At 70.5% G+C, this 226628-nt stretch carries 215 protein-coding genes, 4 pseudogenes and 2 riboswitches (1 of these 221 running past the window's edge); of the genes and pseudogenes, 132 read left to right on the top strand and 87 right to left on the bottom strand.

Annotated elements, in window-relative coordinates; genetic code table 11:
- The 4 genes in view from hsaA to hsaB are tightly spaced (at most 7 nt apart) and all read left to right on the top strand, a layout consistent with a single transcriptional unit that may run on beyond the window.
- Positions 1 to 782, top strand: partial view of a 3-hydroxy-9,10-secoandrosta-1,3,5(10)-triene-9,17-dione monooxygenase oxygenase subunit gene (gene hsaA / locus B118_RS0103240; protein WP_018219340.1) — the 3' portion only. 391 nt of this gene lie to the left of the window's left edge; the window shows 782 of its 1173 coding nt (coding positions 392-1173); its start codon lies beyond the left edge, outside the window; it ends in the stop codon at positions 780 to 782.
- 7 nt (positions 783 to 789) lie between these two features.
- Positions 790 to 1641 (top strand): 4,5:9,10-diseco-3-hydroxy-5,9,17-trioxoandrosta-1(10),2-diene-4-oate hydrolase, encoded by an 852-nt coding sequence (hsaD, locus tag B118_RS0103235; RefSeq protein ID WP_028192366.1) that lies wholly within the window; start codon positions 790 to 792, stop codon positions 1639 to 1641.
- Positions 1638 to 2537 (top strand): iron-dependent extradiol dioxygenase HsaC, encoded by a 900-nt coding sequence (gene hsaC / locus B118_RS0103230; RefSeq protein ID WP_027645403.1) that lies wholly within the window; start codon positions 1638 to 1640, stop codon positions 2535 to 2537. The genes hsaD and hsaC overlap by 4 nt, the downstream gene beginning before the upstream one ends.
- The gene (gene hsaB, locus B118_RS0103225) at positions 2534 to 3091 is read left to right on the top strand and encodes a 3-hydroxy-9,10-secoandrosta-1,3,5(10)-triene-9,17-dione monooxygenase reductase subunit (RefSeq protein WP_028192365.1); all 558 of its coding nucleotides are present in this window, start codon (positions 2534 to 2536) and stop codon (positions 3089 to 3091) included. The genes hsaC and hsaB overlap by 4 nt, the downstream gene beginning before the upstream one ends.
- A 16-nt stretch (positions 3092 to 3107) precedes the next feature.
- On the opposite strand, the gene B118_RS0103220 is transcribed toward hsaB, so the two are convergent.
- A complete protein-coding gene (locus B118_RS0103220) occupies positions 3108 to 4622 on the bottom strand; it encodes a FadD3 family acyl-CoA ligase (RefSeq protein WP_028192364.1) in 1515 nt (504 codons plus the stop codon).
- 172 nt (positions 4623 to 4794) lie between these two features.
- Between B118_RS0103220 and pgfA the strand changes: the two genes are divergently transcribed.
- Positions 4795 to 5826 (top strand): cell envelope lipid trafficking protein PgfA, encoded by a 1032-nt coding sequence (gene pgfA / locus B118_RS0103215; protein ID WP_080678015.1) that lies wholly within the window; start codon positions 4795 to 4797, stop codon positions 5824 to 5826.
- Positions 5827 to 5870: 44 nt separating this feature from the next.
- On the opposite strand, the gene B118_RS0103210 is transcribed toward pgfA, so the two are convergent.
- Complete coding sequence (locus B118_RS0103210; RefSeq protein ID WP_028192362.1) at positions 5871 to 7322, bottom strand: MFS transporter; 1452 nt, start codon at positions 7320 to 7322, stop codon at positions 5871 to 5873.
- Between the two features lie 253 nt (positions 7323 to 7575).
- Entirely contained in the window at positions 7576 to 7836 is a 261-nt protein-coding gene (locus tag B118_RS0103205) for a hypothetical protein (protein ID WP_027645048.1), read from the bottom strand.
- A 466-nt stretch (positions 7837 to 8302) separates the two neighbouring features.
- Here B118_RS0103205 and B118_RS0103200 point away from each other — a divergent pair, with 466 nt between their 5' ends.
- The 8 genes from B118_RS0103200 to B118_RS0103165 all read left to right on the top strand — a co-directional run bounded on the left by B118_RS0103200 (position 8303) and on the right by B118_RS0103165 (position 17513).
- Positions 8303 to 8977 carry a nucleotidyltransferase domain-containing protein gene (locus B118_RS0103200; RefSeq protein WP_028192361.1) on the top strand — a complete coding sequence of 225 codons (675 nt, stop codon included), beginning with the start codon at positions 8303 to 8305 and terminating at the stop codon, positions 8975 to 8977.
- On the top strand, positions 8974 to 9744 hold the full coding sequence (locus B118_RS0103195) for a nucleotidyltransferase domain-containing protein (protein ID WP_028192360.1): 771 nt from the start codon (positions 8974 to 8976) through the stop codon (positions 9742 to 9744). Before B118_RS0103200 ends, B118_RS0103195 begins: the two co-directional genes overlap by 4 nt.
- Before the next feature lie 348 nt (positions 9745 to 10092).
- On the top strand, positions 10093 to 10476 hold the full coding sequence (locus tag B118_RS0103190; RefSeq protein ID WP_018810490.1) for a hypothetical protein: 384 nt from the start codon (positions 10093 to 10095) through the stop codon (positions 10474 to 10476).
- A complete protein-coding gene (locus tag B118_RS0103185; protein WP_018810491.1) occupies positions 10476 to 14090 on the top strand; it encodes an AAA domain-containing protein in 3615 nt (1204 codons plus the stop codon). The genes B118_RS0103190 and B118_RS0103185 overlap by 1 nt, the downstream gene beginning before the upstream one ends.
- 152 nt (positions 14091 to 14242) lie before the next feature.
- Positions 14243 to 15604, top strand: coding sequence for an NsdA family TPR-like regulatory protein (locus tag B118_RS0103180; RefSeq protein ID WP_018810492.1), 1362 nt, complete (start codon positions 14243 to 14245; stop codon positions 15602 to 15604).
- A gap of 7 nt (positions 15605 to 15611) precedes the next feature.
- The gene (locus B118_RS0103175) at positions 15612 to 16496 is read left to right on the top strand and encodes a phosphotransferase (protein WP_018219354.1); all 885 of its coding nucleotides are present in this window, start codon (positions 15612 to 15614) and stop codon (positions 16494 to 16496) included.
- A 193-nt stretch (positions 16497 to 16689) separates the two neighbouring features.
- On the top strand, positions 16690 to 17103 hold the full coding sequence (gene amcA, locus B118_RS33575; protein WP_337588112.1) for a multiple cyclophane-containing RiPP AmcA: 414 nt from the start codon (positions 16690 to 16692) through the stop codon (positions 17101 to 17103).
- Positions 17104 to 17234: 131 nt separating this feature from the next.
- Entirely contained in the window at positions 17235 to 17513 is a 279-nt protein-coding gene (locus tag B118_RS0103165) for a hypothetical protein (RefSeq protein WP_028192359.1), read from the top strand.
- Positions 17514 to 17775: 262 nt separating this feature from the next.
- Here the strand turns inward: B118_RS0103165 and B118_RS29805 are convergent, their stop codons facing one another.
- Positions 17776 to 18429, bottom strand: coding sequence for an ABC transporter ATP-binding protein (locus tag B118_RS29805; RefSeq protein WP_080678014.1), 654 nt, complete (start codon positions 18427 to 18429; stop codon positions 17776 to 17778).
- Positions 18430 to 18440: 11 nt separating this feature from the next.
- A complete protein-coding gene (locus B118_RS0103160) occupies positions 18441 to 20528 on the bottom strand; it encodes a hypothetical protein (protein ID WP_080678010.1) in 2088 nt (695 codons plus the stop codon).
- A 137-nt stretch (positions 20529 to 20665) separates the two neighbouring features.
- On the opposite strand from B118_RS0103160, the gene B118_RS0103150 reads away from it, so the two are divergent.
- The gene (locus tag B118_RS0103150) at positions 20666 to 21526 is read left to right on the top strand and encodes a sensor histidine kinase (protein ID WP_028192357.1); all 861 of its coding nucleotides are present in this window, start codon (positions 20666 to 20668) and stop codon (positions 21524 to 21526) included.
- Positions 21523 to 22245 carry a response regulator gene (locus tag B118_RS0103145; protein ID WP_080678009.1) on the top strand — a complete coding sequence of 241 codons (723 nt, stop codon included), beginning with the start codon at positions 21523 to 21525 and terminating at the stop codon, positions 22243 to 22245. Before B118_RS0103150 ends, B118_RS0103145 begins: the two co-directional genes overlap by 4 nt.
- Positions 22246 to 22583: 338 nt before the next feature.
- On the opposite strand, the gene B118_RS27850 is transcribed toward B118_RS0103145, so the two are convergent.
- Positions 22584 to 23285 carry an NsdA family TPR-like regulatory protein gene (locus B118_RS27850; RefSeq protein ID WP_050592774.1) on the bottom strand — a complete coding sequence of 234 codons (702 nt, stop codon included), beginning with the start codon at positions 23283 to 23285 and terminating at the stop codon, positions 22584 to 22586.
- 532 nt (positions 23286 to 23817) lie between these two features.
- On the opposite strand from B118_RS27850, the gene amcA (B118_RS33565) reads away from it, so the two are divergent.
- Both amcA (B118_RS33565) and B118_RS0103135 read left to right on the top strand, forming a co-directional pair.
- Entirely contained in the window at positions 23818 to 23976 is a 159-nt protein-coding gene (amcA, locus tag B118_RS33565; RefSeq protein WP_337588111.1) for a multiple cyclophane-containing RiPP AmcA, read from the top strand.
- Positions 23977 to 24014: 38 nt separating this feature from the next.
- The gene (locus tag B118_RS0103135) at positions 24015 to 24266 is read left to right on the top strand and encodes a hypothetical protein (RefSeq protein WP_050573240.1); all 252 of its coding nucleotides are present in this window, start codon (positions 24015 to 24017) and stop codon (positions 24264 to 24266) included.
- 69 nt (positions 24267 to 24335) lie between these two features.
- On the opposite strand, the gene B118_RS32310 is transcribed toward B118_RS0103135, so the two are convergent.
- From B118_RS32310 to B118_RS0103115, 4 genes are read right to left on the bottom strand one after another with little or no spacing between them, the layout of a single operon-like run.
- On the bottom strand, positions 24336 to 24512 hold the full coding sequence (locus B118_RS32310; protein WP_018810498.1) for a hypothetical protein: 177 nt from the start codon (positions 24510 to 24512) through the stop codon (positions 24336 to 24338).
- Between the two features lie 36 nt (positions 24513 to 24548).
- Positions 24549 to 25706, bottom strand: a complete 1158-nt coding sequence (locus B118_RS0103125) for a thiolase domain-containing protein (protein WP_026185123.1) — start codon at positions 25704 to 25706, stop codon at positions 24549 to 24551.
- Positions 25703 to 26761, bottom strand: a complete 1059-nt coding sequence (locus tag B118_RS0103120) for a thiolase domain-containing protein (RefSeq protein ID WP_028192355.1) — start codon at positions 26759 to 26761, stop codon at positions 25703 to 25705. Before B118_RS0103120 ends, B118_RS0103125 begins: the two co-directional genes overlap by 4 nt.
- Entirely contained in the window at positions 26758 to 27765 is a 1008-nt protein-coding gene (locus B118_RS0103115) for a Zn-ribbon domain-containing OB-fold protein (protein ID WP_028192354.1), read from the bottom strand. The genes B118_RS0103120 and B118_RS0103115 overlap by 4 nt, the downstream gene beginning before the upstream one ends.
- Before the next feature lie 90 nt (positions 27766 to 27855).
- Between B118_RS0103115 and B118_RS0103110 the strand changes: the two genes are divergently transcribed.
- Positions 27856 to 29406, top strand: coding sequence for an acyl-CoA synthetase (locus tag B118_RS0103110; RefSeq protein WP_018219366.1), 1551 nt, complete (start codon positions 27856 to 27858; stop codon positions 29404 to 29406).
- A gap of 5 nt (positions 29407 to 29411) precedes the next feature.
- On the opposite strand, the gene B118_RS0103105 is transcribed toward B118_RS0103110, so the two are convergent.
- A complete protein-coding gene (locus B118_RS0103105; RefSeq protein WP_018219367.1) occupies positions 29412 to 30206 on the bottom strand; it encodes a crotonase/enoyl-CoA hydratase family protein in 795 nt (264 codons plus the stop codon).
- Positions 30207 to 30269: 63 nt separating this feature from the next.
- Between B118_RS0103105 and B118_RS0103100 the strand changes: the two genes are divergently transcribed.
- From B118_RS0103100 to B118_RS0103080, 5 genes are all read left to right on the top strand, one after another.
- Positions 30270 to 31889, top strand: a complete 1620-nt coding sequence (locus tag B118_RS0103100) for an acyl-CoA synthetase (protein ID WP_018810501.1) — start codon at positions 30270 to 30272, stop codon at positions 31887 to 31889.
- Complete coding sequence (locus B118_RS0103095) at positions 31879 to 32973, top strand: NAD(P)H-dependent flavin oxidoreductase (RefSeq protein ID WP_018810502.1); 1095 nt, start codon at positions 31879 to 31881, stop codon at positions 32971 to 32973. The genes B118_RS0103100 and B118_RS0103095 overlap by 11 nt, the downstream gene beginning before the upstream one ends.
- Before the next feature lie 135 nt (positions 32974 to 33108).
- Positions 33109 to 34266, top strand: a complete 1158-nt coding sequence (locus tag B118_RS0103090; RefSeq protein WP_018219370.1) for a hypothetical protein — start codon at positions 33109 to 33111, stop codon at positions 34264 to 34266.
- 3 nt (positions 34267 to 34269) lie between these two features.
- Positions 34270 to 35046, top strand: a complete 777-nt coding sequence (locus B118_RS0103085; protein ID WP_018219371.1) for an SDR family oxidoreductase — start codon at positions 34270 to 34272, stop codon at positions 35044 to 35046.
- A gap of 15 nt (positions 35047 to 35061) precedes the next feature.
- Complete coding sequence (locus B118_RS0103080; protein ID WP_018810504.1) at positions 35062 to 36186, top strand: sulfotransferase family protein; 1125 nt, start codon at positions 35062 to 35064, stop codon at positions 36184 to 36186.
- Here the strand turns inward: B118_RS0103080 and B118_RS0103075 are convergent.
- On the bottom strand, positions 36183 to 37055 hold the full coding sequence (locus tag B118_RS0103075) for a TIGR03619 family F420-dependent LLM class oxidoreductase (protein ID WP_018810505.1): 873 nt from the start codon (positions 37053 to 37055) through the stop codon (positions 36183 to 36185). The genes B118_RS0103080 and B118_RS0103075 overlap by 4 nt on opposite strands.
- A gap of 107 nt (positions 37056 to 37162) precedes the next feature.
- Here B118_RS0103075 and B118_RS0103070 point away from each other — a divergent pair, with 107 nt between their 5' ends.
- Positions 37163 to 37921, top strand: coding sequence for an SDR family oxidoreductase (locus B118_RS0103070; RefSeq protein WP_028192353.1), 759 nt, complete (start codon positions 37163 to 37165; stop codon positions 37919 to 37921).
- Between the two features lie 245 nt (positions 37922 to 38166).
- Here the strand turns inward: B118_RS0103070 and B118_RS0103065 are convergent, their stop codons facing one another.
- The 4 genes from B118_RS0103065 to kstD all read right to left on the bottom strand — a co-directional run bounded on the left by B118_RS0103065 (position 38167) and on the right by kstD (position 42443).
- Complete coding sequence (locus B118_RS0103065) at positions 38167 to 38649, bottom strand: pyridoxamine 5'-phosphate oxidase family protein (protein WP_028192352.1); 483 nt, start codon at positions 38647 to 38649, stop codon at positions 38167 to 38169.
- 66 nt (positions 38650 to 38715) lie between these two features.
- A complete protein-coding gene (locus B118_RS0103060) occupies positions 38716 to 39477 on the bottom strand; it encodes a glucose 1-dehydrogenase (RefSeq protein ID WP_018810508.1) in 762 nt (253 codons plus the stop codon).
- Between the two features lie 134 nt (positions 39478 to 39611).
- Entirely contained in the window at positions 39612 to 40631 is a 1020-nt protein-coding gene (locus B118_RS0103055; RefSeq protein ID WP_026185124.1) for a synaptic vesicle VAT-1 family membrane protein, read from the bottom strand.
- Between the two features lie 162 nt (positions 40632 to 40793).
- Positions 40794 to 42443 carry a 3-oxosteroid 1-dehydrogenase gene (gene kstD / locus B118_RS0103050; RefSeq protein ID WP_027645384.1) on the bottom strand — a complete coding sequence of 550 codons (1650 nt, stop codon included), beginning with the start codon at positions 42441 to 42443 and terminating at the stop codon, positions 40794 to 40796.
- A gap of 278 nt (positions 42444 to 42721) precedes the next feature.
- On the opposite strand from kstD, the gene B118_RS0103045 reads away from it, so the two are divergent.
- A complete protein-coding gene (locus B118_RS0103045; protein WP_018810510.1) occupies positions 42722 to 43405 on the top strand; it encodes a PaaI family thioesterase in 684 nt (227 codons plus the stop codon).
- A gap of 71 nt (positions 43406 to 43476) precedes the next feature.
- On the opposite strand, the gene B118_RS0103040 is transcribed toward B118_RS0103045, so the two are convergent.
- Together B118_RS0103040 and kstR are read right to left on the bottom strand one after the other, a co-directional pair.
- Complete coding sequence (locus B118_RS0103040; RefSeq protein ID WP_018219380.1) at positions 43477 to 44217, bottom strand: hypothetical protein; 741 nt, start codon at positions 44215 to 44217, stop codon at positions 43477 to 43479.
- 424 nt (positions 44218 to 44641) lie between these two features.
- Entirely contained in the window at positions 44642 to 45262 is a 621-nt protein-coding gene (kstR, locus tag B118_RS0103035; RefSeq protein WP_018813424.1) for a cholesterol catabolism transcriptional regulator KstR, read from the bottom strand.
- Between the two features lie 144 nt (positions 45263 to 45406).
- Here kstR and B118_RS0103030 point away from each other — a divergent pair, with 144 nt between their 5' ends.
- The 5 genes from B118_RS0103030 to pip all read left to right on the top strand — a co-directional run bounded on the left by B118_RS0103030 (position 45407) and on the right by pip (position 51290).
- Positions 45407 to 47656 carry an acyl-CoA dehydrogenase family protein gene (locus tag B118_RS0103030; RefSeq protein WP_027657849.1) on the top strand — a complete coding sequence of 750 codons (2250 nt, stop codon included), beginning with the start codon at positions 45407 to 45409 and terminating at the stop codon, positions 47654 to 47656.
- Positions 47657 to 47696: 40 nt separating this feature from the next.
- A complete protein-coding gene (locus B118_RS0103025; RefSeq protein WP_028192351.1) occupies positions 47697 to 48686 on the top strand; it encodes a bifunctional MaoC family dehydratase N-terminal/OB-fold nucleic acid binding domain-containing protein in 990 nt (329 codons plus the stop codon).
- Positions 48683 to 49072 carry a hotdog family protein gene (locus tag B118_RS0103020; RefSeq protein ID WP_018822095.1) on the top strand — a complete coding sequence of 130 codons (390 nt, stop codon included), beginning with the start codon at positions 48683 to 48685 and terminating at the stop codon, positions 49070 to 49072. The genes B118_RS0103025 and B118_RS0103020 overlap by 4 nt, the downstream gene beginning before the upstream one ends.
- A complete protein-coding gene (locus B118_RS0103015; RefSeq protein WP_028192350.1) occupies positions 49069 to 50256 on the top strand; it encodes a lipid-transfer protein in 1188 nt (395 codons plus the stop codon). Before B118_RS0103020 ends, B118_RS0103015 begins: the two co-directional genes overlap by 4 nt.
- A 68-nt stretch (positions 50257 to 50324) precedes the next feature.
- Positions 50325 to 51290 carry a prolyl aminopeptidase gene (gene pip / locus B118_RS0103010; RefSeq protein ID WP_018810516.1) on the top strand — a complete coding sequence of 322 codons (966 nt, stop codon included), beginning with the start codon at positions 50325 to 50327 and terminating at the stop codon, positions 51288 to 51290.
- On the opposite strand, the gene B118_RS0103005 is transcribed toward pip, so the two are convergent.
- From B118_RS0103005 to B118_RS0102990, 4 genes are read right to left on the bottom strand one after another with little or no spacing between them, the layout of a single operon-like run.
- Positions 51281 to 52372, bottom strand: coding sequence for an acyl-CoA dehydrogenase family protein (locus B118_RS0103005; RefSeq protein ID WP_028192349.1), 1092 nt, complete (start codon positions 52370 to 52372; stop codon positions 51281 to 51283). The two genes, pip and B118_RS0103005, sit on opposite strands and share 10 nt — an antisense overlap.
- Positions 52369 to 53376, bottom strand: a complete 1008-nt coding sequence (locus B118_RS0103000) for an acyl-CoA dehydrogenase family protein (protein ID WP_028192348.1) — start codon at positions 53374 to 53376, stop codon at positions 52369 to 52371. Before B118_RS0103000 ends, B118_RS0103005 begins: the two co-directional genes overlap by 4 nt.
- On the bottom strand, positions 53373 to 54644 hold the full coding sequence (locus B118_RS0102995; RefSeq protein WP_028192347.1) for an acyl-CoA dehydrogenase family protein: 1272 nt from the start codon (positions 54642 to 54644) through the stop codon (positions 53373 to 53375). Before B118_RS0102995 ends, B118_RS0103000 begins: the two co-directional genes overlap by 4 nt.
- Positions 54641 to 55486, bottom strand: a complete 846-nt coding sequence (locus B118_RS0102990) for an enoyl-CoA hydratase (RefSeq protein ID WP_018219390.1) — start codon at positions 55484 to 55486, stop codon at positions 54641 to 54643. Before B118_RS0102990 ends, B118_RS0102995 begins: the two co-directional genes overlap by 4 nt.
- A gap of 153 nt (positions 55487 to 55639) precedes the next feature.
- Between B118_RS0102990 and B118_RS0102985 the strand changes: the two genes are divergently transcribed.
- Positions 55640 to 56800: an acyl-CoA dehydrogenase family protein gene (locus B118_RS0102985; protein WP_026270518.1), complete on the top strand. Its 1161-nt coding sequence runs from the start codon at positions 55640 to 55642 to the stop codon at positions 56798 to 56800.
- Positions 56797 to 57591 carry an SDR family oxidoreductase gene (locus B118_RS0102980; RefSeq protein ID WP_027645379.1) on the top strand — a complete coding sequence of 265 codons (795 nt, stop codon included), beginning with the start codon at positions 56797 to 56799 and terminating at the stop codon, positions 57589 to 57591. The genes B118_RS0102985 and B118_RS0102980 overlap by 4 nt, the downstream gene beginning before the upstream one ends.
- Positions 57592 to 57630: 39 nt before the next feature.
- On the opposite strand, the gene B118_RS0102975 is transcribed toward B118_RS0102980, so the two are convergent.
- Positions 57631 to 58794: a steroid 3-ketoacyl-CoA thiolase gene (locus B118_RS0102975; protein WP_018219394.1), complete on the bottom strand. Its 1164-nt coding sequence runs from the start codon at positions 58792 to 58794 to the stop codon at positions 57631 to 57633.
- Between the two features lie 110 nt (positions 58795 to 58904).
- Here B118_RS0102975 and B118_RS0102970 point away from each other — a divergent pair, with 110 nt between their 5' ends.
- A complete protein-coding gene (locus tag B118_RS0102970) occupies positions 58905 to 60131 on the top strand; it encodes a cytochrome P450 (RefSeq protein WP_026270519.1) in 1227 nt (408 codons plus the stop codon).
- Between the two features lie 35 nt (positions 60132 to 60166).
- Here B118_RS0102970 and B118_RS0102965 read toward each other — a convergent pair whose 3' ends face one another.
- The 3 genes from B118_RS0102965 to B118_RS0102950 form a co-directional block, all read right to left on the bottom strand.
- On the bottom strand, positions 60167 to 61798 hold the full coding sequence (locus B118_RS0102965; protein WP_028187905.1) for a GMC oxidoreductase: 1632 nt from the start codon (positions 61796 to 61798) through the stop codon (positions 60167 to 60169).
- A gap of 388 nt (positions 61799 to 62186) precedes the next feature.
- Positions 62187 to 63326, bottom strand: coding sequence for an acyl-CoA dehydrogenase family protein (locus B118_RS0102955; protein ID WP_018219398.1), 1140 nt, complete (start codon positions 63324 to 63326; stop codon positions 62187 to 62189).
- Entirely contained in the window at positions 63323 to 64528 is a 1206-nt protein-coding gene (locus tag B118_RS0102950) for an acyl-CoA dehydrogenase family protein (protein WP_018810523.1), read from the bottom strand. Before B118_RS0102950 ends, B118_RS0102955 begins: the two co-directional genes overlap by 4 nt.
- 58 nt (positions 64529 to 64586) lie before the next feature.
- Between B118_RS0102950 and B118_RS0102945 the strand changes: the two genes are divergently transcribed.
- Positions 64587 to 65720 carry an acetyl-CoA C-acetyltransferase gene (locus tag B118_RS0102945; protein WP_018219400.1) on the top strand — a complete coding sequence of 378 codons (1134 nt, stop codon included), beginning with the start codon at positions 64587 to 64589 and terminating at the stop codon, positions 65718 to 65720.
- Here B118_RS0102945 and B118_RS0102940 read toward each other — a convergent pair.
- From B118_RS0102940 to B118_RS0102925, 4 genes are read right to left on the bottom strand one after another with little or no spacing between them, the layout of a single operon-like run.
- Entirely contained in the window at positions 65704 to 66765 is a 1062-nt protein-coding gene (locus B118_RS0102940; protein WP_028192346.1) for an NAD(P)H-dependent flavin oxidoreductase, read from the bottom strand. The two genes, B118_RS0102945 and B118_RS0102940, sit on opposite strands and share 17 nt — an antisense overlap.
- A 52-nt stretch (positions 66766 to 66817) precedes the next feature.
- Positions 66818 to 67549: a CoA-transferase subunit beta gene (locus B118_RS0102935; protein ID WP_028192345.1), complete on the bottom strand. Its 732-nt coding sequence runs from the start codon at positions 67547 to 67549 to the stop codon at positions 66818 to 66820.
- Positions 67546 to 68388, bottom strand: a complete 843-nt coding sequence (locus B118_RS0102930) for a CoA transferase subunit A (protein WP_018810527.1) — start codon at positions 68386 to 68388, stop codon at positions 67546 to 67548. Before B118_RS0102930 ends, B118_RS0102935 begins: the two co-directional genes overlap by 4 nt.
- A gap of 29 nt (positions 68389 to 68417) precedes the next feature.
- Positions 68418 to 69164: an enoyl-CoA hydratase family protein gene (locus B118_RS0102925; RefSeq protein ID WP_018219404.1), complete on the bottom strand. Its 747-nt coding sequence runs from the start codon at positions 69162 to 69164 to the stop codon at positions 68418 to 68420.
- A gap of 252 nt (positions 69165 to 69416) precedes the next feature.
- On the opposite strand from B118_RS0102925, the gene B118_RS0102920 reads away from it, so the two are divergent.
- Positions 69417 to 70925, top strand: a complete 1509-nt coding sequence (locus B118_RS0102920) for an aldehyde dehydrogenase family protein (protein ID WP_028185164.1) — start codon at positions 69417 to 69419, stop codon at positions 70923 to 70925.
- A gap of 162 nt (positions 70926 to 71087) precedes the next feature.
- On the opposite strand, the gene B118_RS0102915 is transcribed toward B118_RS0102920, so the two are convergent.
- Positions 71088 to 72014: an SDR family NAD(P)-dependent oxidoreductase gene (locus B118_RS0102915; protein ID WP_018827162.1), complete on the bottom strand. Its 927-nt coding sequence runs from the start codon at positions 72012 to 72014 to the stop codon at positions 71088 to 71090.
- A 75-nt stretch (positions 72015 to 72089) separates the two neighbouring features.
- Positions 72090 to 72764 (bottom strand): TetR/AcrR family transcriptional regulator, encoded by a 675-nt coding sequence (locus B118_RS0102910; protein WP_018219407.1) that lies wholly within the window; start codon positions 72762 to 72764, stop codon positions 72090 to 72092.
- A 100-nt stretch (positions 72765 to 72864) separates the two neighbouring features.
- Here B118_RS0102910 and B118_RS0102905 point away from each other — a divergent pair, with 100 nt between their 5' ends.
- The gene (locus B118_RS0102905; RefSeq protein WP_018219408.1) at positions 72865 to 73956 is read left to right on the top strand and encodes a Zn-dependent alcohol dehydrogenase; all 1092 of its coding nucleotides are present in this window, start codon (positions 72865 to 72867) and stop codon (positions 73954 to 73956) included.
- A 105-nt stretch (positions 73957 to 74061) separates the two neighbouring features.
- Here B118_RS0102905 and B118_RS0102900 read toward each other — a convergent pair whose 3' ends face one another.
- On the bottom strand, positions 74062 to 75087 hold the full coding sequence (locus B118_RS0102900) for an LLM class F420-dependent oxidoreductase (protein ID WP_018219409.1): 1026 nt from the start codon (positions 75085 to 75087) through the stop codon (positions 74062 to 74064).
- A 238-nt stretch (positions 75088 to 75325) separates the two neighbouring features.
- Here B118_RS0102900 and B118_RS0102895 point away from each other — a divergent pair, with 238 nt between their 5' ends.
- From B118_RS0102895 to B118_RS0102865, 7 genes are all read left to right on the top strand, one after another.
- A complete protein-coding gene (locus B118_RS0102895; RefSeq protein WP_018219410.1) occupies positions 75326 to 75889 on the top strand; it encodes a PadR family transcriptional regulator in 564 nt (187 codons plus the stop codon).
- Positions 75890 to 76019: 130 nt separating this feature from the next.
- On the top strand, positions 76020 to 77612 hold the full coding sequence (locus tag B118_RS0102890; RefSeq protein WP_018219411.1) for a radical SAM protein: 1593 nt from the start codon (positions 76020 to 76022) through the stop codon (positions 77610 to 77612).
- On the top strand, positions 77609 to 78421 hold the full coding sequence (locus B118_RS0102885; RefSeq protein ID WP_028192344.1) for a class I SAM-dependent methyltransferase: 813 nt from the start codon (positions 77609 to 77611) through the stop codon (positions 78419 to 78421). Before B118_RS0102890 ends, B118_RS0102885 begins: the two co-directional genes overlap by 4 nt.
- Positions 78422 to 78525: 104 nt before the next feature.
- Positions 78526 to 78697, top strand: a riboswitch (cobalamin riboswitch).
- 29 nt (positions 78698 to 78726) lie between these two features.
- A complete protein-coding gene (locus B118_RS0102880; protein WP_018219413.1) occupies positions 78727 to 79407 on the top strand; it encodes an energy-coupling factor ABC transporter permease in 681 nt (226 codons plus the stop codon).
- Positions 79404 to 79721, top strand: coding sequence for an energy-coupling factor ABC transporter substrate-binding protein (locus B118_RS0102875; RefSeq protein ID WP_018219414.1), 318 nt, complete (start codon positions 79404 to 79406; stop codon positions 79719 to 79721). The genes B118_RS0102880 and B118_RS0102875 overlap by 4 nt, the downstream gene beginning before the upstream one ends.
- A gap of 1 nt (position 79722) precedes the next feature.
- The gene (gene cbiQ / locus B118_RS0102870) at positions 79723 to 80463 is read left to right on the top strand and encodes a cobalt ECF transporter T component CbiQ (RefSeq protein WP_018219415.1); all 741 of its coding nucleotides are present in this window, start codon (positions 79723 to 79725) and stop codon (positions 80461 to 80463) included.
- The gene (locus B118_RS0102865) at positions 80460 to 81302 is read left to right on the top strand and encodes an energy-coupling factor ABC transporter ATP-binding protein (protein WP_018219416.1); all 843 of its coding nucleotides are present in this window, start codon (positions 80460 to 80462) and stop codon (positions 81300 to 81302) included. Before cbiQ ends, B118_RS0102865 begins: the two co-directional genes overlap by 4 nt.
- Before the next feature lie 143 nt (positions 81303 to 81445).
- On the opposite strand, the gene B118_RS0102860 is transcribed toward B118_RS0102865, so the two are convergent.
- The 6 genes from B118_RS0102860 to B118_RS27845 form a co-directional block, all read right to left on the bottom strand.
- The gene (locus B118_RS0102860) at positions 81446 to 82048 is read right to left on the bottom strand and encodes a copper resistance CopC family protein (RefSeq protein WP_018219417.1); all 603 of its coding nucleotides are present in this window, start codon (positions 82046 to 82048) and stop codon (positions 81446 to 81448) included.
- A 16-nt stretch (positions 82049 to 82064) separates the two neighbouring features.
- Positions 82065 to 83294 (bottom strand): Dyp-type peroxidase, encoded by a 1230-nt coding sequence (locus B118_RS0102855; protein ID WP_026270520.1) that lies wholly within the window; start codon positions 83292 to 83294, stop codon positions 82065 to 82067.
- A complete protein-coding gene (locus B118_RS0102850) occupies positions 83291 to 83878 on the bottom strand; it encodes a copper chaperone PCu(A)C (RefSeq protein ID WP_028192343.1) in 588 nt (195 codons plus the stop codon). The genes B118_RS0102855 and B118_RS0102850 overlap by 4 nt, the downstream gene beginning before the upstream one ends.
- Before the next feature lie 98 nt (positions 83879 to 83976).
- Positions 83977 to 84753 carry a zf-HC2 domain-containing protein gene (locus B118_RS0102845; protein WP_028192342.1) on the bottom strand — a complete coding sequence of 259 codons (777 nt, stop codon included), beginning with the start codon at positions 84751 to 84753 and terminating at the stop codon, positions 83977 to 83979.
- Between the two features lie 54 nt (positions 84754 to 84807).
- Positions 84808 to 85368 carry a sigma-70 family RNA polymerase sigma factor gene (locus B118_RS0102840; RefSeq protein ID WP_018219421.1) on the bottom strand — a complete coding sequence of 187 codons (561 nt, stop codon included), beginning with the start codon at positions 85366 to 85368 and terminating at the stop codon, positions 84808 to 84810.
- A 145-nt stretch (positions 85369 to 85513) separates the two neighbouring features.
- Positions 85514 to 86761, bottom strand: coding sequence for a MalY/PatB family protein (locus tag B118_RS27845; protein WP_043540978.1), 1248 nt, complete (start codon positions 86759 to 86761; stop codon positions 85514 to 85516).
- A gap of 119 nt (positions 86762 to 86880) precedes the next feature.
- On the opposite strand from B118_RS27845, the gene B118_RS0102830 reads away from it, so the two are divergent.
- The 6 genes from B118_RS0102830 to B118_RS0102805 all read left to right on the top strand — a co-directional run bounded on the left by B118_RS0102830 (position 86881) and on the right by B118_RS0102805 (position 92389).
- Positions 86881 to 87168: a hypothetical protein gene (locus B118_RS0102830; protein WP_028187900.1), complete on the top strand. Its 288-nt coding sequence runs from the start codon at positions 86881 to 86883 to the stop codon at positions 87166 to 87168.
- A gap of 114 nt (positions 87169 to 87282) precedes the next feature.
- The gene (locus B118_RS0102825) at positions 87283 to 88191 is read left to right on the top strand and encodes an ABC transporter ATP-binding protein (RefSeq protein WP_018810538.1); all 909 of its coding nucleotides are present in this window, start codon (positions 87283 to 87285) and stop codon (positions 88189 to 88191) included.
- Positions 88191 to 89849 carry an ABC transporter permease gene (locus B118_RS0102820; RefSeq protein ID WP_018219425.1) on the top strand — a complete coding sequence of 553 codons (1659 nt, stop codon included), beginning with the start codon at positions 88191 to 88193 and terminating at the stop codon, positions 89847 to 89849. The genes B118_RS0102825 and B118_RS0102820 overlap by 1 nt, the downstream gene beginning before the upstream one ends.
- Before the next feature lie 73 nt (positions 89850 to 89922).
- Positions 89923 to 90804: a hypothetical protein gene (locus B118_RS0102815; RefSeq protein WP_026270521.1), complete on the top strand. Its 882-nt coding sequence runs from the start codon at positions 89923 to 89925 to the stop codon at positions 90802 to 90804.
- Positions 90805 to 90879: 75 nt separating this feature from the next.
- Positions 90880 to 91770 carry a bile acid:sodium symporter family protein gene (locus B118_RS0102810; protein ID WP_018219427.1) on the top strand — a complete coding sequence of 297 codons (891 nt, stop codon included), beginning with the start codon at positions 90880 to 90882 and terminating at the stop codon, positions 91768 to 91770.
- 25 nt (positions 91771 to 91795) lie between these two features.
- Positions 91796 to 92389: a TetR/AcrR family transcriptional regulator gene (locus B118_RS0102805; RefSeq protein ID WP_018810541.1), complete on the top strand. Its 594-nt coding sequence runs from the start codon at positions 91796 to 91798 to the stop codon at positions 92387 to 92389.
- Between the two features lie 25 nt (positions 92390 to 92414).
- Here the strand turns inward: B118_RS0102805 and B118_RS0102800 are convergent, their stop codons facing one another.
- The gene (locus B118_RS0102800) at positions 92415 to 92990 is read right to left on the bottom strand and encodes a flavoprotein (RefSeq protein WP_018810542.1); all 576 of its coding nucleotides are present in this window, start codon (positions 92988 to 92990) and stop codon (positions 92415 to 92417) included.
- A complete protein-coding gene (locus tag B118_RS0102795; protein ID WP_018810543.1) occupies positions 92987 to 94324 on the bottom strand; it encodes a helix-turn-helix domain-containing protein in 1338 nt (445 codons plus the stop codon). Before B118_RS0102795 ends, B118_RS0102800 begins: the two co-directional genes overlap by 4 nt.
- A 374-nt stretch (positions 94325 to 94698) precedes the next feature.
- Between B118_RS0102795 and amcA (B118_RS33560) the strand changes: the two genes are divergently transcribed.
- Positions 94699 to 94908 carry a multiple cyclophane-containing RiPP AmcA gene (gene amcA, locus B118_RS33560; protein WP_337588110.1) on the top strand — a complete coding sequence of 70 codons (210 nt, stop codon included), beginning with the start codon at positions 94699 to 94701 and terminating at the stop codon, positions 94906 to 94908.
- Complete coding sequence (locus B118_RS0102790) at positions 94905 to 95210, top strand: hypothetical protein (protein WP_028192341.1); 306 nt, start codon at positions 94905 to 94907, stop codon at positions 95208 to 95210. Before amcA (B118_RS33560) ends, B118_RS0102790 begins: the two co-directional genes overlap by 4 nt.
- A gap of 37 nt (positions 95211 to 95247) precedes the next feature.
- On the opposite strand, the gene B118_RS0102785 is transcribed toward B118_RS0102790, so the two are convergent.
- Positions 95248 to 96810 carry an FAD-binding oxidoreductase gene (locus B118_RS0102785; protein WP_018810545.1) on the bottom strand — a complete coding sequence of 521 codons (1563 nt, stop codon included), beginning with the start codon at positions 96808 to 96810 and terminating at the stop codon, positions 95248 to 95250.
- A gap of 49 nt (positions 96811 to 96859) precedes the next feature.
- Between B118_RS0102785 and B118_RS0102780 the strand changes: the two genes are divergently transcribed.
- Positions 96860 to 98386 carry a glycerol-3-phosphate dehydrogenase/oxidase gene (locus B118_RS0102780; protein WP_018219433.1) on the top strand — a complete coding sequence of 509 codons (1527 nt, stop codon included), beginning with the start codon at positions 96860 to 96862 and terminating at the stop codon, positions 98384 to 98386.
- A gap of 39 nt (positions 98387 to 98425) precedes the next feature.
- On the opposite strand, the gene B118_RS0102775 is transcribed toward B118_RS0102780, so the two are convergent.
- The 5 genes from B118_RS0102775 to B118_RS0102750 all read right to left on the bottom strand — a co-directional run bounded on the left by B118_RS0102775 (position 98426) and on the right by B118_RS0102750 (position 100851).
- The gene (locus B118_RS0102775; RefSeq protein ID WP_018219434.1) at positions 98426 to 98809 is read right to left on the bottom strand and encodes a hypothetical protein; all 384 of its coding nucleotides are present in this window, start codon (positions 98807 to 98809) and stop codon (positions 98426 to 98428) included.
- A 74-nt stretch (positions 98810 to 98883) separates the two neighbouring features.
- A complete protein-coding gene (locus B118_RS0102770; protein ID WP_018219435.1) occupies positions 98884 to 99324 on the bottom strand; it encodes a hypothetical protein in 441 nt (146 codons plus the stop codon).
- A 280-nt stretch (positions 99325 to 99604) separates the two neighbouring features.
- Positions 99605 to 99904: a BON domain-containing protein gene (locus B118_RS0102760; RefSeq protein ID WP_018810548.1), complete on the bottom strand. Its 300-nt coding sequence runs from the start codon at positions 99902 to 99904 to the stop codon at positions 99605 to 99607.
- A gap of 72 nt (positions 99905 to 99976) precedes the next feature.
- The gene (locus B118_RS0102755) at positions 99977 to 100510 is read right to left on the bottom strand and encodes an STAS domain-containing protein (RefSeq protein WP_028192340.1); all 534 of its coding nucleotides are present in this window, start codon (positions 100508 to 100510) and stop codon (positions 99977 to 99979) included.
- Positions 100507 to 100851 carry a hypothetical protein gene (locus B118_RS0102750; protein WP_018810550.1) on the bottom strand — a complete coding sequence of 115 codons (345 nt, stop codon included), beginning with the start codon at positions 100849 to 100851 and terminating at the stop codon, positions 100507 to 100509. The genes B118_RS0102755 and B118_RS0102750 overlap by 4 nt, the downstream gene beginning before the upstream one ends.
- A 177-nt stretch (positions 100852 to 101028) precedes the next feature.
- Between B118_RS0102750 and B118_RS0102745 the strand changes: the two genes are divergently transcribed.
- Genes B118_RS0102745 through B118_RS0102735 form a run of 3 tightly spaced genes read left to right on the top strand, consistent with a single transcriptional unit; the run spans position 101029 to position 103606 of the window.
- On the top strand, positions 101029 to 101703 hold the full coding sequence (locus tag B118_RS0102745; protein ID WP_018219439.1) for a response regulator transcription factor: 675 nt from the start codon (positions 101029 to 101031) through the stop codon (positions 101701 to 101703).
- Positions 101700 to 103052 carry a sensor histidine kinase gene (locus B118_RS0102740; RefSeq protein ID WP_026185132.1) on the top strand — a complete coding sequence of 451 codons (1353 nt, stop codon included), beginning with the start codon at positions 101700 to 101702 and terminating at the stop codon, positions 103050 to 103052. The genes B118_RS0102745 and B118_RS0102740 overlap by 4 nt, the downstream gene beginning before the upstream one ends.
- The gene (locus B118_RS0102735) at positions 103049 to 103606 is read left to right on the top strand and encodes a GerMN domain-containing protein (RefSeq protein ID WP_018219441.1); all 558 of its coding nucleotides are present in this window, start codon (positions 103049 to 103051) and stop codon (positions 103604 to 103606) included. Before B118_RS0102740 ends, B118_RS0102735 begins: the two co-directional genes overlap by 4 nt.
- 44 nt (positions 103607 to 103650) lie before the next feature.
- Here the strand turns inward: B118_RS0102735 and B118_RS0102730 are convergent, their stop codons facing one another.
- Positions 103651 to 105123, bottom strand: coding sequence for a coiled-coil domain-containing protein (locus B118_RS0102730; RefSeq protein WP_028192339.1), 1473 nt, complete (start codon positions 105121 to 105123; stop codon positions 103651 to 103653).
- Positions 105124 to 105380: 257 nt separating this feature from the next.
- On the opposite strand from B118_RS0102730, the gene B118_RS0102725 reads away from it, so the two are divergent.
- A complete protein-coding gene (locus B118_RS0102725) occupies positions 105381 to 106280 on the top strand; it encodes a siderophore-interacting protein (protein WP_018219443.1) in 900 nt (299 codons plus the stop codon).
- A 129-nt stretch (positions 106281 to 106409) separates the two neighbouring features.
- On the opposite strand, the gene B118_RS0102720 is transcribed toward B118_RS0102725, so the two are convergent.
- Entirely contained in the window at positions 106410 to 107054 is a 645-nt protein-coding gene (locus tag B118_RS0102720) for a TetR/AcrR family transcriptional regulator (protein ID WP_026185133.1), read from the bottom strand.
- 101 nt (positions 107055 to 107155) lie between these two features.
- Here B118_RS0102720 and B118_RS0102715 point away from each other — a divergent pair, with 101 nt between their 5' ends.
- Complete coding sequence (locus B118_RS0102715) at positions 107156 to 108355, top strand: acyltransferase family protein (RefSeq protein WP_018810554.1); 1200 nt, start codon at positions 107156 to 107158, stop codon at positions 108353 to 108355.
- A 126-nt stretch (positions 108356 to 108481) separates the two neighbouring features.
- On the opposite strand, the gene B118_RS0102710 is transcribed toward B118_RS0102715, so the two are convergent.
- A complete protein-coding gene (locus B118_RS0102710; RefSeq protein WP_028192338.1) occupies positions 108482 to 110845 on the bottom strand; it encodes a CDP-alcohol phosphatidyltransferase family protein in 2364 nt (787 codons plus the stop codon).
- Between the two features lie 86 nt (positions 110846 to 110931).
- Here B118_RS0102710 and B118_RS0102705 point away from each other — a divergent pair, with 86 nt between their 5' ends.
- From B118_RS0102705 to B118_RS0102670, 8 genes are all read left to right on the top strand, one after another.
- Entirely contained in the window at positions 110932 to 111912 is a 981-nt protein-coding gene (locus B118_RS0102705) for a zinc-dependent alcohol dehydrogenase (RefSeq protein WP_026270524.1), read from the top strand.
- A 4-nt stretch (positions 111913 to 111916) separates the two neighbouring features.
- Complete coding sequence (locus B118_RS0102700) at positions 111917 to 112315, top strand: 6-pyruvoyl trahydropterin synthase family protein (RefSeq protein ID WP_018810557.1); 399 nt, start codon at positions 111917 to 111919, stop codon at positions 112313 to 112315.
- Positions 112312 to 113346 (top strand): glycosyltransferase family 4 protein, encoded by a 1035-nt coding sequence (locus B118_RS0102695; protein WP_018810558.1) that lies wholly within the window; start codon positions 112312 to 112314, stop codon positions 113344 to 113346. Before B118_RS0102700 ends, B118_RS0102695 begins: the two co-directional genes overlap by 4 nt.
- Entirely contained in the window at positions 113343 to 114191 is an 849-nt protein-coding gene (locus B118_RS0102690; protein WP_028192337.1) for a methyltransferase domain-containing protein, read from the top strand. The genes B118_RS0102695 and B118_RS0102690 overlap by 4 nt, the downstream gene beginning before the upstream one ends.
- 65 nt (positions 114192 to 114256) lie before the next feature.
- Positions 114257 to 115189, top strand: coding sequence for a lysylphosphatidylglycerol synthase transmembrane domain-containing protein (locus B118_RS0102685; RefSeq protein ID WP_028192336.1), 933 nt, complete (start codon positions 114257 to 114259; stop codon positions 115187 to 115189).
- 11 nt (positions 115190 to 115200) lie between these two features.
- Positions 115201 to 115845, top strand: coding sequence for a GTP cyclohydrolase II (locus tag B118_RS0102680; RefSeq protein WP_018827191.1), 645 nt, complete (start codon positions 115201 to 115203; stop codon positions 115843 to 115845).
- Entirely contained in the window at positions 115838 to 116527 is a 690-nt protein-coding gene (locus B118_RS0102675; RefSeq protein ID WP_018219453.1) for a RibD family protein, read from the top strand. Before B118_RS0102680 ends, B118_RS0102675 begins: the two co-directional genes overlap by 8 nt.
- A gap of 151 nt (positions 116528 to 116678) precedes the next feature.
- Positions 116679 to 117431, top strand: a complete 753-nt coding sequence (locus tag B118_RS0102670; RefSeq protein WP_018219454.1) for an SDR family NAD(P)-dependent oxidoreductase — start codon at positions 116679 to 116681, stop codon at positions 117429 to 117431.
- A 339-nt stretch (positions 117432 to 117770) separates the two neighbouring features.
- Here the strand turns inward: B118_RS0102670 and B118_RS0102665 are convergent, their stop codons facing one another.
- The 5 genes from B118_RS0102665 to B118_RS0102645 are packed head-to-tail and all read right to left on the bottom strand — an operon-like array spanning position 117771 to position 123375.
- Positions 117771 to 118325 (bottom strand): GNAT family N-acetyltransferase, encoded by a 555-nt coding sequence (locus tag B118_RS0102665; protein WP_018219455.1) that lies wholly within the window; start codon positions 118323 to 118325, stop codon positions 117771 to 117773.
- Positions 118318 to 120426 carry a penicillin acylase family protein gene (locus B118_RS0102660; RefSeq protein WP_028192335.1) on the bottom strand — a complete coding sequence of 703 codons (2109 nt, stop codon included), beginning with the start codon at positions 120424 to 120426 and terminating at the stop codon, positions 118318 to 118320. The genes B118_RS0102665 and B118_RS0102660 overlap by 8 nt, the downstream gene beginning before the upstream one ends.
- Entirely contained in the window at positions 120423 to 121232 is an 810-nt protein-coding gene (locus tag B118_RS0102655; RefSeq protein ID WP_027645663.1) for an ABC transporter ATP-binding protein, read from the bottom strand. The genes B118_RS0102660 and B118_RS0102655 overlap by 4 nt, the downstream gene beginning before the upstream one ends.
- A gap of 26 nt (positions 121233 to 121258) precedes the next feature.
- The gene (locus B118_RS0102650; protein WP_028192334.1) at positions 121259 to 122287 is read right to left on the bottom strand and encodes a FecCD family ABC transporter permease; all 1029 of its coding nucleotides are present in this window, start codon (positions 122285 to 122287) and stop codon (positions 121259 to 121261) included.
- Positions 122284 to 123375 carry a FecCD family ABC transporter permease gene (locus tag B118_RS0102645; RefSeq protein ID WP_028184801.1) on the bottom strand — a complete coding sequence of 364 codons (1092 nt, stop codon included), beginning with the start codon at positions 123373 to 123375 and terminating at the stop codon, positions 122284 to 122286. Before B118_RS0102645 ends, B118_RS0102650 begins: the two co-directional genes overlap by 4 nt.
- 76 nt (positions 123376 to 123451) lie before the next feature.
- Here B118_RS0102645 and B118_RS0102640 point away from each other — a divergent pair, with 76 nt between their 5' ends.
- The 3 genes and pseudogenes from B118_RS0102640 (at position 123452) to B118_RS0102630 (ending at position 125852) form a co-directional block, all read left to right on the top strand.
- Entirely contained in the window at positions 123452 to 124483 is a 1032-nt protein-coding gene (locus B118_RS0102640) for an ABC transporter substrate-binding protein (protein ID WP_028192333.1), read from the top strand.
- A 109-nt stretch (positions 124484 to 124592) separates the two neighbouring features.
- Positions 124593 to 125289: pseudogene (locus B118_RS33390) on the top strand (hypothetical protein); the annotation flags it as partial.
- A gap of 8 nt (positions 125290 to 125297) precedes the next feature.
- Positions 125298 to 125852: a GNAT family N-acetyltransferase gene (locus tag B118_RS0102630; protein WP_018219462.1), complete on the top strand. Its 555-nt coding sequence runs from the start codon at positions 125298 to 125300 to the stop codon at positions 125850 to 125852.
- A gap of 51 nt (positions 125853 to 125903) precedes the next feature.
- On the opposite strand, the gene B118_RS0102625 is transcribed toward B118_RS0102630, so the two are convergent.
- From B118_RS0102625 to B118_RS0102605, 5 genes are all read right to left on the bottom strand, one after another.
- A complete protein-coding gene (locus B118_RS0102625; protein ID WP_028192331.1) occupies positions 125904 to 126491 on the bottom strand; it encodes an ester cyclase in 588 nt (195 codons plus the stop codon).
- 109 nt (positions 126492 to 126600) lie between these two features.
- Positions 126601 to 127665: an ABC transporter ATP-binding protein gene (locus B118_RS0102620; protein ID WP_028192330.1), complete on the bottom strand. Its 1065-nt coding sequence runs from the start codon at positions 127663 to 127665 to the stop codon at positions 126601 to 126603.
- Positions 127662 to 128510, bottom strand: coding sequence for an ABC transporter permease (locus tag B118_RS0102615; protein WP_028192329.1), 849 nt, complete (start codon positions 128508 to 128510; stop codon positions 127662 to 127664). Before B118_RS0102615 ends, B118_RS0102620 begins: the two co-directional genes overlap by 4 nt.
- A complete protein-coding gene (gene modA, locus B118_RS0102610) occupies positions 128507 to 129274 on the bottom strand; it encodes a molybdate ABC transporter substrate-binding protein (protein WP_027657884.1) in 768 nt (255 codons plus the stop codon). Before modA ends, B118_RS0102615 begins: the two co-directional genes overlap by 4 nt.
- Positions 129271 to 129696 carry a TOBE domain-containing protein gene (locus tag B118_RS0102605; RefSeq protein WP_018219467.1) on the bottom strand — a complete coding sequence of 142 codons (426 nt, stop codon included), beginning with the start codon at positions 129694 to 129696 and terminating at the stop codon, positions 129271 to 129273. The genes modA and B118_RS0102605 overlap by 4 nt, the downstream gene beginning before the upstream one ends.
- A 266-nt stretch (positions 129697 to 129962) precedes the next feature.
- Between B118_RS0102605 and B118_RS0102600 the strand changes: the two genes are divergently transcribed.
- Entirely contained in the window at positions 129963 to 130385 is a 423-nt protein-coding gene (locus B118_RS0102600; protein WP_018219468.1) for a Fur family transcriptional regulator, read from the top strand.
- A 115-nt stretch (positions 130386 to 130500) separates the two neighbouring features.
- A complete protein-coding gene (locus B118_RS0102595; protein WP_028192328.1) occupies positions 130501 to 131637 on the top strand; it encodes a carboxylate-amine ligase in 1137 nt (378 codons plus the stop codon).
- A gap of 75 nt (positions 131638 to 131712) precedes the next feature.
- Here the strand turns inward: B118_RS0102595 and B118_RS0102590 are convergent, their stop codons facing one another.
- On the bottom strand, positions 131713 to 133494 hold the full coding sequence (locus B118_RS0102590; RefSeq protein ID WP_080678008.1) for an N-acetylglutaminylglutamine amidotransferase: 1782 nt from the start codon (positions 133492 to 133494) through the stop codon (positions 131713 to 131715).
- A gap of 402 nt (positions 133495 to 133896) precedes the next feature.
- Between B118_RS0102590 and B118_RS0102585 the strand changes: the two genes are divergently transcribed.
- Entirely contained in the window at positions 133897 to 134823 is a 927-nt protein-coding gene (locus tag B118_RS0102585; protein WP_018219471.1) for an ABC transporter ATP-binding protein, read from the top strand.
- Positions 134820 to 136442 (top strand): ABC transporter permease, encoded by a 1623-nt coding sequence (locus B118_RS0102580; RefSeq protein ID WP_028187882.1) that lies wholly within the window; start codon positions 134820 to 134822, stop codon positions 136440 to 136442. Before B118_RS0102585 ends, B118_RS0102580 begins: the two co-directional genes overlap by 4 nt.
- An 18-nt stretch (positions 136443 to 136460) precedes the next feature.
- On the opposite strand, the gene B118_RS0102575 is transcribed toward B118_RS0102580, so the two are convergent.
- Positions 136461 to 137420 (bottom strand): hypothetical protein, encoded by a 960-nt coding sequence (locus tag B118_RS0102575; RefSeq protein WP_018810574.1) that lies wholly within the window; start codon positions 137418 to 137420, stop codon positions 136461 to 136463.
- 275 nt (positions 137421 to 137695) lie between these two features.
- Between B118_RS0102575 and B118_RS0102570 the strand changes: the two genes are divergently transcribed.
- On the top strand, positions 137696 to 138910 hold the full coding sequence (locus B118_RS0102570) for an MFS transporter (RefSeq protein ID WP_018810575.1): 1215 nt from the start codon (positions 137696 to 137698) through the stop codon (positions 138908 to 138910).
- 206 nt (positions 138911 to 139116) lie between these two features.
- Here B118_RS0102570 and B118_RS0102565 read toward each other — a convergent pair whose 3' ends face one another.
- On the bottom strand, positions 139117 to 139764 hold the full coding sequence (locus tag B118_RS0102565) for a CatB-related O-acetyltransferase (RefSeq protein ID WP_018219475.1): 648 nt from the start codon (positions 139762 to 139764) through the stop codon (positions 139117 to 139119).
- A gap of 61 nt (positions 139765 to 139825) precedes the next feature.
- A complete protein-coding gene (locus B118_RS0102560; protein ID WP_018827204.1) occupies positions 139826 to 140812 on the bottom strand; it encodes a LacI family DNA-binding transcriptional regulator in 987 nt (328 codons plus the stop codon).
- 160 nt (positions 140813 to 140972) lie between these two features.
- Here B118_RS0102560 and B118_RS0102555 point away from each other — a divergent pair, with 160 nt between their 5' ends.
- The gene (locus B118_RS0102555; RefSeq protein ID WP_028192326.1) at positions 140973 to 142187 is read left to right on the top strand and encodes an MFS transporter; all 1215 of its coding nucleotides are present in this window, start codon (positions 140973 to 140975) and stop codon (positions 142185 to 142187) included.
- A 124-nt stretch (positions 142188 to 142311) separates the two neighbouring features.
- On the opposite strand, the gene B118_RS0102550 is transcribed toward B118_RS0102555, so the two are convergent.
- Positions 142312 to 143967 (bottom strand): FAD-binding dehydrogenase, encoded by a 1656-nt coding sequence (locus tag B118_RS0102550; protein ID WP_028192325.1) that lies wholly within the window; start codon positions 143965 to 143967, stop codon positions 142312 to 142314.
- Positions 143968 to 144161: 194 nt separating this feature from the next.
- On the opposite strand from B118_RS0102550, the gene B118_RS0102545 reads away from it, so the two are divergent.
- The 14 genes from B118_RS0102545 to cobA all read left to right on the top strand — a co-directional run bounded on the left by B118_RS0102545 (position 144162) and on the right by cobA (position 162486).
- Entirely contained in the window at positions 144162 to 145382 is a 1221-nt protein-coding gene (locus tag B118_RS0102545) for a PucR family transcriptional regulator (protein ID WP_050592773.1), read from the top strand.
- 143 nt (positions 145383 to 145525) lie between these two features.
- Complete coding sequence (locus B118_RS0102540; RefSeq protein WP_028192323.1) at positions 145526 to 145870, top strand: hypothetical protein; 345 nt, start codon at positions 145526 to 145528, stop codon at positions 145868 to 145870.
- Between the two features lie 110 nt (positions 145871 to 145980).
- A riboswitch (cobalamin riboswitch) is annotated at positions 145981 to 146110 on the top strand.
- Positions 146111 to 146435: 325 nt separating this feature from the next.
- Positions 146436 to 150104 carry a cobaltochelatase subunit CobN gene (gene cobN, locus B118_RS0102535; protein WP_028192322.1) on the top strand — a complete coding sequence of 1223 codons (3669 nt, stop codon included), beginning with the start codon at positions 146436 to 146438 and terminating at the stop codon, positions 150102 to 150104.
- Positions 150101 to 152323 carry a VWA domain-containing protein gene (locus B118_RS0102530; RefSeq protein WP_028192321.1) on the top strand — a complete coding sequence of 741 codons (2223 nt, stop codon included), beginning with the start codon at positions 150101 to 150103 and terminating at the stop codon, positions 152321 to 152323. Before cobN ends, B118_RS0102530 begins: the two co-directional genes overlap by 4 nt.
- Positions 152323 to 152934 (top strand): cob(I)yrinic acid a,c-diamide adenosyltransferase, encoded by a 612-nt coding sequence (gene cobO / locus B118_RS0102525; protein ID WP_018810583.1) that lies wholly within the window; start codon positions 152323 to 152325, stop codon positions 152932 to 152934. Before B118_RS0102530 ends, cobO begins: the two co-directional genes overlap by 1 nt.
- The gene (locus B118_RS0102520) at positions 152928 to 154286 is read left to right on the top strand and encodes a cobyrinic acid a,c-diamide synthase CobB (RefSeq protein WP_018810584.1); all 1359 of its coding nucleotides are present in this window, start codon (positions 152928 to 152930) and stop codon (positions 154284 to 154286) included. The genes cobO and B118_RS0102520 overlap by 7 nt, the downstream gene beginning before the upstream one ends.
- The gene (gene cobI / locus B118_RS0102515) at positions 154283 to 155026 is read left to right on the top strand and encodes a precorrin-2 C(20)-methyltransferase (protein WP_018219485.1); all 744 of its coding nucleotides are present in this window, start codon (positions 154283 to 154285) and stop codon (positions 155024 to 155026) included. Before B118_RS0102520 ends, cobI begins: the two co-directional genes overlap by 4 nt.
- On the top strand, positions 155023 to 155844 hold the full coding sequence (cobM, locus tag B118_RS0102510; protein WP_018810585.1) for a precorrin-4 C(11)-methyltransferase: 822 nt from the start codon (positions 155023 to 155025) through the stop codon (positions 155842 to 155844). The genes cobI and cobM overlap by 4 nt, the downstream gene beginning before the upstream one ends.
- Positions 155844 to 156986: a cobalt-precorrin-5B (C(1))-methyltransferase gene (locus B118_RS0102505; protein WP_018219487.1), complete on the top strand. Its 1143-nt coding sequence runs from the start codon at positions 155844 to 155846 to the stop codon at positions 156984 to 156986. Before cobM ends, B118_RS0102505 begins: the two co-directional genes overlap by 1 nt.
- Positions 156953 to 158272 carry a bifunctional cobalt-precorrin-7 (C(5))-methyltransferase/cobalt-precorrin-6B (C(15))-methyltransferase gene (locus B118_RS0102500; RefSeq protein ID WP_028187877.1) on the top strand — a complete coding sequence of 440 codons (1320 nt, stop codon included), beginning with the start codon at positions 156953 to 156955 and terminating at the stop codon, positions 158270 to 158272. The genes B118_RS0102505 and B118_RS0102500 overlap by 34 nt, the downstream gene beginning before the upstream one ends.
- Positions 158269 to 160002, top strand: coding sequence for a precorrin-3B C(17)-methyltransferase (gene cobJ, locus B118_RS0102495; RefSeq protein WP_018810588.1), 1734 nt, complete (start codon positions 158269 to 158271; stop codon positions 160000 to 160002). Before B118_RS0102500 ends, cobJ begins: the two co-directional genes overlap by 4 nt.
- The gene (locus B118_RS0102490; RefSeq protein ID WP_018810589.1) at positions 159990 to 160247 is read left to right on the top strand and encodes a DUF362 domain-containing protein; all 258 of its coding nucleotides are present in this window, start codon (positions 159990 to 159992) and stop codon (positions 160245 to 160247) included. The genes cobJ and B118_RS0102490 overlap by 13 nt, the downstream gene beginning before the upstream one ends.
- On the top strand, positions 160244 to 160834 hold the full coding sequence (locus tag B118_RS0102485) for a precorrin-8X methylmutase (protein ID WP_018810590.1): 591 nt from the start codon (positions 160244 to 160246) through the stop codon (positions 160832 to 160834). Before B118_RS0102490 ends, B118_RS0102485 begins: the two co-directional genes overlap by 4 nt.
- Entirely contained in the window at positions 160831 to 162486 is a 1656-nt protein-coding gene (gene cobA / locus B118_RS0102480; RefSeq protein ID WP_028192320.1) for a uroporphyrinogen-III C-methyltransferase, read from the top strand. The genes B118_RS0102485 and cobA overlap by 4 nt, the downstream gene beginning before the upstream one ends.
- A 75-nt stretch (positions 162487 to 162561) precedes the next feature.
- Here cobA and crcB read toward each other — a convergent pair whose 3' ends face one another.
- Together crcB and B118_RS0102470 are read right to left on the bottom strand one after the other, a co-directional pair.
- Entirely contained in the window at positions 162562 to 162921 is a 360-nt protein-coding gene (gene crcB / locus B118_RS0102475; protein WP_018219493.1) for a fluoride efflux transporter CrcB, read from the bottom strand.
- Positions 162918 to 163433, bottom strand: a complete 516-nt coding sequence (locus B118_RS0102470; RefSeq protein ID WP_028192319.1) for a fluoride efflux transporter FluC — start codon at positions 163431 to 163433, stop codon at positions 162918 to 162920. Before B118_RS0102470 ends, crcB begins: the two co-directional genes overlap by 4 nt.
- A gap of 155 nt (positions 163434 to 163588) precedes the next feature.
- Between B118_RS0102470 and paaI the strand changes: the two genes are divergently transcribed.
- Positions 163589 to 164092, top strand: coding sequence for a hydroxyphenylacetyl-CoA thioesterase PaaI (gene paaI / locus B118_RS0102465; RefSeq protein ID WP_028192318.1), 504 nt, complete (start codon positions 163589 to 163591; stop codon positions 164090 to 164092).
- A gap of 85 nt (positions 164093 to 164177) precedes the next feature.
- Here paaI and B118_RS0102460 read toward each other — a convergent pair whose 3' ends face one another.
- On the bottom strand, positions 164178 to 165527 hold the full coding sequence (locus B118_RS0102460; RefSeq protein WP_028192317.1) for a hypothetical protein: 1350 nt from the start codon (positions 165525 to 165527) through the stop codon (positions 164178 to 164180).
- Positions 165528 to 165930: 403 nt separating this feature from the next.
- Between B118_RS0102460 and B118_RS0102455 the strand changes: the two genes are divergently transcribed.
- Positions 165931 to 167370, top strand: a complete 1440-nt coding sequence (locus B118_RS0102455) for a right-handed parallel beta-helix repeat-containing protein (RefSeq protein ID WP_028184815.1) — start codon at positions 165931 to 165933, stop codon at positions 167368 to 167370.
- 101 nt (positions 167371 to 167471) lie between these two features.
- Here B118_RS0102455 and B118_RS0102450 read toward each other — a convergent pair whose 3' ends face one another.
- From B118_RS0102450 to B118_RS0102435, 4 genes are all read right to left on the bottom strand, one after another.
- The gene (locus B118_RS0102450) at positions 167472 to 168266 is read right to left on the bottom strand and encodes a helix-hairpin-helix domain-containing protein (protein ID WP_028192316.1); all 795 of its coding nucleotides are present in this window, start codon (positions 168264 to 168266) and stop codon (positions 167472 to 167474) included.
- Positions 168267 to 168475: 209 nt separating this feature from the next.
- A complete protein-coding gene (locus B118_RS0102445) occupies positions 168476 to 169828 on the bottom strand; it encodes an FAD-dependent oxidoreductase (RefSeq protein WP_018219499.1) in 1353 nt (450 codons plus the stop codon).
- 7 nt (positions 169829 to 169835) lie between these two features.
- Entirely contained in the window at positions 169836 to 170183 is a 348-nt protein-coding gene (locus B118_RS0102440; protein WP_018219500.1) for a TcmI family type II polyketide cyclase, read from the bottom strand.
- Positions 170184 to 170261: 78 nt separating this feature from the next.
- Positions 170262 to 171086, bottom strand: coding sequence for an AfsR/SARP family transcriptional regulator (locus B118_RS0102435; RefSeq protein WP_018219501.1), 825 nt, complete (start codon positions 171084 to 171086; stop codon positions 170262 to 170264).
- Positions 171087 to 171479: 393 nt separating this feature from the next.
- On the opposite strand from B118_RS0102435, the gene B118_RS0102425 reads away from it, so the two are divergent.
- From B118_RS0102425 to B118_RS0102380, 10 genes are all read left to right on the top strand, one after another.
- On the top strand, positions 171480 to 171812 hold the full coding sequence (locus B118_RS0102425; protein ID WP_018219502.1) for a TcmI family type II polyketide cyclase: 333 nt from the start codon (positions 171480 to 171482) through the stop codon (positions 171810 to 171812).
- Positions 171809 to 173503: an acetyl-CoA carboxylase carboxyltransferase subunit alpha gene (locus tag B118_RS0102420; RefSeq protein WP_027645683.1), complete on the top strand. Its 1695-nt coding sequence runs from the start codon at positions 171809 to 171811 to the stop codon at positions 173501 to 173503. The genes B118_RS0102425 and B118_RS0102420 overlap by 4 nt, the downstream gene beginning before the upstream one ends.
- A complete protein-coding gene (gene accB / locus B118_RS0102415) occupies positions 173500 to 174105 on the top strand; it encodes an acetyl-CoA carboxylase biotin carboxyl carrier protein (protein ID WP_018219504.1) in 606 nt (201 codons plus the stop codon). Before B118_RS0102420 ends, accB begins: the two co-directional genes overlap by 4 nt.
- A gap of 13 nt (positions 174106 to 174118) precedes the next feature.
- A complete protein-coding gene (locus B118_RS0102410) occupies positions 174119 to 175495 on the top strand; it encodes an acetyl-CoA carboxylase biotin carboxylase subunit (RefSeq protein WP_018219505.1) in 1377 nt (458 codons plus the stop codon).
- A complete protein-coding gene (locus B118_RS0102405; protein ID WP_018810600.1) occupies positions 175492 to 176211 on the top strand; it encodes an SRPBCC family protein in 720 nt (239 codons plus the stop codon). The genes B118_RS0102410 and B118_RS0102405 overlap by 4 nt, the downstream gene beginning before the upstream one ends.
- Positions 176204 to 176608, top strand: coding sequence for a cupin domain-containing protein (locus tag B118_RS0102400; protein WP_018219507.1), 405 nt, complete (start codon positions 176204 to 176206; stop codon positions 176606 to 176608). The genes B118_RS0102405 and B118_RS0102400 overlap by 8 nt, the downstream gene beginning before the upstream one ends.
- A 22-nt stretch (positions 176609 to 176630) precedes the next feature.
- Complete coding sequence (locus tag B118_RS0102395) at positions 176631 to 177902, top strand: beta-ketoacyl-[acyl-carrier-protein] synthase family protein (RefSeq protein ID WP_018219508.1); 1272 nt, start codon at positions 176631 to 176633, stop codon at positions 177900 to 177902.
- Positions 177899 to 179146 (top strand): beta-ketoacyl synthase N-terminal-like domain-containing protein, encoded by a 1248-nt coding sequence (locus B118_RS0102390; protein WP_018219509.1) that lies wholly within the window; start codon positions 177899 to 177901, stop codon positions 179144 to 179146. Before B118_RS0102395 ends, B118_RS0102390 begins: the two co-directional genes overlap by 4 nt.
- Positions 179143 to 179502, top strand: coding sequence for an antibiotic biosynthesis monooxygenase family protein (locus B118_RS0102385; protein WP_018810602.1), 360 nt, complete (start codon positions 179143 to 179145; stop codon positions 179500 to 179502). The genes B118_RS0102390 and B118_RS0102385 overlap by 4 nt, the downstream gene beginning before the upstream one ends.
- 766 nt (positions 179503 to 180268) lie before the next feature.
- On the top strand, positions 180269 to 181669 hold the full coding sequence (locus B118_RS0102380) for a class I adenylate-forming enzyme family protein (RefSeq protein WP_026270532.1): 1401 nt from the start codon (positions 180269 to 180271) through the stop codon (positions 181667 to 181669).
- On the opposite strand, the gene B118_RS29790 is transcribed toward B118_RS0102380, so the two are convergent.
- Positions 181564 to 182295, bottom strand: a complete 732-nt coding sequence (locus B118_RS29790) for a 4'-phosphopantetheinyl transferase family protein (RefSeq protein ID WP_080644993.1) — start codon at positions 182293 to 182295, stop codon at positions 181564 to 181566. The two genes, B118_RS0102380 and B118_RS29790, sit on opposite strands and share 106 nt — an antisense overlap.
- A 15-nt stretch (positions 182296 to 182310) precedes the next feature.
- On the opposite strand from B118_RS29790, the gene B118_RS0102370 reads away from it, so the two are divergent.
- The 12 genes and pseudogenes from B118_RS0102370 (at position 182311) to B118_RS0102315 (ending at position 193471) form a co-directional block, all read left to right on the top strand.
- Positions 182311 to 182577: an acyl carrier protein gene (locus B118_RS0102370; protein ID WP_018219513.1), complete on the top strand. Its 267-nt coding sequence runs from the start codon at positions 182311 to 182313 to the stop codon at positions 182575 to 182577.
- A complete protein-coding gene (locus tag B118_RS0102365; protein WP_018810605.1) occupies positions 182577 to 182816 on the top strand; it encodes a hypothetical protein in 240 nt (79 codons plus the stop codon). Before B118_RS0102370 ends, B118_RS0102365 begins: the two co-directional genes overlap by 1 nt.
- A complete protein-coding gene (locus B118_RS0102360; protein ID WP_018810606.1) occupies positions 182809 to 183888 on the top strand; it encodes a beta-ketoacyl-[acyl-carrier-protein] synthase family protein in 1080 nt (359 codons plus the stop codon). The genes B118_RS0102365 and B118_RS0102360 overlap by 8 nt, the downstream gene beginning before the upstream one ends.
- A pseudogene (locus B118_RS32125) lies at positions 183885 to 184286 on the top strand (long-chain fatty acid--CoA ligase); the annotation flags it as partial. The gene B118_RS0102360 and the pseudogene B118_RS32125, both read left to right, overlap by 4 nt.
- Before the next feature lie 111 nt (positions 184287 to 184397).
- Positions 184398 to 186014, top strand: a complete 1617-nt coding sequence (locus B118_RS0102350; protein ID WP_026270537.1) for a class I adenylate-forming enzyme family protein — start codon at positions 184398 to 184400, stop codon at positions 186012 to 186014.
- The gene (locus B118_RS0102345) at positions 186011 to 187249 is read left to right on the top strand and encodes a beta-ketoacyl-[acyl-carrier-protein] synthase family protein (protein WP_018219517.1); all 1239 of its coding nucleotides are present in this window, start codon (positions 186011 to 186013) and stop codon (positions 187247 to 187249) included. Before B118_RS0102350 ends, B118_RS0102345 begins: the two co-directional genes overlap by 4 nt.
- Before the next feature lie 67 nt (positions 187250 to 187316).
- Positions 187317 to 188417, top strand: coding sequence for a 4-hydroxyphenylpyruvate dioxygenase (hppD, locus tag B118_RS0102340; protein WP_018810608.1), 1101 nt, complete (start codon positions 187317 to 187319; stop codon positions 188415 to 188417).
- The gene (locus B118_RS0102335) at positions 188414 to 189343 is read left to right on the top strand and encodes a phytanoyl-CoA dioxygenase family protein (RefSeq protein WP_018219519.1); all 930 of its coding nucleotides are present in this window, start codon (positions 188414 to 188416) and stop codon (positions 189341 to 189343) included. The genes hppD and B118_RS0102335 overlap by 4 nt, the downstream gene beginning before the upstream one ends.
- 3 nt (positions 189344 to 189346) lie before the next feature.
- Positions 189347 to 190159, top strand: a complete 813-nt coding sequence (locus tag B118_RS0102330) for a DUF3050 domain-containing protein (protein WP_018219520.1) — start codon at positions 189347 to 189349, stop codon at positions 190157 to 190159.
- Positions 190156 to 191127, top strand: a complete 972-nt coding sequence (locus tag B118_RS0102325; protein ID WP_018810609.1) for a thiamine pyrophosphate-dependent dehydrogenase E1 component subunit alpha — start codon at positions 190156 to 190158, stop codon at positions 191125 to 191127. The genes B118_RS0102330 and B118_RS0102325 overlap by 4 nt, the downstream gene beginning before the upstream one ends.
- Positions 191128 to 192093 carry an alpha-ketoacid dehydrogenase subunit beta gene (locus B118_RS0102320; protein ID WP_018810610.1) on the top strand — a complete coding sequence of 322 codons (966 nt, stop codon included), beginning with the start codon at positions 191128 to 191130 and terminating at the stop codon, positions 192091 to 192093.
- 4 nt (positions 192094 to 192097) lie between these two features.
- Positions 192098 to 193471 carry an ATP-grasp domain-containing protein gene (locus B118_RS0102315; protein ID WP_018219523.1) on the top strand — a complete coding sequence of 458 codons (1374 nt, stop codon included), beginning with the start codon at positions 192098 to 192100 and terminating at the stop codon, positions 193469 to 193471.
- A gap of 79 nt (positions 193472 to 193550) precedes the next feature.
- On the opposite strand, the gene B118_RS0102310 is transcribed toward B118_RS0102315, so the two are convergent.
- The 3 genes from B118_RS0102310 to B118_RS0102300 are packed head-to-tail and all read right to left on the bottom strand — an operon-like array spanning position 193551 to position 197088.
- Positions 193551 to 194255: an SGNH/GDSL hydrolase family protein gene (locus B118_RS0102310; RefSeq protein WP_026270533.1), complete on the bottom strand. Its 705-nt coding sequence runs from the start codon at positions 194253 to 194255 to the stop codon at positions 193551 to 193553.
- Positions 194256 to 194287: 32 nt separating this feature from the next.
- A complete protein-coding gene (locus tag B118_RS0102305; protein ID WP_018810612.1) occupies positions 194288 to 195526 on the bottom strand; it encodes an MFS transporter in 1239 nt (412 codons plus the stop codon).
- Complete coding sequence (locus B118_RS0102300) at positions 195523 to 197088, bottom strand: class I adenylate-forming enzyme family protein (RefSeq protein WP_018810613.1); 1566 nt, start codon at positions 197086 to 197088, stop codon at positions 195523 to 195525. The genes B118_RS0102305 and B118_RS0102300 overlap by 4 nt, the downstream gene beginning before the upstream one ends.
- 304 nt (positions 197089 to 197392) lie before the next feature.
- Here B118_RS0102300 and B118_RS0102295 point away from each other — a divergent pair, with 304 nt between their 5' ends.
- From B118_RS0102295 to htpG, 7 genes are all read left to right on the top strand, one after another.
- Positions 197393 to 198664, top strand: a complete 1272-nt coding sequence (locus tag B118_RS0102295) for an SGNH/GDSL hydrolase family protein (protein WP_018219527.1) — start codon at positions 197393 to 197395, stop codon at positions 198662 to 198664.
- Positions 198665 to 198940: 276 nt separating this feature from the next.
- Positions 198941 to 199882 (top strand): alpha/beta hydrolase, encoded by a 942-nt coding sequence (locus B118_RS0102290; protein WP_050592775.1) that lies wholly within the window; start codon positions 198941 to 198943, stop codon positions 199880 to 199882.
- Positions 199875 to 200984, top strand: a complete 1110-nt coding sequence (locus tag B118_RS0102285; protein WP_028192314.1) for an alpha-hydroxy acid oxidase — start codon at positions 199875 to 199877, stop codon at positions 200982 to 200984. The genes B118_RS0102290 and B118_RS0102285 overlap by 8 nt, the downstream gene beginning before the upstream one ends.
- Complete coding sequence (locus tag B118_RS0102280; protein WP_028192313.1) at positions 200933 to 202330, top strand: aminotransferase-like domain-containing protein; 1398 nt, start codon at positions 200933 to 200935, stop codon at positions 202328 to 202330. Before B118_RS0102285 ends, B118_RS0102280 begins: the two co-directional genes overlap by 52 nt.
- 37 nt (positions 202331 to 202367) lie before the next feature.
- Positions 202368 to 202628 carry a hypothetical protein gene (locus B118_RS0102275; protein ID WP_018215655.1) on the top strand — a complete coding sequence of 87 codons (261 nt, stop codon included), beginning with the start codon at positions 202368 to 202370 and terminating at the stop codon, positions 202626 to 202628.
- A gap of 84 nt (positions 202629 to 202712) precedes the next feature.
- Entirely contained in the window at positions 202713 to 203972 is a 1260-nt protein-coding gene (locus B118_RS0102270) for a D-alanyl-D-alanine carboxypeptidase family protein (protein WP_028192312.1), read from the top strand.
- Positions 203973 to 204102: 130 nt separating this feature from the next.
- Positions 204103 to 206013 (top strand): molecular chaperone HtpG, encoded by a 1911-nt coding sequence (gene htpG / locus B118_RS0102265; protein WP_018810617.1) that lies wholly within the window; start codon positions 204103 to 204105, stop codon positions 206011 to 206013.
- An 80-nt stretch (positions 206014 to 206093) separates the two neighbouring features.
- Here htpG and B118_RS0102260 read toward each other — a convergent pair whose 3' ends face one another.
- A complete protein-coding gene (locus tag B118_RS0102260) occupies positions 206094 to 206429 on the bottom strand; it encodes a hypothetical protein (RefSeq protein WP_018219533.1) in 336 nt (111 codons plus the stop codon).
- Positions 206430 to 206549: 120 nt separating this feature from the next.
- On the opposite strand from B118_RS0102260, the gene pdxY reads away from it, so the two are divergent.
- Both pdxY and B118_RS0102250 read left to right on the top strand, forming a co-directional pair.
- Positions 206550 to 207401 carry a pyridoxal kinase PdxY gene (gene pdxY, locus B118_RS0102255; protein ID WP_018810618.1) on the top strand — a complete coding sequence of 284 codons (852 nt, stop codon included), beginning with the start codon at positions 206550 to 206552 and terminating at the stop codon, positions 207399 to 207401.
- Between the two features lie 129 nt (positions 207402 to 207530).
- Complete coding sequence (locus B118_RS0102250; protein WP_018810619.1) at positions 207531 to 208883, top strand: nicotinate phosphoribosyltransferase; 1353 nt, start codon at positions 207531 to 207533, stop codon at positions 208881 to 208883.
- Between the two features lie 63 nt (positions 208884 to 208946).
- Here the strand turns inward: B118_RS0102250 and B118_RS0102245 are convergent, their stop codons facing one another.
- The gene (locus tag B118_RS0102245; RefSeq protein ID WP_018810620.1) at positions 208947 to 209717 is read right to left on the bottom strand and encodes an FkbM family methyltransferase; all 771 of its coding nucleotides are present in this window, start codon (positions 209715 to 209717) and stop codon (positions 208947 to 208949) included.
- A gap of 72 nt (positions 209718 to 209789) precedes the next feature.
- On the opposite strand from B118_RS0102245, the gene B118_RS0102240 reads away from it, so the two are divergent.
- The 3 genes from B118_RS0102240 (at position 209790) to B118_RS0102230 (ending at position 212016) form a co-directional block, all read left to right on the top strand.
- Positions 209790 to 210410: an L-threonylcarbamoyladenylate synthase gene (locus B118_RS0102240; protein WP_018810621.1), complete on the top strand. Its 621-nt coding sequence runs from the start codon at positions 209790 to 209792 to the stop codon at positions 210408 to 210410.
- Between the two features lie 127 nt (positions 210411 to 210537).
- On the top strand, positions 210538 to 211137 hold the full coding sequence (locus B118_RS32650) for a hypothetical protein (RefSeq protein WP_238323850.1): 600 nt from the start codon (positions 210538 to 210540) through the stop codon (positions 211135 to 211137).
- A gap of 156 nt (positions 211138 to 211293) precedes the next feature.
- Positions 211294 to 212016 carry a GAP family protein gene (locus B118_RS0102230; protein ID WP_018810623.1) on the top strand — a complete coding sequence of 241 codons (723 nt, stop codon included), beginning with the start codon at positions 211294 to 211296 and terminating at the stop codon, positions 212014 to 212016.
- A gap of 3 nt (positions 212017 to 212019) precedes the next feature.
- Here the strand turns inward: B118_RS0102230 and B118_RS0102225 are convergent, their stop codons facing one another.
- Positions 212020 to 213237, bottom strand: a complete 1218-nt coding sequence (locus B118_RS0102225) for a D-alanyl-D-alanine carboxypeptidase family protein (RefSeq protein ID WP_026270536.1) — start codon at positions 213235 to 213237, stop codon at positions 212020 to 212022.
- Between the two features lie 268 nt (positions 213238 to 213505).
- Here B118_RS0102225 and glpK point away from each other — a divergent pair, with 268 nt between their 5' ends.
- Complete coding sequence (gene glpK / locus B118_RS0102215) at positions 213506 to 215023, top strand: glycerol kinase GlpK (RefSeq protein ID WP_018810625.1); 1518 nt, start codon at positions 213506 to 213508, stop codon at positions 215021 to 215023.
- Here the strand turns inward: glpK and B118_RS0102210 are convergent, their stop codons facing one another.
- The 3 genes from B118_RS0102210 to B118_RS0102195 all read right to left on the bottom strand — a co-directional run bounded on the left by B118_RS0102210 (position 215024) and on the right by B118_RS0102195 (position 218675).
- Positions 215024 to 216004, bottom strand: a complete 981-nt coding sequence (locus B118_RS0102210; RefSeq protein WP_018219542.1) for a DUF817 domain-containing protein — start codon at positions 216002 to 216004, stop codon at positions 215024 to 215026.
- A 144-nt stretch (positions 216005 to 216148) separates the two neighbouring features.
- A complete protein-coding gene (locus B118_RS0102205; protein WP_028192311.1) occupies positions 216149 to 217876 on the bottom strand; it encodes a peptide ABC transporter substrate-binding protein in 1728 nt (575 codons plus the stop codon).
- Between the two features lie 439 nt (positions 217877 to 218315).
- Positions 218316 to 218675: a hypothetical protein gene (locus B118_RS0102195; RefSeq protein WP_018219546.1), complete on the bottom strand. Its 360-nt coding sequence runs from the start codon at positions 218673 to 218675 to the stop codon at positions 218316 to 218318.
- Between the two features lie 123 nt (positions 218676 to 218798).
- Here B118_RS0102195 and B118_RS27835 point away from each other — a divergent pair, with 123 nt between their 5' ends.
- The 3 genes from B118_RS27835 (at position 218799) to B118_RS0102180 (ending at position 220630) form a co-directional block, all read left to right on the top strand.
- Complete coding sequence (locus B118_RS27835) at positions 218799 to 219104, top strand: HAD family hydrolase (protein ID WP_050573301.1); 306 nt, start codon at positions 218799 to 218801, stop codon at positions 219102 to 219104.
- Positions 219105 to 219337: 233 nt separating this feature from the next.
- Positions 219338 to 219526: a DUF397 domain-containing protein gene (locus B118_RS0102185; RefSeq protein WP_026271070.1), complete on the top strand. Its 189-nt coding sequence runs from the start codon at positions 219338 to 219340 to the stop codon at positions 219524 to 219526.
- Between the two features lie 249 nt (positions 219527 to 219775).
- Entirely contained in the window at positions 219776 to 220630 is an 855-nt protein-coding gene (locus B118_RS0102180; protein ID WP_018813179.1) for a class I SAM-dependent methyltransferase, read from the top strand.
- Between the two features lie 65 nt (positions 220631 to 220695).
- On the opposite strand, the pseudogene B118_RS29780 reads toward B118_RS0102180, so the two are convergent.
- Both B118_RS29780 and B118_RS0102170 read right to left on the bottom strand, forming a co-directional pair.
- Positions 220696 to 220845, bottom strand: a pseudogene (locus B118_RS29780) (MBL fold metallo-hydrolase); the annotation flags it as partial.
- The gene (locus B118_RS0102170) at positions 220841 to 221458 is read right to left on the bottom strand and encodes a helix-turn-helix domain-containing protein (protein WP_028192310.1); all 618 of its coding nucleotides are present in this window, start codon (positions 221456 to 221458) and stop codon (positions 220841 to 220843) included. The pseudogene B118_RS29780 and the gene B118_RS0102170, both read right to left, overlap by 5 nt.
- Before the next feature lie 90 nt (positions 221459 to 221548).
- Here B118_RS0102170 and B118_RS0102165 point away from each other — a divergent pair, with 90 nt between their 5' ends.
- Positions 221549 to 222175 carry a class I SAM-dependent methyltransferase gene (locus B118_RS0102165; RefSeq protein ID WP_018813176.1) on the top strand — a complete coding sequence of 209 codons (627 nt, stop codon included), beginning with the start codon at positions 221549 to 221551 and terminating at the stop codon, positions 222173 to 222175.
- Between the two features lie 203 nt (positions 222176 to 222378).
- Here the strand turns inward: B118_RS0102165 and B118_RS0102160 are convergent, their stop codons facing one another.
- Positions 222379 to 222777 (bottom strand): NUDIX hydrolase, encoded by a 399-nt coding sequence (locus B118_RS0102160; protein ID WP_018813175.1) that lies wholly within the window; start codon positions 222775 to 222777, stop codon positions 222379 to 222381.
- A gap of 84 nt (positions 222778 to 222861) precedes the next feature.
- On the opposite strand from B118_RS0102160, the gene B118_RS0102155 reads away from it, so the two are divergent.
- On the top strand, positions 222862 to 223338 hold the full coding sequence (locus B118_RS0102155) for an NUDIX hydrolase (RefSeq protein ID WP_018219555.1): 477 nt from the start codon (positions 222862 to 222864) through the stop codon (positions 223336 to 223338).
- A 243-nt stretch (positions 223339 to 223581) separates the two neighbouring features.
- Here the strand turns inward: B118_RS0102155 and B118_RS0102150 are convergent, their stop codons facing one another.
- Together B118_RS0102150 and B118_RS0102145 are read right to left on the bottom strand one after the other, a co-directional pair.
- A complete protein-coding gene (locus tag B118_RS0102150; RefSeq protein WP_018813173.1) occupies positions 223582 to 223776 on the bottom strand; it encodes a hypothetical protein in 195 nt (64 codons plus the stop codon).
- Entirely contained in the window at positions 223776 to 223985 is a 210-nt protein-coding gene (locus B118_RS0102145) for a hypothetical protein (RefSeq protein WP_018219557.1), read from the bottom strand. The genes B118_RS0102150 and B118_RS0102145 overlap by 1 nt, the downstream gene beginning before the upstream one ends.
- A gap of 320 nt (positions 223986 to 224305) precedes the next feature.
- On the opposite strand from B118_RS0102145, the pseudogene B118_RS29770 reads away from it, so the two are divergent.
- Together B118_RS29770 and B118_RS0102135 are read left to right on the top strand one after the other, a co-directional pair.
- A pseudogene (locus B118_RS29770) lies at positions 224306 to 225178 on the top strand (helix-turn-helix domain-containing protein); the annotation flags it as partial.
- Between the two features lie 51 nt (positions 225179 to 225229).
- Positions 225230 to 226621, top strand: coding sequence for an IS30 family transposase (locus tag B118_RS0102135; RefSeq protein WP_028192378.1), 1392 nt, complete (start codon positions 225230 to 225232; stop codon positions 226619 to 226621).
- The last annotated feature ends 7 nt before the right edge of the window (positions 226622 to 226628 follow it).

Raw genomic sequence — 226628 nt, 5'->3', positions numbered from 1 at the left:
GTGGACGGTGGAGCTTCTCGTCCGGATGCGACCACGCCACCTGGGTCCTGCTCGGTGGCATCGTGCCCGGCCAGGACGACAGCCCCGCCGACTTCCGCACGTTCCTGCTCCCCGCGGCCGACTACACGATCGAGGATGTCTGGCACACGATCGGGCTGCGGGGCACCGGTAGTAACGACATCGTCGTCTCCGACGCGTTCGTCCCGGCGTATCGATCGCTCAGCTTCGGCGACACGGCTCGGTGCGTCTGCCCCGGTCAGGAGCGCAACCCCGGGCCGCTCTACCGGATCCCGTACGGCTCGATCTTCCCGTACACGATCACCGCCCCGATCATCGGGATGGCGACCGGGATGTACGAGGCGCACGTGCGCCACATGCGGGAGCGGGTCCGCGCCGCCTACGCCGGGGTTCGGGCCGCCGAGGACCCGTACTCGCAGGTGCGGGTCGCCCGGGCGGCTGCCGACGTGGACGCGGCCTGGCTCACCCTCACCGCCGACATGGGCGAGCTGATGGGACTGGTCACGGCGGGGGAGAAGCTGCCGATGCGGCTGCGCCTGCGGGCGCGTCGCAACCAGGTCCGGGGTACGGAACTGGCGATCCAGGCCGCGGACCGGCTCTTCGAGAACTCCGGTGGTCGGGCGATCTACACGAGCCACCCGATCCAGCGCTTCTGGCGCGACGCACACGCCGGCCGGGTACACGCCATCAACGATCCCGAACGTGCCCTGTCCATGTACGGCAGCGGCGAGTTCGGCCTGTCCATCGCGGATGCGATGGTGTGAGGACGCCATGACGACCAGCACAATCATCGACGCCACCGCCGCCGGGCTGCACTATCACCGGGCCGGGCCGGTGGGCGTACACCCGGTCGTGCTGCTGCATGGCGGCGGGCCCGGCGCCTCGGCATGGAGTAACTTCGGGCGGACGATCCCGGTCTTCGCCGAGCGATTCGACACCCTCGCCGTTGACCAACCGGGATACGGCGGGTCCGAGAGCTGCCCGAGTGGCCGGCAGTACTTCACGCACTCAGCCGACCGGCTCGCGGCCCTGCTCGACGAGGTGGGCCTGGACCGGGTCGACTTCATCGGCAACTCGCTCGGCGGCGGCACCGCGGTCCGGTTCGCCCTGCGCTATCCGGAGCGGGCCGGCCGGCTGCTGCTGATGGGCCCCGGCGGGCTCAGCCTCAACGTCTTCGCCTCCGACCCGACCGAGGGGGTCAAGCGGCTCACCTCGTTCGGCGCCCCACCCGGACCCAGCCGGGAGAAGCTGGCCGAGTTCCTGCGCACGCTCGTCTTCGACCAGTCTTTCGTCACCGACGAGCTGATCGATGAACGGATGCGGGCCGCGACCGACCGAGGCGCCCTGCACGGCATGCGTGCGCTGGGCGCCTCGTTCGCCGATCCGGATCTCTACGAGGAGGGTCTGCTCTGGCGCGACGCCCACCGGCTGCGCAACGAGGTCCTGCTGGTCTGGGGGCGGGAGGACCGGGTCAACCCGCTCGATGGAGCGTTGGTCGCGCTCAAGCTGATCCGCCGCTGCCGACTGCACGTCTTCGGTGGCTGCGGACACTGGGCACACCTGGAGAAGTTCGACGAGTTCAATCGCCTCGCCATTGATTTCCTGGAAGGAAACCGCCCGTGAGTCTCATTCGATCCCTCGGCTACCTCCGGGTGGAAGCCACCGATGTTTCCGCCTGGCGGGAGTTTGGCGTCAAGGTGCTCGGCATGACCGAGGGCCGTGGCCCCGACCCGGAGGCCGCCTATCTCCGCATGGACGACCTGCCCGCGCGGATCGTGGTGGTACCCGGCGAGCGGGACCGGTTGGCCGCCAGCGGTTGGGAGCTGGCTGATCCCGCCGCGCTCGATCAGTTGACCGGCGTCCTCGAGGGGGCCGGCACCGTGATCAAGACGGCCGAGGCTGACGAACTGGCCAACCGTCGGGTGGCGCAGATGATCAGCGTCGACGACCCCTCCGGTAACCGCCTGGAGTTCTACTGCGGGGCCGAGCTCGACAGCCGCCCGGCGCACAGCCCGTACGGCACCCGCTTCGTCACCGGTGCGCAGGGCATGGGGCACGTGGTGCTGCCGACCTTCGACGACGCCGCCGGGCTCCGCTTCTGGACCGAGGTGCTCGGTTTTCGGCTGCGCGACTCGATGCGACTGCGTCCCGAGACCATCGGCCTGCCGCCCAGCGACACACCACTCTGGATGCGCTTTCTCGGCTGCAACCCGCGACACCACAGCGTCGCCCTGGCTCCGATACCAGCCCCCAGTGGCCTGGTCCACCTGATGATCGAGACCGAGACCATCGATGACGTCGGCCGCGCCCTGGATCGTGGCACCCGAAACAAGACCCCGATGGTCGCGACCCTGGGCCGGCACGCCAATGACGGCATGATCTCGTTCTACCTGCGCACCCCGAGTGGGTTCGACATCGAGTACGGCACCGACGGTGACACCGTGGACGACCGCACCTGGATCGCTCGGCAGACGACCGCGCACAGCGTGTGGGGCCACCAGTTCCAGCGAGTCGGGTGACCGCCGCAGCCGTGGTGGACACCCAGCAGTTTCGGCGGGTGTTCGGCCACTTCTGCACTGGCGTGACCGTCATCACGACGCTCGACGACGAAGGCCCGGCGGGGTTCGCCTGCCAGGCCTTCGCCCCACTGTCGCTGGACCCACCGCTCCTGCTGTTCTGCCCGCAGGCGGGCTCCACCACCTGGCAACGGATCCGCGACGTCGGGGTGTTCGGTGTCAATGTGTTGGCGGAGGCACACGGGCCGCTGTCCCGGGTCTTCGGCGCGACGGGCGCGGACAAGTTCGCCGATGTCGCCTGGGCTCCCTCCCCGGCCGGTATGCCGATCCTTACCGGAGCGTTGACCTGGGCCGACTGCCGGGTTGAGGCCGTGCATCCGGGCGGCGACCACGCGATTGTGGTGGGCCGGGTGGCCGCGCTCGGCGAGTGCCGCGACGACCGTCCGCTGCTGTTCTTCAAGGGCCGATACCGCGCCCTCGCGCCGATGCCAACTGGTGAGCCGCCCGAGGTGGTCGACACGCTGCTGGCGTGGCCCCGGCACACCGACTGGATCTAGCGCGCCTCGGCAGCTGTCAACTCTCCGCGCGGAGCAGATACTTGAGGATCTTGCCCGAGGCGTTGTGCGGTAGCTCGGACCGGACCTCCACCGACCGCGGCACCTTGTAGTTGGCGAGTCGGCTCCGGCAGAACTCGATCACCTCAGCCGCGCTGAGCGAGTGACCCGGGCGGCAGATCAGGTAGACCTTCCCGACCTCGCCGAGCCGTGGGTCGGGCACACCGATCACCGCGGACTCGGCCACTCCCGGAAGCTGCGCGAGCGCCCGCTCGACCTCAGCCGGATACACATTGAAACCGCCGCAGACGTACATGTCCTTGAGCCGGTCGGTGATGGTCAGGTAGCCGCGCTCGTCAAGATGCCCGATGTCGCCGGTGTGCAGCCATCCCTCGGCATCGATGGCGGCCGCGGTGGCGGCCGGGTCGTCGAGGTAGCCGAGCATCGTATTCGGTCCCCGCAGCAGGACCTCGCCGCCCGGGTCGGCGATGCGGATCTCAAATCCGGCCGCTGCGCGTCCGGAGGTCTGCGCCACGGTCTGCGCGTTGTCGCCCGGCCGGCACATCGTCGCAACCACCGCCTCGGTCAGCCCGTACGCGGTGAGCACGTCCGCGCCGAGCTCCGTGCGGATCTGATCGACGAGGGCCGGTGGCACGGTGGCCGCTCCGGTCACGGCCAGGCGCAGGCTCGACAGGTCGAATCGCCGAGCGTCGGGATGACCGATCAGGCTGGTGTAGAGGGTGGGTGGACCAGGTAGGACGGTGATCCGCTGGTCCGCGATCAGGGCCATCGCCCGGGGTACGTCGAAGACCGCCTGCGGCACGATGGCGGCCCCGCTGACCAGGCAGGCGAGGATGCCGGCCTTCAGGCCGAAGCTGTGGAAGAAAGGGTTGATCACGAGGTAGCGGTCGTCGGGGGTCAGCCGGGCGATATCGGCCCAGGCGGCAGCGACGGCCACCGACTGCCGGTGCGCGCTCATCACCCCCTTGCTGCGCCCGGTGGTGCCCGAGGTGAACAGGATGTCGCTCAGGTCGTCGGGGTTGACCGCGGCGGCGCGGGCGTCGGCCTCCAGCTCGGGAACCGACCCGCCCCGGGATACGAACTCCTCCCAACCGGAGGGCACTTGCACGACCAGGCGAGGGAGTTGTTTGCCCTCCGCCGTCGCGGCGGCTCGCAGCGTGGCGAGTCGGTCGGTGCCGAGGAACGGGTCCACCACGACGAGTCCGCTGGAACCGCTTCGATGGATCACGTCGAGCGCCTCGATCCCGGTGAACCGGGTATTGACCGGCACCAGGGTGAGGCCCGCGTAGCTCGCGCCGAGGGCGGCCAGCACCCACTGCGTCGAGTTCGGTGCCCAGAGTGCGAGCCGATCGCCCGGGCGTAGCCCGGCGGCGATCAGAGCCCGTGCCACGTGCCGCGCCTCGGCGCGGAGCTCCGCGTAGCTCAGCTGCGCAACGCCGGGCTCCACCAGGGCCGGCGCCGAGCTGAACTCACGCGCCGCCCGGTGCAGGGCCGCTGGGATCGACGGCATCATCGGGACCTCCCGGGCACGATGTTGGCCAAGCAAGTGCTTGGTCAGACTACGCGGGAGCGGGTATTGGCGCCAGTGGATGACGGTGCGGCGAATGGCGTGTTGCTGAGGGGTTTCCCTGCTGGGTAAGTGGCAGTAGATTAGAACAAGTTTCACCTAAAGGGAGGGTGTGCTGATGCGACAGAAAATCGGCGCGGCTCTTTTCGGTCTGGGGCTACTCTGTGTTGTCGCAGCCGTGGGCCTGGTATGGCTGATCGTGCCGGCGCTCAAGCAGGTGCCCTACGATGTGACACCGCCAGACATCGTGGTGGTCGCGCCATCAGCCACCTTCGTCAGCGCCCGGACGCTGCCCAACGGTGACCCCGCGGTGACCGTCGAAACCGGTACTCTGCGTTCGGCCACCGGCATCAAGCCAGACAACGACACCGCCGCAGAGCTCACCGGAAGCCTCGCGGGTGAAACTCTCATCTGGAACGTGTATCAAGCGACCGACTGGGTCGATCGGGACCTGCCGGTCGAGCGGTCCGAGAGCCGCATCGCCCTCGACCGGGTGTCCGGCGCCGCCGCCGAGTGGGAGGGCCAGTGCTACAACGACGTAGTGGCCGAGGAGCTGGGTGCCACCGGGTGCAAGGCGGGGAACATCGCGTACAGCGGGCAGCTGTACCTGTTCCCCTTCGATACGAAAAAGCAGACCTACCAGTATTTTGACAGCACCCTGCGGCAGTCGCTGCCGATGCGGTACCAGGGCGTGGAGGAGATTGCCGGCCTGGAGACGTACCGCTTCGAACAGACCATCCCGCAGCGGGGCCTCGACATGGACGAGGAGGCGCTGGCCCAGTTGCTTGGCTTCCTGGCACCGGAGGCGACAGGCGCAACGATGAGCTACCGCGCCTCCCGCACGCTCTGGGTGGAGCCGATGACCGGTGGCATTCTTGGCTACCGCGACCAGCAGCATCACGAGCTGGTGCCAGACGTCGGGCCGCCGGTGGTCATCTTGAACGCCACCTTCCAGTACGACGATGCCACCGCCGACGCGGTGATCGAACAGGCCAAAGATGGTCGGGCGCAGTTGCAGCTGTTCGGTCGCTACCTGCCGATCGGCGTCCTGGTGGTGGGGTTCCTCGCCGCCGGGGCCGGGTTCGTGCTCGCGCGTCGGGGGCGGTCCCGGGGGCCCGGACCAGCAACCGCCACTCGGGTCGACTCCTGAGTTCCGCGAGGGCAGCGGCTGAACGAGGTCCACCACGCTCTGCGCTACCGGCTCGTCCGCGCTGCGCGCTTCCGTTCGTCGCGGCGCTCGCCGAGGATGTCGACGAGGCAGATGAGGAGGGCGGCGACGATGATGCCGATCTCCACGGCGAGTGCGTAGCGAAGTGCGATCGACCAGCGTCCGTCGTTGGCGGCCACCGCCGCGAGCAGGGTGGCGGTGATCATTGCCAGCCCCACCGCGGCTCCCATCTGTCGCATGGTGCGATACATGCCGGCGGCGCTGCCGGCGTCGGGCTTGGGCACCTGGGCTAGCGCCAGGGTGTTGTTCGGTGTGATGACGAGGCCGCTGCCGATTCCGGCGAGGAAGAGCGGGAACACGGTCGCGGCCGAGAAGGCGCCCCCTTGCAAGCCGGTGAGAGCGGTCATGATGGCGAGGCTCACCAGGACGATGATGAGTCCGATGACCAGCAGGGCACGGCCAAGCCGGCCAACGTAGCGTCCGCCGAGCACGGCGCCGAGGGTGGAGCCCACCGCGAGCGGTGCGAGCGTCAGGCCGGTGTTCAGTGGACTGGTGCCGAGCCCGTACTGCAGGTGGAAGCTGAAGATCAGCGGTAGGGAGACGAAGCCGGCGTAGAAGAGGAACCCGAGCAGCAGCCCCAGGCGGTACGGCCGGTGGGTGAACAGGCGAAAGTCAAAGACCGGCGGGTGGCGCCGGATGGTGGAGGTTTCCCAGGATCGGAAGGCGACGAGGACGCCGAGCCCGGCTGGCACCAACAGCCACGGTAGCCACCCCATCCACTGTTGCCATTGCAGCGCGGGCAGGATCACCAACATGATCCCGAGGGCGAGCAGCAGCGTCCCGACCACGTCGTGGCGACGGTCGGCCTGGGGACGAAGCGGCCTTTTCGGAAAGAAACGCCAGATGAGTATCGCCGCCATGATCCCGATCGGGACGTTGATCAGAAAGACGAGCCGCCAGCCATGGTCCGCTCCGCCCCCGGCGATGACCAGGCCGCCGATCAGTGGGCCGACGGCGGTGGCCGCGTTGGAGGTGGCACCGACCGCGCCGAAGGGGCGTCCGCGCTCCGCGGGGGGGAATAGTCGCTCCACGAGGGCGGTGATCTGGGGTGCGAGGACGCCCGCCGCCGCGCCCTGGAGGAGCCGGGCGATCACCAGCACCGTGCCGGAGTTGGCCAGTCCTGCCAACGTGCTGGCTCCGACGAACATGGTCAGGCCGATGAGCATGGCCTGACGCCGGCCTTTGGCGTCGCCGAGTCTCCCAGCGGGGACGAGGGCGAGCGCGAACATCAGTGAGTAGCCGGAGACGACCCATTGGAGAACGTTGTCGTCGGTGCCGAGCGCCTCGTCGATGGAGGGCAACATCACGGTGATGGCACCGATGTCGATCCAGCTGATGAACGAGACGACCAGCGCGATGTTGAGGACTCGCCAGGGTCGGGTGTGCGCGATCCCTACCGGCGCTTCCCACCGTGACATCCTTACCGCCTGGTTTTGGGGCAGCGGCCTGCTGGGTACGAGCCTGCCGACGTGGTCCAGTCACCTGGTACGAGATCGACTGCTCCGACCGTGGGATTCCGATGGCGGTGTCCCGCTGCCCGGCGGACAACTAGGCGGTGTTCGCCAGCCGATGGGGTCGGGGCAAGGCTGGCGGTCGTGGTTCTCGGCGGTGGTGGGGGCGGCGGCACACGCGGATTCGCTACTGAGGCCCTGCCGCCCCCTTCCGCCCCACTCAGGCCGGCTGGGCAGTCAACGTGCCGCGCAGGTCGGCGGCCAGGGACCCTTCCTCGGTTCGGGCGCAGTGGGTGCCGCAGTAGAAGCGGCCGGAGACCTCGATGCCATGGCCCACGATCCTGACCTGGCAGTGCTCGCAGTTCATGGCGAGCTTGTGGTTGGCGCACTCGAGGCTGTCGAAGGTGTGCACGTCGCCGTTGGCCATGTGCACCTGAAATGGCATCTTGTAGTCGTTCCCGCAGACATCACACCTAGCCATGTCAAACCCCTCAAATTGGATACGTGATGAAAGTGTCGAACACCGTTTGCGGGCCGGCAACCGGAATCGGCAAACCGCCGGGGCCACGCCCGACGCGTCACCTGTTCGGGCGGTGGTGGCGACGGCGGCGGCGACGGCGGCGTGCTGCTGACTGTCGAGCTGCCCCACCGGGGAGACCGACGCCGGGGTTCGCCTTCGCGACGGTTTCCCAGGCCCCGTGGTGGGATTGGCGCGGGGGAGGTGGCGGCAGCACGCAGCACGCACCGTGCTGCGGTTGGCATTGGCCTGCAGTCTCCGGGGCAGGGCGGGGTGGGGGTGGGATCCGGGGTGGTGCGCCATGATTTCCGGTTGCTCCCTTCCCGTGGCACCGCTCCGCCCGGCGAGGTGTTTACCCTTCCAGCGACGCCCGGTCCCGCCGGGAATAGATCATGCATTGCCGGGTGATGCTGCGGTAGCGTCGCTGGGCGTGATCGAGCTTGTCGAGCGGCGTACCGTCCTCTCCGTCGTGGTCGGATCACGGGCGTACGGACTGCACGGACCGGATTCTGACTACGACCGGCGTGGTGTGTTCGCGGCGCCGACCCGCGCGTTCTGGCACCTGGACAAGCCGCCCACCCACGTTGACGGGCCGGCGGCGGAGCAGTTCTCCTGGGAGTTCGAACGCTTCTGCCTGCTTGCTCTGCAGGGCAACCCGACGGTTCTGGAGGTGCTCTGGTCCCCGCTCGTCGAGGCAATCACCGCAGATGGGGAACGGTTGCTGGCGGCGCGGCAGGCGTTCCTGTCGCGGCGGGTGGCCGAGACGTATGGCGGCTACGCCCGGGATCAGCTGAACCGGGTGGCCTCCCGCCGCGATCGCACCGGCGAGACGAACCACAAGCAGGCCATGCACATGATCCGGCTGTTGGTGGCCGGTACACATGTGCTGCGTACCGGGGATGTCCTCGTTGACGTGCGGCATCTGCGCGACAAGCTGCTCACGGTGCGGCGCGGCGAGCTGCCCTGGAAAGCGGTCGCCGCCTGGGCGGCGGACCTGCTCGCCGAGCTCGCCGACGCGGCGGCCGCCACCGCGCTACCGGAACTGCCCGACCGCGATGCCGTGGATCGGCTGCTCATCGCCGTACGGGAAGGGAATCTGTCGTGACCACCGAAGTGCCGCCGTGGGCCGCTGAGGCCGCGCGCATGCTGCCCCGGCCGCTGCTGTTCGCCACCGTCAGCGGTGCGCACCTGTACGGGTTCGCGTCCGTCGACTCTGACCTTGATCTGCGCGGTGCGCACCTACTGCCGCCAGCAGAGGTGGTCGGGTTGCGCACCGGGCCGCAGACGTTGCAGTACACCGGCGTACGCGACGGTGTCGAGTTAGACGTGGTCAGCCACGACCTGCTGAAGTTCGCCAAACTGTTGAACAGCCGCAACGGGTACGTCCTGGAGCAGGTGCTGTCGCCGCTGGTGGTCGTCACGAGCCCGGTGCATGCCGAGCTCACGTCGCTGGCCCCACAACTGATCACCCGTCACCATGCACACCACTACCTCGGCTTCGCGGCCACCCAGCAGAACCTGTACGCCAGGACCGGGAAGCTCAAACCCGCGCTGTACACGCTGCGCGTTCTGCTCACCGGGATCCACCTGATGCGGACCGGTCGCCTCGAGACGGACCTCGGCGTGCTCGGGACTGGGTTGCCGTACGTGCCCGACCTCATCGCCGCCAAGCGGGAGGCCGAGCAGGGACCGCTACCCGTGGGCGCTGCGCCGCGACTCGCCGCCGACGTGCCGCGGCTTCGCGCCGAGTTGGAGGCGGCCCGAGACATGTCGGTGCTGCCCGACTCCGCAGCCCCGGCAGCCGTGGGCGCCCTGCACGACCTGGTGGTGCGCACCCGCCTGGCGACCTCGTGCGCTTCTGCGAACGTTTGAGCATGTTCCCGCCAGACGGCGTTGCCCGGCGGGCAGTCAAGCCCGCCGGGGCCGGCGAGGCCAGCTGCACCTGGTCATTGAGGGATGTTTCGAAGGTGTGCCCGAAAGGCGTTGCCCGTGCCGGCGCGTAGGCGACGGTGTGGTCGGGTCCGCGGATCGTTTGGGTCATCTGTGCCCGCGGCACGGCGACCGTGCCTATCTTTGGGAATCCCGATTGGAGTGATTTTCAACTCTACACAGGAGGACGATGGGCGGTGCGTAGGCGGTATTTGATCGGCAAGCCGACAGTCTCGGCCCCAACGCGAACCTATTCCGTAGATTGGTCGCACCGCTCGTGCAGGAGGTTGGATGGCTCGCGTCCTGGTTCAGATCGATTTCACGCCGCTTACGGACGACGACGAGTTCGTCCTCGGTGAGCTGACCGACGAGCTGGCGGATAGTCTCCGCGAGATCGGCGGCGCGGTGGAGCGCGTTGGTAACCCCGCTGTCGACCCGGACGCCAAAGGCGCGGCAGAGCTGATGCTCGGCGTGGTAACCGTACTGACGGGCACCGACCCCGGCTACGTCCAGGCGCTGGTTGACGTGGTCCTGAGCTTCCTCCAGCGTCACACCGGCCGCCGGGTACACCTGCGAGTCGGGGACATCGAAATGACTATCGACCGGCCCACCCACGCCCAGACCGATGAATTGGTCAGAACAGCGCGGGCCGCAATCGAACGGGCCCGTCTCTGATGGGACGGCACGCCCTGCTGCTCGGCACCGCCACCTGCCAGATGGACAGTGAGCTCGCACCCCTTCCCTCGGTACGCCAGGATGTGGCGCAGCTCAAGACGCTGCTGGACGGTGCCGGGGAGTTCGACACCGTACGCGCTGAACTGGACCTGCCAGCGGCACACCTGCGTCAGGTCGTCGAGGAGTTCTACGGCGCGCGACGCACGGGTGACCTGGCTTTGCTCTACTACTCCGGCCACGGGGTGCTGCACGGTGATGGTCAGTCGCTGTTCCTGGCCGCGACCGACACGGTCACCGGGCAGTTGCACACCACCGCGTTCGACACCGACGGAATGCTGCGTCATCTACTCAACGACACGAAGGCCAGTCAGAAGGTGGTCCTGCTTGACTGTTGCTTCTCTGGCGCGTTCACGGCGCGGCACCGGTTCCGGGGCGGGGTGCGGGAAGAGCCGCGTCGCCTCAAGCGTCAGCGTGGCACCTTCATCCTGACGTCGAGCACGCACCTGAAGGCGTCCAAGGCGCAGGGGCCGGACCACCCGTCCGTCTTCACTGAGGTGCTGCTCAATGGTCTACGGGGTGCGGCCGAGGGGCCCTCGGACGATGGTTGGATCACCACCAACGACCTCTCCCGGTACGCCCCGACGGAGATGGCCCGGCGCCGCCAGCACACGCCGGTTGAGTCGAGTGAGGGCGTCACCGAGCCGATCCGACTGGTGACGGCGCCGGGCTCCGCCGCCGCGGGGCGGCAGGTCACCGCCGTTACTTCGAGCCCGACGGACGAGGCGCCGTTCGACGCGGATCAGTGGCGTCGCCTGGTGACCTACTACATCAACTGCATGCAGCGTTCAACCGTGTTGCAATCGTTCATCGACCCGCGGGCGACCGGGACGTACGTCGCGGCACCACCAGGGTCCGAAGCGGTTTTCTCCTCGGCTACGCCCGTGCAGCTGGCCGGGTCGGCAGCCAAACTCGCCGCTCGGGCCCGCGCCGAGGGCCGGGAACTGCAATACGGCTATCCGGTCGTCGCCGTTCGGCCGGCCCGGCAGAAGCCACTCCGGCTCGCTCCGCTCCTGGTCTGCGATGTCACCGTTGGCGCGGACAACGTCCTGCACGCCTCCTTTCCACCCCGCCCCAGCGCCGCACTCGTCGACCTGTTCCAGCTCTCTGAGGTGGAGGGCGACGAACTGCGGCAACGTGTCGAGCAGGCATTCGCGCCCGGCGATCCGACCGCCATCGCTGCCACCGTAGATGTGCTCGTGAAGACGTTCGGGTTGAGACCGGTCACGGAGTTGGACCCGGCGGTGCTCGGCGGCACCATCAGGTCGGGACCGGTGAACGGGGTGCAGAACGCCGCGATTCTGTACACCGTCGATGCTGCCGAGTCGCCGCAGCGGCAGCTCGTTGACGATCTACGGGGCATGGTGAAGAATCCGCGGCTCATCCAGGGGACGGCACTGGGCGCGCTGGCTCTCCGCCCGGACGAAGCCGCGGCTACGCCAGTCGTGACGGTGGCGATGAGCGCGGCGAACGAGGCGCAGGAAGAGATCATCCAGGCGGCGATGTCCCAGCCGTTGACGGTGGCCCAGGGGCCGCCGGGCACCGGCAAGAGTCAACTCGTCACCGCCCTGCTGGCGACCGCCACCGCCGCCGGACAGAGCGTGCTGATCGGCTCTACCAGCAACCAGGCCGTCGACTCGGTGCTCGACCGGGTGACCGACCTGATCGGCCCGGGTCTGCTGATGCGCACCGGCAACAAGGAACACCGGACGCAGGAGCCGAAGCACATCGCCGACATTCTCGCGGCGTACCCGCCGGGCGAGCGGCCCACGACGTCGGACGACCATACGCTCCGACACGAACTGCGGCTCCTGGGCGAAGAAGCTGCCAGACTCCGCGCGATGCTCGACCAACAGCGGTTGCTCGAACGCGACCTCGCCGATCTGGCTGTTGAGCGTGGGGCCGATGCGGGCGACGGTGTGGCACCGCTGCCCGCCGACGACAGGGCCCTGGCACACCTCGTCCGGCTGACCGACCGCGGGCTCGCCAGTAGGTGGTTCGGTTGGTGGTACCGGTGGCAGCTGCGGTCGTACCAGGTCGCGGATCGCCACGCTGTCGAGGCGCTCGCGGAGCGGGCGGTGCTCGAGCTGCGCTGGCGGGAAAGCCGGCGGCTCCTCACTGAGCTGCCCGACATCGAGACTTCCTGGCAGCGACTGGCCGACCTGATCGGCGCCGAGCGACCCACCCTCAGCGTGAACCTGCTGCGCGCCCAGATCGCCCGCAGGGTGGCTGCGGGAGTACGCCTGCTGCAGGACCGAGCCGACGAGATGGCCAAGCCGCAGTCGGACAGTTGGGCCTACTTTCCAGAACTACTCCGGGTGCTGCCGGGCTGGGCCGTCACCGCCCTGTCCGCCCGGCGGTTGAAGCGGAGTCCCGCGTTGTACGACCTCGTGGTGATCGACGAGGCGGCGCAGTGCACGATTCCTGCGATTCTGCCCATGCTCTACCGCGCCAAGCGGGCACTGCTCATCGGTGATCCGCGTCAGCTCGCACCCGTCGTGGACTTGTCCGAGGCCGACGACGTCACGGAACGGGCCCGCGCGGACCTGAGTACCGGTTGGCTCACCGCCCGGCGGCTTACCTACACCACCCATTCCGCGTACGACGCCTTCGTCACCGCCGCGGGCGCGACGTACCTCCTTGACGAGCACTACCGGTGCCACCCAGACATCGTGCAGGTGCCAAACCGGGAGGTCTATCAGGGTCGGCTAACCGTGCTGACAGATCCTGCCCGACTGGCCGCTGCGGCCGATCCCGCAGTTCGTTGGCGCCACGTGCCCGGCCAGTTCAGCCGCGGCACAACCGGGTCCGGGTTCAACCAGGTCGAGATCGACGCGGTCGTAGCCGAGGTGACGGAACTACGGACGGCGTACCCCGATGTCTCGATCGGGGTGGTCACGCCGCTCGCTGCGCACCAGCGTCGCCTGGCCGCGGCCCTTCGCGACGCCGGCCGCACAGACAACGTGCTCTGCGCGACGATTCACAAGTTTCAGGGCAGCGAGCAGGACATCATGGTCGTCTCACCGATCGGGGCGCATGGCATTCCGGACCGCACCCGAGGCTGGTTGGTACACCAGACCAACTTGTGGAACGTCGCCATCACCAGGGCGCGATCCCAGCTCGTCGTGGTCGGTGACCGGTCGTGGTGGTCGGGGCAACGCGGCCTGCTGACCGCCTTGGCGTTGGTCCCTGATGCTACCGCCGATGCTCAATCAGGGACCGCGAATGTGCCAGTAGACCGATTGCACCTGGCACTTCGGAGCGTCGGTCTTACCGTGCGGCGCGACGTCCCCGTGGCTGGCCGGGCTGTTGACCTCGTGGTGGGGCGCGGAGCTGCCGAGCTAGCCGTCGTCGTTGACGATCCGGCGGGCGACCCCGTGGGCCGGGGACTACGTCGGGTACTCGCTCGAATCGATGTCATCAGTGGTGCCACACCGGTCCGTCGGGTGCCGGCATGGCGTTGCCTGGCCGAGCCGGAGCAGGTGGCGTCAGAGTTAGTCGACACTCTGACGCGGTCCGGGCAGGAACAGATCGATGGTTTGGATGTGCGTCGGTAGCCCTTCCTGAAGCACCGTGAGGGCCCACGGTGGGGGTTCCGGATGATGTCACCAGTCTCGATCCTGTGGGGCATCCAGCGACTCGACCTGTCCCGACTTGATGTGATGGTGTGAATGCGTGGTGCTGACGATAGGTACTTGTTCGATCGGAGGTGATTGTGGGCTCGCAGGTGAATCCCGAGTGGTGGAGGTCGGGAGTCTGGAACGGCCGCCCGATCGGTGAATTCCTGCAGCGGCGGGACGTTGCCGCGGTCTTCCGTTTCCTGCACGCTCGGGGCGTGTCTTACGGCAGGATTGCGGCTCTCGTGGGGATTTCGTCGAACCGTGCGGCGGAAATCGCCAAGGGCATCCGTCAGGTAACGGCCTACGAGGTGCTGGAGCGAATCGCGGTCGGCCTTAGCATCCCGCGTCCAGCGATGGGACTCGGCCGGGACGCGGGCACCCGCGTGGGTGGGGACTCCGATGTCGTGGCCGCGGATAGCGGAGCACACAGTCCGTTGGCAAGTGCGGACGCCAGCGTGGAGGTAGGCGGCCTGGCGAGACTACGGCTTGGCCTGGACGAGGCTTTGGCGTTGACAAGTGTCGCTCCTCGGCAACTTGAGTTGATTGAGGAGTCCGCAAGCGAGCACATGACGCTTTACCCGTCGGCCTCGCCTCAGGTCATGCTGTCGTTGTTGGCTGCCGACTGCCGGGAGGTTCAGATGCTGTCCCTTCGGCGGCAGCCGGCGGCGGTTCAGGCCCGGATTTCCGGGGTGGCGGCGTTGCTGGCCACGATGTGCGCTGATGCGATGATGCGGCTCGGGGATGCGGCCGAGGCTCGGCGTTGGTATGGCACGGCGATCCACGCGGCGGACGACAGTGGGGAGGCTCGTCTCAGGGTGTTGGTGCGGGCCCAAGCGGCGATGCTGCCGTACTATTTCGGGGACCCGACCCAGACTGTTGCTTTGGCTGACGCAGCTTTGGCGGTCACATCCATCGCATCGTCACCTGCTGCCTTGGCAGCCGCAGGCCGGGCGCGTGCGCTGGCCCGAATCGGTGCTGCGGAGCAGGCAGAGTCGGCAATTGACCAGGCGCGTCGGCTGTTCGATCAGGCTGGTGACGAGGACACCGACGTGGCCTTCCGGTTCCCGGTGAAGCGGCTGTTGTTCTACCTCTCCGGTGCCTACACCTGGCTGGGTGACACGGGTGAGGCGTATCGGATCCAGGAAGAGGCGTTGCGGCTCTACGGCGCGGCTCCGGCCGTACCTATTGATGCGGCGCTCATCGCCCTGGATCGGTCGATGTGCCTTGCCCAGGACCGGCGAGCGACCGAAGCGGCGGTGACCGCGCGTGATGCTGTCGCGGACCTACCCGAGGCGCAACGGACCGAAATCATCCTGACCAGGGCCACCGACGTGACAAGGGCGATCCCTGAGGAGAGCCGGCCTGGTGAGGTCGCGGTCCTTACGGACTATGTGCGGGCCTGCCGCGAGAGCGCCCGTAGGCTTGGGACCACAGCAGCACCCGGTCCCTAGGAGCCCCATGTTCGTCGAGGCGCGCACCCGGCCGGTGCTCGCCGAGGTATGTCGTCGCCTTGGCTACCACGACTTGGACGCGACCCTGCTGCGGCACCACACCAACGCCGTGTACGCAGTCGGTGACGTGGTTATCAAGATCGCCCCCGGAGACCATGGCCTCGAACGGGTGCGCGGGATGGTGGCGGTGGTCCACTGGCTGGTGGACCGAGGGTTCCCCACCGTGGGCCTTCACCCAGGACTGGTCCAGCCGTTGCGGGTGGGTGGGCACGTCGTCACGGTCTGGCAGCGGCTGGACCCGGCGTACGACAACCGCATCACCGTCTCCGAGCTCGGAACGCTGCTCCGAGACCTGCACGCCCTGCCGGCTCCGCCGGTGCCACTGCCCGTACTCCGACCGATCCGCAGCATCGAGCGGTCCGTCACCCGCGCGAAGATCCTGAACGACAAGGAACGGGATCTGCTGATGTGTCGGCTTGAAGCAATGACGGCCAGCTGGGAAGCGATGTGCTTTCCCCGAGGCACGAGCATGATTCAGTCCGATCCCCAGATCCGCAACGCGCTGCGCGACTTCGACGGCACGCCCGTACTGGCCGACTGGGACGGTGCCGCTGTCGGACCCCGGGAGTGGGACATCGCAACCGTGGCTGTCCACTGCCGCCGGTTCGACCCACCAGGCGCGGATGCCTTCGCCGACTTCACCGCAGCCTACGGCTGGGACGCCACATCCTGGCCAGGGTTCGAGAAACTGTGCCAGCTTCGTGAGCTGCAGATGATCGCTACCAACGCTCGCAAGTCCCGGTCTGGGACCGAGGCCGCCGACGAGGTGCACCACCGGATCACGGGCCTTGTTGACGACGGGCCGGAACTCCGTCGCTGGCACATTCTCTGAACCAAGTTTCGTAACGATGGCCGCCCCCGTTTTCTTCGTATTGACCTAAGACGGTCATGGTGAGACCCACCGTGGCCAACCACGCTGGGTCTATCTCCAAGCGGTGCCGCCAGCGATCGTAGAGGCCAGAAACACGTCGGCGAATGGCTTAGGACCGTCCTGACCGCCATGGCGCGCCGACGGGCCAGCGGCAATGTCACACCAGGGAGCTTCAGATGGACGTGCCCTACGGCGGCGGGTCGGAATACGACCCAACGCACCGAAAATGGTCCCCACCGGGCACTCCGTCAACCGCACGGGTGATTCCTCGCTCGCGTACTGCTATCAGGGCTGCGTGAGCGGGTGGCCGGCGGTCTGCTCCCGGTCGCCGGCCAGTGGCGGTGGGCTTGCCGGCGTGTCGACAAGCCCACCGCACTCACACAGCGAGTCAAAGTGGCGTCCGGTCATGACTGTCTATATTTCACGCAACGCAACGGTCGGCGACCTGCCACGACCTCGGTTAACTTCGGCTTTGCCGATGCAGCCGGGACCGACCGATCCGCCGCTGCTGACGTACGTCTGGCGAATCGTCTTCGAGCGGCAGGCACGGGAGCGCGATCCCCGATGAACAGCGACGGAGGCTGCCCCGCGGACGCTGAATCGTCCGAGCCGGCGGAACGCCCTTCCTTACGGCCGCTGGCTCCGCCAGAGCGGTCAGCCGGGGCGGTCCGCGCCGGGCTGCCCCGGCCGCATCTGCCCATGCGGCCGCTGTGGCGGTGCCGCCGATGCGGCCATCCGTGGCCGTGCGGAGCGGCGAAGGTCGCCCTTCTGACGGAGCACCGGGACAGCCCGGTCAGCCTCTTTTTCTACCTGGCCAGTTGTCTGCACGACGCGATCGAGGATCTGCACCAGCTCCATCCCAGCGACACCGGCAGTGCCGCGGATGTCTTCGACCGCTTCCTTGGCTGGCCCGCCCGGCACTACCGCTCCTACCGGATCGCCATCAGGGCCTCTCCCGATGAAGAGAAACCCTCATGAATGGCACTGACGTCATCAGTGCCACCCAGGTGATTCGGCCTTGGTGGTGCACTGCGCAGGGTCGTGGGAGACCGTGTTGGAGTCAACCCCGGCATACATCGACGAACAGCCGCCCCGGCCCGCCAGCTGACGAGTCGTCGGGCCGTCGCCGAGCGCCTGCGCGACGCGCTCAGCAAGGGGTTTGACCGGCTATGGGTACGGCAGCGCCGGTATTGGTGCTGGCGGTCATGAGGGTGAGAAGCCGCATGGCCTGGCGGTAGGGTTACGCGACAGCCGGTCCGCTCCCAATTTCGTGATGCTTGTTGCACGCTTCGATCATTTCCGGGTCGTGCGTGGACGCGACGACTGTGCAGCCGTTGGTGGCAAACTCCGTTAACAAATCGATGACCTTCCGCCGGTTTATGGAGTCCAGCGAGGCAGTGGGTTCATCGACGAATACTACTGCGGCTCGTTTGTAGATGGCCCGAGCTATGGCGAGTCGTTGCCTTTCACCACCACTAAGGTGGCTGGCCGCCTCATCTGGCCGGTCGGCCAGCCCAGTCCGATCGAGAATCTGCGCCAGTCGCCGTACGTCCCCGGAGGCCCGCTTGCCCAGCTGGCTCGATTGCATCGTTACGTTGAAGGCAACAGATTCTGATTCCATGATGCCGTAGTCTTGCAGTACGAATGCTGCGTGGTCCCGCCAGAATCGACGCCGCGCCGCCGACCCGTACTTTGTGACATCCTTGCCATCGATCAGAACCTGACCCTGGCTGACCGGGAGTAGCAGCCCGAGGCAGTGCAGCAGAGTTGTTTTTCCTGACCCGCTTGGACCCACGAGGGCGGTCATCGTCGCGGGCTCGCAGCGTACGGACTCATTATTGAGCACCGAACGTCCACCTATTACCACGGAGACACCTTGGGTTTCAATTTGCATCGGTATTCCCATCAGATTCGCCGCCTGCTGACGCCGGAGAAAAACCAACTCGCGGCCCACACGTGCCCCAGCGGCACGATAATCATCCCGCACAGCGCGGCTACCAGCAGTGCCGCGATGTTGTCCGGCCTCTGAAATAGCGCGACGAGACCGATGAGTGCCGATCCGGCCAGCGACTCCCTCATCACCCGGCTTTGTAGGATCTGCGCCCACGGGCGGCCGGACAGCCGCAAGGGGAAGTCGCGCTTTACGTGCAGTAGGGCGGTGATAAGCGCGCTGATCAGGGTCGCGACCGTGAAGGCGACGGCCAGGGCGGCGAGCGCGAGGTTCATCAGCCAGGCCATATATGCCATGAACTGTGCTCGGAGGATCCCTCGCTCCGCGACGTAGACGATACTGAGGTCGCCCTCGACCCCTTGGCCGACCAGTGCCCCGGCAGAGAGGCCGTTGCGCTCGAGTAAATCCTGGGTTGCCGCCACGCCGGTGAACAGAACGTTTCTCGTCGAGAGCATGGAAGTTAGGTTTCGGTCGTTGAAGGTTTGGTGCAGGGAGGGCACGATGGCGACGAGAACATTGCCCAAGAAGTGGAGATCTCCACCGCCACCCTGGGCGACTGGTAGCCGGAATCCGCTGGCAGGCTGCAGATATTCGAATCCCGACAGGACCTCCGTGCCGGGTCGCTTCCCTCTCGACAGCAGGGAGAACGTATCGGTGAACTCCCGGGAGAGCATGCCGCTCACGTCCTGGTACGGCACCGGCGTCAGCGCCCCTGCCGGTGCGTTGATGGTCGTCAGGTCGAGCCATTGCTGGTTTACGAAGGAAACTGCTGAGTAGTCACCGAAACCGCTGCCCCATGTCTCGTTGTGGAAGGTGTATGAGGAGGCGATCATTCCGGCCTTTTCGCCGTCTTCAACAAGGTTGCCGATCAACGGTTCGAGGCTGGTCATTTCATCGTCGCTTATCCCGAGCTGTATCGTGACCTGGTTCGCGAGGTTCTTCCACTGTGCCATCTCCGCGGCTTGAGCGGAGGAGTTGCGATATGCCGACCAGGCCGGGTCGGCGGTGCTTACCACCAGCAGGAAGGTCAGTGCCTGGAGGACCACGGCCGCCAAACGAAGGCTCTTCACCGCGGGCTGCCGAGTAGCGAGCATCGCCGTGCTTGGCCAGGCGGAGGCCGACATGATCAGGGCAACGAAGAGCGCTACCGCGATGACCGTGCCCTCCACGCCCGCCAGCACCTTGACGAAGACGTCGATGTAGAGCCAACCACGAGCGAGGCCAACGTAGCTGGTGGCAGCGATGGTGACAGCGGCTGCTGGGAGGAGGAGGGCGGCCGCAAACCCGCCCAGATCCTGCGCCTGAATGCGTAGCGTGGGGCATCCGGCGAGCACCCTGAGTGCGCGGCTGCGCGCCTTCATCGACAACCAGAACAGCGCCAGCGTCGCGATTAGGGCGAAGGCGGCCAGGACGGGTACGGCGAAGCCACCCTCCTGCAGGACGAACCCGAGGCTGCTGATCACAGAGGCATCGGTGCGCGTCACCCGTACGCCTTTGCCGGCCAGCCGGCTCTCCAACTCTGTCAGCCCCGAGAGAGAACCGGTGACCAGGTACGAACCGTCCGGTGAAGAGTTGGTCAGCCGGTCCCGGTCGACAATCCGTGCCGTGCCGACGCCGCTGAACGAGTGGAACGTCGCGGGCAGATTTCCGTCGTTGAGTGCTACGAAGATCTGCTCGTTACCGTTACCGTTACCGTTACCGTTACCGTCACCGTCACCGATCAGGTCCGGTGCGATCCGTAGCAGGCCCAGGCTCAAGTCGGCGTCCAACTGCGTCAGTACCGAAAACGCCTCCCTGTCGCTGAACTGCGACTCTCCGAAGTCCAGGCCCAGCCTGCTCTGTGCAGTTATGGCCTGTGGAAAGTCTCGGTCGTGTAGATCGGTGACTATCACCGCCACCAAAGCCATCAGGGAGAACAGCGCACCCGAGACCGCGACTACCACACGCTTGTACAACGACCCTCCTGAGCGATCCGTGGACATTGCGGCGAGCACGATGACGTTCGCCGTATCCACTGAATCAAGGTGTTCGCCGGCGCGCATCGGGCCGTGGTCGGCCTTGAGGGTCGCTCTTCGGCCCTGAGTCCGTCGGACCGTGGTCTGACACCGGCTACCCGGAGGGTTCGCATTCGCACGTCGAGCACGGGCGGCACCGAGACCGGAACGGTAGGCTGCGCCGCATGACCGAGAGCTGGTACCGCCTCCGACGGTCATGGCTGCTGCTGCCGCCCGGCATGCTGCTTGTCGTGCTGGTGGCCGTTCTCGTGCTCGGACTTACCTGGCCGTTCGTGGCTGTCTTGCTGTCAATGTTCGCGGCAATCTCCGCTTGGGCGATAGTCCGCTTGCTGGTCGAGCGGCGTGAGCATGAATCGGCGATGGCGCGTCGGGATGTCGCGGAGGCAGTACTCGCCGAGCGTCTGCACCTGGCCCGGGACCTGCACGATATCGTTTCTCACGGTCTGGGCATGATCACTGTACGAGTAGCCGCCGCCGCCCACCTGCATGCGCGCAAGCCGGACGATCAGGTGTTGCTGGCGGCTATTGCGGATGTGGAGGCCATCAGCAGGACGGCGACGGCGGAGCTCCGCCGAATGATGGATGCGCTTCGGGAGGTTGACCGCCTGCCTGCCCGCCATCCGACTGAGACACTGGCGTCCCTGCCCGCCATCATTGAGGGCGCCCGGCGGGCCGGTCTACATGTCACCCTGGCTCAGGGGGATCTCGGCGTGGTGTCGCCGGGTATCCAGGTGGCGATCTGCAGGGTCGTTCGCGAAGGGTTGGCCAACAGCGCCCGATACTGCGGATCGACTACTGTAGAAATTGGTTTGACGCGGACCCCAGCCGCGGTGTGCGTGACGGTTGACGACGGAGGGCCGAGTCGGGCCTGGGTCGTTCGACCCGGCGCCGGCCTTGGTCTCGTCGGTCTGCGGGAGAGGGTCAGCAGCCTGGGGGGAACCCTGACGGCAGGGCCGCGCGCGAAGGAGCGTGGGGAAGTCGCGGGGTTTCGCTTGGCGGTCACCCTGCCCGAAGGGACGGTATGACTGCGTCAGCGCCACCGCTGCGGGTCGTTGTCGTTGATGACGAGCTCCTACTCAGACGGAGCCTCGCGATGATCATCGATTCCGAACCCGATCTCACCGTGGTTGGAGAAGCCGGCGACGGGATGGAGGCGATCGCCGCCGCCGAGACCTTGGCCCCCGACATCGTGTTGATGGATGTCAGGATGCCGCGGCTCGACGGCATTGACGCGACCCGAGATATCTGCCGACTACCCGAGCTCGGGCACACCCGGGTGTTGGTCCTGAGTATGTTCGACCTTGACGAGTACGTCTTTCACGCGCTCCGCGCCGGAGCAGCTGGCTTCTTGCTGAAGGACAGCCGGCCCGAGGATCTGCTGGATGCCATCAGGCGTACGTGTGACGGCGAGTCGCTATTCGCTCCATCGATCCTGGCGCGTCTGGTCGAGCACTACGTTGGCGCTCGGCCCACCGGCCCTGCCGGCCCAGTGCGGTCCCGGCTCGAACAGTTGACGTCCCGGGAGGTGGAGGTGCTGGGCCTCATCGGGCAGGGGCTGTCTAACGACGAGATTGCCCGGCATCTCACCATCGCTGTCAAGACTGTCAAGTCTCACGTATCGCATCTGTTGAGCAAACTTGGCGCCCGCGACCGGGTGCAACTTGTGATCACCGCATATGATTGCGGCCTGGTGAAGCCGGTGGCTGCTCCCACACCTGACCAGCGGCATCGGGGTGTGGTGTGACGATTCCGCAGGAGGGCTGCACACCTCCTAGGAATAGTTGTTTTTGCGACGGTTCCTGGCTTGAGGGGCGTCTGCTTCTGGGCAGTTTGCCTGCGTGTAGCGCTTGCACCCGAACGGGCAACTGGGCGCGGTCGGGGTTGCACTTGATGACACGGGCGTTCCTCCATTGGTCGTGCTGGGCCAGGCGAGCTGCGGCTTGTTCCTTCCCGGCGAAGTCGGGGATGTGACCATGCACGCCGGACGGGGCGGCGTTGCCGCGTTCAAGGAGATCCCAGACGCGTTGCCGGATGGAGTGTTTCGCCTGGTCGAGGTCGTCGGGGTTGGTCACGCTGCTTCTCCTAGCTGGTCATAAGGGTGAGAAGTCGATCCTTGACGTCTTGAACGGCCGGTTTGGCGCACCAGGGACGCAGCGCCCGGGCGGCGGTGAAGGCCAGCTCGAGGCCACCGCCGGATCGATTCAACTCGATTACATCGATGCTCTGACTCAGATATGAGGTCGCGGCCTCGAGGTCCCGGCGGAGGATGCTGGCCAGGGCAAGGTTTCCGAGAATTACTGCGGTGGATTTCCGCTGAACTTGGCTGAACTTCCGGGCATTCTGCAACGCCGCAAGGGCCTTCTCGGGCTTGTTTAAGAACAGCCAGCAGCATCCTTCGAGCCGTGCGAACTGACTGGGAGCGGAAAGGATATCAGCCGGATCACTTTGGTCGGCCGCGCCGAAATGCCTCTCCGCCAGACTTAGGGCTTTCGAGCAATCCCGGTCCTGGCCAAGGATCGCGTGTGCCTCGGCGTGATGAGGGTGGGCGAGCCCGGCGATGACATGACTCTCGCCATAGCTGACCTGCGCCGCCCTGCTGGTCAGCGCCAAGCCCTTGGTAGGGTGCCTGGTTCCGTAGAGGGCGAGGAAGCTTTGCGGCAGCAGCGCATTGCCCTCGGTGACGAAATTCCGCGTTTCCTGGGCGGCGATGATTGCCTGGTCGAAGTAAGCGGCGCTGGCGGCGTGGTCGCGGCGTTGAGAGGCGTCCCAGACGAGCTGGCCCATCAGGGTCGCGGATTCGCCAACAGCTGCCGCCAACTCGCGTCGAACGCCGTTCCTGGCTTAGCCCGACCGACTTTCGGCACTGAGCCAGCCGGTTCCGGTTGCCCGCCACGCGCCGTTCCTTCCGCGGTGGTTGCTTTCCGGTCCATTCATCCAGCTCAGCAGTCACCGCGCAACTCGGGTGCGCCACTTTTGCGCAGTTGCCGCGCTGGAGTCCCACAACGATCCACGGTTGCGTAGAGGCATGGCCCGGGGCGGGTGCTGGCCGATGGCACCAAGCGGCACAGCAAGGCCGCCGTCCTCACTGCCCGCCCGCCCCGGCGCCACCTCAAGCCCCAAGAACGATGCGGAGGGAACCAGTGCGTATGACGAGCAAGATGGATCCGGTCGATGCCGGCGACCACGTTGCCGACGACAGCTCGTCTGACTCAGAATCGGATGGGCCAGTGTCGTCCGTTGGGTCAGAGTGCGGATCCACATACCGGCAGGAACTCGTTCCGGTCCTCGTGGCGACCGGACCGGATCAGGTTCGGCCATGATTGTGTACGTTTCGCGGTATGCCCTGACAGGCGAGCTGTCTCGGGGGACTACGGCGACTCCGCCGGTACGGTCGGACGCAGTCGATCAGCCTCTGCTGACACACGTGTGGCGGATGGTGTTCGAGCAGCAAGCCCGGAAGTGCGAACGACGGTGAGCGGTACCGGAGATTGCCTTCGAAAGGTGAAGCGGCTGATGCCATCGGAGCATCTACCGCTGCGTCCACTTTGGCTGTGCCGACGGTGCGGTCAGCCCTGGCCCTGTGGGCCGGCGCGGCTCGCTCTGGTTTCCGAATACCGCGACGACCGGGTCAGTCTTTTTCTCTATCTGGCCGGCCTGCTCCATGAGGCCATAGAAGACCTGCACCGACTCAACCCGAGTACCACCGGTGACGTTCCGGACCTGTTCGACCGGTTCCTCGGCTGGCCCATCCGGCCGCAGGCGTAGGCGGCTCCGTTGTGTCCTGCTGGAGTGGCCGGCGGATTGCCGCTGCCGGTCGACAGTGGCGGGCAGCTGTCAGCGGGTGCCGTAGAAGGCGGGCGGGGCGGCTGGGTCGAAGTCCTCCTCGCTGGCCATCTCCCTCGCGACCTCGGCGGCGGTCGGGCTGAGGGCTGCCATGGTGGCCGCGATGCCGAGGGCGGCGAGCGCCACGCCGATCGCCGCACTGAGGGACAGGGTTTTGAAGGTGTTCATCTGGACCTCCCCATCGTATTGGAACCTGTACCTACTTCACCGACCCGCGGTGTCGCCAACGACCCACATCGAGAAGAACTGCGACCCGCCGCCGTACGCGTGACCCAGCGCCGTTTTCGCTCCGGCCACCTGGTGCTCGCCGGCCCGTCCCATGACCTGCCTGGCCGCCTCGGCGAAGCGCAGCATGCCGGAGGCGCCGATCGGGTTGGAACAGAGCACCCCGCCGGACGGGTTGACGGGCAGGCGTCCGCCGATCTGGGTCTCGCCCGACTCGGTGAGTTTCCAGCCGTGTCCGGCTTCGGCGAAGCCCAGGTTTTCCAGCCACATCGGCTCGAACCAGGAGAACGGCACGTAGATCTCCGCCACGTCGACCTCGGCGAGTGGGTCGGTGATCCCGGCCGCCTGCCACAGTGCCTGGGCGGCTTCGGCGCCGGCCCTCGGGTTCACGTGGTCCTTGCCGGCGAAGTAGGTCGGCTCGGTGCGCATCGCCGTCGCCCGGATCCAGGCCACCGGCCGCTCGCTCGCCTCGGCTGCCGCCTGGTCGCCGATCACGATCGCGCAGGCGCCGTCGGAGGAGGGGCAGGTCTCGTCGTACCGGATCGGGTCCCACAACATCGGCGAGGCCCGCACCGACTCCAGCGTGATCTCCGGCTGGCGCAGGTGCGCGTAGGGGTTGAGCGCACCGTTGCGCCGGTCCTTCACCGCGACCATCGCCCCGACGTGCTCGGGTGCGTTCGAGCGTCGAATGTAGGCGCGGACGTGTGGCGCGAAGTAGCCACCGGCCCCGGCTCCGATCGGCGCGGTGAAGGGCGGCTGGATGGAGAGCGCCCACATGGCGTTGGACTCCGACTGCTTTTCGAACGCTACCGCGAGTACGCGTTGGTGCACGCCGGCCCGGACCAGGCTGGTCGCCACGACCCCGGTGGCGCCGCCAACCGAGCCCGCCGTGTGCACCCGCAGCAACGGGCGCCCGGCGGCTCCCAGCGCGTCGGCGAGGAACAGCTCCGGCATCATCACGCCCTCGAACAGGTCCGGCGCCTTGCCAAGCACGACCGCGTCGATCTGCGGCCAGTCGACGCCCGCGTCGGCTAGCGCGCGGTCGATCGCCTCCCGGCACAGCCCGGCCATCGACACGTCGGTACGGCGTGTCTGGTGCTGCGTCTGCCCGGTACCCAGCACGGCTGCTCGTCTCATGACCTCGCCTCCAGCACACAGATGAGGTTTTGCTGCAACGCCGGCCCGCTGGTGGCGTGCCCGGCCGCTCGCCGGGCCCGGCCGGTCATGACCTGTTCGGCGGCGGCGCCGATGCGCGCCAGCCCGGCCGAGAACATGGGGTTGCCGCAGAGCGCACCCCCGGACGGGTTGATCCGGACCCGGTCGCCGAGGCCGAGTGCCGTGCGCAGCAGTAGCTCCTGGTGGGTGAAGGGGGCGTGCAGTTCGGCCACGTCGAGGTCCGTCGGTAGGGCTACCGCCTCGGCCGCGGCGGTCGCGGATGGCACCGTGGTCAAGTCCCGCTCGCCGAGGCCCTGCGGGTCGACCCGGTGCGCCACGCCGCTGATCCAGGCCGGCTGCTCCCGGTGCCGGCGAGCACGCTCGCCGGCGGCCAGCACCAGTGCGGCGGCGCCGTCGGAGACGGGTGCGCAGTCGTGTGCCCGGAGCGGGTCGGCGACGTAGGGGGCGGCGACCAGCTCGTCGACGGTTGGCTGCCCGGACACCTGGGCGTAGGGGTTGGTGCTGGCGTCGGCCCGGCTGCGGACCGCCACCTCGGCCATGGCCTGCTCGGTGACGAGCCCGGCGTCGATGGCGAGCCGGGCCTGGAGCGCGGCGACACTCACCGAGTCGGGCCAGAGCGGCGCGGCCACGTACGGGTCGAGTTGGAGCGCCAGTACCCGGCGCAGCAGGCCGGCCGAGGACTTGCCGAAGCCGTAGACCAGCGCGGTCTCCGCCTCGCCGGCCAGAATCTTCACGTACGCCTCGTAGAACGCCCAGGCCGCGTCCATCTCCACGTGCGACTCACAGATCGGCGGGTACGCCCCGATCGCGTCGATCGCGTTGACGAAGGAGAACGCCCGGCCGGCGAGGTAGTCCGAGGAGCCGGAGCACCAGAATTCCACCTCGCGCCGGTCAAGGCGGGCCGCCGACAGGGCCTGGTGGAAGAGCGGGACGAGGGTTTCGACGCCACTGGTGGTCCCCGCGGAGGGTCGGCAGGGTGCCTGGGCGAAGCCGATGACGGCGACGGCAGGGTTCACAGGTGCTCCTGGTAGGACTCGTACGGCGCATCCGGTTCGCCGGTGGGACGGAAGTGCGCGATGTTCTCCGGGGTGGTGGTCCAGGTCGTCGGGTCCCGCCAGACCGCGGCCACCCGCATGCCCATCCGGACGTCGCCGGCCTGGCCGAGGATCAGGTGGGGGATCGGGATGTCGGCACCGTCGAGGAGGACCTGGGCGACCACGTACGGCGGCTCCAGTCGCTGCCCGGCGAAGGGAACGTTGACCACGCAGAACGTGGTGACCGTGCCGTGGTCGCGGACCGGCACCTCCTCCTCGGTCGGCAGGCCGTCGGCCGGGCAGACCCGGGGCGGTACGTAGACCTTGCGGCAGGCCGGGCAGCGCTGGCCGAGCAGCCGTCCTTCGGCGAGCGCGTGCAGGTATCGACTCTCCTCGGCGGAGGTGGTGTGCGTGTAGGAGAGCCGAATCGGAGTCACTATGCCGATGACAGGATCGCCGCTGGTGGCGGGATCGCTGTTGGTGCCGGGCGCGCTGCCGGGATCGCCGCCGGTGGTGTCGTCGGGCGCGCGGGGTGGGCCCGGGCCGGGCTCGAAGCAGGCGATGTCGCGGATGTCTCCGGATCGCTCCGCGGCCCAGCGGACGCGGACCCGCATGCCGGTCCGCATCGACTCCCGGGTGCCGGCATCGACGGCGTGCAGTAGCGCGGTGTCGGCTCCGTCGAGCCGGATCAGTGCCCAGCCGAACGGTCGGTCGAGGGGCTGCCCGTCAAGCGGCCGGTCGGTCCAGGTCCAGCTGGTCACGGTGCCGGTGGGCGAGACGGAAACGAGCTCGGTGACCGGGGTGTGGGTCATCGGATCGTATTCGAGCGGGGGAACGTGGACGCGGCCGTCGGCGGTGCGGGCGCCGAGCACTCGACGGTCGCGTAGGCCGGTCATGAATCGCCCCAGGACCGGGCCGAGGGAGCGGGTGTAGTCGAAGGCGATGTCCAGCGGGGCGGCAAGCGGGGGCGCCGAGGCGGTATCCACAAGGTTCAGTGAAACATGTTCTATCGAGGTGAATCAAGGTCGCTCCCGTTCTGCTGTTCAGGAAGTGGAACACGTTATAGAGTCGGGTCCATGACTGGCATCGGGCTGTGGAACATCGCGAGTCAGGATCCAGATGGGATCGCCGTCGTTGACCCGGATGGCCGGGTCGTCACATATGGCGAGCTGGCCGCCGAGGCCGACCGGATTGGGCGCGGCCTCCAGGCGCTCGGGATGGTGCCCGGGGACACCGTGGCGATGCTGCTGCCCAACGGTGCCGACCTGCTTGCCGCCGAGTTCGCCGCCCTGGAGACGGGGCTGTACTCGGTGCCGCTGAACTGGCATCTGACCGCCGCCGAGATCGCCTACATTCTGCGCGACAGCGGTGCCCGCGCGTTCGTCGCGCACAGCCGATTCGCCGAGGTGGCCGTGGCCGCCGCCGTCGAGGCCGGCATCCCGGCCGACGGATGCCTCGCCGTGGCCGGCGCGGTTCCCGGGTTCCGGCCGCTCGCCGACCTCGGCGCCGGCGCCTCCGACCGCCCCACGCCGCGCACCCTCGGTGCGTTGATGGTCTACACCTCCGGAACGTCCGGGCGGCCCAAGGGCGTACGGCGTCCGCTGACCGGCGCCGACCCGGACACCGTTCCGCCGGTGTCGCTCTGGTTCTTCGGGCTGTTCGGCCTCGAACCCTTCGACTCCCACGTGCACCTGTGCTGTTCACCGCTCTACCACACCGCGGTGATGAACTTCGCGGTCATCTCGCTGCAGCTCGGCCATCCGGTGGTGCTGATGGACCGGTGGGACCCGCACGAGATGCTGCGGCTGATCGAACGGCACCGGGTCACCCACAGCCACATGGTGCCGACCCAGTTCCGTCGCCTACTCGCCCTGTCGGAGAAGGTTCGGACGGCGTACGACCTGTCGTCGATGCGGATGATGATCCACGGTGCGGCGCCGTGTCCGCACGAGGTCAAACGGCGGATGCTCGACTGGTGGGGGCCGGTGGTGGTGGAGTACTACGCCGCCAGTGAGGGCGGCGGCACCCTGATCACCGCCCAGGACTGGCTGGCCCGGCCCGGCTCGGTCGGGCAGGCCTGGCCGGGCTCGCAGGTGCGGGTGCTCGACCCGGATGGCAACGACGCGCCAACAGGTGAGCCCGGGACGGTGTATCTGCAGATGGGTGAGACGACCTTCGAATACCTCGGCGACGCCGAGAAGACCCGGCAGTCCTGGCGCGGCCGGATGTTCACCGTCGGCGACATCGGCTACCTCGACGACGATGGCTACCTCTACCTGTGTGACCGGAAGAGCGACATGATCATTACCGGTGGGGTGAACGTCTATCCGGCCGAGATCGAGGGGGAGCTCGCCGCTCATCCGGCGGTAGCGGATGTCGCGGTCTTCGGCATCCCGCACGATGAGTGGGGTGAGGAGATCAAGGCCGTGGTGCAGCCGGAGCTGGGGGTGACGGCTGGTCCGGAGCTGACCAGCGAGCTGCTGGCGTTCCTGACCGGCCGGCTGGCCCGCTTCAAGCTGCCCCGAAGCGTGGACTACGTCGAGGAGTTGCCCCGCGACCCGAACGGCAAGCTCTACAAGCGAGTGCTGCGCGACCCGTACTGGGCCGCGCAGCAGCGCGCGATCTGACCTGGCTACCGCCCGTGGAACTGGGGGGTGCGCTTCTCGACGAAGGCGCGCGGGCCCTCCTTGGCGTCGGTGGTGCGGAACACCGCCGTGCCGATGGGTGCCTCCAGCGCGAACGCCTCGTTCTCGGCCAGGCCCTCGGTCTCCCGCATCGTGCGCAGGATCGCCTGCACCGCCAACGGGCCGTTCGCGGCGATCATCCCGGCCAGTTCGAGGGCCTTGTCCAGGGCCTGTCCGTCCGGCACCACGTGGCCGATCAGGCCCACGTCCCGGGCTTCGGCGGCACCCAACTGGCGTCCGGTCAGCAGCATCTCCGCCGCGACGGCGTACGGGATCTGTCGTACCAGCCGGACGGCGGAGCCGCCGAGGGGGAACAGGCCCCAGCACGCCTCGGAGACCGCGAAGCGGGCGCTAGCCCCGGCCACGCGGAGATCCGTTGCCTGGAGGATCTCGGTGCCGCCCGCCACCGCCGGCCCCTCCACCGCGGCGATGAGCGGTTTGGTCAGTCGCCGTCCCTTGAGTAGCGCGTCGATCCGGGAGAGGTCGGCGCCGTTGAACCGGTCACCGGGGTGGGACTGGGTCATCGCGCGGAGGTCGGCGCCGGCGCAGAAGGCACCCCCGGCCCCGGTGAGCACGCAGGCTCGGATCTCCGGATCGTCGTCCGCACGGTCCCAGGCGTCTCGCATGATCGCGAGCATCTCGGGGGAGAGCGCGTTGCGGACCCGTGGCCGGTTCATCGTCACGATCAGTATTTGTCCACGTTGCTCCACGAGTGCGTGTGGCTGGTCGGCTGCCGATTCCACGGGCGCCTCCTTCGACGATTTCCAAGGCTTGTCAGCGACGATAACAGGTTCTACTTTTAAGTGATGGTGGCAAATATCGCAGACCTGTTTGAACATGCGGTTGACGCCTTCGGTGACCGTCCCGCCGTGTTCCTCGGCGAGCAGGCGATCAGCTACCCGGAGCTGGAGGAGCGCGCCAACCGGCTGGCCCACTTCCTCCGTGACCGCGGCGTGCGCCCCGGTGACCATGTCGGCCTCTACGCTGGCAACTCGATCGAGGCCGTGGTGGCCATGATCGCCGTCTACAAGCTGCGCGCCGCGATCGTCAACATCAACTACCGGTACGTCGAGAACGAGCTGCGCTTCCTCTTCGCCGACGCGGAGCTGTCGGCGCTGATCCACGACCGTCGCTTCGCGCCCCGAGTCGCTACCGTGCTGGCCGGCGCCGCCGGTCCGCACACCGTGGTGGCCCTACCCGACGGCTCGGCGGAGGAGATCGGTGGGTACGGCGGCGTGCCGTACGCGGACGCGCTCGCCGCCGGCGACCCGGCGCGGGACTTCGGCGAGCGCTCGGCGGATGACCTCTACCTGCTGTACACCGGTGGCACCACCGGCTACCCGAAGGGGGTGCTCTGGCGGCACGAGGACGTGTGGCGCGCGCTCGGCGGTGGCGTCGACTTCATGACCGGCATTCCGCTCGAGGACGAGTGGGCCCAGTCCGCCCGGGGCGCCAGCGGGACCCCGATGGTACGCCTCTGCATGGCCCCCCTGATCCACGGCAACGCGCAGTGGGCGGTGCTCGCCGCGCTCTTCGCCGGTGACACCGTGGTGCTGCTGTCGCGCTTCGACCCGGAGGAGGTCTGGCGGACGGTCGAGCGGCGCCGGGTCAACGTGCTGGTGTTGATCGGCGACGCGATGGCCCGCCCGATCATCGAGGCCTACGCCGCCGGTGGCTACGACGGCTCGTCGGTGGCCGCGGTCTCGTCCAGTGGCGCCCTCTTCTCCCCGGGGGTCAAGCGGCAGTACCTGGAGCTGCTGCCCGACGCGCTGGTCACCGACGCGATCGGGGCGTCGGAGACCGGCTTCATCGGGCTGGGCGTGGTCGCCGAGGTGCCCGGTGGCGCGGTGCAGGATCCGCGGGTCACGCCCGGGCCGAACACGGTGGTGCTCGGCCCGGACGGGCGGCCGGTGCCGCCGGGCGGGGAGGGGCGGCTGGCGAAGAGCGGTTTCCTCCCCCTCGGCTACTACAAGGACCCGGTCAAGACCGCCGCCCTGCTGATCGAGGTGGACGGCGTGCGGTACGCGCTCCCGGGTGACCTCGCCCGGCTTGAGGTCGACGGCACCATCACGTTGCTCGGTCGGGGCAGCACCTGTGTCAACACCGGCGGTGAGAAGGTCTTCCCGGAGGAGGTCGAGGGGGCGTTGAAGACGCACCCCGACATCTTCGACGCGTTGGTTGTCGGGGTGCCCGACGAGCGGCTCGGGCAGCGGGTGGCGGCGCTGATCCAGCCCCGGGCCGGCGGCACGCTCGACCTGGCGGCGGTGCGAACGCACCTGCGGGAGCAGATCGCCGGCTACAAGGTGCCACGGTCGATCTGGCTGGTGGCCGAGATCTCGCGCACGATCAGCGGCAAGGCTGACTACAAGTGGGCGCAGCGGCATGCGGAACAACACCCGGCCGAGGAGGTCAGCCATGCGGACTGAGCTGAGTGAACAGCTCGGCATCGCGTATCCGATCGTCGGCTTCAGCCCCTCGGAGCAGGTGGTCGCGGCGATCAGCCGGGCCGGCGGACTGGGCGTGTTGGGCTGCGTGCGATTCAACGACCCGGAGGAGCTCGACGCGGTCCTCACCTGGCTCGACGGGGAGACCGAAGGCCGGCCGTACGGGGTGGACGTGGTGATGCCCAGCACTGAGCCGGCCGAGGGTGCCCCGGCTGATCTCGACCGGCTGATTCCGGCGGGGCATCGCGACTTCGTGGAGCGAACCCTGCTGCGCCTCGGCGTGCCGCCGCTCGGCGGCAACGGCGAGCACCAGGCCGGCGTGCTCGGTTGGCTGCACTCGGTGGCCCGCAGTCACGTCGAGGTGGCGCTGACGCACCCGGTCCGACTGATCGCCAATGCGCTCGGTTCGCCGCCGCCCGACGTGATCGCCCAGGCGCACGCGCGGGGGGTGCTGGTGGCCGCGTTGGCCGGCCGGGCCGATCATGCCCGCCGGCACGTGGCGAGCGGGGTCGATCTGGTGGTCGCGCAGGGGTACGAGGCCGGCGGCCACACCGGTGAGATCGCCAGCATGGTGCTGGTGCCGGAGGTGGTGGACGCGGTCGGTGAGCAGGTGCCGGTGTTGGCCGCCGGGGGCATCGGGAGTGGCCGCCAGATCGCGGCGGCGCTCGCGCTCGGTGCGGGTGGGGTCTGGATGGGCTCGGTCTGGCTCGGCACGGCCGAATACCAGAGCAGCTCCGCGCTGCGTACGGCACTGCTCCGGGCCGGGTCGGCGGACACGGTCCGCAGCCGGATCTACACCGGCAAGCCGGCCCGGCTGCTGCGCAATCGGTGGACCGAGGCCTGGAGCGAGGAGGGGGCGCCCCGACCGCTGCCGATGCCACTCCAGAATCTGCTGGTGGCGTCGGCGCACAGCCGGCTGATGGATTCTGATGACCCGACGGTCGTTCCGATGCCGGTGGGGCAGATCGTGGGTCGGATGAATGAGGTGCGCTCCGTCGTCGACGTGTTGGCGGATCTGGTCGCCGAGGCGGAGGAGAGATTGGTCCACCTCGGAGGGCTGCGCTAGGGGGTGGTGGCCCTATGGGCTCGGTCAAGCGGGGCTGGGCAAGTGCTCATGAAAATTGCACCGTGTGGTGCCGAAGAGGTTCCGTTCTCGGCACCACATTGACCAAAAAGTAGAACACGTTCTATTATTGGTGTCGTGCTTACTCAGCCGTTTTCCCACGCCATCGCGGAAGCCGAGCGGGTCATCGCCGAGGCGGCCCACGTCCGCGGCCAGCAGGACCTGCTCGAGGGCTACGACTACCTGGCTGGTGGCATCCGGAGCTCGATCCAGATGGCCTGGTCCTACGACCGCGAATTTCCCTACTTCGTCCGCTCCACCGGCCCGTACACGAAGATGGGCCTCGACAATCCAGACACCCTCTACTTTCACGCGTGGCTCCACGACGACGCGGAGTACGTGGTGACCGGCCGCCGGGGCAGCACCGCCGACCTGAGCTTCCAGGTCCTCGACGGCTCCTACTCCCCGGTCAACGTCCCGGGCAGCCTCACCGCCTTCGACGACCGCGAGATTGAAGTCGCTGCCGACGGCTCCTTCGAGATTCGGTTCGGGCCGGGGCTCTCCGGCCCGAACGCGTTCCCGCTCGCCCCCGGCTCGGCCATGCTCGTGGTGCGCGAGGTGTTCAGCGACTGGGCGGCCGAACGCCCCGGGATGCTGCGCATTCACCGCCCCGACACCATCGGCGGGACACCGCCGCCGCTGACCGAGGAGACCCTGGCCAAACGCTACGCGGTGGCCGGCAAGATTCTCACCGGTCGGATTCACACCTTCCTCGCGTTCGCCGAGCGGTTCTACCTGAACCTGCCGGTGAACACCCTGACCCCGCCCCGGCTCACCCCCGGCGGGTTGGCGACCCAGTACTCCTCGGTGGGCCACTACCAGCTCGCCGAGGACCAGGCCATGGTGATCACCGTGCGGGTCTCCGACGCGCCCTACCAGGGCATCCAGCTGGGCAGCATGTGGTACATCTCGCTGGACTACAGCAACCACCAGACGAGCCTCACCGTGCCCCAGGCCCGGATCGACCCGGACGGCATGATCCGGTACGTGATCAGCGAACGCGACCCGGGGGTGGCGAACTGGCTGGAGTGCACGGGCCACGATCGCGGCTACGTGCAGCTGCGTTGGCAGCGACTCTCGCACGCGTTGACCGCCGCGGACGGGCCGCGGGTGGAGGTGGTCGCGGTGGATGACCTACCCAAGCAGGTGCCGTACTACGAGCCGATCGGGCGAGCGGCGTGGCAGGAACGCATCGCCGCCCGGCAGGCCGCGACCGCGGCCCGGATGCTGGGCTGAGCCGTGCTGCTCGCGGAGAAGGTCGTTGTGGTGGCCGGGGTCGGCCCCGGGCTGGGCCAGGCCATCGCGGTGCGTGCCGCGCAGGCCGGCGCCGACGTGGTGCTCGCCGCCCGCACCGGGTCCTTCCTCACCGAGGTCGCCGGAAAGGTACGGGCGGCGGGTCAGCGGGCCCTGACGGTACCCACCGACCTCACCGACGGTGAGTCGAGCGCCGCGCTCGTGCGGGCCGCCCTCGCCGAGTACGGCCGCGTTGACGTGTTGGTCAGTAACGCCTTCGAGATGCCGCCGATGCGCGGTCTCGGGAAGGTCGAGTTGGCCGACCTGCGGTCGAGCTTCGAGGTCAACGTGCTGGCGGCGCTGCGCCTGACTCGGCTGCTGACGCCCGCGTTGGTGGAGTCCGGCGGCTCGGTGGTCATGGTCAACTCTGCCGTGCTGCGCCACTCCCGGCGGGCGTTCGGCCCCTACAAGCTGGCCAAGGCCGCGCTCCTCGCCGCCGCGCAGAATCTCGCCAGTGAGCTCGGGCCGAAGGGCGTGCGGGTCAATTCGGTGGCACCCGGCTGGATCTGGGCCGACAGCCTGCGACTCTGGTTCGACTACCAGGCGAACCAGCGGGGCGTGCCGCCCCAGCAGCTCTACGACGAGGTCGCCGCCACCACCGACCTGCGCCGGCTGCCGGTGCCCGACGAGGTCGCCGACGCCGTGCTGTTCCTCGGCTCCGGCCTGGCTCGGGGCATCACCGGCCAGTGCCTCGACGTCAACTGCGGCGAGTTCCATCACTGAATTCCGGGAGCGAGCATGAGCAGCACCCGTACGGATGTCGGCACGATCGAGGACCTCCACGCCTCGGCGACCCGGCTCACCGGGCTCGACGACTTCGGCGACGACGACTACCGCGAGGGGATGGGCGAACTGCTGGCCGCGTACCGGAATGAGGCGGCCCTCACGCCCACCGGGAGCAAGGTCTCCCGGGCGTTTCTCCGTGCGGCGCTGGTGTCCCGACTGCTCAGCGAGGCGGCGTGGCGGCAGTTCCCGGAGCATGCCGAGGTCCCGGTGACCCGGCCGGTCTTCGTGACCGGCCTGCCCCGAACCGGCACCACCGCCCTGCACCGGTTGCTCACCGCCGACCCCGGCCACCAGGGGCTTGAGCTGTGGCTGACCGAGGTCCCCCAACCCCGCCCGCCGCGGGACACCTGGGAGTCGAACCCCGGCTACGTGAGTCTGCAGGCCGGCTACGAGCAGTACCACGAGACCAACCCGGGCCTGCGGGGTGCGCACTACACCGCGGCCGACCAGGTGGAGGAGTGCTGGCGGTTGCTGCGGCAGTCCATGATGTCGGTGTCCTTCGAGTGCCTGGCCTACCTGCCGAGCTACTCGCGGTGGTTGAGTGCGCAGGACTGGACCGCTGCCTATCGGCGGCACCGGCGCAACCTCCAGCTCATCGGCCTGCACGACCGAGATCGTCGCTGGGTGTTGAAGAACCCGAGCCACCTGTTCGCCCTCGACGCGCTGCTCGCCGTCTACCCCGACGCCGTGGTGATCCAGACGCACCGCGCGCCGCGGGAGGTGGTCGCCTCGGTCTGCAGCCTCAACGCGCAGGCGTGCGAGGGCTGGTCGGAGCTGTTCCGCGGGGAGGTGCTCGGTGGGGCGCAGGCGCAGCTCTGGTCGCGTGGGCTGCGGCGGTTCATGGCCGACCGCGCGCGACACGACCCGGCACACTTCATCGACGTCTCCCACGACGACTTCGTCGCCGACCCGCTCCGGGTGGTTGAGGTGATCTACGAGCGGTTGGGGGCCCGGTTGACTACTGCGGCGCGAGCCGCGATGAGCTCGCTGCACCAGCGGCGAACGCGCCCCGCGCATCGCTACGATCTCGCTGATTTCGGACTGACCCCGGCTGTGGTGGACGCCTCCTTCGCTTAATGGATCTTGCTGATCACCTCGTCGGCGAAGCGGCGGATGCCGTCCCGCTTGGCGGCGAGGTCGCCGTCGAAGCCGACGCCGTAGAAGCGCCAGGGCATCACGATCGCGTCGGTGACGCCGGCCTCGGCCTGTTGCTGGAAGCCCGCCAGGCCGAATCGGTCAATGCAGACCGCCTGGATCTCGAACGGCTGGTCGGCCCGGTCGTACTCGACGCGTAGCCGGGCAAGCTGGTCGATCGTCGCGCACAGCTCGTCGAAGCGCATCATGGCGGAGGACCAGCCGTCGCCCAGCCGGGCCGCACGGCGCAACGCCGCATCGGTGTGACCGCCCACGTAGATCGGGATCGGCTCGGTCGGGGCCGGGCTCATCTGTAGCCGGCCGAAGTCGAAGTGCTTGCCGTGGTGCTCCACCATGCCACCGCCCAGGATCAGCCGCAGCACCTCAATCGCCTCGTCGCCCCGGGCGCCCCGGGCGGCGAACGGTGAGCCGCACCAGAGTGACTCCTCCGGCGACCAGCCCAGCCCGACGCCGAGCCCGAACCGGTTACCGATCAGGTTCGCCACCGACCCGACCTGCCGCGCCAACAGGACCGGGTTGCGGGGACCGAGCTTGAGCACCTGGGTGTAGAACCGGATCCGGGTGGTGGCGGCGCCGAGCGCGGCGGCGGTCACCAGCGGGTCGACCCAGGGCGTCTGCGCGTCCCAGAACCGGCTGCCGTCCGGCGTGTACGGGTACTTGGCGCTGACCTCTTCGGAGTAGAAGAGCGAGTCGGGGAGGGCGATGGCCGAGAAGCCGCACTCCTCGGCGGTTTGCACCAGGTCGGTGAGTTGGTCGAGCGGGCTGAGTGCGATTCCGAGGCTGAACTTCATCTATGGACTGTAACGTGTTCTACCCGACCATGGCAGGGTCCCAGATGGTCTGGTCGGATGGTATCTTCGGGTCGACCCGGCGAATACCCAAGGGTTAACATCAATCGATGGAGCCTCTCGATTTCACGGGTCGCGGTGTGGTCGTCACTGGGGGGACGCGGGGGATCGGTGCCGCGATCGCCGCGGCCTTCCGCGCGGCGGGTGCCCGGGTGCTGGTCTGTGGCCGGACCCAACCGTCCTCGGCGGTGCCCGATTTCGTGCCGGCTGATGTTCGTGACCCCGCGCAGGCGGCCGCCCTGGTGGCGGCGGCGGTTGACCGGTTCGGTCGCCTCGACGTGGTGGTGAACAACGCCGGTGGGGCGCCCCCGGCGATGGCGGCCAGCGCCTCACCCCGGCTGCACGCCAAGGTTGTGGAGCTCAACCTGGTTGCTCCGTTGCATGTTGCGCAGGCGGCCAACACGGTCATGCAACAGCAGCCCGGTGGCGGGATCATCATCATGGTGGGGAGTGTCAGCGGCACGCGTCCATCACCCGGCTCCGCCGCGTACGGCGCCGCCAAGGCCGGACTGCACCACCTGGCGACAAGTCTGGCCGCCGAGTGGGCGCCGGCGGTGCGGGTGAACAGTGTCGTCCCCGGTCCGGTGGCCGGCGACGGGAGCCTCCGGCTGAATCCGGCGGCGGTGGCGCGCACGGTGCCCCTGGGGCGACCCGCGACGCCGGCCGAGGTCGCCGGCGTCTGTCTGCTGTTGGCCTCTCCGCTGGCGTCCTATGTGACCGGGGCGGCGGTGGCAGTGCACGGTGGTGGCGAGTGGCCGGGCTATCTCGGGGACCTGCGCGGCCCTACTGCTGAGCCATCCTCATCGTAGGTAGCGGGCTTCCTCGGCGGCCTCCAGTGATGAAGTGTCACCTCTCTTCCCCTGACCCTTGTCCAATCAACTTCCGTAACGAATGCCTCCATCGTTGGGAAATGATTCCGTGCCGGGGCGCTGTCCCAACTGGAGGATCTTGCGCTATGCGGATGGAACTGCCTGTTGTGGAGTAGCTTGGCGGGTGGTCCGGGTGGTCCGGGTGGTCCGGGTGGTCCGGGCGGTCCGGGCGGTCCGGGCGGTCCTCAGGTCATCAGTCGGCGGTGGTCCCAGCTGACCACCCGCCGCGGCTCCACCAGATAGGCCGCCCGCTTGGTCGCCGCGTGCGCGACATAACCGTCGAGCGCCGCTGCCACCTCATCGGGCGGCAGATCGCCGACCGCCAGCGGGCTGGGCATCCGCGCGGCGATCAGGCGGCCGACCGCGGTGACTCCCGCCAGATCGTCGATCCGGGTGACCTCGCCGGTCACCTGGACGCCGCGCAGTTCGAAGTAGCCGTCGCCCGCCTCGACCAGGCAGGTCACCCGTGGGTCACGGGCCATGTTCCGGGCCTTCTGCGAAACGCGGTAGGTCCAGAAGGCGATGCGTCCGCCGTGCATCGCGTAGAACATGCTGACCAGGTGCGGTGTGCCGTCCCGGTTGACGGTCGCGAGCTGGAGCTTCCGGCCTTGGACCAAGTGCTCCGCGACGTCCGCGGGTGGCATCGCCACCGTGGCGCGCTGGTTCACGACTCCTCGCCCTCCGCGCCGCTACTGGGGCCGGGTGCGGCGGGCGCTCGATCCAGCGAGGTCATCTCAGTATCCCGGTCCGGACAGTAGCCCGCCGTCGGCCACGAACTCGGCACCCGTGGTGTATGACGATTCGTCGGAGGCGAGGAACGCCACCAGTCGGGAGATCTCCACCGGCTCGGCGAGTCGGGCGATCGGCAGCGAGGTGAGGAACGCGTCCGAGTCAACGGCGGGCATGGTCTCGGCGGCGGCCAGCGCCATCGGGGTCAGCACGCCGCCGGGATGGACCGAGTTGACCCGGATGCCGGCCGGCCCGAGCTCCTGGGCCGCGGACCTGGTGATGCCGCGGATCCCGAACTTGCTGGCGCTGTAGGCCGAGAGGCCGGCCGCGCCGACGAAGCCCTCGATCGATGACACGTTCACGATCGATCCGCCGCCGGCCCTCATCATTGCCGGCGCCACGGTGTGGATGCCGAGCCAACAGCCGGTGAGGTTCACGTCGATCACGTGGCGGAACTCGGCCGGGTCCATCGTGGCGATCGCCGCGTGCCGGAAGACGCCGGCGTTGTTGACCAGCACGTCGAGTCGGTCGAACGCCGCCAGCGCGGTGGCGACCGCGGCAGCCCACTCGTCTTCGCCGGTGACGTCGTGGTGCACGTAGCGGCAACGATCAGCACCGAGGCTGTCGGCGAGGGCCGTGCCGCGGTCGTCGAGGATGTCGCCGATGACCACCCGGGCCCCCTCGGCGACGAACTGCCGGGCATGTGCCTTGCCCATGCCGCGCGCGCCGCCGGTGATGAGCGCCACCTTGCCGTCCAGTCGCCCCATCGTCCCTCCTGCCAAGCGCTTGCTTGGGAGCATAGCATCGGCGAGACACCGGCGCCGCAACAAAACGGCCGCCGCGGGCTGCAGCCCGCGGCGGCCGTGGACAGTCGCGTTCTCGCTCGACCTGGTGAGACTCGTCAGGGGACGAGGACCACCTTGCCGATGTTGCGACGCTCGCCGATCCGGCGGTGCGCCGCCGCGGCCTCCTCGAACGGAAACACCTGGTCGATCCGGGGCTTGATCGCGCCCTCGCGCCACAGGTCCAGCAGCGCGGTCAGCTCCTCACGCAGCAGGTCGGTGCGCTCCCACAGGTGCCCCAGATTGACGCCACTGACCGTGTGGTTGCGGTCCATCATCCCGTACGGCGTCAGCAACGGCACGCCGGTGAGCTGACCGACGAGCCGGCGAAGGCTGCGCCGCTCACCGGTGGACAGGTTGGCGAAGCCGTACGCGATGAGCTGCCCAACCGGCCGGAGCAGGCTCATCCCGCGCTTCCAGTCGCGACCGCCCAGGGAGTCCAGCACCAGGTCGAGGCCCTCGCCGCCGGTGAGCTCCCGCACCCGGGCGACGTAGTCCTCGGTGCGGTAGTCGATGGGATGGGTGCAGCCCTCCTCGCGGAGCACGGCGTGCTTGGCCGCCGAGGCGGTACCGAAGGTGACAACTCCCGGTACGGTGCGGCACAGCTGCAGCACCGCGGTGCCGACCCCACCCGCGGCCATGTGCACCAGGACGCGGGCCTCGGGGCGGAGGTTCGCCACCCGAAAGAGCATGTGGTAGGCGGTCAGGTAGTTGACCGGGATCGCGGCTCCCTCGATGAAGTCGAGGCCATCGGGCATCGGCAGCACCCGCGCGGCGGGCACGCAAACGGTGTCGGCGTGGCCACCGAAGCGCACCAGGGCCAGCACCCGCTGCCCCACCTCGAGGCCGGTGACCTCGGCGTCAACGGCGTCCACGACTCCGGCCACCTCGTATCCCACCACGGACGGCGGCTTCGGAGCGTCCGGATACAGCCCCTGCCGGGCCATGACCTCGGCGAAGTTCAACCCACAGGCGCGGACCGCGATGCGCACCTCACCGCGACCCGGTTGCGGATCGGGGGTTTCCCGTACCGCAAGGACCTCGGGCCCACCCGCCTTGGTGATCCAGACAGCGCGCATCGATTCCTCGACCTCCAACGTCTTACGCCGACTACTCCGTCGGCGGTCATCCGCTCGCCCGGGTGTCGGCCGCATGGGTGTTGGCCGCATGGGCTACCCGGGCGAGGCGGTGACCGCCAACGGCCAGCGTAAGGGGTGTTGGCGGGCCCGAGACGGTTGCCGTCAACCGTGGGACGCCTCGACGATGTCCAACGCGGCCAGGTATCCGAAGGTCATCGCTGGCCCGAGCGTCGACCCTGCTCCGGCGTAACCCTTCCCCATGACGGCCGCGCTCGCGTTGCCGGCGGCGTAGAGGCCGGGAATGACCGTGCCGTCCTCCCGCAACGCCCGACCCCGCTCGTCGGTACGGACGCCGCCGTTGGTGCCGAGGTCGCCGGGGACGATCCGCATCGCGTAGAACGGTGGCAGCACCAGCGCGGCCAGGCAGGGGTTCGGGTCGTTGGTGGGATCGGCGTAGTAGTGGTCGTAGCTACTGTCGCCCCGATGGAAGTCGGTGTCGCGACCGGTCTTCGCGAGCGTGTTGAAGCGTTTGACGGTGGCGCTCAGGGTCGCCGAGGGGACGCCGATCTTGTCGGCCAGGCCCCTGATGGTCCAGTCCCGGACCAGGGCGCCGGAGTCATACCACTCGCTGGGATAGGGCAGCAGCGGTGGGAGGTCACGGAACAGGTAGCGGTTGCGGTACCGCTGATCCGTGATCATCCAGGCCGGGAAGGCGTCCTGCGCATACATGGTGCGGACCACGTCGCCGTAGGGGGCGGCCTCGTTGACGAACCGCTCCCCGGCCGGGTTGACGAAGATGTTACCCGGCAGTGTGCGTTCGGATAGACAGAAGTAGGGGCCGGTCGGCAGCGGGATCATCGGCCCCCACCAGGCGCTGTCCATGAGGTCCAGAGCGGCGCCCGCCTCGGCGCAGGCCCGGATGCCGTCCCCGGTGTTCGACGACGCGCCGACGGTCCAGTCAGTGCCGGTGGGAGCTTCCTGGTACTGCTTGCGCATCGCCTCGTTGTGCTCGAAACCGCCGGACCCGACGATGACTCCACGCCGGGCGGTGAGGAGAACCTCCTCGCCGTCCCGGACCACCCGTATCCCGGTGACTCGTCCCTCGCTGACGACCAGCTCGGTCAGGGGGGTGTTCAGCCAGACCGGCACGTCGGCGGCGAGCAGGCCGGCGCGCAGCCCGCCCGCGAGTGCCTGGCCCATGGTGATCGGCTTTTCGCCCCTGGCCCATGCCGCCAGGTAGCGCTGGACAATCTCGGTGGCCGTCGTCAGCCCGCGGGGGTGGCGGGCGATGAGGGCCAGCCACTTGTAGTCGACATCCATGACGACGGTGCCGGGCGGGGTGGCCATGTAGGGCGCGTTCAGGGCGGCGTACTCGGCGCCGAGGACATTGGCGTCGAGGGGCTGCGGCTCGATCGACCGGCCACCGGGCAGGCCACCGGGCAGTTCGGGGTAGTAGTCGGGGTAGCCCTCCATCCAGGCGAACCGCAGCGGTGTGTGTTCCAACAGGAAGGAGATCATGGCTGGCCCGGCCGACAGGTACGCCTGCAGGCGTGTGGCGGGGACCTCGTCCCCGACGACCGCGGCCAGGTACTCGGCGGCCTTGGTCGGAGTGTCCGGCACTCCGGCGTCGAGGAGCACCTCGTTGTTGGGTATCCAGATTCCCGCCCCGGAGCGGGCGGTGGTGCCGCCGTAGACATCGGCTTTCTCCACCACAACGGTCTGCAGGCCGCGTTTCGCCGCGGTAAGCGCACCCACCATGCCGGCCGCGCCGGCACCCACCACCACTACGTCGTACTCGACCACGGTCGTCATCGGACCCCCAGCCCAGCGGTAACAGATGGTGGAACACGTTACTGTATTCAGATCGGCGTCGGGAGGTGTCGCATGTACATACTTCAATCAAAATATTGATCTTGATTACGCCAACCGGCGGTTGTGACGATGCCCGGCCCGGACCGCCGCGAGCGACGCGGACGCCGTCGAGCCGGCGCCGGACGGTGTCATGATGGCCGTTAAACCGGTCGAAGACGAGGTGCACGACGGTGACGATGAGTAGGTCGAATCACGAGCGTTGGCGTAGCCACCACCCCATGCGGGAGCAGCGGGACGCCAGCCCCGCTCTGTTGGACCGGCGGGAGGCCATCGCGGAGTTGGGTGACGCCTTACGCGACCTGGTCGAGCAGGCGGTCACCACGGAGGTTCCGGCAGACCAGCTCCGCCAGGTCACGGCCGACCTGCGCCGAGCGGCCCGTCCGTTGACCACGCACGAGCGGGAGGTGACGCGGATACCGAGCGCCGACGACCTGTTGGGTGGAGTCCGGATGTACAACCCGGTTACCGGCGTCGGCAGTGCCCTGGCCCCGCCACTGCGTATCGACCTGGTTGATGGGGTCGCCGTCGGCGCGTGCACCCTTGGGCCCGCCTTCGAGGGGCCGCCCCGGTACGCCCATGGCGGAGTCAGCGCCCAACTACTGGACCAGCTACTCGGCTATGTGGCGAGTGCCAGGGGTAACGCGGGGATGACCGTCCGGCTCGACACCCGTTATCGCGCACCCATCCCGTTGCGCACGCCGCTACACCTGATGGCCCGGGTTACCGCCGTGAACGGCCGGAAGACCACCGCCCACGGCGTTATCGCGACCGCTGCCCACCCCGACGACCTCCTGGTCGAGGCGACCGGGGTGTTCGTCGCGCCCCGACCGGAACAGTCCTGGCGGCTCTTCGGTGCGGCACCGTACTGGGAGGCCGACAATCCCTCCGTCGAGTACGACTGATCCGTAGCTGTGGCTCTACGGAGCCGCCATTGCCCCCGGAACTGCCGGCGGAGGCAGCCTCGGAGTGTTGGCTAGGCCACGACGCCGGTGCGGCAGAGGAGCATGAGCTGCTGGAGGGTGAGCTCCTGCGTGTGGGCGGCAGCGTGGCTGCTGGCCCAGCCGAATACGGTCTCGGCTGGTTGTTGGTTGGGCGTGCCCGGGGTCACGTCGTAGCCGTCGGAGGCGACGATCTTCTCGATCATCCTGGCGAGTTCGGCCGGCCCACTGCCCGGGTAGCCGGTGCTGTAACCGGCGGTCTGCTTCTCGGGCAGGATGTGCAGGGTGCCGCGGTCGGTGCGGGCCCAGACCATGTCGGCCTCGCGGTCGATGATCAGGGCGGTCAGCTGCTCCCCGTCGGGAAGCGCGAGGGGAGCGTAGGTGTGATGTTCCCAGTGCTCGTGGTTGCCGGTGACTGTCCGATAGTGGTGCACGGCGACGGGCAGCCAGGTGATCGGATCACGGAAGGCGCGCCAGCAGAGGCAGCCGTCACCGGCGACCGCGGAGGGAGAGTCGGGGTCGTCGTAGACGCAGGGATACCAGAGCTGGGGCGCCTCGTCCGGGGTGACGAGGGTGACGTGTAGGGCGTCTGGGGTGCAGGGCGTGAGCCGGTCCCGCCACTCGGCCGCGTATGGGCTGGCGTAGGTGTCGAGCTGCTGGCCGGCGTTGATGGCGCCGCCGGTGTACGCCGGTGGTTCGATGTAGAGCATGAAGTGCCAGTAGCCCCGCTCCGGGCTGTGGGTGAGATACACGTCCCGGTCGTGCTGGTAGGTCATCGTGGGTGCTCTCCTGTCCTTCCCGGCGGATACCCCTGCATCGGCAACGCCAGACCGGCTTCCTACCAGCGGATCCGACGCGGCAGGCCCACCAGCGGAGAGCTCAGCGCGCCCGCCGCTCCCGGCAACGGCGGCGTCGCGGACGAGAACAACGGGCTCACCCTCGTGGGCAACGATCGCGTCATCCGGGTAGTCCCTCCCACGCCACATCGTTGACCCAGCCGGGATGGTGGCCCGCGTGGAGCCCGTGGTGCGCCGCCGACCTTCGCCCCAGCACCGTAGGACAAGCTGAGTGACTGCGCCACCACCTAAGGTGAGTATCTATTGATTGCCAGGAATCGGCCCCCCGGTCTTGTGGACCAGGGGGCCGGTGTTGTTCGCGGCCCGGTGGCGGCGGGGCCCCCAGGCTCCGCCGCCTTGGCCGTCAGCGCAGCAACAGGCGGGCGGCGAGTTCGAGATGCTCGTGCACGTCGTTAGCCGAGGCGCGTCGGGTTACCCAGGCGACCAGGCTGGAGAGCCAGACATCACCGATGACGCGGGCCTTGGCCCGGTCGTCCGCCGATGGCTTGCCGTCCCGCATGGCCAGGATGAACATGTCTTCCATGAGTCGGGCGACGGCGTTGACCTCGGTGGCGGCGGTCGGGTCGGCGAACATGAACGCCCGGGTCATCGCTTCGGTGAGCATGGGGTCGCGCTGCATGGCGCGAGTGACCCGGCCGAGGACGAACGCGGTCCGCTCGTGCGCCGTCTCGCCCGGAATGGCGGTGCGGCGGAGCCGGTCCTGCGTCCGCTCGAACTCTCGGGCCAGGGCGGAAACCAATAGGTGGATTTTGGAGGGGAAGTAGCGGTACAACGTGCCGAGGGCGACGTTGGCGTGTTCGGCGACGGTGCGCATCTGCACCGCGTCGTATCCTCCCCTGGAGGCCAGGACGAGGGTGGCGTCCAGGATGCGCCGTCGGCGTTCCCGCTGCGCCGCCGACCCCTGCTCGGTGTCGGTCAGGCTGCCCGCGCCCGGGCTTCTGGTATGTGTTCTCGACGCCACCATCTTGCCTTCCGTGATCTTGGTTGAATTGGCAGCGGCCATGCCGTCCCAAGTCTAGCAACGGGCGGGCATCGTGCGCTCAGGGTGGCTGGCGGAGGCAGGTAGAACATGTTCTACTGGCGTGAGGTGTCTGAGTGGGGAGGGTCGATGCCGATCGCGATGACCACCGACCAGTTGGCGCTCCAGGACGCGATCCGGCAGTGGGCTGCCGGAGCCGATCTCCTGGCCACCGTACGCGCGCTGGAGAACGGGCCGTCCGCAGCGGCCGACCGTTACTGGGCCGGCCTCACCGGCCTTGGCTGCTTCGCCCTGGCCGTGCCGGAGCAGCTCGGTGGTGACGGTGGCCGGGTCGGCGAGCTGGCCGCCGTGCTGGAACAGCTCACCGTCGCCCTGGTCCCCGGCCCGGTCATGCCCACCCTGCTCGCGGCCCTGACACTCGCGTCCACCGGGCCGACGCCCGTCGCGAAGAGCCTGCTGCCCGACCTTGCGGCCGGCAGGGTCTCGGTCGGGGTGGCGCTCACTCCAGGAGCGTTGACGGCGGTGCCGGTCGCCGGGGGAGCCTACCGGGTGACCGGGCAGGCCAACGCCGTACTCGGTGCGGGGAGCACCACCCACCTGATGTTGACCGCTGACACCGAAGCCGAAACGTTGTCGTTCGTGCTCGATCCGGAGCATGCGGGGGTCCACCACACCGCACGTACGCCGGTGGACTTCTCCCGGCCCCTGGCCGACGTGCGGTTGGCGGGGGTGCTCGTCGAGCCCGATCAGCTCCTGCCCACACCCGCGCCGGACCGACTCCGCGACTGCGCGGCGCTGCTGGCCGCGGTGGAGGCGGCAGCGGTGGCCTCCTGGTGCCTGCGCACCGCCACCGAGCATGCCAAGGTGCGGCGGCAGTTCGATCAGGCGATCGGGTCGTTCCAGGCGGTCGGGCACCTCTGCGCCGGGATGCTCTGCCGGGCGGAACGGGCCAACGCGGTGGCCTGGGACGCGGCCCGCGCCTACGACCAGGCGCCGGAGGAGCTCCCCCTGGCCGCCGCCACCGCCGCCGCGATCGCTCTGGACGCCGCGGTGGACAACGCCAAGGACTGTATTCAGGTGCTCGGCGGGATCGGGTTCACCTGGGAGCACGACGCCCACCTCTACCTGCGCCGAGCACTTGCCCTACGGCAGTTACTCGGCGGCGGCGCCCGATGGCGGCAGCGTTGCGCGGAGCTGACGTTGGCCGGGGCGCGTCGGCAGGTGTGGGCGGTTGGCGACGAGTACCGGGCCGAGACGGAAGCGGCACCGCCGTCGTCCGGAGCGGAGAGTGCCCCCGACTCCGCGGACCGGTTGGCGGTACGAGCCCAGCTCCAGGCGATCGCACAGCTTCCCGAGGCCGAGCGCCGGGCCCGGTTGGCGGACGTCGGATACCTCGCACCACACTGGCCCGCGCCGTACGGGCTCGACGCCACACCCGCCCGGCAACTCCTCATCGACGAGGAGCTGGACCGGGCCGGCGTTATCCGCCCGGACCTGGCGATCGCCGGCTGGGCCATCCCCACGATTCTGCGCTACGGCAGTGCCGCCCAGCAGAATCGGTTCGCCGGCCCGTCCCTGCGGGGCGAGCTCACCTGGTGTCAGCTCTTCAGCGAGCCGGAGGCCGGTTCGGATCTGGCCTCGCTGCGCACCCGGGCGAACCGGGTGCCGGGTGGTTGGCGGTTGTCCGGCCAGAAGGTCTGGACGTCGCTGGCGGCCGAGGCGGACTGGGCGATCTGCCTGGCCCGCACCGATCCCACGGTGAGCAAGCATCGTGGGCTGACCTATTTCCTGGTCGACATGCGCAGCCCCGACATCGAGATTCGCCCACTGCGCGAGATCACCGGGCGGTCGGTCTTCAACGAGGTCTTCCTGGATGACGTCTTCGTCCCCGACGAGGGTGTGGTGGGCGAGCCAGGACAGGGCTGGCGGCTGGCCCGGGCGACGCTCTCCTACGAGCGGGTCGCCATGGGACGCGGGCCCGGATTCGGTGCCGACGTGGACCGACTGGTCCGGATGGTGGGGGCGGGTGGAGTCGCCGGCGAGCCGGGGATGCGGGAACGCCTGGGTGGTCACATCGCGGATGGTCTCGCGGTCTCCCTGGTGGAGTGCCGGGCCACGCTACGGCAGCTCGGTGCTGGTGGAGGTGGGCCAGAATCGGCGGTCGCCAAGTTGATCGGTGTCAGCCATCGACAGGCGGTGGCCGAGACGGCGCTGACGCTCTGCGGTCCGAACGGTGCGGCGGCCGACGGCGCGAGTGCGGAGCCAGTCCACCACTTCCTCCTCACCCGATGCCTCAGTATCGCCGGCGGAACCACCCAGATCCTGCTCTCCCTGGTGGCCGAACGGGTTCTCGGCCTGCCCCGGGCATCCGCGGGCTGACTGTGGATCAGGCCAGTCGCCGGGGGAGGAGGGAGATTCGATGGAGGACACTGTCAACGCCGCCGCGGAGCGGATCCGGGCTGCCGGTGCGGGGCCGGCCCGGCCGGCACGCGACCCGGTCAACCTACCGATGATCCGGAACTGGCTGGAGGCGATCGGCGACCGCAATCCCCGCTACGAGCAGGACGGTCTGGCACCACCAGCGATGACGCAGGTGTGGACGATGCGTGGCCTACACCCGGCCGCGGATCCCGCCGATCCGCTGTCGGCCATGTCCGCCGTACTCGATCGGGCCGGGTTCACCTCAGTGGTGGCCACGAACTGCGAGCAGACATACCACCGGTATCTGCGCGACGGCGAACGGGTCGAGGTGCGCAGCCGGCTGGTAGACGTGCGCGGACCAAAACGAACGGCGCTCGGCGAGGGCTGGTTTGTCACCACCGACAGCACCTGGTACGTCGGTGCGGAGGCCGTAGCGTCGATGACCTTCCGGGTGCTCAAGTTCCGGCCGCCGGGCTCCACCGCGGCCGCTCCGGCATCCGCGCCGGCTCCGGCGACATCCGGGCGGGCCCCGGCTCCGGCTCCGGCTCCGGCACCGGCACCGGCACCGGCACCCGAGCCGGCTCCGGCGGCGGCGGACGTGCTCCGGCCGGTCCTCACCCGGGACACCGCCTACTTCTGGGCTGGCACCGCCGCCGGCGAGCTGCGCATCCAGCGGTGCGGCGGTTGTGGTCAGCTGCGACATCCACCGGGGCCGGTCTGCCGACGGTGCGGCGCCGACCGCCAGGACCACCTGGCCGCCCGCGGTACCGGTGAGGTCTTCAGCTTCGTGGTGCACCGGCATCCACCGGTGCCGGGGCGGCGGCTACCGGTCGTGGTCGTTCTGGTGGAGCTGACCGAAGGGGTACGGATGGTGGGCGAGCTGCTCGGAGCGGACCCGGCGCAGGTGCGGATCGGCGCCGCGGTCCAGGTTGACTTCGTACCGGTGGACGCCGAGCTGACCCTGCCGGCGTGGCGGCTGCTGCCATGAACGCGGCGGTCGGCGTCGTCCTGCCGGAACTGCGGATCCCGGTCACCCCGACCTTCGTGATCAGCACCGCGGTGGCCACCCGGGACTTCCAGGATGTACACCACGATCGGGACCAGGCCGTGCGGCGGGGCTCGAAGGACATCTTCCTCAACATTCTGACCACGACCGGACTGGTACAGCGGTACGTGACCGACTGGGCGGGAGCGACAGCGATGGTGCACCGCGTCGCCATCCGGCTCGGGGCGCCCTGCTACGCGTACGACACGCTCGTCCTGACCGGTCAGGTGACGCGGGTGTCGGCAACCGGGTGTGTGGTGGCCGTGGTGGGGCGGGTTGCCGGGGGCGATCATGTCACCGGGCAGGTTGAGGTCGGGAGGCTTCCGTGATCTCGGGAAGAGCGGCGATCGTCGGGGTCGGCGAGACGGAGTTCTCCAAGAACTCCGGCCGCAGCGAGCTCCAACTGGCGGTGGAGGCGGTTCGCACGGCACTCGCCGACGCCGGGCTGACACCGGTCGATGTCGACGGTCTGGTGACCTTCTCCATGGACAGCACCGCCGAGATCGCCCTGGCCCGGGAGATCGGTGCCGGGGAGCTGCGCTTTTTCAGTCAGGTCGGCTACGGCGGCGGTGCGGCCTGTGCCACGGTGCAGCAGGCGGCCCTGGCGATCAGCGCCGGGGTGGCGCGGGTCGTGGTGTGTTACCGCGCGCTCAACGAGCGCTCCGGCCGCCGCTTCGGTCGGGTGTCGCGGGATATCTCGCGCGCACCGACCAGCTCCGGCGTCGACAATGGCTGGCACTACCCGATGGGGTTGAGTACCCCGGCGGCCACCGTGGCCATGGTCGCCCGGCGCTACCAGCACGTCTTCGGGGCCACCGGGGAGGACTTCGGCCGGGTGGCCGTGGCTGCGCGCCGGCATGCCGCGACCAACCCACGAGCCTGGTTCTTCGAACGACCGATCACCCTCGCCGACCACCAGGCGTCCCGGTGGATCGCCGAGCCACTTCGGCTCCTGGACTGCTGCCAGGAGAGCGATGGAGCGGTCGCCGTGGTGGTGGCCGGCGTCGAGCAGGCCGCCGATCTGCGGCAGACCCCCGCGGTGATAACCGCTGCCGCGCAGGGCAGCGGAGCGGAGCAGTACATCATGACCAGCTACTACCGCGACAACCTGACCGGCCTACCGGAGCTCGGCGTGGTCGGGCGGCAACTCTGGGAGCAGTCCGGTCTCGGCCCCGACGACGTGCGGGTCGCGGTGCTGTATGACCACTTCACCCCGTACGTCTTGATGCAGTTGGAGGAGTTGGGGTTCTGCCCGCCGGGCGAGGCACGGCACTTCATCGCTGACGGCGCGATCGAACTGGATGGTCGGCTCCCGGTCAACCCGCACGGTGGGCAGCTCGGCGAGGCCTACATCCATGGGATGAACGGCATCGTGGAGGCGGTCCGGCAGATCCGGGGAAGTTCGGTCAACCAGGTCGCCGGGGCTGGTCCGGTGCTGGTGACCGCCGGCACCGGCGTACCGACCAGTGGCCTCCTGCTCGGGCCCCCCGACCTCGGCCACATCGGACCCTGAGCCACCTCCGGCTCCGGCTGCCGTTGGGCCCCGAGCGCGGTCGGCGCGCGACTGGTTGAATCACGCGGATGATGCGTGTGTATCCCGAGATCGAACCCTTCGCGGCTGGCCTGCTCGCAGTCGGGGACGGCCACCTCGTCTATTGGGAGAGCTGCGGCAACCCACTCGGCAAGCCGGCGCTGGTGTTGCACGGCGGCCCCGGTTCCGGCGCCAGCGCCGGCTGGCGGCGGTTCTTCGATCCGGCCGTCTACCGGATAGTCCTGTTCGACCAGCGGGGGTGCGGGCGCAGCACACCGGACGCGGGTGACGTCCGAACCGACCTGTCGACCAACACCATGCCGCACCTGCTGGCCGACATCGAAAAGCTGCGCGAACACCTGAACATCGACCGGTGGTTGCTGCTCGGCGGATCGTGGGGCAGCGCGCTCGGCCTCGGCTACGCCCAGCGGCACCCCGACCGGGTCACCGAGATGGTGTTGTTCAGCGTCGTCACCAGCACCCCGGCCGAGCATCGGTGGATCACCCGCGACCTCGGACGAATCTTCCCCGAACAGTGGGACAGGTTTTCGGATGCGGTACCGGCCGCCGAACGCGACGGCAACCTGCCCGCCGCCTACGCCCGGCTGTTGGCCGATCCGGACGAGACGGTACGCGACCGCGCCGCCCGCGCCTGGTGCGCCTGGGAGGACGCCCTCGTCTCGAACCTACCCGGTAGTGGGCCCGACCCCAGGTTCGAGGACCCGGTGTTCCGGATGACCTTCGCCCGCCTCGTCACCCACTACTGGGCACACGACGGTTGGTTCACCGACGGCGAGTTGATGGCAGGTGCCCACCGGCTCGCCGGAATTCCCGGCGTGCTGGTTCACGGCCGGCTCGACCTGGGCAGCCCGGTGGACGTCCCGTGGCAACTGTCCAAGGCCTGGCCCGCCGCGCGGTTGGAGCTGGTCGACGAGGCCGGTCACGGTGCCGGACACGGTGTCGGGGACGCGGTCATCAGCGCCTTGGACCAATTCGGCGCCTCCTATCACGACTGAGTGCCGATGACCGCGTCCGCGAGCCGGGCGAGATGTGCCCGCGGGTGCCCGAAGAGGTGCGCCGCCCCGTGGGCCCGTTTGAAGTAGCGGTGCGCGTCGTGCTCCCAGGTGATACCGATGCCGCCGTGTAGCTGGATCATCTGCGCGGCGGCCTGTTCCAGCGCCTCGGCGCAGTGGACCGCGGCCCCGGCGGCGAGCAGGTGGGCGTCGGGTGCGTCGGAGTCGAGGCTCGACACCGCCGCATACGACAGGGAGCGAGCGCTCTCCACCACGACGTGTAGGTCGGCCAGCCGGTGTGCGATCGCCTGGAAGGCACCGATTGGCCGGCCGAACTGCACCCGGCTCAGCGCGTACGCCACGGTCAGCTCCACGGCCCGCGTGGCCGCCCCGACCTGCTCGGCGCTGAGCGCGACGCAGGCGATGTCCCGGAGCCGTTCCAGCGGGTTCACCTCGCCCAGCTGACGACCGGTTGCCCCGTCGAGCACGACCACCCCCAGCCGGCGGGTCAGGTCCACGGTGGTGACCGGGCGTCGTCGGACGCCGGCAGCGTGTGGATCCACCTCGAAGAGTCGGACCCCCGCCGGGGTACTCGCGGCGACCAGCAGCACGTCGGCCACGGTGGCGTCGAGCACGTGGTGCGCCTCGCCGATGAGCCGGCCGCCCTTCGTCGCGGTGACCGCGGGCCGGTGTGGATCCCAGTCCCCGTGCTGGTCGGTCCAGGCGAGCGCGGCCAGCCGTTCTCCGCCGACCAGGTCGGGCAGGATGCGGCGGCAGGCCGCCTCGTCCCCGCTGTGCAGCAGGGCCTGGCCGGCGAGGACCGCGCAGCCGAGCATCGGTGCGGGGGTGAGGGTGCGGCCCAACTCGTCCAACACGACATGGGCCTCGCCCAGACCGGCGCCGAGCCCACCGAACCGTTCGGGTACGGCGAGTCCCGCCACTCCGATCTGGCCACACAGCACCTGCCAGAGCTCGGTGTCGTCTCCCGTCGTTGACTCGGTCAGCTCGGCGATGGACCGGTCGGCGGTGTGCCGGGACAGCACACCGCGGACGCTCATCCGCAGGGCTTGCTGCTCCGTCGTCATGTCAGAGCTCCAGTGGCTAGTGCGGTCCGGATCCGATCGCGGTGCCAGGACTGGGTGCCCCAGGTCCGAGCCAGCGCCCAGATCCTGGTCAGCCAGGAGTCGAGGCCGGACTCCCGGGCGTACCCGATCGCCCCGTGCACCTGTAGTGCGGTGCGGGCCGCCCGTTGGGCGGCGTCGGCGCAGGCCACCTTCGCGGCGGAGACGTCGCGGGCAGCCGTGGACGGGTGGTCGGCGAGGGCGACGGCGGCGGCGTACAGCAGCGGCCGGGCGAACTCGAGGCCGATCGCCACGTCGGCGAGCTGGTGCTTGACCGCCTGGAACTGCCCGATTGGTTGGCCGAACTGGGTGCGTTGGCCGGCGTACCGGAGGGTCGTCTCCAGCAGCGCGTGGCCCGCTCCGAGAAGCTGCGCCGCACAGGCCAGCGCGCCGGCGTTGAGGGCGTGGGCGATAGCCGGGCCGACGGCCGGACCGGTCGCCAGCAGCGCTCCGTCGGCCACCTCGACCAGTCGTCGGGTGCCGTCCACCGAGCGCAGTCGTGGCCCCGGCACCCCGAGGCGCAGCGTCTGCTCATCCGCCCGGAGAACCAGGGACACGACATCAGCGTCCGTCGCGTACGGCACGTGCGGCGGCACGGCGAGTGTGCCGATCACCTCGCCGTTGGCGAGCCGGGGCAGCCAGGTCTCGCAGAGCGCGTCGTCGCCGAGCGCCGTCAGCAGCACGGGCAGGGCGGCGATGGACTCGGCGGCCGGACCGGGCAGGGCGTGGTGCCCGAGCTCCTCGCACGCGACGACGAGGTCCGCCGGGTGTGCGGCCAGGCCACCCCACCGTGCCGGCACCGCCAGCCCGGTCACGCCGAGCTCGGCCAGCTGGCGCCAGAGTGCCTGCCCGGGAGCCGGGTCGTCGGCGGCCCACTGCCGGGCGACGGCGGGAATGTCCGCCTCGGTCAACATCGCGTGGAGGGCGGCGGCGAACTGCTCCTGCTCCGCGGAGGGGGTCAGCTTCATCGTCGATCCCGGGGCAGGCCGAGTACCCGTTCGGCGATCACCGTGCGCTGGATCTCGTTGGTGCCGGCGTAGATCGGACCGGCTAGGGAGAACAGGTAGCCGTCCAGCCAGGCGTCCGCGTCGCCGGCATCGTCCGCCCGGCCCGCCGAATTCGCCGGAAGACCACCGATTTCGGCGTACGGCCCGAGGAGGTCGAGCGCCACCTCGTGTAGGGCGACGTCCAGTTCGGACCAGAAAACCTTGGTCATGCTGGCGGCGTGGCCACTGCCCCGCAACGCCGTCGAACCGGTCTGCGCTGGTCGATCGGCTCGGCCGGGGGGTGGCGGAGGCTCGGGCGTCCGGTCGGCGGCCTCCTGGGTGGCCGTGCCGTAGCTGTGCAGCTGGTACGCCCGGGCGGCGATCCAGCCGGCAACGACGCGGTCGGACAGCCCCGGGTCGGCGGCGTGCGCACCGGCCTGACACCACAGCCGTACGAGCCGCTGGGCGGCGGCGGTGAAGCGTCCCGGACTGCGCAGCGACAACCCGCGCTCGTGGCCCGCGGTGCTCATCGCGACGGTCCAACCCTGGTCCACCACGCCGAGCACGTCGGCGTCGGGCACGAACACCTGGTCGAGGAAGATCTCGGCGAAGCCGGCCGCACCGCCCACCTGTTGGATCGGCCGGACCGTGACGCCCGCGGCGCGGAGGTCGAACATCAGGTACGTCAGGCCGCGGTGGCGGTCCACTCCGGTGCGGAAGAGCCCGAACGCGTGATCGGCCCGTGCCGCCCGGGTGCTCCAGGTCTTCTGCCCGGACAGGAGCCAACCGCCGTCGGTGCGTACCGCACGGGAGCGGATTCCGGCCAGGTCGCTGCCGGCCTCCGGCTCCGACCAGGCCTGCGCCCACACGTCGTCGGCCCGTGCCATCCGGGGCAGCAGGCGAGCCCGCTGCTCGGCCGTGCCGTGGGTGAACAGGGTCGGAGCCAGGAGGAAGAGGCCGTTCTGGTTGATCCGGACCGGCGCCCGCGCGCGGTGGTACTCCTCCTCGAAGATCAGCCACTGCAGGGGTGAGACGTCGCGTCCACCGTAGGCGGTGGGCCAGGACACCACCGACAGCCCGGCCGCGGCGAGGCGTCGCTCCCACGCCCGGTGGGCCCGGTCACCCGCCGGAGTTTCCACGGGCGGCAACGGCGTGGTGGGCACGTTCGTCGCCAGCCACGACCGGACCTCCGCCCGGAACGCGCGGGTCTCGTTGTCGAGGTCGAGGTTCATCGTGCCGACCGGGCTCACGAACTGGACCTCGCCTTCATGCTCGCGGCGTCCATCCCGGCCAGCGGGTCGCCGGCCACCTCCGCGTTGTGCGCGTGCGCGAGGTGGTGCAGACCGAAGGCGGCGTCCATCGCCGAGCGCATTCCCATCAGATCCTCGGCCTGGTTGACGGCCCGTTTGGTCAGGGCCAGTCCAAAGCGGGGCATCTCGGCGATTCGTTGCGCGATACCGAGGGTGTGGGAGTGCAACTCCGCCCGGGGGACGACCCGGTTGACCATGCCGACCTCGTACGCGCGCCGGGCATCGAACCGGTCCCCGGTGAAGAGGATCTCCTTGGCGAGGCGGGGGCCCAACGTCCACGGGTGGGCGAAGTACTCCACGCCGGGGATGCCCATCCGGACCACGGGGTCGGCGAAGTACGCGTCCTCGGCCGCGATGATCAGGTCGCAGACCCAGGCGAGCATGAGTCCGCCGGCGAGGCAGGCCCCCTGCACCATCGCGATGGTCGGCTTCGGAAGCTCCCGCCAGCGCCGGCACATGCCAAGGTAGACCTCCATCTCCCGGGCGTACCGCTGATCGGCGCCGGACCGGCCGACGTGGTCCCACCAGAGCACCGCCCGGCGCTCGAAGCTCTTTTCGACGTCTCGGCCGGGTGAGCCGATGTCGTGGCCCGCGGAGAAGTGCTCACCGGCGCCGGCGAGCACGATGACCGCGACCGAATCGTCATTCACGGCCGCGGCGAAGGCGGAGTCGAGGGCGTAGGTCATCGCCGAGTTCTGGGCGTTCCGGTAGCGGGGCCGGTTCATCGTGACCACCGCGGTGGCGCCCTGGCGTTCGAGTCGTACCAACCCGTCTGCTGTCACTGTGCTGCCTCCTGCCGAAGCACCTGCTCGAGTGGTTTGTCGGTCGGGTCGGGTGGCGTGGTTTCCTGCTCTGCTCGGCGTTCCATCGACACCTCCTCACGCAAGCAAGTGCTTGGTAGGGTGAGCCTACGCGCGCTTCGGGAGGTGACACCAGTGCACGACGACGAGTTCCGGCGGGCGGTGCGCGCCTGGCTGGTGGAGAATGTCAGCGCTGAGCTGCGGGGGGCGGGTGGACCGGGCCGGGAGCACGAGGCATACCGCGAACGGCTGGCTTTCAACCGCCGGCTGGCCGCCGCCGGCTGGACCTGTCTCGGCTGGCCGGTCGAGCACGGCGGTCGGGGCGCGACGCTCGCCCAACAGGTCGCCTTCCACGAGGAGTACGCCCGGGCCGGTGCTCCGGCGCGCGTCGGCCACCTGGGTGAGGAACTGCTCGGTCCGACGTTGATCGCCTACGGCACGCCGGAGCAGCGCCGGCGCTTCCTGCCCGGGATTCGCGCTGTCGAACAGCTGTGGTGCCAGGGATACTCCGAACCGGGGGCGGGGTCTGATCTCGCCGCCGTGGCGACCCGCGCCCGACTCGTCGGTGACGAGTGGATTATCGACGGCCAGAAGGTGTGGACCTCGCTGGCGCACGTGGCGCACTGGTGCTTTCTCCTGGCCCGGACCGAGCCCGCCGGCACCGGGCCGCGCCAGGCCGGGCTCTCCTATCTGCTGGTGCCGATGCGGCAACCCGGCATTACGGTGCGGCCCATCCGCCAACTGACTGGTACCTCGGAGTTCAACGAGGTCTTCTTTGACGGCGCGCGCACCTCGCGGGACCTGGTTGTCGGCGAGGTGGGCCAGGGGTGGCGGGTGGCGATGGGCACTCTCGCGTTCGAGCGGGGCGCGGCGACACTCGGCCAACAGGTCGGGTTCCAGCGGGAGCTGGACCGCCTGGTGGCGCTTGCCCGGCACACCGGCGTCGCCGGTGAACCAGAGCTGCGCGACCGGCTTGCCCGCGCCGCTGTCGGGCTCTGGGCGCTGCGCGCGCACACCCTACGGACGATGGCCGAGGCGGACCAGTCGGGTTCCGGGCAGGGTGCGTCCGCGGTGAAGCTGCTCTGGTCGCGGTGGCATCAGCAACTCGGCGAGTTGGCGATGCAGGTGCGCGGTGCCGCCGGAACGGTTGCCCAGGATGCCCCCTACGACCTGGACGACTGGCAGCGCCTCTTCCTGTTCGGTCGTGCGGAAACGATCTACGGCGGGTCGGACGAGATCCAACGGGGCATCATCGCCGAGCGGGTTCTCGGTCTGCCGCGACAGGCCCGCGGATGAGGCCCCCGGGCCCGACGCCGCCGTTTCGCCCGGCTGGTCGGGAACTGCTCGCGGAGAAGGTGGTGGTGGTGACCGCGGCGGCGGGATCCGGGATCGGTGCGGCCGTGGTGGAACGCTGCCTGGACGAGGGGGCGCTCGTGGTGATCAGCGACCGGCATCTCCGGCGGCTTGCCGAGAGCCACGAACGGCTCTCGGCGGACCACCCGGGCCGGGTTCGGTCGGTGCCCTGTGACGTGACCGACGAGCAGGCAGTCGAAGCGTTGGTCAACGCCGCCGTGACGGGTTATGGACGGCTGGACGTGATGATCAACAATGCCGGGCTCGGCGGCACCGCGTCGGTCATGGAGATGACCGACGACGAGTGGTCGCGGGTGCTGGACGTGACTCTGACCGGCACGTTTCGCTGTACGCGGGCAGCGGTACGGCAGATGCTGGCGCAGGGCCACGGTGGTGTGGTGGTCAACAACGCGTCGGTGCTGGGCTGGCGGGCCCAGGCCGGTCAGGCGCACTATGCGGCTGCCAAGGCGGGGGTGATGGCGTTGACCCGGTGTGCGGCGCTGGACGCGGCACCCCACGGCATCCGCGTCAACGCGGTGGCGCCCAGCCTCGCCATGCACCCCAACCTGTCGAAGGTGACCAGTGCGGACCTGCTCGCCGAGCTCACCGGCCAGGAGGCGTTCGGCCGGGCGGCGCAGCCCTGGGAGGTCGCGGCCGTCATGGCCTTCCTCGCCAGCGACTACGCCTCCTATCTCACCGGTGAGGTGGTGTCGGTCAGTAGCCAGCATCCCTGAGTGCCACCGCACCCAACGGCGGGCATCGCCGCCGGAGGGTCAGAGGCGCTCGATGATGGTCGCGGTGGACATGGCGCCCCCGGCGCACATCGTGATCAATGCTGTGCGGGTGGCGGTTCGCTCCAACTCGTGTAGGGCGGTGGTGAGCAGTCGGGCCCCGGTGCTGCCCACCGGATGCCCGAGGGCGATCGCGCCGCCGTTGACGTTCACCTTCTCCGGGTCGGCGCGGTGGGCCGACAGCCAGGACAGCACGACGGCGGCGAACGCCTCGTTGACCTCGAACCGATCGATATCCTCGATCTTCATGCCGGCGCGGGACAGCACGCGTTCGGTCGCCTGCACGGGGCCGTCCAGGTGGTAGTAGGGCTCGGCGCCGACCAGGCACTGGGCGACGATCCGGGCTCGTGGGCGGAGACCGAGCGCGCGGGCCCGGTCGGCCTCCATCAGTAGTACCGACGCGGCGCCGTCGGAGATCTGCGACGAGGTGCCGGCGGTGTGCAGCCCGCCGTCGATCACCGGTCGTAGTCGGTTCAGCGCCGCCAGGGTGGTGTCCCGCAGGCCCTGGTCCCGCTCCACCGTGTGGGCTTCTCCGGTTGGCTGCCCCTCGCTGTCGAGGATGGGCGCGGTCACTGGTACGACCTCGCGGTCGTAGTGCCGCCGTGCCCAGGCCCGAGCGGCGTTGGACTGCGAGCGGACGCCGAACTCGTCCACCGCCGTACGGGACAGTCCCCGCCGGACGGCGATCCGTTCGGCGGCGACGTACTGGTTGGGTAGGTCAATCTCCCACGAGGCCGGCCGGGGAGTGCCGGCGTCCACGCCGAGATTCGCGCGCAGCGGTACCCGGCTCATCGCCTCGACACCACAGGCGATGCCGACCTCGATGGCGTCGGTGGCGATGAGCCCGGCGACCAGATGTGCGGCGTGCTGGGATGAACCGCACTGGGCGTCGATGGTGAGACAGCCCGTCCGGTACGGCAGGCCGGCGTGTAGCCAGGCGGTGCGGGTGATGTTGTTGGACTGCTCGCCGCCCTGGGTGACGCACCCGCCGATGACCTGCTCGACGGTGTCCGGGTCGAGGTCTGCATGGGTGACGAGGGCGCGTTGTGCCGCGCCGAGCAGCTCGGCGGCGTGCAGCCCCGCCAGCCAGCCGCCCCGTTTGCCGATCGGTGTGCGAACCGCGTCAACGATCACCGGAGTGCCCATCGCACCGTCCCTTCGGAGAGCGAACGTGCTCCGCGCCGGAGCTCACGCTGCGTTGTCGAAACAACATGTGATCTGTTTCAATATTAGAACAGGTTACAGTAGGAGGTTCGATGACTGAGCCGCGTATTCCAGTGGGATTTGACTTCACCGACCCGGCCGTCCTGGAGCGCCGTGTGCCTCGGGAGGAGTTCGCCGAGCTGCGCCGGACGGCCCCGGTCTGGTGGAACGTCCAACCGAGGGGCTCGGCCGGCTTCGACGACGACGGGTACTGGGTGGTCACCCGGTACGCCGATGTCATGGCGGTTTCCCGGGACAGCGAAACGTACTCGACCCGGGAGAACACCGCGATCGCCCGTTTCCAGCCGGGCACCACCCAGGCGGATCGAGAGATGCAGCGGGTCATCATGATCAACGTCGACCCGCCGGAGCACACCAAGCTACGGGCCATCGTGTCCCGCGGCTTCACCCCCAGAGCGATCAACGCGTTGCGTGGGTCGCTGGCGGAGCGGGCCGAGCGCATCGTGCGGGACGCGGCCGTGCGGGGCACGGGTGACTTCGTCACCGACGTCGCCTGCGAACTACCGCTGCAGGCGATCGCAGAGCTGATCGGGGTGCCGCAGCACCACCGTCGGAAGGTCTTCGACTGGTCGAACCAGCTGATCGGCTACGACGATCCGGCGTACGGTGTGGATCCGATGGCCGCCGCCGCCGAGCTGCTCGCGTACGCGATGGAGATGGCCAACGAGCGACAGCGCAACCCGAGCGACGATCTGGTGACCAAGCTGGTCAACGCGCAGATCGACGGAGAGCACCTGACGACCGACGAGTTCGGCTTCTTCGTGATGCTCTTGGCGGTGGCGGGCAACGAGACGACCCGGAACGCGATCACCCACGGCATGTTGGCCTTCCTCGAGCACCCAGACCAGTGGGAACTGTTCAAGGCCGAGCGCCCCCGGAGCGCGGTCGAGGAGATCATTCGCTGGGCTACCCCGGTGAACGTCTTCCAACGCACCGCGTTGGTCGACACCACCCTGGGCGGGCAGGCGATCACCGCCGGCCAACGGGTAGCGCTCTTCTACGGGTCGGCCAACTTCGACGAGTCGGTGTTCGAGGAGCCGGAACGGTTCGACATCACCCGGAGCCCCAATCCGCACCTCGGATTCGGCGGTAGTGGTGTGCACTTCTGTCTGGGTGCGAACCTCGCCCGCCTGGAGATCGAACTGATCTTCAATTCGATCGCCGACCACATGCCGGACATCCGCAAGGTGGCCGATCCGCAGCGGCTGCGGTCGGGCTGGATCAACGGGATCCGGGAGATGCCGGTGCGGTACCGCTGAACGGGGGCCCGGCTCGTGGCCGGGCCCCGTACGGGTCAGGAGTGCACGGCGAGGAACCGATCCATGCAGCGTTCGGCGTTCGCGGTGATGGTCAGGGAAGGGTTGGCCAGGCAGGCCGTACCCGGCAGGATCGATCCGTCGACGCAGAAGAGGTTGGGGTAGTCGAGGCACCGACCGCCGAAGTCGGTCGCCTTGCCCATGACCATGCCACCCAACGGGTGCCAGGTGTTCGCCGCGCCGAGCCCGGTACCGACGCCCCGGGCGTAGGTCGGCAGACCGTGCAGGAGGTACCCCTTGCGGCCCTCGGTCTCCCACCACAACCGGGTCACCAGGTTAACCGCCGCCTTCTCGGAGGTGGTCTCCAGCACGCCGTACGGCCAGTGCACCCTGCCGGTCCCGGTATCCGGGTCGTAGCGAATCTCGCCTCGTTCCGGAGCCATACTGGTTACCAGGTGCGCCGTGGTACGCGGCATCCAACGGGGAACCGGTGCCGCCTCCCACGCCATCGAGGTGGGTGCGTACGGGTTGTCCTCGTCGATGTACTTGACGTTACCCGGACCGCCCTGGGCGTGGCCGACGTCCTTTCGTAGATTGATCCGGGTCACCAGGAAGTCGCCGTTGTTGCCCCAGCCCTTACCCACCTCCTGGTTGACCAGGCGGGGAAGTCCGCCCTTGGCCCGGGAGGTGAGCAGCAGCGAGGTGGTGTAGACGGAACCCGCCGCCATGAACAGGTAGTCACAGACGAAGGTCTTGGTGGAGAGAACCGTGCCGTGCTCATCGATCTGGCGGCACCTGATCTCGAACTTGTCCTGGCCGGACACCTCATGGATCTCGGTGACCTCGTGCAATGCCAAGGTGGTCACGTTGCCGGTCGCGGTGGCCCAGGCGAGGTAGTTGCGGTCCACGCTGTTCTTCGCCCCGGAGTTGCTGCCGTACGGGCCCTCGCCGATCGTGTGGCAGGGCACGGCGTCACCGGCGAGTTCGGCGCGGACCACGTCCCAGTCCACGGCGAACGGGATGGGCAGGGGGGTCTGCTTGAACTCCGACAGGTAGTCGAGCCAGGCGCGGGCTCCCCGGTAGGGGCCGGTGCTCTGCACGTCCTCGGGGATCGGCGCGGCGCCGAGGCGTTGCCGAGCCCGGGGCCAGTAGACATCGTTCATCTCGTCGAAGCCGACCTCGGCCGGGTATGCCTGCTCCCACTCGCTGCGCCGCGGCTGCGGTAGGAACATCCCGATGGCGAGGGAGCCGCCGCCTACTCCGGTTCCGCTCAGCACCGAGATTCCATCTCCGTCGTGGCGGGCGATCAACCCAGCACGCTTCTCGATCGTCGAACCGAGGTTGATGCCCAGTGGTGGGCGGTCCAGGAACCAGCCACACCGCCAGTCCGGCTCATTGATGCTGCAGAACGTGGAGCCGGAGCCGTCCACATCCCAGCGGCGACCACGCTCCAGCACGGTGGTGACCACTCCGGCCTGGCCGAGTCGGTAGGCGGCGACCGCCCCACCGAAGCCACTACCAATGACCACGGCGGTCTTTCCGGCCAACGCGGGTACCGGACCACCCGCCTGGGCCGCCTGCTGGCCTAGAGCGGCCCCGGCGACGGCGGCGCCGGCGCCGAGCGTGGTGGCCCGGAGTAGGCCACGTCGGGTAAGGCTCGTACCTGTCATGCTCGGCCCCTTCGATTGTTGGTCGTGATCGGTGTCCGATGCCCATGCGTCACGTCGGGCGCGCGCCGACCGTCCCTCGGGCTCAGGTCTCCCGCCTGGTGGTGAGCGGCTGGCGGTGTCGATCGAGATTGACCACCAGCTTGGTGACAGAGTCGCCGATGGCTGGCGGCCGACCGCATCCGTGGCGATCGCCGCCGGGGTTGATCGTGGCGGTCACCGCCTATCAGTTCGGAGGGGGAGTGGCTTTCGGGTCTGCGTCGAAGGCCCCGTGCACCAGCTCCCATTAAATCCATGTATGTCAATCTATGGTGTACTCTCTGCGCCGTCAACGTCCCGGGGTCAGACCCGCGAGGCGGTTGGTGGGGCCCGCCGGGGCACCCGCTGGGGTTCAGCCGGCGGGGGGCGCCGCACCGGCTGAGCCGTCCTGGTCTTCCAGCTCGGTCGAGGTGAGGGCGGCCCCGATCGCCCGTAGTTGGGCGGTGGCACCGCCCAACCGGAACTCGTGGTGCTTCGCGGCGAGAAAGTAGCGGTGCAGCTGGTGGTCAAGGTCGATTCCTACGCCACCGTGGAGGTGGACGGCGGTGTGCGCGACCCGGTGTCCGGCCTCGGCGGCCCAGAACTTGGCCGTCGCCACCTCGGTCGGGCAGGGTAGCCCTTCGGCGAGCCGCCAAGCCGCCTGCCAGAGCGTGAGCCGGATCGCCTCGACATCGATGTAGGTGTCGGCGAGCCGCTGCGCCACCGCCTGGAAGGTGCCGATCGGGCGACCGAACTGGACCCGGTTGCGGACGTACTCCGCGGTCAACTCCAGCGCCCGCTCGGTCACCCCGAGCTGGAGAGCGCAGGACCCGATGGTGGCCCGGGTGGTGAGCCAGGCGGCGATGGCGCCGCCGTCCGCGACGGTGCCGAGCAGCCGGTCGTCGGGAAGGGCCACCCGGGCCAGGTCCAGCCAGCCGGCCCCCTCGCCCCCCGCCACCTGCTGCGGCTCCACGGTGACCCCGGGGTCGTCGGGGCAGACGAGGAAGACCACGGTCCGACGGCCGAACTTGGCCGGGACCAGCACCAGGTCGGCGTCCGGCGCGGCCGGCACGGTCGTCTTCGTCCCGGTCAACACCCAACGGCCGGCGACGCGTTCGGCACCCACCTCGCCCTCCGCGAGGGCGGCGGTCAGGACCATGGTCCCTTCCCGAGCTGGAGTGACCCACCGAGTGACCTGCTGGTCGTCACCGAAGGTGGCCAGTCCGGCTGCCGCCGTCACGATGCTGGACAGGTAGGGCACGGGAGCGACGCTCCGGCCCACCTCGATCAGAACGCCGCACTGCTCCATCAGGCCGAGCCCGTCACCGCCCGCCCGGTGGGGCAGTGCGGCGGCGAGCACCCCCGCCGTGGCGAGCTCCCGCCAGAGTGGTCGGTCCAGCCAGGTGTCCTTCGCCTCGAGGTCCCGGAGCCGGTCCGTGGTGACCTGGTCGGTGAGGATCTGCCGGGTCAGCCGGGCGAGGTCGCGGTGGCTCTCGCTTGGGGCGAATCTCATGACCACTCCTGCGGTTGGGTGCGCCGACGGGCCGCTGGCAGACCCAGGCCGACGGTGGCGATAATGTCTCGCTGCACCTCGTTGGTGCCGCCGCCGAAGGTGAGGATCAGGGCGGAGCGGTGCAATGCCTCCACCCGCCCGCGCAGCAAGGCGCCGCGGGACCCCTGCCGTATCGCCGCGTTCGTGCCGAGCACCTCCATGAGCAACCGGTACGCTTCGATGGCGAATTCGGTCCCGTAGACCTTGGTAGCCGAGGCGGCGGCCGGGTCGAGGCCGTTGGCTGACTCGGCGGCGAGTCGCCAGTTGTAGACCTTGAGGAACTCGGCCTTGGCGTGCACCCGGGCCAGGTGTAGCTGGACCCACTCCTGGTCGATGACCCGTTTCCCGCGCGACAGGGTGGTGGTGCGGGCCCAGTCCCGCACCTCCCGTAACGCGTGTCGGATCGGGGCGGCTGAGGTGAGCGCGACCCGCTCGTGGTTGAGCTGGTTGGTGATCAGCGGCCAGCCCTGGTTTTCCGCGCCCACCAGTGCCGAGCGCGGTACCCGGACGTCGGTGTAGTACGTGGCGCTGGTGGTCGGCCCGGCGACGGTGCGCACCGGAGTCCACGAGAAGCCCGGCGAGTCGGTCGGCACGATGAGGATTGACAGATCCTCGTGCTGGGGGGCCTCCGGCGCCGTGCGACAGGCCAGCCAGACGTAGTCCGCGTACTGGATGAGGCTGGTCCACATCTTTTGGCCGTTGACCAGATAGGTCTCACCGTCGCGTACCGCGGTGGTGCGTAGGGCGGCCAGGTCGGTGCCCGCCTCCGGCTCGGAGTAGCCGATCGAGAAGTGCAGCTCGCCGGCGGCGATCCGGGGCAGGTACTCGGCGCGTTGTCGCTCGGTGCCGAAGCGCATCAGCGTCGGTCCGATGGTGTTGAGGGTCAGGAACGGAACCGGCACCCCCGCGACCGCCGCCTCGTCGGTGAAGATGAGTTGATCCAGCATGGACCGGTCACCACCGCCGTACTTCCGGGGCCAGCCGAGCGTCAGCCAGCCATCCTGGCCCAGGCGTCGCACGATGTCGCGGTAGACCTTGCCGTCTCCATACTCACCATCGGTCATGGCGAGCGCCTCGCGGACTTCGGGGCTCATCAGCTCAGCGAAGTACGCGCGCAGGCGGGAACGGAGTTGTTGTTGTTCGACCGAGTAGGAGAGGTGCATAGCGCTGCCCCATTCGGCTAGATTTAGAACGCGTTCTAGCATAACGGAGGAGGCCTGAATGAGCGAGGCATACCTTGTCGACGCGGTGCGTAGCCCGGTGGGGCGGCGCGGTGGTGGGTTGGCCGGGGTGCACCCCGCAGACCTCGGCGGTCAGGTCATCGCGTCCCTACTGGACCGGGTGGGGGTTGACCCGGCCACGATTGACGACGTCGTCCTCGGCTGCGTGGACACCCTCGGGCCCCAGTCCGGTGACATCGCCCGGACGGCTTGGCTGGCGGCTGGCCTACCGGAGGAGGTGCCCGGGGTTACCGTCGACCGACAGTGTGGCTCGTCCCAACAGGCGGTGCACTTCGCCGCCCAGGCTGTTCTGGCCGGCACCGCAGACCTGGTGGTCGCCGGTGGGGTGCAGAGCATGAGTCAGGTGCCGATCGCGAGTGCGATGGCCCCACACGGCCCGTACGCCGGCTCCGTCGGGTGGGCGGCTCGCTATGGCGAGGAAGAGATCTCCCAGTTCCGCAGCGCAGACCTCATCGCCGCCCGATGGGGGATCACTCGTCCCGAGCTGGAACAGTACGCGTTGCTCAGTCACCAGCGGGCGGTCCGCGCCCGGGAGGCGGGACGGTTCGCCGCTGAGATCGTGCCCTGCGCCGGCTGCACGGTCGACGAGTGCCCGCGACCGGATACCTCCCTGGCAGCGATGGCCACCCTTGCCCCACTACGTCCCGACGGGACGACCACGGCGGCTCTCGCCAGCCAACTCGCCGACGCGGCCAGCGTCGTGCTGGTCGCCTCCGAGCGGGGACTTCGGGTGCACGGGCTGTCGCCCCGGGCCCGCGTCCACCATCTCAGCGCCCGGGGCGACGACCCGGTGCTGATGTTGACCGCGCCGATCCGGGCAACTGAGGTCGCATTGCGGCGGGCCGGGATGACGCTCGACCAGATTGACCTGATCGAGATCAACGAGGCGTTCGCCAGCGTAGTGCTCGCCTGGCTGCGCGAAACCGGTGCGGAGCTGGAACGGGTCAATGTCAACGGTGGGGCGATCGCCCTTGGGCATCCGCTCGGTGCGACCGGCGCACGGCTGATGACCACCCTGCTGCACGAGCTGGATCGCTCCGGCGGCCGGTACGGGTTGCAGACGATGTGCGAGGGGGGTGGCCAGGCGAACGTCACCGTCATTGAGCGGTTGTAAGCCGGCCGAGGCAGCCATCTGCCTCGGCCATGATCCGGTCGATGAGCTCCGCGCACGAGGGCAGGTCGTTGATGAGCCCCACCACCTGCCCGGCAGACATCACCCCGAGGTCGGCCCGGCCGTCCACCATCGCCGCCCGGAGGAGGACCGGGGTGTTGGCGGCCATCAGGGTCTGGGACCAGGAGAGTTCGCGGCTGTGTCGGGTGGAGAGACCATCCTGAATCAGCGTCGACCAGGGCATTGCGGTGTGTCGGCGCAGCGCGAGGGCCCGCCCGAGCGCGCTGGCCAGGGTGCGGATCCGGCCCGATCGTTCGAGCCGGTCCACGAACCGGGTCCGGAGAACCCGGTGCGGTACGCCGTCGACCCGCGTGGTGACCACCGTGTCGGTGGGGCCGCTGTCGAGATAGGTTTGTTTCACCGCTGATCCGACCGGGCTGTCGCTGGTCAACAGGAACCGGGTACCCATGGCGATTCCCGCCGCCCCGTAGGCGAGGGCCGAGACCAGGCCGCGGCCGTCGAAGAAGCCACCCGCCGCGACCACCGGAATGTCGACCGCGTCCACCACCTGGGGCAGGAGCAGGCTGGTGGGCACCGTCCCCGTGTGCCCACCACCTTCGCCCCCCTGAACCAGGACGGCGTCCGCCCCCCAGCCGGCCACCTTCTCCGCGTGCCGGAGGGCGCCGACGGACGGGATGGTGATGACCCCGGCGTCGCGGAGTTGACGGATGAGGTCGCGGCGCGGTGCGAGCGCGAACGAGACGACCCGAACCGACTCCGCGATGACCAACTCGACCCGCTCCCGCACGTCCGTCGCGTCTGCGCGCAGGTTGACGCCGAACGGCGCGGAGGTACACCGACGCACCTGGTGGATCGCGGAGCGCAACTCGTCGAGGTTCATCGTGGCCGAGGCGATGATGCCGAGGCCGCCGGCCCGGGCTGTCGCCGCGGTCAACCCGGCACCGGAGACATAGCCCATGCCGGTCTGGACGATGGGGTACCGGACGCCGACCAACTCAGTCAACTGGGTGCGCAGTGCCGGGTGCATGGTGGGCTCCCTGTCGTTGCCGGGCAGGAACGGCCGGACGGGCGTCGGGGATTCACCGCTCCAGCTCGTGATCTCGTAACCCAGCCGGATCCAGTCGATCGCGGATGAGTCGCAGCTCGTGATCGCTGGGGATCCTGGTCTCCGGTAGTTGATCCGGCAGCTGCACCGGGAAGCCGGTCGCGGCCACGACCTCGTCCACGCTGACGCCGGGGTGTACCGAGCGCAACCGCATCCCCCGATCTGGTGACCGGAAGTCGAGGACCGCCTTGTCCGTCACCACCATCCGGATCTCGTGGAACCGGTTGCCCGGGGGACCGAGGGCGGCGGCCCGGTCGTAGCCGATGCCGGAGACCATGTCGACCCGGTCCACGAAGACGCGCCGACTGTGGCGGGGCACCCAGTAGCTGGTGGGATGGTTGATGGTGTTCCCCGGGGCGCCGCGCACCCCCAGCAACTGGGCGGTGGGCTGTGCCCAGGAGCCGATGCAGGAGATGTTCTGGTTGCCGTGCCGGTCCAGCTGGCTGGCCCCCATCATCACGTGGCGACGACCGGCGGCGGCGATACCGAGCACCGCGCGGTAGGGCAGCCACCCCTCGGCCCCGTCGTCGCCGACCAACGCGGCCTCGCCGTCGCTGAGCACCAGGTCGGGAGCGAAGGTGCAGCGGGCCAACTGGGCGCCCAACCGGGGGATCAGTCCGATCCCGCTGGCCAGGATCTCGCCATCGTCCCGCCACGCCTCGGCGCAGGCGACGATGCAGACCTCGACGCGGCTGGCCCCGGTCACGACACGGCTCGCTGGTAGTGGGCCTCATCCACATCGAGGTAGCGAGCCCGGAACCGGCTCCAGGCCTGCGGGCTGGCAGCGGATTCCGCGTACTCACGCTGGAACGCCTCGTCGCGGTCGTAGTCCGGCACGCAGCTGGTGAAGTGCGCGCCATGTGGGGTCTCGAGGACGCCGTTGACCATCATGCGACTGACCAGGAGGCTCTGTGCCGGACCGCCGGAGCGCAGCTCGGCCGGGTCGACCAACCGCTCGCAGGAGATGAAGCTCCGGGCGGCGGCGAGGCAGAAGAGGTCGTCGAAGTACGGGTCCGGACCCAGGTACTGCCCATTGCCCTGGCGGTCGGCCCGGTTCAGGTGTACGAACGCGACATCCAGGGTGAGGGCCGGCATCGCCACCAGCTCCTCGCCGTCGGAGTAGGGGGACCGCACGGTACGGAGCTCGGGGTTCACCCGCAGGACATCGGAGCCCAGCCCGGCGCGGATCGGCAGGTAGGGAAGCCGCCGTGCGGCGGCGAGCAGCCCCCAGTGCAGCATTCCCTCGTCCAACTCGGTCAGCTCGACGGTACCCAGCTGCCGGGCTCGTCGAAAGTGGGGCTCGAGGGGGATGCTGTCGAGGGAGACGAACCCGGTCACCACTCGCCGCACCCGCCCCGCCGCCACCAACAGGCCGATGTCAGGTCCGCCATAGGACACGATGGTGAGATCGGTCAGGGCGGACCGGGCGATGGCCCGAACCAGCGCCATCGGCTTCCGTCGTGAGCCCCAACCTCCGATGCCGATCGTCATACCGGAGCGCAGCTCGCCGACCACCTCCGCGATGCTCATTACCTTGTCGGCCATGGGTCAGGCCACCCTCCCTCGTCGGTCCGTCAGTGCTTGCCTCGGTCGAAGAAGCTCTGTCTGGCCCGGTCGGACACGCCCGCGAGGTTCAGTTCGTAGGTGAAGCCCTGCTCGTAGCGGTAGGACCGGCGGAGGTCAATAGGGTCGATCCCGTTGAGGGACTCCTTTGCCCGGCGAATGATGACCGGGTCCTTGGCCGCGATCTCCTCGGCCACCCGGCGAGCCGTGGCCGCCAGTCGTTCCCGTGGCACCACGTCGAGCACCGACCCGAAGTCCCGCAGCTGGGGCGCGGTGATCTGTCGGCAGGTGTAGACCATCGCCCGCATGAGCTGCTGCGGCACCAGTCGGGACAGGTGTGTCGCTGCGCCCAAGGCACCCCGGTCCACCTCCGGTAGCCCGAAGGTGGCATCGTCGGCGGCCACCACGATGTCGGCGGTGCCGGCGAGGCCGACACCGCCGCCGAGGCAGAACCCGTGGACGGCTGCCACGACCGGCACCGGACACTCGTAGACGGCGGCGAAGGCGGCATAGCAGCCCCGGTTGACCCCGATCAGCGCCGCGTGGTCGGTGCTGTGCTGGAGTTCCTTGAGGTCCACACCGGCACAGAAACCTCGCCCCTCGGCGCTGAGGATCACGGCCGACGTGGTGGGGCTGGCCGCAGCGGTGTGGATGGCATCGGCCAGTGCGAACCAGTCGTCGCTAGCCAGGGCGTTGACCGGGGGGATGGCGATGACCACCTCGCTGATCCGTTCGTCGCCGCGAATGTCGATGCCCATCGTTGACTTCCTCCAGCTCCACCGGATGCTCCGGAACGGAGGCCACCGCATGCTCCGCAACGGATAGCGACACGCGTGGCCATCCCCGAACGCCGTCCACACCGCCGTGCTACCTAGCGCTTGCTTGGCAGAATCTATCACGAAGCCGAGCTGTGTATCGATGCCTGACCCGGAGCCTGGCAGTGCACACGGGTTCGGCGTATCCTGCCGAGAAATAGAACGAGTTATACCTGGTCGGCTGTGGAGGTGGGCATGGTTCTCTCGATTAGGGCACGACGGGACGCGGTGGGACTGACCCGGGGGGAACTGCTCCTTGCCGGTGACTGGCGGCCGTCGCGGGACGACCGGACGTGGGTGCACCTACATCCGGCGACGGGTGAGGAGGTGGGGGAGTTCGCGGTCGCGGACGGCGCCGACGTGGACACCGCCGTCCGAGCCGCCCGAACCGCATTCGACGAGGGGCCCTGGCCCCACAGCCGGGCGAAGGAGCGCATCCGGGTGCTGCGGCGGACCGCTGACCTCATCCGGGAGCACGCCGATGAACTGCTTGCGCTCCAGGCGCTCGACAACAGCGTTCCGTTGAGCTTTGGCGACGCCTATGCGGTGTCGGCCGAGTGCGCGGCCGACATTTTTGATCACCACGCGGGCTGGGTCGACAAACTGGCTGGTGAAACGCTGTCGCCCTACCAGGGGGGTGATCACATGGTGTTCACCCTGCGCGAGCCGATCGGGGTGGTGGCGGCGGTCATCCCATGGAATGCGCCCCTCCTGCTGGCGGCGCAGAAGCTCGCGCCGGCGTTGGCCACCGGGTGCACCGTGGTGCTGAAGCCGTCGGAGTACGCGACCTTCGCCGTACTGCGACTGGTGCGGATTCTAGAGGAGGCGGGCGTACCGCCGGGTGTGCTCAATGTGGTGACCGGGCCCGGGGAGACCACCGGCGAGGCGCTGGTCACCCACCCGCTGGTAGACAAGATCACCTTTACCGGTAGCCGTGCGGTCGGCCGGCGCATCCTGCATGCGGCGGCGGACAGGATCACCAGGGTGAGTCTGGAACTCGGGGGAAAGAGCCCGTCGATTGTCTTCGCCGATGCCGACATCTACGCCGCAGCGGCACTGACCATGGGAACGGTCACGGTGGGCCTGTCGGGCCAGGTCTGCGTGGCCCATACCCGCGCGCTGGTCCAGCGGGAGGTCTACGACGACTTCCTGTCAGTCGCCGCCGGTGCAACCGCCCTGGTGAACTACGGAGATCCCTTCGACGCCGAGACCACCGCCTCGCCGCTGATCAACCCGCGGCAGCTGGACCGGGTGCTCGGCTATGTCGGGAAGGGGCAGGCGGAGGGGGCCCGCCTGGTCTGCGGCGGTGAACGGGTTGGCGGAGAGCTGGCTGCCGGCAACTTCGTGACGCCGGCACTCTTCGCCGACGTGACCAGCGACATGGCCATCGCCCGGGAGGAGATCTTCGGCCCGGTGCTCGGGGTGACGCCGTTCACCGACGAACAGGAGGCGGTACGCCTGGCGAACGACACCGATTACGGACTCGCCGCCACGGTGTGGACCAGCGATGTGAAGCGGGCCATGCGGCTGACCCGAGCCGTGCGAGCCGGAACCGTCGGCGTCAATGGTTACCAGGTAGAGCCGCACGCGGCCTTCGGCGGATTCGGCCAGTCCGGTCTCGGTCGGGAGGGCGGGCGCGGCTCGGCGGAGTCATTCACCGAGGTGAAGACCGTCCTCCTGCCTACCACGGATGAGCTCATGTAGGGGGCGGGCGTCGTCGCCGACCCGGTGGGGTGTCCTGACCGGTGACCGGTGACCGGTGACCGGTGACCGGTGACCGGTGACCGGCGGCCGGCGGCAGTTGCTGCGGCGGGAGGCGGCGGCGAAACCGTCGGTCGCCGCCGCTCTGCCGCACCCCTGGGTTGGCTACCGGCCCTCGCCGAACGTGGTCGCCGCCAGCGGCAGGGTGGCCTCGCAGGCGTAGCCCGCTCCGGAGGCCTGCTCGCCGAAGAGAGGTCCCAGGGCGTCGTGGAGGGCGGTGGGCGACCAGGACTCGCCATTGGTGTGGAAACTTGCCCGCACGGTGGGTGGGGCCAGCACCGCGGCCACGCCCCCGTGGATCACGAAGACCTCGCCGTTGATCGGATCTCCGGCCGGACTGGCGAGATACCGCACGAGCGGCGCGACGTGCGTCGGGGACAACGGATCGGTCGCGTCCTTGGGGGAGGGTCCCATGAGCTCGCTGGTCATCGCCGTGCGCGCCCGTGGGCAGATGGCGTTGGCCCGGACACCGTACCGGGCGCAGCTCCGCGCGGTCGCGACGGTGAGCGCCACAACGCCGGCTTTCGCGGCGGCGTAGTTTGGCTGGCCGGGCGAGCCGAGCAGGAAGGCCTCGGAGGAGGTGTTGATGATCCGGCCGTAGGCCGGGGTGCCGAGCGCCTTGCTGCGTTCGCGCCAGTAGGCGGTGGCGAAGCGGGTGGTGACGAAGTGGCCTCGCAGGTGCACCCGTAGGACGAGGTCCCACTCCTGCGCCGACATCGTGAAGACCATTCGATCGCGGAGGACGCCGGCGTTGTTGACCAGGATGTCCAGCCGGCCGTACGTGTCGAGGGCGGCGTTCAGGAGGGACTCACCGGTGGACCAGTCGCCGATGTCACCCGTGCACACCGTCGCCTCGCCGCCCGCCGCCGCGATTTCGGCGGCCACCGCCGTGACGGCGTCGCCGGGAAGGTCGTTGAGGATGAGCCGGGCTCCGCCTGCCGCCAGCTCGAGGGCTTCTGCGCGCCCCAAACCGTTACCCGCCCCGGTCACGATCGCGACCGTGCCATCCAGTGTGAACTGCTGATCTGTCATTGGTGCTCCCTCGTCCGCGGGCAGTCGGTGGCTCCGCCGGGCACATTGGTGACCAATCGCTTGCTTGGGAGCGTATCAGCTTCTCGTTGGCTTCGCCCGAGGAGAGCGGCCGGCCGGTGACCCCCCAGCCGACCTGCTCTCCGGGGCGAGAATGCCGTCGAAGATCAGGCGAAGGACCGCGTCGGCGATCTGGTCGGCAGTCCAGCCGTTGCTACCGTTCTGCCCCCACCGTGTCGGTATCCATAACACGTCTCGCAGTAGTCGGTAGGTCAGCTTGGCGTCCAGATCGGAGCGGAAAAGTCCGCTCTGCTTTCCCCGCTCCAACTGGTCCACCCACAGGTGCTCGATCTCCCGGGTGGCGTCGCGCAGATAGTCGAAGCGGGGTACGGCACGGAAGTGGTTCCAGTCGTTCTGCAGCATGGTCAGGGCGGCGCGGTGTCGAGCCAGCGTCGCCGCGCTGGAGCGTACGAACTGCTCGATCGTGCGGCGTGGGTCGTCCGTGTCGGCGACTGCCTCGCGGTAGCCGGTGAGCACCTCGTTGAGGAAACCGGAGAGGAGTTCGTCCCCGATCGACTCCTTGGAGTCGAAGTGGTGGTAGAGGCTGCCGGAGAGGATGCCGGCCGCGTCGGCGATCTCCCGCACGGTGGTGGCTCGGAAGCCCTTCTCGGCGAACAGTTCCCCGGCCAGGCGTACGAGGTGGGTGCGACGCTCCGAGGGCAGGCCCGCGCTGCTGGCTTTCTTTGTGGTCACGGGTCGAATTATGCCGGTCGCCCCGGCTGCGCCCCAGCCGCTTGCCCGGGCCCTTGTCGACCCCTAGGCTAGAACAGGTTTCACTTTCGGAGGTGATTTCGTGCGCGCGGCGATCTTTCACACGGTGGGTGACGACAAAGTCGAGATTCGCGATGACGTGACGGTGCTCGGGCCGGGCGCGGGGGAGGTCCGGATCCGGGTTCGAGCGGCCGGGGTGTGTCACTCCGACCGCTCAACGCGCGAGGGGGTGCTGCCACACCCGATGCCCGTGGTGCTGGGGCACGAGGCATCCGGCGACGTCGTCGCGGTCGGCGATGGCGTGGACGACCTGGCCGAGGGGGACCGGGTCGTGGTCAACTGGCTACCCGCGTGTGGGTCCTGCCCCTCCTGCGCGCGCGGAGAGCCCTACCTGTGCTTGACCAGTGTGCTGGCCGGCTACGCCCAGCCGCGCTTCCTGGCCGGCGAGACCCCGGTCTTCGCGATGGCCGGGTGTGGCGCCTTCGCCGAAGAGATCGTTATTCCCCGGGCCGGCGCCGTGAAGGTGGCCCCCGATGTGCCGTACGAGGTGGCCGCGCTGGTCGGCTGTGGCGTGATGACCGGCGTCGGCGCCGTGATCAACACGGCCCGGGTCGAGCCCGGTGCCGCCGTCGCGGTGATCGGCTGCGGCGGCGTGGGTATTGCTGCGATCCAGGGCGCGCGGCTCGCCGGTGCCGCCGTCATCGTCGCGGTCGACACGGTCGAGGCCAAACAGCAGACCGCGTTGCGCTTCGGGGCAACCCACGGGTGTGGCCCGGAGGTTTTGGGTGAGCTGTCAGCTCAGCTCACCGATGGCGAGGGATTCGACACCGTCTTCGACGTGGTGGCGGTGCCGCAGACGCTGCGTGCGGCGTGGACTGCGGCACGTCGGGGTGGGGCGGTGGTGGTCGTGGGCGCCGGTCGCTCCGATCAGCAGGTCGCCTTCAGTCCCTTCGAGCTGTTGTTCGAGGGGAAGAGCATCACTTCCTCGCTCTACGGTGCGTCGCAGGCGCCGCGAGACTTTGACCGGATGTTTGACCTCTGGCGGGCCGGTCGACTCGACCTGAGTGCGATGATCACGCACCGGCTGCGGCTGGAGGAGGTCGGGGACGCCCTCGCCGCTCTCGGTCGCGGGGACGTGATTCGGCAGGTCATCTGTTACGACGGTGTCAGTTGACCGTCAGTGTGGATTGACTTCGTGACTCCGGTGGCCCACCGCCGCGGCGGCGCGGGCCGCAGTCAGGTGGGCCAACCGGGGTCGGGTGATCGGTTGGACGGGTGCTCAGCCCACCACGTCAGCGATCTGGCGTAGCTGCTGGGCATTGCCCTGGACAAGCAGCGTGGTGACCACGGTCTCGCGCCACCGCTGCAACTCGTCGCGGACCTTGGCGACCGGGCCGATCAGGGCGATGTCCTCCACCAGCGCGGTCGGCACGGCGGCGATGGCCCGCTTCTTGTCGCCCGCCAGGTACGCCTCGGTGATCACCTCGCACTCCTTCTCGTAGCCGAGGCGGGCGAAGACATCCCGGTGGAAGTTGACTGACTTGGCTCCCATGCCGCCCACGTAGAGCGCGACGAAGGGTCGGAGCCGGTCCGCCGCCCGCTCGATGTCGTCGTGGACGACGATCGGTACGGTCGCGGCGACCTCGAATGTGTCGAGGTCGCGGCGGGCGCCGGGGCGGGCGAAGCCCTCGGCCAGCGCGGCCCGATAGAAGCTGTCCGCCTTGGGGGAGAAGAATATCGGGAGCCAGCCATCGGCGATCTCGGCGGCCAGGGCGACGTTCTTCGGCCCCTCGGCGCCGAGGAAGATCGGGATGTCGGCGCGCAGCGGGTGGACGGTGGACTTCAGCGGCTTACCCAGCCCGGTGCCGCCGGGATGCGGTAGTTGGAAGAAGTCACCGTCGTACGTGACCGGCTCGGACCGGGCGAGGACGGCACGGATGATTTCGATGTACTCCCGGGTGCGGGCCAGCGGACGCGGGTACGGCTGGCCGTACCACCCCTCCACGACCTGCGGGCCGGAGACGCCGAGCCCGAGGACGAAGCGGCCGCCGGAGAGGTGGTCGAGGGTGAGCGCGGCCATCGCCGCGGCGGTCGGAGTACGGGCCGACATCTGCATGATGTTGGTGCCCAGGCGGACGGTGGAGGTGCTCGCTCCCCACCACGCCAGTGGGGTGAGGCAGTCCGATCCGTATGCCTCGGCGGCCCAGACGGAGTCGAAGCCGAGTCGGTCGGCCTCGGCGATGGCCGCGGTGACGCCCTCGGGCGGCCCGGAGGACCAGTAGCCGGTCGTGTAGCCAAGCTTCATGGGGGTGTCCTTCCAGGTGCCCGGGAGTCCCGGGTGCGGGAGAAGCCGGTGGTGCCGTCTCGTTCGGCGTGGTGACGGTCGGCAGGGTGCCGGTGGGCAGGATCGACGGTCGGGAGGACTGCCGCCGGTATTCCTCAACAGGAATAGTCATATCACTGAGTATGGTTCGGGGGAAGGGTCGGTGACGCGGTGCTGGCCCGCCAAGACTCTGTCCTCACCCGGAGCGGGAGGTGTGGCGATGGCGCTGCGGCACGCGGTGTTGGCGGTGCTGCTCGATGGGGAGTACAGCGGCTACCAGCTAGCCAAAATCTTCGATGTTTCCTGCTCCAACTTCTGGTACGCGGTACCCCAGCAGCTCTACGCCGAGTTGACCAAGCTGGAACGGGCGGGGTTGATCACCGGTCGCCAGGTGATCCAGCACGACCGCCCCAACAAGCGGCTGTTCACGGTCACCCCCGCCGGCCTCGCCGAACTGGCCACCTTCGCCGCCGTGCCGTCGAAGCCGTCGTCGATCCGGGAGGACCTGCTCGTCATGGTCCAGGCCGTGGACCGACTCGACCCGGCACCGGTCATCGCCCAGCTTGAGGAGCGGGCGGTCATCGCCGCCGCCAAGGTGGAACTCTTCGACCGGATGCTCCGGCAACTGCGCGGTGACCTGACCGAGGAGATGTTCCTGCGCGAGAGCAACCGGATCGGGCCGTACCTCACCTGCCTGCGGGGGCGTCGCTTCGAGCAGGAAAATCGCGAGTGGTGTGTCCAGGTGGCGGCCCTGCTCCGCGCTCGTGCTCCAGTATCGCGCTGACCCGCCAGCGCCGGGTTGCCCCCGCCCGGCCACCAGCACGCGGCGGGGCGTCGCCGGTCGGTCAGCCACGCCGGGCGGTATTCGACCAAGCCGGCGTGCCGGGGCAGTGTGGCGTGGAATGGTGAGAGCCATGAAGCGGGACCGGGACGAGGTGTTCGTCGAGTACACAAAGTCGATCTGCCCGGTCTGCAAGGTCGTTGTCGACGGACAGGTCAACCTCCGCGACGACAAGGTCTACCTGCGTAAGCGCTGTCCGGAGCACGGCCAGTTCGAGGCGTTGGTGTACGGCGACGCGCGGATGTATCTCGACAGCGCCCGATTCAACAAGCCCGGCACGATCCCGTTGACCTTCCAGACCGAGGTGCGCGACGGCTGCCCGGCGGACTGTGGGCTGTGTCCGGAACACAAGCAGCACGCCTGTCTGGGCATTATCGAGGTCAACACCGGCTGTAACCTCGACTGCCCGATCTGCTTCGCCGACTCCGGCCACCAGCCCGACGGGTACGCCATCAGCCTCGAGCAATGTGAGCGGATGCTCGACGTCTTCGTGGCGAGTGAGGGCGAGGCCGAGGTGGTGATGTTCTCCGGCGGAGAGCCCACCATCCACCGGCAGATCCTGGACTTCGTGGACGCCGCACAGGCCCGTCCGATTCAGGCGGTCAACCTGAACACCAACGGAATCCGGCTCGCCAGCGACCGGGCGTTCGTGGCAGCGCTCGGCGAGCGCAACCGTCCCGGCCGCGCGGTCAACATCTACCTGCAGTTCGATGGGTTCGACGAGCGAACACACCGGGAGATCCGGGGTCGGGACCTGCGTGGGATCAAGCAGCGCGCGTTGGACAACTGCGCCGAGGTCGGCCTGACCGTCACCCTGGTCGCCGCGGTGGAACGGGGGCTCAACGAGCACGAACTCGGCGCCATCATCAGCCACGGCCTGGCGCACCCGGCGGTGCGGAGCGTCTCGTTCCAACCGGTCACCCACTCCGGCCGACACACGCCCTTCGACCCGCTGACCCGGCTGACCAACTCCGACATCATTCACCTCGTCGCGCGGCAGCGGCCCGACTGGTTCCGGGCCGAGGACTTCTTCCCGGTGCCGTGCTGCTTCCCGACCTGCCGGTCGATCACCTATCTGCTCACCTCGGGCACGCCCGGCACCGAGGAATTCGCGGTGGTGCCGATTCCCCGGCTGCTGGATGTGGCGGACCACCTCGACTACGTCACCAATCGGGTGGTGCCGGACCCCGCTGTCCGGGAAGCGTTGGAGAAGCTGTGGTCGGCGTCGGCATTCATGGGCACCGACACGACCAACGTGCGCCTCGCCCAGACCGCCGCGGCGCTGGACTGTGCCGACGCCTGTGGTGTCAACCTACCCGAGGCGGTGGCGAACCTGACCGACCGAGCCTTCATGATCGTGATCCAGGACTTCCAGGACCCGTACACCCTCAATGTGCGGCAGCTGATGAAGTGTTGCGTCGAGGAGATCACTCCGGACGGCAGACTGATCCCGTTCTGCGCCTACAACTCGGTCGGCTACCGGGAACAGGTCCGCGAGCAGATGTCCGGGGTGCCGGTCGCCGACGTGGTGCCCAACGCACTCGCACTCCGCTCGATGATCACTGACTCTCCGTACGGGTCGAAGGTCGCCCAGCACCCCGACGGCGTCGCCGCCGTACGGCGGGTGGCGCGGGACGCCACCAACGTCGGGCGGCGGATCCGGTGACAAGGAGTGAGCCCGCGGCGGATCCGAAGGGCTGCTGCGCCGCGGTCTACGGTTCGGACCTGCTCGCCCTGCTCCTCGGCGAGGCGTACCATCCCGGCGGGGCGTCGCTGACCCGCCGACTCGCCGCCCGACTAGCGCTGGCCAGCGGGGAACGCGTACTCGATGTGGCGAGCGGACGGGGTACCAGCGCGCTGCTGCTGGCAGCCGAGTACGGCTGCACGGTGACCGGTGTGGACCTCGCCGGCCCCAACGTCGAGGCGGCTACCCGGGTGACCCGGTCCGTTGGGCTCGCCGACCAGGTGCGGTTCCGGCGGGGAGACGCCGAGCGGCTCGCTGTCGACTCGCACTCGGTGGACGTGGTGGTCTGCGAATGCGCCTTCTGCACCTTCCCCGACAAGCCCACCGCAGCGGGGGAACTGGCCCGGGTGCTGGTCCCGGGCGGTCAACTCGGGTTGGCCGATGTGGTCGCCGTCCCCGACCGGCTGCCCCCCGAGTTGACCGGGTTGGGAGCGTGGATCGCCTGCGTTGCCGATGCGCGTCCCCTCGATGAGTACGTCGCCCTGCTGGCTGGCGCGGGGTTGACGACAACCCACACCGAACGGCACGACTCTGCGGTCACCACGATGATCGACCAGATCGAGGCGCGCCTGACCGTGCTGCGGCTGACCGCCGCGGATCAGGCGGCGGAGCTCGGCCTGGACTTCGCCCGGGCCCCGGCGGTCTTGGCCGCGGCCCGGGCCGCGGTCGCCGACGGTGTGCTCGGCTACGCCCTCCTGACCGCCAGGAAACCGGGCTCTGGCCCGGGCTGAAGCTCCCGGCCCGTGGGCCCAGCGTGGCGTCCGATTCGCCGCAGCCGGCGGAGACGCGTAGCGATTGGCGCGAATCAACAGCTTGCCGTCCGGGCGGGTGCCCGATAGCCTCTCGCCGTCAAGGTGCACGGGAAGCCGGTGGAAGACCGGCGCGGCCCTCGCCACTGTGACCGGGTAGTGATCTCTGACTGTGCCACTGGGCCCCACCAGGCCTGGGAAGGCTGGAGTGAACGTCGATCCGGAAGCCAGGAGACCGGCCTTGACACGGATCTCATCCACGAGGTGCTGGAAGGGAAGGTCGTTCGATGCATATCGCCGAGGGGTATCTCCCTCCGGAACAAGCGGCGGCGTGGTTCGTCGTGTCCGCACCATTCGTCGTCCACGGGAGCCGGGCCCTGGTCCGGCAGGTCCGTGCAGATCCAGACTCGAAACTGCTGCTCGGGGCGGCCGGTGCCTTCACCTTCGCACTGTCCGCATTGAAGATCCCGTCGGTGACCGGGTCGAGTTCCCACCCGACCGGCACCGGGCTGGGGGCGGTGCTGTTCCGACCGCCGGTGATGAGCGTGCTGGGCGGCATCGTGCTGCTGTTCCAGGCGCTGCTGCTGGCCCACGGCGGGCTGAGCACGTTGGGCGCGAACATCTTCTCGATGGCGATCGTCGGCCCGTGGGTGGCGTATGGGAGCTACACCGTGGTCCGTCGCGCTGGCGGCGGACTGGGTCCGGCGGTGTTCGCCGCTGCGGCCCTGGGCAGCCTGGCGACGTACGGTGTCACCGTCGCCCAGCTGGCCCTGGCGTTCCCCGACCCGGTCTCCGGCGTCGGCGGTGCGCTGGCGAAGTTCGGCGGGATCTTCGCCGTGACCCAGATTCCGTTGGCGATCAGCGAGGGACTACTGACCGTTCTGGTGGTCCGCCTGCTGAGTCGGACCAGCGGGGACGACCTGCGTCGGCTCGGCCTGCTGCGCCCGGCGGCGGAGGTACGGGCATGAGGCGCTTCTCCTGGGTGAACCTGCTGTTGCTGCTCGCGGTGCTACTCCTGGCGGTGGTGCCGCTGGCGCTCGGCCTCGGGTCGGGGGAGGAGCCCTTCTCCGGCGCGGACGCCGTCGCCGAGCAGGCCATCGTGGACGACCACCCGGACTACCAGCCGTGGTTCTCGCCGATCTACGAGCCGCCGTCGGCCGAGCTGGAGTCGGCGTTCTTCGCCCTTCAGGCCGCGCTCGGCGCCGGCCTGCTCGGCTACTACTTCGGTGTTGCCCGGACCCGGCAGCGGCAGCGCGACGCCGTCGATCGGCAGCGCGGTTAGCGTGTTCGCCCTCGACATCGCCGCCCACACCGGTCCCTGGCGAGGTCGGCACCCCGCCGAGAAGGCGCTGCTCGCGCTCGGGCTGCTGGTCTGCGCGGTGGCCCTGCCCACCTGGCCCGCCGCGCTCCTGTCCGGCGGCGCCGCGGCGGTGCTGCTGGCCGCCGCACGGGTGCCACTGGTCGTGGTGCTGCGGGCGGGCCGGGTGCCGCTGCTCTTCGTGGCCACGTCAACGGTCCCGTTGCTGGTGTCGATGCCGGCTCCGGCGCGCCTGGCCATCGACCCCGCCGGCCTGCCGCTGGCGGCACAGACCGCGGGCCGATCCGTGGCGGCGTTGACCTGCCTGCTGCTGTTCACCGCCACCACCCCGTTGTCGGATGTCCTGCCACGACTGCACCGGCTGGGGGTCCCCCCGGCGGTCACCGAGGTTGCCGCGCTGACGTACCGGATGCTCTTCCTGCTGGTGGAGAGCGTGGGTGCGGTCCGGCAGGCGCAGGCGGCCCGGCTTGGCTTCCGTACCTGGCGGACCGCCTACCGGTCGCTGGCCGGACAGGCGGGGGCGGTGTTCGTTCGGGCGTTGCACCGGGCGCGGCGGCTGGAGGAGGGACTGGCGGTACGGGGCTACACCGGGTCACTCGCCGTGCAGGTGGCGGCCCACCGGGTGTCGGTGCCGTTCGTCGCGGCGACCACGGTGTTGCTCGGCGCGATTGTCACGGTCAGCACCGGGTTGGTGTCTCCTTGGTGAACGCCTCGCTGCTGGAGTTCGATGAGGTGGGCTTCGCCTACCAGCCGGGTCGGTCGATCCTGACCGGGGTCAATCTTCGGATCGACCCCGGTCAGCGGCTGGCCGTACTGGGCCCGAACGGCGGCGGCAAGACGACGCTGTTCCGACTGGCGGCCGGCGCGCTGCGGCCCGCCACGGGCCAGATCGTCCTCGCCGGCACCCAGGTGCGACACACCCGGGCCGGCCTTCGGGAGCTGCGGCAGCAGGTGCAGCTGGTGGTGCAGGACCCAGACGACCAGCTCTTCTCCGCCAACGTCTGGCAGGACGTCTCCTTCGGGCCGGTCAACCTGGGGCTCCCGGCCGCGCAGGTGCGGCGGCGCTGCGACGCGGCGCTGTCGGCGCTCGGTGTGTCGGCGCTCGCCGAGCGACCCACCCATCTACTCTCCTACGGCCAGCGCAAGCGGGTGGCCATCGCCGGTGCGGTCGCGATGCACCCACGGCTGCTCATTCTCGACGAACCCACCGCCGGGCTCGACCCGGCCGGGGTGGAAGCACTGCTGCGCACCCTGGACGACCTGCACACCGCGGGTACGACGGTGGTGCTCTCCACGCACGATGTCGACCTCGCCTTCCGCTGGGCGGAAGCGGTGGCGGTGGTCTCCGGCGGTGGCGTGCGGACCGTAGCCACGGCGGACGGCCTTGCCGATGGGGGCCTGCTCGCGGCGGCACACCTGGTGCCGGCCTGGGCGCCGCTGGTGCACCGGCTCCTGGACCGGATTCCGGAGCTGGCGGGGGCCCGTCCGCGGGCGGTGACCGAACTCGCCGCGCTGCTCAACGATGCCGCGGCGGACGATCGGTGATCGCCGCAACGCAACGCAACGCGACGCGCGGCGTGGCCGTGGCAACGGCCACGCCGCCCGCCTGTGGCAGCGGTGCTCATCCCGCTGGGACAGCGGCGCCAACGGGTGCCGGGCGGTGCTCGGCGCCGCCCGGTACCCGTTGGTCAGGCCGTGCCGCGTCGGCGGCGTAGTAGCACCAGGCCCCCGGCTACCAGGACCAACAAGACTCCGCCGCCGATCACCGTCGCCGTGCCGATCCCGCCGCCGTCATTGTCGGTCGCCGCCACCGGGCTGGCCGTCGCGGGCTCCGTCGGCGGTGTGGTGGGCTCGGCCGCGGGGGACGACCCCGCCGGCGTCGGAGCTGGCGCCTCGGCGCCAGCGGGGTCGGCGACGGTGAACGCGTACGAGCCCTGGACCGGGTGCCCGTCGGCGGAGACCACCCGGTACGCGACGGTGTAGGTGCCGTTCGCCAGAGCTCCGTCGATGCTTATCGTGCCCTTTGCCCCGGTGACCACAGGTTCACCGGTCGGGACCTTCTGCTCCGCAGCGTCGGAGAGGACGATGGTGGTGAACGCCGGATCCAGCTTCTGGAGGAATTCCAGTGTGATTTCGGTCGGCGCCTTGTCCAGCTCGGCGTTCTTGGCCGGTGTGGTGGTCTTCAGGGAATTGTGCGCGGCAGCCGGCGCGGCCGGTACGAGCAGCAGCGCGGCGGCGGCGAGGACGGCGGCGAGGAAGCCGGCGGGTCTCGGGCGGGTGTTGGTCCGCATGGTTCTCCTGTCGAGGTCAGCCGAGCAGTTGCTGGCCGATCCAGCCGCCTTCGGGGCAGCCGGGTGGGATCGCGAAGACGGCGGAGCCGATCGGGGTGGTCCACTCGTTGAGTAGGTCCCGCTCGGCCAGCCGTCGTTGGATGGGTAGGAACTGACGGGTGATGTCGGCCTGGTACGAGGCGAAGATCAGGCCGCTGTCCGCAGTGCCGTCGGCGCTGGGCACGCCGTCGTAATTGTAGGGGCGGCGCAGAATCCGGAGCCGGTCCTCGGTGACGTGGGAGCGGGTCAGGTGCGAGAAGTCCGGGATGACGGTGAGCCCGCCCGATCCGAGGGCGTCGAAGTTGGGCTCGTCGTGTTCGTCCGTGCCGGTCAGCGGCGCGCCGGTGTCGAGCCGCCGGCCGACGGACAACTCTCGGTCGGTGCGGCCGAGGAGATCCCACGTCTCCAGGTTCATGCTGATCCGCCGGACGACCAGGGTGGTGCTGTCGCGCAGCCAGGTCGGCCCGTCCGGTACCCACACCGCGGTCTCCAGGGGAGCGCCCGGCTTCGGGTTGGCGGTGCCGTCGAGTTGGCCGAAGAGGTTGCGCTGGGTGCGCCCCGGCTCGGACCCGGCCGCGCGCCGGAAGCCTTGCTGTACCCAGGCGACGGTGGCGAAGGGGCGGCTGTCCTTCACCAGCACCCGCTGGGCGTGCGCGACGGTCAGCGGGTCGTCGGCGCAGATCTGCAGCAGCAGATCCCCGCCGGACCAGTGGGGGGAGAGCCGGTCGATGCGGAACGCCGGGAGGGCGGCCACCGATGGTGGCCGCCGCTCGTCGGCGTTGGCCGCCTGGTAGAAACCGGGGCCGAAGCCGAAGGTCACCGTCAGCCGGGCCGGCAGCAGCCCGAGCTCCGGCTCGGTGTCGGCCAGGGCGGGACGGCCCTGGGTGAGGCGGGCGGCGTCGTCGGAGAGCAGTCGCAGCATTCGCCCCAGCGCCTCCCGGTCCGTCTCCGGCCGGAGGGCGAGCGCGACGAACGCCGCGTGTGCCTGCGGTTCGGTGGCGACCCCCGCCTGGCGGGTCCCGTGGAATGGTTCGATGGCGAGCCCGATCTCCGCCACCGGCGTCAGCTCGGCGGGGCGGGTCGCGGGGTCGTCGGAGAGGCTAACGGCGGTGACGGCCACGGTGGCGCCGAGCGCGCCACCGGCAGCCAGGGCACCGCCCGCGAGTAGACCGCGCCGGCTCACCGCGCGGGGGCCGCTCCCAGTCACGACGCTGCGCTGGGGCTCATGGACATGTCCGGCATGCTGTGCTCGGGGTCGTAGCTCTCCTCAGCACCGGTGAACGGCTTCGCCACCGCCGTGAAGGACTGGGTCCGCCCGTCGGCGAAGGCGAGGGTGAAGGTCAGCTCATCCCCGGCCTGCACCGGCTGCTGCAGGTCCAGCAGCATGAGGTGGTCGCCGCCGGGCTCCAGCAGGTGGCTGCTCTTCGCCTTGATCACGATGCCGCCCTTCTTGGCCTGCATGACCATCTCGCCATCCTTCATGGCCATCTCATGCAGCTCCATCGGCGACACCTCGGTGCTGACGCCGGTCAGGGTAACGTCGGCGTCGCTCTCGTTCACCAGGGTGGCGAACGCCGCGGTCATCCCCTTGTCGGCGGCCTTCACCCACGGGTCGTTGATCCCGATCACGCCGGCGGGGGCATCCGCCGCCGGAGTGGCCGTCTCCGACGGGGTTGGGTTGGTCGTTGACGAGTCGCTGGATGAGCCACAACCGGCCATGGCGGCGGTCAGCAGGGCAGCGGCGACCAGGGCGGCCGGGCGTAGGCGCCGATCGGTGACGTTGCTTGGCATGTAGGACCTCTCTGAGTTCGGTGTCGACTGTTGGTCGGTTCGGCAGGGCGGGAAAGTTCCCGATGATTCGGTTAGCGACATCACCGGTATCGGGACGCTCAGGCCGCCGCGTTGTCCCGATGGCACGCCGAACCCGGAACCGGCGGGGGCACGAGCCGCAGCCCCGGCGGGGGCGGCTCATCCTCGGCCCGGATCCGCCAGCGGGGACGATCAGCGCGGAGGTCGGTGGGCGGGCCGTCCGGGTGTAGACCCGGCCGAGACATGGCCACGACGATCGCATAGCCAACGAAGAGGAATCCGTGACTGACCAGCCGGGCGGTCTCCACCCGGCCGGTCATCAGGTCGTTGACCGACAGCAGCACCAGCGTGCCGACGAAGGCGCTCAACATGGGCAGCAGCCCGGTCGGCGGGGTGCGGCGGGCGGCCACGAACAGGAACCCGGCACCGACGGCGATGTTCCACGCCGCTGCCTCGTGCCACAGGTGGCCCGAGGCCAGCGGTCCGCCGGCGTGGATGTGCGGGCCTGCCGCCGCCTGACCGACCTGGGTCAGACCCAGCAGGACCTGCAGCGCCCCGGTCAGCCCGAGCGTTGCGCGCAGGGCGATCACCAGCCGCTGTCGCCACGGCGGCCGCGTCGTTGACCCTGCCGGGGCTGCCGGGGCTGCCGGAAGTGCGGCCAGGATCACATCGGTGAGGTCGGGGCCGAGCACGCTGACCGACAGCCGGGCCCGGCGGGTGATCGCCGCGGCCTGGTCGAACCACGTCCGGCACCCACCACAGCTGGCCAGGTGGGAGTCGGCTGCCGCCCGCTCAGCCGGGGTCTCCTCCCCGTCCAACTGCGCCGACAACACCTCGCGCCACTGCTCACACCCCATGTACCGGTAGTCGGACCGGCGCCGGCGTTGGTTCCCGTGCGGGACGGGAGGTCTTCAGCCGGTTGCGGTGTGCCGGGCCGACTCGCCGGAGCGGGCCTGTAGTGCGACGACCAGGTCTGCCCGAGCCCGGGACACCCGTGACCTGATCGTCCCGACCGGGCAGCCGCACACCTGTGCGGCCTCGGCGTAGGAGAGGCCGAGAACCTGGGTGACGACGAAGGCCTCCCGGCGGTCGGTTGGCAGCGCCGCGATGACCTGCTCCAGGGCGACCTGCCGGTCGAAGCCGCTCTCGTCGGCGTCGGTGATGTCGTGGGAGTCGGTCATCGGGACCGTCCGCGGACGGGACGTGGCGGTCCGCACGTGGTCCACCGCGACCCGCCGGGCGATGCTGAACAACCAGGTGCGCGCGGAGGAGCGCCCGGCGAATGAGGGAAGCGACCGCAGCGCGCGCAGGTAGGTCTCCTGCGTCAGGTCATCCGCCTCGGCTGGGGAGATCAGGGCGGCCAGGAAGCGCCGGACCTGTTGCTGGGTCGCCCGGATGAAGGCGGCGGCAGCTGCCTGGTCACCGCCTCCTGCCTGGAGAGCCCACGAGGTGACGTCGGTGTCGTCGGTCACGGTGGGTACCTCCGGGTCGCCGTTCGGAGCGAACGACGGGCACTAAATGCCCGTACGAGACGGCTGAGCATCGTGCTGAACGGTAGCGTACGACATTCCCGGCGCGCCGGGCTCTCGCCGGTTCTGGGCCGCCAACTGTTGTGGATCATCTCGCGGCGGTGGTTCCCGCCTCCCGGGCAGCCCGGCCCATCCGGGTGACGGCGTCGGTGAGGATGCCGGGGGAGGTGGCGAAGTTCAGCCGGACCCGGCCCGCACCACCGGTGCCGAAGGCGTGCCCGGAGCTGAGGGCCACCCGCGCGCGTTCCAGGAACAGCTGGGCCGGATCGGTGCTGACCTCGTCGGACGCGCTGTCGGGTGGAGCACTGTGTGGGCTGAGACGCCGGCAGTCCAGCCAGGCCAGGTAGGTGCCTTCGGGGCGGTGATAGCCGACGGTGGGCAGGTGCTCGGCCAGTAGGGACTCCAGTCGGGTGCGGTTGGCGTCTAGGCCGCGGAGGAGACGGTCGAGCCACTCCCCGCCGGCCCGGAGGGCGGCCGTCTGCGCGACCACACCCAGGTGGCTCGGGCCGTGGCTGACCTCTTCCGGCATTCGGGCCAGCTCGGCCGCGGCGCGTGGTCCCGCGATCGCGAGTGCCGCCTTCACGCCGGCGAGGTTCCACGCCTTGGAGCCGGAGGTGACCGCGAAGGCATTCTGGGCGCCGGTCACGGTCAGGTACGGGGTGACGGCTACCCCCGGCAGCGCCAGCGGAGCGTGGATCTCGTCGGAGATCACCCGTACGCCGTGCCGGTCGGCCAACTCGGCGACGGCCTCGAGTTCCGCGCGGCGATGTACCACCCCGGTGGGGTTGTGCGGGTTGCACAGCAGGAAGGCCGGCCGCTTGCTGCGGGCCCGGGCCCGCCGGAATGCCTCTCCGAGGGCGGCGAGCTCGATCCGTAGGTCGGCCCCGAGCGGAGCCTCGACGACCTGCCGTCCGGCGTGCCGGGCGAACGCGTAGAAGGGCGGATAGACGGGGGAGCAGACAACCACGGTGTCGCCGGGGTCGGTGACCAGCCGGAGCACCTCGACGATGCCCAGCATCACGTCGGGTACCACCGCGGTTCGGCCGGGGGAGAAGTCGGTCCAGCCCCAGCGCTCGGCGGCGAACTCGCCGAACGCCTCCGCGTACCCGTTTGGGTGGGCGTAGCCGGTGTCGCCGAGTGCGATGGCGAGCTGTAGCGCGTCGGTGACGGCGGGTGCGAGGGGGACATCCATCTCCGCCACCCAGAGCGGAAGCACGTCCGGGGCGTAGCTGCCCCACTTCACGCTGGTGCGTCGCCGGAGCTGTTCCAGCGTGAGCTGGGTGAGCGGGTTCGGTACGGCGGTGGGGTGATCGTCGGAGGGCGTGGAGCGGGACATCTGCCCACCCTAGGGCGTCCGACGGCGGGCGGGACTCTCACGGGTCGCCGGGGCTGGACCGTACGCCTCGGCCCGGTATGCGCTTGCCCCCGCATTGAACGACTGTTTAATCTATCGGGGTGGCATCCGACGGCGGCATTGTCGAGACCCAGATTGGTGGCTTCGTCACCACGGGTCCGCGCCGCGGTGCCCCCATCGCATCGGGTCTGCGCCGCGGTGCCGCCGGGATCGCATCGGGTCCGCGCGGCGGTGCCGCCGGGATCACGGCGCCGGCCCTCGAACGGTTCACCCAGGGGCTGCACGTCGATCGCTCAATGCTGGATGACTATCTGATGTACGTCCCGGACCCGCCGGCGGTGAGCGACGCAGCAGGCACTGCGTACCGGCTGTCACGCCCCCCGGCGTGAATCTTCTCCGCGGCGGCTCACCGACTCTCGGTGCGCTCCGCGTGACCGACGACATCGGACCAACCCCGGGGCTCCAACCCGCCCGGGGTCCTCCCTCGAACGAGGTCTACGACCATGACCACGGCAATCGATATTCAACACATCGACAAGCGCTTTGGCCGCATCAAGGCACTGGACGGTCTCGACCTGCGGGTCGAGACCGGTACCGTGCACGGCTTCCTCGGCCCCAACGGTGCCGGCAAGTCCACCACGATCCGGATCCTGCTGGGGCTGCTCCGCGCCGACCGCGGCCGGGTCCAGCTACTCGGCGGTGATCCGTGGGCCGACGCGGTGCGACTGCACCGGCGGCTCGCCTACGTCCCCGGCGACGTGGAGCTGTGGCCCAACCTGACCGGCGGCGAGGCGATCGACCTCTTCGCCCGCCTGCGCGGCGGGACCGACCCGGTTCGCCGCGACGAGCTGTGCCAACGCTTCGACCTTGATCCGCGCAAGAAGGGGCGGACCTACTCGAAGGGCAACCGACAGAAGGTCGCCCTGATCGCGGCGCTGGCCAGCGACGTGGACCTGCTGCTGCTCGACGAGCCGACCGCCGGGCTGGACCCACTGATGGAGGCGGTGTTTCAGGAGTGCATCCGGGAGGCCTGCGCGGCCGGCCGGACCGTTCTGCTCTCCAGCCACATCCTCGCCCAGGTCGAGGTGCTGGCCGACCAGATCTCGATCATTCGGCAGGGACGGATCGTCGAGACCGGCTCCCTGACCGACCTGCGTCACCTGACCCGGACCTCCGTGGACGCGATCGTCGACAGTTCGGCGGCTCAGCTCGCCACCCTGGCCGGCGTACACGGGCTGCAGGACATCGACGGCCACGTCCGCTTCGAGGTCGACGGCGAGCACCTCGCCGTCGTCGTCCGGCACCTGGGCGACCTCGGCGTACGCGGGCTGACCGTCCGGCCGCCGACCCTGGAACAGCTGCTGCTTCGGCACTACGGCGATGAGTCGACCCGCCACGGGGCGGTGGCGTGATGGCCACCGTGTTGGTGCGCCGTCCGGTGCTCGCGGCGCCCGGCCAGGGTGGCGGCCGGGTCACCGGGACCGGCACGCTGCTGCGGTTCATGCTGCGCCGGGACCGGATCCGCTTCCCGGCGTGGACCCTCGGCCTGGCGTTGCTGATGGGGTACTTCGCGACCGCGCTGGAGACCTTCGTCGAGAGCCCGGCGGATCTGGAGGGGCTGACCGCCTTCTCCGGCAGCCCGGCCGGTGCGCTCTTCGGCGGCCCGGGATTCGGCTTCGACGACCTGACCATCGAGCGCTTCCTCGCCGGGCAGTACGGCCTTTACGTGGCCATCGGCGCTGGCCTGATGGGGCTGCTGACCGTCGTGCGGCACACCCGCGCCGAGGAACGTTCCGGCCGGGCCGAGCTGATCCGGGCCAGCGTGGTCGGCCGGCACGCCCAGCTCACCGCCGTGCTGGCGCTCGCCGCCACGATGGCCGCGGTCGTCGCCATCCTGATCGGTGGCCTGATGGCCAGCCGGGGGTACGGCCTCGGGGGGTCGTTGCTGTTCGGTGCTTCGGTCGGTGCTGTGGCGCTGGTATTCGCCGGAGTCGCGGCGGTCACCGTCCAGCTGTCGGAGTATCCGCGGGCCGCCTCCGGCACCGCCGGTGCCCTACTCGGAGTGGCGTTCGTGCTGCGCGGGCTGGGTGACATGGCGGCGGCGCAGGGCAGCGGCGCGTCGTGGCTGTCCTGGCTGTCACCGGTCGGCTGGTCCCAGCAGACCGCGCCGTACGTGCACGACCGCTGGTGGCCACTGGTGATCTCGCTGGCCTTCGCGCTGACCGCCGTGGCCGCCGGCTACGCGCTCTCCGCCCGCCGGGACTTCGGTGCCGGGCTCGTGCCGCCCCGCCCGGGGCCGGCCCGGGCGGCGGCCTGGCTGGACGGGCCGCTCGCGCTCGCGTTCCGGCTCCACCGGGCCAGCCTGATCGGGTGGAGCGTGGGACTGCTCGCCGCCGGTCTCGCCTACGGCTCGTTCACCCAGCCACTGCTCGACGGATTCACCGACGCACCGGAGGACATGGTCGCCATCATGGGCGGTGCGGAGAACCTGCTGGACGGCTACCTCGGCACCATGGGGCTCACCATGGCCCTCGCCGTCGGGGTCTACGCGGTGCTCGCCATGCAGACTCTGCGCTCCGAAGAGAGCGAAGGGCGGGCCGAGTCGGTCCTCGCGACGGCTGTCAGCCGGTCGGCCTGGATCGGCAGCCACCTCGTGGTGACGGCGGTCGGCGTACCGTGGCTGCTGCTGGTCGCCGGCGCCGGTATGGGCGTCGGAGCCGCGGTGAGCACCGGCGATGCCGGGTCCTTCGGTGGTTTGCTACTCGGCCACGTGGCGCACACTCCGGCGGTCTGGCTTCTCCTCGCCGCCGCCGCGGTGCTCTATGCGGTGGCGCCGCGGGTGCTGCCGCTGATCTGGGTGGTGCTCGGCTACGGGCTGATCGTCGGGTACTTCGCCCCGATCCTCGAGATTCCCGCCAGCGCCGTGCGGCTGTCCCCCTTCGCGCATGTCGGCGAACACCCGTTGGAGGAGGTCAGTGTGGTCGCGGTCCTGGTACTGACCATGCTTGCCGCGGTGACCGCCCAGGTGGCTCGCCTGGTGTTCCGGCGGGACGTGGTCGGTCGAACCTGACCGGGTTTCCGTGGGGCGGCGAGGGATCGCCGCCCCACGGAACCTTCCGGCGCCCGGCCACGTCCGATCTGACATGACCAATAGTCGACTCCGTTGGACGGCGCCCGCCGTGTCGCTGCTCCTGCTCGTCACCGCCTGCGGCTCGCAGGGTGAGGCGGCCGACGCGGACGATCCCGGCCAGCCGGAGGCGTCGCATCCCGCTGACGAGGTGGTGTTCCAGATGACCTCCATCGGTGGGTTCGGGATGCCGTCCGTGCTGGCCAGCCGCATCCCGTCCCTCAGCGTCTACGGTGACGGACGGGTGATCAGTGAGGGGCCCACGACCCTGATCTACCCGGGGCCCGCGCTGCCCAACCTCCAGGTTCACCCGATCGCCCCCGAGGACGTCTCGACGCTGCTGGAGTCGGCGCGGGCCGCCGGCGTGGACGGCGCGGTGGACTTCGGCACCCCGACGATCGCCGACGCCCAGACAGCCCGATTCACGGTACGCGGCGCGAACGGCACCGAGCAGATCGACGTCCCGGCTCTCACCGAGGCGGGCGACGGCGCGTACGGGCTGACCGCCGACCAGCGGGCGGCCCGGACGCGGCTGCGGGCGTTCGTCGCGTCACTCACCAGCGATTCGGGTCTGCTGGCGCCGACCGAGGCTGACAGCGCGAAGCCCTACGTGCCGACCGTGGTCGCGGGCGTCGCGGTACCGTTCGTCGAGGCGGAGGGCCTCGGCCAGCCCGAGGTGGCCTGGCCCGGGCCAACGTTGCCCGGCGAGCCCCTCGGTGCCGACACCGGGCCGGGCTGTGTGACCGTAACCGGAGCTGAGCTGCAGATGCTGCTCGCGGCGGCGGCGGAGACCACCGCGGCGGCGCGGTGGACCTCGGACGGCAAGAGCTGGATGGTGCAGCTGCGACCGTTGCTGCCGGATGAGACGAGCTGCGGGGATCTCGTGGCCAGGGACTGACGCTGGCCCAGGCCGGGCAGCGCGGTCCACCCGGGGGATTGCGGCAGCGAACGCGAGGGTTGACCATGTGCTGCCATGGACTCGGCATTGACCCTGATCGGATTGCCCATCGCGCTCGGCATCATCATGCTCGGCCTGGGCCTCGGGCTGACCGTGGCGGACTTCCGCCGGGTGGCCCGCTATCCGAAAGCCGCCCTCATCGCCCTGGTGTGCCAGGTGCTGGTGCTGCCGGCGCTCTGCTTCGGGCTGGTGCTCGCCTTCGACCTGGCCCCGGAGCTTGCCCTCGGGATGATGCTGCTGGCCGCGTCCCCCGGGGGCACCACGGCCAACCTCTTCAGCCACCTGTTCGGCGGACACGTCGCCCTCAACATCACCCTCACCGCCATCAACTCGGTGCTGGCCGTGGTCACCCTGCCGATCGTGGTCAACCTCTCGGCGGCCTACTTCCTCGCCGACAGCGGGAGCCTGGGTCTGCAGTTCGACAAGGTGCTGCAGGTCTTCGCCATCGTGCTCATCCCGGTCGCGATCGGCATGCTGATCCGGGCCCGGGCGCCCCACGCCGCCGTACGCCTGGATCGGCCGGTCCGGGCCCTGTCGGTCGTGGTGCTCGTCGCGGTGGTCGTCGGCGCGGTGCTGAACGAACGGGAGAACCTCGCCGACTACTTCGTCTCGGTCGGCCTGGTGGTGTTGGCGTTCAACGTGCTCAGCCTCGCAGTCGGATACGGGGTGCCCCGACTGGCCGGGGTTGATCGCGGCGCGGCGACCGCGTCCGGATTCGAGATCGGCATCCACAACAGCACCCTGGCGATCACCGTCGCGCTCAGCCCAGCGTTGCTCGACAACACCCGGATGGCCATCCCCGCTGCGGTCTACGGCATCGTCATGTTCTTCACCGCCGCGGCCTTCGGCCTTCTGGTGACCCGCACCGGAGCCCGGTCGGAGGGGTCGGTTGGCCGGAATCCGTAGCAGCGGGGGATGGTAGACATTCGGCGTGGTGGAGCGGAGTAGGACTGGTGAGCGTGGCATCGAGGACGCGGTTCTGGATGCCGCCCGTGACTGCGTCCTCGCCTACGGCGTACGTCGCACGACCGTGACCGACGTGGCGCGTCGCGCCGGGGTCTCCCGGATGACCGTCTACCGACGCTGGCCGGACGCGCAGTCGCTGATCGGCGATCTGATGACCCGGGAGTGGCAGCGGGTGCTGCTGGCCACGACGACCGACGAGGGCACCGGAAACGCCCGATCCCGCCTGGTCGAGCGGGTGGTGGCGGGAGCACGGGTGATGCGGGAGCACCCACTGCTGTGCAAGATCCGCGATGTCGATCCGGAGGTGCTGATCCCGTACCTCCTCGACCGGCGCGGCGCGGGCCAGGAGGAGATGCTGCGGTTCCTGGTGGACGCCGTTGCCCACGGCCGGGCCGACGGCTCGGTCCGGCCCGACGAGGCCGAGACCATGGCCCGGGTTGTCCTGCTGACCACGCAGTCCTTCGTGCTCTCCGCTCGGATCGTCGCCGACGGTCTTCCCGCCGCCAGCCTGGACCGGGAACTGGCCCGGTTGGTGGACGGCTACCTGCGGCCTGACTAGAACTCCCAGCTGATGTCCTGCACGGTCAGAGGCGGCCGGTAGCAGGCGGTCGAGGTTCGTGGGCGAGCCGGACCGCTGTCGTGAACGCAGTTGTCCAGGGGAAGGCCTTCTGCCGCTCGTTGCCGTTGCCGGGCGGGTGCGGTTCCCACTGGTCGTCGGGGCCGAGTAGGACGTGTACCCCCTCGTCGCGGAGGCTGGCCACGGCGTGCTGGAACGGCGTCCGCGCGGCGAGTGCGGCGTTGACGAACGGGACGATGACGGTCGGTACCTGCCTGCCGATCAGCTCGGCGACTGAGGTCATGGCGTAGTTGTCCGCTAGCCCGAGGGCGATCTTGTTGATCGAGTTGTAGGTTGCGGGGGCGATGACCAGGGCGTCGGTGGCGGGAAGCGACCGGCGGGTGCCGGGTGACGATTGGTAGGTCGACCGGACCGGATGGCCGGTGAGGCTTTCCAGTGGCTGCGGTTCGATGAAGTTCATCGCGCTCGGTGTGGCGGTGACCGTCGCTGTCCAGGATCGGCCCTGTGCGGCCTTGACCAGCTGGGCCGCGTTGGTGGCCGGACCGGCGCCACAGACGACGATCTGGAGGTGACCACCGGTCACAGTGGGATCCCGGCACTCTGGGCGAAGTCGACAGCGGCGGTGCGGGTGGAGCCGGTGGCTAGGATGGCGAGGTCGCTGGCGATGCGGTGGACGTACGGCCGGCAGCGGATCTCCTCGGGTGCCACCTCGTACGCGTTGCGCAGCGCGCTGAGGCCGTGTTCGTAGCGGCCCCACTGGGTGTAGGCGCGTGCCACGTCCACGTACAGAGATGCCCGGCGTTCTACCAGCGTCACCTTGCCCAGCGCAACGGTGCGGGCGACCGCGATGGCGGTGCCGGCATCGCCGAGGGCCAGGGCGATGTTGACCTGGTGCAGCAGGACGTTGACGACGCCGAAGCCGGTCCACCGATCGTTGCCGTCGTAGCCGAGGCGGGCCGCGGCGCGCGTTGCTCCATCGAGCATCGCGTGGGCGGTGTCCCGGTCGTCTCGGCGGGCGGCGGCGATGGCCCCTCGTAGGACGAGGGCACCGTAGACGGCCACCGCGTCGGTCGACACGAGGCGGGTGTCTCGGTCGAGTGAGTCGGCCGCTTTCGCGGCGAGGGTGACCGCCTGGTCGTCGTGGCCGTTGCTCATCAGCGCATGGGTCATGATCCGGGCGCTCGCGGCAATCGCCACCGGGTCCTGGCTCAGGGCCGCGGCGCGGGTGCTCCGTTCGGCTGCTACCAGGGCCGGCCCGCGGTCGCCCACTTTCAGCAGGACGCTGCCGACGACGTGGTACAGGTCAGCGGCCAGGACCTCGACCCGTTGCCGTTGTTCACCCGTCGCGCCTGACCGCACCGCTTCGAGGCAGGGCAATAGCGTCGCGAGTCCGTTGAGTACCCGCCCGTACCGGCAGGCCTGATAGTCGACCTTGGCGGCGGCGACGGATCGGGAGAACTGCGGAAAGGTGAGAGCCGCATCCGCTGCGGGAACGGGCGAGAAGAACGCGTCGAGCAACGGAGCGACGTTGGGCGTGGCAGCGACGCCGATCGCTGCTCCGCGTAGGAGGGCTCTCCGTCGCACGTCACCCCCCGAATCCGAGTCGCGCTCTCCGCCATCGCCAGTATCCGCATGCCCGCCGGCATCCGGCCGTGCGGCACCTGCAGCTGTACCGCTGGTGCCCACCGTACGCAGGGCCTCGAAGCGCGCCCGTGCCTCAGGTGTGGCTCGGGACAGCACGGTGTCCAACGCGGCCTGCATGTCGGCGCGGGGAAGCACCTTGTCGCCCTGGCTGCTCCACTTGGCCACAGTCCGCCGCGCCACGCCGAGGTGCTCGGCGAACCCGGTCATGCTCATCCGTAACGCATGTCGCAGCGCGTTGGCGTCCCGGCCGGTCCAGGTCGTCACCGTCGTCATCGCACGTCCTTCCGGAACGGACAGTCATCGGTGGAGCTGATGCTAGCCGCACATGGGGTGACGGTAGGTGCACTGCGGGTGCATCGCCGAGACATTCCGGCCGTGCGCCGACTGGGCCAGCCTGGTTGTGCCGACGCAACCGATCCAAGCGGTGCGCCGGTGGGCCAGCGGCAACCTAACGGCAGGGAGATCCAGATGGACGTGTCGATCGGTGACAGGTCGGAATGCGACCCAAACCACCGGCCAGGGCTAGTGCCGGGCACTCCGTCGACCGCACGGGTGATTCCCCATTCGCGTACCGCCAGCAGGGCTGCGTGGGTGGGTGACCGGCGGTCTGCTCCCAGCCGCCGGCCGACGGCGGTGGGCTTGCCAGCATGCCGGCAAGCCCACCGCGCACCCGCGTCGTCCGGATGTCGGCGATGACGACGTATGTGTCTCGGTACGCTGCGACCGGCCAGCTGACAGCAGACCGCATAGCGCCGATCCCGGCATCGACGCGGCCGTTCTCAGCTGATCCGCCACTGCCGACGCACGTATGGCGGATCGTGTTTGAGCGTCAGGCGCGGGACAGCGAGCGTCGATGAGCAGGCATGACGTGCCGCCTGTTGCGGTCGGCCCAAAGATGCCGTCGGAGCACCTGCCGCTGCGTCCACTCTGGCTGTGCCGCCGATGCGGGCAGCCATGGCCCTGCGGCGCGGCGAAGCTTGCCCTCCTGGATGAGTATCGAGAAGTGCCGGTGAGCCTGTTTCTCTACCTGGCTGGCTGGCTGCACGACGCGATCGACGACCTGCACCGGCTCAACCCGAGCGTCACGGGCAGCGCCGCCGACCTGTTCGACCGGTTCCTCGGCTGGCCTGCCCGGGTGGCGTGCCCACCCCGCGCCTAGCCGGCTCGGTGTGGCCCAGCACCGCGCCGGGGACCGGCTATGGCACCAGGATGCCGGGGTTGAGGATGCCGGCCGGATCCAACTGCCGCTTGACTGTGCGGAGCAGGTCAACGGCGAGCTCCCCGATCTCGGCCGCGTACCAGTCGCGGTGATCGGTGCCGACTCCGTGATGGTGGGTGATGGTGCCCCCGGCGCGGGCGATCGCGTCGCTGGCGGCCGCCTTCGCGGTGCGCCACCGGTCGATCGGATCGGAGCCGGGAGAGCAGATCACGGTGAAGTACAGCGATGCGCCGGTTTCGTAGACGTGGGAGACGTGCGCCAGCACCAGTGTGCCCTCCGGCAGCGCGTCCAGGATCGCCGCCCGGACCCGCTCGTGCACCTCGGGCAGCCGAGACCAGTACGCCGCGGTCTCCACGGTCTCCGCGAACGCCCCCGCGTCCAGCAGTGCGTCGCGCAGGTACGGAGCGTCGAAGCGGTGCCGCTGCCACTGCCGTCCCGGCTCGGCGCCCAGCGGTTGGCCGTCCTGCGCCGCCAGCACCGCGGCGGCCATCTCGGCGGTGGCGTTAACCTGCTCGCCCTCGTACCCGACGACCAGTAGGCAACCCCCGTCGGATTGGCCCTGACCGCTCGCCCCGACCAGGGTTTCGACCTCGTCGGAGAGCCGCAGTACCGTGGCCTGCGGCCCCTCCTGCGCCAGCCTCCGTACGGCGTGCAGCCCGGCGGGGAAGGAGTCGAACCGCCAGCCCTCGTAGTGGGTCTGCGCCGGGATCGGTCGCACCCGTACGGTTACGTCGGTGATGACGCCCAGCGTTCCTTCGCTGCCCAGGAAGAGCTGTCGCAGGTCGGGGCCGGCGGCGGAGGCGGGGGCGCGTCCCACCCTGATGGTGCCGCGGGGGGTGGCGACGGTCAGTGCGGTCACCAGGTCGTCGAAGCGGCCGTACCCGGTTGACGCCTGCCCGCAGGAGCGGGTGGCGGCGAAGCCACCGATGGTGGCGTATTCGTAGGACTGGGGAACGTGGCCGAGGGTGAGTCCGTGCTCGGCGAGCAACTCCGCGGCGCGGGGGGCGGGGAGTCCCGCCTGGAGGGTCGCGGTACGGGAGACGGCGTCAACGGCGAGGACCTCGTTCAGTCGGCTCAGGTCGATGGTGATGTGTGCCGGCGCGGTCGGGGTCAGGCCGCCGACGACCGAGGTGCCACCACCGAAGGGGACCACGGCCACCCGGTGCTGGGAGCAGAGATCGAGTAGGGCGAGGACCTCGGCATGGTCGGCCGGGCGGACCACCGCCTGTGGGGCGTGGTGGAGCCGGCCCCGACGCCGTCGTAGTAGGTCGGGTGTGGATAGACCGGTTGCGTGGCGGGCCCGGACTGGCCGGGAGGTCAGCACGTGCTCGGTGCCGACGGCCTCCCGGAGTGCGGCCAGGACCGCTCCGCCGGGTTCGGCCGCGGGCATCGCGACGTCGGGTAGGGGCACGGCTGGGGGCGCGGGGGTCAGCTCCAGTAGCTGCGCCAGGAGCTCCGACGCGGATTCCGGTAGGGGCTGTGCTCCCGAGGCCGCCCCCCAGCGGGTCCATCGGTCGGTGTCTTCCCCAGCTTCATTCATGTGTGACACAGTGACATTCAGTGTCACTTTTCCGCAAGGGGGTGTGCGCGTGGACGCCACGCTGACCGGACCACGCCGGGACCGGGAACTCGCCGAGCTGGCCGGTGGCGCCGGCGTTGACCTTCTCGTCGTCGGGCTCGGCGTCACCGGCGCGGGCGTGGCGTTGGACGCGGCCAGCCGCGGCCTCTCCGTGGCCGCCGTGGAGGCCGAGGACCTGGCCCACGGCACGTCCCGCTGGAGTTCCAAGTTGGTCCATGGTGGACTGCGCTACCTCGCCCACGGTCAGGTTCGCATCGCGTACGAGAGCGCGGTCGAACGTCACGTCCTGATGACCCGCACCGCCCCGCACCTGATCCGGGCACTGCCGATGTTGCTGCCCACCACCGACTACACCGTCGGCTGGCGGGACCGGGCCGCGACGGTTGGGCTCCGCGTTGGCGACCTGCTGCGCGTCAGCGCGGGAACCACCCGCCGGACCCTGCCGGGAACCCGACGGCTCGGCCCGGCCGAGGCGGGCGCGATGGCGCCGGGGCTGCGCCGGGTCGGCCTCCGCGGCGCCCGGTTGTCCTGGGACGGCCAGCTCTGCGACGACGCCCGGCTCGTGGTCGGTCTGGCCCGTGCGGCGGCGGCGCGCTCCGCCCGCATCCTGCCCCGTGCCCGGGTGGTCGCCCTGCACGGCGACGGCGCCACCGTCGAGGACACCCGCACCGGGGAGACGCTGCACATCGCTGCCCGCGCCGTGATCAACGCCACCGGGGTCTGGGCGAGCAGCCTGACGCCACACGTGCGCCTGCGGCCCTCCCGCGGCACCCACCTCGTGCTGCCCGCCGCGGCGCTGGATGGGCTCTGGGCCGGTCTGACCATCCCGGTTCCCGGCGAGTTCACCCGCTACGTCCTCGTGCTGCCCCAGCCCGACGGCCTGGTCTACGTCGGGCTGACCGACGAGCCGCTGGCCGGACCCATCCCGGACGTACCGGAGCCGACCGAGGCCGACATCGCCTTCCTGCTCGACGTGCTCAACGGCGTCCTCGACCGGCCACTGCACCGCGGCGACGTCCTCGGTGCCTACGCCGGGCTCCGGCCGCTGCTCGCCGAGGCCGCCGACCGTACCGCCGACCTCTCCCGGCAGCACGCCGTCATCGACGACCCGGACGGGGTGATCAGCGTCGTCGGCGGAAAGCTCACCACCTATCGGCGGATGGCCGAGGAGGCGGTGGACACCGCGGTGCGTTGTCGGAACCTGACCGCCGGTGTCTGCCGCACTCGCCGTCTCCCGCTGCCAGGTGCCGCGAGCCCTGCCCACCTGGCACGGGTCTCGGCCCCCCGGCGGCTGGTCGCCCGCTACGGGGTCGAGGCGGTCAACGTCCTGGCCGAGGCGCCGGCGCATCTCCACCGGCCGATCGGCGCGGAGATCCCGGTCACCGGTGCCGAGCTACTCTGGGCCGTCCGGCACGAACTCGCCCGTACGGTTGACGATCTGTTGGACCGGCGAACCCGCCTCGGTCTCGTTCCTGCCTACCGGGACGCGGCGCTGCCGGTGGCGGGTGAGGTCCTTGAGCTCGCCGCGACCCGGTGACCGGGTGTCGTACGCTGGCTCGCCGTCGGGTCTGGACGCCTACCCGTCACCGGTCGGCTCGGCCCGGACCTCGCCCGACGTCCGGATGCGTCGGCGGTCCTCACGGACGGCGTACCGGATCGACTGGAGCGAGGCGTCCGGCGCGAAGATCAGTGCGTACCAGCGGTCCAGTATGGTGCGAAGGTGGGCGATGCTGGCCTGGAGTCGACGGCTTCGTTCATTCGCGGCGCGTAGCTGCTCCCGGATGGTCTGCGCCTCGGCCTCCAACTCGGCCATCCGGATTCGCATCGGCTGCACCAGGGTCAGGGCGGTATCCGTGATCACATCAGCCGCCTCGGCGCGGAACTTTCCCCGCTTCACCACCACCGCGGCGATAGTCGCGAATCCGCCGGCGCCGCCCAGGACGCCGAGTACCGACAGCACGACCTGGAGCCACTGTGGGGCGGCTGCTGCTGCGTCGGTCGCGGGTGGGGGAGGCGGGGGTGGGGGTGGGGCTGTCATGGGAACTCACCAGCCAGGTCCGGGGCTGGGCGTTGCGGCTCGACCAGCCGGCGTAGATCGTGCAGGAGCTCCCCACCCCGCCACCACGAAGCGAGCGCCACCGCGGTGAGGAAGGCGACGGAGGTGACAGCCGCCAGGCCACCGCCCACCCCAACGGTGATCGCGTACATGCTGGTGATGGTGCCGAGCATCAGCATGGATGCCAGTTCCAGCCCGAGCCCGGTGGCGTACCGGCCTGGCCACAACAGCCCGGCGATGCCGATCAGGCCGGCGACGACCAGCCCCAGCTGCCAGCCGATGCGGATCGGCTCGGGTATGGCGACGCCCAACGCGGGCGGCGCCCCCAGGACGAGCATCATCGTGCCGCACATGGGCGAGGTGAAGACGACGGCGTTCTCGAAGGGCCGTCGATTTCGCCAGATCAGCCTTTTCCGCACCGCAGCTCCTCAAGTGGTCACTCGCCGAGCCGATCTCAGGGGCACCCTCGGACCGGCGCTGCGCGAGGAGGGGATGACGACGAGCGTCATTGATTGCCGATAGATCAGTCATATCACCCGGCGGAACTGTCGCCCAAAAGATGCTGAGATCCGACAAAACTGCAGGTCAGTAGGGTCTAGCGGCGATCTTGGCCCGGGTGGTCCGCGTGCCGCTGAGCCCGCCCCACAGTGGCCCGATCAGCCAGCCGAGCATCCACATTCAGTGGTGCGCTGATCACGGTCAGCGCTGGCGGCGTCCATGCTGCGCTACTCGCAGGGTGTTGCACACGTCAGCCACGCCCGGGATATCCCACGCAAGTTCGCCCGCGACCTGCCGGGTTTCGAGGTCGGCGATGGTGCCGGCCAGGATGATCACCCGGTTCTGCGCGGTTACGGTGATCTGCTGGCGACGCGTCGTCCAATCAGTTCGGAGCCGCTGGGCGGCTATCTCGGCGAGCCGAGTGTCCTCGTCGTGGTGCGCCGGCGGGTCCCAGGCCGGGTGGAACGGGTCGTCGTCGGGCGAGGGCCAGGGCATGACCATGGGGCAGTCCTCATCGCTGGAGCTGGCAGCAGGGTGCGGCCGGCCGCGGGTCGCGACCCGCCCGTCCGCTGTTCACACCAGCACCTTGGGCTCGTTCGTTGGGTTTGGTTGGTCGGTCACGACGGGGAAGGCGGTGTCCAGGCGCATCGTGTGTAGCACGGTCAACACGAACCGGGAGGGCGCGTGGAGGCACAGCTCCGCGCCGCGCTGGCGAGCCTCCTGCCGGGCCCGGACGAGTAGGCCGAGGCCGACGGAGTCGATCTGCTCGACGGCGGAGAGGTCGACGACCACGCGTCCCCCGTGCTCGGTGGCCTTGCTCAGCGCGGTCCGTAACGGGTCCGTCGTCGTGGTGGCGTCGACAACCTCATCGTGGTCGGCAACCCCGAGCGCCTGGGCGGGGGCGGCTCGGCCGGGCGGGAGTGGGGGTGGGGTGCACCCGGCACACCGGTGTGGACCGGTGGCGAACGGAGACCCGCTCCAGCCATGCTCGGACACGAGCGTCCAGACCACCTCATCGTCGGGTAGCACGACGGCCGTGCTGGCGGCGGTCTCCCCGCAACCATCGCAGATCAGGGTCATCATGTTGTCGTCTGGCACGACCGTCATGGTTGGTTCCCTTCCCGGTCCGTCGGCGCCGAGGGGTCAGCGGCGGTACGCCACCGGTGGATGGACCGCCTCGTTGGTCCCGGCGTACGCCTCGCTGTTACGACCGCGAGGGTAACCGCGGCGCCGGCGAAGCCGGCCTGCACGGCCAGCCGCAGCCCGGAGGGAGCAGCGACATCGACGCCAGCGACTCGGGCGGTGATGGTGCCGAGCAGGGCGGCACCGAGACCCACGGCGACGGCCAGCCACACCGGGGCAGCGTCGCGGCCCGGGAGAACGAACCGCCCGAGTAGGCCGACGAAAACGCCGACGACGAGAGCGTGGATGAGGGCGTTGCCGGTCACTGCTGCCTCCTCTCAGCGGGATGGGGCCGGCGTTGGCGCGACGGGCGGCCTGACACGCCTCCCACCCTCTAAGTGGGTCGTGTAGCGGTCGGTGCGGTTGGATGACAGTCACATGACAAAAAATGTGGCGGCTGCCCCGGGGTGGGCGGTCGCCGGCGCGCCGGGGATGATGCCGTAATGACCGCGGTACTGGTGATCGAGGACGACGACCGGATCCGGTTGGCACTGCTGCTCGCCCTGGAAGAGGAGGGCTACACCGCGCGGGGGGCGGCGACCGCCGAGGAGGGGCTGCGGATGCAGCGGTCCGACCCGGCCGATAACGTGTTGTTCGACCTGATGCTGCCCGGTATTGATGGATTTGAGGGTATCCGTCAGCTGCGCCGCGACGACGACGTCCCGATCGTGGTTGTCAGCGCCCGGGACGACACCCACGATATCGTCGCCGCGCTGGAGGCCGGTGCCGACGACTACGTGGTCAAACCGGTCGCCATCAAGGAGCTGTCCGCTCGGCTGCGGGCGCTGCGACGGCGGGCCCGGGCGGTGGCTACCCCGGTCGCGGTGCAGGTCATCGGGGACCTGGAAATCAGCCCGGAGGCGGGGGAGGTACGTCGTGCCGGAGCGCCGGTGGCGTTGACCCGCACCGAGTTCCGACTTCTCTGCGAGCTGGCCGAGCACGCCGGCCGGGTGTTGTCTCGGCAGCAGTTGTTGCAGCGGGTGTGGGGGTACGACAGCGGCGACGAGCGCCTGGTGGACGTGCACGTCGGGCGCCTGCGCCAGAAGATCGAGGCGGAACCGGGTAACCCGCGACACCTGGTCACGCTCCGTGGCCTCGGCTACAAGCTGCAGCGATGAGACATCTCGGGCTCCGCGCGCGAGTGACGGCCGGGTTCGCCGTCGGCGCCGCGTTGCTGGCCTCCTCGATGGCGTTGATCTCCTATGACCTGACCCGGCGCAGCCTGCTCGACGAGCGGGAACGCACGGCCGTGCGGGCCGCCTACTTCGACGCGGCCGTCGTACGCATCGGGTTGAACACCGACGAACCCGACGTCGTCGAAGTGCTCCGTTCGTTGGACACCGGCAGCTCCCGGCGGCCCCTGCTCCACCTCGACGGCTCCTGGTACGGGCGTACCGCCGAGACGGCGGCGACGAGCGTGCCGGCGGCCTTGCAGAGGCAGGTCCGGGCCGGACAGCCCGGGGTGCAGCGGGTCCAGTTGGCCGGGCAGCCGACCCTGCTGGTTGGGGTACCACTGCCCGACGGCGCCAGCTACTACGAACTGACCTCCCTGCGGGAGTTGGAGGAGACCTTCCAGGTTCTCGCGTTGGCGTTGACCGCCGTGGCGATCATGGTGGCCGGCGCCGGCGCCGCCTTCGGCTGGTACGCCACCCGGCACAGTCTGCGCCCGCTGACCGCCGTCGCGGACGCCGCCGAGCGGATCTCCGCCGGCGACTTCACGACCCGGCTGGCGCCGGCCACGGACCCGGATCTGACCCGCCTGTCGACCTCCTTCAACGACATGGTTGACCAGCTGGCCCGACGGATCGAACGGGACCGACGCTTCGCCGCCGACGTGAGTCACGAGCTGCGCTCACCTTTGCAGACCCTCTACGCCGCCGCGAGCGTGTTGACCCGTCGGCGGGGACACCACGACGAACGGACCGCGACCGCGGCGGGGCTGGTGGCCGACGAGATCGGCCGGTTCCAGCAACTGGTCAACGATCTCCTGGAGCTGGCCCGTACCGACCAGCCCGCCCAGCGGGAGTCGGTGGACATCGCCGCGCTCGCCGGTGAGGTGTGCCAGAGCCGGGAACTGCCGGAAAGCCTGGTGCGCCCCGATCCCGGTATGCCCACGGAGTGGCGGGTGGACCGGCGGCGCACCGAGCAACTGCTGGTCAACCTGCTCGAGAACGCGGTCCGCTACGGCGGGGGCCCGGTCGCGGTCCGGCTGTCAGCCATCGGCGCCACTGGCATCATCGAGGTGGACGACGCCGGTCCGGGCGTACCGGTGGCCGATCGGGGTGTCATCTTTGACCGCTTTGTTCGCAGCCGCGCCGCCCGCGCCCGTGGGGGTACTGACGGCACCGGGCTCGGCTTGGCGATCGTCGCGCAGCACGCCACCGCGCACGGCGGGCACGCCATGGTCGCCGACCGGCCCGGGGGCGGGGCGCGGTTTCGGGTGGAATTGCCGGGGAGCCTGGAGTGAAGGCCCACCTGGCGGTGGCCATGCTGCTCGTGCTGCTGGCAGGTTGCGGCGTGCCCACCGACGACCAGCCGCGGGCGGTAGAGGCGCCGTACGGGCCGTTCCCGACCCCGAGTACGGCGGTCTCCGACCCGGCCGGGCGGTTCACCGAAGCGCTCTACTTCGTCCGCGACGACCGCCTTGTCCTGGTCCGCCGTCGCCTCGATGTCCTGCCCACGGTGGACCAGCACCTGGAGCATCTGCTGGCTGGGCCGAACGAGGCCGAGCGGGCCGAGGGGTTGGCCACTGCGCTCTTCGGCGCGGTCACGGTGGCCGGCATCCGCCTCACCGAGACGCGGGCCGAAGTGGACGTGCCGTCGGTGGCGGAGGGCGCCGGCCGGAGCGACGAGGTCTTCGCCTTCGGCCAGATCGTCTGCACCCTCACCGCCCGCCCAGAGGTTGACTCGGTGTCCTTCCTACGCGACGGCGCGCCGCTGGGCGTTCCTCGGGCAGACGGCTCGCTGTCGCCGGGGCCACTCACCGCCGCCGACTACGTCGAGCTGTCCGATTCGGACTGAGCGGTAGCGGTCGAGCCGGCCCGGCTCCGGCGTAGCGGTGGCGGTCAGCCGGCGACCGGGACCGTCTCGCCAGGGAAGGTCGGCTCGTCAGGGTGCGCCGGGGCGGCGCCAGGCAGCTCCGACGCCTCTCCGTTGTGCCCGTTGTCGCCGCAGGCGTCCTCGTCCGGTTGCGGTGACGGCTGGCCGCTGGCCGAATGACTCTGGCCGGGTGCGGGAGCATCGCCACCGGCGGGGGCGTTGCGGGCGACCACCTGCGGGTACTCCGCGGTCGCGGCACCGCCGGTGGCGGCTGCCATGACCGCTGCCGCGGCCAGGTCGGCCACCCGCTTCGCCTCGCGCTTGACTCGCGACCTGACCTCCTTGGCGTGTTGGTCGGCGTAGTCGGCCGCGCGCCGGGCCTCCTCCAGCCGGTGCAGCTCGTCGGCAAGCTCCCGGCGGGCGGTGCCGAGTCGTTGCTGCTGCTTGGCCACCTCCTGGTCGATGGCGTTGCCGTCCTGGCGGACCTGAGCGAGCTGCTGCTGGCCGGCCTCCAGCTCGGACTGGAGCCGGCCGAGCCCCTCCCGGCGGTCTCGGATGTCCTGCTGCACCGCGGCGAGCTGCTGCTGGTGGCTGGCGGCCTGCTCGTCGATTCGCTGGCGCACCTTCGCGGCGTACTCCTGCGCCTCGGCGATGAGCGCGGCGATCTCCTGCTCGGCGGCGGTACGTTGGGCCGCGAGCTCCCCCTCGGCCGTGGCCCGCTGTTCGGTTATCTCCTGCTCGACGGCGGTACGCCGGTCGGTCAACTCTCGTTCTACAGTGGATTGCCAGCGCGCCAACTCCTCCTGGGTTCGGGTCCGGGCCGCCTGCACCTCCTGCTGGATCTGGGTACGGGCGGAGCTGAGGAATGCTTCGGCCTCGGCCCGGGCCTGCTCGATCCGCTGGGCGCTCTGCTCGTCGACCTGGATCGCCTCCTGCCGGGCCCGCTCGTGGGCGGCCTCGCCCGCCTCCCGCAGTTGGTCAGCGGCGGCGCGGATCTCGGCCAACTCGGCTTGGGCGGCGGCCCGCCGCTCCTCGTCCGCCTGCTCCTGGTCGGTACGCCGGGTAGCCAACTCCTCCTCGAAGTCGCGCATGGTTCTGGCCGCGTGTTCCTGGGCCTCAGTGAGCGTCCGCTCCGCCTCCGCCGTGAGCTCGGCGGCCTGCTGCCCGGCCGCATCGCCGATCATGGCGGCCTGCCGTTCGGCCAGCACCAGGATTTCCTCGACTATCGGTCCCAGATCGCGGAACGCGGCACGGTCGACCCGGGCTGGCCGCTCGCGTAGCTCGGCGACCTCCGCTTCGAGGGTGGCGACCTGGGCCGTCAGTGCCTCGGCTCGGGCGTGTGCCTGGTTGCGGTCGGTCACGGTCTGGAGCAACTCGCCGTCGAGTTGGTCAAGGTGTCGTTCCACCTGCCGTTTGTCGAAGCCTCGCATGGTGACGTCGAAAGCCGGCCGCGACACCTTGTGGTCGCTGACCGCGAACGACTCGTCGCCGTGGGACATGGCTGCATCCTCCGTACGATCGCTAGCGCCACGCCGGGGCGGGGACCACCCCACGGGCAACGGTGTGGCGACACGCTACCGCCGTCGTGGTGTGGGCTGAAGACCTGCCCCGCCCTTGGGGGCGTGGCGGCGAGCTGTCGGGCGGTCGAGTCGTTCGACTGTGTCGATCTCCACTTGACAGCGGTCAAGGTAAGGCTAACCTAACTGGGTCGAGTGCGGCGCGGGACCGGTTCCCACGTCCGACCCCGGAAGGCATCATGACCCAGACCCTGCCCGTTGCGCCCTGGCGGCTGTTCACCGCCGAGGTTCGCGCCGCGCGTCGGCTCAGCCCGTCGTTTGTGCGGATCACCTTCACCGGCCCGGACCTGGACCGGTTCGCCGACAACGGCTACGACCAGCGCGTCAAGCTGGCCTTCCCGCTGCCGGGCCAACGGGAGGCCAGGCTGCCGGAGGGTCCGGACTGGTACGCCCGCTGGCGGGCACTGCCGGAGCGTCAGCGCAATCCGATCCGCACGTACACCGTCCGCGCCGTGCGTCCCGAGCTCGCCGAGGTCGATGTTGACCTCGTTCTGCACGGTGACGGTGGGCCGGCGACCCGCTGGGCGCGTCGAGTGCAGCCCGGAGACCAGATCGTGATTGTCGGTCCGGATGCGGGTTTCGACGGCGAACACGGCGGGGTCGAGTTCCGGCCACCGGCCGCCGCGAAGCTTCTGCTCGCCGGCGATGAGACGGCGGTGCCGGCGATCTGTTCCATCCTGGAGCGGCTCCCCGCCACCGCCCGTGGCCGGGTGCTGCTGGAAGTGCCGGAGGCCGACGACGCGCAGCCGGTGGCGGCGCCACCCGGGGTGGTGGTGCACTGGCTGGCCCGAGGCGGGCACCCATCCGGCACCCGGCTTGTGCCGGCCGTGTCGGCCGCGGCGGCGGAGTTGATGTCCGGTCCGTCGGTCGGGGTGCCGATCACCGAGCTCAACCTGGACGTGGAGCTTCTCTGGGACGTGCCCAGCTCCGTTCTCCCGGCCCCGCTGTACGCCTGGCTGGCGGGCGAGGCGGGCGTCATCCGTACCCTTCGTCGCCATCTTGTCACCGAACGCGGATTGGATCGTCGGGCGGTTGCCTTCATGGGCTACTGGCGCCTTGGCCGCCCGGATCCGGCCTGACCGCCGGGCCGACCGGCCCGTGGCCTCGCGGTCGTCGTGGCCTCGCGTCGGATGCCGCCGCAGTCCGTAGGCTGCACCGCTCAACCGCCAGTGGCAGCAGTGCTCAACGGAGGAATCGCCTCGCCGAGATCACTGTCGCCGGGCAGGCTTCGCCGCGCCCGGCGCACCGGATGACTGGTCGGCCCCGAACAGGCCCAGTCGCAGTAGGCGTTGGTTCGCGGCGCTGCGGCGGGCCAGTGCCGGCGCTTCGAACATGGGCTGGTCCAGATTCGGTTGCATGACCGGCTCCAGCAGCAGCGGGCCCACGATCAGGCACAGCATCTGAAACGGTGCCCACCGCAGATCCGCATCCGTGTGGCCGCCCTCGGCCGCGATCAGCCGCTCCAACTCGGTGCGCGTACCCTCCAGCAGGTGGCCGAACAGCGCCGCGCTCGCCGGGCTGTCCTCCTGTAGCACCCGACGCAGGTAGCCACGCAGTGTCGGGTCGGCGCCGAACATCCGCGCGGACATCTCACCCAGTGACGCCATCAGATCCGTGCCGCCCGGTTCCAGCTCCCGCAGGGCAGCGCCGAGCCGGGCCAGGACCTGCTCATCAACGGCGGCGCGGAGCCCTTCCTTGGAGCCGAAGTGGTGCATCACCAGGGCCGGCGACAGCCCGGCCTCAGCGGCTACCGCGCGGGCCGAGGTGGCGGCGAAGCCACGCTGCGCGAACAGGCGCAGGGCCGCCTCGCGTAGCCGCGCCCGTCCGGTCAGGTCCGACGGCGACGCTTCCATGTCAGCACGGTATGTCATCGCGCCGGCGCCGTCCTCGGGGGACTTCCCGAGATGGGGTTCGGTGGATCCATGGCTGAACATCTGTTCAGTATATTGAACGGATGAATAATGTCGTCAGTGCACCCCCCACACGTCGCACCCAGTACCTGCACTATCTGGACAATCTGCGGGTGGCGATGATCCTCCTGGTGGTGATCCACCACGCCGCCCAGGCATACGGCCCCGCCGACTGGTGGTACTTCAACGGCGACCAGCGCCTGCCCGTCCTGGCCACCCTCTCCGCAGTGGGCGGGGCGTTCCGAATGAGCCTGCTGTTCTTCGTCGCCGCGTTCCTCGTGCCCCGCGCCGTCGACCACAAAGGCGGCTGGAAATTCATACTCAGCCGACTCAAGCGCCTCGGCATTCCGTTTCTGATCGGCTCGGCCACGATCATTCCCGTACTGATGTATGTCTACTACCGCGAATACCGCGGCTATCCGCCGATCTCGTTTCCTCGCTACTATCTGGACGTGTTCCTCGGCTTCGGCCCGCAGCCGGCCGACTGGACCGGCCCGATCTGGCCCGACCTGCAGTTCGGACACCTGTGGTTCATCCAGACTCTGCTCGCCCTCAGTGCCCTGTACCTGCTGTTCCACTGGCTGGGCGGGCTGCTGCGCCGCGTCCGCCCCAACCCGAGACCGGCCCGGCTGACCTGGATGACCGACAGCCGTAGCCTGATCATCTGCATTCTCACCGTGGCCGCGGTCGTGTTCCTCATCCGAATCTGGTATCCGCTTGACCAGTGGGTGCCGCTATTCGGGTTCATCCAGGCGGAACCAGCTCGCCTCGCCCAGTACACGGCATTCTTCGCCGCCGGTGCCATGGCCTACCGACGCGATTGGCTCGCCCGACTGCCCCGCCGGACCGGCTATGTCTGGCTGGCCATCGGCGCCGCACTCACCGCCGTACTATTCTGGACCCGCACCGACACCTGGTTCTTCGCCCCCGGCGGCGCCTCCTGGGCCTCGGCCTGCTGGGCGCTGACCGAGACCTTCCTGTGCGTCGGCCTCAGCATCGGCCTGGTGACCCTGTTCCGGGACGTCTTCGCCGCCCACAACCGGCTCACCCGCGCCATGGCCGCCAGCTCCTACACGATCTACCTCATCCACCTGCCGATCGTCGTCGCCCTGCAGTTCGCGTTCGCCCGCGCCGGCCTACCCACCATCGCCACCTTCGTCGCCGTCACCACTCTCGGCATCGTCATCAGCGTCGCCACTGCCGTGACAGTCCGTCGGCTGCCCGGCCTCCGTACGATCCTGTGACTGTCCTTCCAACGCGGCTCCGGGCGCCAGCGACGCCGTGTTCATCGGCGGCGGACCGCTGCGGGCAACCTGGCCTCCGCCTTCAGATCTCACCAGCGCAAGGGCCGGGGCCGATAGCCTTGGCGGTCAGCGCGGCGGGCCGGCCACCGGGGGCGGCGGGGCGAGGGTGGGGGAGAAGGCGGTCAGGAAGCGGTCCCGGAACTCGTCCATCCGCCACACCGGGGCATCCGGCACCGGGCGCAGCCCGTCCGGCCAGCCCCATCCGGCGATCTGCGCCAACACGGCCGGATCGCGGGCAACGAGGTGGACGGGTACGTCCCGGCTGGCGTCCGGACCGGTGATCACTGGTGCCGGCTGGTGGTCACCGACCACGATCAGCACCAGGTCGTCGTCGCCGTACCGCTGCAGGTAGGAGATGAGGGCGCCGAGGGCGTACTCGATGGAACGGCGGTACCCGATACGGGGCTGCGTTGCGGAGCTGCGTTCGCTGGCGTCGTGGAACCCTCGACCGTCGCCGAGGGCGTCCCAGCCGACCAGCCTCGGGAGGTGGGTCCAGGGCGAGTGGCTGGAGACCAGGGCCAGTTCGGCCATCACCGGCCGCCGGTCGGCCCCGGCCAGTTCCCGCTGGTGGAAGGCGGAGAGGGTGTATTGGTCGGGCATCGGGGCGAAGCCGAACCGGGGTCCCCGGTAGCCGAGGCTGTACTCGTCGTAGAACCGTTCGTAGCCGTAGAAGGCCCCCTCCGGCCAGGGCTGGTTGACCGCCGGCATCACCCCCACCGTCCGCCAGCCGGCCCGCTGAAACGCCGCACCGAGGGGGGTCCGATCGCTGGCCAGCAGCGTCCGGTGCCGCTGGTTGTTGTCGATCCAGAGCCCGGAGAGCAGCGTCGCGTGGGCCAGCCAGCTACCCCCTCCGGCGGTGGGCGAGGTGAGGAAGGCGCTACGGGTACCGAAGCCCGCGGCGGAGAGCTCCCGCTGGCCCTCTTCGAGTACCGCCTCGACGGCGGCGAACTCCGGCTCCTGCACCACGTCCCGCCCATAGCTCTCCACGAAGGCTACCAGGACATCCTTGCCCTCCAGCGCGGTCAGCAGCTGATCGTCGGGGACCAGGCGGTACGGGTCGATGTTCACCCGGTCGGCGAAGCTCGCGCTGTCCTGAAGGCGTGCCTGCACCTGCGCGGCGTGCGCCCGGACCAGGTCCGTTGTGGTCGCGTCAGCCACCGGAAGCGCCGGGACGATCCGTACCCCGGTGGCGGCGGCCACCAGCCAGAGCGCCACCAGGCCCGCGAGTACCCGCCGCGCGCTGTCCGGATGCCCGGTCAGCAGCCGACTCAGCCGCAGGACCGCCCAGGTGGTGGCCGTCAGCAGCGCCGCCACCAGTAGGCCGGCGCCGACGGACGCGGCGATCGCGGCGGTTCGGCCAACCGACGCGCTGACGAAGGTGAACGCCTCGTCGAGGAGGCGCCAGTCCAGGGCCAGGTCGACCGGCCGGTCGAGGCTGCTGTGGAAGCCCAGGTCGGCAGCCGTGACCACCACCAGCAGCCCGAGCAGCGTCCCCGTCAGTGCGGCCATCGGCCGCCGTACCCAGGCGGGTACGGCGAGCAGGACAGCCGCCAACGCGAGACCTTCCAGCGGGATCCGCAGTAGCGCGGCCGGTACCAGCTGACTGGGCTGCCGCGGCACGGTGAGGGCGGCCAACACCAGCAGCACCGCCAGCGTGGCGGGTACCCGTCGCCACCATGCACGCCATCGCGGCCCCGCTGCCTCGGTGGGTGCCGTCACCAGTGGGGCCGGCGGCGTGCTGGCTCGGTACCGCCACCGCCAGGCCACGTCCCGGCCAAACGACTCCAGTTGCAGCACCAACACCGCCAGGGCGAGCAGCCCGCCGACCGTGCTCGGCAGCAGTCGGGACGTCACCACCAGCAACACCACGCCGAGAGCCGCCGCGACGACCTTTCGCCAGTAGCGCGGCGGCAGCGGCCCGCGCAGCCAGGGCAGGGCCCATCCGGCGACGAGGAACACGTACCGCATCGCGCCGAGGATGAGCACCCAGGGCCCCACCACGGGTGCCACGTGCAGACTGAGCACGGCCACCAGGACGCTGTCTATCTCCATGTCGAACCGGGCGCCGAATGCGCTCTCGGTGTCGGTGCGTCGGGCCACGTATCCATCGACCGCGTCCAGCGACAGCGCCACCGCGGCGAGAGCGGTCAGGAGCCCGACCGGTACCGGGCGGCCGGCGAGCTCGTCGGCCACCAGCGCGAAGACCGCTCCGATGAGCACCGCCCGGGTCAGCGTCACCCGGTCGGCCGGGCCGAGGCCCCTCGCCACCTGGTGCAGACCGCGACTGAGCGCCAGACACAGCACCAGCCCGTACGCGAGGCCGGTGAACCAACCAGCGGCGCCGAGCCCCACCGTCCCGGCCACCGCAGTCAGCAGGAGAATCTGGACGGACAGCCCAATCAGCGGACCGTTTCGAACCGTGGCCACCATGCCTCCCTGTTTATGATCGACCACTCTGACAGGGTCTACGAATGCGTATCGCTCCGGCTCGCCGGAGCCGCGGAGAGGAGCAACCGGTGAGCCGGCACGCACGCGCCTTCTGGCTGGCAACGCCCGGGCGGGGCGAGATCCGCCCGGTGCTGCTGCCCACCCCGAACGCCGACGAGGTGCTCGTCCGGACCCGCTACTCCGGCGTGAGCCGCGGCACCGAGACGCTGGTGTTCACCGGTGGTGTCCCGAGCGGACAGCATGCGGCGATGCGCGCCCCGTTCCAGGAGGGTGACTTCCCGGCCCCGGTCAAGTATGGCTACCTGAGCGTGGGCGTGGTCGAAGAGGGTCCGACCGACCTGCGCGGACGGACCGTCTTCTGCCTGCACCCGCACCAGACGGCGTACGTGGTCCCGGCCCGGGCCGTGGTGGTGGTGCCCGAGCAGGTACCGGCGGCCCGGGCGGTGCTCGCCGGCACGGTGGAGACGGCGGTGAATGCGCTCTGGGACGAGCCACCCCTGGTCGGCGACCGGGTCACCGTGGTCGGTGCCGGGATGGTCGGCGCGGCCGTCGCGGCCCTACTCGCCCGGTTTCCTGGCGTACGGGTGCAGCTCGTCGATGTGGACCCGACGCGGGCCGCGCTCGCCGGGGCGCTCGGCGTCGGGTTCGCCCCGCCGGCCGCCGCGGCGGCCGGACGGGACCTGGTGGTGCACGCCAGCGCGACCGCCGCCGGCCTGCGTCGCTGCCTCGAACTGGTGGCGCCGGAGGGTACGGTGCTGGAGCTGAGCTGGTACGGCGACCGCGAGGTGGCGCTGCCGCTCGGTGCGCAGTTTCACACCGGCCGGCTCACCCTGCGCAGCAGCCAGGTGGGACGGGTCGCCCCGGCCCGGCGGAGTCGGCGTAGCCATGCCGACCGGCTCACCCTGGCACTGGAGCTCCTCGCCGACCCGGTCTTCGACGCCCTGCTGACCGGGGAGTCCCGGTTCGCGGACCTGCCCGACCTGTTGCCCCGGCTCGCCGACCGGCGGTTGCCAGCCCTCTGCCACCTCATCACCTACGACGGAGAGTGACACTGTGTTCAGCGTGACCGTCCGGGACCACATGATGATCGCCCACAGCTTTCAGGGCGAGGTGTTCGGTCCCGCCCAACGACTACACGGGGCGACGTTCGTGGTGGACGCGACCTTCCGTCGCGGTGACCTGGACACCGACGGGGTCGTGGTCGACATCGGTCGGGCCACCGCGCAACTGCGCGCGGTCCTCGCCGAGCTGACCTACCGCAACCTGGACGACGAGCCGGAGTTCGCCGGGGTGAACACCACCACCGAGGTACTGGCTCGCACCGTCGCCGACCGCCTCGCGGCGCGCGTACAGGCGGGGGAGTTGGGCACGGGCGCCGGTGGTCTGAGCGGCATCAGCGTCACTCTGCACGAGTCGCACGTCGCCTGGGCCAGCTACGAACGGTCGTTGTGACCCACGCCCTGCACGTCGTGCTACCGGGCAACGTGGACGATCCGGCCAACCCGAGTGGCGGCAACCGGTACGACCGGCGAGTCCTCGACGGGCTGGCAGCCGCCGGCTGGTCGATCCGCGAGCACCCGGTGCCCGGTGCCTGGCCGTACCCGGCGAGCGCGGACCGCCTCGCCCTCGCCGGGGTGCTCGTCGCGCTGCCGTCCGGTTCACTCGTCCTGTTCGACGGGCTTGTCGCCAGCGCGGTACCGGAGCTTCTGGCCCCGCACGCCGGGCGGCTGCGCCTGGCGGTGCTGGTGCACCTGCCGCTGGACAACGCGGCGGAGCGGGCGGCCCTACGGCACGCGGCGGTGATCGTGGCGACCAGTACCTGGACCCGCCAGTGGCTGCTCCACCGGTACCGGCTGCCCGCCGAGCGGGTGTATGTGGCGGCGCCCGGGGTTGATCGGGCCACCGCCGGGCGCGGCTCGGCAGCGGGCGAGCAACTGCTCTGCGTCGCCGCCCTCACCCCACACAAGGGACACGACACACTGGTTGACGCCCTCGCCATCGTCGGGGAGCTAGCCTGGCGTTGTGACTGCCTCGGGTCGCTCACCCAGGACCCGGGCTTCGTCCAGCGGCTCCGGCGACGGATCGACGACCTGGGTCTCGCCCGGCGGGTGCACCTCGCCGGACCCCGCACCGGCGTCGCCCTGGCCGCCGGGTACGCCACCGCCGACCTGTTGGTGCTGGCCTCCCGGGTCGAGACGTACGGGATGGTGGTGACGGAGGCGCTGGCGCGCGGTGTACCGGTGCTGGCCACCACCGCCGGTGGCCTGCCCGACACCCTCGGCCGCGCCCCGGACGGGACGGTGCCCGGAATGCTGGTGCCCCCAGATGACCCGGCCGCTCTCGCCGGCGCGCTCCGCCGCTGGCTCGTCGACTCGGCCCTGCGGGACCGGCTGCGCCGCGCCGCGCGCGCCCGCCGGGCGACTCTCACCTGCTGGACCACCACCACCAGATCGCTCGCGGCGGCGCTGGAGGGAGCGAGATGACGGAGCAGGATGGTGACCTCGAGCTGGGCTTACCGGCGGCCTTCGCGGACTGGCTCACCCGGCGGGAACCGGCCGACGCCGTCGCCCGCGTCGTTGACCTCGCCGACCAGATCCGGGCCCGGCTCACCGGCACCCGCCCGGTCGTCGTTCACGACCTCGGCAGCGGCACCGGCGCGATGGGCCGGTGGCTCGCTCCTCGCCTACCCGGGCCCCAACACTGGGTTCTGCACGACGGGGACGCCAGCCTGCTGGCCCGGGCCGCCGCCGACCCACCACCGGCTGCCGCCGACGGGAGCCCGGTCACCGTCGAGACCCGTCGCGGTGACCTGACCCGGCTCACGGCCACCGAGCTGGCCGAGGCCGACCTGATCACCGCCTCCGCGCTGCTGGACATGCTCACCGCCGAGGAAGTCGGACGGGTGGCGGCGGCCTGCGCCGGGCGTCCGGCTCTCTTTACGCTCTCGGTGGTCGGCCACGTCCGCCTCGAACCCGCGGACCCGCTCGACGTGGAGGTCGCTTCCGCGTTCGACGACCACCAGCGCCGCACTGTTCGGGGACGGCGGTTACTCGGTCCGGACGCGGTGGCCGACACCGCCGCCGCCTTCGCCCGGCAGGGCGCTGTGGTCACCTCGCGGTCCAGCCCGTGGCGGCTCGGCCCGGCCGACGCGGGCCTGTTGGGGGAGTGGTTCAGCGGCTGGACCGACGCAGCCCGGGAGCAGCGGCCCCAGCTGGCCGGCCCGTTGGCCGGGTACGTGCGTCGTCGCCGGGCCGACCTTGCGGCTGGCCGGCTTTCCGTGTTGGTGGACCACCGGGACCTGTTGGCCCTACCGACGGTGAACTCGTGACGGTTGTGGAGCGTGCCCACCCAAGGACGGACCGCGAGGCAGGGCCGGATGGCGAGGTCGGCGCCCTGCTACCGGCAGCCAGCGGCCGGCGCTGGGCGTGGGCCCGTACGCTGGGCGGCCTCGGCCTGCTGGCCCTGCTGCTCTGGCTGGTGGGCACCGGCCCGTTCCTTGCCGGGCTGCGCCTGATCACCGTCCCGGCGTTGGCCACGGCGGTGGCGATCGGTGGGGTCACCACGGTCTGCGGTGCGTGGCGCTGGAGTCTGGTGGCCCGGGGACTCGGGGTCCGGCTGCCGCTGCGCACCGCCATCGCCCACTGCTACCGGGCGGTCTTTCTCAATGCGACGCTGCCCGGCGGGATCCTGGGCGACGTACACCGGGCGGTCCGCCACGGGCGGTCCGCGGGGGACCTCGGCCGGTGTGTCCGGGCCGTCCTCTGGGAGCGGACGGCCGGCCAGGTGGTCCTCGCGGTGATCGCGGTGGTGGTGCTGGCCGCGTTCCCGTCCCCGGTCCGGCCGTACCTGCCGGTGGTGACCGCTACTCTGGCCGGTGTCGGCCTCGGCGCAGCGCTCCTGGGGTGGGTGCGTCCCGCCGGTCAGTCCCGGTGGGCGCGGGTGGTCCGTGTCGCCGGCGCCGACATCCGCGCCGGCCTCCTGGCCCGCCGCACCTGGCTCGGGGTACTGCTCGCCTCGACCCTGGCCGTGGCGGGGCACCTGGCGACCTTTGTGCTCGCCGCCCGAACCGCCGGCTCCACGGCGCCGCTGTCGCTGTTGGTGCCATTGACCCTACTGGCCCTGCTCGCCACGAGCATCCCGGCGAACATAGCTGGTTTCGGGCCCCGCGAGGGCGCGGCCGCATGGGCATTCGGCGCTGCCGGCCTCTCCGCCGCTGAGGGCGTCGCTACCGCCATCGTTTACGGAGCTCTGGTGCTCGTCGCCAGTCTTCCCGGTGCCGCTGTCCTGGCGGCCCGTCGTGTCCGCGTGCCAGCTGGCACCCGCTGACGAGGAGTCCGATGCATCCCATTGCCACGATCCGTACCCAGGTCGTCGTCCCGCTACGATTCCCGGACGGGTACGCCACCACGGCCCGGGTCTACTCCTTTGCTGGTCTGGTTGACGGGCGTGAGCACCTGGCCTTTGGGCTCGGTGACCGGGCTGACCCGGCGGTTGTGCCGACCGAGCGTTCGGTGCCCCTGGTGCGGCCGCACAGTGAGTGCCTCACCGGGGATGTTTTCGGCAGCCAGCGCTGCGACTGCGGCCCGCAGCTGCGCGAGGCGGTCGAACGGATCGCCGACCGCGGTGGCTACCTGCTCTACCTGCGCCAGGAGGGCCGGGGCGTCGGCCTGTACGCGAAGTTGGCGGCGTACGCGTTGCAGGACACCGGGTTGGACACGTACGAGGCGAACATCGCCCTCGGCCACCGGGCGGACGAGCGGGACTACACCGTCGCCGCGCAGATGCTCACCGCCCTCGGCGTGGACCGGATCGCGCTGCTCAGCAACAACCCGGACAAGTACGCACAGCTGAACCGACACGGTGTCGCCGTCAGCGAACGGGTGACCACCGGGGTCTTCCTCTCCGCGACCAACGCCGACTATCTGGCGATCAAGGCGACTCGCGGCGAGCACGCCCTCGACCTACCCTTCGTTCATGACTGAGCGCCCGTACGTCCTGCTCAGCTGTGCCGCGTCATTGGACGGCTACATCGACGACGCGACCGGTCAGCGGCTGGTGCTCTCCAACGACGCCGATCTGGACCGGATCGACGAGGTGCGGGCCGGCTGCGACGCGATCCTTGTTGGTGCGGGCACCATCCGGCGGGACGATCCGCGGCTGCTGGTGCGGTCCGCGGCGCGGCGGGCCGCACGGGTTGCCCGTGGCCGGGCTGCCTCACCCGCCCGGGTGACCATCACCGGCTGCGGCGACCTTGACCCGCGGGCTCGGGTGTTCACCACCGGCGCGACCGTACGGTTGATCTACTGTGCCACCCCGGGGGTGGTGAAGGCCCGGGAGCGCCTGGGCGAGCTCGCCACCGTGGTCGACGCCGGGGAGCCGGTTGACCTGGTATCGGTGCTTGCCGACCTGGCCGCCCGGGGGATTCGCCGGTTGCTGGTGGAGGGGGGCGCGAGCATGCACACCCAGTTCCTCGCCACCGGACTCGCCGACGAGCTACATCTGGTGGTCGCCCCGTTCTTCGTCGGGGACGGCCGAGCACCCCGCTTTGTGCGAGACGGCTCATTCCCGTGGCACGCCGGCCGCCGGGCGCAGGTCGCCGAGGTGCGGCAGATCGGCGATGTCGCGTTGGTTCGTTACGCCCTCACCGACCGCTGTCCCGGCTGACGGCAGCATCTGGCGTGGATGCTCCCACGCCGCGATGACCCGCCGTAGCCTGCGGCGGGGCGCGGGCGGTGGCGGCGGGCGGCAGGGCGCGGACCCCCCATGGTCATGGAAGAATCTGGCGATGCATAGCCTGGCTCAATCACTCGACGGCATGAGCGCGCTGATCATCGGTGGCGGAGGCAAAGGAATCGGACGGGCGATCTCGCGGGCGTTCGCCTCGGCTGGCGCTGCCGTCGCCGTCGCTGACATTGACAATGTGCGCTCGCACGATGCCGTTGAGGAGTTGATCGGATCCGGCGCCCGTGCTCTTCCCCTCATCGGCGACGTACGGTCTCGATCAACTGTGGACACCTTTGTCGCTGCCACGATCGCCGAGTTTGGCCGGCTCGACACGCTCGTGACTGTTGTGGGCGGGCAGGTCGCCTTCGTGCCCGCGGTGCGGCTACACGAGATGAGCGACGACGACTGGGACCTCGCGTACGAAATGAACCTCGGCTATGCCGTCCGTGCGGTCCGCGCCGCGATCCGTGCCTTCCTGGCCCAGGGGCAGGGCGGTTCCATCGTAAGTGTCGGTTCGGTCGCTGGGGTAATGGCCGCACCCAGGCAGGCTGGCTATGGTGCCGCCAAGGCCGGCCTCGTAAGTCTCGCCAGGACTGTCGCTGCCGAGTACTCCGCCGATGGTATCCGCATGAATATCGTGTCCTGCGGTGCCATCGCAACGGCGGTAGCAAATTCTACGCAGCCTGCCGGCGAGGTGCCCGAGATCCCGATGCGCCGACTCGGCGCTCCTGACGACGCCGCCGCAGCTGCCGTCTACCTGGCCTCACCGCTTTCGTCCTATGTGACCGGGCAAAGCGTCGCCGTTGACGGGGGCGTGACAGTCCGAGGCCCGTTCGCCGACTGAGTCGCCCTTCGGCGCATCCGGGCTGCGTACCTCGACCACCACGGGCTGCCGCACCGCGTGCACCGATGCCCGTTTAGGCGGGCGAATACCAGCCACAGCGAATCGGTGACCCCGCCGGTCGGACGGGCCGGGTGGCCGCTGTTGCCGATTCGGGAAGCCGCCGGCAATGGTCTCGTCCGTGGGGCAGCTCGCCAGCGGTTGGAAGAGGTATCCTCCTGGCGCCCGGCCCGGCGGTCCAGAAACGCTCGGTTGCCTAGCCGTCCGATGCCAAGCCTTCGGGCGCCCGAGCCTACCGGTGTACGGACCTTCCGGTGTACGGACCTTTCCACTACCGGCCAGTCAGCGGCCCACGGCGGTACGGTCCAGGAACATCAGTCGGGCCTGCTTGCCCGGCAGGTCGACCAGCGGCCCATCGACGAAGCCGGTACGGCGCAGCCGGGCCTGTGCCCGCTCGTTGCGGGCATCTGGCTCAGCGATGATCCGCTGGTGGGTGGGGTCGGCGAAGACGAAGTCGACCAGGAGCCCGAAGAGGTGGCCGGTGAAGCCCGGCTCGGGGCGGGCCGGCGGGCCGATCAGAAAGTGGATGCCGTGGTCGCCGGGCTGGACCGGGTACACCTTACCCACCGGATCGGTGTCCGGCTGGTACGTCTCGAACAGCGCCGCCGGAACCCCGTCGCGTAGCGCCAGCCAGGCCTGGTGAGTGGGGAGTGAGTCCAGGTGGCGGTAGATCTCCGCCACCCGGTCGCGACCGGCGTCACGCATCCCCCAGAACCGGGCCCGCTCCTGGCTGACCCAGCCGTGGATGAGATCCAGGTCGCCCTCCGGATCCACCGGCCGCAGCTGTACCTCGCCGAAGCCCTTGACCACTCGCCCGAAAACCACCCGGTCACCCATCTCGCTCCTCAGTCAGCTTGTCCCAGTCGGTAACCACCGGCAGTAGCTCCCCGCGTTGCCAGGCGGCCAGTTGGTCGTCGTCGTGCGCCGAGCCGGGCACCCCATCCGTGCCGAGGGGCACCACCCAGCGGCTGTTCTCGCGGCGCGCGAGGTCCCAGGCGTACCGGGCGGCCGGCCCGCGCCGGCACAGGTCGGTCAGACCGGGCACGCTGGAGGTGGAGAGTACACAGTCGTGCTCTCCGCCGAGTTCCGGTCCGGCACCCACCTCCGGGGAACCCGGCACCGGATTGTCCGCGACCACGTTCTCCGCCACCACGGTGACCGGCACCGCCCGCCAGGGCGCGAGCCGGTGGCGGGCGCCCCACCGGGCTGCCTCGCGGCCGACGGCGGGGTCGAGGTCGCTGCCCGCGACCTCCAGCAGCGCGGCCCGGACCAGGGCCGGCGCGTCCAGGCCGGGGAGCGCGTCGGGAGCGAGCAACGTGCCCAGTGCCGTCCCCACCCGAGGGGCCAGCGCCAACCAGGGCGCGAAGACCTCCGGGTATGCCGGTGGGTCGGCGAGCGCCGCCAGCGCCGGATGCGCGGTGATCTGTCGGACCAGGGCGGCCCGGACGGCGGCGAAGGCGCCCGCGTCGGCGCTGTCGGCGGCCATCCGTCGGTCCCAGCGCAGCAGCCGGTCTCGCAGCGCGGCGGCCGGCGTCGGCAGCTCCGCCAGGCCCGCCAGGAGGGTGAGCAGCGGCCCGGCGGCGGCCGTGTACGTGTCGGTGTGCACGTCGGCCATTCGCTCCGCCGTCCAACCGGTGGTCGCGTCGAGCAACTCGCGGATGCGCCGGGCCCGGTGCGGGGGTGCGAACTCGACCCCCAGCGGAGCGGAGACAGCGCGCTCATTGGCCATCACGGCGACCTCGGTGACGGTGGCCCGCGGCATCGAGCACCAACCAGACCAGGCGTACCGGGGCTCCCACGCCGGTACAACCCGTACGCCGTTGGCCGCCGGGCGGGCCGGCACCGCACCGGCGACCCGGTGCAGCAGCCCACCGGCGGTGTCGGCGGCGAGCACCACATTGACGGGCTCCACCCAGTGCTCCACGGCGGCGTCAACGTCGGCGACGGTGCGTGCCCGCAGGAGCGCCGGCAACGCGGCGAAGCCCAGCTCGCCGGTGACCCGGGGCGGGTAGCGGAGGCTGATCGCCTCGGCCGACTCCGGGCCGCCGACGACCACCGGCCCCCGGTCGGTCTCCACCACCTCCACCTCGACCGGCTCGCCGCCGGCCACCGTGATCGTCTCTGCGTGGGTGCGCGTCGGCTGCCAGCCGTCCGGCCCGTAGGCCTCCACACCGCTGCCCCGTCGACGTAGCCGCTCGGCGTACAGGTCCTGGTAGTCGGCCATCGCGTTGGTGATCGCCCAGGCGACCTCGCCGGTGTGCCCGAAGTGGGCGATGCCGGGAACCCCCGGCACCGCCAGGCCGACCACGTCGTACGCCGGGCAGGCGAGGCGGATCTGCTGGTAGATGCCCGGGTTCTCGATGTGCCGGTGTGGGTCGCCGGCGAGCAGGGCGGCACCGGTGGCGGTACGGTCGCCGGTCAGTAGCCAGCCGTTACTGCCGGAGCTGACCGGCGCGTCCGCCTGGAAGAGCGCGACGGCGTCCGGGCCGAGTCGCCGGGCGACGTGCTCGCGCCAGAGCTTGCTGGGGAAGCCGGCGAAGAGGACGTGGTGGGCCAGCCAGATCGCCAGCGGGGTCCACGGCTCCCACCGACCGGCGTCGAGCCCAGCGGTGGCGAAGCGCGGGTCGCGGGCCGCCCCCGCGGCCAGGCCGGCATTGACTCCGGCCACGTACCGGCCCACCCAGGAGGCGGTCGCCGGGTCGAGGCGGGCGTGGCAGCGCCGGGCGGTGTCGGCGAGGCGGGCCTGGCGGGCGAGCCGGTCCCACGGCACCGCCTCGGGGCCGAGGAACGTGGCGCTCGCCCCCAGCGACCGGTGCCGCTCCACCTCGATCTGCCAGGCCCGGTCGTACGCGGTGACCCGGCCCTGGGCGTAGGCCAGTTCGTCGGGATCGTCGGCCCGCAGGTGCGGGACACCCCACCGGTCTCGGAAGAGTCTCACGCCATGACTCCGATCGGGGCCCGGCGCCGGGCCGCCGGCACCACCAGCGGGGTGCCGGTCTCCGGATCGTCGATGACCCGGCAGGGGAGGCCGAAGACCTCCTCGACGAGCGCGGCGGTGACCACCGTCTGGGGCGGGCCCGTCGCCACCACCTGCCCGTCGCGCATCGCGATCAGGTGGGTGGCGTAGCGGGCGGCCTGGTTCAGGTCGTGGAGTACGGCGACCAGCGTACGACCCTCCTCCTCGTGTAGCCGGGCGCAGAGGTCCAGGATTTCGATCTGGTGGGCGATATCCAGATACGTGGTGGGTTCGTCGAGCAGCAGCAGGGGGGTCTGCTGGGCGAGGGCCATGGCGAGCCAGACCCGTTGTCGTTGCCCGCCGGAGAGTTCGGCTACCGGACGGTCGGCGAGGTCGGCGACGCCGGTGGCCGCCATCGACTCGGCGACCACGGCTTCGTCCTCGCGGGACCACTGCCGCAGCAGCCCCTGGTGTGGGTATCGCCCTCGGGAGACGAGCTCGGCCACCGCGATGCCGTCCGGGGCGATCGACGACTGGGGCAGCAGGCCGAGGGTCTTGGCGATGTCCCGGGCGGGACGTCGGTGGATGTCCGCCCCGTCCAGCAGGACCGCACCGACGTTCGGTCGCAGCAGCCGGGACAGGGCACGCAGCAGGGTGGACTTGCCGCATGCGTTCGGGCCGATGACGACGGTGAACGACTGGTCCGGAACGTCAACGGTCAACTCGCGGGAGATGGTCCGTCGTTCGTACGCCAGGGTCATCGCGTCACCGCGCAACCGGGACCGCATCTTCGGTGCTCCGTTCTCCGTCGTGGTCACAGCCGGCCCGCCCGGCGCTCGGCCGCCAGTAGCCAGATCAGGTATCCGCCGCCGATCAAGCCGGTCACCACGCCCACCGGAAGTTGGTGGCCGGGTACGGCGCGCTGAGCGAGTTGGTCGGCAACGACCAGTAGTAGTGCCCCGAGCAGCGCCGAGGGCAGCAGATTGGGCCCGGGTGCGCGGGTGAGTCGTCGGGCCAGGTGCGGCGCGGTGAGCGCCACGAAGTTGACCGGGCCGGCCGCCGCCGAGGCGAGGGAGACCAGCAGCACGGCCGCGCCGAGCAGGGCCAGCCGCAGCCGCTCGACCGGCACGCCGAGGGCGTTGGCAGAGTCATCGCCCATCTCCATCAGCCGCAGGGCGGGCCCGGCGCCGGCCAGCACCGCCGGCCCGAGCAGGGCGAGGGCGATCAGGACCGGCAGGGCGTGGATCCAGCCCCGGCCGTCGAGGCTGCCGGTGAGCCAGAGTACGGCCCGGGCGGCGTCCATCAGTGGGGCGCGGGTGAGCAGCCACCCGTTGACCCCGGTAAGGATCGCGGCGATCCCGATGCCGGTCAGCACGAGTCGGTAGCCGTGCACCCCGCGGCGCCAGGCGATCAGGTAGATCAGGAGGCCGGTGGCGAATCCGCTGATGGCGGCGGCTCCGGAGAGCATCGTGCTGGTGCCGCCGACGACGATCACCACCAGCGCGCCGGTCGCCGCGCCCTGGGTGAAGCCGAGCAGGTCGGGACTGCCGAGGGGGTTGCGGACCAGGGTCTGGAAGACGGCGCCGGCCAGAGCCAGCGCGGCGCCGACCGCGATGGCGGTGGCGAGGCGGGGGAGTCGTAGCTCGTGGACGATGAACTCCTGGGCCGGGGTACCGCCGCCGGCCAGGGTGCGGAGCACATCGGCGGCGCTCATCGGGTAGTCGCCGCTCCCCAGTGCCAGCACCCCCACGGCGAGGGTGAGTAGCGCGCAGGTCAGGCCGACGGTGAGGGCGCGCGGGTGTAGGCGCAGCGAGACACCGCCGGGAGTACGCAAGACGATCATGGCTGCCCCACCCGCCCCCGTAGTACCAGCCAGAGGAAGAGCGGCCCACCCAGCACGGCGGTGACCATGCCGACCTGGAGTTCGCCGGGGCGGCTGAGGATCCGGCCGAGCACGTCGGCACCGAGCAGGAGCACGGGTGCGAGCACGGCACAGTAGGGCAGCAGCCACCGCAGGTCCGGCCCGGTCAGCGCGCGTACGAGGTGCGGGACCAGCAGCCCGACGAAGACGATCGGTCCACAGGCGGCGGTGGCGGCGCCGCAGAGCAGGGTGACCGCCGCGATGACCGCCGCCCGGATCAGCGCCGGCCGCGTGCCGAGTGCCCGTGCGGTGTCGTCGCCGAGGGCGAGGGCGTTCAGTGGGCGGGCCACGGCGAGGGCGAGCAGCAGCCCCACCGCGATGAATGGCGCCACCGTGCCGACGAGGGCCAGCTCGGCGCTGGCCAGCGAGCCCACGGTCCAGAACCGCAACCGTTCCAGTGAGGCGGTGTCGAGCAGCATGATCGCGCTCACATAGGAGTAGAGGGTGGCGTTGAGCGCGGCCCCGGCGAGGGCCAGCCGCGCGGGGGTGGCGCCGCGCCCGCCGCCCACGATGTAGCCGGCGGCGGTGACGGCGGCGGCGCCGATCAACGCGAACCAGACCTGTCCGTTCAGTCCCGCGACACCGGTGAGGGCCGTGCCGGTGGCTACCGCCGCGGAGGCTCCGGCGTTGATGCCGAGTAGTCCGGGGTCGGCGAGCGGGTTGCGGGTGAGCGCCTGCATGACCGCCCCGGCCACCCCGAGGGCAGCCCCGGCGAGCAGGCCGAGCAGCGTGCGGGGCAGTCGCATCTGGTGGACCACGGTGTATTCGTCCGCGTCGGGGTCGAGCAGGGCGGGCCAGACGTCGGCGAGGGGGAGGGCCTTTGCCCCGATGGCGATGCTGAGCACCGCGACGACGGCGAGTAGGAGCACGGCGGCGGCGAGGCCGCTGGCGCGGGGGGCGGTGCGACCGCGTCGGATGGGGTGCGCCGAAGCCGTTTGCGCAGCGGACGGCGGCGAGTGAGTGACGGACAGGGTGAACTCCGAGGTGGTGCGAATCGCCGGGGGCGAGATCTGGCAGCATCTTAGGTTAGGTTAGCCTAACCCCGCTTGTCCATGGTTGCCCGCGACCCCGACCGAAAGATCAAACATGTCGCATCCCGCGTCCGCCCGTCGACTTTCCCGTCGCGGTCTGCTCGCCGCCGCTGGCGGTGTCAGCCTGGCCGCCCTCCTCGCCGGCTGCGGCAGTGAGGACACCGACGCCCCTGTCGCCGACACTGACTCCGGCCCCTGGTCCTTCACCGACGACCGGGGCGAGAAGCTCTCCGCCGACGCGCCTCCGACCCGCGTCGTCGCCTTCACCGGAGTGGCCGCGGCGCTGGTCGACTTCGGCGTCAACGAGCAGGTTGTCGGTGTGTTCGGCGAGACCACCCGTGCCGACGGCAGCAAGGACCCGCAGGCCGGGGAGCTGAACGTGGAGAGCGTGGAGATCCTCGGCAACACGTGGGGCGAGTTCAACCTGGAGAAGTACGCCGGCCTGCGGCCCGAACTGCTGGTCACCCACATGTACGACCCCGATGCACTCTGGTACGTGCCGGACGAGAGCAAGGACAAGATCGTTTCCCTCGCCCAGGTCGCGGCGATCACCACTGCACGGGTGCCTATGACCCAGCCCATCGAACGATACGCGCAGCTCGCCGAGTCCCTCGGCGCGGACCTGTCCGCGTCGGCGGTCACCAAGGCGAAGGCCCGCTTTGACGCCGCGGCGGAGTCGGTCCGCGAAGCCGTCAAGGCCAACCCGGGTGTCAAGGTGATGGCCTGCTCCGGCAGCCCCGACCTGTTCTACGTCTCCAACCCGCGGGTCAGCACCGACCTGATGTACTTCGCCGAGCTCGGCGTTGACCTCGTGGTGCCCACCAAGCTGGAGGCGGGCGACTACTTCGAAGCGCTCAGCTGGGAGAACGCCGGCAAGTTCCCGGCCGACCTGCTTCTGCTCGACAACCGCAGCACCGCGCTGCAGGCCGACGACCTCGCCACCAAGCCGACCTGGGCGCAGCTGCCGGCCGTGGCGGCCAACCAGGTCACCGCCTGGGACGCCGTACCCCGCTTCTCGTACGCCGGCGCCGCCCCGCTGCTGGAGAGCCTGGCCACCGCGATCAAGGGTGCGAAGAAGGTCAGCTGACCGTCGCGTCCCGGCCGGCGCCGCAGCCGGCCGGGACCCGCCCGAAACTACTCACCGCAACCGCCGTCAGCGCACGGCGGACGATGGTGGCTGCCCAAATCCGGGCGCCATGAACCCGTCCGCGGGCCCCGTTGACGCCGTACCACTCGACCCGAGGCCCACCTCGGCCCGACCCGACCCCGGAGGCGTCCCCGGACGCTGCCGCCCAGGCGTACCTGCTCGGCAATGGCTCGGTCGACCACTATCGACAGGCGCTCGCCGACGGGGGTGGAGCAGGTGGCCCATCGGGTCGCCACGGTCGACCGACCCTTCACCCGGGGGCACCCCGGACGAGCTGTGGCTGCGCGACGCGGTCTGGTTCCACCACCCCCACTCCCTGGCCCACCTCAACTGCCCGGTGGCGATCCCGCGCTGCTCGGCGAGGCGATGCTCACCGCGGTCAATTCATCGCTGGACACCTGGGACCAGAGCGCTGGCGCACCGGACGCGATCGGCGCGCTCTTCGACGAGGTCTGCCGTCGCGCCGTTGACGCCTGGGCCCGCGCCGAGGCCGACCCCCGCCTCGAGGTGGTCGCCCGCTCACCGCTGAGCACCGTCGCCTCCGCTGGTGCCCCGCCGGCACCGACACCGAGCTGGCCGACGAGGCCAACCGGCACGCCCGGGCCCCACTCGCCGCCTCCGGTGCCGCCGTGGTGGCCGGCACCATGGTGGACGGCCGGGCGCACCTCAGGTTCACCCTGCTGGCAGACGGTCGCCGAATGGCACGGTGCACGATGGGCGAGGATGAGGCCGTCACCAACCGGGGAGGTAGAGGTTGTTCGCGTCGCCGCTGATCGAAGACGTCGTCCTGCGCCCGCTGGACCCCTGGCGAGCCGAGGAGTTCCTCGCCCACCTGGAGCGGGCCCGTGAGCATATTCGGCCCTGGGTGGGGCCGTCCTTCATGGCCACCGATCTGGAGTCGGCCCGGGCGGTCCTGCAACGGTATGCCGACAGGTGGGCGCAGGACAGTGGCGGCATCTGGGGGATCTGGGACGGCTGGCGGCTTGTCGGCGGGGTGATGTTCGTGTCGTTCGACGCCGCGCTCGGGCAGTGCGAGGTGGGCTGCTGGCTGGAGCCCGACGCGGAGGGACGCGGGCTGGTCAGCCGTGCCGTGACCAGACTGATCGACTGGGCGGTCCTTGAGCGTGGTGTCGCCCGGGTGGAGTGGCACACCAACGCCCGCAACGAGCGTAGCCTCGCCGTGGCCCGACGACTGGGCTTCTCCCTCGACGGCCGGCGCAGCTCAGGGCGGCCGGCCTCGGCCGGCGGCCGGGAGAACGACATGCAGGTCTGGTCGGTGCTGGCCGACGATTGGCGGCCGCGCCGGTAGCACGACGTCTGGGACCGGGCGTCCGCTGAAGGGGACGTCCAGCGCCGGCCCTCACCCGCCGCGCTGACCTTCGTTCGCGTGCTGCACAGGGGACGTGCTTCCGGCGGCCAGCAGACGAGGGTCTGCCGCACCGCCCGCCATGGACAGCATTCCGCGGACGACCCGCAGCAACCTGAGTAGGTCTCGCGGCTTCTTCCTGTCCAGTCCGCCGACAACTTGTTTGAGGATGGACATCTGATCGAAGTAGACGCGTTCGGTGACCAGGTTCTCGTTCTCATCGAAGATGAAGTACGCGGTCATGCGGGTACGGTGCCGACCGCCGGTCGGCGGGATCTTCCCGAGCGGACCGAGATGTGTGCCGATCAACCAGAACTCTACGATTACGGCGTCGTGGCTGTGTCGGATCGCGATGATCTCGTGGTGCTGGTCCGGAAAGGCGATCCGGGTGTCGTGGTAGTAGTCCCGTACCGCGCGGTCGCCGTCGTGCACGGTCATCGAGGCGATCAACTCGTAGTGCGGGTGGGGGAAGGTGGACAGCGCGCGATCCCACTCCTGGCGGGCCTCGTCGTCGAAATGGTCGAGGACGAGCCTCTCCCGAGCGCGCAGCACGTCCTCCGGTGGAAGGGTGCGGGGTGACATCAGGCTCCTCGGAGTTTGGCGGGTAGGGGGACAGTCGAACCGTTTTCGGACACAGTTGACCTTATCGACTTGGCTGTGCCGGTGCCGCGACGGGTCGGGCCGGGACCGCTCACCCCGTCGGGTACGCGCGCGTCTCCGCCACCCCGACCGCTGCCCACACTGGTTGGCCGGGAACCAGGCGCAGGGTCGCCGCGGTCGCGGGCGGCACGTCGGCCGCCACCCGGATCGGCCCGTCCAACTGCACCCGCAGGTTGTCACCGTGCCGCTGCACCCCGGCGACCGTGGCCGGCCAGGTGTTGGGCGGGCTACCGACCGGCCGACCCGGGTGCAGCCCCACCGCCGAGGGCCGGAACGCGACGAAGGCGTCACCATCGAGGCGATCGCTGACGGTGAGCAGGAGCCCGTCGGCCACCCGGACCCGGTTGTTCTCGGCTCGACCCCGGTGCAGGTTGAGCCCGACCAACTGGGCGACGTAGTCCGTGCGGGGGCGGGCGGTGACCGTGGCCGCGTCGCCCTCCTGGACGACCCGACCGTCCTCCACGATCACCAGCCGGTCGGCCAGCACCAGCGCGTCGAGTGGGTCATGCGTGACCAGCACGGTGGCGCCGGGGTGGGCGGCCAGGTGCCGGTGCAGCTCGGCGCGGGTGTCCAGGCGGGTACGGGCGTCCAGGGCGGCCAGCGGCTCGTCGAGCAGCAGCATGGCCGGCCGTACCGCGAGCGCCCGAGCCAGCGCCACCCGCTGCGCCTGTCCGCCGGAGAGCTGCCCGGGTCGCCGGCGGGCGTGCTCGACCAGCCCCACCCGGGCCAGCCAGTGCCCGGCGATGCGCCGGGCCGCCCACCGGTTGGCGCCGTGCCGGCGCGGGCCGAAGGCCACATTGTCGAGCGCGTTCAGGTGTGGGAAGAGCAGGTAGTCCTGGAAGACCACGCCGACCGAACGGTGCTCGGCGGGGACGAACCTGCGCCGGTCCGGCCGGTCCAGGTCGCTGCCGGCCACCGTGAGGTGGCCGGCGGTCAGGGGCTGCAGGCCGGCGAGCGCCCGGAGGGCGGTCGTCTTGCCGGCACCGTTCGGACCCAGCAGCGCCACCACCTCACCGGCGGCGACTCGCAGCGGTACGTCCAGCTGGAAGCCGCCCCGCTCCACCGCGAGGCGTGCGTCCAGTAGGTATCCGGTCACGGTGTGCTGATCCACCGGTCGCGCAACCCCGCCAGGATCACGACCGAGACGACGAGCAGGATCAGGCTGAGTACGATCGCGGCCTCGACATCGGTCTCCAGCGCCAGGTAGACCGCGAGCGGCATGGTTTGGGTCCGGCCCGGGAAGTTGCCGGCGAAGGTGATCGTGGCACCGAACTCGCCCAGCGCGCGGGCCCAGCACAGCACCGCGCCGGCGGCCAGGCCCGGGCCGACCAGCGGCACGGTGACGTGCGTGAACGTGGTCCACCGGCCGGCGCCGAGGGTGGCCGCGGCCTCCTCGTATCGGCGGTCGGCGCCCCGTAGCGCCCCCTCCACGGCGATGACCAGGAACGGCATCGCCACGAACGCCTCGGCGAACACCACGCCGGTGGTGGTGAACGGCAGCGTGATGCCGAAGGTCTGGTCGAGCCAGCCCCCGATCAGCCCACGCCGACCGAAGACCAGCAGCAGGGCCACCCCGCCCACCACCGGCGGGAGCACCAGGGGCACGGTGACCAGGGCGCGCACCAGCCGCCGGCCGGGGAACTCCACCCGGGCGAGCAGCCACGCCAGCGGTACCCCGAGCAGCAGGCAGAGCAGGGTCGCCAGGGTGGCGGTGAGCAGCGACAGCCGCAGCGCGGCGAGCACCCCAGGCTCGGCGAGTCGCTGCGGCAGGGTGCTCCACGGGGTGCGGGCCAGCAGACCGATCAGCGGCAGGGTCAGGAAGGCCAGACCGAACAGCGCCGGCAGTAGCAACGCGACCGGGACGCCACCGACTCGCCGCCGCGCGCCATGCGGCCGGCGGGAGCCCGCCGGCCGGCGCTCCGGACGCTCGGTGAGCGTCATGGCGCCTGGAACCCGGCCTCGGTGAGCACCGCCCGCGACCGGGCGGAGCGGACGTGGGCCACGAAGGCGTGGGCCGCGGTGGGGTTCGGCGCGTCGGCCAACACGGCGATCGGGTAGTCGTTGACGGCCTGGGCGGACTCGGGGAACTCCACCGCCGCCACCTCCGGTGCGGCGGCGTGCGTGTCGGTGCGGTAGACGAGGGCGGCGTCCACCTCGCCCAGCCGTACCTTCGCCAGGGCACCCCGCACATCCGCCTCCAGGGTGACCGGGGTCAGCGCGACGCCGGCGGCGTCGAGCGCCCGGCGGGCCGCTGACCCACACGGCACCTGCTCGGCGCAGAGCGCCACCTTCAGCCCAGGCCGGGTCAGGTCACCCAGGCTCCGGATGCCCTCGGGGTTGCCGTCGGCGACCGCGATGACGAGCTGGTTGCGGACGAAGACGGCCGGCGTGCCGTCCGCGTCGTCGGCGGTGGCGACGGCGGCGAGGTGCTGCGGGGCGGCGGAGGCGAAGACATCCGCCGGGGCCCCTTCGGTGAGCTGGGTGGCGAGGGCGGAGCTGCCGGCGAAGTTGAACACGACGGTGCTGCCCGGATGGGCTGCCTCGAAGTCGCGCCCGATCCGGTCGAACGTCGCGGTGAGCGACGCGGCGGCGAAGACGGTCACCGTGCCGGTCACGCCACCGTCGGCGGCTTCACCACCCGGGGTGCCGCAGCCGGCCAGGATCAGCGTGGCGGCGGCGGCCAGGACCGAGGTACGCGGCCTCACGGCACCTGCCTTCCCCGGGTGCCGGCCGGCGGGGTGGTCCGCTCGACCAGCACGTTCGTCGACTTGATCACGGCGACGGCCAGCGAGCCGACCCGCAGGTCCAATTCGTCGACGGCCTCCCGGCTCATCAGGGAGACGATGCGGAACGGGCCGGCCTGGATGTCGACCTGGGCCATCACGGTGTCCCGGACGACGCCGACGACGATGCCGCGTAGGCGGTTGCGGGCCGACGAGGCGTCGGACCGCTCGTCGCGCTCGGCCGCCTGCGCTCGGGCGAACGCCGCCAGATCCACCCCGTCCACGGCGCGGTGTCCGTGCTCGTCGCGTTCTGCCCGAATGCGCCCGGCGTCGATCCAGCGGCGGACGGTGTCGGCGCTCACCCCCAGCAGCTCGGCCGCCTCCCCGATCCGGAACCTCGTCACCCGATCACCTTAGCGTCTGCATCCGAGAGGTGTTAGCCCGCTAGTATCCAGCGGTTGCAAGGCTCCGGAGTCGGATTTCCTTGCAACCGCGAGGTCTGTCTGGTCCGGCGCCCGGCGTGCCTACCTGGTCCGCCGGTCGGTCTACCCGTCAGCGGCGGGATCGAGGGCCCCGGCCCGCCGCCGCGGCGTACGGAGCGGGCCGGGTCTGACCCGGCGGCGCATAATGTGGGTACGCCGGAGCTGCCTCGGCGGTCAGCACACGTGAGATGGTGGGGAGTACGGTGCCGCAGACGATTCCGAACGCAACCCGGAACACCCGGCAGCGGGCCGAGGTGCTCGCGCTGCTCGGGGAGCTCGACGGGTTCCACACGGCGCAGCAATTGCACCGGATGCTCTGCGACCGCGACGCCCGGGTGGGCCTGACCACCGTCTACCGGACCCTGCAGCTTCTGGTGGACGCCGGCGAGATCGACTCCACCCGGCTGCCCGGCGGTGAACAGCTCTTCCGCCAGTGCAGCCAGAGTCGTCACCACCACCACCTGGTCTGCCGGTCCTGCGGACGGACCGTGGAGGTGGCCGGCCCGGCAGTCGAACGCTGGGCCGACCAGGTGGCGGCCGAGCACGGCTTCACCGAGGTCGGGCACACCCTGGAGATCTTTGGCAACTGCGCCGCCTGCGCCGCGTCCTGACCTCGGCCGGCTGTCACCAGCCGGGTGTTTCCCGCCCCGTCGCTCGGGAAATCGGCACCCCGGCACCCCGGCAACGCGGCGCCGCGCGCCGCCCGACGAACGGACGCCGATCGCCATGACGTACCGTCCGGCCACCGACCGCCCCGACCTGGACACCCTCACCCTCGGGGTGGAGGAGGAGTTTCTGCTGCTGGACTCCGACACGGGGGAGAGCATGCCGGTCGCCGCCCGGGTACTCGACGGGTTGTCCGGCGCCGCCTACGAGCAGAGCCGGCAGGAGTTTCGACACAGTATGGTCGAGATGGTCACGCCGGTCGTGTCCGACCTGATGGAGCTGCGGCGGCATCTGGTGGCGCTGCGCACCGCCGCCATTGACGCGGCCGAGGCCGCCGGCGCCCGCCTCGTCGCGGTGGGAGCGACTCCGGTGAACGAGGCGCACCGGACGGTACCGGACGAACCTCGCTACCACGCGATGTCCCGGCGGTTCGGACCGGTCGCGCACGACCCGGCGGTCTGCGGCTGCCACGTGCACGTCGGCCTGCCCGACCGGGAACTGGCGGTCCAGGTCTGCAATCACCTGCGCCCGTGGTTGCCGGTCGTGCAGGCCCTCACCGTCAACTCGCCGCTGCACGACGGCCAGGACACCGGGCACGCGAGCTGGCGCGGAATGCAGCTGGAGCGTTGGCCGAGCATCGGCCCCACCCCGTACTTCGACTCGGCCGCCGACTACGACGCCACGGTGGCGGATCTGATCAAGGCGGGGATCATGCTCGATGCGGGGATGGTCTACTGGTATGTCCGGCCCTCCGTCGCGTACCCCACGGTCGAGGTTCGGGTCGGCGACGTCTGTCCCACGGTTGACGACACGGTGTTGGTGGCCGCGCTGGTACGTGCCCTCGTCGCGACCCTCGCGGCGGAGGTCCGGGGCGGTGCCCGCGCGACCCGGATCCGGGGCTGCCTGGTCTCCGCCGCGCACTGGCGGGCCGCTCACGACGGGCTCGACGGTGACCTTGTCGACCTTCGTACCGGGCACGCCCGGCCGGCCTGGGACCTGGTGGACGAGATGTTCGCCCTCGTCACGCCCGCCCTGGAGCGCCAGGGCGACCGGGGGTACGTGCTCGACCAGCTGACTCGGCTCCGGGACGAGGGCACCGGTGCGGCACGGCAGCGTCGGATTCTGGAGCGGACCGGCTGCGATGTCGGTGCCGTGCTGGCCCACCTGGCCGCACAGACCCGCCCCACCCCCGCCTGAGCTGGGCCAGACCGCCCGTCCTACCGCTGAGCCGAACCGCCCGTCCGACCGCTGGTGGTGGTGCGGCCGTCCGTCCTACCGCTGGTGCGTCTGCAGCCACAGCTCCAGCAGCCCGAGCTGCCACAGCTTGTTGCTGCCGGCCGCGGCCTGCGTCGCCGCCGGGTCGGCGAGCAGTTCGTCAACATATTCGGGCTGGAACAGCCCCCGTTCCTGGGCGGCCGGCGCCCGCAGCGCGTCCAGGACCAGCTCCCGCACCCGCCCGGAGACGTTGCGCAGCGCCGGCACCGGAAAGTACCCCTTCGGCCGGTCGATCACCTCCGCCGGCAGCACCTCCCGAGCGATCTCCTTGAGTACGCCCTTGCCGCCCTGCGCCACCTTGTGCTCCGGCGGACAGGCCGCGGCGAGCGCGACCAGATCCTGGTCCAGGAAGGGGGTGCGGACCTCCAGCCCCCACGCCATGGACATGCTGTCCACCCGCTTGACCGGGTCATCGGGGAGCATCCGGTGCGTATCCAGGCGCAGCACCGCGTCCAGCGCGGTCTCCGCACCGGGTGCGGACAACTCGGCGACGAGTAGCTCCCGGCTGGCATCCCGGTCGTGGGCGTATGCCGGACTGACAACCCGGGACAACTCGGCGTGGTCACGGTCGAAGAAGGAGGCGGCGAACACCTCCGCCGCCCCGTCCCGGGGCGTCCTCGCGAGCGGCTGGTGGTAGCCGTACCCAGCGAACACCTCGTCGGCGCCCTGCCCCGACTGGGCCACCTTGACGTGCTTGGCCACCTGCTCGCTGAGCAGGTGGAAGGCCACCACGTCGTGGCTGCCCATCGGCTCGGTCATCGCGGCGATCGTGGCCTGTACCGCCGGCAGGAGGTCGTTGTCGGCGAGTCGGATCCGCCGGTGGTCGGTGCCGAAGGCCCGGGCCACCTGGTCGGAGTAGTGGAACTCGTCGCCGGCCTCGTCGCCCCGGCCGTCGAATCCGATGCTGAACGTTTGCAGGTGGTGTTGGCCCGCCTCGGCGAGCAGGGCCACGATGAGACTGGAGTCCAGGCCACCGGAGAGCAGCACCCCGACCGGGACGTCCGCCACCAGCCGCCGGCGAACCGCCGCGCGCAGGGCGTCCCCGACCGCTGCCTGCCAGTCCCGGGCATCCCGACCGGCGTGGGCGGGGTCGCGGGCGTACTCCGGCTGCCAGTAGACGTGTTCGCGGCTACGCCCGTCCGCCTCGACCACCCGCAGCGTCGCCGGGGGTAGCTTCCGGACGCCACGCAGCACGGTCCGGGGCGCCGGCACAATCGAGTGCCAGGAGAGGTAATGGTGCAGGGCAACCGGATCGATGTCGGTGTCCACGTCGCCGGCGTGCAGTAGCGCGGGCAGAGTCGAGGCGAAGCGCAGGCGGCCGGGGGACTCCGCCAGGTAGAGCGGCTTGATGCCGAGCCGGTCGCGGGCCAGCACCAACCGCTGACGGGTCCGGTCGAACAGCCCGATCGCGAACATGCCGACCAGGTGGTCGACGAAGGCCTCCCCCCACTCGGCGTACGCCACCAGGATGACCTCGGTGTCACTGGTGGAGCGGAAGGTGTGCCCGACGGCTCGGAGCTCCTCGCGCAACTGCGGATAGTTGTAGATGCATCCGTTGAAGACCAACGTTGATCCGAGGTCCTCGCGTACCATCGGCTGAGCGCCGGCGTCGGAGAGGTCGATGATGGTGAGCCGGCGGTGTCCGAGGGCTATCCATTCGTCCGCCCAGTGGCCGGTGTCGTCCGGGCCGCGGGACTCCATCGCCTGGCTCATCCGGATCACCGCCTCGGTGCCCGGCCTCGATCCGTCGAAACGCGCTTCCCCGCTGATGCCGCACACGCTCAGTGCCCCTCTGGCCGCTGTCCGGCGGTCCGGGAGGGCCGATGGCCGAGCGTCGAATCCATGGCCACCGTCCCGTCGCACCGTCTCACCTGGCCACCGGGCATGGCCCGGGCCCCGTCCCGCGGACGGGTGCGGCGGGTACCCGGGCTCGGGGTCGCTCAAACCCGCCCCAGTGCCCGTCACCGGCCAGACCGCGCGGTGCTCTCCTGCGGCCAGCATCGGGCGTCGTGGTCGGCCGACCGGCGCACGGTGGCGCTTCGGCGTCCGGACGGAGCTTCGAGGCGGACTCGCGACCGGTATAGCGTGGCGCGGGACCCCTAGGGTGGTGGCGACCGGTTCACCCCGGGCGGTGCGCCGGACGTGCGCAACCGGCGCGAACTGACGGCGACAGGAGATCCCATGTCCGTTATCGCGATTGACGGCCTGGTGAAGAGCTTCGGTGCGGTCCGCGCGCTCGACGGGCTCAACCTGCAGGTGGAGGCGGGGGAGGTGCACGGCTTCCTCGGGCCCAACGGCTCCGGTAAGTCCACCACCATCCGTGTCCTGCTCGGGCTGCTACGCGGTGACGCCGGCAAGGTGCGACTGCTCGACGGTGACCCGTGGCGCGACGCGGTGACGCTGCACCGCCGACTCGCCTACGTTCCGGGCGACGTGAACCTGTGGCCCAACCTCTCCGGCGGGGAGGCGATCGACTTGTTCGGGGCCCTGCGCGGTGGCTTGGACCAGCGTCGCCGCGACGAGCTGCTGGAGCGATTCGACCTCGACCCGACCAAGAAGTGCCGGGCCTACTCCAAGGGCAACCGGCAGAAGGTGGCGATCGTCGCCGCCTTCGCCTCCGATGTCGAGCTGTACGTGCTGGACGAGCCGACCTCCGGGCTCGACCCGTTGATGGAGGCGGTGTTCCAGGAAGAGGTGCGGCGGCTCACCGGCAACGGCGCCACGGTGCTGCTCTCCAGTCACGTGCTCGCCGAGGTGGAAGCGCTCTGCGACCGGGTCAGCATAATCCGCGCCGGCCGTACCGTCGAGTCGGGCTCCCTGATCGAGCTACGGCACCTCGCCCGCACCACGGTCACCGTCGAGACGGTGCGCCGGTTGACCGGCGTCGCGGAGCTACCCGGCGTGCACGAGGTCCGGGCCGTTGACGGTCGGGTCCGGTTGGAGGTCGAGCCGGAGCACCTCGACGCGTTGCTCGCCCACCTGATCCGCTTCGAGGTCCGGGCGCTGGTGAGCGCACCGCCCACCCTGGAGGAGCTGTTCCTGCGGCACTACGACGGGGCCGACGACGGCCGGATCGTCGCCGGGGGCGGCGCGGAGCCGGCCCAGTGAGCGCATTCACCGGCACCGGCCGACTGGCCCGGCTCGTCCTGCGCCGCGACCGGATCAAGCTCGGAGCCTGGCTGCTCGGTACGCCGCTGCTCGGGTTCGCCCTCGCCGGGAGTGTCTCCGAGTTCTACCCCGACGAGGCCGCTCGCCTCAGCTATGCCGACACCGCGCTGACCAGCGTGGTGGCGCGGGCCTTCAACGGGCCGATCTTCAACGCCGAACTGGGCTCGATCGTCGTCGCGGAGGCGTACCTGACGTTAACTCTGCTCGCCGCCCTGGTCAGCATGTTCGCCGTGGTCCGGCACACCCGACAGAACGAGGAGACCGGCCGGGCGGAGCTGCTCGGTGCGGCGGTCGTCGGCCGGCACGCGTTGCTCGCCGCCCCGTTGCTTGTGGTCGTCGGGGCGAACGTCGCCGCCGCCCTCCTCCTCGGGCTGGCCTTCGCCGCCGCCGGTCTGCCGCTGGCCGGATCCCTCGCCGCCGCCGGGGCGGTTGGCGGGGTCGGCATCGCCTTCACCGCCGTCGCCGCCGTCGCCGCCCAGCTGACGGTTACCTCCCGTGGTGCGAACGCGCTGGCCGCGGCCACCGTCGGGGTGGCGTTCCTGCTCCGTGCCGCCGGGGATGTCCTCGGTGAGCGGGACGGCCTGCAACTGGTGAGCGCCTGGCCGTCCTGGCTCTCCCCGCTCGGTTGGGGCAACCAGGTACGCGCGTTCGGCGCCGAGCGGTGGTGGGTTCTGGGCCTGCCGGTCGTGTTACTGGTCGGCGCCACCCTGGCCGCGTTCGGTCTCGCCCGTCGGCGGGACCTCGGCGCCGGTCTGCTCAGCGACCGGCGGGGGCCGGCCCGGGCCGCCGCCGGCCTGCTCAGCCCGAGCGGACTGCTCTGGCGACTGCACCGCGGCTCCCTGGTCGGCTGGTCGGTGGCGGTGGTGGTCCTCGGGGTTTCGATGGGCTTCGCCGCGGACGAGGTCAATGACGTGATCGCCGAGAATCCCGCCGCCGCCGAGCTGATCGCTGCGATGGGGGGCGGGGTTGACGACCTGGTGGACGCGTTCCTCGCCGCGATGCTGGGGGTATTCGCGTTGGCTGTCGGCGCGTACGTGGTGCAGGCGTTGCTGCGTACCCGCGCCGACGAGTCGGGCGGCGTCCTGGAGGCGGTACTCGCGACCGCGGTGGGCCGGGTTCGCTGGTTGGCCACCCAGGTGGTGGGCACCGTCCTGGGCGCGGCGGTCCTCGTGCTGCTGGCCGGGCTCGCGACCGGCCTCGGCTACGGACTCGCAGCCGGCGATCCGGGCCGGTGTGCGCTTGAACTGGGCGGGGCCGGGCTGCTACAGCTACCGGCGTTGCTGGTGGTGGCGGGCTTGGTGACCGCGCTGCTCGGGTTGGTTCCCCGGTGGTCGGTGTCGCTGTCCTGGGCGGTGCTGATCGGGTTCCTGCTGTTGGGGCAGCTCGGCGCGGCGCTCGACCTGCCGCAGGCGGTGCTCAACCTCTCGCCGTACACCCATGTTCCCGCGGTGCCGGCGGTCGAGGCAACCACGCTACCGCTGGTGCTGCTTGTCGCCGTGGCCGGTGCGCTGCTCGCCGCCGGGCTGGCCGGCTTCCGCCGCCGCGACGTCCCCAGCTGAGTGGCTCGATCCGGGACGTCAGCCGGATACCTCCGGCTCCGTTTCGGACTCCGAGCCGGTGTGGCGTTGGCGTAGCAGTTCACCGCTCCACCGCGCGGCGGCCCGCTGCTCGGAGAGGGTTCGCTCCCGGGCGCGGGCCAGCCCCTCACGGACCGCCTCCGGGACGTCGGCGTCGGGCAGGCCGTCGAGGATCGCCGACCAGCGTCGGTTGAGCTGCTCGGCGTAGCGGGCGCGCCGTAGCAACTCCTCGTGTCGGCAGTCCAGCGCGATCACCCGTTCCCAGTAGGGCTGAAGGGCTTGGCGGACCCGCTCGTCGAGTTGCACCCACGCCTCGGGCCGGCAGGTGACCGTCTGACCGCCGCGTGCGAACGACCACGGCTCCTGCCCGGCGAGCTTCCGCTGCAGCTGCGCCTCCAACTCGCCGGCCCGGTGCGGTGCGACGGTACGGGCGAGATCGGCGGCGATGCTGGTTAGCCGCTGGGTGGCCGGTGGCAGAAAGTAGTGGGCGTACCAGGCCAGCTGATCCGGTCGCAGCCCCTGCGAACACCAGGTGAGGTCGGCGCGGATGGTGAAGGTGAAGACGTAACCCCGGGCGAAGACGGTGATCGGCCCGACCGGCTCGCGCCGCTCGATCGGGTCCTGCGGTGGGGGTGGGGCCGGCCCCTGCTTGGCGGCCGTGTCGACCGTACGGGCCAGCGTGAGCAGCCACCGCCACAGCCGCCGGGTGGCCGGTGCCAACCGGGCGGCGAGTCGCCGGCCCGCTGATGTCAGCTGGGCGGCGAACCGACGGGTCGCCGGTGCCAACCGGGCGGCTACTCGCCGCGCTCCGGCTGCCAGCCGTGTCGTGCTCCGTCGGCACGCCCGCACCAGCCGGGCCCAGCGGCCAGGGCGCGTGGCGTCCGGAGCGGCCGGGCGATGCTGATCCGGATCGGAAGCTACCGGCGGCGGGGGCGCCTCCGTCGGCGGGCCGTCGGCCATGTCGCCTCCCTCGTCCGTCAACCGGTCCGCCGGGTCGAAGGGTGGTGCGGTCGGTGCCAGATACGAGGGGAGTGCCGGCAGGTGCGGTGTCGCCGCGTACTCACGTTAACAAGGACCGGGCCAGTGGGGCGGCAGCGGCGCGGCGTGCCGATCGGCGCTCGGCTGACTGCGCGGGAGCCGGTGCGGGGAAATTCGGTGCGTGTTGAGAATGTTGCTCGGGGGTGTGCCCGTGCGGCCCGGCCCCAGCGCCACCGCTCGAGCGAGAGGATCCAGTCGTGAGTAGCGTCGTCGCCCCGGCCGCCGCTCGGTCGGTGCTGGCTGCCCGCACTGGTGTCGTGGTGGTGTTCGCCCTCAATGGCTTCGTTATCGGTTCCTGGTTTGCCCGGGTGCCGGCGGTCCGGGAGGCGCTTGATCTCTCCGCGGGCCGGCTCGGGCTGCTGTTGCTCGCGATGTCGGTCGGCGCGGTGGTGGCGATGCCCGTCTCTGGTCTGGTCGTCCAGCGGCTGGGCACCGCTCGGACGGTGGTGGTGGCGGCGCTGACGCTCTCGGTCGGACTGCTGGTAACCGGGGTCTGTGCGAGCGCTGTCGGCTGGCTGCCCGGGGTGGCGGTGGGCCTGTTTGTCTTTGGCTACGGCACCGGTACCTGTGATGTCGCGATGAACATTGAGGGTGCCGCGGTTGAGCGGCGGCTCGGTCGTACGGTGATGCCGCGGTTTCACGCGGCGTGGAGTCTGGGTTCGGTGGCGGGGGCGGGGCTCGGTGCGGTGGCCGCTGAGGCGGGGCTGGTGTTGGCTTTCCACTTGCCGCTGGTCGGCGTGGCGGTGCTGGTCGGGATGGTCTTCGGCGCTCGAGGGTTCCTGCCGGCTGCCGAGACGACATCGGCCGGTGGCAAGGTATCCCCGGCGACCCGCCATCGTTCACTGTTGGCGGCCTGGCGGGAGCCGCGGACCCTGCTGATCGGCCTGTTTGTGTTGGTCGCGGCGTTCAGTGAGGGGAGCGCCACCGACTGGGTCGCGATCGCGTTCGTGGATGGGTACGGCGTCAGCGAGGCGGCCGGAGCGGTCGTGTTCGGAATGTTCGTAGTCGGCATGACCACTGGCCGGACCGCCGGCACCCTCGCCCTGGACCGGTGGGGGCGAGTGCCGGTGCTCACCGGTGCGATCCTGCTCGCGGTGGTCGGGGTGAGTGTGGCGGTGCTGGCTGAATCCGAGCCGGTGGCGGCGGTCGGCGTGGCGTTGTGGGGCCTCGGCGGCTCGCTCAGTTTTCCGGTGGGGATGAGTGCGGCGGCCGACGAGGAGGAGCGCGCCCCGGCGCGGGTCAGCGTGGTCGCCGCGATCGGCTACACCGCGTTCCTCGCCGACCCACCTTTGCTTGGCCTGATCGGCGACCGGGTCGGGACACTGCACGCCCTACTGGTGGTACCAATTTTGCTGTTGTTGTCGGTCGCGTTGGTGCCCGCCACCCGCCCTCCTCGTGAACTCCATGATTGATTAACAAATGTCGTCGCTGTGGCGATGCGGATCATCAGCTCGTCGCCGGAACCGACTAACCGAAGTAGCGTCGTGCCCGCGTCGCGCCCCTTCTCATGGGGCAGCTCGACAGCGAGAAAACCGGAAGCACCCCGGTCCGTCGCGAACGACGAATGAGTCGTCCCCGCGGCGGCCCCGAACTGCTGATTTCCGATGGATAAGACTCGTCAGCCCCTTGGCGGTGCCACGGTCTCCAGGGCGTCAATGCTGCCGGACATGATCGTGCGAATGTGATCGGTGATGTGTGGTAACGGCCAGTCCCACCAGGCAAGCGCCATCAGGCGGGCAACCTCTTCTTCGGGGAAGCGGCGGCGGATCACCCGGGCCGGGTTGCCGCCGACGATGCTGTATTCGGGGACATCGTCAACGACGACAGATCCAGAAGCAACGATCGCCCCGCTGCCGATGCGGACGCCGGGCATCACCATGGTGCGGTAACCGAACCACACGTCGTTACCAACCACCGTGTCTCCTCGCCCGGGCAGGTTGGTGATGAGGTCAAAGTGTTCGCTCCAGGAGCCACCCATGATCGGAAACGGGAAGGTCGAGGGCCCGTCCATGCGGTGATTGGCGCCGTTCATGATGAACCGTACGCCCTCGCCCAACGCGCAGAATTTCCCGATCACCAGCCGCTCCGGCCCGTAGTGATAGAGAACGTTGCGAACCTCGAAAGCTGTCGCATCGTCCGGGTCGTCGTAGTAGGTGAACTCTCCGACTTCGATCAGTGGCGAGGTGATCAGTGGCTTCAGCAGCACCAGACGTGGCTGTTCGGGCATCGGATGTAGGACACCCGGGTCGGCTGGAGTGCCTGTCATCGTAACGTCCTTCTGGGTGAAAGGTGGAAAACCGGGACCTGTTCCGCGGAGGCACGTCGCGTCAGCCGCTCATCCGGTGCACCGGGCGGGACGGAAAGAGCGTTGGCGGTAGGACCGCGCTGCCGTTGAGCACGGCGGTCACGGCCGCTGTCGCGATTCCGGCCACCGGATGGGTGGAGGTGGTGAGCGAGGGGTTGGTAATGGCGGCCAGCGGGGTGTCGTCGAAGCCGGTCACCGCGATGTCCCCCGGGACCTGGACGCCATCGCGCAGGAGCCCGCTGATCACGCCGAACGAGGTCACGTCGCTGGCGCCGACGATCGCGTCGGTGTCTGGCCAGCGGGCCAGCACCTCCCGGGCGGCGGCACGCCCTCGGCCCGCGGTGAAGTCACCCCGAACCAGCCGGGGCGGCAGCCCCGCCGCGCGCAGCACTCCCCGGTAGGCGCGTACCGAGCGGCCGGCGCAGGGTAGCCAGCGAGAACCACTGATCATGGCGATGCGGCGGCGGCCCGTCGCGTACAGGTGCTCCACCAGCGCTGTGGTGCCGCCACCGTTGTCGATGTCGAAGGAGGCCACCACGGGGGAGCCGACGCCGAGCGAGGCGACCCGGCCGCGCAGCGTGGGCGGCACCGCGGCCAGGACCGCGGGCGTGGTGTTGACCAGGATCAACCCGCTCACCCCGCGCTGCTCGCCGAGCTGCCGCAGCTGGGCGAGGTCGCGGGTCGGCAGCCAGTGCAGGGCCACCCCGACGCCGTGCGGGGCGCACGCCCGGGCGGCGGCGCCGACAACCTGGTCGACGTACGGATCCTCGAGCACCCGGGGCGAGGTGCCGTGGACCACCGTGACCAGCCGCACACCGGTGCCCCGTACCAGGGCGCGGGCGGCCGGGTCCGGCACGTAGCCGAGCTTCTCGGCGGCGGCGGTGACCCGGTCGCGGGTATGGGCCGCGGCGTACCCGTTGTTGGCGAGCACTCGGGAGGCGGTGGCCCGGGAGACGTCGGCCACCCGAGCCACATCCGCCAGGGTCGGCGCGCGCTGCGGTGCCGGCATCGTGGTCCCCCGTTCCCGTCGCCGGGGCGACGTTTGTCGTCCGGACATTATTGCTCGCCTCGACGGCGGTGACCTGCGGGCATTTTCGGTTTGCACTGAGAACGTTCTCAGGGGTGTGCTCGTGCAGCCAGGCCCAGTACTGAAGCGAAAGGAACCCGTGGTGAGCAGCGTCACAGCCCCGGCCGCGACTACCGCCGCACACCGGTTGGTGCGCACCGCCCGTACCGGTGTCGCGGTGGTGTTCGCCCTCAACGGCCTCGCCATCGGGTCCTGGTTCGCCCGGGTGCCGGCGGTCCGGGAGGCGCTTGACCTCACCGCCGGTCGGCTCGGGCTGCTGTTGCTCGCGATGTCGGCGGGAGCGGTACTGGCGATGCCCACCTCCGGTCTGGTCGCCCAGCGACTGGGCACCGCCCGGACGGTGGCGGTGGCGACCCTGTTGGTCGCCGTGGGCTTGGGGATCGCCGGCGTCAGCGCGAGCACGGCGGGCTGGCTGCCCGGGGTGGCGGTGGGTCTGGTCATCCTTGGCTACGGCACCGGTACCTGTGATGTCGCGATGAACATCGAGGGTGCCGCGGTTGAGCGGCGGCTCGGTCGTACGGTGATGCCGCGGTTTCACGCGGCGTGGAGCCTGGGCTCGGTGGCGGGGGCTGGCCTCGGTGCGGTGGCCGCTGAGGTGGGGTTGGCGTTGGCGGTCCACCTGCCGCTCGTTGGCGCGGCGGTGCTGCTCGGCACGGTGTCCGGCACCCGGGTGTTCCTGCCGTTCGCCGAGCCGGCGCCGGATGCCGACGGGGGCTCCCCGGCGGCCCGGCGCCGGGCGGTGCTGGCCGCCTGGCGGGAACCACGGACCCTGCTGATCGGCCTGTTTGTGCTGGTAGCAGCGTTCAGTGAAGGGGTCGCCACCGACTGGGTCGCGGTCGCGTTCGTTGATGGCTACGGCGTCACCGAGGCGGCCGGAGCCGCCGTCTACGGCGTGTTCGTGATCGGCATGACCGTAGGACGGACCGTCGGCACCCTCGCCCTGGACCGCTGGGGCCGGGTGCCCGTGCTCGGCACCACGATCCTGCTCGCCGTGGTCGGCGTGAGCGTGGCGGTGCTGGCCGGTTCCGGACCGGTTGCGGTCGCCGGTGTGGCGCTGTGGGGCCTCGGCGTTTCCCTCAGCTTTCCGGTGGGGATGAGCGCTGCGGCCAACGTGGAGGAGCACGCCGCGGCCCGGGTCAGCGTGGTGGCCGTGATCGGCTACACCGCCTTCCTCGCCGGACCACCGCTGCTGGGCCTGATCGGCGACCGGGTCGGGACGCTGCACGCCCTGCTGGTCGTGCCGGTCCTGCTACTGCCGTCGCTGGCGTTGCTGCCGGTGACCCGCCCTCCTCGCTGACCGTCCCGGCGGGGACAGCGGACGCTCGGATGGTCCTTGCGTATCCGCAATGGACTTCGTTGGGAGGCGTGGTTGATCCGAACCTTGCGGCTGCCGCTACGGCGGCCCCGCCTGGCCCCGCCGGTCAGCTGAGCTGGCGGGCGGCGGCGCGGCCGGCGACCCGGCCGGAGAAGAGGCAGCCGCCGAGGAAGGAGCCCTCCAGGGCGTTGTAGCCCATCATGCCGCCACCACCGAACCCGGCCACCTCACCGGCGGCGTAGAGGCCGGGAAAGGCGTCGCCGTCGCGGGTCCGGCAGCGACCGTCCAGGTCGGTCTCCAGCCCACCGAGGGTCTTGCGGGAGAGGACGTTGAGCCGTACGGCGATCAACGGCCCAGCCTTCGGGTCCAGGAGGCGATGCGGCGCGGCGACCCGCAGGAGCCGGTCACCGCGGTAGTTGCGGGCGGAGCGGATCGCCTTGACCTGGGCGTCCTTGCAGAAGGTGTTGGTGAGCTGCCGGTCCCGTTCGGTGACGAGCGCGCGGATCCGGGCGACTTCGATCGCCGGCACGTCCGGGTCGGCGATGCGGTTCATCCCGGTGACGAGGTCGTCGAGGGTGTCCGCGACGACGAAGTCCTCGCCGTGCCGCTTGAACGCCTCGACCGGCCCGGGAGCACCGGCCCGTACCCGGGACAGCAGCAGTTTCAGATCCTTGCCGGTCAGGTCCGGGTTCTGTTCGGAGCCGGAGAGCGCGAACTCCTTCTCGATGATTTTCTGGGTGAGCAGAAACCAGGAGTAGTCGTAGCCGCTGTGGCGCAGGTGGCGCAGGGTGCCGAGGGTGTCGAAGCCGGGGAAGTACGGAGCCGGCAGCCGGTTGCCGGCGGCGTCCAGCCAGAGTGAGGAGGGGCCGGGCAGGATGCGAATTCCGTGGTTCTCCCAGATCGGATCCCAGTTTCGTAGCCCTTCGACGTAGTGCCACATCCGGTCCGGGTTGATGATGTTGGCGCCGGCCTCCTCGGCGATGCCCAGCATCCGGCCGTCCACGTGGGCCGGCACTCCGGCCACCATCCGCTTCGGTGGACTGCCGAGCCGTGCCGGCCACGCCCGGCGGATCAGGTCGTGGTTGCCGCCTATGCCGCCGCTGGTGACGATGACGGCCTGGGCCCGGGCCCGGAACTCGCCGACCACGGTGCGGCTGCTCGGCCGGCCCCGCTCGGCCGTGGCCGGCTCCAGCCGGCTGCCGTACACCCCGACCACCGCACCGGCCTCCACCAGCAGCCCGTCAACCTGGTGGCGGAACGCGAACCGGATCCGCCCGGTGTCGACGTGCGCCCGTACCCGTCGCTCGAACGGCTCCACCACGCCGGGGCCGGTGCCCCAGGTGATGTGGAACCGCGGAACCGAGTTGCCGTGCCCACCGGGCCGGCCGTCGCCGCGTTCGGCCCAGCCGACCACCGGGAAGAAGCGATGCCCGTACTGCCGCAGCCAGGACCGCTTCTCTCCGGCGGCGAACTCCAGGTACGCCTCGGCCCAGGCGCGCGGCCACCGGTCCTCGTCGCGGTCGAACTGGGCGCTGCCGAACCAGTCCTGCCGGGCCAGCTCGAGGGAGTCCCGAACGCCCATCCGCCGCTGCTCGGGGCTGTCAACCAGGAACAGTCCGCCCAGGCTCCAGAAGGCCTGCCCGCCCAGGTTCTGCTCCCCCTCCTGGTCAACGAGGAGGACGCTCCGGCCGAGGTCTGCTGCCTCGGCGGCGGCGACCAGCCCGGCCAGACCAGCTCCTACCACGACGACGTCAGCTTCCACGGCTGCCTCCTATCGGTGCGAGCGGGCATTGACCCGCTTCCGGGCCGATCGCGGGGAGCGGGGCGGCGCCGGGGGTTGCCCCACCGTGCCGCAGCCAACCGGTTGACGCCACCACTTCCGCACTAGGTGAGCATGAGTATTGTCAACCCGCGCGGTCCGGGGGGCGGTCGGGCCGGCTGGCAGCGCGAGGGGCGGTGACCGGGGTGGGCCTCGCGGAACGGCTGGTCGTACATCGGATGCTCACCGAGCGTAGCTCGACCCTCGTGGACGAGATGGTCGGCGCGGTCGTCGACCAGGTCCCGATCTACCGCGAACTCAGCGACGCCCAACTGCGGGAGGTCACGGCCATCGCCCAGTGGGCCGTCACCCGGCTCACCGAGATGTGGGTGGACGGCACTCGGCTCACCACCCGGGACATCAGCCGCTTTCGGGGCATCGGCGCCACCCGCGCCACCGACGGTCGGCCGCTGCTGGCGGTGCTGCGCGCCTATCGCGTCGCGGCGGCCATCATCACCGACGCTGTCGCCGAGCATGCCCCGCCCGGGCTGACGGTCGCCGACCTCGCCGCGCTGGTGCAGGCCCTGGTCGCCGCGCTCGACGAGTTGTCCGAGGCGTTGGCCAACGGCTATCAGCACAAGGCCGCCGAGTTGATCACCGACCGGCGTCGACTGATCGACGAGTTCCTGCACGATCTGCTCGCCGGTCGCCAGACCTCGCCCGGTGCCCTCGCCGACCGTACCGAGCAGCTCAACGTCCGCGTTCCCGCCAGCTTCGGCCTCCTCCTCGCCGTGGGTGACCCGAAGAGCCCGGAAACCCACCCGGCCCGCGTCGCCACGCTCGTTGCGTCGCCAGCCGTCGGCGCGGACCACGGCCCGGTCGACCTGAGTACCGGTGCGCTGTTGAGCACGGTGCGGGCCGGCGCCGGTGTCCTGCTGCTCCCGGACGAGCACGATCGGTCCGAGGTCGTGACGGCCGTGGCCGCGGGCGGTTGGCGGGCCTGTCTGATCAGCGGAGCTTCCCCGGCGACCCTGCCGCAGGACTACCGGGCTGCGGTTTCCGCGCTGAAGCACGCACCCGTGGCGGCGTTCGCCCGCCGGACCGTGCTCGACCGTGGCGACGCGCTCACCGTCGCGGTACTGCACGGCACGCCTCCCGTCGACCGTGCCGCACTGCACGCCGCGGTCCTCGGGCCGGTGCTCACCCCCGCCAACGCCCACCTGCTCGAAGGGCTGCACGCGTACCTCACCCACGGGTCGGCGATCGAGGCCGCGACCGCGGTCGGACTGCACCCGCAGACCATGCGCCATCGGCTCCGCCGGCTCACCGAGCTCACCGGTCGTAGTCTGACCCACTCCTGGGACCGGCTCGTGCTCGCGGTGACGCACGCCTCACTCCCGTCGCCCCCGGGGCGGTGAGCCGGCCGATGCCTCCCCGCGGGCTTGCTGCACCACCGGCCGGCGGTGCATCCTCAGCGCGTCATCAGGGGGCGTACAGACGGCGCTCAGCCAAGGGTGGTGCACTGGAGGCCGGCGGCACCGGAGATGCAAGGAGGAGCGGCATGGGCTGGTTCAGTCGGAAGCGGTCGCGTACCTGGGAAGCTGACGGGGTGCCGACGAAGCTCGACCGGGAGGGCACCCGCGCGGACCTGGTGGCGCTGGAGCAGTTCGCCGCCAGCCGGACCGGGGTCGAGTTCTACCTGGAGCCGGAGACGACGGCGACGGACACGACGGTGGTGGCGATCGCGCACGACGGCGAGTGGATCCGCCGCCGTACCGGGTCGCCACGGGTTGCTGCGTCCCTCGCCCGCCGACTGGCCCTGCCGCTGTACGAAGCGGCCAAGATGGGCTACCCGGAGCGGATGCGCGCCTGGAACCGGGCCCACCCGGAGCGGCGCCTTCGGTAGCCCCCGTGCCCTCCGGGGCCGTGGCTCCGGGACCGGTTGACCGCTGGGCTCCTCTCGTTTCGTTGACCCGGACGTACTGGTGTGGCAGAGTTCGCGGCCGGACGGCAGTGAAGGAAGCCGGTGTGAATCCGGCGCGGTCCCGCCACTGTCACCGGGGAGTGATCCTCCTTGTGGAGCCACGACCGTGCGTCGCACGGTTGGAAGGCCGGGGTGAGCATCGATCCGGGAGCCAGGATACTTCGGCCGTCGGTGCACCCCAGGGCGTGGATACCCGAGGAGGACCCGATGACGCGTAGCGTCCCACCCATCGACAGCTGTCGTACCAATCTGGCGGGCGGCGGCAGGTCCGCGACCGGTCCGCGGCCTGGCGCTGCCGCGACTGGCCCCGCTGCCGTGCTCGGTGCCGCCGTTCTCGACCCCGCTGCCCGCGGTTGATCGCTGCCTGACGCGCGCCCCCGTCGGCCACCCAGTCGGGTGGTCCGAGGTGGCGCCCGTGAAGCCGAATCATCTCCCGTCTCGCTGATCGTCCGCCCCTCCGTGCGGGCGTCACTCTCCGGAGTTTGCCGTGCGCATTCTGCTGCTCTCCACTGCCGACACCGACCTGCTCGCCGCGCGGGCCAGCGGGGCCGACTATCGCCTGGCCAACCCGACCCGGGTGGCCGTTGACAGCGTCCCGGAACTGCTCGACGGCGTGGACCTGGCCGTCGTACGCCTGCTCGGTGGCCGGGCCGCTTGGCCGGACGGACTGGCCGCGATCCTCGCCTCGGGCGTGCCGACGGTGGTGCTGGGCGGGGAGAGCGTCCCCGACGCCGAGCTGACCGCCGCCTCCACCGTGCCCTCCGGTGTCACCACCCAAGCCCTGTCCTACCTGGTCGAGGGGGGCCCGGAGAACCTGGCGCAGCTGGCCCGGTTCCTCTCCGACACGGTGCTGCTCACCGGGGAGGGGTTCACGCCCCCCACCCCGACCCCGGCGTACGGGACGCACGGTGCACGGTCGGCCGACCCGGACCGGCCGACCGTCGGGATCGTCTTCTACCGGGCGCACGCGCTCGCCGGCAACACCGCCTTCGTGGACACGCTCGCCGACGCCGTGGAGGCCGCGGGCGGCAACGCGGCGCCGATCTTCTGCGGCTCGCTGCGCGGCCTGACCGCCGGCACGGGCCCACTGGAACTCTTCGCCCGCTGCGACGCGCTGCTGGTCACCGTGCTCGCCGCCGGGGGCACCGTGGCCACCGAGGCGGCCGGCGGTGGCGACGAGGACGCCTGGGACGTGGGTGCGCTCGCCGCCCTCGACCTGCCGGTTATCCAGGCGCTCTGCCTCACCAGTACGCGGGAGCAGTGGGCCGACAGCGACGCCGGATTGTCCCCGTTGGACGCGGCGATGCAGGTGGCGATCCCCGAGTTCGACGGGCGGATCGTCGCCGTGCCGTTCTCGTTCAAACAGCTCGACGCCGACGGGCTGTCGGTCTACGCGCCGGACCCGGAGCGCGCCGCCCGGGTGGCCGGAATCGCCGTCCGGCACGCCCGGCTGCGGCACCTGCCGAACGCCGACAAACGGGTGGCGGTGGTGCTCAGCTCGTACCCGACGAAGCACTCCCGGGTCGGCAACGCCGTCGGCCTGGACACCCCGGCCAGCGCGGTGCGGCTGCTCGCCGCGCTCGCCGCCGCCGGCTACGACCTCGGCGCGACGCCCGTCCCGGACGACGGGGACGCCCTCATCCACGCCCTCATCGCCGCCGGCGGCCACGACGTCGAGTGGCTCACCCCCGAGCAGCTCGGCACCGCCAGCGCGCGGGTACCGCGGGAGACGTATCGGCGGTGGTTCGACCAGGTGCCCGCGCCGCTGCGCGGCGCCATGATCAGCCACTGGGGGGAGCCACCGGGGGAGCTGTACACCGACGGCGGCGACCTCGTCCTGGCCGGCCTCCGGTTCGGCAACGTGGTCCTGCTGATCCAGCCGCCCCGCGGCTTCGGGGAGAACCCGATCGCCATCTACCACGACCCGGACCTGCCCCCGAGTCACCACTACCTGGCCGCGTACCGGTGGCTGGCCGCCCCCGCCGCGGCGGGGGGCTTCGGCGTGGACGCCGTGGTGCACCTGGGCAAGCACGGCACCCTGGAGTGGCTACCGGGCAAGGGCCTCGGGCTGGCCGCCGACTGCGCCCCAGACGCGGTCCTCGGCGACCTGCCGTTGGTGTACCCGTTCATCGTCAACGACCCGGGGGAGGGGACGCAGGCCAAGCGCCGCGCGCACGCGGTCGTCGTCGACCATCTGGTGCCGCCGATGGCCCGCGCCGAGACGTACGGGGACCTGGCGAAGCTGGAGCAGCTACTCGACGAGTACGCCACCGTGCAGGCGCTCGACCCGGCGAAGGTGCCCGTCGTACGGGGACAGATCTGGGAGCTGGTGCGCACCGCGGAGCTGCACCACGACCTGCACCAGTCGGAGATGCCGGCCGCCGACGACTTCGACGACTTCGTGTTGCACCTCGACGGTTACCTCTGCGAGGTCAAGGACGTGCAGATCCGCGACGGCCTGCACGTGCTGGCCGAAGCACCCGCCGGCGAGGCGCGGGTCAACCTGGTGCTCGCCGTGCTGCGCTCCCCACAGGTGTGGGGCGGGACCCGGGCCCTGCCCGGCCTGCGGCAGGCCCTCGCCGCCAGCTACGGCCTGGACGAAACCGTGCTGCTCGCCGCGCCCGGAGCCCGGGTGCGGGTGCCGGCCGCGCTGACCGACGTGGCCGGTGGGCCGGCCGGCACCGCCGCCGACGCCGTCGACCTGATCGAGGGTCTGGCCCGGCGCCTCGCCCTCGGGATGGAGACGCTCGGCTGGCCCCCCGACCGGGCGCCGGAGGTCGTCTCCGAGGTCACCGGCCGGGCGATCCCGGAGGCCGCCGCGGTGCTGCGCTTCGCCGCCACCGAACTGGTGCCGCGGCTGGAGCGCACCACCGACGAGCTGGCGCACACCCTCGCCGCCCTCAACGGGCGGTTCGTGCCCCCCGGCCCGTCCGGATCACCCACCCGGGGCCTGGTCAACGTGCTGCCCACCGGTCGCAACTTCTACTCGGTCGACCCGAAGGCGATCCCCAGCCGCAACGCCTGGGACGTCGGCGTGGCCCTGGCCGACTCGCTGCTGAGCCGGCACCTCGCCGACACCGGGGTGTACCCGCGCTCGGTCGGGCTCACCGTGTGGGGCACCAGCGCCATGCGCACGCAGGGCGACGACATCGCCGAGGTACTCGCGTTGCTCGGCTGTCGACCCACCTGGGACGACCGGTCCCGGCGGGTGACCGGGGTCGAGGTGGTGCCCCTGGCCGAGTTGGGTCGCCCCCGCATCGATGTGACCGTCCGCATCTCCGGCTTCTTCCGGGACGCCTTTCCGCACGTGGTGGCGCTCATGGACGACGCGGTACGACAGGTGGCCGCGCTGGACGAGTCGGCCTCGGACAACCACCTCCGGGCGCACGTGGCCGAGGACCTCGCCGGGCACGGCGACGAGCGCCGGGCCACCGCGCGGATCTTCGGGTCGAAGCCGGGCGCGTACGGGGCCGGGCTGCTTCCGCTGATCGACGCCCGGAACTGGCGCAGCGACGCAGACCTGGCCGAGGTGTACGCGGTGTGGGGCGGCTACGCGTACGGACGGGGGCTGGACGGCCGGGAGGCCCGCACCGACATGGAACGCGCCTTCGCGCGGATCGCCGTGGCGGTGAAGAACCAGGACACCCGGGAGCACGACATCGTCGACTCCGACGACTACTTCCAGTACCACGGCGGGATGGTGGCGATGGTCCGGCACCTCACCGGTGCCGCCCCGGCCGCGTACGTCGGCGACTCGGCGATGCCGCACGACGTGCGGACCCGCACCCTCAGCGAGGAGACCCGCCGGGTGTTCCGGGCCCGGGTGGTCAACCCGAGGTGGGTCGCGGCGATGCGCCGGCACGGCTACAAGGGCGCCTTCGAGCTGGCGGCCACCGTCGACTACCTGTTCGGCTACGACGCCACCGCGGGCGTGGTCGACGACTGGATGTACGAGCGGCTCGCCGAGGCGTACCTGTTCGACGCCGAGACCCGGGAGTTCCTGGAGCGGTCCAACCCGTGGGCGCTGCGGGGCATGACCGAACGGCTGCTGGAGGCCGCCGACCGGGGGCTGTGGGCAAAGCCGGAGCCGAGCACCCTGGACCGCCTCCGGGAGACGTATCTGGCCAGCGAGGGCGATCTGGAGGAGCGCGGATGAGCACGACGAGTGAACCGGGCCTGCGGGTTGCACGGCTGCCGCGGCCGGAGGCGCCCGGGGCGAACTACCCGTTCTCGGCCGTACTCGGCATGGCCGACATGCGCCTGGCGCTGCTGCTGAACGCGGTCAACCCGGCGATCGGCGGGGTGCTGGTGCGGGGCGAGAAGGGCACCGCCAAGTCGACCGCGGTGCGCGCCCTCGCCGCGCTGCTGCCGCCGGTGGTTCGGGTCGCCGACTGCCGGTTCGCCTGCGATCCGCAGACGCCTGATCCCGGCTGCCCGGACGGGCCCCACCCGGCGGTGCCGGCGACCGAACGTCGCCCGGCCGCGTTGGTCGAACTGCCGGTCGGCGCCGCCGAGGACCGGGTGGTCGGCTCGCTCGACCTGGAGCGGGTAATCGCCGACGGAGTCCGCGCCTACGAGCCCGGCCTGCTCGCCGCCGCCCACCGGGGGGTGCTCTATGTCGACGAGGTGAACCTGCTCCACGACCATCTGGTCGACCTGCTGTTGGACGCCGCCGCGATGGGGCGCTGCCACGTTGAGCGGGAGGGCGTGTCGGTCCGCCACGCGGCCCGGTTCCTGCTGGTCGGCACGATGAACCCGGAGGAGGGGGAGCTGCGTCCGCAATTCCTCGACCGGTTCGGGCTGACCGTCGAGGTGACGGCCAGCCGCGACCCGGCCGTACGGGTGGAGGTGGTGCGTCGCCGGCTCGATGCCGACGCGGACCCCGCCGGCTTCGCCGCCCGCTGGGCGGGGGAGGACGCGGCGGTCGCCGGGCGGGTGGCCGAGGCCCGCGCCCGGCTGGACCGGGTGGTGTTGACCGACGCGGCCCTGCGGCAGATCGCCGAGGTCTGCGCGGCGTTCGACGTGGACGGGATGCGGGCCGACATCGTCATCGCCCGGACCGCCGTGGCGCACGCCGCCTGGCAGCGTCGGGACCGGGTGAGCGCGGAGGACGTTCGGGTGGCTGCCCGCCTCGCCCTGCCGCACCGCCGCCGCCGGGATCCGTTCGACCCGCCGGGACTGGACGAACAACGCCTGGACGAGGCGCTGAACCGGGCGCAGGAGGAGCATCCCGACGACCCGGACGACAGCACCGGTCCGGGCCGTGATCCGGGGGATGACGCCGGTCCCGACGGCGGTCCGGGGGGCGGCACCACACCGGACGGCGGTCCGGGCGGGGGCACCGGTCCCGGTGGTGCGGGCGACCCGGCCGGCGACACCGGGACCGAGCCGGACACCGGCTCCACGGCGGGCATCCACCCCGATGGCGGCACCGGCTCCGCGGCTGAGCCGTCCGATCCGGACCGACCCGCGGTCCCCGAGGACGGTGCGTCCCCGTCCGCGCATCCGAGCCGGGACGCGCACCCGGGCGGGGTCCCGCACCCGGTGGCCGCCCCGCAGCTCGGGCTCCGGGCGCGGTTGTTCACCGTGCCGGGCATCAGCGAGGGGGTGCCGGGCCGGCGGTCGCGGGCGCGGACCGGGCGCGGTCGCACCACCGGCGCCCGGGTGCCGGCCGGCCGCCTCGGCGCGCTGCACCTGCCGGCGACGATCCGGACCGCCGCCGGGCACCAGGTCGCCCGGGGACGGGCCGGTGGACCGCTGCGGATCCACCCGGCTGACGTACGGGAGGCCGTTCGGGAGGGGCGGGCGGGCAACCTGGTGCTCTTCGTGGTGGACGCCAGCGGTTCGATGGGTGCCCGGCAGCGGATGAGTGCCGTCAAGGGCGCGGTGCTCGCCCTGCTCACCGACGCCTACCAGCGCCGCGACAAGGTGGCGGTGGTCGCCTTCCGCGGTGCTGGCGCGCAGGTCCTGCTGCCGGCCACCGCCTCGGTGCTCGCCGCCTCCACCCGGCTGGCCGAGCTGCCCACCGGTGGGCGTACCCCGCTCGCGGAGGGCCTGCTCGCCGCCGCCGAGCTGCTGCGGGTGGAGCGCCTGCGGGATCCCCGCCGGCAACCGTTGACCCTGGTCCTGACCGATGGTCGGGCCACCGCCGGCGCCGACCCGTTGCCCCGCGCGGCGCGGGCGGCGGCGGTGCTGCGCGCGACCGGCGCCCCCTGTGTCGTCGTGGACTGCGAGTCCGGCCCCGTCCGACTCGCCCTGGCCCGCCGCCTGGCCACCCAGCTGGCCGCCGCCCACCACCCCCTGCCCACCGTGACGACCGCCCCGTTGGCGGCGTTGGCGACCGCCGGCTTCGCCGCGGAGCGGAGCGTGCGCTGATGCCGCAGGGCAAACCGACGCAGGTGCCGGCCGACGGGCTCACGACCCGGCAGCGGCGGAACCGCCCGTTGCTGATCGTCCACACCGGATCGATGAAGGGGAAGTCCACCGCCGCCTTCGGCCTCGCGCTGCGGGCCTGGACCGCGGGACTGCCGATCGGGGTGTTCCAGTTCGTCAAGAGCGCCAAGTGGCGGGTGGGCGAGGAGAGCGCGTTCCGCGCCCTCGGCGAGGTACACGAGCAGACCGGCCAGGGTGCCCCGGTGAGCTGGCACAAGATGGGTGAGGGCTGGTCCTGGATCCAGCGCGACGGTACGGCCGACCACGCCGCCGACGCCCGCGAGGGGTGGCGGCAGATCCAGCGCGACCTGACCGCCCAGCGGTACGGCCTCTACGTGCTCGACGAGTTCACCTACCCGATGAAGTGGGGCTGGGTGGACGTCGCCGAGGTGGTCGACACCCTCACCACCCGACCCGGCTTTCAGCACGTCGTCATCACCGGTCGGGACGCCGACCCGCGCCTGGTGGCCGCCGCCGACCTGGTTGCCGAGCTGACCAAGGTGAAGCATCCGATGGACGCCGGCCAGAAGGGCCAGAAGGGCATCGAATGGTGAACGCCCCCTGGTCCCTGCCGCGGGTGGTGGTCGCCGCACCGGCCAGCGGCCACGGCAAGACCACGATCGCCACCGGGCTGCTCGCCGCGCTGCGTCGTCGGGGCCACCTGGTCAGTCCACACAAGGTCGGCCCGGACTACATCGACCCCGGCTACCACGCCCTCGCCGCCGGCCGGCCCGGCCGCAACCTCGACCCGTGGCTGGTGGGGGAGGAGCGGATCGCCGGTCTGCTGCGGCACGGCGCGGCCGTGCCCCGCCCCGCCGACATCGCGGTGATCGAGGGGGTGATGGGGCTGCACGACGGCGCCGTCGGCCGCCGCGGGTACGCCTCCACCGCCCACGTCGCCCGGCTCGTCGCCGCGCCCGTGCTGCTGGTGCTCGACACCACCGCCCAGGGGCGCAGCGCCGCCGCCCTGGCCCTCGGAATGAGCGCCTTCGACCCGGCGGTGCGAATCGGCGGGGTGGTGCTCAACCGGGTCGGCTCGCCCCGGCACGAGTCGCTGCTGCGCGAGGCCCTGGCCGAGGTCGGCGTACCGGTGCTGGGCGCGGTCACCCGGGCCGCCGAGGTCGCCGCCCCCGCCCGTCACCTGGGCCTGGTGCCGGTCGCGGAGCGGGCCGCCGAGTCGATCGCCGTGGTTGACGCGTTGGCCGACCTGGTGGCAGCCACCGTGGACCTCGACGCGGTGCTGGAGTTGGCCCGCAGCGCCCCGCCACTGACCGCGTTGCCCTGGGACCCGGCCGCCGCCGTCGGCGGCCCGGCCGGGCCCGACCGGCCGGTGGTCGCCGTCGCCGGTGGCCCGGCCTTCACCTTCGGCTACGCCGAGACGACCGAGCTGCTCACGGCCGCCGGCGCCACCGTTGTGCCGTTCGATCCGCTGCGCGACGAGGCGCTGCCCGCCGGTACCCGGGCCGTGGTCGTCGGCGGCGGCTTTCCCGAGGTGTACGTGGAGGCGCTTGCCGCCAACACCGGGCTGCGCGCCGATCTGGCCGCCTTCGACGGGCCGGTGGTGGCCGAGTGCGCGGGTCTGCTCTACCTGGGACGCGAACTGGACGGGGTGCCGATGTGCGGCCGACTCGACCTGACGGCTCGAATGACCGGACGGCTCACCCTCGGCTACCGGGCGGCCGTCGCCGCCGCCGACTCGGTGCCGCACGCCGCCGGGGACCTGGTCCGCGGGCACGAGTTCCACCGCACCGGCACCGATCCCGGTCACGGTGAGCAGCCGGCGTGGCGCTGGGACGGGGCCGCGCACGGCTTCGTCGCCGGCCGGATCCACGCCTCGTACCTGCACACCCACTGGGCCGGGCAGCCCCGAGCGGCCCAGCGGCTGGTAGCGGCGGCGACTCGATGACCGTGACGCTGACCGGGGTCGGGGTGGGCCCCGGCGACCCGGAGCTACTCACCGTGCGCGCGGTACGGGTGCTGCGTGAGGCTGACGTGGTCTTCGTACCCGTGCTGGACCGGCCGGCGGGCGCCGCGGCCCCCGGCCGGGCCGAGACCACGATCGCCCCGTACCTACCGCCGGAGCGGCTGCGCCGGCTGCCGTTCGCCCTGGACGACCGGGGCGGGGTGACCCGACGGCGAGAGAGCGCGTGGAACGCCGCCGCGCAGGCGGTCGCCACCGCGGTGGACGACGGGGCCCGAGCTCTGGCCTTCGCCACCATCGGCGACCCCAACGTCTACTCCACCTTCGGCTATCTCGCGCAGACCCTCCGCGAGCTGCGGCCGGCGGTCGCCGTGCACACCGTCCCCGGGATCACGGCCATGCAGGAGCTCGCCGCCAGAAGCGGAGTTCCACTCTGCGAGGGGCGAGAGCCGCTGACCCTGCTGCCGGCCACCGCCGGGCTGGCGCTCTTCGCCGACGCGGTCGCCGGGCCGGGCACGGTCGTCGCCTACAAGGGGTGGCGGCGGCACCCGGAGTTGCTGGCCGAACTCCGCCGGCAGGGTCGACTCACCGAGGCGGTGCTGGGTAGCGGGCTGGGCTTGGCCGGCGACCGCGTCGGTCCGGCCGCCGAGGCGGGCGACGACCCGCCGTACCTGTCGACACTGCTGGTCCCGGCCCGCCGGGACCGCCGAGGGGGGAAACTGTGAGCGGCACCGTCTGGTTCGTGGGTGCGGGACCCGGCGCGGCGGATCTGTTGACCCTGCGCGCGGCTCGGGTGATCGCCGCCGCCGATGTGGTGGTCTGGGCGGCCAGTTTGGTCCACGCCGACGTGCTGGCCCACGCCCGACCGGACGCCGAGATCGTCGACTCGTCGCGATTGCCGATGGAGGGGGTGCTGCCCCTGTATCGGCGGGCCGCCGCCGACGGGTTGACCGTGGCCCGGATCCACTCGGGCGACCCTTCGCTGTGGGGCGCGGTGCAGGAGCAGCTCGACCTGTGCCGGGCGCTCGGGCTGGCCGTGGAGATCGTGCCGGGGGTCTCCGCGTTTTCCGCGGTCGCCGCCCGGATCGGGCGGGAGCTGACCGTACCCGAGGTCGCGCAGTCGGTCATCCTCACCCGCCTGGAGGGTGGGAAGACGCCGATGCCGCCGGGGGAGCGGGTCCGCGAGTTCGCCCGGCACGGCACCACCATGGCGTTGTTCCTCTCCGCGGCCCGCTCCGGCCAGGTGCAGGCCGAGCTGCTCGCCGGGGGGTATTCGGCCGACACCCCGGCGGTCGTGGCGTATCAGGCGACCTGGCCGGACGAGCTGGTGGCGCACTGCACCGTCGGCACCCTAGCGGCGACGGTCAGGGAACACCGGCTCTGGAAGCACACCCTCATCCTGGTCGGGCCGGCGCTGGCGGCCGCCGGTACCCGTTCGCATCTCTACCATCCGGGGCACTTCCACGGTCACCGGCGGGCGGAGCCGGCCGCGCGGGCCGCCCTTCGCCGGGAGGTCACCGCTCGGGCGGACCGGCCGACCTGATGGCGTACGACCTGCCGCCCCTGCGCGAGCCGGACCTGCCGCGTACCGCGAAGGTCCGGCCCGTGGCGCTGCGCACCGGCTGGACCACCGGCGCCTGCGCGACAGCCGCGACGAAGGCCGCGCTGACCGCCCTGGTCACCGGGGTGTCACCGGAGGAGGTCGAGATCGGACTGCCGGCCGGGCGGCGGGTGTGCTTCCCGGTGGCCCGCTGCGACCGTACGGCTGGCGGCGCCGAGGCGGTGGTGGTCAAGGACGCCGGCGACGACCCGGACGTCACCCACGGCGCCGAGCTGACCGCCACGGTCGGCTGGCGGCAGGTTCCCGGACTGACCCTGGCGGGTGGGCCCGGGGTGGGTACGGTGACCAAGCCGGGGCTGGGACTGCCGGTCGGCGGGCCGGCGATCAACGACACCCCGCGCCAGATGATCGGCGCGGCGGTCGCCGAGTTGGTCGACCTGGCCGTCCTCGGCGTCCGGGTGGTGATCAGCGTCCCGCGCGGCGAGATCATGGCCCGGAAGACCACGAACCGCCGGCTCGGGATCCTCGGCGGCATCTCGATCCTCGGCACGACCGGCGTGGTCAGGCCCTTCTCCACCGCGTCCTGGCGGGCCAGCGTCGTGCAGGCCGTACAGGTGGCGGCTGCGCAGGGAGAGTCGACGGTGGTGCTGTGCACGGGTGGGCGGACCGAGCGGGCCGCCCGGGAGCTGCTGCCGGAGCTGCCCGAGGTGTGCTTCGTGGAGGTGGGTGACTTCACCGGTGCGGCGGTCACCGCCGCCGTTACCCACGGACTGTCCGGGGTGGCCTTCGTCGGGATGGCCGGCAAGCTGGCCAAGCTCGCCGCCGGGGTGCTGATGACCCACTACACCCGCTCCAGGGTGGACCTGTCGCTTCTCGGCGCGGTGACGGTCGAGGCGGGCGGCACCGCTGAGTTGGCCGCCGCCGTCACCGCCGCCAACACCGGCCGGCACGCGTACGAGTTGTGGGAGGCCGCCGGCCTGCTCGGCCCCGCCGGTGACCTGCTCTGCCATCGGGTCGGCGCGGTGCTGCGACGCTTCGCCGGGGACGCCCTCGCCGTTGACGTGGCGATGGTGGACTTCGCCGGGCGGCGATGCGTGGCCGCCAGCGGGCGGTGGGCCCGGTGACCGGTACGCCGGGTGTGGGTCGGCGGGACACCGGTGTTGCGGGCCCCGGCACCTCCGTCGTCGGTGGTGCCGGTGTCGGGGCGACGGTGGTGACGGTGGCCGGTGTGGACGCCGCCGGTAACCCGGCGCACCCGGCCCTCGCCGCCGAGCTGGCGCGGGCGGGGCTCGTGGTCGGTGCCGCCCGGCACCTGGCGGCCGTGCCGGTGCCGGCCGGCGCGGAGACGGTCGTGCTCGGTCCGTTGCCGCCGGCCCTGGAACGGCTTACCACCGCGGTTGCCACCGGCACCCCGGCCGTCGTCCTCGCCAGCGGTGATCCGGGCTGCTTCGGGATCGTGCGCCGGCTGCGGGCGGCCGGGCTGCCGGTGCGGGTGTTACCGGCGGTGTCCAGCGTCGCCGCCGCGTTCGCCCGGGCCGGGCTCTCCTGGGACGGCGCGGCCGTGGTCAGCGCCCATGGCCGGGATGCCCGAGCGGCGCTCAACGCCTGCCGGGCGCTGCCCCGGGTCGCGGTGCTCACCGCGCCGGGTGCGGGGGCCGCGGAACTCGGTGCCGGCCTGGTGGGCTGGTCACGTCGGCTGGTGGTGGCCGAGCACCTCGGCACCGACGCCGAACGGATCACCTGGACGACCCCGGCGGAGGCGGCGGCTGGCAGCTGGACTGATCCGCATGTGCTGCTGAGCCTCGGTCCCGGGCCGGGCGGAGTGGCCCGGGTGGACAACCAACCGGCCGCTGCCCCGGCCGCTGGGTGGGCGCTGCCCGAGGGGGCGTACCGGCACCGCGCTTCGATGATCACCAAGGCGGAGGTGCGGGCGCTGGTCGTGGCCGGGCTGCGGCCCCGGCTCGGCCGGCTGGTGTGGGACGTGGGTGCCGGCAGCGGCTCGGTGGGCATCGAGTGTGCCCTGCTCGGCGCGGCGGTCGTCGCGGTGGAACGGGACCCGGCCGCCGTGGACCTGGTTCACGACAACGCTGCTCGGCACGGTGTGGACGTACGGGTGGTCCACGGTGCCGCCCCGGACGTCCTGGCCGGGCTCCCCGACGCCGACGCGGCCTTCGTCGGCGGGGGCGGCACCGGGGTGCTCGCCGCGGTGACGGCCCGCCGCCCGGCGCGGGTACTCGTCGCGCTCGCCGCGTTGGACCGGGTCGCCCCGGCCCGGGACGTGCTGCGAGCCGCCGGCTACACGGTCAACGGTGTCCAACTCTCCGCCGCTCGCCTCGCCGACCTGCCCGGCGGGTCGATCCGTCTCGCGGCCACCAATCCGGTGGTCGTCCTCACCGGGGAGTTTCTGTGAAGCACGTCGAATGCACCGAGGCACGGTCGGGCCGGATCGGGCTGGTCGCGGTCACCGCGGCGGGGCGCCGGCACGCCCGGGTCCTCGCCGATGCCTGGCCGCACGCCCGGCTGCTGGAGGCGGAGAGCGCCGCCGCCGGACTCCGGGCCGCCTGGTCGGAGTGCGACCAGATCGTCGCGTTCCTGGCCACCGGCGCGGTGGTCCGCCTCTTGGCGCCGCTGCTCGACGACAAGCGCCGCGATCCGGCGGTGGTGACAGTGGACGAGGCGGCCCGGCACGCGGTGGCCCTGCTCGGTGGGCACGCCGGCGGCGCCAACGCCCTCGCGGCCGAGGTCGGGGCGCTACTCGACGCGGCGCCGGTGGTCACCACCGCCACCGACGCGGTCGACCTGCCTGGCCTGGACACCCTGGGCTGGCCGGTCGAGGGGGCGATCGCCGCGGTGAGCCGGGCGATCCTGGACGGCGAGCCGGTCACGGTGGTCGCCGACGCGCCCTGGCCACTGCCGGCACTGCCAACCAACGTCCAGGTCGCCCCGGCCGGCCCCGCCGGCGCTCCCGCGGTGGGCTATCGGGTGCTGGTCACCGACCGGATCGTGCCCCTGGATGGGCGGACCGCCGTGCTCCGGCCCCCCTCCCTGGTCGCCGGGGTCGGGGCGAGCCGCGGCGTGCCCGCCGCCGAGGTGCGTGCCCTGCTGGATCGGGTGCTCGCCGCCGCGGGCCTCAGCGCGGCGAGCCTGCGCGGTCTGGCCAGCGCCGACATCAAGGCCGATGAGGACGGTATCCGCACCACCGCCGACGCGCTGCGGATACCCCTGAGGACCTGGTCCGCCGCGGAGCTGGCGGCGGTGGCGGTGCCCAACCCCAGCGAGGTGGTTCGCGCCGCAGTCGGCACGCCGAGCGTCGCGGAGGCCGCGGCGTTGCTCGGCGGGGACGCCGAACTGCTGGTGCCGAAGACCGCGACCGCGATGGCGACCGTCGCCGTCGCCCGGCATGCGCCGCGTGGCCGGCTCGCCCTGGTCGGCCTCGGACCCGGTGCGGCCGAACTGCGTACCCCCCGGGCGGTGACCGAGCTACGGCGGTCCGCCGTCGTGGTCGGTTTGGACCAGTACCTGGATCAGATCCGCGACCTGTTGCGCCCGGGGACCCGGGTGCTCGCCAGCGGGCTCGGCGCCGAGGAGGAGCGGGCCCGGTCCGCCGTCGCCGAGGCCACCGCCGGCCAGGCCGTCGCCCTGGTCGGATCCGGCGACGCCGGGGTGTACGCGATGGCGAGCCCTGCCCTGGAGTACGCCGACGAGCGGGTCGATGTGGTCGGCGTGCCCGGGGTGACCGCCGCCCTCGCGGCGGCGGCCCTGCTCGGGGCGCCGCTGGGGCACGACCACGCCTACCTGAGCCTCTCCGACCTGCACACCCCGTGGGAGGTCATCGCCCGTCGGGTGACCGCCGCGGCGCAGGGGGACTTCGTCGCGGTGCTCTACAACCCGCGTAGCCGGAACCGGGACTGGCAGTTGCCGGCGGCGCTGCGGCTCCTCGCGGAGCACCGACCGCCGGACACACCCGTCGGGGTGGTGCGGAACGCCAGCCGAGCTGGGCAGCGGGTGCATCTGGCCACCCTGGAGACTCTCGATCCGGCGATCGTCGACATGTACAGCGTCGTGGTCGTGGGCAGTAGCCAGACGCGCCGGGTTGCCGGCCGGATGGTCACCCCGCGGGGCTACCGGTGGCGGACGTGACCGGCCCCGCACCGGTATTCGTTGACGCCTGTCAGGGCTGCGGTGCCTGCCTGCTGACCTGCCCCACGCACGCCATCCGGCCGGTGCCCGGCGGCCTCGTGATCCGGGCCGACCGTTGCACTGGCTGCCTGGAATGTCTGGAGATCTGCCCGGTCGGCGCCATCCGCACCGCCGGCCCGCGACCCCTGGAGGAGCCGATGGTCATCACCCCGGTCAACCCCGCACCTGCGCGGGCGGACGGATGAGCCGGCCGGTGCATCCGATCGAGGTCGAGTCGTATCGGATTCTGCGGGAGCGGGTTGACCTTCGGCACCTGTCGCCGTTGACCCGCGCGGTCACCGAGCGGGTGGTACACGCCAGCGCGGACCTGAGCTACGTGACGGATCTGGTCTGTGACGAGACCGCGCTGGCCGGTGGGCTGGCCGCACTCCGGTCCGGCGCCCCGATCGTGGCCGATGTGGCGATGGTTGCCGCCGGGATCACCGGCCGGGCGACGGTCTGCCCGGTTGCCGAGGCGGGCACCGCCGCGCTGGCCCGGCGGGCCGGGATCACCCGCTCGGCCGCCGCGGTGCGGATCGCGCTGGGCCGGGTGGGGCCCGGTGCGGTGTGGGTGGTCGGCTGCGCGCCCACCGCGCTGACCGAACTGCTCGCCCTGGACGCTCGGCCGGCCCTGGTGGTCGGCCTGCCGGTGGGCTTCGTCGGGGCCGCGGAGTCGAAGGCCGCGCTCCGGATCAGCGGTCTGCCGGGCATTTCGAACCGGGGCGAGAAGGGCGGGTCGGCGGTGGCCGCCGCCGCCCTCAACGCCCTGCTCTATGTGGAGGGGGAAGAGTGACCGCACTGGTCATCGTCGGGCACGGCACCCGTAGCGCCGAGGGGGTGGCGCAGTTCGCCGCGCTGGTCGAACGGGTCCGCACCCGGGCCGGCGCCACGGTCGGAGACGTCGAGGGTGGCTTCATCGAGTTGTCCCGTCCGCCCCTGACCGATGCGGTCGGCGCGCTCGCCGGCCGGGGGCACCGGGCACTGGTGGCGCTACCGCTGGTGTTGACCGCGGCCGGGCACGGCAAGGGCGACATCCCGGCGGCGCTGGCTCGGGAACAGCAGCGCCACCCCGGCCTGCGTTACGCCTACGGCCGACCGCTTGGCCCGCACCCGTTGCTGCACACCGCTCTCCAGGAGCGGATTGACGCCGCGCTGGCCGGCGCGGAGCGGGCCGATACCTGGGTGGCGTTGATCGGGCGTGGCTCCACCGACCCGGACGCGAACGCCGAGGTCGCCAAGGTGGCCCGGTTGTTGTGGGAGGGCCGGGGCTACGCGGGCGTTGAGCCGGGCTTCATCTCGCTCGCCGAGCCGTCCGTGCCGGCGGTCCTGGATCGGCTGCGCCGGCTGGGAGCGCGGCGGATCGTCGTCGCTCCGTACTTCCTGTTCGCCGGGGTGCTACCGGATCGCATTCGGGCCCAGTCCCGGGAGTACGCCGCCGCGCATCCGGGGCTGGACCTGCGGGTGGCGGACCTGATCGGTGACTGCGACGCCCTCGCCGAGCTGGTGCTGGAACGCCACGCCGAGGCGGTGCGGGGCGACATCCGGATGAACTGCGACACCTGTGCGTACCGGGTGTCGATGCCGGGCTTCGTCGACAAGGTGGGTCGGCCGCAGACCCCGCACGACCACCCGGACGACCCGGTGGGCGGGCAGAAGCACCAGCACCAGCACCAGCACCCCGAGCCCGTGCTGCGGCCGGGTGCGGTGGCGATCGTTGGCGGCGGACCGGGCCCAGCAGACCTGATCACCGTCCGGGGTCGGGCGTTGCTGGCGGCCGCCGACGTGGTGGTGGTGGATCGACTCGCCCCGCAGGATCTGCTCGCCGGACTACGCCCGGGGGTGCAGGTGGTGGACGCGGCGAAGTCACCCCGGGGGCCGTCCGTCGGGCAGGACGCCATCAACACGACACTGGTCCGGCACGCCCGCGCCGGGCGGCGGGTGGTCCGGCTCAAGGGCGGCGACCCGTACGTCTTCGGACGCGGGCACGAGGAGGTGTTGGCCTGCGCGGCGGCCGGGGTCCCGGTGACCGTGGTGCCGGGGGTGACCAGCGCGGTGGCCGCGGCGGCCCTGGCCGGGGTGCCGGTCACCCATCGCGGGACGGCGCACGAGTTCACGGTCGTCTCCGGGCACCTACCACCGGGGCATCCGGACTCGCTGGTTGACTGGGCGGCGCTGGGCCAGGCCCGGGGCACCCTGGTGGTGCTGATGGGGGTGGAGACGATCAGCGCCGTAGCCGTGGCGCTGATCGCGCACGGGCGTGCCCCGGACACCCCCGCCCTCGTCGTTCAGGACGCCGGCCACCCGGGGCAGCGTTCGTTGCCGGCGCGCCTGGACGAGATCGCCGTGGTGGCGGCTCGGGCGGGCGTGGGTCCTCCGGCGGTCTTCGTGGTCGGCCCGGTCGCGGCGTTCGCCGCGGAGCCCGTTCTGGCCACGTCGGGCCAGTGAGCTGACTCCCAGCTGCCGTCTGCCGCGCAGGTGACCCACTGCGGTGGTGGGGAGCGCGGCGGGCCCGGCTCACGGTCAGGTCAGGGCGGTCGCCGTGAGGTGGCCGAGCGCCGCCGCGGCCACCGCGGCGGCGACGCCGAGTAACGCGTTGGCCGCCGCCGAACGGAACCGACCGGCGGTGGCCAGGCGCAGGGTCTCGTAGCTGGCCGTCGAGTACGTGGTGAGGGCGCCGCAGAGCCCGGTGCCGAGCAGTACGCCGGCCGCCGGCGAAAGCGGGAGTCCCAGCAGGAACCCGAGCAGCAGCGAGCCGGCCACGTTGACAGTGAACGTGCCCCAGGGGAAGCGGGCACCGAAGCGGTCCTGTACCGCTCGGTCGGCGAGGTAGCGCAGCGGCGCCCCGACGGCCGCGCCGAGCGCGACGAGCAGCGCGGTCATCCGCGCACCGCCGGCTGTCCCGCCCCGGTCCCGCCGACCGACGGCGTGAGCCGGTCGGTGGCCGTGTACCCGACCCAGACGGCGAGCAGCGCACCGGCCAGGGTCGCCGCGAGGTAGGCCAGGGCGGTCGTCGCCGCGCCGTCGGCGGCCAGCTGCCGCGCCTCCACGGCGTGGGTGGCGAAGGTGGTGTAGCCGCCGAGCACCCCGACCCCGAGAAACGGTCGGGCCAGCACCGGTGGGTTGGTCCGCTTGGCGAGCACCGCCATCAGCACGCCGATCAGCAGACATCCGCTCAGGTTGACCGCGAACGTCGGCCACGGGAAGCCGGCGGGATCGTGCGGTAGCGCAGCCGAGAGGCCGGCGCGGGCCAGCGCGCCCAGCACACCGCCGGCGGAGACGGCGGCGAGCACCGCGGCCGGGCGGGCGGGCAGCTCGGCTCGATCGGCGGGCACGGCCAGGTCGACATCGGGGTCGACGCGTCGCCGCTCCGGTCCGGACACCCGTTCCCCCATCCACCCCGCCGTTGACCGAGCCCACCCTAACGGCGGGGCGGCACGGCCACGCGGTAGCGGGGTACGGCCGGGCGTCGGTGGTGCCGGATCCGCGGCCGTGCCGTACGGTGGCAAGATCGTCGAAGTGTTCGTTCGGCGCAGTGAGGAGAGCGGCGATGTCGGATCGTCCGCCCCACCCGGACTGGGGGGAGCCGACCGGACGGGAGAGCGCGACGGTGCCGGAGCCGGACGGTTCCGGTCACCGGTCGGCTCCGGACCCGCAGCGGTGCAACGCCGCGTACGACATGTTCGCTGCCGATGTCGCCTCGCGTACGCTCGGTATCGAGCTGGTTGAGGCGGCGGCGGGGGCGGCGGTGGCCCGGATGCGGGTGACCGGGGCGATGGTCAACGGTCACGGCATCGCCCACGGCGGCTATCTGTTCCTGCTCGCCGACACCGCGTTCGCGTTGGCCGGTAACAGTCACGGACCGGTGACAGTAGCGGCCGGCGGTGACATCATCTTCGTCCGACCGGCGCGCGAGGGGGATCTGCTGCTTGCCCACGCCGTCGAACGCCTCCGCTACGGGCGCAGCGGGATCTACGACGTCACCGTCACCCGAACCGACGGTGCGGTGATCGCCGAGTTTCGTGGTCGTAGCCGAGTCCTGAACGGGGACTGAGTCGGTTCGGTACGAGCTGAGGGGTTCCGCCCCACCGGCAGGCGGCGGGAGCGAAACCCCTCGGGTCCGAGGTGCTCGGATGCTGTTATCCGGCGCAGTCAGGCACGTCGCCGGAGCAGTTGTTCGGCCGGTTCTTGGCCACCACGGTGCCGGTGGCGGTGTTGAGGTTCACCGTGCCGCCGGCTTCGTTGAAGATCCCGCCGCCGTCCTCGGCGGAGATGTTCTTGATGACCTTGGTGGTGAACAGGCTGATGGTGCCGTCGCTGTCGTTGAAGATTCCGCCACCCGCCTCGTCCGCAAGATTGCTGACGATTTCGTTCTTGCGCAGCACGACCTGGCCGTCGTTGTGTATTCCGCCACCCTCCCCAAGGGAGATGTTGTTCTTGATCAGAGTCTTTTCGGCCACCAGCGTGGAATCGGAGAAGATGGCTACTCCCGCGCCCTCGAAGGAGGTGTTCTTCACGATCTTCACCTGCTGTAGCGTGGCTTGCGCCTCGCCGAGGACGATTCCGCCACCGTCATCGGCGCCGGAGTTGCCGACGACTTCCGAGTGGGTGAGCCGGAGGATCCCGGAGTCGATGCTCAGTCCGCCGGCAATTTCCGCCATGTTGTCGTTCACCACGCTCTTGTGCACCAGCGCGGTGCCATCCTCGCCTACGTCAATGCCGCCACCGACATCCCCGGCGGCGTTGAGGTTGATCTCTGTTTCGGCCACCCTGAGGTGGCCGTTGCTCTGGATGCCACCACCCTCCTGGGCTCGATTGAGGGTGAATGTGGAGCCCTTGACCCTGGTGGTGCCGTTGTTGGCGATGCCGCCGCCGTTGTCCTCGGCGATGTTGCGGGTGATGGTGCTGTGTTTGACGGTCAACTCTCCGCCCTGGTTGACGAGGACGCCCCCGCCGTCCTCCTCGGCCACACCGCCAGTGATCTTCAGTTTGTTGAGGGTGAGGTTGCCGCCGGTGTCGACGCTGAGGATTCTGAATTGATCGGCGGCGGTGGAGCGTTCGATGGTGGTGTGCTTGCTGCCGTTGAGGGTGATTGGGGTGGTGATCACGGGAAGGCCGTTGCCTTCGATGTTGGTGGTGAGCAGGTAGGTGCAGTCCTTGGCGAGGTCGAGGACGCCGCCGCCACGGGCGTTGGCGAGGGTGATCGCGGCGATGAGTTTGTCCGCGCTGCAGGGGACGGGGGTGCCCTTGGCTTTCTCCTCCTTGCCCGCCCTGCCGTCGCTCTTGCCCGCCCCGCGATGCCCGTCGGCGGAGGGGCGGTCGTCGGCGGGGAGGGTGCGCCCGATGGCGGCGGCGGCCGGGGTGGCGGCGGCGGCGGTCAAAGCCAGGCCCGCTACCCCGGCCAGCCCGAGGGTCCACCATCGCCCCCTCGTCCGGCCCTCACCTGGTGGGTTCGGTTCGTGGTCGTGGTCGTGGTGCGGATGGTTCATCGCGGTCTCGGTGTCCTTCCCGTCGCGGACAAGCAGCAGGTCACCCGGGTGGTAGGGCCGGGTGCTGCTCCTCGACTACCAGGTGGGCGGTGGCAGCCATCCTCGAGCTAAACCGACATACCTCCCAAACAGCCATAAATACGAAAAGCTCTCCCTAAACGGGGTAGTAGTGTCGCCCTGGTTGCCCGTGGGTCGTTGGGACGGGCGCCCGACGATGCCGACTGCCGGTCGCCCGTCGGCGCTGTGTTCCGTAATGTGAGGTAAAGAGGTGATTTATTCACGTTGTCAAGCCTGCTCTCTCTTTGGTCCGTACCGTGACGTTCGGTGACGACCACGTGGTCGGTGCCCTACCGTCCGGAATCGTCCGGTCGGCTCAGGTGCGAGGGGAAGGCAGGAGAGCACGATGTCCACGTATCACGACAGCCAGCGACCGCCGCGGGGCCGGCGCCGGCCCCGACGGCTGCTCGCCGGCGGATTGGTGGCGAGCGGCCTGGTCGTCGGAGCGGCGGGGTTGGCCGGCACGGCCGCGGCGCACGAGCGACCGCACGGCAGCGAGAACGCCTCCGTGGCCCAGGGGGACTCCGCCGGTGAACTCGGCGGAGAGTCCCTCGGGACGCCGGTGCCCTGTGACAGCGCCCAGCTGATCGCCGCGTTGGTCCGGGTCAACGCGGAGGGCGGCGGGGTGCTGCGGCTCGCGCCGAGGTGCACCTACACGCTCACCGATGCCTTCCACCAGCCCGACCTGTACGACGGCGGCATCCGGGACGCGCGGGAGGCGGCGGACGCGGCCGAGAATCCGGGTGCGGCCGAGAAGCCGCCGCGTAACCCCGCCGACGACAAGGCGGGACTGCCGGTCATCTACCACCCGGTCACCATCGAGGGTGAGCAGGCCACGATCGAGCGCGCGCAGGATGCCGAAGTGTTCCGCTTCTTCACTGTCCGTGACGCCGGTGAGCTAACCCTGCGTAACGTTCGGCTCGTCGGCGGTCACTCCGACGCCGAGGGAGGTGCCGTCCACGTGGTGCATGGCGCATCGGCGTTGATCGAGCAGGTGACGGCGATGAACAACACCTCGTCCTCGGCGGAGGGTGGCGGGGGAGCCCTGTTCAACGATGGCAACATGGTCGTTCGGGACAGCACGCTCATCAACAACCACGCCCTCGGAGCGGCGGGCAAGGGCGGGGGGCTGCTCAACAACGGGGTGCTGGCCCTGCACTCTTCGACCTTCACGGGTAACAGCGCCACCGCCTACGGTGGTGGGCTGGGCAACTACCAGGCCGCGGCGGAGGTGCACACGAGCACCTTCGAGCAGAACTCGGCGGCGCAGGGCGGGGGTCTGGCGAGCTTCTCGGCCCGTACCCGCGTCTCCGACTCGACCGTCGTCGGCAACCAGGCGGGAACCGGGGGCGGGATCGCGAACTCGGACGCGCTGATCTTCCTGCGGGGAATGGAGATCCGGGACAACCTCGCCACCGGCAACGGTGGTGGCCTCTCCACCTCCCAGGGCCTCGTGCCGCTGGATGACAGCGTGGTGGCGGGCAACACGGCACACGGCTCGGGCGGCGGCATTCACGCGGCCAAGTCGAACCTGTTGGTCCGGGACAGTACGGTCCGGGGCAACCGCGCCGTCAAAGCGAAGTCCACCGGCGGTGGGATCGCGGTCAGCATGGGGCGGGTCGCGCTCTACCGCAGTCAGGTAACCGGGAACCAGTCAACGCTGCCCGCCGGCGGCCTGCTGGTGGACAAGGCACAGGCGACGCTGGACTCGCAGACCGTGGTCGGGGAGAACCAGCGGACCAACTGTCTGGGTAGCACCGGCCCGGTGCTGAACTGCTTCCGATAACACCACCCGCGATCAGGTGGGTATCCGACCGCACCGGGGACGGCAGCGCCGTCCCCGGTGCGGTCGGACATCCGTCGGCCGGTGTCGCCGGGCCCGCGCCGTTAGGCGCCCGAGCCGCTCTCGGTCGGCAGCGCACCCGCTGGCTCGGGCGCCTTGGCCAGCGCCTTCGCCTGCTGTGGCCAGGTCGGCAGGCTCGCCGCGCCACGCAGGCCGGCGGCGCGAATCATCTCCCGCAGCGCCGGCTCGTCCAACTCGGCGAGTTGCCGGTAGCTGCGGATGCCGGCGGCGTGGAGCGCCGCGGCCATCTTCGGCCCAACACCCTGGATTCGACGGAAGTCGTCCTTGGTCTCCGGCTCCGATCCGGACTCAGCGGCAACCGGGGCCTGATCCGCCGGCTCGGCGTCGGGCGCCGCCGGGTGTGGGACGACCACCGGGGGCGCCGTCGGGTCGGCGTCGGCTGGCTCCTCGGCCTGCCTGCTGTCGGCCGCCGGGGCCTGCTCCGGGGCCGCTGGCGCCAGGTCGACCTGCTCCGACGCCAACGCCGGTTCTGGTGCCGACGCTGACGTGGGTTCTGACGCCGACGCCGGTTCTGGTGCCGACGCTGACGTGGGTTCTGACGCCGACGCCGGTTCTGGTGCCGGCGCTGATGTGGGCTCTGGCGTCGCAGCAGCCGAGGTTGGAGCCGCTTCGGTCGTGCTGGGAGCGTTGGTGTTGGGGTCGCGGTCGGTGGAGGTGGGGGCGGGCGCTCCTTCGGCGGCCCTCGTCGCGGGTGCCGGCGTGCCATCCCCAGTGGTGCCACCACCCCGCGCGGCTTTCCGCCGGCCGCGGACCACCCAGCCGGCGGCGGCGCCCACTAGCAGGGCCACGACAATCAACGGCCAGTCCGACCACGCCACGGCAGACCTCCCCTTTTCGATTAGCGAGTTAGTCGAGAAAGCTCGCCGCAGCTTGCCACATTCCCGGTGCGGTACGACAGCATGGCCTGTTAACACAGCTCGTAGCCGGACCGGATCACACCCACGGTGTTCATTGCACGACTCAACGTCGCCTGAAAGGGTCGGCGGGGGGGTGTGGCCGGACCCCGGGCCGGGTCCGGCCATTGTGGTCAGTCCTCCTCCTCGCCCCGGTAGCTGTAGAAGTCATCGACAAACCGACGGGCGAGCCGCGGCACCCGGCTGGTGATGCCGAAGTAGCCACGGGCCCCGAGCAGGGCGAGCCGCCCGACGACCGGCTTGTACATGGGGTCGTCGCCGCTGGTGCCGCTGCGGTTCAACGAATCCGCCACCCGCGCGAAGCCGTACGGCAGCATGGCCGCCTCGTAGTCGGCTACCGCCTGCAACAGCGTCTTCTCCCCGGCGGCGGTGTGGCACAACTGCCGGGTCAGTAGGGCGGCATCCCGCAGGGCGGTGTTCGCGCCCACCCCGCGCCCCGGCGTCATCGTGTGGATGGCGTCGCCCAGCAGGGTGACAGTGCTGCTCTTCCAGGGCGGAACCGGCTCGCTGGTGGAGACCTTGACCGGCAGGGCACTGGCCGGGTCGGCGAGGTTCAGCAGCTGGCGCAGGTGCGGGTGCCAGTTGCGGGTCAGGCCGAGCGCGGTGTGGATCAGCTCCTCGCCGCGTTGGCGCATGATGTCCGGCGGGAACCGCCGGGCGGTGCTCCAGACCACCAGGTTCACGTTGTCGCGGGTGGTGTCGTGGGCCCGGCCGGGCCAGCGGTTCAACAGCGCCACATCGGCCGGATCGAGGCCGTCCTTGAGGGCGCCCGAGCGGTCCCACGGAAACTCCATGACGTGCAGGACACCCATCACCCCACCGTTGCCGAAGATGAGCGAGATGCCCTTCTCGATCCGCTCCGGCAGCAGCGCCCGTACCTCCTCGGTGAACGGGATCCGGGTGGCGATGTTGATGGTGCCCGCGTTTCGGGTGACGGCGTGTGGCAGGTACTGGCGTCGGACCGCCGAGTGGGTGCCGTCGGCGCCCACCAGCAGGTCGCCGGTGGCGCTGTCCCCGTCCGCGAAGTACGCGGTGACGCTGCCGTCATCGCGTTGCTCGAAGTGGGTGAGGGCCTTGTCGAAGTGGACCACGTCCTCCAATTCGGTGAGCAGGACCTGGCGCAGGGTCATCCGGGCGACGGATCGCTCGGTGTTCACCACGTCGGTCTCCGGTCGTAGCGGAAAGGACGCGGTCTGCCGGAGCCGTTGGGTGATGACGTTGAAGTAGCGGGGGGACTTGGCGCAGGTGGCCAGGTAGGTGTGGAAAAGTTCGGACGGCAGGCACTCGCGCAGCGCCCGGCTGCCAGTTGGTCCGATGCCGACCCGGTAGCCGAGTAGGCCATCGCCTCGGGTGCGGTACCGCTCATAGACGGTCACGGCGATTCCGGCCTGGCGCAGTCCCTGCGCCAGGCAGAGCCCACCGGTCCCCGCCCCGATGATCAGAACGTGTGGTTGGTCGCGGGACACGTGGGCGTCAGCCCGCCACGTGGGGCGCGGCGGCAGCCGTGGAGTCCCAACGGTAGAAGCAGCCGGCGATGGCGTCGCGCGGTGAGCGCCAGGTCGGCAGGTATGGGGAGGTGTGCGCGGAGAGTCGTTCGTTGACCTGCCGGTAGAGCGGATGGTTCCGGGCGCCGGCCAGGGTGTCCGGGTCTACGTCGGCGGTCTCCATCAGGTGGACGCACAGGTCATGCAGGCAGTACAGGGAGCGGTGCCGGACGCCGGTGAGGCTGGGTAACTCGGTGGCGTCGGACTCGGCGAAGATCTGGGCCACCCGTCCCTCCGCGCCGGGGACGATCCTGCTGACGATCAGTAGTCGGCTCATTTTGGGATTCCTTCCACCGTGGTGCCCCGTGCGGCCGGTCCGGGGCGCGTGCCGTTGTCCACGCTGCCGAGTCCCCTGTCACCTGCCCGTCACATCCAGGTCGGTTCTGGTGACGCGGGGGGTCGGCGGCTGCCGGCGTCCGTGGGGGTCACGGCTGGCCTGCCGGATCGGCCGGAGCGTCTCGTCGAGTAGGGCGGTCATCGCGGCGGACGGCTCCAGCCGTAGCTCCCGACGCAGCAGGTCGCGGTAGACGTAGAACGCGTGCACCGCCTCGAAGGCGTTGCCCTCGGCGAGGTGGATGCGGACCACCAGGCGGTGGGGTGTCTCGCGGAGCGGCTCGGCGGCCAGCGCTTCCAACGCCGCTTCAAGCGCCTCACCGTGCCGGCCCGCTGTCAGATAGTGGTCGGCCAGCTCCTCGAGCATGTGGAGCCGCAGCTGGCGTAGCCGCTCCCGTTCGGCCAACACCCAGTCGTCGTACCAGCCGGGCAGCAGGTCGTGGCGGCCTTTCGCGAGTACGGCCGCGGCGGTGTTCGGGTCGTCCCCGTCGCGGACCCGGGCGGCCATGCCGACCAGGGCGTCCACGTCAACCTGGACGGCGGGCCCGAGCCGGAGGGTGTCCCCACTGGTGCGCAGCGGGCAGTAGGGGTCCTGGCGTAACCGCCACAGGGCGGTGCGGAGTGAGGAGAGGGCGCGCTCCTCCGGGGTGTCTGGCCAGAGCAGCCCGGCGAGGTGGCTGCGGGTGGTGCCGGGGCGCAGGCCGACCAGCGCGAGTACGCGTTGCAGCCCGCGCGGTACGACCACCGGGGCGTCGCTGTGCAACAGCCGGAACCCGCCCAGCAGGTGCAGCCGGATCGGAGTGCCCGGACGGTCCCCGGCGGTCGGCATGGACGGACCAGCGGCCATGGCGGACCCCCTGCGGAATGTTCCTCGGTTGTGTCCCCCGGCGCGGCTGCCCGTGACCCCACGGGTCGGGGTAGCTGGTCCCGCGGCACGGCATCGGGTCACGGCCACCGGGTTAACCGTGACGGAGATTATCAATCTAGTCACGCACCGTCAACATCCCGATCGGTGTGTAACTGCTATGAAACGCGCTCTGAACTGGGGATAGGCCACTATGTGCAGGTTGCATGTCACAGCTCCTACACAGTCAGCGTCAACGCAACGTCACCAAACTCTGGGCCGGGGACGGCTCCGGTGACGCGCCGGTGACGGTGGCGCGGCCATGGTGCGCATAGTCATCCGGCTTTTCGGCGTACGGCGCCGCCGGCGTCCGCAGCCGTTAGGGGAGGTTCATCGATGGAGCGTTCGTTGATCGTCGCGAAGGTCGACCCGAGCGCGGAGGAGCGGATCGCCGAGATCTTCGCCGAGTCCGACGCGACCGAGTTGCCTCGCCTGGCCGGGGTCCAGCACCGGTCGCTGTACCGGCTGCAAGACCTGTATCTACACCTCCTGGAAACGGAGTTGCCGGGGGAGACGGCGGTCGCCGAGGCCCGCCATCACCCGGAGTTCGTCCGGGTCAGTGAGCGGCTGCGTCCGTACGTCTCGCCGTACCTGCCGACCTGGCGGGAGCCGCGAGACGCGATGGCCCGGTGCGTGTACCGGTTCGATGCTCCCGGAGACCGGCCATGAACCCGACCACGCCCCGGGGCGGGCAGCTCTGGTCCCGCTGCGGCGGCTGCGCCAGCCTGCTGTACCGCAAACGGCTGCGGCGGAACCTGGACGTGTGCCCGGAGTGCGGCGCGCACTCCCGGCTCGACGCGCCGGCCCGCCTGGCGCAGCTGGTGGACCCCGGGTCGTTTACCGCGCTCGCCGACCAGGCGCCGGAGGTGGATCCGATCGGCTTCGTCGACGTGCTCCCCTACCCCCATCGGCTCACCGCCGCGCGCAGTGGCACCGGGCTGGCCGAGGCGGTTGTCTGCGGTACCGCCACGGTGACCGGGAGCCGTTGCGTGATCGCCGTGATGGACTTCCGCTTCCTCGGCGGCAGCCTCGGGTGTGCGGTCGGCGAGCTGATCACCCGGGCCGCCGAGCGTGCCCTCGCCGACCGGGTTCCGCTGGTGGTGGTAACCGCCTCCGGCGGAGCGCGGATGCAGGAAGGGGTGCTGTCGCTGATGCAGATGGCGACGGTCAGCCAGGCCGTCGCCGCGTTGCGCGAGTCCGGGGTGCCGAGCGTCAGTGTGCTCACCGACCCCACGTACGGCGGGGTGGCCGCCTCGTTCGCCACCAACACCGACGTGGTGGTCGCCGAGAGCGGTGCCCGGATGGGCTTCGCCGGTCCTCGGGTGATTCGCCAGGTGACCGGCCGGGAGCTGCCCGACGGGTTCCAGACCGCCGAGTTTCTGCTGCGGCACGGCCAGGTTGATCTGGTGGTACCCCGGCACGCCCTGCGCGGTTGCCTCGCCACGCTGCTAGCTGCCGCATCCGGCGGGCGTGAACCGGTGGGTGCCGGGCCCGAACCGGAGGGTCCACCCGTGAGCAGCCCGCCGACGCAGGGCGCGGACGAGCGGGACGCCTGGGAGACGGTCCGGCTGGCCCGGCACCCGGGTCGCCCGACCACCCTGGACTATCTGGAGACGGCCTTCGACAGCTTCGTCGAGCTGCACGGTGACCGGCTGGGCGCGGACTGCCCGGCGGTCGTCGGCGGGCTGGCCGAACTGGCCGGCCGGCCGGTCCTGGTGGTCGGCCACCAGAAGGGCCACACGACCGCCGATCTGATGTCCCGCAACTTCGGAATGGCGAGCCCGGCCGGGCACCGGAAGGCGCTCCGGCTGCTCCGGCTGGCCGCGCGGTGGGGGCTGCCCGTCGTCACCCTCGTGGACACCCCGGGCGCTGACCCGGGAGTGGGCGCGGAGGAGCAGGGCCAGGCTGCGGCGATCGCGGAGAACATCCTGACCCTGACGATGCTGCCGACCCCGGTCGTCGCGGTGATCACCGGCGAGGGCGGCAGCGGTGGTGCGCTGGCGCTCGCGGTCGCCGACCGGGTGCTGATGCTGGAACACGCCGTCTACTCGGTGATCAGCCCCGAGGGGTGTGCTGCGATTCTCTGGCCAGACCGGTCCGCGGCCCCGCAGGCGGCCCGCGCACTACGGCTGACCAGCGCCGACCTCCGTCGGCTCGGGGTGGTGGACGGGGTGGTGCCGGAACCGGCGCCGGCCGCGCACCACGACCCACCGGCCGCCATGCAGGCGGTGCGGGAGGCGGTGCTGGCGCACCTGGTGCCGTTGCTCGACGTGCCGACCGCGACCCTGGTTCGCCGCCGAAGGCGGCGGTTCCGTCGGTTCGGTGCCGCCGGCCTCGGAGCCAGGGCGGGTGCCCGATGAGCGCCGACCTGGCGCCGGCCGGCGTCACGATCCTCAACGGTGACGCGGCGGCGGACCTGGAACCACGGTCCGGCGGGGCCCTCGACGCCACGGCGGCCGCGGTATCCAACGTTCCGGCGGACGTCGCGCTGACCGACCTGCGCCGTCAGGCCCGGGAACTCCTCGCCGAGTTGGCCGGGCCGATCCGGCGGATCCGGCTGGGCAACGGCGACGCGATCCTGGAGGTGGAGTGGCACGCGGTGGGTGACATTGGACAACCTCCCCCGCAACCGGTCCTCGCCGCGCCGCCGGTCGTCCCCCCGCAACCGCTTCTCGCCGCGCCGCCGGTCGTCCCCCCGCAACCAGCAGCCGTACCCGTAGCTCGGCACACGGTGCGGTCACCGATCGTCGGGACCTTCTACCGGGCGCCGGAGCCCGGCGCGGCGCCGTTCGTCGCCGTCGGCGACCGGGTCCACCCCGGCCAGGTCGTCGGCATCGTCGAGGCGATGAAGCTGATGAATGAGGTGACCGCCGATCGGGCCGGGCGTATCGCCGAGGTCCTCGTCGACGATGGTCAACCGGTGGAGTACGACCAGCCGCTGCTCGCGGTGGATCCGGTCTGAGGCGGGTGGGCTGATGTTCGGCAAGGTACTCATCGCCAATCGGGGTGAGATCGCGCTGCGCGTGCTGCGCGCCTGCCGCGAGTTGGGCATCCGTACCGCGGTGGTCTACTCCACGGCGGACGCCGACTCGACCGCGGTGCGGCTCGCCGACGAGGCGGTCCTGATCGGACCGGCGGCGAGCCGCCGCAGTTACCTGAACCCCGCGGCCATCGTCGAGGCCGCCCGCCTGGTGGGGGCGCAGGCGGTGCACCCCGGCTACGGCTTCCTCTCCGAGGACGCCGACTTCGCCGAGATCTGCGCCGACAACGGTCTCGCCTTCGTGGGTCCGCCGCCGCAGGTGATGGCCGCGCTGGCGGACAAGTCGTCCGCTCGGGCGCTGATGAGCCGCGCCGGCCTGCCGCTGCCACCGGGCAGCATCGCACCGGTGCCGACCGCCGCCGACGCCGCCCGGGTCGCCGCCGAGGTCGGCTATCCGGTGATCGTGAAAGCCGCCGCCGGGGGTGGTGGGCGGGGGATGACCGTCGTCCCCACACCGGCCGAGCTGCCGCGGGCGTACGCCCGAACCCGGGCCGCCGCCCAGGTGGCCTTCGGCGACGACCGGGTGTACGTCGAGCGGTACCTCGGCAACGCCCGGCACGTCGAGGTGCAGGTGCTCTGCGACAGCCACGGCAACGGAGTGCACCTGGGGACCCGGGACTGCTCGGTGCAGCGCCGACACCAGAAGCTCGTCGAGGAGGCGCCCGCCCCGGCCCTGTCCACGACCGCCCTGGAAGCGATCGCCGACAGCGCGTTACGCGGCGCGCTGGAGGTCGGCTTCACCGGCGCCGGGACGGTGGAGTTCCTGGTTGACCCGGCGGAACAGTTCCACTTCCTGGAGATCAATTGTCGGATCCAGGTGGAGCACCCGGTCACCGAGATGGTCACCGGAATCGACCTGGTGCACGAGCAGCTGCACCTGGCCGCCGGCGGGACGCTGCGGTGGCGGCAGGAGGAGATCGTGCCACACGGGGTGGCGGTCGAGTGCCGGGTCAACGTCGAGGATCCCGACCGGAACTTCGTACCGACTCCCGGCCGACTGGAGCGGTTCGTCCCCCCGGGTGGCCCCTTCACCCGGGTTGACACCCACGGGTATCCCGGCTACGTCGTCGGCCCCCACTACGACTCGCTCCTGGCCAAGGTGGCGGTCTGGGCCCCGGACCGGGAGTTGGCCCTGAACCGGCTGGAACGTGCGCTCGGCGAGTTCGACGTCGCCGGCCCCGGCGTCCACACCACCATCCCGTTCGTCCGGCGGGTGCTCGACGACGCCGGATTCCGTAAGGGCCGCCACTGCACCGGTCTGGTCGAGACGCTACTCGCTGACCTGCCCACCCAATCGAGGAGGAACGCATGACCGTCACCGACGGCCGCCCACTGGCCGCCGACATCACCGACATCCTGGTAGCACACTGCGGGCTCAACCCCGACGACGCCGCCCGCACCCCGGCCGCCTCGCTGGAGGAGCTGGGCATGGACTCGCTCGCCCTGCTTGAGCTCTCCGCCGTGGTCGCCGACCGCTGGCAGGTGCGCATCCCCGAGGAGACCGGGCAGCTCAGCATCGCGGGCGTCGCGGATCTGGTCGCCCGCCGCGTCGAGCCGGCCGGGCACACCGAGAACGAGATCCTGATCGCCGCCCCCCTACCGCTGGTCTGGAAGGTCACCAACGACGTCGCCGGTTGGCCCGACCTGTTCACCGAGTACGCGGTGGCCGAGATCCTGCAGCAGGAGGGGAACACCGTCCGGTTCCGGCTCACCATGCACCCCGACGAGAACGGGATCGCCTGGAGCTGGGTCAGCGAGCGCACGGCCGACCCGGAGGGGCGGGAGGTCCACGCGCAGCGGGTGGAGCCGGGGCCGTTCGAGTACATGCGGATCCACTGGCGCTACGTCGAGGAGGCCGATGGTACCCGGATGATCTGGACGCAGGACTTCGCCATGAAGCCCACCGCCCCGTTGAACAACGCTGAGATGACCGACCGGATCAACGCCAACAGCGCGGTGCAGCTCGCGGTGATCAAGGAGAAGATCGAGCGGCGGGCCGCGCAGGAGACGGGAGCCGGGGATGAGTGAGCGGGAGCCCGGGGTGGTGGCCGCGGCGGACGTGGCCGCCGACACCCGCCGCGGCGGTGAGCTGCGGGTGCTGCTCGGCCCGCGTACCGTCGGCAGCACCTCGGGGTTCATGGGTGTGGCGACGCTGCGACCGGGGGAGCGGATCGCCGAGCACTACCACCCCTACAGCGAGGAGTTCCTCTACGTCGCCCGGGGTGCGATCACCGTTGACCTGGACGACGCGCCGGTCTCGCTGGCAACCGGCGAGGCGCTCTTCGTACCGATCAATGTCCGGCATCGGCTGCGCAACACCGGGACTGTGGACGCCGAGGTCGTGTTCCACCTCGGTCCGCTCGCCCCGCGCCCCGAGCTGGGCCACGTCGACACCGAACTCGTCACGCAACGAGGTGGGTCATGAGCGCGAAGATCGGAGTGGCACCGTGACCGGGCGCCGCTCGGTGGTGACCGGCGTCGGGGTGGTCGCGCCGGGTGGCGCCACTCGGGACAGGTTCTGGAAGACGATCACCGAGGGGCGTACGGCGACCCGGCGGATCTCCTTCTTCGACCCGTCGCCGTTCCGGTCGCGAATCGCCGCCGAGTGCGACTTCGAGCCGGTTGCCGCCGGCCTCAGCATTCCCGAACAGCGGCGTGCTGACCGATACGTGCAGTTCGCGCTCGCCTGCGCGGCCGAGGCCGTCGTTGACGCCGGCCTGGAATTCACCGACGCGCTCCGGGAACACACCGGCGTGGTCCTGGGCACCGCCGTCGGCGGGACAATGGCGCTGGAACAGGAGTACGTCACGGTCAGCGACGGCGGCCGGAACTGGCTGGTTGACGCCGCCCGGGGTGGCCCGTACCTGTACCAGGCGTTGGTGCCGAGCAGCCTCGCCGCCGACGTGGCCTGCCGGTACGGGCTGCACGGCCCGGTCCAGGTGGTCTCCACGGGCTGTACGTCCGGCATCGACGCGATCGGATACGCCCATCAGCTCATCGTTGACGGCGAGGCCGACGTGGTGCTGACCGGTGCCGCTGACTCGCCGATCTCCCCGGTTACCGTCGCCTCGTTCGACGCTATCCAGGCCACCAGCCCCGACAACGACGACCCGGAGCACGCCTCCCGCCCGTTCGACGCCGACCGGCACGGCTTCGTCCTCGCCGAGGGCGCCGCGGTGTTGGTGTTGGAGGAGGAGGAGCGGGCTCGGCGGCGGGGCGCGCACATCTACTGCGAGGTCGCCGGGTACGCCAGCCGCAGCAACGGCTACCACATGACCGGGCTCCGTCCGGATGGGCTGGAGATGGGGCTCGCCATCACCGACGCGCTGGGCCAGGGGCGGATCCGGGCCGACCAGGTCTCCTACATCAGTGCCCATGGCTCCGGAACCCGACAGAACGATCGGCATGAGACCGCCGCGTTCAAACGGGCGCTCGGCGAGGTCGCGTACCGGGTGCCGATCAGTTCGATCAAATCGATGGTGGGGCACTCGCTCGGTGCGATCGGTTCGATCGAGATGGCCGCCTGCGCGCTGGCCATCGAGTTCGGCGTGGTACCGCCGACGGCGAACTGGGCGACCCGCGACCCGGAGTGCGACCTGGACTATGTGCCGAACGAGGCGCGGGAGCTGCCGGTAGACGTGGCGTTGTCGGTCGGCAGTGGATTCGGCGGCTTCCAGTCGGCGATGGTGTTTCGGCGGTTGTCGGCGGTGACGTCGTGACCGCGCGGGCGGTGGTGACCGGGATCGGGGTGGTCGCGCCGAGCGGTGTCGGCGTGGACGCGCACTGGCAGACGGTGCGTACCGGAACCCGCCGCACCGGGCCGATCACCCTGTTCGATCCCTCCAGCTACCCGACCCGCTTCGGCGGTGAGGTGTCGGGATTCGACGCCGCCGGCTATGCCGACAACCGCCGGCTGGTGCAGACCGACCGGTGGACGCACCTCGGGTTCGCCGCCACCCGGCTGGCCCTGGCCGACGCGGGGCTGCCGCTGCGGGCCCCGGACCCGTACGGCTACGCGGTCGCCCTGGCCAGTTCGTCCGGGGGGAACCTGTTCGGGCAGCGGGAGCTGCAACGGTTGTGGGGCGGGTCCACCCGGACGGTCGGGGCGTACCAGTCGATCGCCTGGTTCTACGCCGCCAGCGTCGGTCAGCTCTCGATCCACCACCAGTTCAAGGGGCCGTGCGGGGTGTTGGTGTCCGAGACCGCCGGCGGGTTGGACAGCCTGGCGCATGCCGCCCGGGCGGTCCGCCGGGGGACCCCGGTGGTGATAGCGGGGGCGACCGAGTGCCCGTTGAGCCCGTACGCGCTCGCCTGTCAGCTCGCCTCCGGGATGCTCAGCGAGGGGGCGGACCCGGAGCGGGCGTACCGACCGTTCGACGCGGCGGCGAGGGGCTACCTGCCGGCCGAGGGGGGTGCGGTTTTTGTCGTGGAGGAGTTGGGCCATGCCCTGGCCCGAGGGGCCCGGATCTACGGGGAGGTGATGGGGTGGGGCGCCACCCACGACGGCGCGCACACCACCACGGACACGGCGGGCGACCCGGTGCAGTACGCCCGGGCGATGCGGCTGGCGCTGGACCGGGCCGGGGTCGGCGCGGACGCGGTCGACGTGGTGGTGCCCGACGCGTTGGGGGTGCCGCGCTACGACCGCAGTGAGGCGATCGCGTTGCGCGCTGTCTTTGGCGACCGGCTGCCCCCGGTCACCACGCAGAAGTCGCTGACCGGGCGGGCTCACCAGGGGGGAGCCGCCTTGGACGTGGCGACCGCGTTGCTCGCCTTCGCCCATGACACGTTGCCCGCGTCCGCCGGGCCAGACGAGGTCGCGCCCGGGTGCGAGCTGGACTTCCTGCGGGAGCAGCGACAGCCGGTGAACCGGTTGTCGCTGGTCTGTGCCCGCGGTTTCGACGGGTTCAACAGTGCGCTGGTCCTGCTGGGGGCGGCGCCCAGTGACGGCGGTGAGCAGTGACCGAACTGGACGAACGGAATGCCTCGGCCCGGCCTGGCACCGGTATGGCCGGAGGGCGGGTGGTGTTTCTGGTGCGGGTGCCAGCGGAACGGACGGAGGCGTTCCTGGCCGCGTACGAGGCGGTGCGCCACCTCGTCGCAGACGGGGTGCCGGGACACCGGGTTGATCAGGTGTGTCGGTCGGCGGCGGACCCGGAGCAGTGGTTGATCACCAGCGAGTGGGCGAGTCTGGCGGACTTCGAGGCGTGGGAGCGAAGCCCGGAGCACCGCGACCTGGTTCGCCCGATGCGGGAGTGCTTCACCGATGCCCGCTCCCTGCGCTTCCACATTCTTGCCCAGACTCCCACCCTACCCTGACGGCATCGCGGTCAGCCCGCACTCCGGTGGGTGCGGGATGCCCGGCCGGCATCGGCCTTGACACCTCGCGTTGGCGGTGCGAGTCACCGGTCGACGCGTGGCCCGACGCGATGGTCCGTCGCATCGACGGGCAGGGCGGGCGCCAGCGTCACGGCAGGGTCGCGGCGTCCGCCCCTCGACGGTCCACGCGTACCCCCTTGGGCTCTACCCCCTGCCGGACGGCCCCAGCTCGTGACGATCGAGACCTACCCCCGCGAGTTGACCCGAACCACCCGTCGGTACGGCCGCACGTCGGGCCACCCCTCGGCAGCGGAGGTAGGCCGAATTGCGAACAACCCGGCCAGAATGGCGGCCGGGAACCGCGCGCGGTGGCGGGGTGATGTTGTCGGAAATCGCTAGCGGCAGCCGGTACCCGGCCTATTTTGGGCAATAGGTGTGGAGGAATGTATGTCCTATTTGCTCATGCGGTATCCCCGCATGAGCGCGATCGGCGGGGAAGACCGTCGTGGGCGCAGGCGCATCATGCGTTCGGGGCGTTGAGGGTCCTCCTAACGCATGCAGGGTCACCCGTTGGTTTTGGTGCGGGAGGCGCGCGCGCGATATTGCACGGCGAAGTGGTTGCCGGCAATCCGGCCAGCCGCTTTTTTTGATCTATCCTTTCGCACCTGTCAGCGGCTCTGGAGTCTGCCGTAGGGTCGGCCGCAGCATCTCAGTGGAACCCCTCAAGGGCAGGAATGCCCTTATTTGTGCTGGGCGGTGAACGGCAGTGAATGGGAACCCCTCGTCCCGCGATTCCGATGTGACCGATCCCGACTGGGTAGACGATTTTCTGTTTACCGGCAATCCGGCCGACGTCTGCTTCCGGCTCCCCGACCCGGTTGACCGGGGCACGTTACACCGGCTGGTCACCGAGGCGCAGACCCACCTCCGCGCTGCTGGACTGCGCCCCGGGGGCGCCGTCGCGCTACGGCTGCCGCCGTCCCTGGCGTACGTGGTGCACCTGCTCGCCACCTGGCGGAGCGGTGCCCAGGCCATCCTGCTGGACCATCGACTCACCGACCACGAGGTCGACCGCGCACTACGGCGGCTCACCCCGCAGGCGGTTGTGGCGCCGGTCCACACCGGTGGCGGCGCACTACGAGTCTTCGTCGAGGTCACCGAGGGGGTCACTCCGTACGGCGACCGCCCAGCCGCCACCGCCCACGCGGTGATCCAACTCAGCTCCGGCTCCACCGGACCCGCCAAGGTTATCGGTCGGACCGCCGCCGACCTGGTCGCTGAGGTGCGTCGCTACACCCAGCTCGACGGTGTGGCCCTACCCGGCGAACGACTCATCCTGCTGCCGTCCATGGTGCATGTGCTCGGCCTCGTCGGTGGTCTGCTCTACGGGCTGCACGCCGGCGTCGAACTGGTCCCACCAGAACGACTCAGCGGCGCGGCGGTGCTCGATGCGATCGGCGCAGCCGACAGCCCGGCCACCGTCCTCGGCGTGCCATTCCATATCGGACTTCTGGCCGCGACCCAGCTCGACCGGCCACTACCGATGTTCGCCCGGATGATCACCGGTGGGGAACTGGTTCCGGCCAGCACGGTCCACTCCTTCACCGATCGGTTCGGTGTGCCGCTGGGCAACATGTATGGGATGACCGAGGTTGGCGTCATCGGCACCGACCTGCATGGACAACACCGGCCGGGGATCATCCCCGCCCCCGGTATCGATGTTCGTGCGGTCGCCGGTGAGCTGCGGGTGAGCTGTCCCGCCTCCCCGTACCTCGGCCACACCGACCCGTCTCGCTGGTCCGAAGGCTGGCTACACACCCGGGACGCGGGCACCGTGGACCCGGACAGCGGCCTGGTGACCATCCGCGGCCGGCTCGACTCCCAGGTCTCGGTCGGCGGGATGAAGGTCGACCTCACCGAGGTGGAGAACACGGTCGCCGAGCTACCGGGGGTCGCCGCCGCGGTGGTGGTCTGGGATGACGGCATCACCGCGTACGTGCAGCCGGTGGGCACGCTAGCCGAGGAGACCCTGGATCAGCAGCTCGCCGAGCGGTTGGCCAGCTACAAGCGGCCCCGCACCCTGCGGTTGCTCGAACAGCTTCCCCGCACGACCACCGGCAAGCTGGTCCGCTCGGTGGAGACGCTGCGGACGGCGGGGACGTCGTGACCGGGCCGCTCCGCCTCCCCGACGACCACCATCTCCGCTTCGCCGCCGACCACCGCTACCGCCAGGAGCAGCGTCCCGGGGCAGTGGGGATGGCCGACCCAGACATCGGTGACAGCCGGCACCGGGCGCATCCGTCCGGGGCCGGGGACCGGCATCCGCCGGCGCGGACCGCCAGCGCGCAGACCGAGGCCGAGCGCCTTGCCGACGGCCTCCTTCGCGGTCCACAACCGCAGGAAGTCCCGACTGCGGCCCGGTTCGGGGCGGGCGGCGAGCCAAGCCACCTCGGCCGGGCTGTACCAGCGGCGGGCCAGGCCCAGCGCGGGCAACTGGCGGCACCGCTCGACGTCCACCCCCACCGGCCCGCCGGTCCGCACGGCGACCACGGTCACGCCACCGCCGCGGCTCACACTCGCCGGCACGACGAGCTGGTCACCCGGGCCGGTGTCCCGGGTGACCAGTGCAGCCGCGCCGGGCCGGTGGGTCACCACGAGGTCCGCCTCCGGACAGCCCAGCACCCCAGCAGCCGCCTGCCGCAGCAGCCGCTCGGCTGAGGCCGGCTGATCGCCAGTACCCCGACCGATCCACACGAAAACGGTGTCCCGACCGGACACCGGTGACAGGTTCACGGAGAGAGGTTAACCATGAGAGCCGAGATCCGCGCCTTCGTCGTCGAGCAACTCACCGACATGAACTACGACGTGGAGGGAATCGACGACGATGCCACTCTCGGGCCTGCTGGGGTGGACCTGGAGTCACTGGCCCTCGCCGACCTGGCTGTCCGGGTCGAGGACCAGTACGGACTGACGTTCGCCGAGGAGGAGTCGGAGAAGCTCGCCCTGATGACGGTGGGCGAGTTCACCACGATGGTCGCCAACCGGGTTGCCGGGGCGCCGGGCGACCAATCCTGATGGCCGGTCAGCCCGACCTCGGGCGTGGCGACCTGGTGGCCATGCTCGCCCAGCTCACCCACCGATCCACCGACCAGCCCGACCGGATCGGCTCGATGGAGCTGGCCTGGCTTGTACACATGGTCGAGCAGCGCTATGGCCGGCGGCTCGACCTCACCGACGACCAACTCGCCGGGATCCGCACCGTTGACGACGCACTGGTGATCTTCCAGAACGCCCTGGCCGCCGCCGATGGTTGAGTCGGCCGATGTTCTCCTCACCGGTGTCCACGCGACCAGTGCACTCGGTCGGGGTGCCGAGGCACAGTTGACCGGGGTACTAGCCGGAATCCCCGCGTTCCGACCGGTCAGCCGGTTCGACACCCGCCCCCGGCGGGTCAAGGCGGCGGCCACCCTGCCGGACACCGGCCCGCTCGCCGACGAACTGACCGAGGCGGTGACCGCGGCGTGCCGGTCGGCAGGGCTCACCGCATCGCACCGGGCTGAGGCGGCACTGCTGCTCGCGGTGCACGGCGGGAGGTCCATACCGGCCTTGAGCGCGGGTCTCGCCGCGGCCACCGGCTTCCCCGCCGTGCGTACGTACACCACGGCGTGTGTCTCGGGAACCAACGCGGTCGCCGACGCGGCGGTGTTGCTGCGTCGCGGCGAGGTCAACCGGGCGGTAGTCGCCGCCGGCTACCTGGTCGAGCCCGACCAGTACGCCCTCTTCGACGTCGGTAGGGCGCTCGCCACCGACGCGACGGTGCGTCCGTTCAGCGCCGGGCGGACCGGCCTGCTGCTCGGCGACGGAGTGGCGGCGGTGGTGTTGGAACGTGCTGACATCGCCGGGCAACCGATCGCCGGCCTCCTCGGCTGGGGGCGGGCGAGTGACGCCTTCCACCCCTGTCAGCCAGAGCCGAAGGGCCGCGGCCTGGCCCGGGCGATCACCGCCGCGCTGGCCCGCGCCGGTCGTGACCCAGCGGACATCAGCTACGTCAACGCCAACGCCACCGGGTCCGGGCCGGGCGACGCGGCCGAGGCGGTGGCGCTGCGGACCGCCCTGGGCCCGCAGGCCGAGCGGGTGCCGGTGAGCTCCACCAAGGCTCTGCACGGGCATGCCCTGGAGGCGTCTGGCCTGCTGGAACTGGTGGTGACGGTGCTCGCGCTGCGGCGCGGCGAGCTGCCGACGAACGCCGGCTGGCTCGGGCCGGACCCGAACTGCCCGCTCGATGTCATCCGGGACGCGCCCCGACCGGCGGCCACCGGCTACGCGCTCACCCTCAACGCCGCCTTCGGCGGCGCGAGCACCGCGCTGCTGCTGGGTGCGATGTGACCGGCCTGGGTGGACCGACCGTCCGGGCCCGGGCGGTCTGGCCGGAACCGGGCGACGGCGCGTTGCCACCGCTACCAGGATTCGTCCACTCGGCGTTCAACCCGCTGGTGGCGGCGGTGGCGGATCGGTGCCTGCGCCGGGCATACCGGGCGGCACCGGCCGTCGACGGGGAGCGCACCGCGATCGTGCTGGTCAGCCCGACCGGTGACGAGGCCAGTGCGGCCTACGTGAAAGCGGCGGTGGCCGCTGACCGTCGGCCGGGACCACTGTTTTTCTTCCAGTCGGTGCCGAACAGTGTGGCCGGCCAGTTGGCCGCCCGCTGGGGGCTGGGTGGACCGGTGGTCTGCCTCGCGCCGACCGGCGACCCGCAGGCGGCCGGGTTCGCCGAGGCCGACCTGTTGCTGTACGACGGCGATGCCGACGCGGTGTTGCTGATCCTGATCGACACGGCACCGGACGACGGTGATGCGGAGTCAGCCGTCGCCGTGCTGCTGGAGGGAGGAGCGACCATGAAACCCAGGGGAATCCGTGGGCTGCTCGCCGCCGACAACCATGTTGGCGCCGGGAACGTGCTCGAGCGGGTACTGGCGCACGGCGCCGACCCGGACACGCCCTGCCTGACGTTCGACACACCGCTGGACGGGCATCCCGCCGAGACGACACTCACGCTGGGACAGCTCGACCGCCGAGTGGCAGCCCGGGCCGCCTGGCTGCACGAACGGGGCATCGGCCCCCGCGACCCGGTGGCGGTCTGGGCCACCGCGGTCGCGGACATGGTGCTGAGCTACCTCGCGCTGACCCGGCTCGGCGCGATCCCGGCGCTGATGAACGGGCAGTTGCCGCCGACCATCGCCGCCGAGTACATCCGGCGGTTGCGTGGCGTCGCGGTGCTCGCCGACGAGGCACACCGCACGCTGCTCACCGGACATGACCTTGGGGTCCCCGTGCTGGGCACGCCGGCCGAGGCCGGTAGCGGTGACCCGGACGCGGCGCCCGCCCACTACCGGCACCACCCGGACGACCCGATCGTGATCACCCACACGTCCGGCACCACCGGAGTGCCGAAGGCGGTGCTGCACTCGCACGCCAGCCTCTTCGCGGCGACCCGGCACCTGCTGAGCATGCCGCAGGCGCAGGGCACCAGCCGGATCCTGAGTGCCCTGCCCGCCCCGCACACCGCCACCGTGCTCATGGTCAACCAGGTGCTCGGTAACCGTACGGAGATGCTCCTCCTCTCCGAACAAGGTGGAGAGCGGGTTCTCGACGCCATCCAGCGCTGGCGCCCAGACGGGGTGTTCGGCTTCTCGGTCACCTGGGCCGAGCTGGCCCGGTGCGAGCTGGCCGGGTACGACCTGGACTCGGTACGGCTGTGGTTCAACACCGGTGACTCGTCGCACGAGCCGCACATCCGGCGCCTGGTGGCGGTTGGCTCCCGGGACGTGATGACCCGTACCGGGGTCACCCGGGTGCCGGGATCGGTGTTCATCGACGGTCTCGGCTCCTCCGAGATGGGACACTCCGTGTTCCACATCACCCACACCCAGGAGACCGAGCGGTACGGACGGTGCATCGGCCGGCCGTACCGGTTCACGAAGGTCGCCGTCCTGGACGCGGCGGGCGAGCCGGTGCCCACGGGCGAGGCCGGCTGGCTGGGTATCGACTCGCCATCGCTGTTCCGCGGCTACTGGAACGACTCGGTCACCACCCACCGCTACCGACAGCGCGGCTGGTACCTGACCGGGGACCTGGTCTACGCCGACGCCGACGGCTGGTACTACCACCTGGACCGGGCGGTCGACTCGGTCGACTCGGTCGACGGGAAGCGCTTCTACACCGCGCTCTCCGAGGAACGGATTCTCGCCGCCTGCCCCGATGTCACCGACTGCACGGTGGTCATGGTGCGTGAGCCGGCCGGTGTCGTCACCGACGTGCTGCTGGAACTGGCCACCGGCGCGGACGAGACGACGGACCGCACCGCGGCGGTGCGGGAGGCGCTGGGTGGTGAGGTCGGGGCGACCCTACGGCGGGTGGTTCCGGTCCGTTCCGCCGAGCTCCCGGTCACGGTGACGGGCAAGGTCCGCAAGGTGGCGCTGCGGGAACGCTACCTGAGCGAGGCGTCCCGATGAGCGTGGTCATCACCGGGATGGGTCTGTACACCCCGCTGGGCCGCGGGGTGGAGGCCACCTTCGAGGCGCTGTGCACCGGCCGCTCCGGGCTGGCCCGTCCGCCGGCCGACCACCCTGCCGCCGGAAGCCTGGAGGTGGCCGGGCTGCTGCCGGCGATCGACCCGCGGTCGGTCTCGTCCGGTCCGGACACCAGGGTGCTGGACCGGATCGTGCTGCTGGCCCTCCTCACCGCCGCGGACGCCCTCGCCGACGCCGGTGTCGAGGTGGGCCGGGACGTTGCCGCGGAGCGGGCGGCGGTCATCGTCGGCGGAGTCGGCGGGCTGTCCACCCTGGAGACGCAGGTACTCACCCGGGCGGCCCGGGGGCGAGCGGGAGTCAGCCCGTACCTGCTCACCGGGGTACTGCCGAACATGCCGTCGGCCCGGATCGCGATCCGGCACGGCATTCGGGGGTACAGCTCCTCGGTCGGCACCGCCTGCGCCTCCGGTGTCCAGGCGGTCGCCGACGCCGTTCGGTTGCTCCAGACCGGTGAGGCCGACGTGGTGCTCTGCGGGGCCAGCGAGGCACCCCTCTTCCCGACCTTCGCAGACACCTTCGGCAACGCCCGGGCCCTCGCCCGCGGGTGGGCCGACCCGACGGCGGCCAGCCGACCGTTCGACCTTCGCCGCAACGGGTTCGTACTCGCCGAAGGAGCGGCGTTGTTGGTGTTGGAGAACGCCGCGCACGCCGCGGCCCGGGGCGCCACCGGGTACGCGGAGATCGCCGGCTACGGCGTGACGACCGACGCCTATCATCCGACCGCGCCCCGGCCCGACGGCACCGGCGCGGCGGAGTCCATCCGCCGGGCGCTCGCCGGCGGCCGGGTGCCGGTGGCCGAAGTCGGCTATGTCAACGCGCACGGCACCGGGACCACACTCGGCGACATCGCCGAGACCACGGCACTCACCGAGGTCTTCGGCGCGAACGGGGTGCCGGTCAGCTCCACCAAGGCGCTCACCGGCCACCTGCTCGGAGCCTCCGGAGTGCTGGAGACGGCGGCGACCGCCCTGGCACTCGGGCGGGGCCTGCTGCCGCCGACCTGGAACCTCGACGACCCGGACCCGGCGTGCCCGGCTGATCACATCCGTAAGGAGCCCCGGGCGACCGAGACCGGCTATGCGCTGACCAACTCCTTCGGTTTCGGGGGGCAGAACGTGAGCCTGCTACTCGCACGAGCCACCCGGCCGCCGACCTGACGGTACGACCTCTCGCGGGCGGAATGCCCGCACGACCAGCGCGGGGGATCTGTGGGAAGGCTGAAATATGGACATCCGTGGGATAGACCACATCGAACTCTACGTAGCTGACACCCGCGAGGCCGCCGCGTACTTCGGCAACGGGGTGGGGCTGTGGCCGCGCGGCCAGGGCGGCCCGGAGACCGGGCTGACCGGGCAGCGGTCGCTGCTGCTCCGGCACGCCGACATCCGGCTCCTGCTCACCTCTGGGCTGACCGCGGACCATCCGGCGGCGACGTATGTGCGGCGGCATGGCGACGGCATCGCCGTGGTCGCCCTGGCCGTTGCCGACGCCGCCGAGGCGTACGCCGAACTGCTGGCCCGGGGCGCGGTCGGTGAGCTGCCGCCGACCACCATCACCAGCGCGGACGCCGAGATCGTCATCGCCGAGGTGGCGGGTTTCGCCGATGTGCGGCACCGGTTGGTCGAGCGCCGTCGAGGCGGTGGCGACTTCCTGCCGGGCCTGGCGGAGCTGCCGCCGGTGGGTGCCGCCGAGAACCTGCTCGTCGAGATCGACCATCTGGCGGTCTGCGTGCCGCCCGGGCAGCTCGCCGAGACGGTTCGCGGCTACCGGGAGGTCTTTGGTTTTGACGAGATCTTCCACGAGTACATGGAGGTTGATGGCCAGGCGATGAACTCCACCGTGGTGCAGAGCCGGTCCGGGCGGGTGACGTTGGTGCTGCTCGAACCGGATACCCGCCGACGGGCCGGGCAGATCGATGCTTTCCTGGCCCAGCACTCCGGTGCGGGTGTCCAGCACCTCGGGTTGCGGACCGACGACATCATCGGGGCGATCGGCGCGCTGCGCCAGCGTGGGGTGCGATTCGCGCACACCCCGGCGGCCTACTACGACGACCTGGAGACCCGGGTCGGCCGGATCGACGGGCCCGTGGCGCAGTTGCGGGAATTCGGGGTGCTGGTGGACCGGGACCACGACGGTCAACTGCTGCAGATTTTCACGGAGTCGACGCACGCGCGCCGCACGTTCTTCCTGGAGCTGATCGAGCGGCGCGGGGCGCGGACCTTCGGCAGCGGCAACATCAGGGCGCTCTACGAGGCCAAGGAGCGGGAATTGGCGGTGACGGCCTCCGCAAGAGGCTTGGCCGCCACGCAGGAGGTGACGGGATGACCAATACTGAATTCGACCCACGTCTGACCGATGAGGAGAAGTCGCTGCTCCCGTCCGACGAGGACGTGGCGTTCTACGCCGAGCACGGCTGGTATCTGTCGAAGAAGCTGCTCACCGACGACGAGGTGGACGCCCTCGCCGCGGCCACCGACCGGTACTACGCCGGTGAACGGCACCGCCGGCTACCGGTGCGGCCCCCGAAGCTCGCCTACTGGGAACCGGCCAGGGGCGCGGTCCAGCGGCACAACGACTACGTTCACCACGAGCACGACGGGCTCGGGGCGATCCTGCGTAAGCGGCTGATCGGGGCGGTCGCCGCCCGGCTGGCACAGGCCGACGAGATCCGGATCTTCCAGTCCACGCTGATCCTCAAGCCCCCGCTCGACGGGGAGCCGTCGAACATCGTGCCCTGGCACTTCGACAAGCACTACTGGGCGTCCTCGTCGTCGGAGCGGATGCTGACCGCCTTCATCCCGTTCCACGACTGCGGGGAGGAGCTGGGCACCATCGTCATGGTCGATGGCTCCCACCAGTGGGCCGAGGTCGGCGCCGACGACACCGTGGTGCGGCACTTCGCCGACCGCGACCGCGACCAACTCGACGACATGCTGGCCCGTAACGCCGGACACAACGACGCCGAAATCCGCAAGATTCCGATGGTGATCCCGAAGGGGCACATGAGCTTCCACCACTGCCGGACCTACCACGGCAGCGGTGCGAACGTCAGCGGACGGCCCCGCCAGGCGATCTCACTGCACCTGCAGGACGGCGACAACCGGTGGCGGGCGTATCCGCTCTCCACCGGCGAGAACGCCGCGTACAACCACGACGTGCTGGTTCGCCGTACCGACGACGGACGGCCGGACTACGCGGACCCCGAATACTGCCCGGTCATCTGGCGTCGTCACGCCAAGCAGGGAGGCTGAGTCATGTCACGGTACGACTGGGGAAAGACACACCCGGGGATCGAGCGGTTGGAAAAGGCGGTTACCGACCGTCGGGACCAGGTGGTCCAGCATCCGCTGTACGCCAGCCTGGACAACCACTCGGCGCTGGTCACCTTCATGGAGCACCACGTCTTCGCGGTCTGGGACTTCATGTCCCTGCTCAAGTCGCTGCAGCGGCAGCTCACCTGTGTGACGGTGCCCTGGATCCCGACCGGGCCGACCGGCAGCCGCCGCCTGATCAACGACATCGTGATGGTGGAGGAGAGTGACGAGCTGGGTGCGGGCTACCTCAGCCACTTCGAGCTGTACGTACAGGGCATGACCGAGGCCGGTGCCAACACCGAGCCGGTGGAGAAGTTGATTGATCTACTGCGCGCCGGCGGACCGGTAACCGAGTCGTTGGCTGCGGCCGGGGTGCCCGCCCCGTCCGCGGCGTTCGCCAGCACCACCTGGCGGATCATCGAAAGCACCCCGGTGCACTGTCAGGCCGCCGCGTTCGCGTTCGGTCGGGAGGACCTGATCCCGGAGATGTTCACCCAGGTGGTCGCGGTCAACCACCAGTCCGGACGATTGACCCGGTTCGTTGACTACCTGGAGCGACACATCGAGGTTGATGGCGAGCAGCACACGCCGATGGCCATGCAGATGCTCGCCGACCTCTGTGGCGACGACGACGCCAAGTGGCAGGAGTGCGCAGTCACGGTCAACACCGCGCTCGCCGCCCGCGCCCGGTTGTGGGACGACATCCTCGCCGCGGTCAAGGGGGCCCCGGCAGCGGCATCGGGGCGCGGGTGAGCGGAGCGGACCCGATCCGGCTCTACCGGACGGTGCGGCTGATCCGCCGGTTCGAGGAGCGGGCGATCGAACTCGTCCGCTCCGGCCACATCGTCGGCGGCATTCATCCGTACCTGGGCCAGGAGGGGATCGCGGCTGGGGTGTGTGCGGCGCTGCGCCCCGACGACGTGGTCGCCGGCACCCATCGGGGGCACGGGCACGTGCTCGCAAAGGGCGCTGACCCGGCCCGGATGATGGCGGAGCTGTGTGGTCGGGTGACGGGCCTGAACCGAGGCCGGGGTGGGTCGATGCACGCCGCTGACTTCGCCGTCGGAGTTCTCGGCGCCAATGCCATCGTCGGTGCCGGCGGCGCGATCGTGACCGGCGCCGTCTGGGCTCGGCGTCGGCGGGGCGAGGACCTGGTGGGGGTCAGCTTCCTCGGCGACGGCGCGGTCAACGAGGGGATGCTGCTGGAGGCGTTCAACCTGGCCGCACTCTGGCGGGTGCCGGTGCTGTTCGTCTGCGAGAACAACGGCTACGCGACCACCATGCCGGTGGCCGACGCGGTGGCGGGCAGCATCCCGGCGCGAGCGGAGGCGTTCGGTATTCGAGCGAGCACGGTGGACGGGCAGGACCCGGCCGCCGTGCACGCCCGGACCGCCGCCGCCCTCGCCCGGATGCGCGCCGACGGTGCTCCCGAGTTCCTGGAGGCCCGCACGTTCCGCTTTGACGCCCACCACACCTTCGAACACGCGGTCCGCCTCGACTATCGCTCGCCGGCGGAGGTCGCTCGGGGGCGCTCCCGGGACCCGGTGCGGATCGCCGGCTCCCGGCTGTCGGCCGGCGATCGGGCGGCGGTCGACGCCGACGTGGAGGCGGTGCTGGAGGCGGCGGTCGCGCAGGCGCTCGCCGCCGCCGAGCCCGACCCCGCCACCGCGCTGGAGTACCTGTACGCCAGTGGGCTGACCGCCCGCACCGGAGGTGGATAGATGCCGCGGCTGTCCTACCGCAGGGCGCTCAACCGGGCGCTCGCCGACGAGTTGGCCCGGGACGAGGAGGTGTTCCTGCTCGGGGAGGACATCCGGGTCGCCGCGTCGGCGGTCACCGCCGGGCTACTGAAGCGTTTCGGCCCCGAGCGGGTCCGCGACACCCCGCTCTCGGAGCAGGCGTTCACCAGCTTCGCCACCGGTGCGGCGTTGACCGGGGCACGGCCGGTGGTGGAGTTCCAGATCCCCGCACTGCTGTTTCTGGTCTTCGAACAGATCGTCAACCACGCGCACAAGTTTCCGTTGATGACCGGTGGTCAGTGCGCGGTGCCGGTCACCTACCTGGTGCCCGGGTCCGGGTCGCGTACCGGGTGGGCGGGGCAGCACTCCGACCATCCGTACAGCCTCTTCGCTCATGCCGGGGTGACCACCGTGGTGCCGGCCACCCCGGCGGACGCGTACGGCCTGCTGGTGTCGGCGATCCGCTGCGACGACCCGGTGGTGGTGTTCGCCCCGGCCGCGGCGCTTGAGCTCCGGGCCGAGGTCAGCGACCCGGTGCCGGTGCCGTTGGGGCGGGGGCGAGTGCATCGAACCGGAGCCGACGTGACGGTGGTCGCGGTCGGGCACCTGGTGCACGATGCGCTCGCCGTCGCCGACGAACTGGCCGGCGAGGTCTCGGTGGAGGTGTTCGACCCACGCACCCTGTACCCGTTCGACTGGGACGGACTGCTCGGCTCGGTCGCCCGGACCGGGCGGTTGGTGGTGGTCGACGACTCCAACCGTTCCTGCGGCATCGCCGGCGAGGTCATCGCCACCGTGGTCGAGCAGGTACGACTGCAGGCGCCGCCGCGTCGGGTAACCCGTCCGGACGGTGCGGTGCTGCCGTTCGCCCCGGCCCTGGACCGAGCCGTACAACCGGGCCGTGAGCTGCTGCGGCAGGCCATCGCCCACGTCACCAAGGATGGATGACCACATGATCGACGTTGACTACCGCTGGCCGTCCGCCGCGCAGGCCTGGCTGGACCTGCCCGTTGACCTTCGCGCCGACCTGGTCTCTGCCGGGGTGGAGTCCTGGCGCGATATCTTCGATGGCCGGGCTTCGTACAATCAGCAGTGGCGGCTGGCCCGACCACCGGTGATGGACCGGACCTCGCTGCGGGTGCTCAACTCCGTCTGTGACCGGCTCGCCCAGCTGATCTTCGAGTCGTGTCGACGGCGGGCCAGGACGGCGGGGGAGCTACGCCACCTGCTCGGGATGCCGGTGGGGCAGAACCGGCTGCTCGACGAGGCCGAGCCGCTCACAGAGGCGTTGCTGGCCGGGTTCCGGCCGGACGTGCTGCTGAGCGACGGAGTGCCGCGGGTGGTGGAGTACAACATCGACAGTAGTCTCGGTGGGGCGCTCGACGCCGACACGACGGTGCGCCGGTTCGTTGAGCTCTACCGGCGGCGGGGCCTCGACCGGGGGGTCCGGATGGAACCGGCGCCCTCCGCGGTGGACCTGCGGTTCGCAGCGATTCGAGACGGTCTTGGCTTGGCGGCCGGGGCGCGGCTCGCATTGTTGATCGACTTTGACGCCGAGTACCCGGGGCTGGAGGTCCCGGAGCGCTTCTACCGGAAGTTGGCGCCGGTGGTGGACCGCGCCGCCGCCGTCGCCGGCCTGGATCTGGTCGTGGCACCGGTTGCCGAGGCCACCCGGGACACCGAGGGGCGGCTGGTCATTCGGGGCGCCCCGGTTGACGGGCTGTTCCGGCTCTTCGTACCGAACCGCCTCACGCCCAGCGCCGGGGCGGACGCCCTGGAGGCGGCGGTACGGGCGGGATCCGTCCCGATGTGGGTGTCGGCGGCGGCGTGGCTGCTCGGAAACAAGCAGGTGCTCGCCTGGCTCTGGGCGGACGCTGATGCGTTACCGACAGCTGACCGGGATCTGATTCACCGGTATGTGCCGCAGACCTGGCTGTTCGGTCCGGACCTGGTCGAGCAGGCGGTGGCGGACCGGCACGACCTGGTGGTCAAGCCGTCCGGTGGGTCCGCCGGGGTGGACGTGCTGATCGGCCGGGAAACCGACGCGGACGCCTGGCGGGAGGCGGTGGGCCGGTTCGCCCGGCAGGGCGGCTTCATCCTGCAACGCTATGTGCGCGCCGACGACGTACCGGTGGAGTTCGTGCACATGGAGACCGGGGAGTTGGTCACCGCGGAGGTGCCGTACAGCATCGCCCCGTATCTCTTCGGCCGGCAGCCGGCGGGTGCCTGCGTTCGCATCGGCTACCCCGGTAGCGCGGGAGTGCTCAACCTGGCCCGCGGTGTGCTGATCTCCGGCCTGCTGGTGACGGACCCGCCGCCGTCCTGACTCGTCGTGTGGGGTCCGTTCCCACCGGGAGCCGGCCCCCGGCCAGCGGGGGCTGCTCCGGTCAGCGCTGGCCGCTCCGTCAGCGGGGGCTGCTCCGGTCAGCGCTCGTCGCACCGAGATGGTGCGCGAGGCTACGGAGCGTCTCCGCCGCGGCGACGGCGTCGCTGCGGGCACTTCCGTGGCGGCCGTCGCTGCTGTAGATGGAGGGGTCGGCGGTCAGCGGGTGGTCGGTCAGATGCACATGGACGGTGCCGAGACGGTTGGCCACCGCACGGGTGTGTTCGGCCAGCCGGCGCAGACGCCGACCGAGGCCGGCGCGGCGCGGCTCGGGCACGGCGGGGCTGTGCGACACGTCGAACATCCCGACCGTGATGACCGTCGCCCCGGCGTGCTGTAGCGCCTCGACCATCCGGGTGATCTCGGCGTCCACCGCGGCGGGGTCGTAACCGGGTCGGAACGCGTCGTTGCCGCCGCAGACGACCAGGGCAAGATCCGGTTCGAACTCCAGCGCCGGACCGAGCTGGCTGGCCCGGACCTGGTCCGCCCGCAGCCCGCGCAACCCGAGATTTCGGTAGACGAGTTCCGGCGCCCGGGCGCGCAGCTCGGCGGCGATCCGATCGGCCCACTGCACCTCCGAGTAGCCGTCTACCGGTTCGCAGAGTCCTTCCGCGACGCTGTCGCCCAGCACCACGAAACGTCGCCACGGATGTCCCTGGAGCAGAGCATGGCGCTCCTGCGCCCGCAGGCAGTAAGGATCGGTTGCTTCGCTGTACGCCGTTGCCATGTCCGGACGCTAGCGCAGGAGACGCCGGGGCGCTAAGCGGAAATCCGTCCCTGCTCGGAGGCGTTGGCCAAGGGCGGTTTGGTCCGCATCCGGCGTACGAGGGCGGCGAGGGGAACAGCGGTGGCGATGAAGATGAACAGGGCCGCGGTCAGCAGCGCGGACTCGAGGCCGAGGATGGTGACGGACGCGCCACCGAGCAGCGCACCCAGGGGTAGACCGGCGAAGGCAAGCGCACCGGCCAGCCCGATCACCCGGGCCTGGAGCTCGGCCGGGGGACGTTCGTACAGCGCGACCCCGAGCAGCGGGTTGACCACGGCGATGCCGATTCCGGATACGAAGGTCACCACGACCACCACGGTGAGATTGTCGCTGAGGGCCAGGACCAGCAGCCGGGGTGGGCCACTGACCGCGGCGCCGATCGCGAAGGTCAGATCCCTACGTAGCCGCGAGCCGAAGCTGGTGAACAGCACGTTGCCCAGTAGGGCTCCGGCGGTGAAGGCACCGAGCACCAGCCCCAGCCCGGCCGGGTTGCCCAACACGTCTGCCACCCAGAGCGGGATGTAGACCGCGACACTCGCGTTCACCACCATGTTCAGTGCGGAGATCACCAGCAGCATGGTGAGCACCATCCGGTCCTGCCGGAGATACCGGAGGCCGCCGGCGAGTGCCCGCGAATAGCGCTCCGGCGTAGAGCTGGCCGGGCTACCGGTGCGGTGACGCACCAGGGTGGAGATCAGTAGCGCGCAGACCGCGAAGGTCGCCGCGTCAACGAGAATCGCCAGGGTGGCTCCGAGCCACCAGATGAGCAGGCCGCCGAGGCTCGCCCCGAGTAGGGTCATCAGCCGGGACAGCCCGTCGTAGATCGAGGTGAGCCGGATCAGCCGGACCCCGGCAGCCTCCGCGGCCGGGCGGAACATCGCCTGCTTGACCCGGTCACCGACGCCGCGCAGCGCGCCCACCAGGGCCACCAGGATCAGTAGCGCGCCGAAGCCGAGCCACGGGGTGAGGGCCACCGCCACCATCAGTGCGGCGCTACCCAGGTCGGCGAGGATCGAGGTGCGGCGCAGACCGATCCGGTCGGCCAGCGGGGGGCCGAGGCCGCTGGAGAGTAGGTAGGGCAGGGTCTCGGCGGCGGCGACCAGCCCCATCTTCGCCGGGCTACCGGTTGTCTCCAACACCAGCCAGGGAATGGCGATGATCGATATTCGGCTACCGAGATTGGACAGCAGGTTGGCACCGACGAGCGCGACCAGCTCGCGCCGTGGGGTCACGCGCGACGGCCGATCGATGCCTCCGGGTGCTCGACGGCCGACGGGTGGCTGGCCGTGTACCGCGCCCGCAGGGCCCGTTTGTCGACCTTGTTGGCGCGGTTCAGGGGCAGCGCGGCGACGAACTCCACCTCGCCGGGTGCCCAGGTGTCGCTGAGTGCGGCGGTCACCACATCGATCAGTTCCGCGCCGGTCACCGCCGCGCCGGGCCGCGGCACCACGTAGGCGTACGGCAGTTCGCCGGCGACCTCGTCGGGCACGCCGATCACCGCCGCCGCCCGGACGTCGGGATGCCCCGCCAGCGCGTCCTCGATCGGCCGGGAGTAGATCGGCCAGCTACGCCGACGGGTGAGGATTCGGTCCTGCAGCCGGTCGACCAGGTACAGGTAGCCGTCCGGGTCGAGGTGGCCGACATCTCGGGTGCGAACCCAACCGTCCACCAGGGTGTCCGCGGTCAGGTCAGGGTTGCCGTGGTAGCCGGCGAAGCGGAGCGCGGTCTGTACCCACACCTCACCGTCCACATCAGGTGGCAGGACCGTCCCGTCCGGGCCGCGGATCTCGATCCGCACGTCGCCGTACGGCTCCCCACAGGAGCGCAGTCGCTCCGGGTGTTCCGGGTCCTCGGTCAGGCCCGGCTGCGCGGTCACCACCACCGCCTCGCTGAGCCCGTACACGATGCGCAGCACCGGACCGAACCGAGTGATCGCCTGGCGCAGCCGGGCAGGTGCGGCGGGACCGGCGCCCACGTTGAACATGAACATCGAGGAGAAGTCCGCCCCGGGCAGGGCGGGGTGATCGAGCACCTCGTAGAGCATCGGCGGGGTCAGGAAGGTGGAGGTGATCCGCTCGGTCGGCACGGTCCGGATGAACTCCGCCGCGTCCCAGCCCTCCCGGGGAAACAGCACGCCGCCGGTGAAGAGATTGAACAGGGTGGTGATCTGGCCGCTGGCCAGCCACATCGGGGAGTAGGACAGGTGCCGCAGCAGCGGCAACCCGGCGGTGCGGAAGCCGGCGGCCAGGGCGAGGATCTGGGCGTAGAAGCTCTCCTGGTGCCGCACCAGCTTCGGAGTGCCGGTGGTGCCGGAGGTCTGCAGGAGAGATTCCGCCGCCGACGCCGGGGCGGGCAGGTCAGCCCCGGCCGGTACGGGGAGCAGGTCCACGCCGAGGCGGAGCACCGGCCGGTCACCCAGCCCCGCGGCCAGCTCTGCCCCGATGTTGGCCGAATCGCGGGCGTCGTAGAGCAGGGCGTCGGGCCGGGCGAGTTCGACGAACTCCTTGATCTCCCGATGGGAGGTCACCGGAGCGATCCACATCGTACGGCAGCCAAGTAGGTGCAGCGCGAGCTGTAGCAGCGGCCCTTCCAGCGGATTGCCGAGCGACACCAGCACCGCGGCACCGGGTCGGATTCCGCGGCGGAGCATTGCGGTGGCGAATCCGCATACCTGGGCGTGCACGTCGGCATAGGTCAGCCGACGTGCGCCGGCAACGATTGCGTCGCGGTCACCGAAATCGGCGAAAAGTGCCAATGCCTGGTTCACGTAGCCCGGCTGCGGTCGGTTGGCCATCCGGACGCTCCCCTCTGTGGCAGCGATGTGCCCAGGGCGAGTGCCCGGGGCATCGGTGCGGGCCGCGGGCGACCGCGCCAGCACCTGCGAGCCTAGGACAGACAACGGAACCGATCACGAGCCGAAGGGGGCTTTCGGCCAGTCCAGCAGGACACGTGATCACGTCGATCAGGTTGATTGACGCCTCCACACGGTGCCGGATACGTTCCGCAGCATGCCCAGTTGAGCGCCGGCAGCGGCCGGGATGGACGCTGGGTTTGCCAACAATGGAGGATCAATGTCGACTCCGAAGAAATGGCATTTTGTGGCGGCTACCGCCGCACTGCTGATGATGGCTAGTCCCAGCCTGGTGGCGAATGCGGATTCGTCGGCCGGGGTGGCGAAGCACGGAAAGGAAACCTGGGCCGCGAGTTGGGCGACCGCGGTGGCCCGGGGCAATTCGGGCGGCCTGACCAACCGGGGCCTTGAGGACCAGACCATCCGGAACATCGTGCACACCACGGTGGGGGGGTCGGTACTGCGAGTCCGGTTGAGCAACATGTACGGCGAGCAGCCCGTCGAGGTCGGTCGGGCGACGATTGCCCGGCCGGACGAGACGACTCCCGATGATCTGTCCGACATCGATCCGACCTCGGTGCGGGAGCTGACGTTCGGTGGGGCAGCCTCGGCCACGATGAACCAGGGTGCCGAGCTGATCAGTGACCCGATCGCCTTCCCGATCGGTGACCAGCAGGACCTCGTGGTCACGGTCTACTACCCGGTCCTGACCGGCCCGGTGACCTTCCACGGCACGTCCCGCCAGACGAGCTTCATCGGCGATGATGATCTCACCTCGGATACCGGCGCCGGTCTGTCGAGGCTTGCGGACTGCTGCTGGTTCTTCCTGTCCGGCGTCGATGTGCAGCGGCGCAAGAGTCCCGGGTCAGTGGTGATCTTCGGTGACTCGATCGCCGACGGCAACGGCAGCACCCTCAACGCCAACAAGCGCTGGCCGGACCTGCTGGCCGATCGGTTTATCGATGCCCGTCCGGATTCCCGGACCCCGGCCGTGCTCAACATGAGTCTCGCCGGGAACCGGCTCAACCACGAGGGTGCGGAGCCGGGAGCTGGCGGGTTCCCCGGCTACAACGAGTTGGGGCCGAACGCGCTCGCCCGGCTCGACGAGGACATCTTCGCCCAGAACGGCGCGCAGGCCGTGATCACCCACCTGGGCATCAACGACATCTGGATGTCCGACGACTCCGCCGAGGCGATCATCGCGTCGCTCCGACAGATCAACCAGCAGGTCAAGGCACGTGGCCTGCGGAGCCTGGTGGGCACGTTGACGCCGTACGAGGGGCACGGCGAGCCGGGCGTGTGGACGCCGGAGAAGGAGGCGACCCGGCAGACGGTGAACGAGTACCTGCGCACCAGCAAGGAGTTCGACGGGGTCATTGACTTCGATCGGGTGCTGCGCGACCCGGAGCAGCCCAGTCGACTGTTGCCGGCGTACGACTCGGGGGACCACATTCACCCGAACGACGCGGGTAACCAGGCCATGGCCGGCGCCGTGTCGTTGCGCCTGCTCGGTCTGTGACATCGGTTCGGGCGGCGGAGGACCCCGTCGCCCGAACCGCCGTATCGTGGGGAGGTGCCGTGCTGGACATCGAGGGGCCGCCAACCGTCCCTACAGCCGCCGGGCCGGCAGGATTCCCTCCCGGCTACGCCGACCTCCAGCACACCGCGCCGGCTCGGCGCCCTGGAACCGGGCACCGCGGTGGCATCTTCCTACGTGGAATCGACAACCTCTCGGTCAGCCCGAGGGGAAGGGAGCATCCGTGAGTGAGCGACCAAACGGCACGGGGTGGGTGGTGTGAGCCTGCATCCGGAGGCGGAGGCGTACCGGGCGAGCCGTGCGGCGGCCGGCACCCCACCGCTGTACACGCAAACCCTCGCCGAAGCCCGGGCGGCTGACCTCGCCGCGATCCGGGCCGGCTCCGGCCCGGTCGAGCCGGTCCACGAGGTACGCGACGCGCGCCTCCCCGGACCGGCCGGGGAGATACCAGTCCGGGTGTACCGTCCCGCCGGGACCGGGCCGCTGCCGACACTGCTCTACTTCTTTGGCGGTGGGTGGACGCTGGGCAGCATCGACACCGCCGACGGGGTCTGTCGGCGACTGGCCAACGCGGTGCCCTGCCAGGTGATCACCGTCGGCTACCGGCTGGCTCCCGAGCACCCGTTCCCGGCGGCCGTGCAAGACTGCCACGCTGCCCTGCGCCACATCGCGGCGCATCCGACGGAGTTCGACGCAGACCCGGAGCGGCTCGCGGTGGGCGGGGACAGCGCGGGTGGCAACCTGGCCGCCGCGGTCACGCTGCTGGCCCAGCAGGACGGTCCCCGGCTGGTAGCGCAGTTGTTGGTCTACCCGAACACCGACCAGACGATCGAGCCGCCCGGCGACACGGATCCGCTGCTGTTCAACCGTCGCTCGGTCGCCTGGTACCGGTCCCACTACCTGGCCGACCCGACCGACGCCCAACACCCACTCGCGTCGCCGCTACTCGCCGGTGACCTGACCGGTCTGCCGCCGGCGTTTGTGGTCACCGCCGAGTACGACCCGCTCTGCGCCGAGGGGGAACGGTACGCCGACCGGCTTCGCCTCGCCGACGTGCAGACCGTCTGTACCCGGTACCCGGGCATGGTCCACGGCTTCTTCACCATGCCCGGCGTCTTCGAAGCGGGCCGGCAGGCGCAGGCCGCGGCCGCGACCTTCCTGCGTCGCCGCTTCCGTCGGACATCGGCCGACGATGACTGAGCCGCCGGTCGTGCTGCCCGGCGAGCCGCCGGTCGCCCTAGCCGACTTCGCCGACCTCGCCCGGGCGGTACTACCACCGGAGGTGTGGGACTTCGTGGCCGGCGGCAGTGGCGCCGAGACGACGCTGGCCGCGAATCGACGGGCCCTGGACCGGACCGGCGTGCTACCCCGCGTACTGTGCGGTTCGCCGACGCCATCGACCGACGCCCGGCTGTTGGGGGCGGCCCATGCGCTGCCGGTGGCGGTCGCGCCGATGGCATACCAGCGGCTGGTGCACCCCGACGGGGAGTTGGCCCTTGCCGCGGCGGCCGGCGCGGCCGGCATCCCATATGTGGCCAGCACACTCGGCAGCATCCCGATCGAACAGGTCGCGCGAGCCGGCGGCGACGTGTGGTTCCAGCTCTACTGGCTGCGGGACCGGGGGCTCGTCGCCGAGCTGCTGGACCGGGCCGAAGCGGCGGGCTGCACCGCGCTGGTGCTCACCGTGGACGTGCCGATTCTCGGCCGTCGGCTGCGGGACCTGCGTAACTCGTTCGCCATTCCCGCGGATGTGGTCGCCGCGAACCTACCCACCGGCCGGGACAGTCTCGCCCACTCGGCCACCCCGGGCGTATCCGCCGTGGCCGCGCACACCGGTGCGGTCTTCGCGCCGGCCGTGAGCTGGGACGACCTGGAGTGGCTGCGGGAGCGGACCGCGGTCCCGCTGGTCGTCAAAGGGGTGCTCGATCCGCGTGATGCCGCCCGCGCGGTGGCGGCCGGGGCGGACGCGGTGGTGGTCTCCAACCACGGGGGACGCCAGTTGGACGGCGCACCCGCCACCGCCACCGCGCTGCCCGCGGTCGTTGACGCGGTGGGCGACCGGTGCGAGGTGCTGTTGGACAGCGGTGTTCAGGGCGGAGTGGACGTGTTGCGGGCTCTCGCCCTCGGCGCACGGGGAGTCCTGGTGGGCCGCCCGCTGCTCTGGGCGTTGGCGGCCGGTGGCCGGGCCGGTGCCGAGAAGGCCCTGGCACTACTGGCTGATGAGTTTCGGGACGCGCTCACGCTGGCGGGGTGCGCCGACGTGGCGGCGGCACGGCAACTGCGGACGACGACGGTGCAGTGATGATGGAACTACACCTGGCCGATCTGCATCCGGCGCTCGGGGATCCGGCCCTGAACTCGATGAACTTTCTCAACGAGGTGGCGCAGGACTACCCGGACGCGGTGTCGCTTGCCGCTGGCCGGCCGTACGAGGAGTTCTTTGAGTTCTCGGCGCTGCACCGGTATTTGGACATCTTTCGGCAGCACCTGGTCGATGACCTTGGGCAGGATTCGGGGCAGGTGCGTCGCACCCTGTTCCAGTACGGGCGGACCAAGGGGATCGTGCACCACCTGGTCGCCCGGAACCTCGCCGTGGACGAGGGGATGACGGTCGACCCGGAGGCGATCGTGGTGACCGTCGGGTGCCAGGAGGCGATGTTCCTGGTGTTGCGGGCGCTACGCACCGGTCCCCGGGACGTCCTGCTCGCGGCGGCGCCGACCTATGTGGGGCTCACCGGCGCGGCGCGGCTGCTGGATTTTCCGGTTCGCCCGGTGGCGACGACGGACTCCGGGGTGGACCTGGCGGACCTACGCGATCAGGTGGACCAGGCCCGGGCCGAAGGGCTGCGCCCACGCGCCTGCTATCTGATGCCCGACTTTGCCAATCCGTCGGGTGCCAGCATCTCGTTGTCTGACCGCCGGGCCCTGCTGGACCTGGCCGCCGAGAAGGAGCTGCTGCTGATCGAGGACAACCCGTACGGACTCTTCCCGGTCACGGAGAGCCGGCGGCTGCCCACGTTGAAGGCCTTGGACACCAATCGTCAGGTGGTCTACCTGGGGTCGTTCGCGAAAACGGTGCTACCGGGCGCCCGGGTCGGCTATGTGGTGGCCGACCAGCCGGTGCCGAATGCCGGTGGGGGGAGCGGTCTCCTCGCCGACCAGTTGGCCAAGGTCAAGAGCATGGTTTCGGTGAATACCTCGCCGGTGGCCCAGGCGGTGGTCGGCGGCGTGCTTCTCGCCCACGACTGCAGCCTGGTGGCGGCCACGGTCCGCCAGCGCACCGTGTACGCCGACAACCTGCGCCACCTGGTTCACGGCTTGGGTAGCCGGTTCCCGGCCGGCTCGTCCGTGCGTTGGACGGTGCCCGCTGGCGGGTTCTTCGTGGTGGTCACCGTGCCGTTTCCGGTGGACGATGCGCTGCTGCACCGCTCCGCCGGGAAGTATGGGGTGCTCTGGACCCCGATGGCGCACTTCTACGGCGATGGTGTGCCGGTGCACGCGTTGCGGTTGTCGGTCAGCGCGGTCACCCGGGACGACATCGACCGCGGGTTGGATCGGCTCGCTGAGCTGGTCGCGGGCGAGGTGACGCGGCGGGACGCGAGATCAGGCTACGTTGACTCTTCGCGTTCACAGAAGGGCAAGGAGTAACCACCCCCTTGTTGGTGGTCCTCGATGGACACCCATAATGGAGTCCATGGTCGCTTGGGAATACGCACTGCTGGTCCGCCGCTACCAAGGGCAGGGCCGCAGCTTTCACGTCAGTTTCGTCTGGTACGGCCCAGACGGATCCCGCCGAGATGTCACCAGCTACGGCGACACCGCGATCGCCCACCTCAACCGGGTCGGGCGTGAGGGATGGGAGCTGGTCGCCGCGGCCGAGGACGTGAACAACGTCCAGGGCAGCACCGAGGTGCACCGCTATCACCTCAAGCGGCCGTTGGCCTGAGGTCGGGCACGGGCGGCGCTACCTCCCGACGGCGGTATGTGCCCGTGCCCGATTTGCTGATCTTTATTAGCTAGGATCCCGGACGTGAGAAATCGGCGACTGGCCGCTGCCTCAAGCGTCCTGCTACTTCCCGTCCTGGTGCCCGCGTCGGCCGCCGCCGCCCCCACGCCGACGGTGGTGCCGTGCCCACAGGCCAGCATGTCGGCATCGACGCCGTCCCGTCCCTCCCCGCCGCCGGCGGTGGCTGAGGACCAGGTGGTCGGCGGGGCGGCACTGGCCACCTCCGGCCTGGTGGTCCCGGCCGGTGCAGCCCAGCCGCCCGAGGTGACCGCGAGCTCCTGGCTGGTCGCGGACCTCGACACCGGTGAGGTGCTGGGTGCGTGCGGTCCGCACGAGTACGCCACCCCGGCGAGTGTGCAGAAGTTGCTGCTGACCGCCGCCCTGCTGCCGGACCTTGACCCGCAGCAGGTGGTCACGGTGACGAAGGAGGATCTGGACATCGAGCCCGGCTCGTCGGCGGTCGGCCTGCTCGTCGGCGGGCGGTATCCGGTGGAGACGCTCTGGCTTGGCCTGCTGCTGCAATCCGGCAACGACGCGGCGAATGTCCTCGCCCGCCTCGGCGGCGGTGCCGAGGGCCGAGCCGGGGGCGTCCGCGCGATGAACGAGTTCGCTGAGGAGTTGGGCGCCCGGCAGACGCACGCGGTTACCCCGTCCGGGTTGGACGGGCCGGGCCAGTTCACGAGTGCGTACGATCTCGCGCTGATCGCCCGGGCCTGCTTCGCTGAGCCGGCCTTCCAGCGGTATGCGTTGACCGAAACCCACCAGATCCCCGACCAGGAGGCGCTCGGCAGGAAGGGATTCCAGATCCAGAACGGGAACTCCCTCATCGACCAGTACCCAGGGGCGCTGGGTGGCAAGACCGGCTTCACCACGTTGGCCCGGCACACATACGTTGGCGCCGCCGAGCGTGCGGGCCGGCGCCTGGTGGTGACGTTGCTGGGCGCCGAGGCGCGGCCGTTGCGTGGCTGGGAGCAGGGTGCCGCCCTGCTCGACTGGGGCTTCGCGCTGCCGCGGGAGACGTCGGTCGGTCGACTCGTCGAGCCGGGGGAGTTGACCGCCGCGCCGTCGGCCACCGCGCCAGCCGCCGTGCCGTCGGCCGCCGATGCCCGGCCCGCCGCCGACAATTCGCTCCCGGAGGGGCTGACCGGCCCCGGGCCGCTGCTGGTCGCGGCCGGGGTCGGGGTCGGGATAGGTGGGCTGGCGGCGCTGATCGTGCGCTTGGCCCGCCACCCCCGTCGTGAGCCGAGGCGGCGTCGTCGTGGGCAGGGGCACCGTCGGGCGTGATCAGGCGCACCGGCCGGTCGGGGCGTCGCCCCCCCGTCCCGCAGACGGTGCTCGTATCCTTTCGGGCGACACGTCGTCGGGGGCGTCACTGTCCGCCGACGATCCGGATATGCGGACGAAAGGACACGGCGTGAGTAGTGAGACGTTGGAGTTCCAGGCTGAGGCACGCCAGCTGCTCCAGCTGATGGTTCACTCGATCTACTCGAACAAGGATGTCTTCCTACGCGAGTTGGTCTCGAACGCCTCCGACGCGTTGGACAAGTTGCGCCTGGCGTCGCTGCGGGACAAAGATCTTGACGTCGACACCGCCGATCTGCACATCGCGATCGAGGTCGACCCGGACGCGCGGACGTTGACCGTGCGGGACAACGGGATCGGGATGTCCCGGGACGAGGTCGTCCAGGTGATCGGCACGATCGCCAAGTCCGGCACCGCAGAGCTGCTCCGCAAGCTGCGCGAGTCAGCCGACGCGGAGGCGTCGCAGGAGCTGATCGGCCAGTTCGGCGTCGGCTTCTACGCGGCGTTCATGGTCGCCGACCGCGTTGTCCTGGTGACCCGCGAGGCGGGGGCGACCGATGGCACCCGCTGGGAGTCGAGCGGGGAGGGCACATACACGATCGCCTCAGCCACGGACGTTCCGCAGGGAACGGCGGTCACGCTGCACCTCAAGCCGGTCGACTCCGAGGACAACCTGCACGACTACGCCGCCGAGTGGACGATTCGGCAGATCGTCAAGCGGTACTCCGACTTCATCGCCCATCCGATCCGGATGGCGGTTGAGCAGCCCGGCGCCGACGGGGGCGAGCCGACCACCGAGGTGCAGACGCTCAACTCGATGAAGGCGCTCTGGGCGCGGTCCCGCGACGAGGTGGAACCGGCCGAGTACCACGAGTTCTACAAGCACGTCAGCCATGACTGGGCCGACCCGCTCGAGGTCGTGCACATGCGGGGGGAGGGCACGTTCGAATACGAGGCGCTGCTCTTCCTGCCCACCCACGCACCGCTGGACCTCTTCTCCCCGCAGGGGCGACGTGGCGTGCAGCTCTACGTCAAGCGCGTCTTCATCATGGATGACTGCGAGGCGCTGATGCCGGGCTATCTGCGCTTCGTCAAGGGTGTGGTGGACGCGCACGACCTGTCGCTCAACATCTCCCGTGAGCTACTCCAGCAGGACCGGCAGATTCAGGTGGTCCGCCGCCGCCTGGTCAAGAAGATCCTCGCCACCGTCAAGGACCTCAAGGCTGACCAACCGGAGAAGTACCGCACCTTCTGGACCGAGTTCGGCGCTGTGGTCAAGGAGGGGCTGATCGACGACACGGAGAACCGGGACTCGCTCCTGGAACTCCTCTCCGTCGCCTCCACCCACGACTCGGCCGAGCCGACCGACCTCGCCGGTTACGTCACGCGGATGAAGGACGGCCAGACCGACATCTACTACGCCACCGGCGAGAACCGCACCACCATCGAGAACTCGCCGCACATGGAGGCGTTCCGGGCCAAGGGCTTCGAGGTGCTGCTGCTCACCGACCCGGTCGACGAGGTGTGGGTCGAGCGGGTCGGCGAGTACGAGGGCAAGACGCTGCGTTCGGTCGCCAAGGGCCAGGTTGACCTGGACACCGAGGAGGAGCGCTCGGCGGCCGAGGCCGAACGGGAGCGCCAGCGCACCGAGTACGCCGACCTGCTCTCCTGGCTGGGCAGTGCCCTCGCCGACCAGGTCCGGGAGGTCCGCCTCTCCGCCCGGCTGACCACCTCACCGGCCTGCGTGGTCGGTGACGCGCAGGACATCACGCCGACGCTGGAGAAGATGTACCGCGCCATGGGGCACGAGGTACCGCAGGTCAAGCGGATCCTCGAGCTGAACCCGACGCACCCGCTGGTCAGTGGGTTGCGCAAAGCTCGGGAGCAGGGTGCCACCGAGGAGTCACTGAAGGAGACCGCCGAGCTGCTGTACGGAATGGCGTTGCTCGCCGAGGGAGGCGAACTGGCTGACCCGTCCCGCTTCACTCGGATCCTCGCCGAGCGTCTCGCTCGTACCCTCTGAGCCGCGCGGAGGGCGTCGGTGCTCCCGACGCCCTCCCAGTAGCGGTGCGCGCGGCGGCGCCGCCGCCCGATGGCCAGCGCTCAGGCGGCGATGTCGCCGCGGCGCTGCTGCTCCGGCGCGGTGGACCACGGCGGGTGGGGGTGGGGCGCGTTCCACTCGTCCGCCCGCCCCTCCGACGGGTCGGTGGGGCGTTGCCCGGGTGGGGTCTGGGCCATGCGGAGCGCGCGTTGGGCGGACTGCCAGGCGGTGCAGGGCCAGCTCTGGCCGGCGCAGAGCAGGTTCACACAGTCGGTGCCTGTAGCGTCCGGCTGGTGCGCGTCCGCCACGCCGAGGGCCAGCCCCCACAGCAGTGGATCGCTCACCTCGTCCGGACGGCCGGCGCCGGGTGTGGGCCGGTCGTGGGTAGTATCGGACATGTCGAGTCCCCCTTCTGAGCTGCCGCGATACTACCTCCACTCCGCGCCGGTCCTGCTGAACGGGCACGCCGGGGCGGGGGTGGTGGGAACTGGCGCGGCCCCAACCACGATGATGGTCGGGTGCGAATCCTGTCAATCCAGTCGTCGGTTGCCTACGGTCACGTCGGTAACTCAGCCGCCGTCTTTCCGCTGCAACGCCTCGGGCACGAGGTGTGGCCGGTACTGACGGTCCACTTCTCCAACCACACCGGCTACGGGTCGTGGCGTGGGCCGCTGCTGGCACCCGCGGATGTCGCCCAGGTCATCGCGGGCATCGGCGACCGTGGAGTGCTTGCCCAGGCCGATGCGGTGCTCTCTGGATACCAGGGCGACCCGGCGATGGGTGAGGTGATCATCGACGCGGTCCGCCGGGTGAAAGCCGTGAACCCCGCCGCCGTCTACTGCTGCGATCCGGTGATGGGGGACGTGGGGCGGGGGATGTTCGCTCGTCCCGGCATCCCGGAGTACCTGCGGGACGAGGTCGTGCCGAACGCCGACATCATCACCCCCAACCAGTTCGAGCTGGAATACCTTGCCGGCGGTCGGACCGAGACGCTGGCGGAGCTACTCGCGGCGGTCGACAAGGTGCGGGCGACCGGTCCACGGCACGTGCTGGTCACCAGCGTGCTCCACCGGGACCTGCCGGAGGAGCAGCTGGAGCTGGTGGCCGTCTCGGAGGAGGGCGCCTGGGCGGTGACCACACCGATGTTGCCGATCACGCCGAATGGTGGCGGTGACGTCACGGCCGCGCTCTACCTCGCGCACCTGTGGACCACCGCCTCGCCCGCGACCGCGCTGGAGCGCACCAGCGCCAGCGTCTTCCGGATCTTCGAGGCCACGTTGGCGGCGGGTACCCGGGAGCTTCAGCTGGTCGCGGCCCAGGAGTCGATCGCCAGCCCACCGCCGGGCTTCACCGCCCGCCGACTGCGCTGATCCGGAGCTGCTCGACACGTTGGCGGTGCATGTTCCGTTCCCGGCACCCACCGACCCTCCTTCGACCAGAGTTGGTGGTGTCCGGACCGCCCAACGCCGGACGGTCCGGACACCCGTGGAGGAGGCGACATGACCGGTCTCCGTACCGACCTCTATGAGCTTCGAATGGCCGCCAGCTACCTGCGCCACGACCTGACCGCACCCGCCACCTTCAGCCTCTTCTCCCGCCGGTTGCCGGACCACCGCGGCTTCCTGGTGGCCGCCGGGCTGGACGACGCATTGACGTTTCTGGAGACCTTCTCGTTCGCCGACGACGAGCTGGCGTACCTGCGGGACGTCCAGGGGTTCGACGAGTCGACCGTGGCGGCGCTGGCCCCGCTCCGGTTCACCGGAGACGTGCGGGCGGTGCCGGAGGGGCGGATCGTCTTCGCCGACGAGCCGCTGCTCGAGGTCACGGCACCGCTCGCCGAGGCGCAGCTGGTCGAGACCGGTCTGCTGAACCTGATCACCTTCCAGACCACGATCGCCAGCAAGGCGGCCCGGTGTCGGCTCGCCGCAGGTGGCGCGGAACTGGTCGACTTCTCCTTCCGCCGTACCCATGGGCTGGCGGCGGGTGCCGGCGTGGCCCGGGCGTCCGCGATCGTCGGGTTCGCCGCGACCAGTCACGTGGAGGCAGCCCATCGGTACGGGCTGCGCCCCTCCGGCACGATGGCCCACTCGTACGTGGAGGCGTTCCCGAACGAGCGGGCCGCCTTCCGAGCCTTCGCGAGCGACTTCCCGGTCGATCCGATCTTCCTGGTGGACACCTACGACACCCCCGCCGGCGTGCGGGCCGCTGTTGACGTCCTCACCGAGCTGGGATGGAACGGCCCGGCGGGCATCCGGCTGGATTCCGGGGACCTGGCCCCGTTGGCCCGGCAGGCCCGTGAGATCCTCGACACGGCGGGCCTGACCGAGATTAAGATCATGGCCAGTGGGGGCCTGGACGAGGAGGTCATCGCGGGCCTGGTCGCCGCCGGCACCCCGATCGACGGGTACGGCGTCGGCACCCGGATGGGGGTCTCCGCGGACGCGCCGTCCCTGGACAGCGCGTACAAGCTGGTCAGCTACGGCGACCGACCGGTGGTGAAGCTGTCGTCGGGCAAAGTCACCCTGCCGGGCGCGAAGCAGGTCTTCCGGGACCCCACCGGCACCGACGGCGATCTCCTCGCGCTGCACACCGAAGCGTCGCCGCCCGGCTGGGAGTCGCTGCTCGTGCCGGTCATGCGCGCCGGACGGCGGCTCGACACCGCGGCTGCGGCCGAGGCGGTACGGACCGCGCGGGACCGATTCGAGGCGGACCTGGCATGGCTGCCCGAGCCAGCCCGACGGCTGATCAAGCCGGTTCCGCCCGCCGTAACGGTCAGCCCGGAGCTCGCCGGCCTGCACGAGCGGGTGGCAGCGGCGGCCCGCTCGGGTCGCACGGGCAGGCAGTCGGGTTAGCGTCCCGCGCCAGTCTGCCCCCGGGCTGTTGGCGTATCGCTGGTAGCACCGGTCGATAGTGGCCTACCTACGACAGTAGACATCACCGGAGTTGGCGGAGTGCGGCAGGGAGTCGAGGAGCGCACCCAGCGCGGGGGCGGTCAACCAGGCCGGCTCGGCCAGCGCCATCGCGTCCCCGAGGGCCAGGTTGAAGCGGGTGAAGCCGAGCGCGACGGCGCGGTCGAGCGCTCGTTGGGCCACCGCCCGCGCGACCGTGGTGAACTCGAACGACAACGCCGGCAGCGGGTGGCTCAATCCGGCGAGGACGGCATCCTCGAAGCCCTCAACATCGATCTTGATGAAGGCGGGGAGGCCGTGCTCGGCGATGAGGATGTCGAGGGTGGTGGCCGGGACGGCCAGCCGTGCGTCCCAGACCTGCCCCTGCCAGTTCTCGGCGCCGTCGGCGGCCTGGACGAAGTGCGGCGACACGGTGGAGACGGTGGGGTTGGCCGAATTGATGTGGAGCTCCAGGAGGCCGGTCGCCGTGCCGCACGCCGCCTCCACCACCGTCACCTGATCATCGTCGTCGTAGAGGGCTCGGATGCTTCGGACGCAGAGTGGTTGCGGCTCGACGGCGATCACCCGGGCACCGAGCCGGCGGAAGCTGGCGGTGCGGTCGCCCACGTGGGCCCCGATGTCGAAGACGAGGTCGTCGGGGCGGACGAACTGGGTGTGGAAGCGGTCCATGGCGGTGGTTCGACCGGGGTCACCGTACGAGAGGTCGAGCGAGGGGTGCAGGGAACTGGTGGCGGGGTCGGCGCGGAGAGCATCGACCACCTCGAGGTTGACGGGCACGACCGGACCCTAGACGCCGGGCCGGAGCCGGGCTACCTCGGCGGCACACTTGCGGGCTACTAGGCTCGGCCCATGGCGAGGTACTACGACGTGCACCCGGACAACCCGCAGCCCCGGACCCTGCGGCAGGTCGTCGGGCTGCTCCGGAACGGTGGCCTGATCGCCTACCCCACGGACTCCTGCTTCGCGTTCGGCTGCCAGCTGGGCGATCGGCACGGGCTGGACCGGATCCGGGACATTCGCCGGCTCGACGAGCGGCACCACTTCACGTTGGTCTGTCGGGATTTCGCGCAGCTGGGGCAGTTCGTGCAGATCAGCAACGCGGTGTTCCGGTTGGTCAAGTCCTGTATCCCGGGTAGCTACACCTTCATTCTGCCGGCTACCCGCGAGGTGCCGCGCCGGATGCTGCATCCGCGGAAGCGCACCGTCGGAGTGCGGGTGCCCGATCACGCCGTCGCCCAGGCGTTGCTGGCCGAGCTCGATGAGCCGTTGGTCTCCAGCACCCTGATCCTGCCCGGGGAGGAGGAGCCGCTGACCCAGGGGTGGGAGATCAAGGAACGGCTGGACCACGTGCTCGACGGCGTGGTGGACGCCGGCGACTGCGGCAAGGAGCCGACGACCGTGGTTGACCTGTCGGGCGATGAGCCAGAGGTGCTACGTCGTGGCGCGGGGGACCCATCTCGCTTCGAGTAACTGGGTTGCTGTATCGGTGGCCATGATTCGCTCGACCGGTCAGCTGTTCGCCGAGGTCGTCTGCCTGTGTAGATCCGGGTAGGGTCCCACCAGCGAGCCCGGGAATTTCAGGGAGCGAATTTCCGTCATGCGTACCTACCGCCGCTGGACAATAGTGATCGCCACGTTGGTTGTCGCCTCCGTCGTCTCGGTGGCTGGATGGGCGGGTGCTTGGTCCAGCATTGACATTCGAATAGAGGGTTCCTACTCAGCTCGTGTGCTGAACGCCGACCAGGCGCAGCAGGCGTGGGCTGAGCTGCGCTCGGACCCGTCCGGGGGGCTTCCGCCAGGAGAAAAGCTGCTGGTGGTCGCCGAATGGACCGACGAGCAGCGGACTCGATGGCCGGCCACCGACTGTGACTTCATTGTCTATGTGACTCACTCTGGCTTCCTACAGGTGATGGCGCATCAAGGTGATGGCTATTCCCTCGGGTCGTCAGGGTTGGCGGAAAGGGCGGCACGTCGCTATGTGGATATTCCAGTGATGGAGGATCACCCGCGTGGCGGATCGGCGTTCCAGGGGTCCAATTTTTTCATCCCTGCCACGTATCCCGAGGTGGGGGAGCTGTCGGTCCTGCTCATGGGAGAGCACGTGGACGCGGATCTAACCCGAGTAGGAGTCCTTTTCACCTGTAACGGTCGGTTGATCGAGTTCACCTGGCTTGAGGCTGACAAGCTGATGAAGTGACTAAGTAAGATTTGCCGTCGATCTTGCTCCTCCTGCGGTGGTGCAACATGGGTGGGGTCGATAGAACCGGGGCCGTGCCCAGGGGCGTGGGCCAGGAATAGCCCTGTTGCCACGTCGTCCAAACATCGCACCCGTGACTCGGAGGGGGAGCACACCGTGGATCTGGCCCTGATCGGATCGCTCGTCGTCCTGGCTCTGATCGACAGCACCAGCTTCGGAACGCTGCTCATCCCGATCTGGATGATGCTGGCGCCGGGTCGACTGCGTCCGAGCCGGCTGCTGGTCTTCCTCGCCACGGTCGCCGCCTGCTATCTCGTGCTCGGCGTGGTGTTGCTCGTCGGTGCGGCGGCCCTGCTCGAAGAGGTGCGTCCCGTGCTGGAAACTACGCCGTTCCGGGTGGCGCAACTCGTGGTGGGGATCGGACTGCTCGGTCTCGGCCTGGTCGTCGGCCGCAAGCGCGGGTCGGGTGCCCCCCAGCCGGGCCGCCTGCTGCGCTGGCGCGAGCGGGCCATGTCCGGGCGCGAATCCACCTCGGCTTTGGTTGGGCTGGCCATGGCTGCCGTGACGTTGGAAGCCACCACGATGCTTCCCTACCTGGCGGCTATCGGGCTGCTCGGCGCGTCCGCGCTGACGCTACCCGCGAGCGTCGCCGTGCTCGCCGGCTACTGCGTCGTCATGGTGCTGCCCGCACTCGTGTTGCTGGCGGCACGCCTGGTCGCGGCCGGGCTGGTGCAGCCGGTGCTTGCGGCGGTCAACCGGTGGATGGTCCGAAACGCGGCCGAGACCACGGGCTGGATCGTGGGCATCATCGGCTTTCTTCTCGCGCGCGACGCCGCCAACCACCTGGAGCTCTTTGCGGCGCTGTCGAGGGTGACCTGAGCGTCAGTCGGCCATGCGCCGACTGGCCCGCCGCCATCCAGCGAAGACGCCAACCAGGACGGTCCCCAGGGCAGCCACGCTGCCGATCACGACCGACACCAGCGCCCCGGGTCCTGCGCCAGTTCCGCCCTCGTCGCCGACAGCGGCGACCAGCTTGTCCTTGTTCTCGTCCTTCTTCGCCTGATCCGGGTTGACCAGGTGGCCGACCGTCTCGTCGGGGGCGAGAGCGAAACCCCAGTTCAGCAACGCCGTCGCCTCACCCAGGCTGCCCAGCGGCGCGTTCTCCGCACCGAGCAGGGTCACCGCGAGCGTACGGCCGTCGCGTTCGGCCACGCCGACGTAGGTCTGCCGGGCCAGGTCGGTGAAGCCCGTCTTACCGCCGACCATCCCCGGATAGCTGCCCAGCAGGGTGTTGTCGCCGGTGAGGGTGAGCGCGGAGCGGCCCGGCGCGGACGGCAGGTTCGCCGCACGGGTGGCGATGTACCGCCGGAAGTCCTCGCGTTCGAAAGCGGCCCGCGCGATCAGCGCCAGGTCGTAGGCGCTGGTGTACTGGTCGGTGCCATCCAGACCGGACGGTGTCACCGCGTGGGTCTGGTTGGCCCGGAGCCGCGCCGCCTCCTCGTTCATCACCTTCACCCCACCCGGCCGGCCGGCGGCACCACCACCGAGTCGGGCCAGTACGTTGGCCGCATCATTACCGGACTGCAGGAGCAGCCCCAGCCACAGCTCCTCAACCGTGTACCGGCCGCCCGCGACCACCCCCATCAGCGAGCTCGCCGGGTCAAGGTCGTGCAGGTCGTCGCGGGTTACCTCGACGACCGTCGTCGGGTCGAGCCGGGGCAGCAGGGCCGCGGCGAGCAGGAGCTTCTGCACACTTGCGGGGGTGCGGTGCTCGTGTGGGCCGCAGCCCCCCAGAACCTGGCCGCTACCGAGGTCGGCGACGATCCAGGAGGTCGCGGTGACCGCCGGAGCTGTCGGGGTTCCGGCCGGCACGGCCAGCCCGGCGGTGGCCAGCGCGGCACCGCCGACGGCCGCTTCGGCCGGGCCGACCGGAGGCGGCGAGGGTGTGCCGGCCGGCCGGGTCGAAACGTCCACAGTGGGGCACGGCTGTGCTCCGGTGTTGGCTGTCCGGTTTCGGGCCGTGGCCGGTGCGGCGGGCGATACGGCGATGGCGCCTACCGCCACGACGACGGCTGGCACGGAGATTCGACGGATAGTCACATGAGGCACGGTAGTGGGGGCGCGGCCGGCCCCGCGGCGGTTGGGAGAAGCACGGCGTATCGACGCCGGGGAGCGCGATGTGCGCCGGGGCACCTGCCTGTTCGGCATTCATGTCGGGCGTGCCGTTCCTCCACTCCGGCAGCGCCTATGCATCATTTTCACCGGAACCAGACCTGTTGCCTGTCCGATTTGTCGTCCGATTTGCGATACCCAAGCCGCTTCACGTCTGATCGACCCAACCGGACGATCTGCGAAGGAGAGCCCCCGAATGGCCGATCTCGTTGCCGCCGTGGACCAGGGCACCACCAGCACCCGTTTCATGATTTTTGACCACGCTGGTAACGACCTGGGTCGCCACCAGCTCGAACACCAGCAGATCCTGCCGCGGCCCGGCTGGGTGGAACACAACCCGGTGGAGATTTGGGAGCGCACCCAGACGGTCATCCAGACCGTGCTGTACGAGCACCGCCTCACCGTCACCGACCTCGCCGCCCTCGGGATCACCAACCAGCGGGAGACCACCGTGGTGTGGAACCGCCGGACCGGTCGGCCCTACCACAACGCCATTGTGTGGCAGGACACCCGGACCGACCGGATCGCCTCCGCCTTGGAACGTTCGGGTAGGGGTGAGGTGATTCGGCGTAAGGCCGGCCTGCCGCCGGCGACATATTTCTCCGGCGGCAAGATTCAGTGGATCCTGGAGAATGTGGACGGGGCACGGGAGGCGGCCGAGCGCGGGGAGGCCATCTTCGGCAACACCGACAGCTGGCTGCTGTGGAATCTGACCGGCGGTACCGCGGGCGGCGTGCACGTAACCGATCCGACCAACGCCAGTCGCACCATGCTGATGAACCTGGCGACGCTGGACTGGGACGACGAACTGTTGTCCTTCTTCGGCATTCCACGGGCGATGTTGCCGCGGATCCGACCGTCGTCTGATCCGGATTCCTACGGTGTCACCGCCGCCCACGGCCCGTTCACCGGCGAGGTCCCGCTCACCGGGGATCTCGGCGACCAGCAGGCAGCCACCGTCGGCCAGGTCTGTTTCGCCCCGGGTGAGGCCAAGAACACCTACGGTACGGGCAACTTCATGCTGCTCAACACCGGTACGGAGCTGGTCCGCTCCCAGGCCGGCCTGCTCACCACGGTCTGCTACCAGTTCAGCGACCAGCCGCCGGTGTACGCGCTGGAGGGCTCGATCGCCGTGACCGGGTCTGCCGTGCAGTGGTTGCGCGACCAGTTGAAGATTATTAACTCGGCGGCGCAGAGTGAGACCCTGGCCCGCCAGGTGGACGACAACGGTGGCGTGTACTTCGTGCCCGCGTTCTCCGGCCTCTTCGCCCCGTACTGGCGCTCCGACGCCCGCGGCGTGATCGTCGGCCTCTCCCGGTTCAACACCGATGCCCACATCGCCCGCGCCACCCTCGAGTCGATCTGCTACCAGAGCCGAGACGTCGCCGAGGCCATGGCGAAGGACTCCGGGGTAGCGCTGGGGCGTCTCAAGGTTGACGGGGGCGTCACGGAGAATGACCTGTGCATGCAGCTGCAGGCCGACATCCTCGGTGTCCCGGTGAGTCGCCCGACGGTCGCCGAGACCACCGCGCTCGGCGCCGCCTACGCGGCGGGCCTGGCGGTTGGCTTCTGGCGCAGTACCGACGAACTGCGCGAGAACTGGAACGAGAGCCGGCGCTGGCAGCCCACCTGGTCGTCGGAGCAGCGCGAGGCCGGGTATGACCGCTGGAAGCGGGCGGTGCGGCGTACGTTCGACTGGGTTGAACTCGACTGATCAGCCCAATTTGATCGTGTTGGGCGGCTCTGGAGCGGCGGGGCGGGAGCTCGGGTGGCCGGGTACTCCCGCCTCCCACTCTCCCCGTTCCCCCACGGCGCCGGGCAGACCGGAGACGGGTCGTGGCGGATACACCCACGCCACCAACACCACCGAGATGATCATTAGGAGGAACCACGACCCAAGTTTGCTCGCGGACACCGGATGCCAGCCCTCGGCCTGGTTGGGGTAGGTCCACGCGTGCGACCAGGTGGAGATGTTCTCGGCGAGCCAGATGAAGACCGCGACGAGCCCGAACGCGCAGAGCACCGGCATCCGCAGGCGGCGCCGGAAGATCCGGAAGTGCATGACGCACCGGCCGAAGACCACGACCACCCCGGCCGTGATCAGCCAGCGCAGGTCAGCGAGGTAGTGGTGGGTGAAGAAGTTGACGTAGATCGCCGCCGCCGCCACGGCAGTCAGCCACTGCCGTGGATAGCGGTCGAAGCGTAGGTCGAACAGGCGATACACGCGCACCAGGTAGGAGCCGACCGCGGCGTACATGAAGCCGGAGAAGAGTGGCACCTGCCCGAGCCGGAGGACGCCATCGTCGGCGTAGGCCCACGAGCCGACCTCGGTCTTGAATATCTCCATGGTGGTACCCGCGAGGTGGAACAGGACCACCACCCGGAGTTCCCGCAGTGTTTCCAGCCGCGTGGTGACCATGACCACCTGGATCGCGAGCGCCGCGAGCGTCAGCGCGTCGTTGCGCGCCAGCGCGACGTCGTCGGGCCACCACAGTCGGGCCGCGACAACCACGGTAAGCATCGCGGCGCCGAACACGCAGGCCCACGCCTGCTTGGCGGTGAAGGCGGCGAGTTCGACCGCCCAGGCTCTCCAGCCGGTACGCGGAGCATGCTCGAGCCATGCGTGTACCCGACGGTCCAGGGCACGCTCGGGACCGGTGAATGTCGGATCGTCGCCGGAAGGGGGTGGGGTCATCCGCAATCGCTACCGCTACGGCCCTGGTCGGTGAAAATCACCGACCAGGGCCGCCTCGCTGTTGTCACCTGACTGGGTCGGGGCGGACGGCTGCCGCCCACCCCGACCCACTGGTTGGAGCAGCTCGCCGAAGCTCAGTGCTTGCTACTTCAGCGTGATCTCACCGTAGGCGGCGCCGGACACCTGGTTCCAGACGAAGGTGTCGACGTTCTCGCTGTAGAGCGCCGCCTCCTTACGCCAGAACATCGGGATGACCGGCAGTTCCTCGGCCAGGATGTCCTCGGCCTGCTGGTAGAAGGGGATGGCCTCGCCAATGCTCGGGGCGGAGTCACCCTGCTTCATCAGGTTGTCGAAATCGGCGTTGCTGAAGGTGCTGGCGTTGCTGTCGGCGTCGGTGCCGAAGACCGGGGTCAGGTAGGTCTCCATGAACGGGTAGTCCGGGCCCCAGCCGAGCCGGAACGGGCCGGTGAACTCCCGGTTGTCCGCCTTCTCCAGGTACTCGGAGAACTGCAGGTTGACCTTCAGCTCGTAGTCGANGCCCAGCGCGGACTTGATCTGGTNGCCGACGGCCTGCAGCCANGCNTCGTGGCNGGCNCCCGCGTTGGCCCACAGGGTCAGCTTCTTGCCCTCCGGCCAGCCGCCGGCCTCTTCGAGCAGCTTCTTGGCCNNCTCGACGTCCTGCTTGCAGTAGGTGCAGACACCCTCGCGGGCACCGTCGAAGATCGGTGCGACGAAGCCGGTGGCGGGGGTGTACCGGCCGTCGAAGACGGCGTCGANGATGGACTGCCGGTCGATCGCCATNGAGAACGCCTGGCGGATCCGCTTGTCCTNGAAGNNGTCNNNGTACAGCGGTAGGCCGACGTAGTTGAAGCTGTCGCCCTCCTGCTCNTACAGCCGGTNGCCGTAGNTNNCCTTGGCNTCNTTGAAGCGCTCCGGCGGGATCGNGTACATCACGTCCAGNTCGCCGGCCTGGAAGGCGGAGTAGGCGGCGTTGATGTCGGCGAAGATCCGGTAGTAGATCTCGTCGGCTCCGCCCGGCTCACCCTTCCAGGTGTCGCTGCGGACCAGGTTGATCTCGACCTCGTGGTTCCAGCTACCGTCGATCTTGTAGGGGCCGTTGCCGATCGGGGTCTCGTTACAGGCATCCGTGTCGTCAATGCAGGCTTGTGCCATCGGGAAGAATCCCGAATACCCGACNACNGTNGGGAANCCGNTGAANGGNTCCTTGAGCTCGACGGTGAAGGTCAGGTCGTCGACCTTGTTCAGGCCGGACAGCGTCTCGGCCGTCGGCTCCGGGGCCTCCTTCGGGCCGTCACCGTCCGGGTCCTTGGGCAGGACCTCGTCGATGCCGGCGATCCGCTTCATGAAGTAGCCGTTGCCCTGGNCGTTCGGCGCGTAGGCGGCGAAGTTCCACGCGCGGATGAAGGCGTCGGCGTTGACCGGCTCACCGTTGTCGAAGGTGTAGCCGTCCTTCAGCTTGATCGTCCAGAGTTTGCGGTCGTCCGAGGTGATCGACTCGGCCAGGTCGTTTTCCGGATCACCGGTTTCGGCGTTGTACCTGACCAGACCGCGGTAGAGCTGACGGATCACGTAGATCGCCGGCTCGTCACTGGCGGCGGACGGCAGCAGGTACTTCGGCTCCGCGGCGTAGACCCGCAGTGTGCCGCCNTAGAGCTGACGGATCACGTAGATCGCCGGCTCGTCACTGGCGGCGGACGGCAGCAGGTACTTCGGCTCCGCGGCGTAGACCCGCAGTGTGCCGCCAGTTTGCTCGTCTCCTTCCGCTGGGTCGTCGCTGCTACCGGTGCAGGCGGTGGCCAGCATGGCGGTAGCGGTCGCCGTTACTACCACTTTCAGGAGTTTCCCGCGCATAGGAGTGCCTCCTCAGGGCGCTCGGCTCACGAGGGTGCTGAATTGTCTGCCACTGTGACACCAGAATTATGAGGACGAGAAGGTGTGTTATCAATCCGGTACCGGGCCGGGATGGTGCGTACATCCGTCCCAGAATCAACCCACCAATATCGGCCGTGCTGACCTGGGATTTAGGGGGTTGCGCATTGGGTAATCGGCTGCCTGTGTCGCCCCGAACAGTCGACGCCGCTCGTTGATCGGATTAGATCACAGTCGATGCGGCGCGGCTGGGTCGATGATCGGCGATCCAATGTGACTATTAGTAGGCATCGTCCGTGCTGATTGATCAATTCATGGAATTCGGCGAGATGGGGGACCATATCCGGATCGGGTGTCCCGGCCCGGGGGCGGTCAAGGTCGAGGCGACCACCTCCACTGACTGAACCCGCCCGCTACTGGGTCAAGAGTCGGCGGGGGAGGCGCCTTCTGCCGATGGTGTGGAGGGCGCCGAGGATGGTGTTGGCCCGGTAGCCGCGGTGGGGCAGCGCGGATCCCACTCCGGCACGCGGAGCAGCGCCGGGGAACTCGTTCCCTCCCGGCTGGCCGTGGTCGCAAACGCAATCCCGTCGATGCAGAGCCGCGCCACGTTCGGGAAGTTGTCGGCGTTGCGGTAGACCTCGACGTAGTCGACGTCGGAAATCTTGTCGGGGGCGGCACCCTCCCGGCCGCCGCGGTCGCCGAGTTGGTCCGAACAACCGGTCAGCGACAGGACCAGCGCTACCGCTGCGGCGGCGACACTGAATGTGCGTGCCAGCCTCATAATCCTCCGCATCTTCTCTGATCACGCAGGCATGTCGCGGTGACATCCCAGCTCGGCACGCCACGGCGAGTGGCGTGACCGGCCGCAACAGGCGGGGGTCAGCATGCCAGGTAGGAGCAGCGGATGACCACTCCGGTCGGGCTTGTCATCTTCGACTGCGACGGGGTGCTGGTCGACAGCGAGCGCATCGCGGTCCGCATCAACATCGCGCGCGGCGCGGAACTGGGTTGGCCGCTAGCTGCCGTGGACGGGGTCAACGAGGTGCTCAACGCGAGCATCCTGCCGACGTGCCTGGCTTCCAGCGGTACGCACGAGAAGATGCGCCACACCCTGGGCCGCACAAACCGGTATCCCCGCTTCGCGGGCTGGTTACGCGGGCGGCTTGACCCCTGCGCACCGACTGGAGGGCCAGGGCGCAGTGGTCTTTGACGACATGCGCAAGCTCCCGGGGCTGCAGGCCGCTGCGTGAGCCGCTGTGGCGGCGGGGGCGCCGGTCAGCGCTCCCGAGCGGGCCCGGCTTGACGGAGCTGACGGGGCGCGCTGACTCGACAAGGCCGGCGGGACCGAAACGTACGATGCAGTCGGCAGACCTGGCGAAGGGGTACTTGACTCGCACGAAGCAGATCAGGTTGTAGGCATGCTGACTGAGGAGATTGACAACCGTGGGCAACCTAGTGGGCGCTGTATGGCGCAAGTCCACCCGTAGCGGGGCGAATGGCGATTGCGTCGAGGTCGCGGACAACCTTCCTGAGGTCGTGGGTGTCCGGGACTCCAAGGATCCGACCGGGCTGGCCCTGGTGTTCGGCCCAACTGCGTGGCAGGCCTTCGTGCAGCAGACCAAGCAGCACTGACACCCCAGGGTGTCCGGCTTCCGGGAACCTCCACACCCGCAACGGCCCAGCCTGTCGAGGGCCGGGCCATTGGGTGTGGCGTCGCCGCTGGAGGATGGGCAAAGCTTCGTGACTCGGCATGTCATCCTGATGCCGTAGCGAGACCATCGCGTGTGACCGTGGACGGGTTCACCAGCTTTGGCGCTCGGGCTGCTTCCCTCGTAGCCCACCGGACCGGTAGGCGAGCAGTGCGGGTGATGAGGAGTGTCAATGACGAGTAGTACGCGTTCGAACTCGATCGTCGAGGTGTTTGAGCAGGCCGCCTCCAGCTACGACCGCACCGGAGTGTCCTACTTCGAACCATTCGGCACAGCCCTTGTCGGCTGTGCTGGCATTCGGCCAGGTGAGCGGGTCCTCGACATTGGCTGTGGCCGCGGGGCTGTTCTCTTTCCCGCCGCCGCTGCCACCGGACCGACCGGCCATGTCACTGGCATCGATCTTGCCCCGACGATGGTGAAGCTCACCGCCGACGACGCTGCCCGCGCCGGCCTGACCCAGGTCGAGGTCCGGGTTGGCGACGCCCAACAGCCGAGCTTCCCGCTCCACAGCTTCGACGTGGTGCTGGCCGGAATGGTCGTCTTCCTGCTGCCGGAGCCGGAGCAGGCCCTGCGAGCGTACGCGCGATTGCTACGCCCCACGGGCCGGCTGGTGATGAGTACCCCCGGCGCGTACGACCCGGCCTTCGTCGCGGCGATGGATGCCCTGGCTGCGCACCTGCCGGTGGAGCAGCCGCCGCCCGCGCCGACTGCCGGCCCATTCGACGATGAACAGACGATCACGGCGACGATGGCGGCGGCCGGCCTCGACGTCGTCGCGATCAGTGAGCACCGGGTCGAGAGCAGGTTCCACGACGTAAACCACTGGATGCGGTGGATGTGGTCGCACGGCGGGCGGGCACTGCTACAACACCTGCCGGCCGATCGGCTCGACGCGGCGACCGACGACGCGGCGCAGGTGCTGGAATCCGTTCGCGCACCCGAGGGCGATCTGACGTTGACCACCGTCGGGCGCGTCACCGTCGCGGTGCCCCAGCCGGGTGGCCCGGCACCTGCGGCGGCGCGGTGAGAAGGGGCAGCTGACGCCCCGGACCAGCCGGGACCGTCCCCCTGTGCGGGGTTGTTCTGCCCCGTTCAGCGTCGACTGCCTAGATCCAGACGGTCGGCCAGCCCGGCGGCGGTGAAGGCGGTGACGAGTTCGTTGCGGCCCGCTGTGGATTGGGCCCAACTGTCGTAGTGGGTGGGAACCACCCGGCAAGCGCCGAGGAGTCTGGCTGCCTCAGCCGGTGTCGGCGCTGGACTTCGTCGCACGAGACGGCTGGTGCGGCTCGGCGTGTATGTGTGCGCGTATCCCCTGCGGGTCAAACAGGATGAGCAGTTCAACCGACCCGCCGTCGGCGCTGCCGAGCCAGTGTGACAGCGACGTGTCGAACTCGGCCGCCTCGCCGGGGGACAGGGTGAGGTCGCGTTCTCCGAGTACCAGTCGCAGTTGCCCGTTGAGCACGTACAGCCACTCGAAGCCATCATGGGTCTTCAGGGTCGGCTCAACCGGTTCCCGCCGGCCCGGGATGATCAGTTTGAACGCCTGCACGCCGCCGGGGCGCCGGGACAGGGGCACGAAGGCCATGCCGAATCGTCGGATCGGCGTGAGGTGGATGCGGGGGTCGCCGGTCCGTGGGGCGCCGACGAGGTCGTCCAGCGGAACGTTATAGACGCGGGCCAGCGGCAGCAGCAACTCCAGGGTCGCCCGGCGCTGCCCGCCCTCCAGGCGGGACAGAGTGCTCTCGGATACACCGGTTGTCGTCGAGACGTCAGCGAGGGTGAGGCCACGGTGCCGGCGCAAGGCACGCAGCCGTGGCCCCACCGCGTCCAGCACGTCGTCCGTGTCACGGTCCACGGAGTCCAGCTTGCCATAAGAGCAAGATTTCGTGTCAGGCCGCCGGGACGCACCGAGACTGGGGCGGACACCAACGGGAGGAGTTCACCGATGCCCACCACCGACGCGGTCACGTACTGGAATGATCTGTATTTGTCCCGACCGGCGGCCACCACCCCGCAACCCAATGTCCGCCTCACCGAGATCGCCACGCACCTGCCAGCCGGTGATGCGCTGGACCTCGGTTGTGGCAACGGCGGCGACGCACTGTGGCTTGCCGGCCAAGGCTGGCGCGTCACCGCTACCGACGTCTCGACTGTGGCGGTCGAGCGGCTGGCTACCCTAGCCGGTGCGCGTGGTCTCGCCGACCAGGTCGTTGCCGTGCAGTGCGATCTGAGTGGTTCGCTCCCGCACGGGCAGTTCGATCTGATCTCCGCTCAATACCTGCACACCACCCTTGATCTGGACAGGGCGCCCATCCTGCGCTCGGCCGCGCACGCCCTGCGTCCGCAGGGACGGTTGCTGGTCGTCGACCACGGCTCGATCGCGCCGTGGTCCTGGAACCAGGACCCAGGCGTCCGGTTCCCGAGCCCGCAGGAGGTCGCCGAGGACATCGGGCTGGATTCGGCGACCTGGACGGTCGAGCGGGCCGACGCCTCCCGCAGGATCGCGACGGGACCGGACGGGAGTACCGCGGAGGTCACCGATCACATCCTGATCATCCGCCGTACGGCCTGATTCCGGTGCGATGCCACCACAGGTCCACGGCAGGGCAGAAACACGTCACAGCAGGACAGAAGCGCCACACTTCGTGACACATCACTAGACACCATCACCATAGCTGTCAAACCAGCCGTCCGAGCCACCAGCGGCTGCCTGCGCGACGTCTCGGAGCGTCGCGACGCGGGCCTTCCGGATCCGACCCATGGATCCGCCCGCGGCTAGCGCAGCTGGGCCGTCTCGTATAGATGATCGAAGATGATCTGATCGACTGGGGAGACTCGGTGACGGTCGGCGTGGGTGAGCCAGACGATCTCCTCGATTTCGCTGCTGGCCCGCAGGAGGCCCTGGTAGTCGGCGGTATAGCAGGTCATCTGGACCGTGATTCCGTCTGGGTGTCCGTGGGCCTGGGCGCGGAAGGTGCCGACATGCACAGCGGTGTCGGGGGTGATGGTCACGCTGAGTTCTTCCTGAATCTCGCGAATGAGCGTATCAAGGTCACCTTCGCCGGGTTCTCGTTTGCCGCCCGGAATGTAGTAGACGTTCTTGCCACGCGATCGGGAGCTGAGGATCGCGCCGTTCTCAAGGCGGATCCAGGCGATCTTGTCGATGGTGGTCATGTGACGCTCCGGAGCGGTCAGCTGTGTTTGTCCGTGGCCGTCGTGACGTGCAGCCCGGGCGAGACATGTCCTAGGGTCGCGGTCATGAAGGCAATCTATCGGCCGGCAGCGCGCGTGATCTGTCTGGACGCCGCGTGCCGCGTGCTTCTCCTGCGTTGGCATGATCCAGTTGACGGGGTGTGGCTGTGGGAACCGCCCGGCGGCGGCATCGAGCCCGGCGAGACACCGCTGGCGGCGGCACGACGGGAGCTGATGGAGGAGACCGGACTGGACCCCGGGGCGGTCCTTGACCGGTCGGTGCCGGTCGAGCGCACTGTGCGGTGGAAGGGCAAGCGGTATGTCGGTCCGGAGGACTTCTTCGTGGCGTACTTCGCTGTGGACCGGCCCTCGCTGACCCGGACCGGTCTGCTCCCGGACGAGCAGGTCGAACTGCATTCGCATGCGTGGGTGTCGTGGACGGATCTGACCGCGCTTCCAGATCCAGTCGAGCCGCCGGAACTGTTGACCGTGCTTCGCGCGCTGCAGCCGGATGGCCCCTGGTGCGAGGCGCGGAGCGGCTAGCGGCGGTGATCGTGCCACTGTGGCTAGGTCCACGCCAGGAAGCGGTGAGAGCGGCCTGATGTCTTGTGGACCTGAGAGAGTTGGGTGTCCGCCTCAGCCAAGAGTGCGCCCAGGTAGCGCCGGAGCGCGACGCAGTTGTTGCGATACGCGGTCAGGAGGGCGACGCGGGCCGGCGGGCATGGCCACTCGGCCTGACAGGTCTCGCAGCCCCACAGGGGCGCATGGGCAGATGCAGCCGGGCGGTCACCGGAATACCCCGATCACGATGGCGGTGACGACGACAACCACGATCAGCGCGGTCAGCAGCTTCTGGCGGGCAGCGGGTGGGTTGATGTCCGGCGGATACTCCGGGTGCACCCGGTCGCCGTCCGGCAAGCGGGGTGGGCCGGACGGGTCACGGCGGGGACGCAACTCTTCGGGTCGGTTGTCGTCGGCCATCAAAGCCTCCGCAGCCCGGTGAGCACAGCTTCAAGGACATCGTCAGTGTGGTGCTGGGTGTAGCCGACGCGGGCCCGACCGGCCGTGCGAAGGCCGGACAGCAGCAGCTCAAGGTCCTCCTCAGACGCGATGGGCGGAGGCTGAGGATTGGTCAATTCAGCGAGTGTCGCTCGGGCTGCCCGTTTTGGTAGTTCCACTGCGATGTTCATCGTTGCCTCCTGTCGAACCCTGAGTGGGGGTGGTCGTGGGACCGCAGGCAGCGCTTCGTTTCGCCGCACGTCGGGTACCAAGTGCCAGACTTCAGACAGATCAACAGCCCTGTTGCCAGGCCAATCGCCAGCGTCAACGCGGCGGCAGTTGCGGACACCTCATCCTCCTGATGGCCCGTCTATGCCTTCATGCTGAAGGTGGGGGAAGGGTGATGCAATATTCCCTGGCGGCGTTCACTGGAGAATATTGACCGTGGCGGAAGTTTCTCGGAAAGTATTCCATCGAGCGTGTGCAGGTGTTCCGCCACGGAAGGAGGACCATGGAATCAGATGCAGGATCCACGGTGCCCCGAAGGCAGCTCGGTAGGTTTCTGCGGTCGCAACGGGAGAGTGCCAACATCACGATCAAGGCGGCGGCAGATGAGTTGGAGTGCAGCCCGCAGAAGATCTGGCGCATTGAGAAGGGATCCGTCCCGGTTCGTGCTACTGATGTCAAGATCCTCTGCCAGCTTTATGAGGCCACAGCGGACATGACGGCAGGTTTGGTCGCCCTGGCACGAGAAACCAAGGCCAAGGGGTGGTGGCACGCGTACGGAGATGCCGTCCCGGGTTGGTTTGAGCTGTATGTGGGCCTAGAGGGTGCTGCCACCCGGGTGCGCAAGTACGAGCCGGCGTTGATCCCCGGCCTACTTCAGGCGCACGCGTACATGGAATCGGTGGTCCGAGCGGATCGGCCTGACCTGGAAGATGCGGATGTCGAGCGACGCATGGCGGTGAAGATGGAGCGGCAGGGCCTACTGTCGCGTCACTTCCCCCCGCCACCTCATCTGGAAGTGATCATTTGTGAAGGAGCGCTACGGCGCGCCCCCGCTGTTCCTGGTGCGATGGCACAGCAGTTGTGGCACCTGCTCAAGGCGAACGAGCGACCCCACGTCAGTGTGAGGGCACTGCCCCTTGCGTCAGGGCCGCATCGAGCATCGGTTTCGGGGGCGTTCACTATCTTGGACTTCCCGCCAGACGAGGCTGGTAGACACGAGCCGTCGACCATATACAGTGAGTCACTGACGGGGGCGCTCTACCTCGACAAGCCCGGCGAGACCGAAACGTACGATGCAGTGTGGGCAGAGCTAGCGGAAAAGGCTCTTGACCCGGACGAGACAGACAAGTTTGTAACCACACTGATCGAGGAGATGAAGGCGAATTCAACTGGTCGTCGCAACACCTTTGATGATGGAGGTGTTTGGATGGCGCGACGTCAGCAGCAGGCGGATCGGGCGTTGCGTCCGGCGATGCGTTCGCCGGGCAGGCCGATGCCGGCGCGGCATGTGCAGCGTGCGTTCTGGCGGTTGATCGCGCGGGGTAAGCGCACTGAGGAGGTAGCGCTTGAGCTCGGTGTGTCGACGCCTGTTGCAGTGCGGTGGTTTCGTCACGCTGGTGGCATGCCGCCGTTGAGTCTGGCCGAGCCTTCCGGCCGTTACCTGTCGTTTTCCGAGCGTGAGGAGATTGCGCTGCTTAAGGCGCAGGGGCAGGGTGTCCGTGCGATCGCCCGGGAACTCGGGCGGGACCCGGGCACGATCTCGCGTGAGTTGCGGCGCAATGCCGCGACTCGCAGCGGCAAGCTTGAGTACCGGGCCACCGTGGCGCAGTGGAAGGCACAGGTCACCGCGCGGCGGCCCAAGCCGGCGAAGCTGGCGAGTAACCGGCGGCTGAAGGAGTACGTACAGGCCCGGCTGAGCGGGCAACTGTGCCGTCGTGACGGCACAGTTGCCGCCGGCCCTGCGACGACCTGGAAAGGGCTGAACAAGCCGCACCGTGCAGACCGCCGCTGGGCGGCGGCCTGGAGCCCAGAGCAGATTAGTCGACGGCTGGTCGTCGACTTCCCCGATGATGAAGATATGCGCATCAGCCACGAGGCGATCTACCAGGCGCTCTACATCCAAGGGCGCGGCGCGCTCACGCGTGAGCTGGTGGCCTGCCTGCGGACCGGTCGGGCGCTGCGTAAGCCCCGTGAACGCTCGCGGAACAGGCCGCAAGGGCATGTCACCGCTGATGTCGTCTTGAGCCAACGACCCGCCGAGGTCAAGGACCGAGCGGTCCCCGGCCACTGGGAAGGCGACCTGATAATCGGACTGCACCGCTCCGCCATCGGAACCGTCGTCGAGCGCACCAGCCGATACACGCTCCTGGTCCACCTTCCCCGCATCGAAGGCTACGGAACCGTCCCGCCGGTAAAGAACGGGCCCGCCCTCGGCGGCTACGGCGCCATCGCGATGAAGGACGCACTCCAGTCCACGATGACCATCATGCCCGAGGGTCTGCGGCGATCACTGACCTGGGACCGCGGCAAAGAACTCTCAGCCCACAGCCAGTTCACGATCGATACCGGCATTGCGGTCTACTTCGCCGATCCCCACTCACCCTGGCAACGCGCCACGAACGAAAACACCAACGGGCTACTACGCCAGTACTTCCCCAAAGGCACCGATCTGTCCCGCTGGGGCCTCGAAGACCTCCTCGCCGTACAAACAGCGATCAACAGCAGACCCCGCAAGGTCCTCGACTGGAAGACACCCGCCGAAGCTCTCGACGAGCAGCTACGGTTACTCCAACCAACAAGCGTTGCAACGACCGGTTGAACCCAGG

This window comes from Salinispora pacifica CNR114 (assembly GCF_000514775.1).
Classification (GTDB): Bacteria; Actinomycetota; Actinomycetes; order Mycobacteriales; family Micromonosporaceae; genus Micromonospora; species Micromonospora pacifica.
The sequence above is the reverse complement of the archived record's forward strand: the minus strand, read 5'-3'. Positions and strand labels throughout refer to the sequence as shown.

Excerpts from the sequence above, each read along its gene's own strand:
- B118_RS0102360 (WP_018810606.1), top strand. The coding sequence starts at position 182,809 with ATGGTTGAGTCGGCCGATGTTCTCCTCACCGGTGTCCACGCGACCAGT.
- B118_RS0102955 (WP_018219398.1), bottom strand. The coding sequence starts at position 63,326 with ATGAGATTCGCCCCAAGCGAGAGCCACCGCGACCTCGCCCGGCTGACC.
- hsaD (WP_028192366.1), top strand. The coding sequence starts at position 790 with ATGACGACCAGCACAATCATCGACGCCACCGCCGCCGGGCTGCACTAT.
- B118_RS0103070 (WP_028192353.1), top strand. The coding sequence starts at position 37,163 with ATGGAGCCTCTCGATTTCACGGGTCGCGGTGTGGTCGTCACTGGGGGG.
- B118_RS29805 (WP_080678014.1), bottom strand. The coding sequence starts at position 18,429 with ATGCAAATTGAAACCCAAGGTGTCTCCGTGGTAATAGGTGGACGTTCG.
- pgfA (WP_080678015.1), top strand. The coding sequence starts at position 4,795 with ATGCGACAGAAAATCGGCGCGGCTCTTTTCGGTCTGGGGCTACTCTGT.
- B118_RS0102890 (WP_018219411.1), top strand. The coding sequence starts at position 76,020 with ATGAAGCGGGACCGGGACGAGGTGTTCGTCGAGTACACAAAGTCGATC.
- B118_RS0102965 (WP_028187905.1), bottom strand. The coding sequence starts at position 61,798 with ATGACAGGTACGAGCCTTACCCGACGTGGCCTACTCCGGGCCACCACG.
- B118_RS0103060 (WP_018810508.1), bottom strand. The coding sequence starts at position 39,477 with ATGGGGCGACTGGACGGCAAGGTGGCGCTCATCACCGGCGGCGCGCGC.
- B118_RS0103220 (WP_028192364.1), bottom strand. The coding sequence starts at position 4,622 with ATGATGCCGTCGATCCCAGCGGCCCTGCACCGGGCGGCGCGTGAGTTC.
- B118_RS0102575 (WP_018810574.1), bottom strand. The coding sequence starts at position 137,420 with ATGGCCGACGGCCCGCCGACGGAGGCGCCCCCGCCGCCGGTAGCTTCC.
- B118_RS0102745 (WP_018219439.1), top strand. The coding sequence starts at position 101,029 with ATGACCGCGGTACTGGTGATCGAGGACGACGACCGGATCCGGTTGGCA.
- amcA (WP_337588112.1), top strand. The coding sequence starts at position 16,690 with ATGTCACACCAGGGAGCTTCAGATGGACGTGCCCTACGGCGGCGGGTC.
- B118_RS0102585 (WP_018219471.1), top strand. The coding sequence starts at position 133,897 with ATGTCCGTTATCGCGATTGACGGCCTGGTGAAGAGCTTCGGTGCGGTC.
- B118_RS0103025 (WP_028192351.1), top strand. The coding sequence starts at position 47,697 with ATGGAGGACACTGTCAACGCCGCCGCGGAGCGGATCCGGGCTGCCGGT.
- B118_RS0102370 (WP_018219513.1), top strand. The coding sequence starts at position 182,311 with ATGAGAGCCGAGATCCGCGCCTTCGTCGTCGAGCAACTCACCGACATG.
- B118_RS0102895 (WP_018219410.1), top strand. The coding sequence starts at position 75,326 with ATGGCGCTGCGGCACGCGGTGTTGGCGGTGCTGCTCGATGGGGAGTAC.
- B118_RS0103125 (WP_026185123.1), bottom strand. The coding sequence starts at position 25,706 with ATGAGACGAGCAGCCGTGCTGGGTACCGGGCAGACGCAGCACCAGACA.
- B118_RS0102730 (WP_028192339.1), bottom strand. The coding sequence starts at position 105,123 with ATGTCCCACGGCGACGAGTCGTTCGCGGTCAGCGACCACAAGGTGTCG.
- B118_RS0103100 (WP_018810501.1), top strand. The coding sequence starts at position 30,270 with ATGGTGGCAAATATCGCAGACCTGTTTGAACATGCGGTTGACGCCTTC.
- B118_RS0102565 (WP_018219475.1), bottom strand. The coding sequence starts at position 139,764 with ATGACAGGCACTCCAGCCGACCCGGGTGTCCTACATCCGATGCCCGAA.
- B118_RS0102980 (WP_027645379.1), top strand. The coding sequence starts at position 56,797 with ATGAGGCCCCCGGGCCCGACGCCGCCGTTTCGCCCGGCTGGTCGGGAA.
- B118_RS0102155 (WP_018219555.1), top strand. The coding sequence starts at position 222,862 with ATGAAGGCAATCTATCGGCCGGCAGCGCGCGTGATCTGTCTGGACGCC.
- B118_RS0102410 (WP_018219505.1), top strand. The coding sequence starts at position 174,119 with ATGTTCGGCAAGGTACTCATCGCCAATCGGGGTGAGATCGCGCTGCGC.
- B118_RS0102435 (WP_018219501.1), bottom strand. The coding sequence starts at position 171,086 with ATGGCCGCTGGTCCGTCCATGCCGACCGCCGGGGACCGTCCGGGCACT.
- B118_RS0102210 (WP_018219542.1), bottom strand. The coding sequence starts at position 216,004 with ATGACCCCACCCCCTTCCGGCGACGATCCGACATTCACCGGTCCCGAG.
- B118_RS0102615 (WP_028192329.1), bottom strand. The coding sequence starts at position 128,510 with ATGACGCTCACCGAGCGTCCGGAGCGCCGGCCGGCGGGCTCCCGCCGG.
- B118_RS0103080 (WP_018810504.1), top strand. The coding sequence starts at position 35,062 with ATGAGCAGCACCCGTACGGATGTCGGCACGATCGAGGACCTCCACGCC.
- B118_RS0103160 (WP_080678010.1), bottom strand. The coding sequence starts at position 20,528 with ATGCGCGCCGGCGAACACCTTGATTCAGTGGATACGGCGAACGTCATC.
- B118_RS0103055 (WP_026185124.1), bottom strand. The coding sequence starts at position 40,631 with ATGCGCGCTGTCTGGATCACCAAGGCGGGTGGGCCCGAGGTCCTTGCG.
- B118_RS27850 (WP_050592774.1), bottom strand. The coding sequence starts at position 23,285 with ATGGGCCAGCTCGTCTGGGACGCCTCTCAACGCCGCGACCACGCCGCC.
- crcB (WP_018219493.1), bottom strand. The coding sequence starts at position 162,921 with ATGACCGCGCTGCTCGTCGCGCTCGGCGCGGCCGTCGGGGCGCCGCTG.
- B118_RS0102470 (WP_028192319.1), bottom strand. The coding sequence starts at position 163,433 with ATGGGGGAACGGGTGTCCGGACCGGAGCGGCGACGCGTCGACCCCGAT.
- B118_RS0102850 (WP_028192343.1), bottom strand. The coding sequence starts at position 83,878 with ATGCCAAGCAACGTCACCGATCGGCGCCTACGCCCGGCCGCCCTGGTC.
- B118_RS0102310 (WP_026270533.1), bottom strand. The coding sequence starts at position 194,255 with ATGGCAACGGCGTACAGCGAAGCAACCGATCCTTACTGCCTGCGGGCG.
- B118_RS0102945 (WP_018219400.1), top strand. The coding sequence starts at position 64,587 with ATGAGCGAGGCATACCTTGTCGACGCGGTGCGTAGCCCGGTGGGGCGG.
- B118_RS0102785 (WP_018810545.1), bottom strand. The coding sequence starts at position 96,810 with ATGAATGAAGCTGGGGAAGACACCGACCGATGGACCCGCTGGGGGGCG.
- B118_RS0102320 (WP_018810610.1), top strand. The coding sequence starts at position 191,128 with ATGCCGCGGCTGTCCTACCGCAGGGCGCTCAACCGGGCGCTCGCCGAC.
- B118_RS0102500 (WP_028187877.1), top strand. The coding sequence starts at position 156,953 with ATGCGTGGCCGCCAGCGGGCGGTGGGCCCGGTGACCGGTACGCCGGGT.
- B118_RS0103005 (WP_028192349.1), bottom strand. The coding sequence starts at position 52,372 with ATGACGACGGAGCAGCAAGCCCTGCGGATGAGCGTCCGCGGTGTGCTG.
- B118_RS0102485 (WP_018810590.1), top strand. The coding sequence starts at position 160,244 with ATGAGCCGGCCGGTGCATCCGATCGAGGTCGAGTCGTATCGGATTCTG.
- B118_RS0102315 (WP_018219523.1), top strand. The coding sequence starts at position 192,098 with ATGATCGACGTTGACTACCGCTGGCCGTCCGCCGCGCAGGCCTGGCTG.
- B118_RS0102625 (WP_028192331.1), bottom strand. The coding sequence starts at position 126,491 with ATGTCACCCCGCACCCTTCCACCGGAGGACGTGCTGCGCGCTCGGGAG.
- cobI (WP_018219485.1), top strand. The coding sequence starts at position 154,283 with ATGACCGTGACGCTGACCGGGGTCGGGGTGGGCCCCGGCGACCCGGAG.
- B118_RS0102520 (WP_018810584.1), top strand. The coding sequence starts at position 152,928 with ATGGTGAACGCCCCCTGGTCCCTGCCGCGGGTGGTGGTCGCCGCACCG.
- B118_RS0102540 (WP_028192323.1), top strand. The coding sequence starts at position 145,526 with ATGGGCTGGTTCAGTCGGAAGCGGTCGCGTACCTGGGAAGCTGACGGG.
- B118_RS0102715 (WP_018810554.1), top strand. The coding sequence starts at position 107,156 with ATGAATAATGTCGTCAGTGCACCCCCCACACGTCGCACCCAGTACCTG.
- B118_RS0102795 (WP_018810543.1), bottom strand. The coding sequence starts at position 94,324 with ATGACGACGGTGACGACCTGGACCGGCCGGGACGCCAACGCGCTGCGA.
- B118_RS0102460 (WP_028192317.1), bottom strand. The coding sequence starts at position 165,527 with ATGAACCATCCGCACCACGACCACGACCACGAACCGAACCCACCAGGT.
- B118_RS0102925 (WP_018219404.1), bottom strand. The coding sequence starts at position 69,164 with ATGGGCATCGACATTCGCGGCGACGAACGGATCAGCGAGGTGGTCATC.
- B118_RS0102180 (WP_018813179.1), top strand. The coding sequence starts at position 219,776 with ATGACGAGTAGTACGCGTTCGAACTCGATCGTCGAGGTGTTTGAGCAG.
- B118_RS0102760 (WP_018810548.1), bottom strand. The coding sequence starts at position 99,904 with ATGGTCATGCCCTGGCCCTCGCCCGACGACGACCCGTTCCACCCGGCC.
- B118_RS0102900 (WP_018219409.1), bottom strand. The coding sequence starts at position 75,087 with ATGAAGCTTGGCTACACGACCGGCTACTGGTCCTCCGGGCCGCCCGAG.
- B118_RS0103135 (WP_050573240.1), top strand. The coding sequence starts at position 24,015 with ATGCCATCGGAGCATCTACCGCTGCGTCCACTTTGGCTGTGCCGACGG.
- B118_RS0102650 (WP_028192334.1), bottom strand. The coding sequence starts at position 122,287 with ATGATCGTCTTGCGTACTCCCGGCGGTGTCTCGCTGCGCCTACACCCG.
- B118_RS0102530 (WP_028192321.1), top strand. The coding sequence starts at position 150,101 with ATGAGCACGACGAGTGAACCGGGCCTGCGGGTTGCACGGCTGCCGCGG.
- B118_RS0102600 (WP_018219468.1), top strand. The coding sequence starts at position 129,963 with ATGGTGGGGAGTACGGTGCCGCAGACGATTCCGAACGCAACCCGGAAC.
- B118_RS0102425 (WP_018219502.1), top strand. The coding sequence starts at position 171,480 with ATGGAGCGTTCGTTGATCGTCGCGAAGGTCGACCCGAGCGCGGAGGAG.
- B118_RS0102950 (WP_018810523.1), bottom strand. The coding sequence starts at position 64,528 with ATGCACCTCTCCTACTCGGTCGAACAACAACAACTCCGTTCCCGCCTG.
- B118_RS27835 (WP_050573301.1), top strand. The coding sequence starts at position 218,799 with ATGACCACTCCGGTCGGGCTTGTCATCTTCGACTGCGACGGGGTGCTG.
- B118_RS0103020 (WP_018822095.1), top strand. The coding sequence starts at position 48,683 with ATGAACGCGGCGGTCGGCGTCGTCCTGCCGGAACTGCGGATCCCGGTC.
- hppD (WP_018810608.1), top strand. The coding sequence starts at position 187,317 with ATGGACATCCGTGGGATAGACCACATCGAACTCTACGTAGCTGACACC.
- B118_RS0102260 (WP_018219533.1), bottom strand. The coding sequence starts at position 206,429 with ATGTCCGATACTACCCACGACCGGCCCACACCCGGCGCCGGCCGTCCG.
- pip (WP_018810516.1), top strand. The coding sequence starts at position 50,325 with ATGATGCGTGTGTATCCCGAGATCGAACCCTTCGCGGCTGGCCTGCTC.
- B118_RS0103185 (WP_018810491.1), top strand. The coding sequence starts at position 10,476 with ATGGGACGGCACGCCCTGCTGCTCGGCACCGCCACCTGCCAGATGGAC.
- B118_RS0103165 (WP_028192359.1), top strand. The coding sequence starts at position 17,235 with ATGCGGCCGCTGTGGCGGTGCCGCCGATGCGGCCATCCGTGGCCGTGC.
- B118_RS0103000 (WP_028192348.1), bottom strand. The coding sequence starts at position 53,376 with ATGAAGCTGACCCCCTCCGCGGAGCAGGAGCAGTTCGCCGCCGCCCTC.
- B118_RS0102975 (WP_018219394.1), bottom strand. The coding sequence starts at position 58,794 with ATGGGCACTCCGGTGATCGTTGACGCGGTTCGCACACCGATCGGCAAA.
- B118_RS0103205 (WP_027645048.1), bottom strand. The coding sequence starts at position 7,836 with ATGGCTAGGTGTGATGTCTGCGGGAACGACTACAAGATGCCATTTCAG.
- B118_RS0102640 (WP_028192333.1), top strand. The coding sequence starts at position 123,452 with ATGTCGCATCCCGCGTCCGCCCGTCGACTTTCCCGTCGCGGTCTGCTC.
- B118_RS0102875 (WP_018219414.1), top strand. The coding sequence starts at position 79,404 with ATGAGGCGCTTCTCCTGGGTGAACCTGCTGTTGCTGCTCGCGGTGCTA.
- B118_RS0102440 (WP_018219500.1), bottom strand. The coding sequence starts at position 170,183 with ATGAGCCGACTACTGATCGTCAGCAGGATCGTCCCCGGCGCGGAGGGA.
- B118_RS0102720 (WP_026185133.1), bottom strand. The coding sequence starts at position 107,054 with ATGGAAGCGTCGCCGTCGGACCTGACCGGACGGGCGCGGCTACGCGAG.
- B118_RS0102710 (WP_028192338.1), bottom strand. The coding sequence starts at position 110,845 with ATGGTGGCCACGGTTCGAAACGGTCCGCTGATTGGGCTGTCCGTCCAG.
- B118_RS32310 (WP_018810498.1), bottom strand. The coding sequence starts at position 24,512 with ATGAACACCTTCAAAACCCTGTCCCTCAGTGCGGCGATCGGCGTGGCG.
- B118_RS0102920 (WP_028185164.1), top strand. The coding sequence starts at position 69,417 with ATGGTTCTCTCGATTAGGGCACGACGGGACGCGGTGGGACTGACCCGG.
- B118_RS0102825 (WP_018810538.1), top strand. The coding sequence starts at position 87,283 with ATGACCACGGCAATCGATATTCAACACATCGACAAGCGCTTTGGCCGC.
- B118_RS0103045 (WP_018810510.1), top strand. The coding sequence starts at position 42,722 with ATGCGGGAGCAGCGGGACGCCAGCCCCGCTCTGTTGGACCGGCGGGAG.
- B118_RS0102365 (WP_018810605.1), top strand. The coding sequence starts at position 182,577 with ATGGCCGGTCAGCCCGACCTCGGGCGTGGCGACCTGGTGGCCATGCTC.
- B118_RS0102400 (WP_018219507.1), top strand. The coding sequence starts at position 176,204 with ATGAGTGAGCGGGAGCCCGGGGTGGTGGCCGCGGCGGACGTGGCCGCC.
- B118_RS0102405 (WP_018810600.1), top strand. The coding sequence starts at position 175,492 with ATGACCGTCACCGACGGCCGCCCACTGGCCGCCGACATCACCGACATC.
- B118_RS0102655 (WP_027645663.1), bottom strand. The coding sequence starts at position 121,232 with ATGCGGTCCCGGTTGCGCGGTGACGCGATGACCCTGGCGTACGAACGA.
- B118_RS0102725 (WP_018219443.1), top strand. The coding sequence starts at position 105,381 with ATGACCCAGACCCTGCCCGTTGCGCCCTGGCGGCTGTTCACCGCCGAG.
- B118_RS0102330 (WP_018219520.1), top strand. The coding sequence starts at position 189,347 with ATGTCACGGTACGACTGGGGAAAGACACACCCGGGGATCGAGCGGTTG.
- B118_RS0103210 (WP_028192362.1), bottom strand. The coding sequence starts at position 7,322 with ATGTCACGGTGGGAAGCGCCGGTAGGGATCGCGCACACCCGACCCTGG.
- B118_RS0102845 (WP_028192342.1), bottom strand. The coding sequence starts at position 84,753 with ATGGGGTGTGAGCAGTGGCGCGAGGTGTTGTCGGCGCAGTTGGACGGG.
- B118_RS0102195 (WP_018219546.1), bottom strand. The coding sequence starts at position 218,675 with ATGAGGCTGGCACGCACATTCAGTGTCGCCGCCGCAGCGGTAGCGCTG.
- B118_RS0102150 (WP_018813173.1), bottom strand. The coding sequence starts at position 223,776 with ATGGCCGACGACAACCGACCCGAAGAGTTGCGTCCCCGCCGTGACCCG.
- B118_RS0102275 (WP_018215655.1), top strand. The coding sequence starts at position 202,368 with ATGGAGTCCATGGTCGCTTGGGAATACGCACTGCTGGTCCGCCGCTAC.
- B118_RS27845 (WP_043540978.1), bottom strand. The coding sequence starts at position 86,761 with ATGTCCCGCTCCACGCCCTCCGACGATCACCCCACCGCCGTACCGAAC.
- B118_RS0102810 (WP_018219427.1), top strand. The coding sequence starts at position 90,880 with ATGGACTCGGCATTGACCCTGATCGGATTGCCCATCGCGCTCGGCATC.
- B118_RS0103040 (WP_018219380.1), bottom strand. The coding sequence starts at position 44,217 with ATGACCTACCAGCACGACCGGGACGTGTATCTCACCCACAGCCCGGAG.
- B118_RS0102815 (WP_026270521.1), top strand. The coding sequence starts at position 89,923 with ATGACCAATAGTCGACTCCGTTGGACGGCGCCCGCCGTGTCGCTGCTC.
- amcA (WP_337588111.1), top strand. The coding sequence starts at position 23,818 with ATGATTGTGTACGTTTCGCGGTATGCCCTGACAGGCGAGCTGTCTCGG.
- paaI (WP_028192318.1), top strand. The coding sequence starts at position 163,589 with ATGTCGGATCGTCCGCCCCACCCGGACTGGGGGGAGCCGACCGGACGG.
- B118_RS0102860 (WP_018219417.1), bottom strand. The coding sequence starts at position 82,048 with ATGCGGACCAACACCCGCCCGAGACCCGCCGGCTTCCTCGCCGCCGTC.
- B118_RS0102970 (WP_026270519.1), top strand. The coding sequence starts at position 58,905 with ATGACTGAGCCGCGTATTCCAGTGGGATTTGACTTCACCGACCCGGCC.
- B118_RS0102820 (WP_018219425.1), top strand. The coding sequence starts at position 88,191 with ATGGCCACCGTGTTGGTGCGCCGTCCGGTGCTCGCGGCGCCCGGCCAG.
- B118_RS0102755 (WP_028192340.1), bottom strand. The coding sequence starts at position 100,510 with ATGACGGTCGTGCCAGACGACAACATGATGACCCTGATCTGCGATGGT.
- B118_RS0102345 (WP_018219517.1), top strand. The coding sequence starts at position 186,011 with ATGAGCGTGGTCATCACCGGGATGGGTCTGTACACCCCGCTGGGCCGC.
- cobO (WP_018810583.1), top strand. The coding sequence starts at position 152,323 with ATGCCGCAGGGCAAACCGACGCAGGTGCCGGCCGACGGGCTCACGACC.
- B118_RS0102300 (WP_018810613.1), bottom strand. The coding sequence starts at position 197,088 with ATGGCCAACCGACCGCAGCCGGGCTACGTGAACCAGGCATTGGCACTT.
- B118_RS0103030 (WP_027657849.1), top strand. The coding sequence starts at position 45,407 with ATGCCGATCGCGATGACCACCGACCAGTTGGCGCTCCAGGACGCGATC.
- B118_RS0103075 (WP_018810505.1), bottom strand. The coding sequence starts at position 37,055 with ATGAAGTTCAGCCTCGGAATCGCACTCAGCCCGCTCGACCAACTCACC.
- B118_RS0102790 (WP_028192341.1), top strand. The coding sequence starts at position 94,905 with ATGAGCAGGCATGACGTGCCGCCTGTTGCGGTCGGCCCAAAGATGCCG.
- B118_RS0102350 (WP_026270537.1), top strand. The coding sequence starts at position 184,398 with ATGAAACCCAGGGGAATCCGTGGGCTGCTCGCCGCCGACAACCATGTT.
- B118_RS0102680 (WP_018827191.1), top strand. The coding sequence starts at position 115,201 with ATGCATCCCATTGCCACGATCCGTACCCAGGTCGTCGTCCCGCTACGA.
- B118_RS0102690 (WP_028192337.1), top strand. The coding sequence starts at position 113,343 with ATGACGGAGCAGGATGGTGACCTCGAGCTGGGCTTACCGGCGGCCTTC.
- B118_RS0102675 (WP_018219453.1), top strand. The coding sequence starts at position 115,838 with ATGACTGAGCGCCCGTACGTCCTGCTCAGCTGTGCCGCGTCATTGGAC.
- accB (WP_018219504.1), top strand. The coding sequence starts at position 173,500 with ATGAGCGCCGACCTGGCGCCGGCCGGCGTCACGATCCTCAACGGTGAC.
- B118_RS0103175 (WP_018219354.1), top strand. The coding sequence starts at position 15,612 with ATGTTCGTCGAGGCGCGCACCCGGCCGGTGCTCGCCGAGGTATGTCGT.
- B118_RS0102285 (WP_028192314.1), top strand. The coding sequence starts at position 199,875 with ATGACTGAGCCGCCGGTCGTGCTGCCCGGCGAGCCGCCGGTCGCCCTA.
- B118_RS0102915 (WP_018827162.1), bottom strand. The coding sequence starts at position 72,014 with ATGACAGATCAGCAGTTCACACTGGATGGCACGGTCGCGATCGTGACC.
- glpK (WP_018810625.1), top strand. The coding sequence starts at position 213,506 with ATGGCCGATCTCGTTGCCGCCGTGGACCAGGGCACCACCAGCACCCGT.
- B118_RS0103095 (WP_018810502.1), top strand. The coding sequence starts at position 31,879 with ATGCGGACTGAGCTGAGTGAACAGCTCGGCATCGCGTATCCGATCGTC.
- B118_RS0103145 (WP_080678009.1), top strand. The coding sequence starts at position 21,523 with ATGACTGCGTCAGCGCCACCGCTGCGGGTCGTTGTCGTTGATGACGAG.
- B118_RS0102880 (WP_018219413.1), top strand. The coding sequence starts at position 78,727 with ATGCATATCGCCGAGGGGTATCTCCCTCCGGAACAAGCGGCGGCGTGG.
- B118_RS0102165 (WP_018813176.1), top strand. The coding sequence starts at position 221,549 with ATGCCCACCACCGACGCGGTCACGTACTGGAATGATCTGTATTTGTCC.
- B118_RS0102665 (WP_018219455.1), bottom strand. The coding sequence starts at position 118,325 with ATGGGTGACCGGGTGGTTTTCGGGCGAGTGGTCAAGGGCTTCGGCGAG.
- B118_RS0102560 (WP_018827204.1), bottom strand. The coding sequence starts at position 140,812 with ATGCCGGCACCGCAGCGCGCGCCGACCCTGGCGGATGTGGCTCGGGTG.
- kstD (WP_027645384.1), bottom strand. The coding sequence starts at position 42,443 with ATGACGACCGTGGTCGAGTACGACGTAGTGGTGGTGGGTGCCGGCGCG.
- B118_RS0102160 (WP_018813175.1), bottom strand. The coding sequence starts at position 222,777 with ATGACCACCATCGACAAGATCGCCTGGATCCGCCTTGAGAACGGCGCG.
- B118_RS0103110 (WP_018219366.1), top strand. The coding sequence starts at position 27,856 with ATGACTGGCATCGGGCTGTGGAACATCGCGAGTCAGGATCCAGATGGG.
- B118_RS0102930 (WP_018810527.1), bottom strand. The coding sequence starts at position 68,388 with ATGGCCGACAAGGTAATGAGCATCGCGGAGGTGGTCGGCGAGCTGCGC.
- B118_RS0102145 (WP_018219557.1), bottom strand. The coding sequence starts at position 223,985 with ATGAACATCGCAGTGGAACTACCAAAACGGGCAGCCCGAGCGACACTC.
- B118_RS0102250 (WP_018810619.1), top strand. The coding sequence starts at position 207,531 with ATGACCGGTCTCCGTACCGACCTCTATGAGCTTCGAATGGCCGCCAGC.
- B118_RS0103150 (WP_028192357.1), top strand. The coding sequence starts at position 20,666 with ATGACCGAGAGCTGGTACCGCCTCCGACGGTCATGGCTGCTGCTGCCG.
- B118_RS0102455 (WP_028184815.1), top strand. The coding sequence starts at position 165,931 with ATGTCCACGTATCACGACAGCCAGCGACCGCCGCGGGGCCGGCGCCGG.
- kstR (WP_018813424.1), bottom strand. The coding sequence starts at position 45,262 with ATGGTGGCGTCGAGAACACATACCAGAAGCCCGGGCGCGGGCAGCCTG.
- B118_RS0102240 (WP_018810621.1), top strand. The coding sequence starts at position 209,790 with ATGGCGAGGTACTACGACGTGCACCCGGACAACCCGCAGCCCCGGACC.
- B118_RS0102420 (WP_027645683.1), top strand. The coding sequence starts at position 171,809 with ATGAACCCGACCACGCCCCGGGGCGGGCAGCTCTGGTCCCGCTGCGGC.
- B118_RS0102940 (WP_028192346.1), bottom strand. The coding sequence starts at position 66,765 with ATGCACCCGGCACTGCGCACCCAGTTGACTGAGTTGGTCGGCGTCCGG.
- amcA (WP_337588110.1), top strand. The coding sequence starts at position 94,699 with ATGCCGGCAAGCCCACCGCGCACCCGCGTCGTCCGGATGTCGGCGATG.
- B118_RS0102135 (WP_028192378.1), top strand. The coding sequence starts at position 225,230 with ATGGCGCGACGTCAGCAGCAGGCGGATCGGGCGTTGCGTCCGGCGATG.
- B118_RS0102505 (WP_018219487.1), top strand. The coding sequence starts at position 155,844 with ATGGCGTACGACCTGCCGCCCCTGCGCGAGCCGGACCTGCCGCGTACC.
- B118_RS0102740 (WP_026185132.1), top strand. The coding sequence starts at position 101,700 with ATGAGACATCTCGGGCTCCGCGCGCGAGTGACGGCCGGGTTCGCCGTC.
- B118_RS32650 (WP_238323850.1), top strand. The coding sequence starts at position 210,538 with ATGCGTACCTACCGCCGCTGGACAATAGTGATCGCCACGTTGGTTGTC.
- B118_RS0102595 (WP_028192328.1), top strand. The coding sequence starts at position 130,501 with ATGACGTACCGTCCGGCCACCGACCGCCCCGACCTGGACACCCTCACC.
- B118_RS0102670 (WP_018219454.1), top strand. The coding sequence starts at position 116,679 with ATGAGCGCGCTGATCATCGGTGGCGGAGGCAAAGGAATCGGACGGGCG.
- B118_RS0102335 (WP_018219519.1), top strand. The coding sequence starts at position 188,414 with ATGACCAATACTGAATTCGACCCACGTCTGACCGATGAGGAGAAGTCG.
- B118_RS0103190 (WP_018810490.1), top strand. The coding sequence starts at position 10,093 with ATGGCTCGCGTCCTGGTTCAGATCGATTTCACGCCGCTTACGGACGAC.